This window comes from Sphingorhabdus sp., assembly GCF_050921905.1.
In the GTDB taxonomy this organism is placed as follows: domain Bacteria; phylum Pseudomonadota; class Alphaproteobacteria; order Sphingomonadales; family Sphingomonadaceae; genus Sphingorhabdus_B.
Window position 1 is genome coordinate 1,853,800 of sequence record NZ_CP050888.1, and the last position, 230,686, is coordinate 2,084,485.

Below are 230,686 nucleotides of genomic sequence, written 5' to 3' on the forward strand. Positions count from 1 at the left end.
GTCGATGGCAATGACTACGACATCCGAAGATGGCGGCATCGCGGGCTGCATCGCTGCAACCCGAATATCGGCAAGCTTTGTTTCCAGATTTGCCAGCGGCGCGATAAACTGAACGCTGCCACCGCTCAGCAACGTGGCGGCAAACGCAATCGCGATTGCAACCAAGATTTGCCGGATTGCGCGGTTCATCTTTGTAACATCCCTGTCTGTGTTTCAATATTGCCTTGCGACGATGCGCTGTCGTCAAGGTCCTTGCCGATTGCCCTTAGATATGAGTCAGCTTGTTGAACGCATGCCTTTTCCAGCATCCAGGCGGTGACCACCAGAGGGTCGTCTATATCACGTGGTATCATGCTGATACGGAGGGGATATTCCTGGCCATCTGCACGGATTATGAAGGTTTTTAAATCGTCAAGCCCGATGATATCGGGAGGTGTCATGCGATCCGTAGCCGGCTTCCATATATAATCGGCACGCCACGAGCGATCCACGGGAAATACGGAAAAGGCCTTTTCGGTAAGGCTATCCGGACGCCACCAGACTGGCTTTTCCCCCTCTTTTAGGCAACGGTCGCCGCCGCGCGAGATGTCGATAAGCCAAGGCTCAGGCAAGGGCGCTGCATTGGCTCCGGACCGCACTGCCCCGACGGAACTGGCACGGTCATTGCGGGTGGCGATGAGTGCTGCCAACGCGACGCGTGGGTTCTGAACGGACCCAGCGTTACGGACTGCTGGACCAGAATAGGGACCGCGCAATGTGGACATCCGGCCATCGGGTGCGACCAGAACTATTTTTTCGCCCTCGGCGAGCTTAACCGGGCGCGCGCTATCGATACGCATCCCGGGCTTTAGGCCACCACCGCGCGCTTCAACGACGATCATCGGCGTGGCGACGGCGGGCCAGGCAAGGACGAGCGCAAGCCCGGTAGCGAGCGCCTTCCAACTCATGTCGCAGCTCTCTCGTTAAGCGGAGGCGACGCACCGTCGCCGATTAAGACAAAGGCCGCCCAGAAAAAGGGGTGCGCCGAGGCTGGGTTTGCTATTGCCTTTAGTTGCGCTTGGACAAGGGCTTTATCTATCGACAAATCAGGGTCGGCGCCGACAGCCTTAAAGACATCGATCATTAAACGCGCAGTTGCCGCGGACGGCACCTGCCAATGGCTGACCAGCAGACTGCGGGCGCCAGCGTAGAAGAAGGCTTCGGCTAGTCCCGAGAGGGTCTCGCCGCCCAGTTTGCCGCTGCCGTCCGATGCGGTATTACAAGCTGACAGCACGACGAGGTCGGCGCGAAGTTCCAGCGCAGCGATCTCGCTGGCGTCAAGCAAACCGTCGGTTGAGCGCGTTTCTGCAATTGTTGCAGGGGGCGTTAGCACGAGCCCTGGTTCAGATTCGCATTTCAATTCGCCAGGTAAGACACCATGGGTGGCAAAATATAAAATGCGATAGTCCGACAGAGACTTACTGCGCAGATTGGCTTCGGTCGCGTTCTCGGCGAGCATGATTTCTGCGTCCGGTGCTTTGAGAGCGGCCGCGACTGCGGCAACCTCGCTAGCGGTTTCGGGCAATGATGTCAGCATGCGAAGTGTTTCGGGTGATGCAGCGGCATCCTTTCGGCAGCTGCTTAACAGACCCGCAAACCCAGCCTGTGTCGCCTTTGAACCTATTGGCCCCTTACTTGGCGGGGGAGCGAGCAGCGGGTTGGCTGCGGCCAGCAGAAGTTGGCGCGGCTTGCCTACAAGTCGCGTCGAGCGGAGTGCGATGAAACTGGCGATTGACGGGCTGTGGGTGATAGCAAATTGGCGGGAAAGCCAAGCGGCACTGCTGTAGGTTTTGTTATCTACAGGCTCGGTGACAAGAAGACCGAATGGCAGGCTTGCCAGAGCGCCCGATGGCACAATAATCAGTCGCTTTACTCCGCTGAGTTTCGGGACGACTGGGCCAAGCAATTGAGAAAATAGTTGATGCGCGGTTTCGAGATCGAAATCAGCAACCGAGCTTCCTTCTATTTCAAGTCCGCGGCGCAAGCTTTTTACACTTGCAGCGATATCGTCTGCGCCAGCCGACACCTCCGCAACGATCGTTCCATCGCGTCGGATAAGCTGAACGAAAGATTTTTCCCTACCAAGCAGGAAGGTAACCAAGGCTTCATTGTCGTCTAGCCGCGAGCGAACATCGTCAAGCCTTGGCAACTTTCCTTCCTTCAGAGCTTGATATTCGGGAAATCGCGTTGCGATTTCTGCGCGAGAAGCTTCGATGCGGGACGCTTGGCTAGTAATCTGCGCAATGAGCGCGTCCTCTGCTTCGGGGTTGCGGTCATCGGCCGCAAGTGCCTGCTGCTGGGCTAATTCGCTTTGAATGCGGGCCATCTCACGATTGTCGTCCTCGGCGCGCCGCAATAAGGCCGACAATTCGACGGATCCTGACGAGAGGCGCATGGCGGTTAAGGCAACTGTTCGGTCGCGGCCGGGCTTGCGGGCAAATTGAAAGGCGTCAAATACTTCGGTAAACAAACCCTGCCGTTGCTTCTCGTCGGTAATACCGGCGCTATAATTGACGACTGCCGCTGCCAGCGGCATCAAGTCTTCCCCAGTGAACGGTATACTGTCGCGCGGCAGTCCGCGGGCGAGGCTAAGCGCTTCTCTGTAAGCGATTATAGCGTTTGTATTCATGTCCTCTGCTTGGTAGGCGCGCGCCAGCGCTGTGCGTAATCGCAGGGTGCCTGCGCCTTCACCAAACGCATCTTTGCGGATCCTGATCGCGGTCTTGAAGTAAGTTTCCGCAGCTGCCAGTCGACCATCCGACAGGCTGGTTTCACCAAGCACACCCATTATATCGGCGCGCCACCAAACTGGCGTTGCGGGCGCGGCTGCCAGTGCCAGTAATGCTTGGCTTGCAAGCACGTTGGCGCTGGTTGTGTCACCGCTGCGCATCAGCACAAACGCTTCAAGGTTCAAGGCCATCGCCATTTCCCCTCGCGCCAAGGCTGTGTCGTCGGTAACAGGGCGCGCTTCGGTTATGGCGCGCCATTGCGCGACCGCATCGCTGGCTTCTGAGCGAGCCGCGATATAATCGCCGCGCAATGCTGATATATTGGCCCTGTACGTCGCTAGGCGGGCTCGCTCGGCGGGGCTGGGCGATCGTTCTATGATCGGCGCAGCGCGGCGCAGCAGGCCATCTGACTCGTCAAATCGGCCAAGATTTGCAACGACCATAGCCATATCGAGAAAAAGCGCGTTAGTTACAACGTCATCCTCGCCAAAAATGCGAATTTGAACATCGAGCGCCCTGCGCAACGCTTGTTCGGCTTCGGCATAGGCAAAGCGACTGTTTGCTAGCCTAGCATCCGACCAAAGTTCGCGGATCAACGCTTGGTCCACTTCGCTCCCGATGACAATCGGGGCGGACCACAGAGCTCGAACTTCCGCTGCTAGAAGGGTTCGGTTTGTTTCGTACGGTTGGCCGAGTGTCTCCAATAAGGCTGGATAAGCTGAAGCGGGACCTTGAACGATGTTCAGCGTTCCACCGCTGATCTGCGCGAGCAATAAGATCGGCCAACCATCAGTTGAACTTCTGCACGGCAGGGCGAGAACAAATTTGCCATCACGCGGCAAGTATCGCTCTGGTTCGCAGTTTAATTGGGCATTGAGCAGCAGCTCTCCCTTTGCTGCGCCGAACGCACGTTTGAGCGATTGCTCACCGGAATCTGTGCCGGTCTCTGGTAGTAACAGTCGGGCGGCCCTGCCAACAGCCAACCCACCACATATTAGCTCACGGTCATCGACAAACACACTGCTTGGCGACTGTTCAGGCGTTCCCCTAAGTTCGCATTTTTCTCCGGACAATGTTGCCATCCCCGCCGGTGCATTCGAGGCGTGTGCGGAAGCGCTTGCCCACACAATCAAAAAAGCCGAAAAAAATGCTCGAAGTAGAAAAATATTTCACTTTCAGGCAATCGTTAGAAGAATCGCCGTTACGTATTGTCACTTGGTCGGACTTCATTACTGAAGTGAGAGACCACTGTAAAGTGTTATAAAATGAGAATTCGAAAGTGGCAATGATATCTCGATTGAGGCGCGCCTATGCGGTTAAGGTCTAATTTCGCCGGGCTCAGAAAGCACCGGCCGTTCTCCTAAATTTAAGTTCCTGGAACACCAAGTATTTGAGCTTCCTTAAGGAGCTTACTTTGCGCCTCCGGATTTGCTGCGACTGACTTTGTTAGTGCCGCTTTTGCCTTCGCCGTCTCGCCTAATGTCATGCGGCTTCGCATCAGCATGATCCAACCGTCTACGTTTTTAGGATTTTTCGCAAGCTTGGTCTCCAGCCCTTCTACCATTGAGGTCACCATTTGCTGCTGTTGGCCAGGTGGTAGCTTGGCCGCCTGCGCCATGTCGGCTTTACTGGGTCCAGGTATCGGCGCTGCCGCGATGCTTTTCAGGGTTGCGGATAGGTCACTATTCCGGCTTTCTTGAGCGCTTGCTAAGCTTTTTATAACATCGATTTTGTTGATTTTTCCAACTTGCTCGATGGTCCGGATAAGGTCAGCCTCCCAAGGTGCATTCTTCGGAGTGTCCTTCAATAGCTTCAACCAATCATTGATTGCGCCTCTATGGTCGCCATCTAAATCCTTACTCACCGCAAGAAAATAGCGGGATCGCGGATCTTTTGGATCAAGTATTATCGCTTTATCAAAAGCGGCTTTGGCTGCTTTTGGCATAGGGTTGCTCTCGTCAGCCATCACCAAAGACTCGCCAAGCGATGACCAATATACTGCGCGGTCCGGTTCAAGTTTCGTTGCTTTACCGTAAGCATTAGCCGAATCTAGGTACCTGCCATTTTCGAAGTAAGACCAACCGAGCAACTGCCAAGCCTCCACATCGGCTGGATCTTTACGCGTTCTTTCTTCAAGCGCCGCTATCGCTGCATTTGGTCCGGCTGCATTGGCGGTAATGCCTTCAACGGCCGTCGCGGTACTTGGGTCGCCTTCGCTGCCCAAGTTGCGCGAGGCGCCAATGATGATGGCTATCATGAACAAAGCAAGCGCGCCGAAGAGAACGAACCTTGGAATTTTCGATGTTTCAGCTGTGTCGGTCATGCGCGCCTCAATTAAAATAGAATTAAGGTATAGCGCTATTTGGAAGAGATGGTAAAGTTTCTTAAAATCGACAAATCACATTTTAGGTGGGTATTTCTTGCCGCCTTGTCCGCGGATTTTTTGTCGGTTTGATCATGATGGGGGAATGAAGGCATGACAACAAGGTATCGCGTTGCAATCATTGGGTCCGGACCTGCCGGACTGAGTGCTGCCGCGCGCGCCGCTGTCTTAGGTCTGACCCATGTGTTGCTCGAAAAGACCGATCATCTCTCCGACACTATATACAAGTATCAAAAGGGCAAGCACGTCATGGCAACGCCCAGCCAACTCGTCTTGCGGTCAGATATCGACTTTGGCGCAGGAAAACGGGAAGTCATACTTGATACATGGGACAGTCAAACCGGCGACCACAAAGTGAACGTCCGCTATAATTCAGAGGTCAAAGCGATTGAAGGAGAGCGGGGTAGTTTCAGTTTGCAGCTGACCGATGGGGCCGTCATTGAAGCCGAAACCGTCATCCTTGCCATCGGGACGCAAGGGAACCCCAATTTGATGCGTTGTGATGGCGGCGGCTTACCTCACATTCAATATACACTTGATGATCCCGGCGCATATATAGACGAACATATAGCCGTAATCGGCGCGGGCGACGCAGGGATAGAGAATGCGTTGGGTCTTGCGGCGGATCCTGAGCAGCGCAATACGGTTACGATTGTAAATCGGAACGCAGAATTCACCACCGCCAAAGATGCCAATATCAAAGCCTTGCTAGCTGCGCGCGATTCCGGTCGGGTGATTGTGCGGACGGGTACAACGCCGTCTTTGGTTGAGCCCGGGTTTATCACATATGATACACCAGACGGCGAAGCCAAGGTCAAATGCGATCGGGTTATTGCGCGTATGGGATCAGCACCGCCGCGTAAATTCATTGAGAGCTGTGGGGTGGAGTTTACGAGCGAAGATCGGGTGGCGTTTCCAAAATTGTCGCCTTCTTTTGAATCAACTAAACCGGGTATCTATGTAATTGGCGCGCTGGCAGGTTATCCGCTGATTAAGCATTGCATGAACCAAGGCTATGATGTCGTTGAATTTATCAATGGTAATAATGCATTGAAGCCAGCCGATGAACCGATCCTCGAGGCCAAGTTTAAAAATTTACCAGGACGCAAAAGTGTCGAGGAATGGCTTGAATTTCTGCGGTCCAATATCACGATATTGAACGGGCTGACGCCGTTGCAAATGCGTGAGTTTATGCTTGATTCCGAAGCGCGATTTTACCGGAGTGGAGAAACAATTTTTGAACGCAATGATCCCGGGTCGTCGCTTTTTACGATCGCGAGTGGTTCTGTTGAGGTGCTGATTGACGCTAACGATCCCACCAAAATCGTTCCAATCAACACGGGCTCAATCTTTGGCGAAGTCGGATTGATTTCGGGTCGGCGACGTGGAGCAACAATCCGTGCTGGCGAGGATTCTATCTGCGTCGAAATCTCGCGGACTGCCGCGCTGAAGTTGCAGAGTTCGGTGCCCGCCGCCAAGCGTGCAATTGAACGCATCGCAACAGAGCGCCAATTACTTCAGCTCTTCGGGTCCGGACTTGTTTCTTCAGACTTGACCGAAGTGCTCGACAATAGCGAAATACAGACCGTAAGCGCAGGTAAGCCGATAATTACCGAAGGCGATGACGGGGATGACATGTTCATCATCCGCCAAGGATCTATGATTGTTGAAAAGAAGGTGGCGGGAAAACAAGTGTTTCTGTCGTATCTTCCTGCGGGATCTTATGTCGGAGAAATGGCGCTGATAGGAAATACCCGCCGAACTGCCACAGTGAAAGCGGCAGTCAAATCCGAAGTCATTAAACTCGACGGCACAGTGTTCAAAACATTACTGGAGAAGAAGCCGCAACTGCTGGCGCGAATCAAATCTGACATGGCATCGCGACAAGACCTCAACGCATTTATCGAAGCCAAGAAAGACAGCTTTTCCGGCGTCGTTGATATGTATTCCAACGTTGCCAACTTCCTTGTTGAGAACGGAATGGGTGAAGCAACCGACGTGCTGTTGATCGACGAAAGTCTCTGTGTTGGTTGCGATAACTGCGAAAAGGCCTGTGCCGACAGTCATGAGGGTTTGTCGCGCTTGGACCGTGAGGCAGGCCGGACATATGCCCATCTTCATGTGCCCACGTCATGTCGCCACTGCGAACATCCGCATTGTATGGCAGATTGCCCTCCCAATGCCATTCACCGCGGTCCTGATGGCGAGGTGTTCATCGATGACACCTGCATAGGTTGTGGCAATTGCCAGCGCAATTGCCCTTACGGCGTTATCCGCATGGAGGCTGAGCCACCGAAAAAGCCAGGATTACTGAGTTGGATGCTCTTGGGTATGGGGCCGGGTCCAGGCGAGCCTAGTAAGAAATGGTCGTATAAAAATGCTGACCCCAATGTCGAAAAGCCCAAGAAGGCGATTAAGTGCGACATGTGTTCGGGCATAGATGGTGGCCCAGCCTGTGTCCGGGCCTGCCCCACTGGCGCCGCGATACGGGTGTCCCCTGAGAGGTTCCTCACGGTCGCGAAACTTCAAGGCGAGGGTAACTAATGGCTGGGCGGGCAGTACAGTCTGGGCGGGTGCAGAGCGACGGGACGCATGAGGGTTTTTTGCGCCATGCGAATTTTCGCTGGCTCAAACGTGCCACGGTAATTTCGCTGCTGGCGATAGTCGGCTATCTGATGACCGACGTCCAGCCGCGTCATAACGGCGGCAGCTGGTACGGCTATGTATTGGGCAGTGTCGGCGTCCTGATGATCCTTTGGCTCACCCTAATAGGTATCCGCAAACGCAAAATGTCGCGAGGCCACTGGTCGCTAAAGGCCTGGACATCGGCGCATGTCTACATTGGACTTAGCCTGATTGTTATCGGGACGCTGCACACCGGGTTCCAACTCGACTGGAATGTTCACACGCTGGCTTATATATTGATGATGATTGTAATCTTGTCGGGCATCTGGGGGATTTCAGTCTACGCAACCATACCAAAGCTTATGAGCGCCAATCGCGACCAGACGACCGAGGCGCAAATGCTTGCTTCTTTGCGCTCGATTGACCGACAGCTGCATGACGCGGCGCAACCGCTTGATCAAAACCATGCAGAACTTGTGCGAAGTTCGCTGGATCAAGATCCGTTTGGTGGCGGAATTATCCGCAGGATGGCCAATCGATACGCGACCTGCAAGACGCGCACAGCGCATGACGAAATTCTACTTATCATGGGAAGTCAGCCGGGAGGCAAGGATGATCCGTTGGAGAAAGTCGGCTCGCTTTTGGGGCGCAAAAGGGCGATCCTAGCGCGGACACGAAAGCATTTACAGTTAAAGGCCATGCTTGAAATATGGCTCTATTTGCACGTGCCGCTGACATTTGCGCTCATCGCTGCGCTTATCGCCCATATTGTCAGCGTGTTTTTCTACTGGTGACCGCAGCATGACTTTTCTTGTCCGTCAAATATCGCGCACCTCGGATGGCCGGGAAATAATCCGTGCCTATCCCCATGACGTGCGCGAGATTATAATTGGCCGTGAAGCGTCGTGCGAGATCCACCTCACCGATTTGGCTGTTGAAATGCGCCATGCCCGGTTGACGTTGCAGGCGAATGGAAAGCTAGAGATAGCCGCACTTGCAGGGCTCGGTTTTGAGGTAGATGGCCGCTACACGTCGCAAGCGATTATCGAGCCAGCTGGTGGCGCCGAGATGCGCTTTGGCGGCCATTTATTGGTCATTTCGGAAGAGGATGCCGTAGTCGTCATTACCGTAGAGCGCGTCGAAGTGCTGTCGGACTCGACCAAAGAAAGGGATGAGATCGGTCTTTTCACCTTACGGGGTGTTTTGCCTAGCCGGCGGATTATGGCGTGGGCATTGTCCGTGATTGTACTGCTGGCTCTCTTGGTTTGGCCTATCCACACATTCTATAATTATCAAAATTCCGAAAAACGACCCACGGCTTTTCATGCCGACAGTCTTTGGAGCAGCGGGTCGCTATCGTCGGCGCATGCAGGATTGGGAATGAATTGCCAGTCGTGCCATACGGAAGCATTTGTTGCGGTGCGCGATAGTTCATGCGTGTCTTGCCATAAGGATGTCCACGATCATGCCGATCCTAAAAGGCTAAAACTTGCCAAAGCTCCGCTTGATTGGGATGGAAAAATATCGCGTAAAATTGCAGATAGTTTTAGTCGTCCCGAAGGCCGTTGCGTTGAATGTCATACAGAGCACGAAGGTGCCGGGCCGATGGAAGATACAAAGCAGCAATTTTGCAGTAGCTGCCACACCGATATGAACAAACGGCTGACTGACACAAAGCTTGCCAATGCGGGTGATTTTGGCACTGCGCATCCCCAGTTCAAGCCAACGGTGATAACCGCGGCCGGTTCCCCGCCGAAATGGGAGCGGATATCGCTCGATCAAAAACCCGTGGAAGATAGCGGATTGAAATTTCCACACAATGTTCATCTGTCGAAGACGAATGGTGTTGCGCGTATGGCCGCACGGCTGGGCAAGCAATATGATTTTGGTCAGGCGCTTGAGTGTAAGGATTGTCACGTAAAGACGCCTGATGGGGTTGGGTTTAAGCCGATCGATATGGAGCAAAATTGTTCCCAGTGTCACAATCTTGGTATTGAAAAGATCGGCAACACAGTGCGCACATTGCGCCATGGCGACCCAAAAATGGTCGTTGCTGACCTTCGCGCATTTTATCGAGCAGGCGGTCCCTACCGTGTAAGCACGCAGCAATCCATGGAAGGACGCAGGCGTCCTGGCGATTATGCCCGCAGCCAGCCATATTATGCCTATTTCGGCAGCGTCAATTACGGCCGCGCCGATAGCGCCATCCGCGCGGTCTTCTCAAAAGGTGGGGCATGCTATGATTGCCATAAGGTAATCGCGCCACCTGCCGGTTCGGACAATTGGCAAGTGCAAAAGGTCTATCAAACCTCGCGCTTTATGACGAAAGGTTGGTTCGACCATGACGCGCATGACACTGAAACCTGCTCATCCTGTCACGCGGCGAAAAAGTCGGGTAGTGCCAGCGAAGTACTGCTTCCGGGTATCAAGACATGTCGAACATGCCATGGCGGCGAGGCCTCTAACGCAGATGTTCCATCGAGTTGCGCAATGTGTCATAGCTTCCATGCCGATGAGGGGTCGCCATGGGTGCCAAAATTTGATATGACGCGCAAACGGGAACTTAGCAAAGCCCGCGTAGAGAATAACAAGGTGCGCACATAGACAGAGGGATTTGCGTTGTTAATTGCTCAGGTTACCGACATTCATTTAGGATTTGATCGGGATGACCCGGCCGAGTTCAACCGCAAGCGCTTGGATCAGGTGCTGCGGCATTTGAACAATGGCCCCAACCGACCCGACTTACTCATTGTCACAGGTGATTTGACCGAACATGGGGCTGCCGCGAGCTACAGGCAGTTGGCCGATGCGTTTAGCATCTGCAGCTTTCCCGTTCACATGGGCCTTGGCAATCATGATATCCGAAGCAATTTTACCGCGCAATTTCCAGAAGTTCCCGTGGCAGATGGGTTCGTTCAATACGCGCTGGAAGCTGGCGGTGTTCGGGTGCTAATGCTCGACACGCTGGAAGAGGGGCGTCACGGCGGTGCTTTTTGCGACACGCGTGCCAAATGGCTTCGATCAACACTTGCCCAAGATCGTAATACGCCGACGATCATCGCCATGCATCATCCCCCTGTCGAAATCGGCATAGCGTGGATGAATACCCATGCCGAAGAACAATGGGTCAGCAACTTCACGCGAGCGATTGAAGATGCTCCCAATGTAAAGGGAATAATCTGTGGCCATGTCCACCGGTCCATTGCCGTGCCGTGGCAGGGGACGTCTGTTGCGATATGTTCTTCTACCGCGCCGCAAGTAGCTTTGGACTTGAACCCTATTGATCCGGAAAACCCTGATGATCGGCCCATGATTGTCGCCGATCAGCCCGCTTATGCGCTGCACCTATGGAACGGACGTGAGCTCGTGTCGCATTTTGATAGTGCAGGTGACCGTGCTGTGTTGGCCAAATATGATGACCGACTGCAAGCGCTCATCAAACAGTTGATTGTAGAGCGACCTAACTAGGTGCTTTCAAGGGTGGCCGCCAATTGGTTACTTCCGCGTCATCCGTTACCATATAGGGCTTGCCTAGGCTGTTAAGGAAAAGCTTCTCCATTTCCGCCCGCGTAAACGGCCGCGAACCCAGTCGTCCAAATACCGCAATCTGTTTTCCGGTTTCATCTACTGCACGGTCACGGTCGATACCCTTAGAAATGGCATAAGCCGGTGACGGCGTTTTTGCCCAAGCAATCAGTTCCGGCTTTGGCGCAGGCGAAAAGCCATAATAATTGGGCTGGGTCGATGGCGACGTTAGCTGAATAACCTTCATCCCGTTTCTGCCGTCAGCGACATATGCGAAAGCCGAGGCATTGGTAGAGCCCACCACAACATCTTCGGCATCGGACAATTGTCCACCAAAAGTTTCTTTGAGATATATAGAGGGCGCTGCCGGTTTTGTGACGTTAACGATTACCAAGCCATCCTGCTTGCCGGCAATATATAGATATGTGCGTGCGACATAGAGTTTGCGGGCATTGGCCAGCGCGATATTGCCTTGCGGCACCGCTATTGGTTCGGCCAATTTGGTCACGTCAAATAACTTCACACCTTCGGCATCGCTAACCCAAAGATAGCGAAATTGAATTGCCGATGCGCGCGCATCATTCAGTTTAATCACAGCAGTCGTTTTTGGTCGCAGTGGATCATCAAGATCGACGACAACCAGCCCGACATCGGCGGTGACATAAGCATAATGTCCGGCAAGCGTGATGTGCCGCGCGCCTTTCAGAACGCCTTGATCGTTCCAAGTCACCGCACGTTTTAGGAAGTTATTGCGGAATTCGCCATCGGCCATTGTGTTGATATCGACAAGGATAAGACCTTCTACGCTATCGGTAATCACCGCAAAATTATAAATCGGGTGGAATGCTTGTTCCTGATTGGCTTCCCGCATTGCGGGCGTGTTTCGCAACGGACTGATCGGCTGGTTGGTTGCCAGCGCCATGCACGTCGCGTTCTTCGATTTGACCCGCGTATTATGACCTAACTTGGAGAATGGACCGGACAAAATCCGTTCGGAGAACCCTTTGTTAGCTATCGACGCGACGTCATAAACTTGAAAGCCGCGATTGCCTTGGGCGACAAACATATATTCGCCCCGCAGTTGCAGACAGCCAACTTTGTCGCCAGTGCCTTGCACAATATTGACGAATTCCTCTGTTGCGTCGGTTTCACCCGAGAGGTTTTTGTCGAGCGTCTTGCCGCGCACCCAGTTTTTAAGCTCGCGCCCATTTTGGTCCACGTGAAGCTTGTAATAATCCGGATAAGCATAGCGTTGTAGATACGAACCTATCACCGCCTGCGGCTCGTCCCATTCGGTTACGCGTACCGCCTCAAAACCGCCTTCCAGCCCAACCCACGCATTGAGCCCAACAAAATTCACGTAATTTGTACCAAGCAGCATCAATTGCGCCATGATCGCATTATTGTCGCCGGAAGCCGACAAATGGCAATCGGTGCATTGCTTTGTTTCGGTTTTGCGGACCGTATGAGGAAAATGTGGTGCGAATGCTTGGCTAGAAAAACCGATCGAACTGATCGGCGGCTGCTGAATGTATATCCGCTCACGGTTGACGTTCGTTGACGACAGGACCAGCGCAGAAGTGGATCGAACGGGCGCGATTATATTACCCTTGGTTGTCTGATGCCGCCCGAGTTGGAACATATCTTCGCGCGCAACTTGCGGGTTATAGGTCGCAAAATTGCGTGTCTCTTCTTCTTCATATTTATGTGTTTTGGTTTTCCAATTGGCCTCAATTGGCAAATGGCATCCGCCGCAACTTGTGGTCCACGACAGGTGGCAGGTGAAGCAGGTCATTTTGTCGTCACCATGGGCGCGTTCGCCTACGGGGACATCAAGTCCATATTTATAGTCGCCTGTTTCTTTGCCCACACGACCCATAAGTTTTGCACGCGCCGCTTTGGCGTTAAAATGTCCGCTGCCGGGGTTCATGCTATCTTTGACCAAGCTGACTTCCCATTCCAGCTTGGGATCAACAATGGATCGTTGGATCAGCTTGCGGCTGCCATCAGATTCAAACAGCCATTCGAAACGACGACGACCATCGGCATTGCGGAGTAACGCGAGATTATTCCCCTGCGGCCGCGCCGCCGGGCCAGATGTCAGTAGCGTGGGGTAAGCGTCGGCCGTGCCGTGACAATCTTTGCAGCCTATTTCGACAGCATTGGCGACTTCCGCATAGATCAGACCATTGCCATGGCTGTCCTGCGCGAAATGGCAGTCTGCACATTGCAGCCCCTTCTCGGCATGAATATCCATCATATGCACGGTCTTACCGGGATTTATCCCCGGCTCGACAAATTTGCCCTCACCCTTTTTGCGCCATTTTTCAGGATCGTCGGGCGCCACTATCTTGCCATCTGCATCCAGCAAATTGCCCTCGCGGTCGCGCTTGAAAATGCCACGGAAATTCCAACCATGGCCGTGATAATCCGCAAATTGGGTTTCTTTCAACTTAGGGTTAAGATCATACACATTGCGCAAGAAATCGAGATCCGACCATTTCCCCTTGGGTGCTGCAGCCTCAGGATTGCGGTTAAGAACTTTCAATCTTTCCGCCGCCGTTGGATATTTCTGCTTTTCGGGCCACATGGACGGCGCGTCAGATTCATAATCCCACATAGTATAGCCGAGGTAACTGTTCAGGAAGATGTTCGGCTGATGCATGTGGCAATTCATGCACTGTGATGTTGGAATCGCGCGCGTGAATATGTGGCGCAGTGGGTGGCCCTTTTCCTTTATTGGCCCTTCTTTATGGCCGGGCTCTTTCACAGCGCCATGGCCTTTGTCATCATGATCAGCCGGCTCCAGCTTATTGGCAATGGTCGGATCAATCGTCTGCGTCTGTCCGTCGCGGCCATATTGTGAATAGCCTAGGCTGTGCCGAGGTTCCCGATCGTTAGCGTAGATGACGTGACAGGCGGCACAGCCAGAGTGGCGATAATCACCAGGTTGATCATTCGTCCCCATAAACCACATGAACGGGTCGTTGAGCCGAGTTTTGTGGATATTGAGAATAGGGATGGCTACGCGTAACCCAGTAGCCGGACCGCGATTGGATTGCTTGAGATCGGGACGCCCCGGCTCTTCCAACCTTTGTATGCTGCCAGTCGGGTTGGGTAGGCCAACTTCGGCAAACTGCGTATTGATATTACGCCCGCCGCGTTCAAAGACGCGGAACACATCGCCGGGAGGAACAACTGTCCACATTGGCAGGGGATAAAGCGCGGCCAGCGCACCGCGCTTTTTTTGTTCCTCGGTCACTGTGCCGACAGGGCTGCCGGGCGACATAACTTTCGCCGGTTCGCCATGCTTAGTATAAGCTTCGCCAGCGACGTAATTTTTGTAGGGTAAAATGCCATTGTTATACGCAGCGCCACCCCATAGCATCGCACCTGACGCCATCAGTGAACGCTCGCCTGCTTCGATTACTTCCATATGGCAGGCACCGCAGGATTCGCGCACAACGCGGTAATCAGTCGGGTTGTTGAATCGAATGAATTCGGGGCTTTCTTGGTTCAACAAGGCGTAGCTGCGTTTGGGATTGGCAGACGATGGGAAATGCCAGCTTTTTGGATATTTGGGCAGGACGTGCGCCTTGTCACGCGCCGCGACATAGGCAGGGTCATCATGTTTCAGGTTGGAATTACCCATGACTTTCGGATCGCCACCATGACAATCCACGCAGCCCAGTTGCACGGCTGGCGAGCTGTGCATGGTCGGTGCATCGGTTTGGACGTGACAGGAATAACAGCCCGCTGATTTTGCCAGCACGTCTGACGCTTCTTGCGTGCGCGGTGCAGGTGGGAAGGTCGGGTAGATGCGCTCGACTGGCTTTTCCTTGTCCGCAGCATAAGCGAATGATGCCGCAAAAACGCAGCATAGCAGCAATAATATTACCGCCCATATCCGGTTATAGTTCAAGGCAAAAGCGGCGCGCATCAGTAAGTTAATATCACGTTGGCGAGCAGCGAGTAATAGCGTTTGTCGCGCGGCCGGTTGGTGAACAAATCTTTAAATCCTTTACCGGGCAACAAGGTGGCAGCCGACAACCGGGCAACGATGTTTTGCGTCGCTTTGGGACGCCATATCGCCGCTGCTGACAAGTCGCAACCGATCTCTCTTGGAATACTACCCTCCGCACGGAGCACTTTCAGATTGGATGTATTTTCGAACCACAGATAGTTGGCGTTTGTTGACAAACGCATCGTCGGCGTCAGATCAAAATCAGCCCCCGCGCCAAGCAATATGGTGCCAGGATTGTTGAAATTCGACTGACCTTGTTCTTTAGACGAGCGCAGCGAGTTTAATATACCGTTACGGCCATTGACGCTGATCGCACGGCCGCCGCCGGCGAAGGGAATAGTCTGGCGTATCCAGTAACTGGTGTCTGCTCCTGCAAAAATGGGATTTTCAAAAATCGCGTCGAAACCTGTTTCTTTGTTATCAAACGGGTCGCGGTCACCCATTGCATAAAGTCCAGACAGACGGAAACGCATCCAGTCAAGATCATAGCTTGCTTCAGCGGCAGTAAAGCCAGCACGGATTTTTGATTTTTGCCCGGTGAAGAAATTCTGACTATCGGTCCCGAGCGCGCCGTAGATTGATGCGGTTAGATTCACCCGTCCAATGCGGCCATCGGCATTATAACCAAGATAGACAACGTCGTAATTCCGACCGCGCAAATTACCAAGCAAGGCAGGTCGGACAGGAAAGCCATTATCGTCAATCTCGACCTGATTTTTCTCACGATTCATATTATAGACGGCAGTAATTTGGCTGGTCAGGCCAGGAATAGGTAGATCTTGCCGATATAGGTTTCCGATGAAAACCCAGTCGTTGCGCGGTCGCTGAACGACACTATTCAAGCCCGAATTGGTGTCTTTTTCCAGACGCCAGAAGGCGCCCAAATTATACTGCCAGCGGTTGTTATCCCGATTGCCGAAATAGCGGATGCCTAATTGCTGGTCGTTGAACAGAAAGCCCCGGAAATCGCTTTGGAACGGCTGTATGCCCACACGGATCGATTCGAAGTCATAACGATCCGATGTATTCCGGATGTGATAGTCAACGAACAATTCCTGCAATCCCAGAAAATGATCAAGCCGGTGCGAAGGCTTTGACGGCTGGACAAACAGCACGCGTTTTTCCGGAACATTTACATAATTGACGTTGAGCGCAAGCGCCACGCGATATTCTATATCGGGCGGTTTAAAAGCGGTCAGGCCTTTGATAAGTGCGGCACCAACGATAAACGTTTGTGAATATACCTCGCTACCGTCGTTACCAAAAATATCCAAATTGCCCGGACGCTCGGTCGTTTGTACGCCGACTGGTATCGGGAATGTCCGCGCTTCAACAACCGTATCGCTGACCGCGCTTGCAACGAAAAACCAATCATTGGCCTTGATAGGCAACCACGGCACCTTCGCGCGATTGATGGGACGGTCGCCCTTGTAGGTATTCTGGTTGTACGGATCGAACCAGCGCTCCTTCACCAGCCCTAAAGACTGGATAAGGCGCCACCTGTCCGGAATTGGAAACTCATCGGTTGGAAATGCCTCAGGTGGAGGAGGACGCACCGCGCCAATATTATCTTGCGTGACTTTGTCAGGGAGGCGCGGTTGATATCCTGGACGTTTGCGACCTTCGATAATGCCATTATCGGGTTCGGCAAGCGGATCGCCTTTGGATTTCTTTGGCAAAGAGGTTTCGGCTTCGACTGGCGCCGCATCCATTACTTGCGCGTCTGCAGCAGTCGGTTCCGGCGTCACCCCGACGGCGGCGAGCGCGCTATAAACACTGGTTACTGTGGTTGCTGGCATTGGCGGCAGATCGGTAAACATCATAACCCCTGACACACATTCTGCTGGTTGGTACCCAAGAAGGGCGCGAACGGGCAGCCAATGTAGCGCAGCCTTATTTTGGCTCCACCCACAGTGACTTCGATCTGATCTGTGCGTATCGCAGGAGGGGCATTCCCAATGCCGCCAATGCGCAGGCCCGTGGTATTTGCGCCTAGGAAGCCAGCCATATCATCCTGATCTATACCATCTCCCGAAACGCCAATCGCGCCAACCAAGGTTGATCCGCGATAAACCGGCACGGATCCGGGGAAAATTTGGATGCCGTTTTGCAATCGGTTTTGCCCGGTTGTAGCGTCTGGCATCGTGGTGCAGCGGGCGGGAGTGTCTGGATTTCTGCCCAGCAAAAAGCCAACATGGGTATTAACATTACCGACAATCAAGGCGGACTGAAGTCCGGTAGAAAAAGGATTGAAGCCGTTAATGTCGCGCGAAAATGGTCCGGGGGCTCGCCCAACTTCGCCATCGGGGAAATAGGGCCGTGAAATATTGCTGATCGCACGGGTGGTCCACGCATGCTGACCGGTGAAAATGTTGCTGCTGCCGAAAAATGTCCGCGCGCTGGCAAGAAACGTACCGACACTCGGACTATTGGTTGCAGCCAAATCGGATGCTGCGCGCGGGTTAGAGAAAAACGCGGCGGTTCTTGCTTTTTGCAATGAAACATCCGTACCAAAAACAGGTGCATCAGGGCCGCGCACAATGCCAAGGACCGCGCCATGCGTGTCGACCAGGCTGATCGTCATTTGTGCGAGACTGTCATTAGGGCGGCGAATTTGCCCGCGAGAGCGGCTCATTACTGCGAAGGATTCTTCCAGCAACGATCGGGCCTCGGCGGCGCTGAGTGGTGTCGCAATCGAGGCAGCATCTGTTCCGGCGCGTATTGGGAAGCGATTGGTTCCCGATCCATCGGATAATATATAGGCATCGCGGTTGGTAAACTCCGCTGCGGTGGCCGCTCGGACGCCCGATGCCTCGCTGCCAAAAACCGTCCCAGCGATTATGCTGCCGACGGAATAACCCGGGACAGGCACCACATTGCCAACTCTACCGTTCAGCGCAGCAAAGCTTTGCACGGAGCCACCGCGCAATCCGGCCGTTGTCGCGTCCGAATAGCGTAATAATGTACCGTCGACACTGATGCGCTCGGCCTTGATATCCTCGTTGGGCGCGAAACCTTGCGTTGCTGCGAGCGCAATAAATTCCTCAACATCATTGTCGACGTTCAAAATGTTCGGGTCGAAACCATAAATGCCATCGCCCATTACGCCCACGCCGCCAACAACTGCGCCGTTTTTGTAAAGAGGAAATCCGCCCGCATCTGCCGATAGTCCCAGCGGCGAACGCTTGGGACCGATAAGTGCGGCCGTGCCAAAACTGCCAAAGCGTTGCATCAGGTCTGAACATGGGAGTTGGCTGAATTGCACGCCATATAATGGGCCGCTTTCCAAGCCCACGGTTGTCGGCGCCGGTGGAAAATGCTGCTGGATAATCTGGCTTGCCGTGCGGGTAGAAAAGGCGTTGGCACTGCTCGACAGATAAGCGCCGGTAATCGCCTTTGCGATGGCCCCTGCAACCGCCGCCGGAGCGGGCAGATTAACACCTTGCAGATCGGTGTTTGATGAAGGCCCGGCTGGCGCATCAGGAACCTTCAGGCTTAAATTCGCGCCGTTCATAACGAACACGCCGAGTACATTGCCAACGCGGTCTACTACCGCGATGGTGGAAGGCAAGTTTCGCGCCTGCGCCTCTGCCACTGCCAGCGATATCACGCGTTCGACATCTGTGACCGTGAGCGATTCCGGTGCGGGATCTGCATACTGTCTCGCCGCACTGGATGTTGGCGTTGGCGAAGGCGCCAGCGCGTTGTTGCCGCCACCGCTTGCGCCGCTGCTGCTTTCGCTGCCGCCACAGGACGACAATATAAGCGAACAGATTGTAATGATCGCCGTCAGTTGTTTACGCATAACTATCGTAATGCCCGGACTGCACTGGCAGCGGCGCCAATTGAACGGCGGAAATCGGACGGGCGATAGGCGTTGGGATCACGCACCGCGTCATAGGCGCGGTTTACATTGGCACGGATGCCCGCTGCCGCACCTTGCGTGAGGTTGCCCGAGCGGACGAGTGCACTCAACAACGTATCGACCGCCATAACGGCTTGCACCGAACCCTCATAATCTGTGAGGCGCGCAGCAATAGCATCGCTTGCAATGGTGTCGATGATTGCAAAGGCTTGGCTGCTGCCAAAACTGCCCGACGCAAAGTTATTAGCCAAATTATCAGCGGCGATTGACAAGCGCCGCGCCGCTGCGACGGCCGTGGTCCGGTCCAGCGCCAAAGCAGCGTGGAACTCCCTGCTGGCCTTATCGAATTGCCCTGCCGAGGCTGGAGCCGTTACCCGCGCAGCCGCCGACAGCATGATCATGTTCTCATCATTATAGGGCGGCATGCCCTCTGGAATTGGCCGCCCGGGATTGTTTACACCAGTCCTAAGTGCGTCCTTCTGATCATAAATCCGACGGTGGCAGCTATGGCAATCAAAGAAATAGAATTCTGGAAACACACCCTCGGTGCCACGACTTGCGCTCGCATAAAGATCTAGCGAGCGTTTGAGTGCAAGCGCCTGCCCGACAGCCCATAGCTGAACATTGTCGGTGCGCCGCTTGCGCGCCACATAATCGGCATCCTCGTCATGATGTTGCTGCAGAGATGAGAATAGGTCGAGTTCAAACGAGATACGGGGGTGCCCTGCCGCCATGATCCGGTGGTTTACAAACTGCCCTTGGGCGGCGCTGCCAAAATGGCAGTCAAGGCATACGCCTGCGCGTACCTTTGGATTTTCCAGCGGCGTCATGCCGCGTGCCACATTTTTGGCGTGACTTGCACCCACGGCGTAATGGCTGGCAATCCAATTGGATGCACCGCCATGGCATGCCTCACATCCCACACCGTCAGCTAGCTGAAAGTTGTTGCCCCGCGACGCGGCTGGGTCAGCGTGACAACCAAGGCACATTGGCGCAGACGATGCTTTGCCGATACCCAAATTGCGCGCTATTTGCGCACTGCGTTGACCCAATAAGGCGGAATAGGCTTGGCTATGTTTTCCGGCAGGCGAAGAAGGTTCCTGCCAACGCAAAACCTCATCCTGGCGTACAACGGCGCCATCGGCTTCCAACCGGCCATGGCACGTTGAACCAGCGCATGAGGCAACACCCAGATGTGTATTATCCGCAGTTCCTGAGGCCCGCACAGGGGACAAAATTGGAAATACAACTGCCATAATCATCAGGAGGATGCACAACGAAAGAAGCACACCCGGCAGAGCTTTTAAGAAAATACGGCTGTTTCCAGACTCGGCCATTAATCGTGCATTCCCCTCAAATCGGTAAGACCAAAACTCTAATTCAGTCGGTACGTCTATCCGGTTCTTTGATCAAATATTCAAGCAGATTGGCGGCAAACGGTGTTCACCGCCAATCTGTTGAAATCACACTACACCAAATGCGAGCATGGCGTCGGCAACTTTTTTGAAGCCCGCGATATTTGCGCCTCGCACATAGTCGCAATAGCCACCTTTCGTCTGCCCATATTCGAGGCAGCTGCCGTGAATGCCATCCATGATATCGACCAGCAATTGCTGGAGCTGTTCGGCCTTCCACGAGATGCGGCCTGAATTCTGGCTCATCTCTAGCCCAGAAACCGCAACCCCGCCCGCATTGGCCGCCTTGCCCGGGGCAAACAGGATTTTTGCGTCCTTGAAGACGTGGACGCCTTCGAGGTTGGTTGGCATGTTAGCACCTTCGCTAACCGCAATGCAGCCGTTTTTGATCAATTCTCTGGCGTCATCGCCGAGCAATTCATTCTGCGTGGCGCAAGGTAGTGCAACGTCACAAGGGACGCCCCAAGGACGCTTGCCTTCATGATATGTTGCCCCTTTGAACTCATTTACATATTCACTAATTCGACCGCGCCGCACATTTTTAAGTTGTTTGATCCAGTCGATTTTTTCCTGCGTCATACCATCCGGATCATGGATGAAACCGGCACTGTCGGACATTGTGACCACCTTGCCGCCCAGCATCGCCACCTTCTCGGCTGCATGGGTTGCAACATTGCCTGACCCTGAAATCACCGCAACTTTGCCTGCAAGATCGTCATTCTTGGTCTTCAGCATATTGGCGAGGAAATATACCGCGCCATAACCGGTTGCTTCGGTACGGATCAACGAGCCGCCATATTCCAATCCTTTACCGGTCAACACGCCGGTAAACTGGTTGGTGATCCGCTTATACTGCCCAAACATGTAGCCAATCTCGCGCGCACCAACGCCGATATCGCCGGCGGGCACATCCACATCAGCTCCTACATGGCGGTAGAGTTCGGTCATGAAGGACTGGCAAAAGCGCATCACTTCATGATCGCTTTTCCCCTTGGGGTTGAAGTTCGACCCACCCTTGGCTCCACCCATCGGCAGGCCAGTCAGCGCGTTTTTAAAGGTCTGTTCAAACGCCAGAAATTTGAGAACGCTCTCCGTAACCGAAGGGTGAAAGCGGATGCCGCCTTTATAGGGGCCAATTGCATTGTTGTTCTGCACACGCCAACCGCGTTGCACACGAACGTTACCGTTATCATCCTCCCAGCAAACGCGGAATGAAATGACCCGGTCGGGTTCGGCGATACGCCGCAATATCTGTTCCTTGTGATAGCGCTCCTTGTCTTCCATGAAGTCAAAGATATCTACTGCAACTTCCTGCACTGCCTGAATGAATTCAGTCTGTCCTGGGTTGCGCTTGCTAACGCCCTGCATGAATGTGGGCAGGTCGACGTGATCATTCAGTGCCATAATATTGGTCCTCTTCCCTTAGAGTCTGACTCATAATTATCGTGTTTAATATCATAGTTTTGCGATTCGTCTAGCGAGGAACTGGACGGAGGCCATGAACAGCCATGCCGTTGCGGAAGCGATGCTGCGCTCGAAGTCTTTGGCAAGGCGCCGGTTGCGGTTTAGCCATGCGAACGTTCGCTCGACGACCCATCGGCGCGGTAGAACAACAAAGCCATTTGCCCGGTCAGAACGCTTTATGATTTCGATGGTCCAGTCGCCGATCTTGGTCAGCGCGGTTTTGAGCTTGTCACCGGCATAGCCGCCATCGGCAAAGACATGGCGCAGCCAAGGGAAACTATAACGGATGTCGGAGAGCACGATCGGCGCACCGTCACGGTCCTGTATATCGGCGCTGTGAATAATGGCGTGTACCAGAAAGCCGTTCGTATCGGTGATGATATGGCGCTTGCGCCCCTTCACTTTCTTGCCCGCGTCATAGCCGCGTATGCCGCCGCTTTCCGTCGTTTTGACAGACTGGCTGTCAATCACTCCGGCGCTGGGTGAAGCCTCGCTACCCTGCGCCACCCGGGCATCCTGGATCAGATAATGGTTGATCCGTTGCCATGTGCCATCATCGCGCCAAGCGTAAAACCAACGCTGCACCGTCGAGGAAGGTGGAAAGCCCGGCGGCAGCATCCGCCATGGCAGGCCACCGCGTAGCAGATACAGCATCGCTTCTACTATCCGCCGCATCGGCCATTTGCGCGGACGGCCGACAAAGGACGGCAGCGGAAAAAACGGTTCCAGAACCGCCCACTCCTCATCAGTTAAATCACTTGGCAAAGCCAATCCGTTGCGTGCATGATGCGCGCGAGTGGTGTCGGTCCACATCGTTGAAATCCTTCGGGTTGTTGCAAAACCGCTGAATCAATGATGTGGAAAAGCGTCAAGCTAACTCGCTGACACTACTCAACTTAATTTCGGGTCAGACACTTAGAATTTGAGTGGCAAATTTCTAACAAGCACCACCCAGACAGATTGTCCGTCGTCAGAACATTTGGCACTGATGGCTGCGTAAATTAACGGAGCATTGGCCTCATCAGTTGGGTTGATATTAGGCGGCGAGCTTGCGGTGTTGCAAGCGCCGATATTCGATAGTCTGTCGTTTGATCCTTTCACGTTGTTTGGACTTGTAACGGTTTCGTGCCGGTCACTTGAGAGTTAAACACTCATACAAGGAGACCGAAGAGATGATGAAGCATACAGAAGATTTCAAACAAGAGGCCGTATGGCGTAGGTAACAGTGGGCTGCAATAAGCCAGTTGCATAATGCCCGAACTAGAAGGGCTTCAATGCCGCCAAGCGACCGTAAGAATCGTCCCACCTACTACAATAACGTAAATATTCCGGTATTTCTCATATCGGCGCACGTCTGCACCAAGAAATTTGCAGACTTTGCGCCAGGAGCGATTGTCAAACGAATAGCTCTCCGCACCTTTCCCAGCGGAGGTGGCTTTTCCATAATCCAAAACCAAATCAATGGCGAATTCAGGAATGCAGCGCTGCTTCGAACGACATAATGAATGATATGTATAACTATTTTTACTAGAATAATCTTGATATGATTTATTAAAGATAAGTGAATTATTTAAATAGGGCGCACGACAACTGTCAAAAGAGCGAGCCATATGAACTCTCCTGTCCGGATTATATTAAAAAATGTTTGGGATTATCGTGCAGTGCATCACTGCATCGATGGACCAATATTAACCAGACGATGTATTAATGTCAAGGTTTGCCAAATTTTATCAAAAATCTCACCATCTGTCCGATTCAGTATTTCGGAGGCATTCAATCTACAAGGTGCCAGATCGATTGGGGTAGCTGGATGTGAGCTGCTAGCTTAATCGATTAAGGTAGCAAAATTGCAGGGAGCAGGCTTAGCGACTTCAGTTGGAAGATTGGTACAGGTAACCAGTGGGCCTATGCAATGATAAGGCTTCAAGCATTGCAATTGAGCGCTTGCTTACCCGGGTAAGCAAAATGGCACAGGTCACGCTTGTTATCCTAAAATTTTAGGATAACTAAACTTTATCCCACACGTGTAGGATAAACACTCCAAAATCACACCAACTATCTGAAAAACAGTCACAATATGACGAATTTTGTACAGCTAAAAAATGCACAAATCGTGCACACGACACAGAAATGCATCACAAACTATTGATTTATAACGATTATTTTAATAATTAAGTGCCCTCCGAAGGCAGAGGCCAGAGGTTCGAATCCTCTTGGGTGCGCCATTTCCATTTTTGAGTTGTTCAGATCGAATAACATCTTGAATGGAAAGGATAATTCGCTGTTTCGAACGGCTCCTTTTGGGTCATAGACCAAATGCTTCGGAAAGGTGAGCCTGAGGGCCATCTTCTTGTCCGAAAGCGAGCCATTCTTCCATAGATTCCAAGGACTTGCGAGAAACGCCAACGCGTTTCGAAAGCTTTCGTCGAAGTCGCGCTTAGGCTGCGCTGCACGAGCCATTTTGTCCTTCAAAAGCAGCTTTGTGCTTTCCAATTCCGCAATACGATTCTCGTATGCGCCGATGACCGTCGGGCTTTCAGCCTCGACGATCCGGTCAAGCAACTGCTTCACCTTGCGATCAATTTCAGCGAGTTCCTTCTCAATCGCCTTACGCGATTGATCGGCGTTCATCGCCTGCTTGTTCCAGTGATTCCGGAACGCAGCAGCGGCCAGTTCGACCAGCTCTTTCGCTGGAGTGACGGAGCGAAGAAGCGCCTCGAATGCACCTTCCACTTTCTCCCGTGCATACGACTTGCCGCGAAGATCGCAGGCGCGCTGGCGGCATAGGTAGTAGGGATATGCCGCACCCTGTCTGCCCTTGCTGTAATTCGCTGTCAGAGGATGGCCGCATGACGGGCAGCAGATATGACCACGAAGCGGAAAGTCCGCGCTCACATCGGCGCGGACGGCACCGCGTGCCTTGCCCTTCAAGCGATCCTGAATCTCATTGAACGTCTCGATAGAGATCAGCGGCTCGTGCTTGCCGAGGCGCGGTGCGACATTCCACGATGGAACATGCACGATCCCCGCATAAATCGGGTTCGTGAGAATCTGCTTCACGCGTTCATTCGACACCGAACCGTTCGCCATTTTCGGAACGCAAGGCTGCGCTTCGAGGAAACGCATCACTTCGGCTTGCGAAGCGAAGCGACCACTCGCGAAGCCTTCGAGAGCTTCGCGAAGCACCGAGGCAAGCGGTTCATTGTGAACGAGCACTTTGCCGCCGCTAGAATGACGCGCATACTTGTAGCCCCAGACGGCCTGGAACACCCAGAAGCCTTGCTGGACACGTGCTGTCATACGGTTGAGCGTTTGCTCCGCGTTCTTTTGCCGCGCGTGCTGACTGACACATGCGAGCAGATTCTCGACAAGCTTGCTGTCCGAATCTTCGCCAAACTCGATTGATGGAGATTCGAGCGATGCGCCGGTTGCGCCGATATCTGCACGAAGCTGCAAATGCGCTTCGATGCCGCGTGCAAGGCGCGAGATATCATCGATCACGACGACGTGAGAATGTTTGCGTGTTGAGCGCAAGAATTTGATCATCGCATCCATACCTGGACGCTTGACCAAACTTCCCGACATATCGTCTTTGAATACCTCGACGACCTCATAGCCCTTGTGCTCGCAATAGCTGCGGCAGCGTTGTTCTTGTGAGGATAGACCGTCAGTCCTGATCGTCTGCTGCGCAGATGATACGCGGCAATAGATAACGGCTTTCTTTGAATTTATGTCTGTCATGGCGCAATTTCCGGTTTGTTATGTTTTGTGATCGCGCCCTCATGACTGAGGTCAACAAGCATGGCGTTGCCAAGAGTTTTCATCTTACCATCTTCACGCCCATTTTGTGAAGAGTCCGAAGCTCCCTTTTCGAGAGCAAGCTCAGTGGGATCGAAACCCCAATCGGCAGCGGCAAACGCTGCCATGATGCTGTCAACGACTTGGATCGCCTCGTCTTTCTCAGCGTCCGTCATTCCTTCGATAGTCGCGACAATCGCGCGATACCGGTCGAGTTCCTCAGGTGTAATTCCGACAATCTCGTTCATCACAATCACCATCGCGCACGCTCGATGGCGAGCGGCCTGATGGGAATTCTGCGTGTCTGGTCAGAACAACGTGGGGGAAACTCGCGCAGAACACGCTCAGTTTGCGACCACATTATAATATAATCATAGCATGATTTGAACAAAAATTACAAGCTTTTCCGCAGAATTCTGCGGTTTCTATCGTTCTAGCCCGCGATCTTTGCCGATCATGCGTTCACCGACGTTCCGGATTTTGTTGATGCGTTTGACATGATCGTACTTCACCCACTGCTTCGCAGCGTTCCACATACGCTGTTCAGGATTGTTCTTTGCAAAGGGCGGCGTCAGTTCATGCGGGTGCCCTTGCTTGGTCAGCAGATCGCGATAGCGGGCACTTGTGAGCGATGGCTCGCAGAGAACAAACCTTGCCTCCATCCGCTGGATGGCGCCAGCTACACGTTCATGAACGCGCGACTCCCGAAAGGTTCGCGCGCCCTCATTGTTGAATCGCGATGTCAGGGTGGAGTTCTCGTTCATTCCGACATTCCCTTGTGCAGATCGCGCACGTCGCGCACTTGGCTGCGCCACGGATCGACGGTGAAGTAGGACACCGCATCAGCGACGAGCAGATGCGGCATAGATGCCACGCGGATGACTTGGCGCGTGGGGCCAAGTGCGATCACATCGCCCGCCTGCAACACAGGCCGCTTCGTCTCAGACAGATTCGCGTTCGCCGTTTGCACGACGCCGCCAGCGTGGCTGACACCGCCTTGCAAGATCGTCATCGTGCCCGACCACAGCTCGATGTCTTTCAGGAGATCAGGCTCCCACACCGACTTCATGGTAATGATGCCGACCTGATCCTCGATGTCTTTGACTTGCTCCTTCGACCATTGCGAGGTGAGCGAGTTCCGGCCTTGCGCGAAGAACCAGTAACTCACGCCGAGACCGCGATAGAGCCGCAGCGAACGCAGGATGCTGGGGACCCTGGGGAGGTTGGCGAATTCATCGACGATGAAGCTTGTACGCACCGGCCCGCGCGCCGCTGCGATCACTTCCGTCATCATAGCAATCAGCATCGACACCCATGCTTTCGCGACATCGATGCGATTGGCGGGAAGGATGATGAAGATCGTGAGCTTCTCACGCTTGGCGCGTGTCAGATCGATATCGTGAGACGAGCAGGCGTTGCCGAGCGACTTTCCAGGCTCAAATGCCGAGAGAGCCGATGCAGCTTCGCTGCGAATGGCCTCCCACTGCTTCTCTGCATTCACGCGCATTGATGCGAAGGCCTGCGCACGGCGTGCGATGGACTCGATGGCGCAGGTCGCCATCATCGAAAATTCCATCGCGAAATGCTCTTCATCGCCGTGCAGAAATTTCCAGACATCTGGCAGCGTGCATTGCTCGCGCATTTCATGCGCGAGATATTCTGCACGCAGCGAGCAAAGTTGGATTGCACCTTTGCGCACCCACGCATTGTCACCATCGCGTGCGGGTGCAGGCATGACGATCTCGAAGATCGCTTCCGCTTCGCCATCCGGCGAGCCACCAGCTTCGATCACTTCTGTCAGCCGGAAGAGCGGATTCACATTCGTGTTCGGATAGCCATGCAGGCCATAGGGATTGAAGTAGATGACATCGGTGCCGAGCACATTGCGACGATGCGCCGATGATGAGAAGGCAAGTTCGCCGTCTTTGATATCGACAATCACTAGCGTGCGATCATTCGAGTGCGCGAGGTTCGGCTGGATCAGTGTTGTCCCTTTGCCACCGCCCGCGCGATTGTAAGTGAGGAGCGACTCCTCACCATTGTGAAAGATGAAGTGACCGAATGCACCGAAGGCTCCGAGGAACAGGCCAGTGCTGTTCAGCAGGCCAGCCTTTTTGCAGTCATCCAAATCAGCAAGCCGCCCGTCGCCCAAAGCGCCGGACGGCTGTGCAGTTGCCATTGCCTCTTCGAGTGTCTCAGCTCGCTCTCGCGCTTCACGCGCGCGATCAGCTTCGCTCCAACCACGATGGAGCGCGAAGCCGCGCTCCATCCAGTTCAGAAAACTTCCGCCTTGTCGCATCATCGGCCCTCCCGCATGAAGCGCGGCGGGGGCGGCAGATCGATAGGCGGCAGTGCATCGATGCGCTGACGCAGTGCATCTTCACTCGGCAGTGCGTTCACATAGCCGGTGAGATCGACGTTCGCGCTTGTGACAGCCGCATCTTCGAGACGACCGCTTGCAATGCCCCGCTGACGTTCCGCTTCCGCGAGAACATTGTCACCAGTGCCAGGTTCGAGCCAGTTAAGCACGGTGCCCAATGCTTCGGCACCATTCGCAAGCCCGACATTCGCGCCACTCGCCTGAGCTGATTGGCCCATCTGCCGCTCGACATACGCACCGCGAAGGCGGTTTGCGGCATCGAGCTGCATCTGGTTGATGGCAACCGCCGCCTTGTAGGCTTCGAGATAACCTTCAACGATGCGGGCATATTGCGCGTTGCGCTGCTCATAAGCCGCGCGCACCGCGTTCACGTAGGCCTGAACTTCGGCGTCAACCGCGCCTTCGTTCTCTTTCACCTCTCCGCTGACATCACCGAGATATTCACCGGTGAAATCTTGCGGCCTCCAACCTTCCGGCGCGAAGCGCACGGCAGCGAAGAACAGGCCGCCGACAACGACGACTGTGATCGCCGTGTTGAGCGCAGCCGGAGTGCGAAACTTGCGTTTGCGCTTTTTCGATTCAACGCGCGGCGCAGCCGCGTGAACCACTTCCGTTCCGACCTGGCGCGCAGCGCCGTCGCCGTAGTCGAGCTTGTATTGAACGTCAGACATGAATTGTCCTCCATCGCGGGATTGCGATGGAGGACAGACATCATTGAACAGGAGGTGCAGTGGGGCAAACTCAGTTCAGAACACTTTTTGCGGCAGCAGGATCATGCGCAGCGAGCGCGATCCACAATAGTTTGATGCGCGCCGCAATCCTCGGTGAGGCAGCGAGCCGACGAGGACGCACACGTCCCGCGAGAAAATCGCCTGCCCATGATGCCGAATAATCATCACCGAAGATGCCATCGACATCGACGCGGAGCAGATCAATTTCGATCCCATCATGATCGATCACGACAGCTTCGCATGCGATGATGCGATCATAGACCCAATCAACCAGACGCCGCCGTGAGATGCGCGGCTGAATTCGCGCATACTCAATCGCGAGATTGAAGATTGTGAAGGCCTCGCGCAGTATCGCAGGACTTGGAACATAGATGATATCGGGGCCACGTGAGCCGCTACGGTCATTGCAACGGCAATCGCCGCCAAAAGAATTTTGAGTGGTCATCACTCTCGCTCCTCATGTCTTGTGGGGAGCGGCCGCGCTTGGTTCTCCCAAGCCCTGATCAGTGATTTCTAAATGCCAGATGGGGGAAACTCAGTCCTCCGGACTGTCTCCGGAGAATTTCCGGAGATTTTGCGCGCGACTCCGGAGTGCAGCCGGAGCGCGATGCACAAGCGCGCTTCACATTCGCCTCGACTGAATCTACGTCTCAGTCGGAGCGAGTGAAGGCGATATGGATTACAGCGATTTCAAGAAGCTAAGTGGAATATTGCGGGCAGACCTTCACGCCGCTCGCGAAGCCAAGATGCAAACATCTGCTTGCTTGTTTCAGATGATCCAAGCCTTTCAGGATTATTCGGCGCGCGAGCGCCCCGAGAAGTACAAATCCTTTGTCGAGTTCGCAGAGGCCTATCGCCCGATCTATCAGGTTGCCTTTCCGTCGGACATGGCAGCAGCTCGCGCGCAGGTTGGACGCAAATGCGAGGATGCGAAGAAATCGCACGCAGGCGACTTCGTCGCGTTGATGCTCTTTTATCAGTGGACCCGCACGCGCACCCAGTTTCAGGAGTTCATGGAAAGCGCGCGCGATCTTGATCCATTTGTGACCTACTTCCTCAAAGGCAAAGAGGGCCGCGAGAACGCTTCGAAGCGCGGCGTCATGAAGCGGATTGATATCAATGCGCGCGTACCGATCAATCTGATCGACTGGGAGATTGCCAATCGGCGCGTTGAGCTGGAGAAAAAGGAGCGCACCAACAAGCTCAGCTTCTACAATCTCTTCATCGACTCTGTCCCCGATCAGGCGATGCAGTTCGAAGGTCTCACGCATCTCAGCGTGTGCTCGACGCTCGTTACGACCGTCGAACCGTTTGGTGTTCTCAGAAATTTGCAGGTTCTTGATTGCAGCTACATCCAGCTCGACAGTCTCACTGGCCTGAGCGTTGGAAACCTTGAGCAGCTCTTTTGCGGTGTCACGAACGTACAGGACATCACAGTCCTGCAAGACGCCCACAAATTGCAGCGCCTTTATATGGGCAGCACCGACATCGCTGACCTGACGCCATTGCGGAATTGTCCTGAGCTGGTTTTTTTGAGCTGCGAGGACACGCTTATTTCCTCGCTCGATGGCTTGGAAAACTGCACCAAGCTTACTTACATCGATTGCTCTGACACTGCCATTCGCAACCTCGATCCGATTGCAGGCTTGCCGAACCTTGAGGATGTTATTCTCAACGGCTGCCACATCGATGCATCGCTTGAGCGTCTATGCAGCATCCCGACCTTGAAGAAGCTGACATTCTACCAGGGCACCGCCGAGAGAGTTCCCGCCGACATTCTCAGCCGTGAATCGTATGAGAATTGCCTATCGCGTCTGCGCGAATTTTATCGCCAGCGGCGAAAGCTCACGTCGAACCAGTGAGAGCGTGCAAATCGAACGCCTTTGCGTGACGCACCTACTGATCAAGCTGATGGTCATCACCTTTCTCGTGAATGCATGAGCACAATCGCGAGCTGAATTGTTCCGACCATTGCACCCGTCCGCTTCGCTAATGCGTGCAAGCCCCAGCCCGCACCACTCAGGCCAAGCCTGACCGAGTAGGGGCGTTGCACGCGCAAATCGGCGTGTGCCGCCGGTCTCCATCAGCCGCGCGAATTGTCGTGCGGCATAACGAAAGGAGACCATCATGGGACTTGATATGTATGCCCACTCAATGCCGAAGGACGATAATCGTCCGCCCGTCGATTTCGAGGTCGAGGGTTTGCACCTCGATCACACACCGCGCATCCATTATTGGCGCAAGCATCCGAACCTTCATGGCTGGATGGCTGGTCGCTACTACGAGAAGGGCGGCACCGACGATGATTTCAACGTCAACACAGTCGAGCTGACGCCAGAGGATATCGATGAGCTAGAGCGCACGATTCTCGAAAACCGACTTCCAGATACGTCCGGTTTTTTCTTCGGCGCAACGACCGGCGAAGAACGCGATGACGATCTCGAATTCATCCGCAAATGCCGCGAAGAATTCGCGAAGGGTCGCACGATTGCCTACTACGCATGGTGGTGACACCAAAACGCGAGGCGATGGTGACATCGCCTCGCGTCAGCTTTTTCCGATCATGGCTTGTTACGCGTCGGCCTTCGGCGCGCGACGCTTGTATGGCCGCTTGGGGCGCACGGCGATTTCAGGTGATGCGGCCAAAGCAGGCAGCGGCGAAGGTGATACGGGCGCGCGCGGCGCATTCGCACGCTCCATCATCGACATGCCGAGCAAGATCACTGCAAGCGGGATCACTTCGATGATTGCGCCAATCGCGAGCGCGCTCAGCGTCGCATCGGGATACATCCCGAGATAGGCGATGTTCGAGACGACCGGAATACCAGGCAGCGGACGTTCTTTCAGCGCCGCGATGTCTTCGAGACCCTCGACGAGCGCATCTGCGATGCCGTCGAAATTCTGCGTGATCGCGTTCGCGGCTGCGACCGGTAGGCCCGCCGCGTGCCAATCCTTGGTGAGAGATTCCGAGGCTGCGAACAGCGCCTCGGTTGCAAGCGCATCATTGATGCCGCGCATCACACGTTGCCATTCGTCAGCGAGTTTGCGCGCATCGATCATCTTTTTGTGACGATCATTTTCGGAATCGATCACGCGCCGCAGATCGATCAAGATTCGATCCGCGCGCGCAAATTGGCGAGAGAGAAATGCGCGATTTGCATAGATTGAATTGCGCGCACTTTTGCATCCATCAGCGATATTGCTGAGCGTAATTGCAACACGCCCGACATCGCCGCCTTCGCGGCTGAATGCGCCGGTTGCACCTTCCTGATTGCTCATCGCATCGCCGACATTTTCGCAGTCGATCAGAAAGGGTTCGCGATTTTCAATCGTGGAGACCGCCCTGCGACGCAATTCCGTTTCGGTTTTGAATTCCTGGTGTGCGAATTCCAAATGCGCGCGTTCACCGGCAGGCGCACCAAGCACCGATGCCGCCGCGAGCAGCAGCACGGCGGCAATCGCGGTATAACCGCCGATGAATGCCGCCTTCGCTGCCCCGCGCACAGTTTGCGGCAGCGTCGGAATGTGCCGGATCGCGATATAGCTCATTGCGCTGAGACCAATAGCAATCGCGACGACCGCGAGCGCGGTTTCAAACCACGCGAGCGGCGTCATCGCGCCCGATGACGATACGAGTTCGCTGATCCATACGCCTGCCATGCAGGCGGAGATGGAATGCAGAATCCCGTTCACGATCAGCAGAATTTTGAGGTTGGGTTGTTTGTTCATGGCGACATCTCCTTTGTCGCCGCCGATTTGCTACCAACCAAATTGCGCGGTGGGGCAAACTCGGGCATAGCTCGGCCTTGAGCCGCGTCTCGCGAGGAGTGGCATCCGCTCCGAGCACAAAAGGAGCTTGTCGGTTCTACCGACTCCGCAATAGCCAGATTACGCCTTAGCGTGATCCGCAAGGTGTCGATGGTAGTACCATCGCAACCTTGGCAAGGGGCACCCGCTGCGCGTGCCCCGTTGCATCCCCTCCGGCTGACCGGCTTCCCCGAAGCTCCGTCCGCTTGCCCTGATGCCTGCGATGCGGGCAGGGGCAACGGTTACGGAGATCGTCGAAGCCGGTGCAACGTGTGGTCGTTGCATCACCAGTCAGGCGGAGCGTTCCAGCTCCCCCGACACCCCCATGACCAAGGGGAGACTTCGCTCTCCCCTGGACCCCATCGACCAACCCTATGCGGATTGGATGCACACCATCGTAGTCGCCGATTGACCGCGAGCAGGGGCGTGCCTGCCCCTTGCAACCCTGGCTCTATGGATAGGACCACCAAGGAGCTTCTGGCGCTACGCTTCAATCCGTCCGGCAGAACGGCATCGCCCCTTGAAACGATAGACGCATTATTGCATAGTCTATCCGATGCATCTTCAGGATTTTCAAGAAAAAAGCACCCAACTTGCTAATTCTATATTCAACAATAAGTTGGACTAAATCTTCATGGAATCCTCCCCTTATCATGCCAAGTACTATGCACACGATCTTACTCGACGTTCGATATCAGGGATCGATCGGCTGTCGATGTCACTATTTGATGCTTCGGTAGATTTAAACCCCCACCAAATTGAAGCTGCTCTATTTGCCCTTGAATCACCTTTATCGAAGGGCGTTTTGCTCGCAGATGAAGTTGGGCTTGGCAAAACCATTGAGGCTGGCATCGTTCTCTGTCAGCTGTGGGCAGAACGCAAACGGCGATTGTTGGTGATCTGCCCAGCGTCCCTGCGGAAGCAATGGGCCATTGAACTGGCGGAAAAATTTAACCTGCCCAGCCAGGTCATCGACGCGAAGACTTATCGTGAAGCAAGGCGGCAAGGGCGTTCGCCTCTCGACGCAAAGTGTATCACGATCCTTTCGTTTAACTACGCCGCCGCTCTTCGGGACGAGTTGAAAGCCACACATTGGGACCTCGTTGTCATCGACGAGGCGCATAAACTCAGGAACGCCTACCGCCCTAGTAACAAAGTTGGCCAAGCCATACGTTGGGCAACAGAGGATTGTCGTAAGCTACTCCTCACGGCCACGCCGCTTCAAAATTCTCTAGTCGAATTGTATGGCCTTTCAACGCTAATCGATGAACACATCTTTGGCGACGTGAATGCCTTCCGTGCACGCTACGCCAGCGCTGGCAGCAGCAGTGTCGATCTACGCCAGCGACTCGCTACTTTCTGCAAGCGCACGCTGCGCAATCAGGTGACCGAGTATGTTCGATACACCGAACGGCGCGCAATCACGCGCCCGTTCACTCCCAGCGATAGTGAACATTCACTCTATGAGGCCGTGTCTGGATTTCTTCAGCGGCCTAACAGTTACGCCCTGCCACAGCGGCAGCGGCACCTGACTGCACTAATCCTTCGCAAGCTGTTGGCATCTTCATCGCTCGCTATTGCCGGCACGCTCGACACGCTGCGCGCTCGGTTGGAGACACTCCGCGATGAACAGGTGAAGGACGATCCTGATTTTGCCGAACGGTTGATCGAGTCCGAAGAGATCGAAGACGAATTGCTCGACGAAATCTTGGAGAATCAAATCGAAGGCGATGCCGACACGCAAAACGCGCCGATAGACCGCATGAAGTTGAAGGAGGAAATTGAAATCCTTCAGAGACTTGCAGAGCGCGCCCGAGCGATTCCAGTCGATACGAAATCGGAGACGTTGCTGAAGGCGCTCGACATCGGCTTTGCGCAAATGGCGGAAACCGGCGCAGCGCGAAAGGCACTGATCTTCACTGAATCGAGGCGCACGCAGGACTATCTCAAGGACTTCCTTGAATCGAACGGCTATGCTGGTCAGGTTGTCCTGTTCAACGGAACAAACAACGGGCCGGAAGCTAGCGCCATTTATGAGCGCTGGCTTGCTGAGAACCGCGCCACTGGAAGGTCATCCGGCTCGCGCGCAATCGATGTTCGCACAGCTCTCGTGGAAGATTTCAAAGACAACGGAACCATCTTCATCGCTACCGAAGCCGCGTCCGAAGGCGTCAACCTGCAATTTTGTTCGATGGTCGTGAACTATGACCTGCCCTGGAATCCGCAGCGCATCGAACAGCGTATCGGGCGCTGCCACCGATACGGTCAGAAGCACGATGTCGTCGTCATCAACTTCCTCAATGAGCGCAACGAGGCAGACCGGCGCGTGCTCGAATTGCTTGGCGAAAAATTCAGCCTGTTCAACGGCGTGTTCGGCGCGTCCGATGATGTGCTTGGCAGCATCGAGTCAGGCGTCGATTTTGAAAAGCGCATCCTTGCCATCTATCAGGAATGCCGTTCATCCGATGAAATCGAAGCCGCCTTTGCGCAGCTGCAAGCCGAGATGGACGAGAACATCCGCGCCCGCATGGACGACACGCGTCGCAAACTGTTCGAGCGTTTCGACGAAGACGTGCATCAGCGGCTGCGTATCAAATTGGCCGATGCCAAAGCTCAGCTGGACCGCGTGGGCCAGCGTTTCTGGTCGCTGACCCGCTTCATTCTTACAGCGCGCGCCCAGTTTGATGACAACATGCTCGCCTTTGACCTGACCGATCCGCCGACGAGCGAGATCGCCCCCGGGCGCTATCACCTGATATCTAAATCACAGCCGGAACCAGGGACCAATCGCAGCGAAGACCGAAGCAGCTTCCTGTATCGCCTGTCGCACCCGCTTGGCGAAAATGTCATTCATGCTGGCAAGACGGTCGAGACGCCGCCAGCGACACTGACCTTCGATATCACCAACCACTCATCCCGGATTCATGCGGTGGAAGCGTTGCGCGGCAAATCCGGCTATCTGACGCTCCAGCGATTGCAAATCGATTCCTATGAACGCGAGGAACACCTGCTGTTCTCCGGCTTCGACAATGACGGCGCATCGCTTGACCAGGAGACGATGGAAAAGCTGTTCGGGTGCGATGCAGGCGTCTGTGACGTGCCGCAAATACCAGATACCATCACAGCGCGGCTGGAATCCGAGAGTCTCCGCCACGCCAAGGCTACTATCAGCCTGTCGCTTGAGCAGAACAGCGCGCACTTCAACCAGGCGCGCGAGAAGCTGGAAAGATGGGCCGACGATATGGTGCTTGCCGCCGAGAAGGCGCTAACCGATACCAAGGAGCAGATCAAGGCGATGCGTCGGCAAGCCAGACAGGCCCTGACCTTGGAGGAACAACACGACATTCAGGAGAAGCTGCAAAAGCTGGAGCGGCAGCAACGCCGCCAGCGGCAGGAAATCTTCAACGTCGAAGACGATATCATGGAAAAGCGTGATACGCTCATCGAACAGCTTGAGCAGCGCCTATCCCAGAAGACTGAAACCGAAAGCCTGTTCACCATCCGGTGGCGGGTTGTCTAAACCGAACCAGAGAAGCCGAGCGACCACATGAATCCGAAATTCGACAAGCTGAAGACCCTACTGAAAGAGCTGTTCCAACTCGACCAGCCTGATCTCGATTTCGGCCTCTACCGCATCATGCACGCCAAGAGCGCCGAGGTGACGCAGTTTCTCGATGTCGATCTGTTGCCGCAGGTGAAAGAGGCGTTCGGACTCTACAAAACCGCCGACAAGGCCGAACTGGAGCAGCAGCTACAAAAGCTCATGGCCGGTATCGAAGCGGCAGGCATGGACCCCGAGCAATCGCCGAAGGTCAAGGAACTTCGCGACAAACTTGCCAATGAAGCGGTCGATATCGGGGGGCTGGAAAACGAGGTGTACGACCACCTGTTCAGCTTCTTCCGCCGCTATTATTCCGAAGGCGATTTCCTCGCCAAGCGCGTCTATCGCCCCGGCGTCTATGCCATCCCCTACGAAGGGGAAGAAGTGAAGCTGCATTGGGCCAACCGTGACCAATACTATATCAAGACCAGCGAGTACCTGCGCGACTATGCCTTCCGGCTCCGTCCCGATGATGCGGCCAAGCCAATGCGTGTGCATTTCCGATTGGCTGATGTAGCCGAAGGAGAGCACGGCAATGTGAAGGCCGCCGAAGGAAAGGAGCGCGTTTTCATCCTGGCCGAAACTGATTTTATCGCTGTGGAAGACGGCGATCTGGTGCTGCGTTTCGCTTATCGCCCGGCAACACTCATCGATTGGCCGGAAGCCGAGCGCGACGGCAAAAAGAAGCCGCCGACGCAGAAGGACCTGAGCGCGCAAGCGGTTGCGCGCATCCTCGCCGTCAACGACGCAGCGTTTGCGGACTGGATAGCCGAGCTGGCCAAGCCGCATGTAACAATCCATGGCGAGACCCCCGGCCATTCACGGTTGGAGGGGCATCTCAACCGCTACACCAAGCGCAACACCTTCGACTATTTCATCCACAAAGACCTGGGCGGCTTCCTGCGGCGCGAGCTGGATTTCTACGTCAAGAACGAGGTGATGCACCTCGACGATATCGAGAGCGACACCGCGCCGCGCGTCGAACAATATCTGTCAAAAATCAAGGTCATCCGCCGCATCGCAGGCAAGGTCATCGAGTTCCTCGCTCAGCTGGAGGACTTCCAAAAGAAGCTCTGGCTCAAGAAGAAATTCGTCGTTGAAACGCAATATTGCATCACGTTGGACCGAATTCCGGAGGATTTCTATCCAGAGATCGCCGCGAATGATGCCCAGCGTGAGGAGTGGGTGCGGCTATTCGCAATCGATCTAATCAATTCTGATATGATGACAGAGTGCTATTCTGCGCCATTATCTCTAAACTTTCTAAAGCAAAATAGTAGCCTACCAATCGACACTGCTTTTTTTGACCAGTCTTTTAATGAAAGATTGATTCAATCGATCAACGAAATTGATGGTTCGATTTCTGGTGTCCTCATTCATGGTGAAAATCAACAAGCAATAAAACTTGCTTCGTTGCGCTATCAAGATCGAGTTAAATGCGTTTATCTCGACCCTCCTTACAACACCTCCGAAGAAACATTTGTTTACAAGAATAGCTACAGACATTCATCATGGCTTTCTATGATTGCCGGTCGCGTCGGCGACGTGGCTCATACCATGAAAGATGATGCCATTTTAATGGTGACTATAGACGATGAAGAGGAATACAGGTTAAGAAGCTTGTTGGACAATATTTTCGGGTCAGATCGTTATATTGGAACAGTAGTGGTTCAGAGCAATCCTCGGGGTAGGGGAATAAACAGTTTTTTTGCAACAAGTCATGAATACTGCATATGCTATGCGATCAATCCATCGATGGCAAAAATCGTTGATCAGCCGCTTACCGACGAGCAAGCAGGTGGATTCAAGCATTCCGAAGGGGATGCAAAATTTCGACTTCTGCCCTTTAGGCGGAGTGGTGGGCTTTCTACGCCAGATGATCGACCAAACTCTGAGTTTTCAATCTATTTTTCAAAGTCAGAGAATAAGATTATAGGTGTGGGTGGCGCTCGTATTCATGCATATCCTGCCGAGTACGAGCCTTCCGAAGTTTGGACTTATGCAAGCGACGGTCTCGAAATTCTTCGAGTTCCTGTGGAATCCTTCCTGAGCGATGCTCCGGCGGATACGATCACCATCATGCCCATAAGCAGTGATGGCGGTCGTCGTGTTTGGCGCTGGTCTGATCGTGCAAAAATATTGGAAGCAGCCCGTTCTTCTGAATTTGTCGTCCAAGTAGGTGGTGAGCGGCCGTCGATACAGCTCAAAGATCACATTAAGGAAGGTCGAAAGCCTAAAACAGTTTGGGTCGATCCTCGATATGATGCCTCATCGCATGGCACGAACCTTCTTATCTCAATGCTAGGTGAGCGAAAGAGCTTTGGCTATCCGAAGTCTTTGTTTGCGACCCGTGATGCCCTTCACAGCGTGGTTGGAGACGACCTTGATGCCGTTGTTGTCGATCTATTCGGTGGCTCAGGAACAACAGCCCATGCAGTTATTGATCTAAATCGCGAAGATGGCGGGCAGCGGAAGTTTTTCCTCGTTGAAGCTGAGAGCTATTTTGATTCAGTTTTGCGACCACGAATTCTGAAAGCAGGCTATTCATCCCAATGGCGGGATGGCAACCCGGTTAGCCGCGACGCCGGTATGTCACAATTTGTCAAATACCAGCGCCTAGAGTCCTATGAGGACGCATTGAACAATCTGGCTCCTAGCCGAACTGCCAAACAGGCTGACCTACTGGCTTTGCCAGTCGCGCAGGGCGCAGACGGTTTGAAGGAGCAGTACATGCTCCGCTACATGCTGGACGTGGAAACGCGCGGCAGCCAGTCGCTGTTGAACGTGCAGGCCTTTGCCGATCCAACCGCATACAAGCTGAAGGTGAAACGGCCAGGTTCGGACGAGAGCCGCGGAGTGAATGTTGACCTTCTTGAGACATTCAACTGGTTGATTGGCCTGACTGTACAGAGCATCGCCGCACCACAGGTCTTCGCTGCCGAGTTCGCCCGTGATCCTGAAGGCCGATTGGAGCTAAAAGGACGGCTGCGGCAGGATGCCGCTGCACCATGGTGGTTCCGCACTGTCACCGGCGCGACGCCCGATGGTCGCCGCACGCTGATCATTTGGCGCAAGCTGACCGGCGCTGCCGAACAGGATAATCTGGTTCTCGACGAATGGTTCAAGCGCGCTGGCTACTCCGCCAAGGATAGTGAGTTCGATCTCATCTACGTCAACGGCGACAACAATCTCGAAAACCTGAAGGCTGCCGACGACACCTGGAAGGTTCGACTGATCGAGGAGGATTTCCACCGCCTGATGTTCGATACGGAGGGCCTGTAATGCCGCGCGGTCGCCCACGTAACAATGCGGCAGCAGGTGCCGCTGCGCCCGCAGCGCCGCGCGCGCGGCGCGGCCAGCCGCAGGTCCCGTTCGTTTTCAAGCTCGCGCTGAACCAGTGGTTACTTTCACTGTTCAATGTCACGAAGTTCGAGCAGCTCGCCGAGCATCTGCGCAACGAAAAGCTGGAGGGGATGGACGAGAACAATGTCCACCACTTCCATCATGCGCTGACCGCGCAGCTGTTCAACCTGACTCAGCTGCCGACCGAGCTGCTACTGGAGTATGACCAGAACATCGTCCGCCACACGCAGCGCCTGAACGAACGTCGCATCACGCGCGGCGAAGCGCCGATTGTGTGGAAATATTTTCAATATCTAACCCTGCTGTTCACCGAAATCTATCTCGATCGCTATTTCCGCGATCCGAAGACATTGCTCGCCGATATCAATGCGCAGGTAGCGGCGATGAATGCCGACCGACCGGAGAGCGATCATGTAGCCCCGTTCGATGACAGCGCCGAGGCGTGGCCCCAGATTAACAAGCTCGCCTATTGGAGCGCCACTGGTAGCGGCAAGACGCTGCTGATGCATGCCAATATCCTGCAATACCAATTCTATCTCGAAAAGCATGGCCGCCGCCGCGAGCTGAACCGCATCATATTGCTCACGCCCAACGAAGGGTTAAGCGAGCAGCATCTGCGTGAATTCGAGGAAGCGGGCCTGCCAGCCGAGCTGTTCCAGAAGGACGGTAGCGGCCTATTCGCCGGACAGCGGATCGAAATCCTCGATATTCACAAGCTGAAGGATGAGATGGGCGATAAGACCATCGCCATCGATGCCTTCGAGGGCAACAATCTCGTGCTGGTCGATGAAGGCCATCGCGGCGCTTCCGGTGGCGAGGAAGGCGCATGGATGCGCTTCCGCAACGCGCTGTGCGAAAAAGGCTTTTCGTTCGAATATTCCGCTACCTTCGGCCAGGCGGTGAAGGGCAACAAGGCACTGACCGACCTGTACGCCAAGAGCGCACTGTTCGACTACTCCTACCGCTATTTCTATGGTGACGGCTTCGGCAAGGATTATCAGATCCTCAACCTCGACGAAGGGACGCAGGCCAGCCATCTCGATACCTATCTCATCGCCTGCCTGTTGGCATTCTTCCAACAGCAACGGCTCTTCAAGGAACAGGCGGCGTCATTCCGCGTGTTCAACATCGAAAAGCCGCTTTGGATTTTCGTTGGTGGCAGCGTGACCAAGACGCTCGCATCGCGTGACGCGTCGGACATCATCGAAATTCTTAAATTCTTCAGCCGCTATCTGGGCAACCGCGCGAACAGCATCAAGCAGATCGAGCAAGTGCTCAACCAAGGCCTCCTGACCGCAGGCGGTAAGAATCTATTCGCTGGCCGCTTCGCCTATCTCAACACCATCGGCCTTTCCCCGACCCAGATTTTCGACGAGACCTTGGCAGTCATGTTCAACGCCCCCGGCGGGGGCGTTCTGCACGTCGAGAACATTAAGGGTGCAACCGGTGAAATCGCGTTGAGCGTTGGTGACGGCGTGCCGTTTGGCGTCATCAACGTCGGCGATGACGCCAAGTTGGTGAAGCTTTGTGAAGACAATGGTCTGTCCACGGAGGACAGCGAATTCTCCGGATCGCTGTTCCATGGCATCAATACGCCCACATCGCCGGTCAATCTGTTGATCGGCTCGAAGAAGTTCACCGAAGGCTGGAACAGTTGGCGCGTCAGTACCATGGGCCTCATGAATGTCGGGCAGACAGAAGGCTCGCAGATCATCCAGCTTTTTGGACGCGGGGTGCGCCTAAAGGGCTATAATTCAAGCCTTAAGCGCAGCAGCAAGGTGCAGCTTCCTGACGAGGTCCAGCGACCCAGTCATATCGGCGCGCTGGAGACGCTTTCGATCTTCGGCATCCGCGCCGACTATATGACACAGTTCCGTGACTTTCTCGAAGAGGAAGGCCTGCCAGTTAACGATGACCGCGAGGAGTTCATGCTCCCGATCATCAAAAATCTTGGCACGCAAAAACTGAAAACCATTCGACTGAAAAAGACGATCAACGGGGTCAACACCGAATTTGGTGACGCGTTCCGTCGGCTTGGGCCGATCCCGACGCTCGCCAAGCCAGACCCTGTCTTCGATGCCGCGACCGCCTATCTGCAAAAGAACCAGGTGGTGCTGAATTGGTATCCCAAGATTCAGGCGATGAAGTCGCGCGGCGTTGCCGGAGGTGATACCGAGGCCGCACCGAACGAAGCGCATCTTTCAGCCCAACACGTCGCGTTCCTTGACCGCGACCGGCTTTATTTCGAGCTGGAGCGATTCAAAGCTGAACGCGGCTGGTATAACCTGAACATCAGCGCCGACAGTATCACAGCGCTACTCACTGACCCGACATGGTATCAGCTGCTGATACCAGCCGAGGAGCTGACATGCGACTCCTTTGAGAAGGTCCGTCTGTGGGAGGACATCGCACTGGCGCTGCTGAAGAAATATACCGAACGCTACTACACATTCCGCAAGCGCGAATGGGAATTGCCGCACCTTGAATATCAGGAGCTGACCGAAGCTGATCCGAACTTCCCCAGAGGCCATGACGAGGACGGCGAAGGCTACTACCGCATCTTGCTCGATAAATCGCAAACCGAGATCATCAGCAAGCTGACCGAGCTGAAGAACACCATCGAATCAGGCGCACTGAAGCCGTGGGAATTCAGCGGCATGAAGGCCATTTGGTTCGGCAAGCATCTCTATGAGCCGCTGATTTATCTCGACCAAAACATAATCGAGGTCAGCCCGGTTCCGTTGAATAGGGGCGAGCGCAATCTTGTAGAAGACATAAAGGCCTACCACGACAGCGCCGGAACATTCTTCGTTGACAAGCAGCTCTACTTGCTACGCAATCTCAGCAAGGGTCGCGGCGTTGGCTTCTTTGAAGCTGGCAATTTCCATCCCGACTTCATCCTCTGGCTGATCGTCGGCGATCGGCAGTTTATCACGTTCGTCGACCCGAAGGGCATCCGCAACATCGGCTTCAGCGACCCCAAGATTCAATTCTACCGGACGATCAAAGACATCGAGGCGCGCTTGGGCGATCCGGCGGTGACGCTTAGCAGCTTCATCATCTCTAACACGCCTTCCCACGTGATGCGGATGCTGTGGAGCGTCGAGAAACCCGACATGGAGGCGCGCAACATCCTGTTCCAGGATGAGGACAAAGCCGACTACGTCGAGCACATGATGAGCCATATGATTGCTTCAACGGCTGATCATTCAGGTTAATCAAGAGAATAAAAATGGTCAGTCATATCACACTATTCAGCAATGTGGGCCAGTTCGAGGCTGTCGCGCCGGGGCCACAATTGCCGTTTTCCCGTATCACCATGCTGTATGCGGAAAATGGACGTGGCAAAACCACGATGGCGTCCATTCTCCGTTCCTTGAGCAATGGCGATCCCAAGTTGATTGCTGACCGTCATCGCGTGGGGGCAGCCGCCCCGCCGCAGATTGTGGTCGAGAGCGGGCCCGGTCTCCAGCACACATTCCAAAACGGGGCATGGTCCGCGCCGCTGCCGGAGCTCGTCGTCTTCGATGATGCGTTCGTGGCAGAAAACATCTGTTCCGGCATCGAGATCGAGCCGGGGCATCGTCAGAACCTTCATGAGTTGATCTTGGGCGCTCAGGGCGTTGCTCTTAATCGAGCATTGCAAGGCCACGTTGTCGCTATCGAGGAGCACAACAAACAGTTGCGGCTGAAAGAGGCCGCGATCCCTGCCAACGCTAGGTTTGGCCTTGGAGTTGAGGATTTCTGCGCCCTTCCAGCAGTTGCTGATATAGACGCGCGTATCGCGGAGGCTGAACGGTCCCTTGCTGCCGCACAAGCGGCAGCCGCAGTCCAAGCCGAACCGATATTCGCCCCGCTGTCACTCCCTGCTTTCGATGTTGATGGCCTGAATGCACTACTGGCACGCAGCATGGCGACCCTCGACGCTGACGCTGCTGCCCGAGTCCAAGCCCATTTGGGCATGATCGGCGGAAACGGCGAGCGCTGGGTTGGCGAGGGTGTCGCAATCCTCGCTGAGTCGGGGCAGCTTTGGGAGGAAAAAGACTGCCCATTCTGTGCGCAGCCGCTAGCAACCGCCGCCATCATCAAGCACTATCAAGCCTATTTCAGTGAAGAGTACAGCGCCCTGAAAGTAGCACTGGCATCGGCTACCCGTGAGATCAGTACGGCCCATAGTGGGGAGGCTCCGGCTGCCTTTGAACGCGAAATCGGCGTGGCATTGCAGCGGCGAAGCTTTTGGGCACAATTCCTTGATGTGCCAGAGATTACCGTCGATACCGCTGACATTGCCCGTGCATGGAAATCGGCCCGTGATGCAGTGCACGGCGCGCTGAATGCGAAGCGTACAGCTCCCCTTGATGCGATTGCGCTAGATGCCTCGGCGCTTGCTGCCATCGACGTATTCCATGGAAAATGCACTGAAATTGCCGAAGTCTCGACTTCACTCACCGGCCTGAACGAACAGATCGCTATTGTGAAAGAGCAGGCCCAAGCTGCTAATGTCGCCGCACTGACAGCCGACTTGAACAAGCTCAAGGCTATTCAATCGCGGCACAGCCCCCAGATCGCACCGCGATGCGACGAATTTTTGGGTGAAAAAGCCGCCAAGCAAGGAACGGAAGCCGCTCGCGTTCAGGCGCGCATCGCGCTCGACAACTACCGCCAGAACATCTTCCCGACCTACGAGGCGGCGATTAATAACTACCTTGGCCGGTTTAACGCCGGGTTCCGCCTCGGCGGAGTTAATGCGGTAAACAACCGTGGAGGTTCGTCCGCTACCTACAATGTTGTAATCAATAACGTAGATGTGCCGCTCACGACCAACGCTGGGCCGTCCTTCCGAACTGCGCTGAGCGCGGGTGACAGGAACACTTTGGCCTTGGCATTCTTCTTCGCCTCGCTGGAGCAGAACGCAAATATGGCAAATGTCATCGCTGTGATCGACGACCCAATGACCAGCCTCGATGAGCATCGCTCCCTTGTGACCATCCAGGAAATAAGGAGTCTTTTGGATCGAGTGCGGCAAGTGATTGTATTGTCCCACTCGAAACCGTTTTTGATCGCGCTTTGGAAGGCAGCGCCTCGCAACGACCGCACGGCGATGAGGATAGCGCGTGCAGCGGTTGGCTCAACGTTGGAACGGTGGGACGTAGATCACGATAGCATCACTGAGCATGACCGGCGCTTTGCACGGGCTACGGCGTATGTTCAGCAGGCAGACCCCGCACAAGAGCGGGTGGTCGCAGCAGACCTACGCTACATGCTGGAGGCATTCCTCCGAGTTGCTTACCCAAATCACTTTCCGCCAGGTGCAATGGTCGGACAGTTTTGGACGCTTTGCCAGCAGCGTGCGAACACGCCGAATCAGATACTCAATCCAGCCGATACGGTCGAACTGCGATCACTGTTGGATTACGCCAACCGTTACCACCACGATACCAACCCAACCTACCAGACCGAGAACATCAATGATGCGGAGCTTACGAACTTCGCCACCCGAACGCTTGCTTTCATTCGGCGCAGCTAGAGGAACAGGCGTCGTCAAACGCCCCGCCTAATCGACGGGCCTGAACGCTACTATTCCGATTATGCACTAACATCCCGACCTGTCGAAGGGGTCGGGCCACGGCCTATCCTTCCTTCCACCATCCCTGAGACTTAGCCGCGAACGTGGCTGAGGGCGTCTGCCCGTCAACAGGCTGCCCGATCCATTCGCCTCCATTGCATTCAGGCTCCCGTGTTGCCTGTTTCGCCTTCGGCTGACAGTCCGACTTTCCCCCAGCCTGCTTCCTTCGCGTCCTCAGGATACAGCGAAAGGAGATCAGGACATGACCACTTCATCAAAAGAACGCTTCGACGTTTACGGAGCAATCACCGATCAAATCATTGCCGCAATCGAAGCCGGTGCCGAGCATCCGCAAATGCCCTGGCATCGTGCAGGCGGATCAATCGAACGTCCCACCAATGTCGAAAGCAAGAACGCCTATCGCGGCGTCAACACCGTCGCCCTCTGGGCATCGGCATATTGCCAGCAATTCGATCACGGCCTCTGGGGCACATATCGGCAGTGGCAAGAGAAGGGCGCACAAGTCCGCAAGGGCGAGAAATCCTCCATCATCATTTTCTATCGTGATCTCCAGCCGCATGAGCGTGATGCGCAATCATCCGGCGATGATGATGATCGCGGCAATCGGTTCTTCGTTGCCCGTGCATCGCGCGTGTTCAACGTCGCACAGGTCGATGGCTTCGAACTTCCCACAATCGAACCGTCGATTGATCGCATCGATCCATGCGTTGCTGCCGAAGCCTTCATCGCATCCACAGGTGCGAACATCACCGTTGCCGGTGAACGTGCATTCTACAATCGCACAACCGACAGCATCACGATGCCAGATCGTCATCGCTTCGTTGGCACGAAGACCAGCACCGCGACGACAAGTTGGTATTCTACGTTGCTTCACGAGCTGACACATTGGTCAGGCGCGGAGACACGTTGCGCGCGCACCTTCGGTGAACGCTTTGGCGATGATGCCTACGCGATGGAAGAAATGGTTGCCGAGCTTGGCGCTGCGTTCCTCTGTGGTGATCTTGGCATCACCGCAGAACCACGTGCCGATCATGCCGACTATATCGGCCACTGGCTGCGCATTCTGAAAGGCGACCGCAAAGCAATCTTCACGGCGGCGAGTGCTGCCAACAAAGCTGCCGAATACCTCAAGAGCATCGCTCAGATCGAACATCGAGAGGCGGCTTAGGCCGCCTTTCAATTTCAATGCCGTTCTAACGTGGGGCCGCTTGTCGGCCTTTTGCATTGTCTGCCCCGCGTTTGGGATCATCCGGTGATGATGACGGGAATGTTGGCAGGGCCGGTGCATCGTCAACGGCTTGCCCGATCCATTCGCCCTCATTTCATTCAGGCTCCCGTGTTGGCCGTTCCCCTTCGGTGACGCTGCCCCTTCCAACCCTGCCGTTTGCCTCCCCGTCCACCGGACGAACCCAAACGCCAAAGGAGGCAGACATGAAAACCGACTACGCAATCATTCACAAAAACTGGAACGGCATCGAAATCGAAATTCGCTGGATCGCCGATTACGTCTCATTCGACGACGGACAATCAATGGCGCACCTTGAGGTCGAAAGCGTGAAGCCGGCACGCGCGCCGCTCCCGATCACCGAAACCGGATATCGTTCGCACTTCATCAATCGCAGCAATGTTGATCACATGGGCGGACCTGAGGCCTATGTCGAAGCGTGGATCGACGAGATGTCACACACCCACGCATGGCGCGAAACCGCATCAGCATCACGCCAACTCGCGCTCTTTTGAGCGCGAGATATGCGCGTTGATCACGCGCATTGCAGCGATAGAATAATTATGGCTCAATGTTTCGATGAGCAAAACATATAAAAGGCTTGGAAAATTTCTCGACGATCAGACAAGTGATCACGTCGCTTTGAGCTTTGACCAAATCGAGCAGATTATCCATCGCAAGTTGCCAAAGAGCGCCCGCACCTATGATGCGTGGTGGAGCAATTCACCAGTCGAGGGACGTCATAACGAAACATGGTTGAAGCGCGGATGGGCGACCGTCGACATCAATCGCAAATCAAGCACCGTGAAATTCATTCGCAGCACATTGCCCGCGCGCCGCCAAAAACCTTTGCGCACAAAGGCCGAACGACGCGCCATCGCCGATGGCGAACAAGTGACCATATTGAAAGCTGCACCGACCGCAGCCGCGCACGACATTGCGCTGGCCTTCGAATGGAAAATGCTCGGCAATGTTATTCTCGATGCAAACGGCAACGTTGCATTCCCGAGCGTCACGAACGGCGCTGGACTTTATCGACTCCGTCTCGACGGTATCGACAGATCGCAAGTGTATATCGGCGAGTCGGTGAATCTGCGACGGCGGTTTGGAAACTACAGAGGCCCAGGCCCGACTCAGCAAACCAGTCTTCGCATCAATGCGCTTCTCAAAGAATCCATTGCCGCAGGTGCGGTCATCGCGGTCGATATTGTCACCGAAGACGTGAAGCTCTCCATCAATGGCGTCCAAGTTTCCGTTGATCTCACCGACAAGGCCATGCGGCGAATGATTGAGCACGCAGCGATTGTTGCCACTGGTGGCACGGACATCGAGATCGCCAACCGATAGGCGATCAGCCGTCACCCAAAGTGAAATGTGGCGCGGGCAGTTTGTCGTATCAGATCATGTTCTCCTAAGATCACCACCGAGCAGCGGACATTCCCACCGGCATTCATTCATGGGTTTTTGACCAGCCGCGTCTCGGATCAAGGCCGCTCGCTTCCGCACTTCGTTTGTGCAGCTCCGCGCGCGTGTTCGCTGCGCTCAGCCTTTGATCCTCGCCTCCAACGTCAGGTCACGAGTCTCCCCATGTAGCCGAGGGAATTGTCCTTCGGCGGAAACCAAGGAGAACTGAAATGTCTGACACAAACTCAAACCGCCCGAGCCACCGCTTGTTCAATGTAACCGGTGACGGTGACAACGCCCGCTGGACTGACATAGGCGTCGCATGGGCAACCAAGGACAACAAAGGTTTCACGCTCGCTCTCAATGCGATCCCCGTCAATGGCCGGATCGTCATGCGGATCAACGAGGAAAAGCCTGCCAACAAGAAGGGGAGCTAACGCTCCCCTTCGGGGCTTGTGGCCAGCGTCGCTATGGCGCTGGACCACGGCGGCCAAGTTCGAGGCTGATCATCGCGAGAAGCGATTGCGCCGATGCGATTGCCGCGTTGCTCGCCGTGATGGCGCGCGATGCATCTTGAAACAAGGCCGCGAGTTGTGCGGTGGATTTGGTCGCAAGATCGTTGCGGTTGAGATTGAAGTTCATGACATCCTCCATTTCGTTTGCGCCGCCCACCATGGGCCGCGTTGGAGGACGTGCATCCGCACATCGATTGCCGATGCATCACCTGTGATCGCAACGAATGTGGAGAAGGCTAGGGATCACGATCCCGCCTTGCATCATGTTCAAACGAATGCGGATAGGTTCGATCAATCAGCGGATCATGTGGCGGCGTAGAATTGGAGGAAGGCGAACGGCAACGACCCGCGACAGATCATCCCAAATCCAAACCGCGATCTCGCGGCTTCGGCGAAAGTGAACGCCCATCACGCGTGCGACCATTGCGGTCGCGCTCGGCTTCGCCCTCGCGCATACGGCGGAACTTGGCGGCGTCCCGATAGAGACCGAGGATACGTTCAGCTTCCTTACGGCGGTTCTCTTTGATCAATTCTTGAAGGGCTTGGCGATCCTTGTGCTGTGCACGGATCAGAGCGTGCCGCTCATTTCTGTCGCGCTCGCGCGCAAATTTGGATTCCATCTCATTCTGCTTGCGCACCTTGAAATACTTCCCCGTCAGGAAATCCCAAGCACCGACAATGCCCTTGCGCAGACGGGATGAGCGAACGCGTTGCTCTTCGTTCCAGCGGGTTTCGAGTTTGGTATCGAAGGCTTGGCGTTCAGCTTGATGCTGAACCTTGAGCGCTTCGCGCTTGGCTACCAGCGGTTTCATGTTGTGACGGGCAACGCGTTTAGCCTCCGCAATGTAATTCGTGAGGCGAGGCGCGATCTCGTTCGCGATGCGATCGCGTGTCTCCGCGACGGACATGAGTTTTGATGAATCGCCGAGGCGTGCGGCGATGTCAGTTTTCTTGTCGGGAATGATGCGCGAGAGCGAATAGACATCGCCGTCAGTGGTAACGGCGACGAAGCCCCGTCTGTCACCGCGCGCAAGAAAGAGGCCGCGCTCTTCAAGCGCCGCCGCGAAGCTCTTGGCGTTGTCCGCTTGCCGGTAGCAGTCGATGACGGCACCGCGCAGCTCGCGCGGATCGACGCCCGCGCGTTTGGCTTGCTGCCATTCGTACAATGAGAAATTGCGCGCATCGCGCAGGCGCGGATTGGCGAAGCCCTTAGGCATCGCCCAGCTATTTTCAAGATAGATGTCCTTCGCGAGGGCTTGCAGCTTGTTCTTGAAAAACGGCATATCAATCGCCGTCATGGTCTCTGCGTTGATGCGCGACCAGACGGCGTGACAATGGCGACGGCCTTCCTTTTCGTGGAAGACGATCACACGCGGCTGACCAGTGAGGCCAAGCCGCTCTTCGATATCCGAAATGGCCTTCTCGAACGTCTCGACGCGCACGGACTCGTGCGCGGGCGGACTGAGTGACATTGAAAACAGATAACGCTCGCACTTCGTGCCGCGCGCCGCCGCGTAGGCCTCATTCATCGCGCCCATCACCGTGTCAGAGATGAACCCCGACACTTCATGAATCTCGACGTGCTCATTCTCTTCGGCTTTCAGCAAATGCGCGCCGAGCTGACGGCCACCGCTGCGCTTGGAGGCTTTGAAGATCATAGCCGCGCATCCAGATCGAGAGCTTCGATCAAAAGCTGCCGCATTCGCGTGACTTCATGAACTGCGGTGAGCAGCGCTTCCTCTGTCTCAGGTGTGACAGGAAGGCTGCCCGTGTTTGCGGCCTTCGCGAGTTGGTTCACATTGTTCGCCAACCGCGATTGACCGAGCATCGCCAAGAGCTGCGCAAGCGCGCGATGATCCTTCACCGGAAACTTGCCACGACGACGCGGCGCGATCCAATCAGGATCAAGCAGGCGCGAACGGATGTATCCGCCGAGCGACATGCCAGCGGCATCGGCTTCGATCTTCGCGCGCTCTTCGAAGGTGAGACGAAGCGAGAAGGGGGGTGGACGATGGCTACCCATGGCCGACCTCCATTCCGTCATCATCCGCATGACGCTTCTTCGGTCCGCGATAGGTTGGACGTTGCGGACGACGCGCCGAAAGATCGATCCCGACCACGTTCGGATCGAGCGGAGCCGTGCCGCCATTCGATGAAGAATCATCATCGTGAACAACGTCGTTGCTATTGGCGCCGGGCAGGATTCCGGCGATTGATGTTTGGCTTAAAGCGTGGTTCCACTGGGCTAGCGTATCAAAGAGGAGTTTCGAACTTTCTCCTCGTAGGTGCGCCATAATACCAAATTGCATTGATCACAACCTATGCGCCCATTTGCGGTGACCGATGGTCATAATGCGCCAAGGTTGATCCATAAGCTTGTTCCAAGCCTCACAGCAGAGGTCGACGATATTGTCGTGGGAGGTAAACACCCGGTTGGATAACCAGTTGTCGCGCATGAACTGCCAGATATTCTCGACAGGGTTGAGTTCAGGGCATTTGGCCGGGAGCGCGATGATGCTGATATTGTCAGGCACATTCAACTTGCCTGTCATATGCCAACCGGCCTGATCCATCAGCACAACAGCATGAGCGCCAGGGGCGATGGCGATCGCAATTTCTGCCAGATGGAGCGTCATGGCTTCGGTATTGCACAAGGGCAGTACCAGCCCTGCACCCTTGCCGTGCTCCGGGCAGATCGCGCCGAAGATATAGGCTGATTTCGTCCGCTGGTCTTTGGGCGCGCAAGGCCGCGTCCCGCGTCTGGCCCAGCGCCGCGTTATCTTGTTCTTCTGCCCGATCCGCGCCTCGTCCTGGAACCAGATCTCTACAGGTGTGTCTGCCGGGAGAGTTGCTTTGACCTTTGCCAACTCGGCTGCAAAGCCCCCTTTTTAAAGGCTTCAAGAGCAAGTTCGTTCTGAGCATGATGGCGAGGTCGCGCCGTGAGCTTAACATAGCCCAGTTTCTTCAACTCCCGGCTCACCGTCGTCTTATCAATCGACACCGCAAATTCGTCATACAGCCACCGGGTCAGATCGATCAGCCGCCAGCGAACAACGCCATGGATCGAAGGGATCGGGCCTTGCTCGACGATTTCCGCCAGTGCCTGACGCTGGGCATCGCTAAGGATCGAAGGCTTGCCCGGAGCCTTGCCATCATGCAGGCCGTCAGGGCCATATCTATTGAACCGCAGCACCCAGTCACGCACGATCTGAAGAGTGACATCCCCTATTTTGGCAGCCTCGCTCCTGCTGCCGCCGTCGTAAATCTGAGCCAATGCCAAAAGCCGCCGAGCCTAGTTTGCGCTTTTCGATGTCCGTGCCAACCTTCTCAATTCTGCCCCATCAAAATCGCCCCGCAAACTAATCGCTGAACCCATGATCACCTCCGCAAATGAAGTATGCCATAGAATCAGAGTTCTAAAGCTTTGGGAATCCCTAATGTGAGTCAGCGTCACAGCAATTTGGTATTAATACTCAAAACTCTTTGCAAATGGCATCCGCGATCGTGCTTTGTGCGCGAAGGTTCGCAAGGGCGCGCTTGCGCCTCCGGGCCGCGCGGATGCTCCATACCCACAATACTACCAAGATGGCCGCTGCCATCCAGATGACGGCCGGATGGCTCTGAACGCCAACGTTCGGCGGCACCCCAATCCTTCCAAGACTAAGGCCGATAACAAGGCCCAGCGGCCCGCCTGCATGGCCCAGTCTCGCAAGGAACAGGCCGGTTTGAGCACGCCGCTGCAAGAACGAGCGGTAGGCCTCGACCGTCTCCGCCTGCATCTGCCAAGCTTTTCGCCTGAGTTGGATCGTGATCGCGGGCCACCCGATAGCGAAGACTGACAACCCAACAAATATGTCTTGCGCGACATCCACCGCATGCGCTGCCCAAACGGCGAAAACGGCGCTCGCAGCCAACGAGGCGAGCGCTTCAAGCCATGCTTCCCGCCGCAACACCCGTTGTTCCTGACGCACCTGCGCCTGCAACTGGCTGATCGAAAGGTCGCCGACAGAAGCAGCCCGCCAAGCCGCACGCATTGCCTCTAGCTGGTCGTCCAGGTCCATCATTCTGTATCCATTACCTTGCGCAGCGTTTCTCGCAGCCGCGTGATACGCGTGAAGACTGCCCCTTCACTGATTCCAAGTGTCTCCCCTATCTCGCGGGCCGAGAAATCATCGAGATAGAGGGTTGCCACCTCCCGCATGCCACGTGGCAACTTGGACACCTCAGCCAGCAGTCGTCGGCCGAGATCGGCGCGAACGTCCGCGTCGTCAGTTGCCTCGGCTTTGTCCATAACTGTATCCGAGAGTTCGTGATGCTTCGGCGCGCGACTGGCCCTCCGCACATGGCTCACACAAACATTATGTGTCACCCGCGCCACGAATGTCTTTAAGGAGGAGGCCTGGCGCCAAGATGGCGTTGCTCGCCAGAGCGCGAGCGCGACCTCCTGCCTCAGTTCATCCCGGCACGCCGGATTACTTTCCATTCCAGCAATGATCCGGTCGATCATTGCTGCATGCTCGGCCAGCGCCTGGTCGAAGATGTCCGATGCCACCCGATGTCACGCCAAGGGCACGGGCAACTGCTCGACGCTCTTGCTGCTGGCGCGCACGAAGGCTGCCGCGAGGCGAAGAGAGAGCCACCAGATCGGCAGGAACAGGACACAGATCAATGTCCAGTATGCAAGAGGTCCCTGTATGAAGGTGAAAATGGCCGACGCGACAGGTGTTAAGAAATCTGGCTGACCGAAACTGATCAGGCTGTTGTTGAAGGATACGACAATCTTTATGAGCAGCATGCCGGGCGCCAAGGCTAGATAGTGGAATGCTGACTTTGGCACATTCCGCTCCGAAAATGGATTCAGGTAGATCCAGTTGAACATCGCCCGTTCAGGACGGGAAATATATTCAGTGTTGATGCGGAGGCGATTGCGCCACGCCCAGATCAACATGAAGCTGGTAAATGCAAGCATGGCCGCATTCACCAAGAGAAATTGCGCGATTTTGAGATCACCTCCGCTGGTTGCCAGCGTGTGGTTGAATTCGCGCGCACCCGCCGCGATACCCAGGATCGTGGATGCGAAGTCCGCACCGGTAAGCGCGATGAAGCCAGCGATATAAACCCAAACCCATTTTTTCATTGGAACCCCCTGCTAAAGCCCCAATAGTCGTCGCCCGCGGAAAAACCTTACACGGCGCCTGAACCTTATTGGACTTGTAACGGTCGTCTAATCGCATATTCGTCAAGGGGGATTTTTGACATATTTCTTGGGGCTACGATTGATTGATCGCAGTGATGTTCGTTTTGGTTTGCTAGTTCAGCTTTGGTTGCGTCGTTGATAGTCGTTTGTCGGGAACATGGTCGTCTACGCGGTCGAGACTTGCGCGCCGCATGATAGGTTTCGTAAGGAAGGATCTTGCCAATGTTTAGTTCGCATTTTGCCGATAAGGCACTTGCAGCCGTTACAACGCAATGATCCAGCCCGCGCCCCGACAGGGACGGCTCGACGCGCCCAAAGCATGAACGCAAACGAGAAAGAGGTTTTCAACTCAGTCTATTGGCCTTTCTATTCTGCCTTGCGCGTCAGGCTGTGGCACCAGCTGAACGATTGAACAGTTCGCCGGTTTTGAGCATCGTATGCATGATGACCGCGAGTTTGCGCGCAACTGCAATGGCTGCTCGCTTGAACCCGGCCTTTTCCCTGAGCTTCAAGCCCCAGACACGCAGAGCACTGTCCGCTGTCGTCCGCGTCAGGATCACCATAGCGGCTTCGTACAGCAATGCGCGAAGGTGATTGTCGCCGCGCTTCGAGATGCGTCCGGCATAATCGACCTCACCTGACTGGTAACGCTTGGTGGTCAAGCCGATCCAGGCACCGACAGAGCGCGACTTGGCAAAGTTGGCGGGATCCTCGATCGCTGCAATAAAGGACGACGCTGTTACCACGCCAATACCCGGGATCGTCATGAGCAACTGGCACTGCTCGTCCGCACGCGCTGTGGCGATGAGCTGCTTGCTCAGCTGCGCGACACGCGCACGCACCGCCAGCCACGCTTCGAGCAACGGCAAAACGATCCGCTCAAGCCCGGCGTTCGTTGCCAGCAAAGTGCGGATGTGGCCCTCCAATATGTTCCCTGCACTTTTGGGAACAATCAGCCCGAACGTTTTCATGACACCGCGTATCTGGTTCGATATCTGAACCGTCATTTTCAACATCTGATGGCGGGCGGCGACCAATGTGCGAACGAGCATGCTATCAAAGCTCTTCACTCGAACCTCGCGGTAAAAGCCAACCTCGGCAAGGTGGGCCAGCCCATCTGCGTCGTTCACGTCGGTCTTGTTCGGTGCCATGTCGAGTGCTGCTTTGGCATGACGTGCATCGATACAAATCGCTGGCACGCCCTGCGCCGTCAGCGCATGAAAGAACCACACCGACAGCGGGCCTGTTTCAAAAACGACGCGTCGCACACTCGGCGCATGTGTGCGGATCACTTTGGCTATAACTGTGGGATCAGACGCGCATTTGCCGCGCCATATCCGTTTGCCGCCTTCGCGAACCGAGATGAAAGTGTCTTTCAAAGATACGTCTAAACCGATATATTGATCCATGATTGTCCTCCGTCAGGTGCTTGGGCCCAGTCACAATCGTGAGCCCGTATTTTTATCCTATCGGGGACAACCAGCATTCAATCACAGCATCGTCCAGCTAATCACAGCCCCGCGATTACCCTATGTTTCGTGCCGGTCACTTGAGAGTTAAACACTCATACAAGGAGACCGAAGAGATGATGAAGCATACAGAAGATTTCAAACAAGAGGCCGTCCGGATTGCTTTGACCAGCGGATTGTCACGGCGGCGTGTTGCTGCTGACCTGGGCGTTGGATTGTCGACGCTGGGCAAGTGGATATCGCAGTATCGGCCAACCGATCTGGTATCAGCGCCGCAAGCGGATTTAGCCCGCGAGAATGAACGCCTGCGCTTAGAGAACCGTATCCTCAAGGAGGAGAGGGAGATACTAAAAAAGGCTACCCAGTTCTTCGCGAGCCTCGGCAAGTGAGGTTCGCATTCGTGCACAAGTGGCGGCATGTCTGGCCAGTGGAGATGCTTTGCCGCGTGATGCAGGTATCGACGCGCGGTTACCGGTCCTGGCACGCACGGCCGACAAGCCGACGGTCACGCGGTGACATGAAAGTGCTGGCCCACATCCGTGAACAATATGGCCTCAGTCTCGGCAGCTATGGCCGTCCTCGCATGACTATGGAGTTGGGCCGAAGGCAACGCCCGTAGGGCGGTAACGAGGTAGGGCTCGTTGTAGGCGAGCGCCGTGTTGGCCGTTTAATGCGGATCAACGGGAGCGCAGGTAACTTATGATCCGGGGGATCATAAAGCCAAGCCCGGTTCGCACCCGCAAGCATAAGGTCACCACCAACAGTAATCATCGTCTTGGCATCGCTGCGAACTGGCTGGACGGCGATTTTGTTGCCGCTGCTCCTAACCAAAAATGGGCAGGCGACATTACCTACATATGGACTGCCGAGGGTTGGCTCTACCTCGCTGTTGTTCTTGATCTACACAGCCGCCGTGTCGTTGGCTGGGCGGTCAGCGACAGAATGACCCGAAGGGCGGCGTAGCCAACAAGGATCTGGCAATCAGGGCGCTGGATATGGCGGTAAACCTGCGGCAACCCGCCGAAGGCTGCATCTTCCATTCTGATCGCGGCAGCCAATACTGTGCGTATGATTATCAAAAGAAATTGCAGGCCTACGGCCTGCGGCCATCGATGAGCGGCAAAGGTAATTGTTACGACAATGCATCCGTTGAGACGTTCTTCAAATCGCTGAAGGCGGAGCTGATCTGGCGTCAGAAATGGTCAACACGAAGGCAGGCAGAGGCAGCAGTCTTCCAATACATCAACGGGTTCTACAACACCCGTCGCCGCCACTCGTATCTGGGTGGCATCAGCCCGCTGGCGTTCGAAGCAAAGGTGGCATAATGACATAAGTGACCGGCGCAAAACTGTTACAAGTCCACTATTGCGACAGGCTCGAAGCGGCCAGAAGCGGTCATAGAGCGTCTACAAAATCAGGGTGTATTCATTTTGAGCTAACTCGATGTGTGCAATCCTGCAATAACCTGAACAAGCCAATCTCTGGATGCACTGCCCGAAGCTCTTCTATGCCATCCCACAACCAAATTGAAATTTAGGGAGGACATGTCTAGGTCAATCACTTGGAAGCCACCGGTGGCAGCAATGGCCGAGGGTACAAAAGCCACCGTATCATTCACGTGCATAAACGCTTGCAGAGACGTGTAGCAGGGCAAAGTGGCAATCACTGTGCGGCTGACATCCCGGGCACTAAGGAAGTCATCCACTCGACTCCCCAGATTGCCTACTCCACTGGCGAAATCCACATGAGGATGTAAGGACACATCTGCAAGCACCTGTATCTGCCGAGGCAGCAGCGAACCTTGCCGAGCGACGCAGCAGTAGTGGTCGCTTCTCAGTCTATTCCGCACTAATCCAGGATCAACGTAGTCAGAAAAACCAATCACTAGGTCAGCCTCTCCTTGCGCCAACGTCTTGACATGCTGATCGGGATTGAAGTCAATGACTTCAAGCTTCACCCCGGGTGCGCGTTCGCGCATGAGCAGCGAAAGCGATGGGATGATAGACAGTTGCGCATATTCATTTGCGATCACCCTGAATGCGTACTCACTCGTTGCTGGATCGAATGGGAATGAATTGAAGATGCCGTCGATCTCTTCGACTATTTTCTCGAATTTAGCTGCGAGGTCATACGCATAGTCGGTCGGCTGTAGGCCTGCGCTCTGGCGCAGGAACAGCTCATTGGGAAACACTTCACGCATGCGCTTGAGGTAGTTGCTAACCGCCTGTTGTGATATCTCAAGCCGCTCGGCAACGCGAGAAACGTTTTTCTCGCGCACGAGATGCAGTAAAACCCGCATGTGCCTGATATCGATTTTCTCAATCATTTTGGTTGTATCTCATACAAATCGGTGGTGATTTTCATTGTATCAGTGAGCACCTAGAGTATCGCCTCCCTAAGATTTAACAAGGCATTGCTATGAAAACCGTAATTTTGATTGGTGCCCAAGGGCACATGGGCCAAGCCGCTATGACCGGCCTCAAGAAACACAACGTCATCACCGCCAGCCGCTCTGGCACAGGCTGCGACCACACGGTAGATATCACCAGCAAGGCGTCGATCAAGGCTCTATTCGAAAAGGTTGGGCCGTTCGATGCTGTCGTTAATACAGTTGGCTACTGCGAATACGCTAACTTCAGCGAAATGACCGATGAGCAGTGGGACACAACTATCCAAAGCAAGATGGTCGGCCAGATCAATCTGGTTAATGTGGGCCTGAACTACATCAACGATGGCGGTTCGTTTACGTTGATTTCGGGCATTCTCAATGTCAAACCTATTCCTATGGCAATTGCTGACGCCACCACCAGCGGCGCCATCGACACCTTCGTACAGTGCGTAGCGCACGAGCTTCCACGCCAGGTTCGTATCAACGTGGTCAACCCTACAGTTCTGGAAGAGGCGTGGGACGTGTATGGGGAAATGATGCCAGGCTTCCAGCCTGTCCCTGGCGCGCTGGTAGGCAAAGCCTTCGAGAGTTCGGTTGATGGCTTCATCACCGGAAAGGTTATATTCGTCGATGCCTGAAGAAGAGCCCATCTGCACTGAAAGTAAGTCACTGGAATTTAAGAGGGCGCCGACCTGAAAGTTAATCAGGTCGGATGCCTCTCAAGCTACATGCATCTACATTGTTCACCATTGGTGAATGCCGTTCTCGGATTTTGTTGGTTTTGACCATTGTAGTTCAAAAGCACTTTGGATGTAATATCCATAGATAAGGCTCAGGGAAAGAAATATCTATAAGATGATTGCTTGGCAATCATCTCAAGGAAACTTGGTTTCCGCCAGAGAGCCGCAAGGCTCGACCCACGAACGTAGTGAGTGCACCGGCTTGGCCGGCTCCGTCTGAAGCGAAAGCGTAAGACCGCAATCAAGGTCATGTCGCACGTAGTGCGTATGACTTTGAGGTATTGCGCCTAAAAATGTGGGTCTGAAAAAAAATAAGATATCTGTTCGGGGACTGATCCACCGAACGTATTCTGCTCAAATTGTTCGGTAGACGAAACTTACCGAAAACTCATTCAGAGAAACTTCGGTAAATAAATTCCCACATCAAAAGCTCGTTATCGTAGCAAAAATATCTTTTTTTGCTTTGTGAAAAAAAATTTGCCCATTTGCCTCCATAAATTTTATTTTATCCTACAACGGATTTATGGATGATGATGTTGCACTTTATGAATTGCTAAATAGTCTAGCGTCAACGGCAGAAAAGTACGCCCCTGATATCGCGCGGGATTTAAAAGCCATTACGGCTGCCTTCGAGGGCGCAAAGGAGGTCAATTCAACGGGCGGACTTACTCGGAAAGCACATCAATGGCTGCAGCGCCTGCGAAATCCCTTTTTCATGACGACACATGAGAAAGCAGCGAAGCAGGCAAATAACCGATTGGTGAAAAAAGCTCACGCCGCCTTTATTCTAAACCTTCAGCAGACGGTCATGGCAATGGGGCATTATCGCCAGGCTCTATTGGAACAAAATATTCTCAAGGACGCAGAATGTGGCCCGCCTTCTCGGGAAGGCATACCCGCCAAAGATTGGGAAGACTTACAACGCTTTAGTCGGGCGATGACTGAGCGAAACGTGCCACTTTACGTATTTGGGCGCTTGCGGGCGAACGAATTTGACTTAATCGCGAAACTAGCAGCGGACGCCCATCGCGATCCTAGTTATGAAGAGCCCAATAATATCTGGAATGCCGCATTTCAGGGGGGCATACTTGACGCGTACCGAAACAACATGTCGGAGGAGCAGAGATTGCTCCTTGAGGAGGCGGCAGCAAAACGGGACGAGCCTGAATCGCTTGCATTGCGTGACGCGCTGGAAGCGCGACTTGGGCGCCGCCTTAACGTCACACCCCTTTTTGCCGCTGCGTGCGAAGAACTGTCCTTAAAACTTGAAGAATGGACGACGACGGGTGCAGCAAATGCGCTTTACGCCGCAAAAGCTGGCGGATGGTCAAAGCAGACTGATTGGATTTGCAAAATACTGTCTGTTCCAATCGACCAAAAAGCTCAGGTCGAGGCCTTCGTCGGCTTCCTGGTTTCGGGGATGCGCGAAAATCGGCATCGTGACAGCTGCTGGGATTATCTTCGCTATAACCTTGAAGTATTCACCAAGGACTTCGAAACCCGTCACATACCCCCCGCAGGTTGGCTACCCGGCCTTGCACAAGTGTTTGGAATTGACAACGAGTTCAAGGCTCTAAAATTCAAAGATCCGGCGGCTTTCTGGGCTTTGTATGAATTTGTGTTGCGAAATAGCGACACCTATTTTCGGCTTAACCAAGAAAAGCATGAGGCTTCCGAAAACGAGCACCGCAAATTTTGGCAGGCCGAGTGTGAATACCTCGATAAGATGGGAGTAACGTACCGGCTTGATGAGAACGGTCTTCCACTGTTTGATCAGACCCTAGATGATGAGGAAGATGGTGAGGTCAACGAGCTTTCGGTCCCCGAGGTAATCGAAGGCGGCGATCCGCCTGTCTTAGACCCGCCCAGCGATGACATGTCTGGGGGCACCGATCTGGCGGTCACTCCCGTCGCAATTTTTATCGACCGAATTTCAAGCGAGGTTTTTTTCGGGGACATACTTGCGCCCCAGCCACCAGTTATGAATAAATATGGAGATCTAGAATAATGTCGGCCCTCACCACCCAAGTAATTTCGCCCGTCGTAAAAATGGGTGCAGAACTCGCGCGCGTATCTCGAGCCCCAGATTTACCCACTGCTGCGGATAACTTCCCGCGCACGATGTTCTTGACACGTTTGCTATCAGGAAGTTCAGAAGCGGATACGTTTCTGGCGCATCTGCTGGCACTCCCGACCGGATCGGCCACTGCTGTCGTTCAATGCGGCGGTCCGGCTGGACCCTCCTTCAAATCGCATGATCAGAGTCTATCTTTGAGGCTGCAATCGGAAGACCAAGATCTGACTGCAAAAGTTATTGACTTTAGGGTTGTCCATAATCGGAGACACATGATCATCTTATTTGATCCCGAATGTCTGCGATCGGCTATCCAACTCCTTGATGATTTTGCCATGCTGCAAATCCCCGTGGACATCTTGTTCATTACCTGCCGAAGCGAAAAAGATCCAAGTTTCGTAAGTCAATTAGAGGAAAGAAACAGCCGAGTGGTGCGGGCCTTTGAAAAAAGCCTACGCATGGACTACCCTGCCGGCACGCTCCTCTATCCTCCAATCTCGCCACAGTTGGAAACTGCGTACGCAAATGGCACGCTAAATCTGCGGAAAATAGTAGACGGCTCGTCGCTAGGTATCCAATTGGCTTTTGAGCGTAACCTGATGGCGTTTGCTACGTCATTGCAGGAATGCCTTCATGGATGAGCTCGACATTTACTGGCATGGGCATTTTGGTGTCGCCGCGTCAACATTTGAGCGTCGCCTGCTCGCGCAGATTATGACAGTCATACCGCCCGGGGACCCGCTATTTGTGGTGACAGCCATGTTAGCGCGGCAGATCTATGTTGTGCTTGGCAGTAATGAAAAGGCCATACTCGAATTCGGGCCTACGGTAACGAAGCGCATGGAAGATTTAAAGGATGCGACGGAAAAAATCGCTGTCGACCTTGACATGATCCTTGTTCGGATAGCACTCGTGAACGGAAACATTGAAATGCTGGACGCGCGTGTAACTGATCGCAGACGCAGTCTTGCGCAATGGTTGACAGAAAGGACCATTGCAATCATCAACGATGAATCAAAAACTACTTTGCAGTGGACCGTAAGCCTTTGCCTTGCTTTCATCTTCGGCGTTGTAGCTGTTTCCGTTTTGTCGGCACATGCAACCTAAGCTTTGGTCGCTTAATGAAGTTCTTATCAATCGCGAATGGTATGTCGGCAACGCTGTTCCCCGTCAGCACCAATGGCACAGATTTGATGTTGTGATTTAAGGAGTGTTTTGGTCTCATCGTAGTGACGAAGGAACGAATCTATGGACGCCTCCCGCACAAGGGGATTTTTCGATGTTGCTTCGGCATTGGATGCATGAATCTATCCGGCCTGTTATTTGGAGCATTTCTGTCCATGGCCATGATGGGGATCCGCTCGGTTCGTGCCTTTTAAGATGAGCGGCCTCGAAGGCCATCGTTCCTTACAGGCTGTAAAGCAGCGGGCAGTGCCGTTACACCATCAAAGTCTCACCTCGCATATAAACTGTCGATTCAATTATTCGCAGGTCCCGTTTTCCACTACGCCATTCTGTAGCTTTCTTCGTTGCGCAGCATTGCCCACGCGATGCGCGCAGTCTTGTTTGCCATCGCGACCAGCGTTTTATTATGCCCCACTCTGGCGAGCAGTGAGAGGTGGTTCGGTTTGTTTGAACATAAATCGGCAATAGATAAGTGGATCGTCTGCCAGTTGTGTTGAACTTCCGATATGGTCTGTCATGCAGGAAGGGCGAAGTCCGACCGGAATGACAGACCATATCGGTTGCCGTTTTCATGCTGCCACCAACAGTGGCATATTGTCAAAATACATCTGGTCCGGTGTTCGGGCACCTAGGCTTGAGTGCGGCCTTCTGCCGTTGTAAAATGCGAAATACTGACCGATGGAGCTCCTCGCCTGGGCGACGCTTTTATATGCGTGCAAGTAAACCTCTTCATATTTGACCGAACGCCACAAGCGCTCGACCACAACATTGTCGCGCCATGCGCCCCTGCCGTCCATGCTGATCGCGATTTTCTCGCGGTGCAGCACGCTGGTAAAGGCTTGGGACGTGAACTGGCTGCCTTGGTCGGTATTGAATATCTCGGGCTTGCCATAACGCGCCAGCGCCTCTTCCAAAGCTTCCACACAGAACCCTACATCCATCGTGATAGACACCCGCCAGCTGAGGACTCTGCGACTGAACCAGTCAATAATGGCGACCAGATACACAAAACCCCTGGCCATCGGAATGTAACTGATGTCTGTTGCCCAAACTTGGTTGGGACGCACAATCGCCAGCTTGCGCAGCAAATAGGGATAAATCTTGTGACCTGGTGCCGGCTTGGACGTGTTCGGGCGCCGATAAATAGCATCGATCGCCATCTTCTTCATCAAGCTGGCAACACGCAAGCGCCCGATCAAAAAGCCTTCCTGCCGCAGCATATCCCGCAACATACGGCTTCCAGCAAAAGGATACTGCAGATGCAACTGGTCCATTGCGCGCATGACTGCCAGATCGATGGCAGATGCAGGCTTGGGCAAATAATAGACGCTGCCCCTGCTGATCCCAAGCGCTTTGGCCTGCCGCGCAAGCGGCAACCTGTGTGCAGGATCAATCATCGCTTTGCGCCCGGCAACAGACCCGCCTTGCCGAGCGCCCCTGACAAAAAATCGTTCACCAACGTCAACTCGCCTATCTTGGCGTGCAGCGTCTTCACATCAATCTCAGGTTCGGGCGCAGCACTGTCCGAGCCAAATACGCCTGCAGCACCCTCCAGCAACTGCGTTCGCCAACTCGTAATCTGATTAGGGTGAACGTCAAACTGATGGCTTAACTCCGCAAGCGTCTGCTCGCCCTTAACAGCGGCCAACGCCACCTTCGCCTTGAATGCCGGACTGTGGTTCCGGCGCGGTCGTCTGCTCATAACTTCTCCTGTAATCCGGCTATCTTCGCCGCGTTCAGGCAGAATATCCACTTATCTCTATGTTCAATTTTGCCGAGCCACCTCTCCGCTCGGAACGTATAACCCGGACTGGGCCGTGACCGGCAGCGACAATGGTGCCCCCGCTATTCACCTTATATCAGAATCGAAAAGCGATTTTGGCAAACTGCGCGAAGATGAAGAGGCTAAAATGCGCTGCGGAATGGCACATTTCGAAGCGCTGGGCGTGGGTTTCGTAAAGGCGATGAATGCCGAGGATATTGTCCTGCGACTTGTCGAAACGGAAACATAATGGTCATGCATAAAGGCGTGATTTGTTACCTGATGGAACACTTGCGCAATCACGTTTGAAAAAACTGCAACAGCCTCACTATATCTTTTTCGAGCTGAGGCTTTCGATTCCGAGAGACCGCTAAATTACGTGGCTCAACTTTTTTGATTGACCCATGTGGCTAAATGCGTCATCTGACAGTGGTCCAAAAAGGTGGTCCATATCACCATTTTGGCCGAAATTTAGTGCTGCTAATCCATTGATTTTGTTTAACTTAAAACGCAGATATCCCCTCCCGTAGGGGTCACCAAAATAGCGCTATGTAATTGGCCTTTTGGCTCTCGGGCGGTATTCAGCGACATTTCTGGTTTTGTGGGCAACGGCGAGTGGAGGTCGACCAACGTGTTGGCGAGGTAGCTAGAGGATGCGGAACACAATGCCTGGGAAGCAGCATGAAGTGACGTATCGCGGCACCCCAAACAAGTGCGCGCGCCGGTCTTTCAGCTGGCCTTAGGCACCTGCCGCGCATGCCCAAACCAAACCAACACCAAGGCAGCAAAGCCAGCCATGGCAGGCGTCCGCAGGGGGTAGTCCGACATGCTGGCGATACCGAGAATGGCAATGACGATGCTTGCCATTCGCCCCAACGCGACCGCGGAACGCGCCCCATCCATGCGCATCCACAGGACGAATGAGCGGCGAAGATAATACACTGCGCCCGCCAGCATCAGAAGAATGCCTGGGACACCGAATGTCAGCGCAGTCTCCAGCCAGTCATTATGCAGCCGGTTTAGATAAGCCCCGTCCAATAGCGCTAATGGTTCGGTCATCTGGAAGGTCGATACAAAGCCGCCAGGCCCGAAGCCGAGGGGGAAGTATTGCCAAAACAGCTGCAGGCTTGAGGTCCAAAAGTCGGCGCGATCTTTTGCCCCCACGTTTTCGGCAAAAATGCGTTCAATTGCTTCGGCGCGGGAGAAGTAAACTGTAACAAGCACGAGGCCCACAAGAATTGCTGCTGCCCAGATTGGCGTCGCGGATTTGGCCTGAGTTGACCTGCGGTAGGACGGGGCGTGTGAAACATACAGCAGTGTGCCGCCGATCAGCCCCACAGCGGCCGTGAGCATCCCAGAGCGTGATCCAGTGACCAATATGAGCGGGATTAAAATTATGGCGATTGCCATTGCAATCAGTTGCCGCGTGTTTCTGCCTAGGCTCGCCCCTTCCGACTTCGCCGCAAAGAGGGCTAGCATGGGGAAGAGGCAGGCCAAGAAGACGGCGGCATGGTTTCGGTTCGCGAGGAGACCCACGGCGCTGCCGTTATTGGTGATTTGATAAAAATAGAGCGGGCCAGTGGGGCTGCCGGCTAATTGCAGGACGCCTACGACCCCTGAAATCGCTCCAACGGCAATGAGGAGAGGCACAGAGAGACGCAAATCGTCTCGATTTAACTGCAGGGCAGCCAAAAGCACGGCCAGAGGAGCAAAGAGAAAAAAGAGCGACTGCCAGGCGGCCGCGGGTGCCATCGATGTAATCCGCGTCATGCCGGACACATCGGCCGCCGCGCGAATTGTCGCCACATCGCCTGCCCCGCCTAAGAAATTCACAATCTGCGCCGATATTGGAAGAAGATGAGTTGCAACCAACAAAATGACGAACAGAAAGCCCGCCAGAAGCGACTTCTTTCCCTCCAATTGCTCTGGCCTCAGAAAAAGTAACGCAACTCCACAGAAGGCTATCATCAGCGGGTTCAACAGGGCCAGAGACTGAACATCGGGCCGCGACGATCCACCCATAGCAAAAAGCGCAACAAGGGGCACGAACAAACCCCAGAATTGAAGCGATGGCAGGGAAATCGTAGCTAATCTTGGCAATTTCTTTTCCTGTGATAAGTTCCGGCGCCATCGTTTGACGGGCTTACGAGGTGTCTGGTAATATTATTTACGTCGGTGCTCCCTTTGTAAAGGTTATATCATCGGGCGCTAAGCTGCTTAAGCCAGTTAATTCGACAAGTGGCTTGAAAAAAATATGGCTTTGTTTGAGCGCTTCAGTTACCTGCGACCCAGACTTATTGCCATCCAAACTGGCACAGGTCAAACATTCATAACGTCGATGCCGGTACAAGGATTATAATGTTAAACGCCGCCACCCCGCTAACCACCGCTGCACATCCCGGCGCAGCAAATCCCGATAATGAAGCCGAACGCGGCCTCGCGCCTCCGATATTGCTGCAGTATTGGCAGGTAGTTCTTCGCTGGAAGTGGCTGATCGCGGGTATCACGGTGGCGGCACTGACGTTGGGTCTCGTGGCCACGTTATTGGCGACGCCCCAATACACGGCAACTTCACGCATCGAAATTAGCCGCGCACAGAAAAATGTTACCAACGTGGAGAGCCTTGAATCCGCAGAGGCGGGGCGCGACCAAGAATTTTATCAAACGCAATATTCGCTGTTGCAGGCCCGCTCTCTCGCAGAGCGCGTTGCGCGGCAATTGCGACTGGGTGCCAATGATGCCTTCTTTGAAGCCCATGGAGTAGACCCCAGCGAAGATGGCCTTTTTGCTTCCAAATCGGGGCAGCAATTAAGCGCCGCCGAACGGCAAAAGCGCGAAAAGAAGGCAGTTGATTTGCTAGCAAAAAACATTGCGATTTCGCCTATCCGTGGATCGGCCCTGGTGGATATAAGTTACACCAGCGCATCGCCCGGCCTATCCGCGCAGATTTCGAACACGTGGACAGAGCAGTTTATCGTCCAAAGCATGGACCGCCGCTTTGCCTCAACGGCAGACGCGCGGAAATTCCTAGAGGGACGGCTTGCCGACCTTCGTGCACGGGTCGAGACGTCTGAACGTGAAGTCGTTAACTACGCCTCGCAGAAGGGAATTGTGGCACTAGGCACTTCGAAAAGCGCCGACGGCAAGACCGAAGTCGAGCGGACTCTGGTTTCAAGCGATCTTGAGGCTCTAAATTCCGCACTCGCCGAAGCCACGGCAAACCGCATAGCAGCTGAGAGCAGATCACGGAGCCGCAATGGCGGCGCTAATTCAGACGCACTGAGTAACGTCGCAATTTCCCAATTGCGGCAGAAGCGGGCCGAGGCCGCATCCGAATATGCCAAATTGCTCGTTCAGTTTGAACCAGGCTACCCGTCAGCCCGAGCACTTGCCGAGCAACTTCGAGTGTTGGACGCGAGCATTGCACGCGAGGAGGGGCGAGTTCTGAACAGCCGATCAGCGGAATATAGTGAATCGGTCCAGCGCGAACGAGACCTGCGTGAGCAAGTGGAAACGCTTAAAGCCCGCATGGATCGTCAACAGCGCGACAGTATCAACTATAATATCTACCAGCGCGAAGCCGATACCAACCGACAGCTTTATGACGGTCTGTTGCAGCGTTACAAAGAAATTGGCGTCGCCGGAATTGGCGCAAACAATATTGCTATTGTTGACCCGGCGAAGGTACCTGAAAAGCCATCTGCCCCTAGCTTACCGCTGAATATGGCGCTAGCATTGCTGGCCGGAATTGGCTTGGCGGCGGTTGCCACATTTGCGCTGGACCAGATTGACGAAGGCATTCGGGACCCGGGTCAGGTCAATCGCCTGTTGCAAGCGCCTTTGCTCGGCAGTGTGCCCGATGCCGACGCTGAAGATGCTCTTACCCTGTTGGGTGATCCGAAATCGATGATTTCTGAGGCTTATTTGAGTATTCGCTCTAATTTAGCATTTAGCACTGATCACGGCGTTCCAAGCGCGTTTATGGTCACCAGCACGCGACCGGCGGAAGGCAAGTCTACAACCAGTCTTGCCTTGGCGACCGTATTGGGTCGCACTGGCAAGAGGGTGTTGCTGGTTGACGGCGATATGCGGTCACCGTCCATGCATCAATTTCTCGGTCGCGAAAACAAAAGCGGCCTTAGCAACTTTCTTGCTGGGGACAATGAGTGGCAGAACATGGTCATCGCGACGGAACAGAAGGGCCTAAAGCTTTTGCCAGCTGGGCCAATGCCGCCTAGCGCGTCCGAACTGTTGAGCAGCGACCGGATGTTGATGCTTATCCGACAATTGGGCGATCACTTTGACCACATAGTTGTCGACGCGCCTCCAATATTGGGGCTTGCAGATGCGCCGCTCTTGTCGCGTGCCGTTGAGGGCTGCATCTTTGTTGTTGAGGCAGAGGGTGTTGCAGTCAGAGGCGTCAAGTCATCGCTAGGTAGGCTACATTCCGTTCATGCCCATGTGTTTGGTGTGATTTTGACGAAGCTTAAACATCGTCAAGCGGGGTATGGGTATGGATACGGATACGGATACGGATATGGTAGCCCCGAAAACACCAAGGCCAAGCTCGATTGATCCACGGGTTAGATAATCGAGCAACGGAGATAATGTGGCAAAGCGCTTATTTGACCTAATCATCAGTATTTTGGCGCTGTCTTTGTTGTGGCCAGCACTGCTTGCAGTCGCAATTCTGGTCCGCAAAAATTTAGGTGCACCAGTGCTGTTTGTGCAGCAACGGCCAGGACGCAATGGCATCCCGTTCAACATGATCAAGTTTCGGACCATGTTGGATTCGAAAGACGCGCTTGGAAACGATCTTCCAGACGGGGAACGGCTAACACGTTTTGGGGCATTTTTGCGCTCAACCAGCCTCGACGAACTTCCCGAACTTTGGAACATCCTAAAAGGCGATATGAGCCTTGTGGGGCCGAGACCTTTGTTAATGCAGTATTTGCCGCTGTACACCGATATACAGGCAAGAAGGCATGAGTTGAGACCCGGCATTACGGGCTGGGCACAAATCAACGGTCGAAATGCTTTGAGTTGGGCAGACAAGTTCAAACTGGATGTGTGGTATGTAAATAACAGAACATTTTTTCTCGACATCTACATTCTGCTATTGACGGTATTGCGCGTATTCCAACGTCATGGGGTAAATGCACATGATGATGTCACAATGCCTGCGTTTACTGGTCGGGAGGATAATTAATGGCTATTACGATTGGCGTTTACGGTGCGAGCGGTTTTGGGCGCGAGGTTATGCCGTTAATTGCTGCAACGACCGGCCCGGATATCACTTTAGTTTTTGTAGATGACTCCCTGACTGGCTCCATTAATGATTACTCGGTGATATCCTTTGAAACTTTCAAAGCACTGCCCGGAACAAAGTATATTTCCATTGCCATAGCTGATGCGTCTCTGCGTGAGCGATTGGCTTTAAAGTGCTCAAAAGGGGGCATCCTTCCATATGACGTGACAGCCCCAAACGTGATGTCCGGCCATTCCGTGTCAATAGCGCCTGGGTCAATATTGTGCGGATTTGTAACGTTAACTTCGAATGTTGTAATCGGCAGATATTTTCACGCAAATATCTATAGCTACGTTGCGCATGACTGCATTATTGGCGACTTTGTAACATTTGCACCATCCGTAAAGTGCAACGGCAATGTTGTAATTGAGGATTATGCCTACATCGGCACTGGTGCAATCTTGAAGCAAGGACAGCCCGACAAGCCCCTGCATATTGGCGCACGGGCTGTGATCGGTATGGGCGCCGTCGTCACCAAGGACGTTCCTGCTGGCGCGACAGTCGTCGGAAACCCTGCGCGCATAATGGAACGATAAGCTTATTTCTTGGCTTCAGCCAGCACACTGCCTACGACATCACAAACGCGCTCAACCTCCTCGTCGGTGATTGTGGGATGGGTCAGAAACATTAAGCTCGTTTCGCCAAGCTTCTGGGCATTTTCAAGCCTCTTCGTTGGACGCCATGTTGTATTGTCAAACGCCTTCTCTAGGTAAACTTCTGCACAGGTGCCTTGAAACACGGGTATAGCGCGTGCGGTAATCTCGGCCACAATACGGTCTCGGTCCCAACCCGATTTTAGTCCCTCGGGTTTGACGTAAGCATATAAGCGATAAAATGCATGAACAGCCCCGGACCTCGGCAACGGAACACGAACAACGTCCTCAAACTGACGCAATCTCTCGCATAGTTTAGTAGCAATTAGCGTCCGACGATGTGTCCAGTCGGGCATTTTTTTGAGTTGTATTCTTCCAATCGCCGCCTGCACCTCAAGCATCCGCCAGTTGGTGCCGATGGATTCATGAACCCAGCGAAACCCAGGGGGGTGTGTGCGGTTATAAACAGCGTCCCAACTCTTGCCATGATCCTTGTAGGACCACATTGTCGACCACAGTTCCTGGTCATTGGTTGTTACCATGCCCCCTTCGCCGCCAGTGGTCATGATTTTATCCTGACAGAATGACCACGCGCCGATATGTCCGAGCGAGCCCACCATTTTGCCTTCAATTTGAGCACCATGCGCCTGCGCGCAGTCTTCGATCACGGCAATATTTCGACCCGCTGTTAGATCCATGATCTCGGGTACCTCGCAGGGCCAGCCCGCAATATGCACTGGAATAACCGCCTTCGTACGCGATGACAGCATTGGTGCGATTGTTTGTGCACTCAAATTACCGCTTTCGGGATCGACGTCGGCGAACACCGGCGTGGCCCCCGCAGTTACAACACAGGAAATAGACGCGATAAACGTACGGGGCGTAACGATCACTTCGTCACCGGGCCCAACATCCAGACCCTTCAAAGCAAGATCAAGAGCGAGGGTTCCGTTTCCTAAGGCGATGGCGTGACTTGCGCCAACCCAAGCGGCAAATTCCGCTTCGAATGATCGGCCAAGTTGCCCGGTCCAATAATTCACCCGATTGGACAAAATGACATCGCGAACCGCGTCCGCCTCTTCGTCTGCAAAGGACGGCCACGGGGCCAAAGATGTGTTGAGCATAATTTTTAAGAATCCAACTTTCGCAACGGACTAAAACACCTTGCATGACATAGCGGACTTCGAACGTTGTTTCAATTAACCAAAATCGCGAAAAACAACCTATAACTTGAGGTCTTTTTAGACTTTTTACTATGGTCTTTTCACCATTGATATGGCAGGGGGACCCCCACTGGCAATGAAGCCTGCCTGTCATATTGACAACGTCGAGAGGTTGAGTTCTTGAAAGTACTTTCAGTAATTGGCACTCGACCCGAAGCAATAAAAATGGCTCCATTGTGTGTCGCACTGCGAGATGACGCGCGCTTCGATGCCAGATTGTGCATAACTGCGCAGCATCGCGAAATGTTGGACCAGGTACTTGACCTCTTTCGACTGGAAGCCGATTTCGACCTCAATATCATGCGTGCCAATCAAGATTTGACCGATGTGATGTGCGCAATTTTGCAGGGCCTCCGTTCGGTGCTGTACGATTGGCGGCCCGACATTGTCTTGGTGCATGGTGATACGGCAACAACGTTGGCTGCGACATTGGCTGCTTATTACAAACAGATTCCCGTTGGCCATATCGAAGCTGGTCTGCGTACCCATAATCTGTATTCGCCATGGCCTGAGGAGGCTAACCGAAAATTGGTCGGCGCTATTGCGGCGCTTAATTTTGCGCCAACCTCGGTCACGGCTGGCAATTTAATCTCGGAAGCTGTCGATCCTTCAACGATAGAGGTCACCGGAAACACCGTTATCGATGCGCTATTGATGACTGTAGAAAATCTAAAAAGCGACCCTGCGGTCCTTTCCGAAATGGCATCGCGATTTCCCATGATCCGCAAAGATAGCCGCTTGCTGCTAGTAACAGGGCATCGCCGTGAAAGTTTTGGCGGCGGTTTTGAAAGAATCTGCGAAGCTTTGACCTTGATCGCTCAAAAGTATCCGGACGTTGATATCGTGTATCCCGTTCACCTCAACCCCAATGTGCAGGAGCCCGTAAACCGGTTGCTAGACGCAATTCCCAACATTCACCTGATCGACCCGCAACCTTATCTGTCCTTCGTGTATTTGATGAACGAATCGACATTGATACTGACAGATTCCGGTGGCGTGCAAGAAGAGGCTCCATCACTAGGAAAGCCTGTGTTGGTGTTGCGTGACACCAGCGAACGGCTCGAAGCGGTATCTGCAGGAACAGTCATTTTGGTGGGTACCGATGTCGAACGGATAGTCAGTGAGACCGATCGATTGCTATCTGACAGTGATGCATACGCCGCCATGAGCGCAAGTTATAATCCATATGGCGATGGTAAGGCTTGTGGGCGCATAGTCGACCGGCTGGCGCTCTATGCCGAAAATCTCTCAAATCAACTTAAAGAGCAGAATTAATCTTATGGAATTCAACACCATTTGTGTTGTCGGTTTGGGCTACATCGGTTTACCGACGGCGGCAATTATTGCGTCGCGTAAAAAGCACGTCATAGGGCTAGATGTGAACGCGGATGCTGTTGCCACGATCAATCAGGGAAAGATACACATTTACGAACCCGACCTCGAGTCAGTGGTTCGGACGGCTGTGGCCGATGGATATCTGAAGGCGACATTAGTAGCCGAACCGGCAGATGCGTTTCTCATTGCAGTCCCCACGCCTTTTAAAGGGGATCATGAACCTGATTTGCGTTATATTGAATCCGCAGCTTTATCGATCGCTCCAGTATTGCAGTCCGGAAATTTGGTTATTCTGGAATCCACGTCACCCGTCGGGGCAACGGAAGCAATGGCTGAATGGCTTGCCAAAGAGCGCCCCGATCTTTCCTTTCCCGCCGCCGCGGGCGATGATTCAGATATTCGCATTGCGCATTGCCCCGAGCGCGTCCTGCCCGGCCATGTACTTCGTGAACTGGTGACAAATGATCGGGTGATTGGGGGCCTGACCGCGCGCTGCTCCGAATATGCCAGAGGTTTGTACCAGATATTCGTGGAGGGCAACTGCATAGTGACAAGCGCCCGCACCGCCGAAATGTGCAAACTTACCGAAAACAGTTTTCGGGATGTGAATATTGCTTTTGCAAACGAACTTTCAATGATTTGCTCGAAGCTGGATATTGATGTCTGGGAGCTTATTAGCTTGGCGAACTTACATCCTCGGGTCAATATTCTCCAGCCGGGTCCAGGGGTCGGAGGGCACTGCATTGCGGTGGATCCCTGGTTTATCGTAGCAGCAAGCCCCGATGAGTCTCATTTGATACGCCAAGCCCGTGAAGTAAATGACCGCAAGCCACATTGGGTTTTGAATGAAATCCAGAACGCTGCAAATTCGGTGAAGCTTGACGGCACCGCAGCACACAAGCCGGTCGTTGCTTGCCTCGGACTTACCTTCAAACCCGACATCGACGATCTTCGCGAGAGTCCTGCGCTGGAAATCTGCAAAATGCTCTGCGATTCCAACGTGCTTGAAGTCGTTGTCGCAGAGCCCAACATTACACAGCTCCCCGATCAGCTGCTTGGCAAAGTCGAGTTGCTATCGCCATCAGATGCTATCGAACGGGCGGACGTGGTTGTGCTTCTGGTCGACCACCGTCAGTTCAAAGACATTTCCCGAACGTCGCTCGGGGACAAAAAAATTATCGACACGCGCGGGCTCTGGCGACGCTAAACGCCTGGACTGCCGTCATTTATAGAAAAACGGGTGATTTGTGAAAACAGCAATTATTACAGGTGTTACAGGGCAAGACGGTGCATATCTCAGTGCCCTGCTCCTTGAAGCTGGCTACCGCGTTTACGGGACTTTCAGGCGCACAAGTTCGGTGAATTTCTGGCGGCTGGAAGAATTGGACGTTCTGGATCACGAACATCTGGAATTGGTTGAATATGATCTGACTGACCTGGGTTCTTCCATTCGTATGCTTGATACATGCAAGCCGGATGAAATCTATAATCTCGCAGCACAAAGCTTTGTAGGCGTGTCGTTTGACCAGCCAACGACGACGGCTCAGATCACGGGGATGGGCGCACTTCACCTGCTTGAAGCGATACGGATTGTGAACCCTGCAATTCGCTATTACCAAGCATCGACCTCAGAAATGTTTGGCAAGGTTCAGGAAATTCCGCAGCGTGAAACGACGCCATTTTATCCAAGAAGCCCTTATGGCGTTGCCAAGCTTTTTGCCCACTGGACTACTGTAAATTATCGGGAATCCTATGGGATATTTGGTTCCTCAGGAATCCTGTTCAATCACGAATCTCCCTTGCGCGGCAAAGAATTTGTAACCCGTAAAATAACCGACGCGGTCGCCAAAATTGCACTGGGCAAGCTCGACTGTCTGGAACTGGGCAATATGGACGCAGAGCGGGACTGGGGTTTTGCCAAAGACTATGTAGTTGGAATGCATGCGATGCTCCAAGCAGACGCACCCGGCACTTACGTGCTGGCAACAAACCAGAAATGTTCAGTACGCGATTTTGTAAAGATGAGTTTTGCCGAGGCCGGCATGTCCCTTGAATGGACAGGTGAAGGCGCAGATGAGGTGGCGACCGATCCCGTCTCTGGTGCCGTACGCGTGAGGGTTAATCCGAAGTTTTACCGCCCCGCCGAAGTCGAGCTGCTTATCGGCGATGCGTCGCTCGCGCTTCAAGATTTGGGATGGAATGCGCCAACGGGAGTGCAGGACCTTTGCCGTCTGATGGTTGAAGCCGATCTTCGCAGAACGCGTAACGGGTTCAGCTGGTAAGATGCGCGTTCTTGTCACGGGACTTGCTGGCTTTACGGGTGTCCATCTCGAAAGCGCATTGCGGTCTGCGGGATATGAGGTGTTCGGACTCGGAAAAGAATGTATCAGTGACGGCGCTAACTATATGGCAGCCGACCTTGGAGATACGCCATTAATCAGCGCATGGTTGCGGGAAATTCGTCCGACCCATATCATTCATCTGGCTGCTTTGTCGCATGTGGTTGGAGACCCGCTTGGCTTTTACCAAGTGAACGTCTTGGGAACCGAAAGTTTGATTCAGGCAATTGTCGACGCTGGCATCACGCCCGAAAAGATGGTTATCGCCAGCAGCGCGAATATTTATGGAAACGCGTCCGAAAACCCGATCACAGAAAATACCCCCATCCGGCCAATGAACCACTACGGCGTCAGCAAGGCGGCGATGGAATTGATGCTTTCCAAATGGCACACGCGGTTACCCATCATCATTACGCGTCCGTTTAACTACACTGGCCCGGGACAATCGGAACGGTTTGTATTTGCAAAAATTGTGGCAGCGTTCCGCCGTCGGGATTCGACACTTTCACTCGGTAACATCCATGTGTCGCGCGATCTGTCTGATGTGCGTTATGTTTCCCGCATCTACCAACGTCTTTTGGAATGCGATTCACACAACGTGCCTGTGAACCTTTGCTCCGGCAATACGGTATCTATTCTTCAGGCCATTGATATCATGTCCGACATCGCCGGATATCGGCCCGAGATTGAAGTGAATCCCGCACTGGTGCGCGCTGACGAAATCATGACGCTGTCCGGTGATCCCAGCCTGCTTGGACGGCTAGTTGGTCCGCTCGATCCCATAGGCATAAGACAAACGCTTCAGGATATGTACAACGCGGTCGCCTGAGCCCCTAAGATGTCAAGCGAAACCCCCTTTCAAGAAGTGCCGGAAATTATGCGTATATGTTTTTTTGCCAACATGTCGGCGCACGCCAATTGGCGCGAAATGTTCGAACGTGTCGAATTTTACAGCGTCGACATCAAATTGCTCCGTGAGTTGGGGCACGAAGTCATCGAAGCGGGACTTCCGTCATTGGTGGATTGGAAGGCCGACCTTTATTATGGCTGGTGGTGGGGACACGCACCTTTCATAATGTTACCAGCAAAACTGCGCGGAAAACCCATTATATTGACGGGTGCATTTGACTATTCAACGTGCAAGCAGGAATTACCCGGCCTGTGCTATCTGGACAGGCCTTTATGGCAACGGACCGTTATTCAGACCATGCTCAGGTTGGCAGATGTGAACATGTTTATTTCGCAATCTGAATATGATGAAGTCACGCCACACCTCAATGTGCGTAACCCGTTAGCCGTGCCACTGGCGATAGACACAGAATATTACAGGCCCACGCCAAACCAAAAGACGGCGGACTATTTCTTTTCTGTCTCGCTGCAAAGCAGGACCAACGCCATTCGCAAGGGTCTTCCGCAAACTATTGAGGCTTTCGCAATTGTTGCGTCTGAGTTTCCGGCCATGCGCCTTGTATTGGCAGGCAAGCCTGGTGACTTTACCGGCGAGCTGAAAGCTTTGGCACAACGACTGGGCGTGGCTGACCGGGTGGAGTTCTGCGGCATGATCACGCAGGAAGAAAAGCTTCAATCCTATCGCGAATGCATCGCTTATGTTCAGCCTACCTTGTATGAGGGATTTGGCCACGCACTTGCCGAAGCCGTCGCGTGCGGCGCGCCAGTTGTCAGCGCCGCCCGTGGTTCGGTGCCCGAGGTTACCGGCAAGCACGCTGCCTGCGTCGACCCCCATGACGTAGCCGCTATTGCTGACGCCATGAGGCTGTGTATCGTCAAGCCTGTGACCGATAAAGACCGAGCAGATGGTCACAAATGGATAACCGACAATTTTTCTCTAGCCGCGAGACGCGAGCGGTTGCGTCAGGTCCTTGAAACTGTCAGGTAAACTTTCAACGTCGAACGGGAACGCATATTGTGAAAACGAAACTTAATGTAGGTTGCGGGACGGATATTAAGCCGGATTATATCAATCTGGATGTAGCAGATCTGCCCGGTGTCGATGTCGCCCACGACCTGACAAAATTCCCTTGGCCATTTGCCGATAACAGCTTCGACACCATTGAGCTCATCAATGTGCTTGAACATCTGCCGGACACGATTGCCACGTTGGAAGAATTGCACCGTATCGCGCGACCCGATGCCAAGGTGATGGTGCGCGTTCCATATTGGAATTCACCCGACATGTTGGCGGACCCGACGCATTTGAGGTCATTCAGCGAACGCACGCTGAATTTTTTTGATCCCGCATTTCCGGAATGCAAAGACCGACCTTATTACAGCACCGCCAGATTCAATATTATGCGCAAGTCGTGTTACATCCGCTTTTTCTATTATCTGAAGATAAACGCACGCTTTCTGACAACACCTCTGTTCTTTCTGGCGCGCTATCTTGGCGCTGTCGTCTGGGTTATCGAATTCGATCTGCGTGCTGCCAAAAGCGATAACAAATGACGCTGTACGCGCGGATAGCCCGCGCGCGCACCTTTTTCGAAAAGGGCGATTTCCTGCCTATACTGGCGCTAGTCATTGCCGTGCAGGGTACAGTGCTCGTCAGCCAAAGCGTTGCCGCGCTTCTGCTTGATACCGCTGAGGTCGGCCGCATACGGCTTTTCGAAAGCATGATCTCAATCGGTGTACTGATCGCTGGCTTTGGCGCGCCTGCGCTTGCGATCCGCGAGATGGCGGCACCCGAACACGCCGAACGCCGCGGTGAAATGCTGCGCGATCTGCTGATCTTGCCAGTCATGGGTGCGATCATGATATGTGTCGTCGCCCTGGCTGCGACCCAATTTGGTGCGACATGGATTTTGCCCTGGCGAGATGTGCTGTTCGCATCGACGGTGTTGCTTGTAGCGGTCAATCTCGTCCGCATGGCGTCTGCCGTGGCCCAAGGCCTAGTGATTGTCCGCCATGTATATATCTGGGTCATTGCAGGATCGGTCGTGGCCGCATCCATGCAAATCGCAGGGGCGGCATTGGGCAGCATATCCGGATGGATTACCGGCCGCCTGCTGGGTGAAATTGCGTTGCTAGGTTCCATGCTTTTTGCAATGCGGCGACACTTCCCCGACATTCATTGGCACCAGCGCCTTCATTTGGGCAACCTGTTCAACAACATGGTTCGGGCAACAATCGTTAATGCCGGCCTCATACTCCGCATGCTTGCCGACGCAGCGCCGATTTTGCTAATGGGGGGGGTATTTGGCGGATTGGGACATGCGGCCAGCGGCGATGATATCGGCCATTTCGGCATTGCCACATTGTTTTTAACGGCCTGTCTCTTGCCCCTGTCGGTCATGGCACAGCGGGCGCTTCCGTTGATAACGACCGCGCGTCAACATGGTGGCAGTGCAGCCATTCCTATTTTCAGGCGTCATTTGTTGTTGGCCAGCATATTGATTGCGTTGACGATGGCCGCTGTCTTGACCTTTATCAGTCTGTCCAATCAAGGACGGCAAGACCAGGCATTGTGGGCAGGTGCAGCATTGATGCTGGCGGTCCCCATGAAAGCAGTGGCATCGGGCATTGGCACGATAATGCTAGCCCGTGGCGAACTAAAACTGCCCGTCTGGATCACCTTGGCCGAATTACTGACGATTTTAATGGTTTTTGCTTGTTCTGGAACAACAGATGTTGTTTGGACAGCCGTGCTGTCGATTATTGTTGGTTCGGGCACGTCTCTGGTAAGTATGCTGGTAGCAAATCATATTTTGAACAAGTCGCCTTATGTTTTATAATTCCGTAAAATCAGATTACATGAAGCTGCTATGGCTCACTGTTTTATTCCTTATACCGACCTATTTGCAACGCGTTGCGAATAGTGGAGAAGGCGACAAGCTAGGCGTTTTTGACGGAATATCCTTGGCTTCTGCTGGATACATGTGTAATATTATCATAATATTGGCAGGCCTGTTTATTATAAATACAAAGTTAAATAAAAATCATACATTTATATTATTCGTATTATTTTTTATTGGATTAGTTCAACTATATATTTCTTATTCTATTTACAGTATGTCATTGTTTGCGATGGTACTTGCGTTTTTTCGGGCGGTGATTTGGGCGCTTTGTGCTTATATATTTGCTGCAAAAATTTTCGATAAAGACATTTTTTTAGATGTTTACATGAAAATGACGACTCTATTTTTTCTGATAGTTATATTGTCGTATACTGTATACACCTTAACTGGCATTCCGTTTGGGATGGTCATAGGGCAAGGGGCCGAGCGTGCTCATGGTTTGTTCAGCGAGCCATCAGTTCTTGGGTCTATCGCGCCCGCTTTCATTTTAATTTCCATGATGAAAAGAGACTATATTAAAATAGCTATTGGATTAGCTGCCTTGGTTGTCGCAAATTCAACAACAGCATACACAACGTTGGTCTTGGTAGTATGCGCTCATTTGCTTTATAAACTGCCACGGACCCAAGCTGCATTTGTTTTCCTGGTGGTAGGTGCATTTGCGTTTTTTGTTATAAGCCTTGACGTCACAAGATCATATTACATTAGCGATATAGCGAGATCAATTTCAGTGACTTTGGACCAATGGATTGGTCAAAGCGAATTTCGAACTTTCACTATTGATCGACTTTTAAATTCGATCATCGACATACCACGGTTTTTAAGCGCAGGGGAAAGCGACTACAGCGGCGAAATTGGAAACCTTGCGCGGCTCGGTGGGCCTCGAGTAATGGTCACCCATATGTATAATGACGGCCTTTATTGGACCGGCTACGGCCTATCTATATTTGCAGTAGTGTCTCTTGTAACATACCGTTCTGTTTTAGATTTTGGCATCATGCCTTACTTCATCAGCAGCTTTGGCATTGGATTAGGCGTGGGGATCATATTCTACTTTAGCTGGCAAATAACTTGGTGGCGGAAAATTGATCGTTCGGTCTTTATATTATTCGTATCCGCGTTATTTGGCACGCTTCTCAATTCCGCAGGCGGCCTGAGCCTATATATTCTGGTGCTCCTCGGAGGTTTTTCTGCACTCATTTCCAAGCAGAAATCCCGCACAGCCGAGGCCATATAAATGTGCGGGATTTATGGAATACAGGGGGCCGTCCGCTCGCCTGATATGGGGTTGGCCGCGATGCGGCGGCGGGGGCCTGATCAGCTGATGCATTGGGACGACGCCTCGGCTAACATCTGGCTGGGTCATGCGCGGCTGTCGATCATCGATTTGTCGGTTGCCGGAAACCAGCCGATGCACTCGCCCGATGGCCGTTGGGTCATGGTCTACAATGGTGAGATCTACAATTATCGCGAACTGCGGGCAGAGCTTGAGGCCGTCGGCGAACAATTTGTCGGGCATAGCGATTCCGAGGTTTTCCTGCGCCTTTTCATGCGCGAAGGCTCGGCCTGTTTTTCGCGGCTGAACGGGATTTTTGCGGTGGCATTCTGGGACCGCCACGAACGCAGCATGACATTGGCGCGTGACCCAATGGGGGTAAAGCCGCTTTATTTTGCAGAACAGCCGCATGGATTTGCGTTTGCAAGCGAGATCAAGGCGTTGATCCGCGGTGGGGATGTCGTCCCCAAGATTAACAAAGCCGCCGTGCTACACCATCTTGGCCTTTTATGGTCTCCCGGTTCCGACACCATCGTCGACGGGGTGCACAAGCTGCTCCCGGGTGAAGCGATGACCGTCAAAAATGGCGCGGTGGTGCAGCGGTGGATCTATGCCGACCCGACATTGCCGTCTGTCCATCGGCCAGCCACGGCCAACGCCGAGGCGCTTGCGGCAAAGGTTCACGATGCGGTCGAAACGGCGGTGCAACGACAACTTGTATCTGATGTGCCACTTGGCGCGTTTCTTTCGGGCGGGCTCGATTCATCGTCCATTGCTGCGTTCGCTGCACGGCACCGGACCGGCCCCGGAAAACTGCAATGCTTTTCGATAGAGATCGCCGACGGTGCCCAAGCCGCAGAAGGCTTCGCCGATGATCTCCCTTACGCGCGCAAAGTGGCGCAACATCTCGATGTTGATCTGCACGTCGTCAAGGCGAACGGATCGATGCTCGATCGCCTGTCTGAAATGATCTATTATCTGGATGAACCAACCGCCGACCTTGCAGCCATCAATACCCTGTTGATTTCCGAACTAGCCCGTGCGCAAGGCATTACGGTTTTGTTGTCTGGCGCGGGCGGCGACGACATTTTCACAGGTTATCGCCGTCACTATGCCCTGATGCAGGAGCGGTTTTGGTCTTGGCTGCCACTGCCTGCACGATCGTCGCTGGCTGGCTTGACTGGTCTTCTGCCCAAGAATATTGCGCAGCTACGCCGGATTGCCAAGGCGTTTCAATTTGCAGACAAAGACGCTGATACACGGCTCGCAGGATATTTCGGCTGGATAACGCCTACAGACGCATACGCCTTGTTGTCAGCCGATCTGCGTGCAGAATTAACGCCCGGCGATATGCTGGCGCCCTTGCTCACCAGCCTTTCGCATGTGCCTGCCGGCGCCACGGCCTTGCAAAAAATGCTGTATCTTGAGTGCAAGCATTTCCTGGTCGATCATAATCTGAATTATGCCGACAAGATGGGCATGGCAGCGAGCATTGAAATACGCGTTCCCTTGCTCGACCATGATTTGGTCGCGCTCGCGATGGGGATTCCCGACGACATGAAACAGCATGGCCGCATTGGGAAATGGATATTCAAGAAGGCCATGGAGCCGGTGTTGCCCCATGAAGTCATCTATCGCCCGAAATCAGGCTTTGGTGTCCCGCTGCGGCAATGGCTGCTTGGTCCACTTGATGCCCTGTTGCAGGATACGCTCAGCCCTGCGCGCCTGAAAGCCCGCGGTATTTTTGATGCAGAAGCCGTGGTTCAGCTGTTGGCCGCTAACCGGTCCGGGCAGGTTGATGCGTCTTACAGCATTTTTGCGATATTATGCATGGAGCTATGGTGTGTTCAATATCTTGATGGGCAATTCGCCGTTGACTTGACTTAGAATACCGCAACCCCCCAAAGCAATTTCGCCGTTTTCGACAGACAGAGATTTTATGAAACAGATCGTGCAATATTTAAATAGCGGCGAGACCGCCGTCGTAGATGCACCGGCGCCAATGGCATTACCGGGAACCATCGTTATACGAACGACACGCAGTCTTATTTCAGCAGGTACCGAGCGGATGCTTGTCGGATTTGGCAAGGCATCCATGCTGCAAAAGGCTCGGCAGCAGCCGGAAAAAGTAAAGCAGGTACTTGCAAAAATTAGAACAGACGGTCTTGGCGCTACGGTAGATGCAGTCCGGTCGAAGCTGGATCAACCCATTCCCCTTGGCTATTGCAACGTAGGCGAAGTCGTCGAAGTTGGCGCAGGCGTTTTTGATTTTGCTGTGGGCGACCGCGTTGCGTCCAACGGACCACATGCCGACGTCGTGCGTGTCCCCCGCCTGTTATGCGCCCCAATTCCGGCGGATGTCGACGACGACATGGCAGCGTTTACCGTCGTTGCCAGTATCGGTTTGCAGGGGATAAGGCTGGCAGCACCTACCTTGGGGGAAAGCGTGGTTGTCACGGGCGCGGGCTTGCTGGGGCTTCTGACCGTGCAGCTTTTGCTGGCGCAGGGTTGCCGGGTGTTGGCCATCGACTTTGATGAAAAGAAGCTGGCGATTGCGCGCACCTTTGGTGCTGAGACCTGCAACCCGGCGACGGGCCAGGATCCTGTTGCCGCGGGCATGGCGTTTAGCCACGGTCGGGGCATCGACGCAGTCATTGTAACAGCGTCAACCGACTCAACCGACCCGATTACCCAGGCTGCAAATATGTGCCGCAAACGTGGCCGCATTATTCTGGTCGGGGTTACCGGATTAAAACTGAATCGGGCAGATTTTTACGAGAAGGAATTGAGTTTTCAAGTCTCCTGCTCTTATGGGCCAGGGCGTTACGATGCAGACTATGAAAACGCTGGTCATGATTATCCGTTCGGTCTGGTGCGTTGGACCGAGCAGCGTAACTTTGAAGCTGTCCTCGACCTTATGTCGGCCGGAAGGATCGACACAGAAAGTCTGGTCAGCCATCGTTTCCCGTTTGAAAATGCGGGCGAAGCCTACACATCACTTACCGACGACAAAACAGGGTTGGGACTGCTGCTAAGCTACAGTTCACCTCTTGCCGAACGGATGCATAGCCGCGTCACCCTGAGGGCCGATACACCCGTCCGCAAAGACCAGCCGGTGGTTGGCGTCATTGGAGCAGGAAATTATGCCTCCCGCATTCTCATACCTGCATTTCAGAAGTCGGATGCAGTTCTCCATACCATTGTGAGTTCGGGTGGCCTCAGCAGCGCGCTTCATGGCAAAAAGGCCGGATTTACTGCAGCGTCCAGCGATAACAATGATATATTCGGTAATTCAGACATCAACACTGTGGTCATCGCGACGCGGCACGACAGCCACGCTGCGTTGGCCGTGGAAGCAATAAATGCCGGCAAAAACGTTTTTGTGGAAAAACCTTTAGGGCTAACGCACGATGACATCGACCAGGTAGAGGCCGCGTATTCAACTGCCCATGCAACGGGGTCCGGACCGCAACTCATGGTAGGGTTCAATCGGCGCTTTTCACCACAGGCAACAAAGATGAAGGCGCTACTTGAGGCCGTTTCGGAACCTAAGTCGTTCCTTATGGTGATGAACGCTGGCGCAATTCCACCAGACCACTGGACGCAGGATATAGCCATTGGCGGCGGACGCATTATCGGCGAGGCGTGTCATTTCGTTGACCTCATGCGGTTTCTGGCCGGGTCGCCGATTACATCGGTCTATGCTAGGCGGCTGGGCAGCGGGCAAGGCGTCGTTACGACGGAAGACAAGGCAAGCATTACATTGGGGTTTGAAGACGGATCATTTGGCACAATCATGTATCTTGCAAATGGTGCCTCCAGCTTTCCCAAAGAACGAATCGAGGTCTTTACTGCCGGGCGCACATTACAGATCGACAACTTCCGAAAAATGACCGGCTTTGGCTGGCCAAAATTTTCTTCCCTCAATCTGCGTGCACAAGACAAAGGCCAACAAGCCTGCCCCAAACAATTTCTTTCTGCGGTCTCGTCTGGAACGCCTGCGATACCGTTTGCCGAAATTCTGGAAGTTGCCCGCGTCACTATTGATGCTGCGGAACAATTACGCGCTCAATGACGACCATAGTTACGAAGGTCCGGACCTACTGGGCGCTCGGCATCGCGAATATAGGACGCGTGGCGTTTTATCGCGCACGGTTGAAACTGGGTTTATTTCCAGAAGATTCCCACGTCCCAGTCCCAGCTTCATCGGTGTTCTTCCGCCAGACGGACATTGATGAGGTTGATGCGCCGGCTCCAACGACATGGCAGAGTTTCGGCCTTCTTTTCGACAGTATTGAATTTCCGGTAGGCGACAGCGCCCCAGATTGGTTAGCCAATCCTTTGAATGGAACGGCTTTCCCCAATTCGGAACGTGTTTGGTGGAAAATTCCCGACTTTGATCCTGATGTTGGCGACATCAAATTGATTTGGGAGTTGTCGCGATTCGGATGGGCTTTACCCTTTGCACAACGGGCGCGGAATGGTGACCATGTAAGCCTAGACCGTCTCAACAGATGGATGGCCAGTTGGTACAAAACCAACCCTCCTTATCATGGTCCTAACTGGAAATGCGGCCAGGAAGCATCTATCAGGGTAATGCACTTGGCGATGGCCGCGCTTATCCTAGGCCAGAATAAAAGTACTGAGCCCGCGCTGTGCAGTTTGATCAAGCAGCATCTGGATCGGATCAGGCCGACAATCGGATATGCATCCGCGCAATTGAATAACCATGCAACTTCTGAAGCAGCCGCTTTGTTCATCGGGGGTAGCTGGCTTGCTGCAAATGGATATCCCGCAGCGCAAGCCATAGCCGACACCGGGCGAGCTCAGCTGGAGCAGAATGTTGCTAAGCTTGTGAGCCCGGATGGCAGCTTTAGCCAACATTCGATCAACTATCACCGTGTCATGTTGGACACGATATCGATGTGCGAGATTTGGCGACGCGCAATGTTGCTGGAACCATTTTCGGTCAAACTTCTCAGTCGAGCTGCTAACGCTGCCGAGTGGCTGCGCCATTTCATTATGGCACCCGATGGTGATACGCCGAACTTGGGAGCAAATGACGGAGCCCGACTGCTCCCGATGGGGGCTTTTGAATACAGAGACTTTCGCGTTTCATGCCAGCGCGCAACTGCATTGTTCGCCGGAAAGAGAGCGTTCGACGACAGAAACCTCGACTACAATAATCTTTGGTTGAATATCGAAACGCCGTTGCAAACCATGTCGTCAGCTGGTTCTGTTCAATATAGTGACGGGGGCTATGCGATTCTGCGGAAGGATGAAGCGTCAGCAGTGCTTCGATTTCCGCGTCGTCGGTTCAGGCCAAGCCATTGCGATGCATTGCACATGGAGTTGTGGATAAACGGCAAGGCACAACTCCGAGATGCGGGAACGTTTAGTTACAACGAAGGCGACGCTTGGGTAGATTATTTTAGCGGTGACCGTGGTCACAATATCGTCCAGTTCGATGATAAACCTCAAATGCCGCGTTTGGGACGTTTCCTGTTCGGCGATTGGATAACCGCAAACGTCGAAGACGAATTACTCGAAACATCTTCAGTCGTGTCCTTCGGAGCAGCTTACAAGAACCGGCGAGGTTGCGTCCACTATAGGAAGCTCGAATTGTTCAAGGACCAACTAAACGTGATTGACGAAATCCATGGCTTCGAAAATGTAGCGATAATGCGATGGCGGCTCGCACCGGCTAAGTGGATGATGACGGATCATCAAGTTAAAAATGCTGAAATGACAATTGAGATCGTAGGAGAAAAGAAGGCAATTGATATTTCAATGCATGATGGCTTTGAATCGACTCATTATATGCAAAAGACAACTATACCCGTTCTGTATGTGTCAACTACGAAGCCAGGTCGCATCGTAACAAGTTTTCGGTGGAGCTCATGAAAATACTCTATCTCCACCAACATTTTTCGACGCCGAATGGTTCGGTTGGCATTAGATCGTATCAAATGGCGCGAAGATGCGTTGAACAGGGACACAGCGTCACAATGGTTTGCGGCAGCTATGGCGGTGGGCAAACCGGGCTCACGATACCATTGAAGTCGGGCATGCGCCGGGGGTTTGTCGACGGCATTGAAGTGGTGGAACTGGACATGGCGTATTCCAATAGCATGGGATTTTTGCACCGAAGTTATCTATTTATAAAATTCATGTTCCGATCAATTTGGTTAGCACTAACCGAAGAATATGACGTTATATTTGCAACTACGACACCTCTTACGGTAGGCGTTCCTGGGATCGTAGCGCGCTGGGTCCGGAACAAGCCATTTGTTTTTGAAGTGCGCGATCTTTGGCCGGAACTGCCCAAAGCGATGGGCGTTATTCGCAACCCTTTGGTTCTCACAACGTTGTCATGCCTCGAGTGGGCAAGTTACAAGTCTGCAACGCGCTTAATTGGTTTGTCCCCCGGAATTGTCGAAGGTATTATGAACCGCGGCATCGGTGTGAACCGTATTGCGTTGATTCCCAATGGTTGCGATCTGGAAATTTTCGATGATGTGCCAACACGGTGGAGGCCCGTTACAATCGGGGCGAAAGATCTGTTGGCCGTATTTTCCGGTACTCATGGCACTGCAAATGGCCTGGACGCCGTATTGGATGCAGCATTGGTTTTACAGAACCGCCAACGGAATGACGTAAAAATTTTACTGATTGGTCAAGGCATGAAGAAACCTTGGCTACAGCAACGGGCGGCGTTGGAAAACATCTCAAACGTCATATTTCACGACCCGGTAAACAAGGAAAAGCTTGCTCAACTTCTTGCCGGTGCTGATGTAGGATTGCAAATTTTGGCCGATATTCCGTCATTTTATTACGGCACGTCACCCAATAAATTTTTTGACTATTTATCGGCTGGCCTCCCCATTCTTACAAACTACCCAGGCTGGGTTGCCGACATGATTGAAGATAACAAGTGTGGTTTTCCAGTCGAGGCTGGCTCCCCTGAGGCATTTGCCGATGCGCTTGAAGCCGCTGCTGACGACCGTGCTAATCTTAAACTGGCTGGAGATAATTCTCGAAAGCTTGCCCGCAAAAAATTTGACCGCAACCAACTCGCCGACGAGTGGGTGAAATGGGTTACCGGAAGGCCTCCTATTTGATGAACCTTTAACAATGTTAGATTGGAGGAACGATACACAACTAATTTTATCAGCACCTGATATCCTGCACGGCCAGTTCATCAGTTTGTTCGACAAGATTGAGCGACGTTAGAACGTTTTTCGATCATTCTGGGTCATATCCGCATGAGCTGAAGTAATTGGCGCATTCGTGGGGCTGGAAGATATCGACGAGGTTGCCGATCCGGGTCCAAAGGCCACTCACGGTTCGTTCTTCTGCCTTTCGCAGCATTGCTTTGAGTTTGGAAAAGGCCTTTTCGATTGGATTGAAGTCGGGGCTGTATGGCGGCAAGAACCGTAGTATTGCGCCCGCGGCCTCGATCCGTTCGCGCACTGATACCCGTTTGTGGCTGGACAGGTTGTCCATGACGACGACGTCACCGGGCCTCAGTTCCGGTACGAGCACCTGGGTGACATAGGCTTCGAACCAGTCTCCGTTGATCGGACCATCCAGCACCATCGGCGCGACCATGCCGGTCATGCGAAGGCCCGCCACCAGTGTGGTCGTTTTGCGGTGGCCATGCGGCAAGCCCATGCGCAGGCGTTCGCCTTTGGGGCAGCGGCCATGGCTGCGGGTCATGTTGGTCGCAGTCCATGTTTCGTCGATGAAGACGAGGCGCTCCGGGTCCAGATCGATCTGGCCGTCGAACCAGTCGTGCCGTTGCTTCAGGACATCGGGCCGGTCCTGCTCGATGGCACGGCCAGTCTTTTTTTACGCGTCATGCCACGGCGCACAAAGAAGCGGTGAAGCCCGGCCACAGAGACGGTCAGGCCCATCTCGGCCAAGCCCGTGCGTAACTCTTCAAGGGTGATATCCTTTCGTGCCGCCCAAAGAGCCAAAATATCGTCACTGCGCTCTTCAACCCGCCGCGAACGCATATCACCACCTTGAGGCCTCGGTGCAAAGCTGCCGGTCTCGCGCCGCTGCGCGTGCCAGCGGATCGCCGTCGATGGCGCAACGCCAAAGCGGGCAGCTGCCCCGCGACAACTCATACCATCATCAACCGCCGCCAAAAGCCGCGAACGCAAATCCATCGATAGTGGTTGACCCATCCATGCCAGCCTCCTTCACCGGCACCGATACTGAATCAGAAATCACGGCCGATGGGAATCCCCTTTCGATTCAGACGGCTCGAAAAACGCTCTAAGCCGGTCGCTCTACGCCGCCTTCAGGTAAACGCTGACGCGGCGTTTGCGGACCTTGCGGCTCGGGGCGGGGTTTGGGCGGTTGTTCAGGGGACGTAACATTCTGCCGTATCGGTGAAACTTCCCGCGGTGGCGCGGGAACATTATTCCCGTCTGACGCCCCGTCGCCCCGCCGGTTGGGCTGCGCATCGGCGCTACCATAATTCTGCCCTCGACACCGGCCTTGCGGCGCGCCTGTATTTGGTAACGGAACAGCACCGGCTCCGCGACCATCACCGCCGCGCCATTGGTCATCGCCATTTCGCCTACCGCCCCGCCAACCATCGCGCCTATTGTCGTCAGGGTTGCGCATCCGGCCTCCTTGACGATCCGGCGACGCTGATCTCTCGGACCGTGCGCTGTCCCTATAACCTCGCTCACGACCTTCATAGCGGTTACGGCCCAAATCATGGCCATGGTTTTCACGATACCAGTTATGACGCTGTTCACCCCAATAACGGCGATATTGCTCGCGCATCGGATACCGGCGTCCGAAGGTGTCGAACAGAAAGATGCCGTGACCGGGATAATAATAATTGTCATACCAACCGCCGCCAAAGCCGATGTTGCCAAACCCTTGCCCATAATCACAATCAAAATACGCATCATAACCGCCATAAGGGTCGCAGCCATATGCGTCGTCATAATAGCCATCGCTGGAGTAGCCCAATCCCACATCGTAGACGCAACCCGACCCGCCTGCACCTGCCGCAACGAGCAGTGCCGCCTTCAAAAATGACTGTCCCTTAATTGCCATGGTCCATGCCCACTGCGAAATTCGTTCGTCCAACATCACGTTCACATTCCCCACCCCCACGCCCCACTTGCACCATACTAACATCCATGGCAGTAAACCTTAACCGCGCAATTAAACAGGAATCACGTCCATGGCCCTTGCCCATAGCGAAGCTGCCAACCCGCATTGGGTGCCACGCACAAAGATCGGCGATCTGTCGCACATCCCCGGCGAAAATGGTCCGCCGATCATTGGCACAACGTTTCGCGTGCTGCGTGATCCGCCCGCTTATGGTGCGCGCATGGTCAAAACCTATGGCAAGGTTTTCCGCACCAACGCCTTTGGCAATCCGACGGTTTCGCTGGTTGGTGCCGAGGCAAATGAGCTTTTGCTGTTTGACCGTGAAAAGCTGTTTTCGTCGGAACAAGGCTGGGGCCCAGTCCTAAACCTATTGTTCCCGCGCGGATTGATGTTGATGGATTTCGACCATCACCGCATGGACCGCCGTGCATTGGGTATCGCGTTTAAGCCAGAGCCGATGCGCGCTTATACCCAAGACATGAACCGCATCTTTGCCGAACAATTGAAGGACTGGCGCGGCGATATGCTGTTCTATCCGGCGATCAAGCAACTGACGCTGGATGTGGCGGCGAGCAGTTTTTTAGGCATTCCCTTGGGGCCAGAGGCGGACAAGATTAACAAGGCCTTTGTCGACATGGTGCAAGCATCGGTCGCGCCAATCCGCGCGCCTTTGCCCTTTACGCCGATGGGCAAAGGCGTTGCCGGGCGCAAATATCTGATCGATTATTTCGGCCCGCAAATCGCCGAGCGCCGCCGCAATGAAAACCGGCAAGATATGTTCAGCCAGTTTTGCCGGTCAAAGCGTGAAGACGGTGAATATATGTCGGATGGCGAACTGATCGACCATATGAACTTCCTGATGATGGCGGCACATGACACGGTCACGTCGTCGGTCACATCGATGATCTGGTTTCTTGCCAAGCACCCAGAATGGCAGCAGAAATTGCGCGAAGAGTGCCTGGCGATTGCGCCTGCAGGATCGGATGTCGCCTTTGCCGACCTCGATAAGTTCGAACTGACCGAATATGCGTTTAAAGAATCGCTGCGCCTGATTGCGCCCGTGCCATCGATCCCGCGCCGTGCGCTGCGGGATTTTGAATTTATGGGCTATCATATTCCCAAGGGCACGTCAGTCAGCATAAGCCCGTCTTATGTCCATATGATGCCCGAATATTGGGAGAACCCCGAAACGTTCGACCCCATGCGCTTTACGCCAGACAAGGTGAAAGCGCGGCATAAATATGCTTGGGTGCCCTTTGGCGGCGGCGCGCATATGTGCCTTGGCCTACACTTTGCCTATATGCAGACGAAGCTGTTCATGCACCATTTGCTGACATCGGTTAAGGTCGAAATTGCCGATGGCTATGCCCCCGATTGGCAGGCTTGGCCGATTCCCAAGCCAAAGGATGGGCTGAAGGTTCGGTTCACGCCGCTGTAATATTCGTGAAAAGTCACACTATGGTCTCACCTAAACGATGTTCCAATATGGCTGATAACAACGCCCACAGCCAAGGCGGGTTAACCATGTCTGGGCCGCGATGCCGCATGGCATGACGGACTGCTCGCCAATCTGACAGGCCAAATCCTACATTGCAAGCCACGGCTGATGCCGTAAAGGTCGCAGCGCAGCGCATGGCTTATTCAGAACAGACAGATTGGAGCCGGGACGACCTGCGGCGGCGCAGCATTGGCTTGGCTGTCGCTATATTGCTTGAGGTCATCATCATCCTTGCGATATTGAGCCTGAGCATGCGTTCGGGCGGGCCGGTGGCGGGCACAGGCGGCCTGAGCACTTTCTCGCTTGAGGCAGAGGCGGAATCTGAGTCCTCCGCTGAAAAGAGCGAAACGCAAACGCCCGTCACCAAAGAGCAGAAAAGCACAATCACGCCGCCCATTCCTCCGCCGCTGCTGCCGCCGGTCAACCCGGTCCAAGCGCCCCCGCCGAGGCCGGACTTCATCAAGATCAGCAAATCAGATTTTGACGCGATGGATCTGTCAAAATTGCCAGCGCGCGGCGGCAGTGGGTCGGGCGAAGGCAAGGGCAGCGGGCAAGGGGCCAAGGGCAACATGGGCCCCGGCCTTGGCCCCGGCGGGGCGCAGCTTTATCCGGTGGCGTGGCTGCGCGAACCGTATGACAGCGAACTTGCGCCCTATCTCGCTGCGGTCAAGCGCATCCCGCCTGGCGCATCGGCGGATATTGCGTGCCGCATGATCGAGCGTAACCGTGTGGAAAATTGCCAGATCATCGGCGAAAACCCACGTGGCACCGGCCTTGCCAAGGCATTACGCCTCGCCGCGTGGCAATTTTTGGTCAAGCCCCCGCGCATCGACAACAAACCGCAATTGGGCGTGTGGGTGCGCATCCATTTCGAGTTTGGGGTGCGGGAGGTTGAGGCAACGGGAGAGCCTGCCAGTGAGTAGAAGTCAGGCAGCCAGCCGCCCGTCATAACCGATGGTCGCAAGCATGACCGTTTTGGGGATAGGCTGCTCCCCCGACAGATAATAGGCAATCGTCCGGCGCGACAGGCCAAGCGCCGCTGCCGCTGCATCGATCGTAAAACCGTGCTTCTCAACCCACGCACGGAAAGCAGCAGGAGCCATAATGCGCCCAGCCTGCTCATCGGCCCAGCGGCGCAACTGCGGTGCGCCAAAGTCAATCCCGCACGGCCATTCGAGCGACCAGCCGTCTTGCGACACAGTAACGGCGGCAAATTCACCCCCCTGCACCAAGGGCTGTAAGGCGGTGCGCGCAGCGATGATCGGCGCCAGATCGATGACCGTCATCTCATTGTCATCCCAAGCCACCGAAATCACCAAGGCCGAAACAGGCGTTACGCCTGTGATTTTGCCGATGCTCATACAACGTCTCCGCTAAACTCTTCCCATTTCGCCATCAGCATGTCGCGGTTCAACGCCGCCCAGTCGAGCGCCTCGCGCATGTCGAGCTTACCTGACATATTCATGACCTCCAGCGTATCAATCCGGACCTGCGCCGCGCCTTCGCGTGCCAGCACATGAAAATGCGGCGGATAATGATCCCCGAAAAACATCGCAATCTCGCAATTTGAAAAGCGGATAAGTCGAGGCATGGATGGAATGATAGTGCAATTTTTGCACTATCACAAGGGTCATGCTCTTTGGTCGAAATCGTAGGTTACGGCGGGAGGTTGAGGCCGTTGAGCCAGCCGACGAGTGACGCATGGCTCTAAATATGCTCTTGACAGCATATAACTTCGACTGCATAAATGAATGCGATGGCATGGGACATTCAGTTTGATGATCTGTTTTTCGTCGAGGTGTCTTCGTTTGAAACCACAGTCCGTGCCGAACTTGCTGCCTGCCTGATTTTACTTCGCGAATTTGGACCCGCGCTGAAACGACCGCATTGCGATACACTCAAAGGCTCCCGCCATGCAAACATGAAAGAATTGCGCTTTGCCGCCGATGACGGCGTCTGGCGCGTAGCTTTTGCATTCGACCCGAAGCGCAGCGCCATCATGCTGGTCGCAGGAGATAAATCAGGCGTCAGCGAGAAGCGTTTTTACAAGAAACTGATTGCCTCCGCCGATGACCGTTTCGATGCCCATCTCGCATTGCTCAAAAAGAAGAAGTGATAATATGACCCGCCAATTGGACGATTTTCTGAAGACCTTCACCCCTGCCGAGCAGGCCGAGATTCAGACGCGCGCGCGCGCGCTGATCGAAGACGAACTGACCCTGCGTGCGTTGCGTCAGGCGCATGACCTGACGCAGGAACGCATGGCAGAATTGCTGGGCGTAAAGCAGGAGAACATCTCCCGCATGGAACGCCGCGCCGACCTGCTGCTGTCCACGATGTCAAGCTATATCGAGGCGATGGGCGGCAAGCTGAAGCTGGTAGCGGAATTTCCGGAGCGCAACCCGGTGGTGATCAAGAATTTGTCCGATATTGCTTTGGGTGAAAAGCGGGTGAGCCCGGATACGCTTTGATTTTGGGGTTCGGGCGGTTGAGAGCGGCGGGGTTCCAGCGGAATGATTATCTCGCCGGAAAAACCACCGTCGTCCCAGCGTAGGCTGGGACCCATCACGCCTGTCAGTCTAACCCGAAAGACGCGATAGGCTCCAGCCTGCGCTGGAGCGACGGGGCGTGGCCGCTGGCGCGACGCTGTGGCTGGCGACAAGGCTGTTGCGGACGAAGGGGGCGCTAGCCCCCCACCCCATCACTTCCGCGAGGCGATCCATGCATCGACTTGCTCTTCAAGCACATCCAACGGCACTGGACCTGATTTCAGCACGGTGTCGTGGAAGCCCCGCACATCAAATTTTGACCCAAGCGCCTTTTGCGCTTTGTCGCGCAGCGCGCTAATTTTCAGGCGGCCAACCATATATGCCGTCGCTTGGCCGGGAAAGATGATGTAGCGTTCAATCGCCTTGACGATGCCGCCGGGTGCATCGGCGCTATTGTCCTCGACATATGTGATCGCTTTTTCGCGGGTCCAGCGTTTGTGGTGCAGGACCGCTGTCGACGACCAAGCGAATCGCGCGGTGTAGCTCAAGCTGGAAGCCGACCAAAAGTCGCGCGCCGGATCGGTATATAGGCCCATGTCCTTTGCCAGCTTCTCCGAATAGAGACCCCAGCCTTCGGAATAAGCCGTAACGCCGCCAAACTGACGGAAGGCGGGCACGTCTTTCAACTCGGTCTGGATCGCGAGCTGCAAATGGTGGCCGGGAACGCCCTTCATGGTAAAATAGCGCCTCAACCTCGGTCAGAGGCATATCCGCCATTTTATAGAGATTGGCGTAATAAGTGCCGGGGCGCGAACCGTCAGGGCTGGGACGCTGATAAAATGCCTTGCCCGCAGATTTTTCGCGGAATGCCTCAACGGGTTTTACGACCAAAGGTGCCTTGGGCAAAACGCCAAACCATTTGGGCAATAAGGGCGTAATCGCGTCCTGCGCCTTTTGCGTTTCGGACAGATACAGCGCGCGGCCCTCAGCCGTTTCGGGCGCGTAGAATTTGGGTTCGGTACGCATATAGTTGAAGAAAGCCTGAAGATCGCCCTTCACGCCCATCTTTTTCTGGACGACACCCATTTCCTTATGAATGCGCGCGACCTTGCGCTAGACCCAGATTGTGGATCTCGTCAGGCGTCATGTTGGTCGTGGTGTAGTTCGCCAGCCGCTCGGCATAATAGCCCGCACCATCCTTGAAACGCCAGACACCGTCGTCGGTTCCGGCGACTTTTTCCTGCGCCGTCATTTCGGATATCAACGCCTCATACGCTGGCTTCACCGAAGCATTCAGCGCATGCGCCGCGTCAGCAATCAACAGGTCTTTTTCGATCTGGCTGATGCTGAGCTTGGCCACCTTTGCCTTGAAATCTGCAAATAACGGCGCATCGGGACCATCGCCAAAGGGCGCGCCGGTGATAACATTGCGCGCGTCATTGATAACATAAGGATAGACCCATTTGGGCGGCAGTATGCCGTCCGCCGCACGTGCCTTGGCTTGGGCGATGGCGTCCATCATGCCTGGACCCAGGCCATATAAGCGGCTGACATAAGCGCGGGCGTCCGACTTGTTGTCGACGCGGTGAATATTGATAAGGAACGCTGGCAACTGGCTTTGCGCACCATTCATCTGGTCAAAGACATAGCCATAATCATTATATGTATAAGCAGCCTCGCTACGTTCGGCGCGCTTTTCAAACAGGCGGTAGGACAGGCGGTTTTCGGGCGAAAGCTTGGCAGGGTCAAAGCGGGCGCGCATTTCCTTCAACGCCGAACGCTCGGCTTCATGCGCGCGCATTTCGCCGGCGGTGGAAAAATCACCCCAACGGCCATAATCGCTGTCCTTGATACCGCGATAAGATTTGCCGAGCGGCGAAAGCGACAGTTGCTGCGCATCATATTCTTCAAAGAATGCCTTGATAGCGGCGTTTTGATCGACCTCGGCAACGGCAGCGGGTGCGGCATTGGCCGTCTGCGCAAGCGCCGGGGTGCCCAATTGCACCAAAGCGATGGCAAAAGCAGAAATCGCGGTTTTGTTTATACGCATTCGAAACTCTCCTGATTGTCTTTATGGCACCGTCATATCAGTCCACCGCGCGAGGGGAAGCGCCGAATGCATGGCTTGTCGAAAGGGCAGCGGCTTTCGTCGATGTCGTTGGCCGTTGCAGACCTACCCGCTATTCCTGAGCGCCGTCGCGATGGCGTTGATGGTCAACTGAATACCCTCGCCGATCCGCTCGTCAGCTTCGCCCGCACGGTGGCGTTTCATCAGTTCGATCTGGAGCAGGTTAAGCGGTTCGATATAGGGCAGCCGCAACCGGATGGAATTGTGGAGCGCGGGGTTGGCCTCCAGCAAATGACTTTGCCCCGTTGCATCAAGCAAGCTGTCGCGTGACGCCTGCCAGCCGCTTTTGATGCGACCGAATATGTCGGTGGCCATCGCCTGATCTTCGACCAAGCCCGCATAATGCGTGGCGATGGCCATGTCCGATTTGGCCAACACCATTTCCATATTGGCAAGGATCGTCTGGAAATAGGACCACTCGCCCGCCATGGCGCGCAGCAAGCCCTTGTCCGCGAAATCGGCCAACGCTTGGCCCGTGCCATACCATCCGGGTAACATCACGCGCGCTTGCGCCCATGAAAACACCCATGGGATGGCGCGCAAATCTTCAATCGCGTCCGACGCCGTACGGCTTGACGGGCGCGAGCCGATTTTCAGCGTCGCAATCTCGTTAATCGGTGTCATTTGCCGGAAAAATGTCCGGAAATCGGGCGTATCATACACCAGCCCGCGATAATGTTGAAAGGCGCTGGCGGACAACTGCGCCATCGCCGCCTTAAACCGCACGACATCGGCGTCGGCTATCGGGTCGCTGGACAATGTCGCCAGAATTGCGGCAGAGGCCATGGTTTCAAGGCTCGTGACGGCATTGTCGACCGTGCCATATTTGGCGGCGATGACTTCGCCTTGTTCGGTAATGCGGATGCGCCCCTGCACCGTGCCCTTGGGCTGCGCAAGGATGGCGCCAAAGGCTGAACCGCCGCCCCGTCCCACTGCGCCGCCGCGACCGTGGAATAATTGCATCGCGATATTGGCGTCGGCAAAAATGCCTGCAAGCGCGCTTGATGCCTCGTACAATTCCCATGTGGAGCTAAGGTACCCGCCATCCTTATTCGAATCGGAATATCCGATCATCACTTCCTGATGCCCGCGCGCCTGCGCCAGCTTACGCATCAACGGAATGTCGAAGAACGCCCGCATCGTATCGGGCGCGCCTTGCAAATCGGCGATGGTTTCGAACAGGGGCACGGACATAATCGTCGCCTGCGGCGTGCCATCATCGTCCACATGATATAGCCCCGCCTGTTTGAGCAGAACATAAACCTCCAGCATGTCGGACACGCTGGTCGTCTTGCTGATATTATAGGTCGTGATTGCCGCGCAGCCGAAATCGCCTTGCGCCTTTGCCGCAGCGCGGATGATGGCCAGTTCTTTTGCGGTCTCCTCACTATATTGCGTCCACACGCCGGTCAGCGGGCGATTATGTGATAGCTCGGCGACAAGCAAATCCACACGCGCTGCCTCATCAAGCTTCAGATAGTCAGGCACGACCCGCGCCGTGCGAAACAATTCGGCAATGACGCGCTCATGCACGTCGCTATTCTGTCGCAGGTCCAACGTTGCCAAATGGAAACCAAATATTTCCACCGACCGGATCAGCCGCGATAGTGCCCCGCCGCTCGACAATGCGCCATCGCCGTCACTGGCAAGGCCCGATGCCACCGTAACAAGGTCCTTCCGCAGGGCATCCGGGCAGCTGTAAGCCGCGCCAGATAGCTTTGATGGACGCGGGGGCTGGTCACCTACCAATTTGATATGCGTCGCCGCCAGACGGGCGTAAATGCCCGACAGCGCACGTCGATAGGGTTCGTCCGCACGGCTGGGTGCCGAATCGCCACTGCTCTGGGCAAGCGCAAGCACGGCCTCTGGCGTATCGCTCATGAAAGAAGAGATCGAAATCTCCGCGCCAAGACTGTGGATGCCCTCAAGATAGTGCCGGATCGCGGTGCCGCCATTGCGCGCGACCGCATATTGCAGCGTTTCGGCATCGACAAACGGGTTGCCGTCGCGGTCGCCACCGATCCAACTGCCCAAGCGGACAAAACCGGGCGGCCTGCTCCCAAGCGCCTTTTCCCAGCCCGCATATAATTTGGGCAACGCCGTCAGGAACACCTCCTGCATCGTGGCGCGGGCATTTTCAATCTCGTCGGCGACAAACAGCTTCTCGCGGCGCAATGGCCGCGTCTGCCACAGCAAGGCAATTTGCCGATAAATCGCGGCATCGACATCATCGCCATCTTCGGTGACTTTTTGCCCTTGGTCGCGCAACGTCATCAGCCGCGCGATGCGATTCTTATGGTCAATGATGCTTTTGCGCCGCACTTCGGTCGGGTGCGCGGTGAGCACCGGGACAATCAGGCTGTGCGAAAGCAGTTCCCGAATCTGCGTCAGCGACACCCCCTCCACCGCAAGCCGTGCGCACGCTTCGGCCACCGTCGCGCCATCTTCATGCGCAAGGCCTTGCCGATCCTCTGCTAGGTTCGCCAGAAGCGAGAACAGCATGAACCCGCGCACGAAATTGAGCGTGTCATCCAAGCTAAGCGCCCCGAGTCCACGGTCACTCGAATCGGCGCCCTCGATCTGGCGAAAGCGGTCAACGCTGGTGGAGCGGATATATTCGGTCTGTCGGAATAACTGTTCGCCACCATAAGCGCGAATGACATCGCCAAGCATCTTACCCAGAAAGCGGATGTCGGGATTTTGTGAAATGGCTTGTGTGTTTTGACCGTTCATTGGGTGAATAACGCACATGGGCAAGGCTGGTGCAAGCAAATGCGGCCTTCTTTACCCGGGAATAGCTATTCCCCAATCACCTTCGAAAGCCGCGCGATTTCCGCATTTTGTTCTGCGACGTCTTCGGCCACTGGTCGCTGCGCCTCTGTCAGATGCGCCGCAAGGCCCGCGTCACGCGCGGCTGCCTCTGCTATCAACGCGTCAAAGTCACGCAAGGCGGCCACCGAATCGGACCGCATTTTGTCCAGCCGTGACAGCATAAGATGCGCATTCACCCACGCCTCGCTGCCCGGGGATGTTCTGGCCGCCTGTGCAGCGGTCAACTGCACCGCGGGCATTCCGCGCAGATATGCGCCATGCGCCGCTGTGTGCCGCGCCTGCAGCGCGTCGATTTTTGCAGCGAATTCAGCAGATACCACAAATGGCGAAATTGCCGAATCGCCGGGCGCAGCAATCGGCGCGTCGGCTTCATAACTCCGGCGCTCCAGCGAGGGAAATCCCCCCTCACTTGTGCCACATGCGGCAAGGATCAGGAGCAGAAGCAAAGGGGATGCAGGCTTGAAATTCAACATATCCGTCGTCTAAGCCTGCTTGGAGGCGCATGCAAGCGCATCTCAGTGGCGGCGCAGGCGGCGTCATAAGCCCCAAAACGCTGGATTATACGTTGACATAGATATTTGCTTGCACTAGCTGCGCCCATTCTTGTGTGACCCTGTTGAGATTCGTCTCCGCTATGTCACGCGCCTGAGCAACCCGCCCTTATAAGGCGCTAAGCTGTAGAAACGGATGAGTTAAAGCCATGTTCGCAATCGTGCGCACAGGCGGCAAGCAATATCGCGTCGCCGCCGGAGATAAAATCGCAGTTGAAAAGCTGTCTGGTGAAGCGGGTGACAAAATCTCGCTTGGTGACGTCCTTCTTGCCGGTGACGGTGACAAGGCGCAGGACGTAAACGGCTTGACCGTTTCTGCCGAAATCATTGCGCAAGAGCGTGGTGAAAAGGTCATCGTCTTTAAAAAGCGTCGCCGCCACAACTATCGCCGCAAGCAGGGTCATCGCCAGTCGCTGACGCTTCTGCGTATCCTTGCCGTTGGCAAGGAAGAGAAAAAGGCTGCTTCGCCTAAGGCCGAGAAGGTTGAGGCTGCTGCCACTGCTGCTCCTGCCAAGGAAGCCGCGCCAAAGAAAGCCGCTGCGCCCAAAAAGGCTGCAGCCCCTAAGAAAGCTTGAGCGGCAACGCTCTGACGTAGGAGTTTAGACCATGGCACATAAAAAAGCAGGTGGTTCGTCACGCAACGGTCGCGATTCAGCAGGCCGTCGTCTTGGCGTAAAGAAGTTCGGTGGCGAAAATGTCATCGGCGGTAACATCATTATCCGTCAGCGCGGCACCAAGGTATATCCTGGTTCGGGCGTTGGCCTTGGCAAGGACCACACCTTGTTCGCGCTCGTCGAAGGCCGCGTGCGATTCCATGCTGGCAAACTCGGCCGCAAATATGTGTCGGTCGATATGCCAGCGATGGCCGCCGAATAAACAGGACAATCGATACCGGGTTGTCCAGACGGATGACCCGGAAATCATGTCAGGTGGTTTCCACCTTTGAACAGGGAGACGGGTCAACCGGTCTCCCTTTCTTTTTGCCTCATTCTCCCTGTTCATCGCTTTTCACAGGGCGAATGTAACATGGCTGTCGCTTTGAGATGTCAAAGGGCGGCGCAGCAGCGGAGAAACAGGATGTTCGCGAGAACGGAAAGGTTATTGTTGCGGCCAAGCTGGCCAGAGGATGCAGCCGAATTGCATCAGGCGATTGCCGATGAAGGCATCGTCCGCAACCTTGCACGTGCGCCTTGGCCGTATACAACGGATGACGCTGCGGCCTTTGCGGCGCAAGAGCATGATGCGCTGTATCCCGCCTTCCTGCTTATGCTGCGTACAAATGATGCGCCGCGCCTGATTGGCGCATGTGGCATTGGCCTGCGCGATGGCGACGCCGAATTGGGCTATTGGATATCACGGCCTTATTGGGGCCTTGGCTTTGCGACCGAGGCCAGCCGCGCCGTTATCAACATCGCCCGGACGATAGGCCATAAAAAGCTTATCGCCAGCCACTTCACCGACAATCCCGCGTCGGGCAAAGTGCTGCGCAAGCTTGGCTTTCAACACACGGGCAAGACGGCATCACGGCACAGCAAAGGCCGCCGCGCGGCGGCGAGCCGCGTTTTATATGAAAATGCATTGGATGGCGCAGGCGCAGAACCCGCCTGTATGCCGCGACCACCCGCGTTCAACATCCGCGCACAAATGGACGGCCTGCAAGCCGCCTAGGCGGCAGCCACGCCTGCGTTGTTGTCGGCATTGGGTTGATATTCAGGCACGAGATCGCGCAGCAAGCTGACGGCGGCATCGCTGTTACCTGTGTGAACGTGCGATTCCAGCTGGTCCAAGGCGGCGGATAGATCCTGCCAAGACATATGACCCTCCATCGCCTGCATGATACGCGGGTGCTTTGTGGGCATCGGATTTTCGCCAATAAGAAGCTCCTCGAAAAGCTTCTCGCCGGGTCGAAGGCCAATTTCTTCAATCGCGATGTCGCCATCGGGATTGTCGTCGTCGCGGATGGTAAGGCCCGAAAGGCTAATCAGCGTGCACGCCAAATCGAATATCTTGACGGGATTACCCATGTCGAGAACAAAGACCTCGCCACCCTTTGCCATGCTGCCAGCCTGAATAACAAGTTGGGCGGCCTCAGGAATGGTCATGAAATAGCGAATGATGTCCCTGTGGGTCAGTGTCACTGGCCCGCCATTTGCGATTTGCTCCTTGAACCTGGGCACCACTGATCCACTTGACCCAAGCACGTTACCGAAGCGAACCATGCTGAACCGGGTCTTCGACCCCTCCTTGGCCTTTGCCTGAAGAATTTGCTCACAAACGCGCTTACTCGCACCCATGACATTGGTCGGGCGGACCGCCTTATCCGTGCTGATGAGTATAAAATGCGCTACCTCATGCTGTTCTGCCGCTTGGACAAGATTTCGCGTGGAAAGGATGTTGTTGCCCATGCCTGAGATAGGATTATGTTCCACCAACGGCACATGTTTATAGGCCGCGGCGTGAAAAATCGTGTCGGGGTGATACGCCCCGATCACAGAGGAAACCGGACGCGTGGCCGCTGTGTTGATAAGCTCAGGATAAATTTCAATGTCTGAACGGGAAATGCCCGCCGCCGCATTTTCACGCAGTTCCTGCTCAATTTTGTAGAGCGCGAATTCGGTCATTTCGACAAGGATCAGTTTTTGTGGACCGATGGCCATTATCTGACGGCATAATTCGCTACCGATGGAGCCGCCTGCGCCAGTGACCATCACGGTCTTGCCCAATATTGTGCGCCCCATCAGCAGATCATTTGGGGCAACTGCATCACGGCCCAATAAATCGTCGACTTCGACCTCGCGCAGATCGGCAATGGACACCTTGCCTGCAACAATATCCTGAATTTGGGGTAATGTTTGCACATGCACGCCGAAACGTTTCAGGTCATCAACGATGTCTTTTCGTTTGCTTCGGCTCATGGACGGAACGGCAAGCAATATGTCCGTCACGCCGAGCCGCTCCACTTGCATCACCAAATCGCTAGAATGGTAAACGGGATTGCCGTCCAGTCGTTGGCCGCGCAGTCGGCGATCGTCATCGACAAATCCAAGGAGATACATTCCCGGATAATGCCGCGTGGATATTGCCAACTGCTGCCCCGCACTGCCGGCACCATAAATCAGCACCCTTTTCGTTTCACCGCCAAAGGCCCGCTGCCCCAAAAGATCGCTGATGATGTAACGCACGACAATCCGGCTCATCACCAACGCGAGCAGAAACAATATAGGGACAAGAATGCCAATTGTTCTGGGGACACCCGGTAGGCCAATAAACGTAAAAACTACCGTCATAAAAAACAGGTAGATAGCCATCGCTCGAGCAAGTTCCGCTATGGTTCCGGAGCCTGCGAAACGAAAAATGGACCGGTACACGCCAAGTGTTAGAAAAATTGGCGGCCAGATTACAAAAGATACGATCAATACGCTACGTATGGGAGGATTCCAAAGTTGCCAATCACCCAAACGGAGCGAAAACGCGAGCCAGATGGCAAAGATGCAAATGACAGAGTCCACACCAAATGCGATCATTTTTTTGGCGCGTCGATCGAGATTTGATACCGTAGACAGAGCCGCGATAAACTTCGCGGACATTTTTTTAGATTTCAAGCGTCGTTTATCTGGCATGTATTCATTAACCGTTCGATTACAGATCGTACTGACCATTATCATCAGATGCAATGAAGCTGTTAAATCAATATTTCTCTTATTCAATAGCGCAACGACAACATCAAAATCGAAAAACTGATCCGCATCATACCACGGACGCTCTATTGTAGGGTCAGGACCACTTAAATCTTCTTCGCTCTCTAGAAGGCAACAAGCGCCTTTGCGTCGCTTGAAAAGGTGATTTTTGCTTTGCCAGACGTGACTATGCAGTCGCCCTTGGCGGCGACCTGCCCATCTGTTTGAACCTTGCCTGACAACGGAATAATCCAGATATCGCTTAAAGGTGGCAACGCCGGCACATTGTCCATGTCATGGACATACCAAAGTTGAAAATATGGGCCTGCGACAAGCTGATCGCCAAGATCGGCATGTCCGGACCGAATATCTGTATATGGTGTTGCAGACGATACCGCCACACCATCGTCCAAATGCAGCTTGCGATCGCGGCCGTAATCATACAGGCGATAGGTGATGTCCGCATATTGCTGAACCTCGACAAGATGTATCCCGGCCCCGATGGCGTGGACTGTACCGGCGGGAATGTAAAAATAGTCTCCGGCAGACACTTTTTTCCAGTCCATCAGCGCTTCAATCCCGCCCGAAAGTGACGCGGCATACAGTTCTTCGCTGCCAAGCGGGCGCTTGGTCCCAATGCCAATGACCGCGCCCGGCTCTGCGTCAACAATGTACCAACATTCTTCTTTGCCTGAGGGCATGCCGCGCGCGCCTGCCTGTGCGTCATCAGGGTGTACCTGGATGGAAAGCCTCTCGGACGTAAAAAGCCATTTCACCAAGATCGGCAAAGGCGCTTCGGTTTCGGCGCTATACCAGATTTCGCCGACGCGGCGGCCATTCATGGTGCCGAATTCTGGCGGAATGTCCGTTCGACCCCAGGGTTTGTCAACAAGATGCTTGGTTAGTTTCATGCTAAGAACGATAGCAGAGCCTGTCCGCTTGCGCACTCGACAAATTTTGCAGGTGGCGTGTTGCAAATAGGCAAATCGCGGTCACAACTTCATGCTCGCACCGCCTGCCCCCTTGTGCCGACATATAACCGTTTTTTGGCGTTTGACCGAGCACGCAACATCGGCAATATCAATTCCATCTCCCCACGTCCTGACATTTGGAAAAATTGTGATCATTAGTCCTGTAATCTTATCGGGTGGCGGCGGCACCCGGCTTTGGCCGTTATCGACGCCGCAAACGCCAAAGCAGTTTTTGGCGCTGACGGATGCGCATACGATGTTTCAGTTGACGGTGCTGCGGGTGATGGACCGTGCACGCTTCACCGCACCTATTATCGTCGCCAATGCCGCGCATGCGGGGATTGTCAGCGCGCAATTGGCCGAAATCGGCGTCACCGATGCGACCATCTTGCTTGAGCCCTGCGCGCGCAATACAGCGCCGGCGATTGCGCTGGCGGCGCTTGCCGTCAGTGCGCCGCAATCGGTTATGCTGGTGATGCCAAGCGACCATGTCATCACCGACGAAACGGCATTTCACGCAGCGACAGGGGCGCTTTTGCCCTTAGTTCAGGATAACTGGCTCGCCACTTATGGGATCAACCCGACCGGCCCCGAGACAGGCTATGGCTACATCCAGATGGGTTCCGCCGTTGGCGCGGGCGTTCAGGCTGTGCAGCGCTTTGTGGAGAAGCCTGACGCAGCCCGCGCTGCGGCCATGATTGAGGCCGGGGACCATGTGTGGAATGGCGGTATTTTCCTGTTCCGCGCAGATACATATTTGGAAGCCGTGGAGGCACATGCCTCGGAAATGGGCGCAGCGGTTCGGGACGCAATGTCGAAGGCGCAGCGGAGCGGCAATCACATAAATCCCGACGCCGATAGCTTCGCCGCCTGTCCCGCAGACAGCATTGATTATGCGATTATGGAAAAGGCGGCGAAGGTCGCGGTCGCTCCAGTGAGCATGGGTTGGTCCGACGTCGGCAGTTGGGATGCGCTGCACGACATCGGTGACAAGGACGCCGATGGAAATGTTACGTCCGGCACTGTTCGGTTGGATAGCAGCCACGGCAACCTTATTCACGCCGACGGCATCCGCGTGTCGGTGCACGGCGTTGATGATTTGCTCATCATTGCAAATGGCAATGAAGTGATGATTCTGCCCCGAGGAACGAGCCAGAAGGTTCGAGATTTCGCAAGCTAAGTATCCGTCGGCCAACCGCGCGCGAACCCCAAAAACATTCTGCGGCATTGCCTCCCAACGCTCTTGGATATACCTGCCAATTGGCGTAGCGTTGTAAAATCATCGGGGTATTGTCGAATATGGCGACTGAGGCATCCAAGATTATTGAATTTAAAGACGTTGGCATGCCGCGCCGATTAAGCCCGGAAGCGAGCCGGATGGCGGCGCTTGAGGCGGCGCGTGACTTGTTGCTTGAGGCAGGTCCGCAGGCCGTTACCTTAAAGGCGGTCGCCGGGCGGATCGGGCGGACGCATGCCAATTTGCTGCATCATTTTGGGTCGGCATCGGGCCTTCAGCGCGCGCTGGCGGCGTATATGGGCAACAATATCTGCAGCAAAATCGCCGAGGCTGTGGTGCAAATGCGTGGCGGGGTCGTAACGCCGCACGAATTGGCCGACCTGATTTTTGACCATTTCGACCGTGAAGGTGCGGGCGCGCTGGCGTCGTGGATGCTGCTGTCGGGCAATGAAGACGCGCTAGACCCTATTGTGGAGGCGATCCATAAGCTGGTGGATGAGATTGCCGAGGAGGGGGACGACGCCACCTCGCTGCATGAGCTGACACTTGAAATGGTGCTGATGGCGCTGGGTGATGCGCTGCTGGGCGGACCATTGTCATCCTCGCTTGGCTTGCCGCGCGAAGCGGGACGGCAGATTGCCGGACGAAAGCTCGCCGCGTCCTTTGATGAATGGCAGGCGCAGTTAAAACCGTAAGTTTACGAAGCGGGTCCGTAATAGGCCCGATACCAGTCGGCGAACTTCTCTAATCCCTCCGCCAGCATGACCTTTGGCTTGTAACCGGTGAGCGCATGCAGCTTCGACACATCGGCATAGGTCGCGGTTACGTCGCCCGGTTGCATGGGCCGCATGATCTTGACCGCCTCTCGCCCAACCGCCTTTTCAAGCGTTTCAATCATGTCCATCAGGCCAATTGGATGGCTGTCGCCAATGTTAAGAACCCGGTGTTCGCCGTGTGCAGGTGGGTGGTCGAGCGACCCGATGATCCCGTCAACAATGTCGTCAATATAGGTGAAATCGCGCGCCATTTGTCCATTGCCATAGACTTCAATCGCTTCGCCGCGCAGGATTTTCTGCGTGAAACTGAAATAGGCCATATCGGGCCGCCCCCATGGTCCATAGACGGTGAAGAAGCGCAGGCCAGTCTGCGGAAAGCCATAGAGTTTGGTATAAGATTGGCTCATCAACTCACACGCGCGCTTGGTCGCGGCGTAGAGCGACACAGGATCGTTGGCGGGTTCATCTTCTCTAAAGCCTTCGCCGCCCATGGGCTTATCACCATAGACCGAGCTCGACGAGGCATAGACCAGATGCTCAAAGCCGTCGGCATGCCGGCACGCCTCCATCACTGACAAATGGCCCGCCAAGTTTGACCGTTCATAGGCAAACGGATTTTCGATGCTGTAGCGCACACCCGCCTGCGCCGCGAGATGCACGACGCGCAGTATGTGGTTGTCGCGGACGAGCGCCCGCATGCTATCGGCATCGGCGATGTCGAGCCGTTCAAAGGCGAATCTGTTTATCCCGGCAAAGGTCGCAAGTCGCGATTCTTTCAACGCGGGGTCATAATAATCATTGACGATGTCGACACCAATGACGCGCTCGCCGCGCGCCAATAGTCTGTGAGCCACCGCATGGCCGATAAAGCCAGCGGCACCCGTTACGAGGATGGGTGATGTCATATTAGAAAACGTCCCTGTCCATCGCTCGTCCGACCCGCGTCTATATGACACAATCTTAGTATTGCTAGCTATAGAGAGATATGGCAATCTTTAGTTTCTGTCGCCGCGGTGACGATGGGCACTGTCGGTCCAAGGCCGACGTCTAAACTCAGTCAGGCAGGTGCCAGTAGACGAGCAATATTGAAAGAATTCATTAACACTGGATGTTAATTGGGTTCCTCAAGCCTGCACGCCCTGCCTGAGATTGGCTGAGTGTCGACGGGTCGGGAGTTGGTCTATCGTGGCACCGAAACGTGCCTCTGCGACGCGCAAGTCATAGGTGCTTTTTAGGTTGAGCCAGAATTGTGCGGCCATTTCTAGCCAGTGACCCAGCCTTAGTGCCGTGTCTCCGGTAATAGCGCGCTTACCCTGGATGATTTGGGTTATCCGGTTAGCCGGCACGCCAATCTGGCGCGCCAATTCGGTCGCCGTAACGCCCAGCTCGGATAACTCTTCGGCAAGAATTTCGCCGGGATGGATAGGTGGTCGTGCCATGCGCTGCGTTCCTAGTGATAGTCAACAATCTCGACGTCTGATGGACCTGTCGCCCCATCCAGCCCAATAAAACATATCCGCCACTGTCCATTAATGCGGGTACTGAATTGCCCGCCTCGATTTCCCCGCAACGCCTCGAGCCGATTGCTCGGCAGGGCGCGTAAATCGTTCAGGCAAGTCGCCGCATCCAAGACTTCGAGACGCCGCCATCCCTGACGTTCAAAACCTGAAAACCGGCGAACATACTGACCCTAGGCAAAGGCCTCTGTCTCTTTGTTTTTATAACCCAAGATCATGGCAACTGATGGCTAAGATAGCGTAATACTTCAAGAATATTTTAAATTGCCGGGGGCGAGAGATGCCTTGGCCTCGGTAATGTTGGTCTGACACTGCCCTCCAATGGCGAGGGAGGCCTTGCGTGGCGGACACTAAATTTTGGCAACCTACAAGTTGAATATCTGGGGCAGGCACGCGCCGGTTGCCTGGGAAACTGCTAACACTTGTATGCCCCTCCGGTTGCATCGGGTCGCATCGGTCACAGGGTCAGAACAAATTCTAATTTGCTCATTTTTTTGTGCGCAGGTTAATTTGTTTTGCGCACATATAAATGCGCGCGGTTTATGTTGCAGCGCTGCGCGCGGCCGATCCTCACGTTGCTAAGGCACCCGCCCGCCCGCGCGGCGCTCGTCTGTGCCACCAGCCCCCCCTATAATAGATAAGGCGGATCGAATTCATCCCTTTGGGTGAATGTGGGTGCATTTTTGGCTGGACTTTTGGGTGAATATGGGTGTTAATGTGGGTGATGCGAGCGAGAATATGCTAAAAACCGATACAATACAGGTCACGCAAGAGCTCCTGGCACTGATTGCTGAGATTGACGAATTCAAAGGCGCCTGGCGCGCCCTTGGCACGCTGGCACCTGAGCGACTGAGGGCCCTGCGCCACACTGCCACGATTGAAAGCATCGGCTCCTCCACCCGCATCGAGGGCGGCAAGCTGACAGACCGCCAAGTCGAACGCCTGCTGGCCAATTTAGAGATTAAAAAATTCTCGGGCCGCGATGAGCAAGAAGTCGCCGGCTATGCCGACGTAATGGAGACAGTCTTCCGCGCCGGGGAAAATATTCCGCTCTCAGAAAACCACATCAAGCAGCTCCACAGAGACCTTCTGCGCTACAGTGACAAGGATGAGCGCCACCGTGGAGAATACAAAACTCTACGCAACGACGTGGGAGCCTTTGACGCAACTGGCAAAATGATCGGCATCGTGTTCGAGACCGCGTCGCCATTCGACACGCCGCTCCGCATGCACGAGCTTGTCACCTGGCTACGTGACGCCCGCGAGTTGGGGCACATTCACCCCCTGCTCATTATCACCGTCTTCGTCGTGACCTTCCTGGAAATTCATCCGTTTCAGGATGGAAATGGCCGCCTGAGCCGAGTTCTAACTACGCTCTTGTTACTGCAGGCCGGCTACGCCTACGTGCCGTATTCCTCACTTGAATCGGTGATCGAAAACAGCAAGGAGGGCTACTACTTGGCACTGCGTCAGACCCAAGTAACTATCCGAACGGAGGCTCCCGACTGGCAGCCGTGGGCAATGTTTTTTATGCGCGCACTTCAGCAGCAAAAACGCCGACTGGCTGAGAAGGTTGAGCGCGAAAGGCTGATGATGGCGTCGCTGCCAGAGCTGGCTGCGCAGATCGTCGACGAAGCGCGCGGCCGCGGGCGGGTAACAATAGGCGACATGATCCGAGTCACCGGCGCGAGCCGCAACACACTGAAAGAGCATTTCAAGAGGCTGCTTCAGCAGGGGCACTTGATCCGGCACGGTTCAGGCAAGGCGACTTGGTACAGCCTGCCATAAAGAGAGGTGCTAGAGCGACACGGATGTAACGCCAACCTCGGGACCGCATAACACTTCTGATTGAATTGCCTCTATTACGCCGCCTGGAGCAATTGAGCTACATGCTCAGGTTCGGCTTCAATGACGCGCAGATACGCACGCACGGCTGCCGGGGGCAATGTTCTACCAATTTCGTACTGTCGTATGTTGGCCAGAGGGATCGAATAACGCTCGGCAAACTCTGTCTGCGAAAGTCCAAGTCCAGTCCGCAGTTTTCTGATGCGGCGTCCCATTAGACCCCGCTCAAGACCTGCCGCACTGACTGCACCGTCATCGTTATCGGTCGGATCAGCTGGAATAGCTATAATAGCTTCTTTGTTCACTAGTGTTACTCCTTCGTACCGACAGAAACCTAACCACATCGCCGCGATAAACGTGTATGGCCGTTCACAACTTGTCGCCAATAAGGCCGATCGCCTTATAGCGCTCCTCGCGATCCTGCTCTCTAATTGCAGGCACAATCAGCAGCTCATGATCGTCAAATATTTTTGCACCCAGAGCAAGCGCAACACCGTGCCGCGCAATATTGGTGGCATCTTTTTCGGTGTCGAACTCAATTTTCACAAAATGTAACTATGTTATTTACATAGTTTTGTCAACCAAAAGGTCGCTTGCCACGCAGGGATGTCAAACCCGCACGCAAACTGGGGTAGCTCTTTAGGCCGTCAACGCCTAAATCGCCAGATTATCGATCAACCGCGTCTTGCCCATCTTTGCCGCCGCCAAGAGCCGCGCCGGCCTGCCGTCGAAATGCTCGCCAGACGAATCGCAAAATAATGATATCATACAACATAATTATCGTTCGGACTCTTACTGGCGCTGATTGCTGAGATTGACTAATTCAGGAAGCTTCAGTCAAGGCGGCTTCCACCACATGGGGAGATTTGGCGATCACCGTAAGCAACACACGGTGAGCCACATCGATTTTTCGCCCCTGCTCCCAGCCTTCTACAGTCCGCGCTGGGATACCGAACCGCCGCTCAAATTCTTTAGTGCTCTTCGCGAGGGCGCGACGGATTTCGCGGACACGCGCCGCAGGCATTGCCTCGACATGACGGCTTTTAAGTGCCAGCGCCCCCTTACGATGCGCAAGTGCCTCCAGAAGGCCAGCTTCAATCTGCAAACCCAATTCGGTACGATCAGTCATGGTTTAACTCCTCAATCAATGTGCGGAATAGCCGCTTCTCGTCTGCTGTGAGATCCTCTTTGTCGACCTTGGCATAAGCGACGAGCAGATAGACCGCTTCATCATCCAACATCACATAATAGATCGTCCGTCCGCCACCACTCTTGCCACGACCCCCGTATCCAAAGCGAATTTATCGAAGGCCGTTAGTTCCTCGGATAACAGCCCCAGTCTCTGGCGCTCGGGCAATCGCGTCTTCCATCGCGATAATGTCGTCAGATGACGCACCAAGCTTCTTCAACCGCTTGAGCGCGGCGGCATATGCTGAGGTCCGGATGATTTCCATGGCCAATGAATTACGCTAATAGCGTATATCAGTCAACTAAGATACGCTATTAGCGTACGTCGCATGATGTGCCGCACGAAAAACCATGCACCTGCAAAAGCGCGTTGAGGCCTATGGTCAGGACCTATTAAATCGCCAGATTATCGATCAACCGCGTCTTGCCCATCTTTGCCGCCGCCAAGAGCCGCGCCGGCCTGCCGTCGAAATGCTGCAATTCCTCCAAGGTCTCGGCATCCGCCAGCGCGATATAATCCACCCGCGCAAAGCCAGCGGCAAGAATATCGGCCGTGGCCGCAGCTAGCGTCCGCGCCACATCATCACCTGCACGGATATTAGCCGCTGCTTGGCCCAGTGCAATTGGCAAAGCCAAGGCCGCCGCACGTTCGTTGGCCGTTAGATAGGCATTGCGCGACGACAGGGCGAGACCATCTGCGTCACGCACAATTGGCACACCCAATATCTCCAACGCGAAGTCAAGATCACGGGCCATCTGCCGAATGACAGCCAGTTGCTGAAAATCCTTTTCCCCGAAAAATGCAACATCGGGCTGAACCTGATTAAATAATTTGGCGACCACCAAAGCAACGCCGTCAAAATGCCCGGGCCGTGCTGCGCCGCAATAGCCGTTGCTTGGGCCATCGACATGCAATTTGGTTGCAAAGCCGGGCGGATAGACAATATGCGCATGTGGTGCCCATAAAATGTCGACCCCGGCAGCGCGCAGCCGTTCGGCATCACGCTCCATCGTGCGGGGATAGGCGTCGAGATCTTCATTCGGTCCAAATTGGGCCGGGTTGACGAAGATCGACACAACCACCGCATCTGCACGCCGCCGCGCCTCCTCGACCAGAGTCATATGCCCGTCATGCAACGCACCCATGGTCGGGACCAACGCAATGCAACGCTTGGCGTCACGCAGCGCGGAAATATGGGGCCGCAATGCGTCAAGCTGATTGATGATTTGCACGTCCACGTCGCCTTGTTTATTGGCCTTTGTTGAACCCGCCTATGCGGGAGGGTGTAGCGACAATTCAAGGCAAATGTCGCCGCATATGGTATTTGGAGTAAGTTTGGGGGATTATGGTCAAGGCACATCACATCGTTTTTGCAAATGAAAAGGGCGGAACGGGTAAATCAACCACCGCAGTCCATGTCGCCATAGCTCTGGCGTCACGTGGCGCGCGGGTGGCGTGCATCGATTTGGATTCGCGTCAACGCACCTTGTACCGCTATCTGGAAAACCGACGCGACACGATGACGCGGCGCAAAATCACTTTGCCGATGCCGGTGTTCGAAGTGTTTGATCATCAGTCGCAGGCCACTTTGGAGCGTCAGGTGGAACGCCTGAGCGCAGAGAATGATTTCCTCGTGTTCGACACGCCCGGACGCGATGATCGCTATGCACGCTTTGTTGCGACGCGCGCCAATACATTGGTCACCCCCATGAACGACAGCTTTGTCGACTTCGACCTGATTGGCCAAGTGGACGCCGAAACCTTCAAAGTGCGCAAATTAAGCTTTTATGCGGAGCTTATCTGGGACGCGCGCAAGGGACGCGCCAAGGCCGATGGCGTCACCATCGACTGGGTCGTGGTCCGCAACCGCCTGCACAATATCGAAGCGCGTAATCAGCAGCGCATGACCGATGCACTTGCCGAATTGTCCAAGCGGGTTGGTTTCCGTTCGCTACCGGGCCTGAATGAACGCGTCATTTATCGTGAGCTGTTTCCGTCGGGCCTGACGTTGATCGACAAGGGCCATCTTGGCCAGTTGGCCACCGCACATATTGTCGCGCGACAGGAACTGCGTGAACTGATCACTGGCCTTGCGCTTCCCGAAGTATCTCAAGCAGCCTTGGTGTAATGACCTTTCTGGCCATTTTGGCCCTGCTTGCACTTGGCTGGGCCGTATGGAAGGGCAAGCTTCAAAAGCAACAATTGCCCCCTGTGTTGCTTGGGCTCGCCGGCGCGTTTCTCGCGTCGCGGGGAAGCCTGTTGATTGGCGTGGGTGCCATCGCCATAGCGGCGGCTTGGTATCACGGCCTGACAATGCGGTTGTTCGGCTCTGACACCAAGCACGGCCAAACGTCGGATGTCGATGATGCCCGCTTCTTGCTGGGCGTGTCGCGTTTCGACAATGCCGAACGCATTCGCGAACGACATCGCATGTTGATTACGCAAAACCATCCGGACAGTGGCGGCAGCGCAGAACGCGCCGCCGAATTGAACAAAGCCCGCGATCTTTTGTTAGATGATTTGCGTAATAAACGGCTGTAAGGGCCAAACTCTCTCCCGCAGTTACAGGACACATCATGGCCCATCATTTCCACCCCACCTCGCTTCGTGAATATGACATTCGCGGCATTATCGGTGAAACATTAAGGGAGGCTGATGCCTATGCCATTGGCCGGGGGTTCGGCACCTGCCTTGTCCGCGCTGGCGGTAAAAAGGCGGCGGTAGGCTATGACGGGCGGGAAAGCTCGCCGATGCTTGAGGAAGCCTTGGTCAAGGGGCTAAACGACAGCAATGTGGATGTCGTGCGCATCGGCATGGGGCCAACCCCCATGCTATATTATGCTGAGGCCGTATTGGACGATGTCGATGGCGGCATAGAAATAACCGGCAGCCACAACCCCGCCAATTATAACGGCTTCAAGATGGTCCTTATGGGTAAACCGTTTTTCGGGGCCAATATCCAAAAAATTGGCCGCATGGCGTCGGTCGAGGATTGGGTTGAAGGTACTGGCGTTTCGGAACAACTCGACATCCTTGATCAATATGTAGCCCGCGTGGCGCAAGCCGCACCACAAAAGGCATTTCGCATCGGTTGGGATGCAGGTAATGGCGCCGCAGGACCAGCAATTGAAATGCTGGTCAAGATGTTACCAGGAGAGCACCATCTTTTATTCACCGAAGTGGATGGCCAATTCCCCAATCATCACCCTGATCCCACCGATCCAGCCAATCTAGTCGATTTGCAGCGGCTTGTCGCGGAAAAGAAACTCGATTTTGGAGTGGCTTTTGACGGCGATGGCGACCGCATCGGCGCGATTGATGGCGAAGGCCGCGTGATCTGGGGCGATCAATTGTTGCAAATCTATGCTGCCGATGTGCTGGGTGAAGTCCCCGGCGCGACGATTATCGCCGATGTAAAGGCATCTCAGGCATTGTTCGACCGCGTCAGCGCATTAGGCGGTCAGCCGCTGATGTGGAAAACTGGCCACAGCCTGATTAAGTCCAAAATGAAAGAGACCGGATCGCCGCTCGCAGGTGAAATGAGCGGCCATATTTTCTTCAAGCATGAATATTATGGTTTTGACGATGCCATTTATGCCGCCGTCCGGTTGATGTCGGCATCGGCCAAGCTGGGCAAAAGCGTGACTGAATTGCGCAGCGAAATGCCGGAGATGATCAACACCCCCGAAATGCGTTTCCAAGTCGACGAGAGCCGCAAATTCGCCGTGATCGACGAAGTGCTTGCGCGCTTGTCGGCAGATGGCGCGGATGTGAACAACACCGACGGCGCGCGCGTCAATACGCCCGATGGCTGGTGGCTTTTGCGGGCATCGAACACGCAAGACGTGCTCGTCGCCCGCGCCGAGGCCTCAAGCGAAGAAGGTCTGGAACGGCTAATGGCGCAAATTGATGCGCAATTGGCGGCATCGGGGCTGGAACGCGGGGAAACTGTCGGGCATTAAGCCCGTTGTGAACTTACCCCCCATCATTCTCGACTGGTTCGCCGAACGCGGATGGCAGCCGCGACGGCATCAATTGGAGATGCTCGACGCGGCACGAGATGGGCGGCATGCCCTGCTCGTGGCCGCGACGGGTGCGGGTAAGACGCTGGCGGGATTTTTGCCGACGCTGGCGGATCTCATTCCTCCCCGTGTCGGGGAGGGGGACCGCACGAAGGGCGGTGGAGGGGGCTCGCGTGCAAGCGTAAAGTTACCTGATACCCCCCCTCCGTCAGTTGCTGCGCAACTGCCACCTCCCCGTGCCGGGGAGGACGGCCTGCACACGCTCTACATCTCCCCGCTAAAGGCATTGGCCACTGACGTTCGCCGCAATCTGCTGATCCCGATCGCGGAAATGGGCCTGCCGATCCGCGTGGAGGCGCGGACGGGCGATACGTCGTCGGACCGCAAGGCGCGGCAGCGGGTCAAGCCACCTCATATATTGTTGACCACACCTGAATCTTTGTCGTTGCTGCTCAATCATGAAGACAGCGTGCACATGTTCGCCACGCTGAAACGCGTCATCGTCGATGAGGTCCACGCCTTTGCCAATGGCAAGCGCGGTGATTTACTCAGCCTGTCGCTCGCGCGGTTGCAGACGCTTGCGCCCGCCCTGCAACGCGTTGCCCTCTCTGCTACCGTCGCCGACCCCGATGACTATCGCGCGTGGCTCGCCCCCAGTGGCGACATTGATCAGGTGCGCCTGGTCGAGGGGGAAGCAGCAGCCGAGCCTGACCTGACGATCCTGTTGCCACAGGGCCGCGTGCCATGGGCGGGGCATAGCGGGCAGCATGCAATCCCGCAGCTCATCGAAGAAATCGGGCGCAACAAAATCACCCTGATTTTCTGCAACACGCGTTTCCTCGCCGAGTTTATCTTTCAGAAATTATGGGACGCGAATGAACCCAAATATGCCATCGGCATTCACCACGGTTCCCTGTCCGTGGAGGCGCGGCGCAAGGTTGAGGGCGCCATGGCCGAAGGAAAGCTGCGCGCCTTGGTCTGCACCTCAAGCCTTGATCTAGGCGTCGACTGGGGCAATGTCGACTGCGTCATCCAAATGGGTGCGCCAAAGGGCTCGTCCCGCTTGCTGCAACGTATTGGCCGGTCGAACCACCGCATGGACGCGCCCAGCAAGGCCATCCTCGTGCCCGGCAATCGTTTTGAATATCTTGAAACACAGGCCGCCTTTGACGCGGTGGCAGAGGGCGTGCGCGACGGCGAGACCTTTCGCCCCGGCAGCTATGATGTCTTGGCGCAACATGTCATGGGGCTAGCCTGCGCGGGGCCGTTTGACGAAGGCGAGCTGCTGGCCGAGGTGCAGTCTGCCTTGCCCTATTCGGCCCTAGACGCCGCGACCTTTGCGCGCGTCATCGCTTTTATCGCGACCGGCGGATATGCTCTGAAGGCGTATGACCGCTTCAAAAAGCTCGTCAAAGACCCCGATGGCCGGTGGCGCCTATCGCACCCGCAATTTGCCGCGCAGCATCGGTTTAATGCGGGCATCATTGTCGATGCGCCCATGCTGGAGGTCCGGTTCCGCAATGGCCGCAAATTGGGCAAGGTTGAAGAGTCCTTTGCCGCCACTTTAAGCCCCGGCAACTGCTTCACCTTTGCCGGCATAGGCGCTTGAGGTCGACTCGATCAAAGACCTTGACCTCATCGTACGCGCCGCGACCAAGCCAGCGGCCAATATCCCAAGCTATATGGGTGCGCGGCTGCCCCTGACCACGCATCTGGCCGGGCGTGTGCGGCAGATGCTGACCGACAGGGCGGGCTGGGCGCGCTTTCCGGACGAAGTGCGCGAATGGTTGGAGATGCAGGCCTATCGCAGCCAAATGCCACAGGCCGGGCAGTTACTGGTCGAAACCTTCCCCCACGACAAACGATATTATATGGTCGCCTATCCGTTCGAAGGGTGGAACGCACACCAGTCATTGGGCATGCTCATCACGCGGCGGATGGAGAGCCGGGGCCTGATGCCCATGGGTTTTGTCGCGAGCGATTATGCCTTGGCCGTGTGGAGCCTTAAACCGATCACAGACCCGCGACCCTTATTTTCTGCCGACATATTGGCGGATGAATTTGTTGACTGGGTGGAGTCGAGCTATTTGCTCAAGCGCGCCTTTCGCGAAGTGGCGGTGATCAGCGGGCTTGTCGAACGCCAGCATCCCGGCAAGCGCAAGACGGGCAAGCAAGTTACCTTTTCCACCGACCTGATTTACGATGTGCTGCGCAAATATGAACCCGACCATCTGCTGCTGGAGGCCGCATGGGCCGATGCGCGGACGCGGTTGACCGATGTTGGACGGCTTGGCGATGTGTTGGACCGTGCCGCCGACAATATGCTGCATGTCGATCTGGAGCGCGTCAGTCCGCTGGCGGTGCCCTTGCTCGTCATGATTGGCCGCGAGAGCGTGGCGCAAGGGTCCGTGGATGACGCGCTGTTGTTGGAGGCCGAAAGTCTCGCCAGCGTGGCGATGACGCCTTAGGGTCAGGACCTAGAACAGAATCCTCCCCAGAATAAGGAGGGGGAGCCGCCAGCCGCAGGCTGGGGGTGGAGGGGGCTGTCGGCCTCATGCGACGTGGCAAGTGGAGAGCCCCCTCCGTCACTCGCTACGCGAGCGCCACCTCCCCGTTCCGGGGAGGAATTAAACCCCGCACGCGTTTTAATCTCGGCATCTGCCAAACTCCCCTCACCCCCTTCAGGGGGAGAGGGGCTGGGGAGAGGGGGCCAGAGCCATGCACCGTAAGCGGAGGATGGTGTGTGGCCTCCCTTTCCTCCCCATCGACTAGCGATGGGGAGGTGGATCGGCGGGGCGTTAGCTCCGGCGAGACGGAGGGGCATTTAAGGGCTCAGGCTCCTCCATCACGCCTTCGGCGCGGTCCCCCTCCTTATTCTGGGGAGGAAAGCACCAGTCCACGGCCTTGAAGCCACAACTAAAGAAGCGTATTGCTGTGCCATAGGAGAATTTGAAAATGCGTCGCACCGCCTTTGGGTTCATGGGCTCTTTAACCGCCGCATCCGCGTTCTTAATTGCCGCATCCGCGGTGGCGCAGGACGTGCCGCAAGCCGAAACCAGCGCAGACGTCGCCGCGATCACCGAACAATTCAACATCGACCGCAGCGACCGTATGACCGTTCAAGTCCGCGTTAATGGCAGCGAAGCTGTACCCTTCATTGTGGACACCGGCGCCGAACGCACCGTCATTGCCAATGACTTTGCCCGTAAGCTGGCGCTGGAGGCTGGCCCTATTCTGACGCTGGCAACGATTTCGGGGCGGTATCAGGTCAATAGCTTCTTCATCGATTCGATTTCGACCGCGTCGGTCAATCTTTTGGGTATTGAGGCCCCCGGCCTTGAGCGGTCCAACCTGGGGGCTTTTGGATTGCTGGGTATCGACAGCCTCGAGGACAGCCGCGTCTATCTCGATTTTGCGCAACAGACGATGGATGTGCTGCCGTCGCAGAAGTCGCGCGGGAAAACAAAGCTGGAAAACGGCATGATCGTTGTCCGTGCGCGGCGCAAGGCGGGGCGAATGATCCTGTCGAGCGCACAGATTGATGGTGTCAAGGTTGACATCATCTTGGACACTGGCGCGCAAAGCAGCATGGCCAATCTGGCACTGCGCGACAAGCTTCGCCGCCGCCATCGCAATTTTGATTTTATCCCTGTGAAATTGAGAAGCGTCACCGGCACCATATTGGAGGGCGATTATACGCAAATCCGCGAAATTGATATTGGCGGGCTTACCATCCGGGACATGCCCATGACCTTTGCCGATAATTACGCCTTTACCGCGCTGAACCTTGATGACCGGCCGGCGATATTGCTTGGGATGGATGCGCTGAAGCTGTTTGACCGCGTGTTGATTGATTTTGGCAATCGGCGCGTTGGGTTCGACCCGCCCAAGGGCGTGACGCGAGAACAAAAGGCGCGCCTCGCTTTCGCGCAGTAGTTCCTTGCGCACATCGCTTGCAGTGGCCAGCGACAGTGCGCATAGCCTGTGGCAATGGCACAAAGTTTCGAATTTGGTGGCGCGGCGTTTGAGGTGGCTGGACAGGCTGCCTTATATTGGCGCGCGCAAGATGCGTTATTGGTGTCCGACCTGCATCTGGAAAAGGCGAGCGCCTTTGCCTTAGTTGGCCAAATGCTGCCGCCCTATGACAGCGTCTCGACACTTGAGGAGATAGCCACGCTTTGCAGGACATATCGACCTGCCAAAATTATATCACTTGGTGACAATTTCCACGATGATGACGGGGAACACCGATTGGCGCAAGATGCTGCGGCATTATTGGTTGATTTGGCCTGCAACACCGAATGGATCTGGATTACCGGAAACCATGACCGCGCGGTGTCGGGTATCTGGGGCGGCAAGGCGTTTGACGCATTGACATTGTCGGGCATCACGCTTCGGCATGAGGCGTTAAGTGGCGACCCCAAGTCCCGAAATCTCCGGCCATTTTCACCCGAAGTTCCGGCAAGTGCTGCGCGGGCGGATGGTAAAACGGCGTTGCTTTGTGAAGACACCGCGCAAGTTGATCATGCCGGCCTTTGGCGCGCTGACCGGTGGGCTGGATGTGCAGGATGCTGCTATATTAAAGGCATGCGACCTCACCGATGGTGAAGGGATTGAGGCCTTGGTCGCCACGCAAAGCGGGATTGCCCGATTTGCCCTAAATCATACTGGGGCGGTTGCCAAATAAGGCGGTGCCGACACGGACATAGGTCGCGCCCAGCATGATGGCGGTTTCAAAGTCATCGGACATGCCCATGCTCAATTGCCCCAATCTATGCCGCGCGGACAATTCGGCCAAAAGCGCAAAGAAAGGCGCGGCTTCGACGTCGGCGGGCGGAATGCACATCAACCCAGCGACCGGAATCCCTGCGTCCTGCGCTGCCTTCAACAGGTCGGGAAGCTCCATGAAGGAACACCCCCCCTTTTGCGCTTCAGCGCCAATATTGACTTGAATGAAGCAAGCCACCGCGCGCCCCAGCTTTTGCATCGCCTTGCCCAGCGCCGTCACAAGCGACAGCCGATCAACCGAATGAATGACGTCAAACAACGCGACCGCTTCTTCGGCCTTGTTCGATTGTAACTGGCCAATGAGGTGCAGCTCAAGCTGCGGATGCATTTCCTTCAACGCTGGCCATTTGCTTGCGGCCTCCTGAACACGGTTTTCACCGAACAGCCTTTGCCCCGCGAGAATGATTGGCGCGATGTCCTCCACCGACCGCGTTTTCGACACGGCGATCAGGTGGATGTCCTCCGCCGAACGTTGCGCCAATTTGGCAGCGGCGCCCATGCGCGTGCGGATGGCCGTCAAACGGTCGGCGGGTGTTTCTGGTGTCGCTTCCTGCATAGCGCGTCGCTATAGGCAATTGCATGCCGCGAAGCCACCCCTTGCCGAAAATCTGGCTCATGACCGATTCGCGTTTTGGTGATGACCAGTTGCGCGCTATTCAACAACTGCCGGCGCGATCAGGCGTGGTTTTCCGCCATTATGATTTGGCTACTCAGCAACGTCGCGCATTGTTCGCCCAGGTGCTGCGCATTTGTCGTCGGCGCGGGCATATACTGCTGTTGGCGGGTGATGCGCGGGACCGCTGTGCGCTGGCATGCCGACGGCTTTCATCAACGCAGCCATGGCCACACAGGCTTGCTACACAGCGCCCCTGTTCACAATGCGCGTGAAATCGCCGACGTAAAGCGCAGCCGCCCCGACCTGTTATTCCTCTCCCCGCTTTTCGATACCAACAGCCACCCCGGCGCGCGGACCACTCGGTCCGTTGATGTTTCTGCGGCTCGCAAAGCTTGCTGGCCCAAAACGCATCATCGCCTTGGGCGGCATGACCCGTCAGAGCGCAAACATGCTAGGCCCACGGATGATCCATGGTTGGGCGGCGATTGATGCTTTCAGGAAAAAGCCCGCTTAGAAGCGGATTTTGGTTCCGACATAGACCGCTTCGCTGTCCTTGCGGTTGTCGGGCAAAGGAAGAACGCGATCATTTTCACTGGCGTAACGAACGCCAGCGGTGACGTCGATCTTGCGGCTGATCGAGAAGCTGCCGCCGACATCGAGCTTATAATCGCCCGCAGCCGCGCTACCGCGCGCGGGCGGGGCCATTTCTTTATTCTGGTCGAGTTTAATATTGGTGCTGAACTTGCTTGGTTTTTTCACCGATTCATCCAACCGGAAGCCGCCCTTACCGACATCGCTCAAAGGCGTCTTTGCCGCACGTGCATGCGCCTTAGGCAAAGCAAAATCCTGCCAACCCTTGGAAGCCGTCAAACGATAGTCGACTGCGGCCAGGCGCGGCCCCTTACCAGCGCCCACTTCGCTTGGTGCGATGACATTGCGAAGGGATACCGCGCCAGCGGTCAGAAGTGAGTTCGCCCGCGCAGCGACGGTAATCGTGCGGCTTCGACCGTCATCGGCACTCGCCGGCGTGAAAGGGAACCGCGTATCAGGCGCAATTTGCGTAGCGGAGAATTTTTGGGCAAGCACGCTGTCACCGCCAGCAGGCGTGAACATCGCGATCCACAACGGCGCGGTCTTTTGTTCCGGACCGGATGACCTTGCGGCAAAGGCAGGCACAATCAACGGCGAAAGGGCAAGCGAACCGGTCGCAAGCATCACTGCTGCAAAGGTCGCATATTTTCCTTTCTGTACCCGCTTCACGTTCATGGCCCTTTTTCAAGCGATTCTTATTTATAACGGTTAGTATACGCCTTATTTAAGCGATTCAAAAGAGGTGTAATTTCAGAATCATGCCCATAACACCTTTTATCCGCAGTTGTTGCATGATGTCCACAATCCAATAGCGCATGGAAAATGACTACAGTATGAATTGCGCGCCGTTCAGCCGCCAGAAAGCTTGCCCCCGACAACAAGCCACTATAGAGGTTTCCGATATTCCATTGTTCAAGGACATTTTATGCGCACCACTCGCCTGGCACTCATCATTGCGACCAGCAGCTTAATTAGCTTAGGCCTGCTTTCCGGCTGCGGCGGCAGGGAACGTCCAAAGGCGGACCTCGCGGCCAGCCAGGTCACCAATATTGGCGTCAACAGCTATTTGTGGCGCGCATCGCTTGATGCCTTGTCGTTCATGCCGTTGGTACAGGCCGACTCGTCGGGCGGCGTCATCGTCACCGATTGGTATGTAAACCCGCAAAGCCCCGGCGAACGCGTGAAGCTTACCGTGTCGATCTTGGATCAAGACCTGCGCGCAGATGCCTTGCGTGTGGCCGGCAGCCGCGAAGTCTCGCAAAATGGCCAGTGGGTCGCGGCGCCATTGCGTGCCGCCACGGTGCAAAAGCTTGAAGCCGTCATCCTCACCAAGGCGCGTGACCTTCGTCGGTCGTCCATCACCGGGTAATTTCCATGTCCAACGAAGAGCGCTTTAACCCGCACGTTGCCGACGCGCGGTGGCAAAATATTTGGGAAGAACGCAGCAGCTTCGTCGCAGATGATAATTCGACTAAGCCGCGCGCTTATGTCCTTGAGATGTTTCCCTATCCGTCGGGCCGCATCCATATTGGCCATGTCCGCAATTACACCATGGGCGATGTGCTGGCGCGCTACAAACGGATGACGGGGCATGAGGTGTTGCATCCCATGGGTTGGGACGCCTTTGGCATGCCTGCCGAAAATGCGGCGATGGAGAAGAACGTCCACCCCGGCGGATGGACCCGCGACAATATCGCAAACATGAAGGCGCAGCTGAAGCGGCTTGGTTTTGCGATTGACTGGACGCGCGAGCTTGCGACCTGCGAGCCCGAATATTATGGCCATGAACAGGCCCTGTTCCTGAAACTATATGCCGCTGGCCTGGTCTATCGCAAGGAATCTGCGGTAAACTGGGACCCGGTTGACATGACCGTGCTCGCCAATGAACAAGTCATCGACGGCAAGGGCTGGCGCTCCGGCGCGCCGGTTGAACGTCCGCAAGCTGAGCCAATGGTTTCTCAAAATCACCGACTTTGCAGATGAACTGCTCACCGGCCTTGGTTCGCTTGACCAATGGCCGGACAAGGTGCGCTTGATGCAGGAAAACTGGATCGGCAAATCGCAGGGCTTGAAATGCACCTTCCGTTTTCCCGGGGGGAATAGGCGGCATCGACGTGTTTACAACGCGGACCTGATACGATGTTCGGCGCAAGCTTTGTTGCCATTGCAGCAGACCACCCCGTCGCGCAAAAGCTGGCCTGCCAATGCCCCCGATTTGCAAGCGTTTATCGAGGAATGTCGCAAGGGCGGAACGACTGCTGCCGACATTGAAACCTGCTGAAAAGCGGGGGTTTGATACAGGCTTGACCGTCGAACATCCGCTCGATGCAAGCTGGCATTTGCCGGTCTATGTCGCGAACTTCGTGTTGATGGACTATGGCACTGGTGCCGTCTTTGGTTGCCCCGCGCATGACCAGCGCGATCTTGATTTTGCCCGCAAATATGATTTGCCCGTCACCCGCGTTGTCGCAGATGGCGATTTGACCGATAGCAGCTTTGCCGGCGATATTGCTTTCACAGGCCCCGGCACAATCGTCAATTCGCGCTGGATGAATGGCATGACGATTGATCAGGCGAAGGCCGATGTCATCGCACGCGCACAGGCCGAAGGCTGGGGCATTGGCCAAACACAATATCGCCTGCGCGACTGGGGCGTTTCGCGTCAGCGTTATTGGGGGACGCCCATCCCCATCATCCATTGCCAGACCTGCGGCGCGGTGCCGGTACCCGATGACCAATTGCCCGTAATTTTGCCCGAAGATGTCAGTTTCGACATTCCCGGCAACCCGCTGGATCGGCACCCGAGCTGGAGCAAAGTCGACTGCCCAAGCTGTGGTCAGCCTGCACGGCGCGAAACGGACACGCTCGATACTTTTGTCGATTCAAGCTGGTATTTCATTCGCTTTGCCAGCCAGCCACATGACAAGCCATTTGATCGCACAGTTGCGGAAAAATGGCTTCCGGTGGACCAATATATTGGCGGCGTGGAACATGCCATTTTGCACTTGCTCTATGCCCGGTTCTGGACGCGCGCATTGAACCATATTGGCTTGATCGACGTGAAGGAGCCATTTGCGTCTTTGTTCACGCAAGGCATGGTCACGCACCAAACCTATCAGGACGCAAAGGGCAGTTGGCTGAGCCCCGATCAGGTGCGGCGCGAAGGCGACATCTGGACCATCATCGATAGCGGCGCCCCTGCGGTTGCTGGTCGTATCGAGAAAATGTCCAAGTCCAAAAAGAATGTCGTCGATCCCGATGATATTGTGGATCAATATGGCGCCGATGCCGTGCGCTGGTTCATGCTGTCGGACAGTCCGCCCGAACGTGATCTGGAATGGTCCGAAGCAGGCATTGAGGGCTGCTGGCGTTTTGTGCAGCGGCTCTGGCGTCTGACAGCACAAGTGAGCGGTGCGGATGGCGCGGACAAGGCATTGGAACCGCAAAACGCATCAGGTGATCGCTGGCGTCGGCGCAGATATCGAGGCGCTCGCCTTTAACAAAGCCGTTGCCAAGATTTATGATCTCGCCAACGCTATTGAAAAAGCCGCGCCTTCGGCCAGCCGCGATTCTGCCATCCGCACGATCCTATTGCTGTCATCACCGATGGTCCCGCATTTGGCCGAAGAAGCCTGGACGCAGCTTGGCGCCGAACTGGGTGGTGGTCTGATCGCCGACGCCGCATGGCCCGCTGTTGACCCGGCCCTGCTTGAAGAGGACGAGGTTACCATCGCCATACAGGTCAGGGGCAAATTGCGTGACACGCTAACGGTCGCCAAGGGCTTGCCGCAGGCCGAAATGGAGGCACTTGCACTGGCCAGCCAAAAGGTTCAGATTGCCATGGACGGCGGCGATATTAAAAAAATCATCGTCGTTCCCGACAGGCTGGTCAACATCGTCTTATGAACCGTTTCTTAGCCCCCTTGATGCTTGCTTTCCTGCTGCCCGCGTGCAGTTTACAGCCATTATATAGCGGTGGGTCAAAAGGGGCGGTGGCGCGCGCATTGGGGACCATCAGCGTCGCGCCAATCGAGGGCAAAAATGGTTGGCTGATGCGCAATGCATTGACTGACCGGCTTGGCGCTCAGGACAGCAATATTGCCCAGTTCCGCTTGGTTGTTGTCCTTGATGACCAAATTGAAGGTTTCGGCGTGCGCGCGGATGATACGGTCACGCGTGAACGTCGGACATTACGTGCGCGCTATCAGCTTATTTCCGTCGAGACGGGTGAGACTGTGCTCGATACGACCGCCGGATCGGACGCTGGCATCGACGTGGTCAGCTCGGAATATGCAACGATCGCTGGCGAAAACAGCGCGCTTGAAAATCTGACGCAAAAGGTTGCGGATCAGATTGTCACGCGGCTTTCCATTTACGCTCGCGGCGAATGAGTAGCGCAAAAGAACGTAGCTTTATCAGTGCCATAAGTGCACGTCCGGATGTCCGGATGTTTTTCATATTCGGACAGGATGAATCGGCCGTCGCCGATATTGCTGGGCAAATGTCGGCGCAATTAGCAGGCTCGGAACGCATTGATATCGACAGCGACCGGATCCGCAATGACTCGGCCTTGTTGGCAGATGAGGCATCTGCACTATCGCTGTTCGGTGACAAAAGGCATATCCGGGTCAATTTCCGCCGCGAAGAGGGCTTAGCCGCAGTCGAAAATTTGCTATCACTGGACGGCGAGGTAAACCCGGTCATCGCCACCGCCGGTAACCTGACCAAGACCAGCAAATTGCGGAAGTTGGTGGAAGCGGATCCGCGCGTCATGGTGCATATCTGTTATTTACCCGAAGAAGGCGACGCCGCCGCCGCAGTCATGGCCTTTGCTGCCACAACCGGGTTGAAGATCGATCGGCCACTTGCCGCACGTATTGCGCGCTACACTGGGCAAGACCGCAAGCTAGCCCAAGCCGAAATTGAAAAGCTCGCGTTATATTATGATGCGTCACCGCAGCGTCCCGCCACGGTCGAAATAGCAATATTCGAAGCTTTATCGGCGGAAACTGGTGAGGAAAATATCAACGGCCTCGTCCATGTCGTGATGGGCGGTGACTTGCGCGGCACGGGCCGCGAACTGACCGCTGCGCGCGACATGGGTGTTGATGCCATTCGCATCATCCGCGCCATGCAACGCCGCGTGACAATGCTCGCCGCAATGCGGACAAAAGTCGACAATGGCGCAAATCCCGGCGCAGTGGTTAAGGCAACGCGTTCGATATTCTGGAAAGATGCCGACAGCTACGCACAGCAGCTTATGCGCTGGCCATCGGCTCGGCTTGCAGGGCTAAACAGCCATTTGCTTGAGGTTGAGTCAAAGTTGATGCACGTCCGCGAGGGGCTTGCCGTGACCATATTGGAAGAAGAGCTCGTCCGCATTGCCCGTGCCGCAGCACGTCGCGGCTGACCACCGCGCGCGACTTGCGCAGATTTCAAGAAATCACGCGTCCGCCCGCACCTTGAACCGCTTTGCCGCTGCCCCCACATCATCCTCACGAAAGGTACCTTTTCATGGAAAAAATTATCAAATCCGATGCGGAATGGCGGGCCGTATTGGACCCCGTTCAATATCATGTCCTGCGGGAGGCCGGCACTGAACGCGCCTTTGCCGGCGCGCTGACCGATGAAAAGCGCGAAGGCGAATTTCGCTGCGCCGGCTGTGAGACTACCCTGTTTGCTTCGGACACAAAATTTGACAGCGGTTCGGGTTGGCCAAGCTTTACCGCGCCCGCAGACAATGATGCTGTTGAAGAGCACCGCGATACGTCGCACGGCATGGTCCGCATTGAAGTGCGCTGTGCCGCATGTGAGGGGCATTTGGGCCATGTCTTCCCCGATGGGCCTGGACCGACTGGCCTGCGTTACTGCATCAACAGCGCCGCGCTTGCATTCGATCCTGAATAACAAGGCGCTTGTCGGCGGTTACGGGACTGGGTAACACTCGGGCCATGGCACGCACGCGCAAGATTTCGAAAGAACGTGGCCCAATGGGGCCATGGATGCTGCGCATTGTCAAAGCGGGCGTCATCGCGGCGTTGCTGGGCGTCATGGTTCTTGGCATTTTTGTCGCGATTGCACGCAGCGAAATTGACAGTTTTGAAGATCTGAAAGCCTCCCCCAACGGGCAAATGATCCGCATCCGTGCGGCAGACGGCACTGTCATTCAATCGCTTGGTCCGAGTTTCGGACGTTGGTTGACCATCGACCAATTGCCGTCCGAAATGAAGGACGCGATGGTCGCCGTCGAAGATCGCCGTTATTATATGCACCCCGGTGTCGACCCCATTGGGATTACGCGGTCCGTGTATGTGCGGGCCGTTGAAGGTCGCTGGACGCAAGGCGGTTCGACCATCACGCAACAATTGGCACGCAACATATATCTGAACAGCAACAAGGAGTTTGGCCGCAAAATTCGCGAGGTCATTCTTGCACTGGCTATGGAAACCAAATTCTCCAAGGACCAGATCCTCGAACTCTATTTGAATAAAGTATATTTCGGTGGCGGCGCTTATGGGGTCGATGCCGCAAGTCGCCGTTTCTTTGACCATGGTGCAGAGGATATCAGCCTTGCCGAGGCGGCGATTATCGCAGGTCTTGTGAAGGCCCCCTCACGCTATGCGCCTACTGCCGATGCACAGGCCGCCTTGGACCGCGCAAAGGTTGTGGTTGAAGTCATGCAGGATGCAGGGATGATTACCGCAGCTGAGGCTGCTACCGTCGAACCGGCCGGAGTGCGCTTGGCCGCTGAAGCGCCTCAAGACAGCGTGCGTTACTTCACGGATTGGGTTTTGCCGCAATTGGACGGCCTTATAGATGAAACTGAAAAGCCAATCGATGTCTGGACGACGCTGGACCTGAAAATGCAGCGCGCCGCGACCTCAGCGATTTCCGCAAATTCTCCTCGCGGCGCACAAGGCGCATTGGTGTCGATTGACCGCGACGGCGCGGTGAAGGCCATGGTGGGCGGTACCGATTATGTTACCAGCAATTACAATCGTGCGGTTTCCGCGGTACGCCAACCGGGCTCGGCCTGGAAGTTATTCGTTTATCTTACCGCGTTGGAAGCAGGTTACCGCCCTGAAGACATGGTGGAAGACAAGCCCGTCGAAATCGACGGCTGGAAGCCTAAAAACAGCGGTGGCAATTTTGCTGGCGCGATTTCGCTTCGTACCGCTTTTGCATATTCCAAAAACACCATCGCTGCCCAAATTGGGCAAGACGTCGGCACTAGCAGTATTGCCAATATGGCGCGCAGGTTCGGGATCACCACCCCTGTCAACACGATGCCGTCGATGGTGCTGGGCACATCAGACACGCGCGTTATCGATATGACTCAGGCGTTCGCGGCGGTCGCGGCCGGTGGACGCAATGTCACCCCTTATGGCATTAAAAAGGTCACTACGATTGACGGTGAACTTCTATATGCGGCAAAGCCGTCAAGCTCGGTGCAGTTGGTTGACGATTGGGTTGCAGGCGCAATGACCGATTTGTTGCAAACCGCCGTCGCCACTGGCACCGGGCGGGCCGCAAATATTGGCCGACCCGTCGCGGGCAAAACGGGGACAACGTCAAGCAACAAGGACGGATGGTTCCTGGGCTTCTCCAGCGGCCTTACAACCGGCGTGTGGATGGGTCGCGACGATGCTAGGTCAATTGGTGGCCTTGAAGGCGGTCGCGCCCCTGCGCAGGCTTGGGCAGCCTATATGCGCGTAGCTGTGGCCGGCCGCCCCGTGGAGAAATTCGCCACCGAGGTGACTTTCCCGGAGGCCCTTGAGGGTGAGGAGCCATTGCTTGGCGCAGATGAAATGCTGCTGTTCGATGAAAATGGCATGCCGATTGAAGGCGACCCCCTAATGGATGACCCCAATCTTGCGCCGACGACAGAGCCGGAGCCGCTGGATGATGCATTTATCGAGCGCGCGCTTGGCGGCAGACGCGATCAACGGCCAACGTCAGATGAAGAAGGGCCGCGCGCAGATCCGCGCGGACAGACCCGTCCATTTTAGGCCGTGAACGCAAAAAAGCCTATAGCGCATGGCCGGTCCGGCTTTTCTTGGTTTCAAGATAATGGGCGTTGTGTGGATTGGCAGCGATCTTAAGCGGTAGCCGCTCGACAACCATGATGCCGGCATTTTGTAAGCCGTCCACCTTTTCAGGATTGTTGGTCAACAGGCGCACCCGTTCCACACCAAGCAATTCCAGCATCCGTGCCGCGACTGAAAAGTCGCGCGCATCAATGGCGAAACCCAAGCGGGTATTGGCATCGACGGTATCAAATCCCTGATCCTGAAGCGCGTAGGCGCGCAGTTTGTTGATCAAACCAATGCCGCGCCCCTCTTGTCGCAAATATAACAATATCCCCCAATTTGCGTCCGAAATCTGTTGCAGCGCTTCGTGCAATTGTGGGCCGCAATCGCATTTCAGGCTGCCAAGAACATCGCCCGTCAGGCATTCGCTGTGCAAGCGGACAACTGGCGGAGAGGAGTCGCGCGTACCCATCAGCAACGCCACATGGTCGGACGCATCTACGGCTGTCCGGAACGCGACAATTTCGGCATCGGCATTGGCGGCAACGGGAAGCTTGGCCCGCGCGGCAATGCGCAAGGCACCGCTGTCATCAAAGGCAGCAACATCTTGCGGGCTAAAGAAAGCGGGGTTCTCGCCTGCGCCCTTCAACACCAGAAAGGCAGGAAGCAAACCTGCCAATCGCGCAAGCTCAATAGCCGCACACGCCGAGGGCCCATCATCCAATGACAACGCGGCAAAAGGGCCCTTCATCGGATAAGCAAGGTCAAGGCTTGGGTCGGCCACCGCCAGAGCCAGCCGGAGGTCCAAGTCGGACGGCGCCTGAATGAGCACCGGAAGGTCGCCATCTGCCGCCGCACGCTGGTTGGTTAATTTCAGTGTCGCCGCACGATTTGCCGAGAGCAATATCGCATGCGCACCGGAAACATCTCGCGCTGTTTCGACCGCCGATAAAGTGAGCGATTGCCCCATATGTTGCACATTAACCGGCCAACCACGACGCAGGGCATCAATCGCCATCGCTGCGCGGCGTGAGTCTCCCAACGCTGCGCTCGCCCCGATCAAAAGGTAAATTCCGTGACGATCGGCGCATGGTCGGATGGCTTGCCCCAGCCGCGCACATGTTTGTGCACGATATGCGCCTTTGCCTTTTCTTTCAGATCAGGGGTGACCCACATATGATCCAGTCTACGTCCGCGGTCGGACGTCTCCCAATCCTGCGCGCGATAGCTCCACCATGTATATAATTTCTTTGACGGCTCGACGAAGTGCCGCGCGACATCCACCCAGTCTGCCGCTGCCTGAATTTCCGCCAGATGTTCAATTTCAATGCGGGTGTGGCTGACGACATTGACCAATTGCTTGTGGCTCCAGACATCTTGCTCAAGCGGCGCAACGTTGAAGTCCCCCGTGAGGACTGTCGGTTGTGTGACGTTACGCGACCATTCGGCCATACGTTTTAGGAAAGCAAGTTTCTGTCCGAATTTTGAATTGACCTCGCTGTCGGGGACTTCGCCCCCGGCAGGAATGTAGACATTGTCGATCCGCACGCCCTTGGCTGCGTCGATATTTAACTCTGCGCCAACATGGCGCGCCTCGCCATTGGCCTGCCAATCCTCCACCCGGCGGTTGATCAACGGCAGTTTGCTGACGATTGCAACGCCATGATGCATGGGCATGCCGTTGACGACGAAGTGACGGTAACCCAACTGCCGGAACAATCCTTCGGGAAAAAGGCTGTCGATGACTTTGGTTTCCTGAAGGCATAAAACGTCGGGCGCTTCTTCCTTCAAATAGCGTTCGACAATGTCGATACGGGCGCGGACCGAGTTTATATTCCACGAGGCGATGCGAATGGTCTGAGACATAAGACGAAAGCCCTAGATGCCTGAAGCGTCAGGAGCAAGCCGGTGAAGACGTTTCCCTCAAAAAAGCAAAGCCCTCATCCCGGGGGCATTTGGGATGAGGGCTAAGCTTGCGTTCGTCACGCGGATATCAGCGATGAGTAAAGTCGCGGGCAACAGGGGGAAAACCACACGAACGATCAGCCACTGATATAACATTGTATACCGTGCCCTTCCTGTCGTTCAGATGAACAAAACTAGCGCACGCCGCAACTTGTCGGTGGTGCGCTTCCGTTCATCGCCGGATGTTAGGATTTTCGCCTGACCGGCCGCGGATCTTTCCATGTGAACGCGTTTTTTGCGATCGTGCCATTATAGGTAATATTGTTGAGTCGAATGGTGGTGCGGTTGTTTTTGGAATCCAGCGCGACCCAGCCATTCAAAGTCAATCCGCCCGGCGCGCCGGGTTTGTCCACGAATATCATCGTGATGGTGCCATATTCGGGGCGCTTTGGATCGCGGACTTCGACACTAACAACGTCGTTGCTGGAGGTAGGCAGTATCTTGCCAAAGCGCGCAAGATCCTGACCGGGGTCAAGGAGGGCAGCCAGCGGACTGTTGCGGATCGGCCAGCGCTGGACTTGCTTCACCTCATAATCCACCATCGTCAGCGCACGCCCGTCGGCGACAATCAACAGGGGCACGTCTTTCTGATACTCAAACCGCACTTGCCCAGGCCGCTTCAACAGCAACTTGCCGGTCAGGGTCCCACCGCTGCGGTCTGTCTGCGTGAAATTCGCGGACATCGTGCCCACAGCCTTCATATGCTGCACAACCCGCGCCATCTGCTCGGACGAAGACTGGGCGGGGCTAGGCGTCGTAGCCACGAGCGCAACCGGCGCGAACAACATGGCGTATTTTGAAAAAGTCATCTTTGTTTCCTTGGGATGGGTGGCGGCGATCACTATCCCGACTGCCTTGAACCGCGTCTTAATGGCTAAACCGGGTCGCCGTTGCGGTCGCGCAGCACTTCGCGGCGGCCAATATGGTTCGGCGCGCTGACGAAGCCGTCTTCTTCCATCCGGTCAATTAACCGTGCCGCGCTGTTGTAACCGATGCGCAATTGCCGTTGAATCCAGCTTGTCGAGGCCTTCTGGCTTTCGAACACGATCTGGCACGCTTTGCGATATTGGGAATCTTCTTCGCTGTCGTCGCCGCCCATGCCGCCAAAGTCAAAACCGCCGTCTTCGGGTTCTTCGGTCACGGCTTGAATATATTCAGGCTGCCCTTGGCCACGCCAATGGTCGGCAACGCGGCGCACTTCATCGTCGGAGACAAAAGGTCCGTGAATACGCGTCAATCCTCGGCCACCTGCCATATAGAGCATGTCGCCCTTGCCCAGAAGCTGTTCTGCGCCTTGTTCCCCAAGAATGGTGCGGCTGTCGATTTTTGACGTAACATGGAAGGAAATCCGGGTGGGCAGGTTTGCCTTGATGACTCCAGTGATAACATCGACCGACGGCCGCTGCGTTGCCATGATCAAGTGAATCCCCGCGGCTCGCGCCTTTTGCGCCAGACGCTGGATCAGAAATTCGACTTCTTTACCCGCCGTCATCATCAAGTCCGCCAGCTCATCAACGATGATGACAATCTGCGGCATCGGTTCGTAAGCGAGACTCTCTTCCTCATATTGTGGCTGGCCAGTCATAGGGTCATAACCGATTTGCACCTTGCGGCCCAATGGCGCACCCTTTGCTTTTGCGCCGCGCACCTTTTCGTTGAAGTTCGCAAGGTTACGCACGCCAAGCGAGGACATCATACGGTAGCGCTCCTCCATCTGCTCAACTGCCCATTTTAGCGCGCGGATGGCCTTCGCAGGCTCAGTCACCACAGGTGACAGCAGATGCGGAATATCGTCATAGCTGCTCAATTCCAGCATCTTGGGATCGATCATGATCATCCGGCACTGGTCAGGAGTCAGGCGATAGAGCAGCGACAAGATCATGCAGTTCAGGCCAACCGATTTACCCGACCCGGTTGTCCCTGCGACCAACAGATGTGGCATGGGTGCAAGGTCAGCAATAACCGGATCGCCGGAGATATTCTTACCCAAGATTATCGGCAACGCGCCCTTTTGCTCCGCAAAAGCGTCCGAGCCCACCATCTCCTGAAACACCACAGCCTCCCGATGTGCATTGGGAAGCTCTATACCCATCACTGTCCGGCCCGGGATGGTCGAGACGCGCGCGGACAGCGCGGACATGTTGCGCGCGATGTCTTCGGCCAACTGAACGACGCGGCTGGATTTGATACCCGCCGCTGGCTCAAGCTCGTACATCGTCACGACAGGACCAGGGCGAACAGCGACAATCTGTCCCTTTACATGGAAGTCATCCAACACCGACTCCAGCAGCCGTGCATTGGCTTCCAACGCCGCCTTGTCGAGTTTAGGCACTGAAATCGTGGGTGGCGGATCGAGCAACTCAAGCGATGGCAAGGTAAAGCTGCCAAAGAAGTCACCCTGCCGCGCGCCAGTGGAAAAAGCGGCTTTTTTGGGCGCGAGCGTGCGGTCCTCAATCACCGGCGGCTTGCGTTGATCTGGTTCCACGGCCTTGCGTGGCGGCTTGGGCTCGACAATCTGCGGCGCAGGCAAATCGTCGCCCGTAAAGGCCGACATGCCAATGCTGGCGTTACCAAATTTGGGCAGCGTCAGGGTCGGAATGCGTAACAGTGGTCGTTCCAACTGAAGCGATCGAATGACGAGCACCACCCCACCTGCCAACGCCCCGAATATCAAGAACACCCGCAGTAAAGTGCCTAAACTACCCTTAATCTGGCTCACAAGGGCGCTGGCGGCATTGTCGAATAGCAAGGCAATCGCCCCACCCCACCCCGCCGGGCGGCCAATGTCGCTGCCATGTTGCCAATAGGCCATGCCAAAGCCAATCAAAAGCATGCCGGTGAGGCATAAAGACAATTGTCGTTTCCACTGCGGCTGCGGAACACCACGCCACAATCGCCGCGCGAAAACCAAAAGCAGCGGCAACAAGAAATATGCTGGCACGCCGAACACAAACAGCATGGCGTCGGCCACATACGCGCCGCTTTGTCCCATCCAGTTGTGCTGCACATCTGCCGCTGCGCTGTTAAATGCCGCGTCGCCTGCGGAATAGCTGAGCAGCGCCAGTCCGTAGAATATTGCAAACAGGCCCAAAGCCGCCGCGACAAACAGCGCGCCGCTGCGAATCAATGACGCGCGCATCATCTGACGCCAATTGGCGAGGTTCGATTTCGGGCTAAATTTTGAAACGCGCAAGGCCATGTTACGAATGCCGATATATATGAAGTCGCAAAGGACCGAATGCGACCCTTTTCGGCGTCAGCGGACTCCTCGTCAAGTATTACAGGGCAAAATGGGAGCCTGAATATTTTTATACGGTCAAAATCCTCCTTTGAATCCCGCTTTGTGTTGCGGCATAAGGACGATATGAAAAACAAGGCAGATGTAATCATCATTGGTGGCGGCCTCATTGGTCTCACACAAGCTCTGGCGCTCGCGTCACAAGGCATTACGAGCCATGTCATTGACCGCGCGGATCAGGCCAGCATGCTCGAAGCAGGCTTTGATGGCCGGACTTTTGCAATCTCAAGCTCAAGCTACAAATTATTTGAAGCCATGGGCCTTGGCGATGCTTTGGCTGGCAAGGGCTGCCCCATTGAGAAGATATGGGTCAGCGACGGGCTCAAGCCAGGATCACTCGATTTTGCGCCAGCCGAAGATGATGGGTTTTTAGGCCAAATGTTTGAAAGCCGTTATTTGCGCGCTGTGCTTTACAAGGCGGCGCAAGAACATGCCGCAATCCAATTGCACATGCCCGCAAACATCATCAGCAAGTCGCGCGATGCTGGCGCAGCGACAGTAACGCTTGAAGGTGGAACAGTGTTGACCGCAGACCTGATGATCGTTGCCGAAGGCCGCAAGAGCGAAACCCGCGAAGAGGCCGGAATCCACATTGCGCATTGGCAATATGCGCATCACGCAATTGTTGGCGCGATTTATCATGAACGGCCGCATAACAATATTGCCTATGAAATTTTTTACCCCTCAGGGCCCTTTGCCGTTCTGCCTATGTTGGATGACGAACATGGCCGCCACCGTTCGGCGCTTGTCTGGTCGGTTAAATCTAAGGATGCTGCTGGTTACCTAAAGCTATCGCCACGCGGTTATGCTGCCGAACTTGAAAAGGGCATGGGGGGATTGTTAGGCAAGGTCGAATTGTCGGCGCCTTTGTCGTCTTATAAATTGGGTTTCCACCATGCGGCGTCGATTACGGCGGAACGCATGGTGCTGATCGGCGATAGCGCGCACGGCATTCACCCCATTGCGGGGCAAGGGCTGAATTTGGGTCTGCGCGATGTCGCGGCGTTAACTGAGGTGCTCGTGGACGGCATGCGGCTTGGCCTCGACTTTGGCGATGCACAGTTGCTTGATCGTTATGGCCGGTGGCGCAGTATCGACACGTTGCTGATCGCGGTTTCGACAGACGGGCTGAACCGGTTGTTTTCCATACCCGGCAAAACGGCATCGGCGGTCCGGCGTTTCGGGATGGCAATGGTGCAACGCGCGGCCCCGGCCAAGGCCTTTTTCATGGCCGAAGCGCGGGGCGAAATCGGCGCGTTGCCCAAAATGCTACAGGGTGTTGCAGTCTAAAACTCAACTATACTTACGTTACCGGAACAAGTCGAATTTCAACGCGGCGGTTGGCCGAACGGCCCGCTGCATCAAGGTTGCTCGCCTTTGGCTGGCTCTCGCCGTAACCACGGGTTGCCAAGCGCGCGGATTGCACCCCGCGTGACGACAAATAATCGGCAACCGCAGATGCACGGCGTTCGGACAGTGCCTGATTATAGGCGTCTGATCCGGTGGAATCGGTGTGGCCCATGACATCGACATAGGTTTTTTCATATTGTTTCAGTGTCAAAGATACCTGATCAAGCGTATTCCGGAAGCCCGGATCGATGTTCGAGCTATCGACGCCAAAGGTGATTTCTGATGGCATATCAAGGACAAGATTGTCGCCGTCACGAATGACATTGACGCCTGTGCCAGCGGTCTGCTGACGCAGCTTTTTTTCTTGTTCATCCATATAATAGCCAACGCCGGCACCCGCAACTGCGCCAATTCCAGCGCCCACGATCTTTTCCGTGCGGTCACGGCGTCCACCGATCAGGTCACCAAGCAGATAGCCGCTCAATGCCCCACCAACTCCGCCAATAGCGGCTTTAGAAATGGTGCGTTTCCCGGTTTCAGGATCCGTCACACAAGCAGACAATGGAAGCAAAGCCGTCAGCAGTATAAGCGAAATCATCTGATTCTTTTTCATTATATTCCCTTTCAACTAGGGTGCCGTGTAAACAGCCCCCATGATGAACCTGCGATGATTATTTCCGTCGGTTGCATCATCTCACCATAACGCGTTTTTGCGCATTTTGTTGCCAAACACCCATTTTGGGCATTATGGCGCAAACTTCCATATGAAACCTCTTGACCCTTTCCCGTGGTTTGATGCCGCAACTATATTGGCGCTCATCGCCTTAAACGGTGTGTTCGCCATGTCGGAACTCGCCATTGTGTCCGCACGCACAGCCAAGTTAAAAGCCATGGCCGAAGACGGCAAGCGCGGCGCAGCGGCGGCGCTGAGGTTGGGGCGCGACCCCGGAAAATTCCTGTCCACAGTGCAAATCGGCATTACGCTGATCGGCATTATAAATGGCGCATATTCAGGGGCTACCTTAGGCGCGCCAATTGCCGAACGCATTGCCTTGTTGGGCATTGACCCTGAATGGTCCGAAACCTTGGGCTTTGGCATTGTCATCAGCATCACAACTTATGCATCCTTGGTGGTGGGCGAACTTGTGCCAAAGCAATTTGCGCTTATCGCGCCGGAGCGGATCGCCGTTATCATGGCTGGCCCGATGGAGGTGCTTGCGCGAATCACTGCGCCAATAGTGTGGACGCTCGACAAATCGAGCGCGACCATCTTTCGCGCGCTTGGGCTGCGCCGCGATACCCGCGACGCGCTGAGTGCCGAAGAATTGCGCATGGTCTTTGCTGAAGCCACGCATGCAGGCATCATTGAGGAGCATGAGCATAAGGTCATTGCGGGTGTTGTCCGTCTTGCCGACCGGCCGGTGCGTGAAGTGATGACGCCGCGCACCGACGTGGATCGTATTTCCGCTGATGCTTCCGAAGAAGCGGTGCGCGATTCGCTGTTGAATTCGCTTCATACGCGGCTGCCGGTGACGGGCGAAGACGGCGACGACATTATTGGTGTAGTCCAATCACGCGATATCGTCGCGGCGCAAATTCGCGGCGAAGTGCTCGACATCCGCAGTTTGATGCGCCGAGCCGAGATCATTCCGGATCAGTTGGATGCCATGGACGCGCTTGAAATTTTGCGTTCATCCGATGTGCCAATGCTTTTGGTGCATGATGAATATGGTCATTTCGAAGGTATCGTGACGCCAAATGACCTTTTGGCGGCGATTGCGGGCGAATTCGCGTCGGACCAAGCACAGGGAAGTGCGCCCAATATCATAACGCTGGATGATGGATCGATGCTGGTATCTGGCTCAATGTCTGCTGACGCAATGGCCGAGGCATTGTCCATCGACCTGCCAGAAGATCGGGACTACGCGACGGCGGCAGGGCATGTTTTGCACATATTGCGGCATTTGCCTTCGGAAGGGGAGGCATTCACCGATCAAGGCTGGCGCTTTGAAGTGGTGGATATGGATGGCCGCAAAATTGACAAGTTGCGCGTGCGACTTGCAGAAAAGGCAACCCGAGAAGACGCAGTTGAGGGCTTGTGATTGCTTAATCGCTTGGTTAGGGCAACTGGTGACACGGATTACTAAGTTGTTAGCGTCCACAGGATATTGATATGGCCGATTTCTTTCTTCCCAAGAACAGCAAAGTCCAGAAGGGCGCTGTGCATGCCGCAAAAACCGGCGGCAAGACCAAAAAATTCAAGGTATATCGCTATGATCCCGATAGCGGCGAGAACCCACGTTACGACACGTTTGAGGTGGATACCGACAATTGCGGCCCAATGGTGCTCGACGCGCTGATCAAGATGAAAGGTGAGCAGGATTCGTCGCTGACCTTCCGTCGGTCATGCCGCGAAGGTATTTGCGGTTCCTGCTCAATGAACATCGACGGCAAAAACGGCCTTGCCTGCACCACCGCGATTGAAGATTGCAAAAGCGAGGTTACCATCACCCCGCTGCCGCATATGGAAGTCATCAAGGACCTAGTTCCTGACTTCACGCATTTCTACGCGCAATATGCGTCGATCAAACCTTGGCTGCAAACGGTAACGCCCGAACCATCGGGCAAGGAGCGCCTGCAATCACCAGAGGACCGCGCGAAGCTTGACGGCCTGTATGAGTGCATCTTGTGTGCATGTTGCTCGACTAGCTGCCCTTCTTATTGGTGGAATAGCGACAAGTTTTTAGGGCCAGCCATTTTGCTGCAAGCCTATCGCTGGTTGGCGGACAGCCGCGATGAAATGACGGGTGAGCGCCTCGACGAACTGGAAGATCCCTTTCGCCTCTATCGTTGCCACACGATCATGAACTGCGCCAACGCCTGCCCCAAGGGCCTGAACCCGGCAAAGGCCATTGCGGAAACGAAAAAGATGGTAGCTGAACGCCACCTATAAGCGTTTCAATGCACCTTAAGGCTCTTATCGGTTAGGATTGCCGTTGGATACACCCGCTTTTGACAGCAGCCCTGACCCCGATAATCCGGGCTGGCTGAACTGGCAGATGACCGACGCCAGCCGTTACAACGGCACGGTGCTTGGCAAGATGCTGGTCCGCAGCGCGGGTGATAACAAAGCGCGCTTGCGTATGTATCCCGAGCACCGGCACAGCAATTTGCGCAACGCGGTGCATGGCGGGGTCACTCTGGGCTTTATCGACGTAGCCATGTTCGGCGCGTCCCGGATGTTCGGCCTGATTGAGGCTGGCGCAGCGGTCACTTTAGACCTCTCCGTGCAATTCATTGGCGCTGGCGTCATAAACGAACCGCTTGAGGCAGAAGTTGAGCTCCTCAAGGAAACCGGTCGACTATTGTTCATGCGCGGTATCGTGTCGCAAGGCGAATCACGCATCGCCGCATTTTCTGGCACCATCCGCAAACCGACGAAAAGATGATTTTGTCACGCAGAGGCGCAAAGGACGCGGAGTTTCTGAGCAGTCTGGCCACTGTGTGTCCTCTGCGTGTCTGCGTGATGAAAATTGTTGCGACCTATGGTTAATGTCACCGATCAATTTGACGCCCTGGTTGCCGCAGGCGAATTAAGGCCCGATGCCGATCAAGCGCGTGCAATCGCCGCGCTTGCCAGGGTGCAAATCGAGCTGGAAGCGGTTCCACCGCGTGGAAGCACGATTTGGCGGTTCTTGAGACGCAAGCCCGATCCGACACGGGGACTCTATTTATGGGGCGGTGTTGGACGCGGTAAATCGATGCTGATGGACCTGTTTTTCGAAAATGTGGGTATCAACCGCAAACGCCGCGCGCATTTCCACGAATTTATGCTCGACATTCATGCGCGGCTAAAAGCCGAGCGTGTGAAGGAAAAAGGCGACCCTATCCCCCCCATCGTCGCGGCGCTGGCCGACGAAGCGCGGTTGTTGTGCTTTGACGAGATGGTCGTGAACAATATGGCGGACGCGGCGATCATGTCGCGGCTCTTTTCCGGCTTGATTGCGGCTGGTGTTACCGTTGTAACCACGTCGAACCGCCACCCTGATGATCTGTATAAAGATGGCCTGAACCGGCAATTGTTTCTGCCCTTCATCGCGCTGGTGAAGGAAAGCCTCGATATCATTGCGCTGGATGGCCCAACCGATTACCGACGCGATCGATTGGGGAGCGCTCAAATCTGGCTCGTGCCCAATGGTCCTGCGGCAACGGCGGCCTTGTCCGAAACCTTTTTCCGCATGACCGACTATCCACCCGAAGACCGCGCGCATGTGCCGGCCTTGGAAATGGACGTCGGCGGTGGACGTATGTTGCATGTGCCCAAGGCGCTAAAAGGCGTCGCGGTGTTTTCGTTCAAGCGCCTTTGTGCGCAAGCACGCGGGGCGGCAGATTATCTCGCTATCGCCCGGCGATTTCACACGGTCATCATGGTCGGGATACCCGTTTTGGGACCCCATAATCGAAATGAAGCCGCGCGCTTTGTGACGTTGATCGATGCGTTGTACGAATATCGCGTGAAGTTTCTGGGGAGCGCTGATGCGGAGCCCGACCATTTATACCCGCAAGGCGACGGGCGGTTTGAATTTGACCGCACCGTATCCCGCCTGATGGAAATGCAGTCGGAGGATTATCTGGCGCAAGGGCATGGCCCGCGTTAGCATCGCGCAAAAGGGAAAGAGATGATGGGCCCGAAGGCTTTATTATTTGCTGGCTTATTGGCGCTAGCCACACCGGCAAATGCGCAAGCACCAAGTGCGCAGCAGGCCGCCGAACGTGATTTGTTCGCTAAGATTGTTGAAATTCCCCCTGTGGATGGACGGCCGTCAGAATTCCGCAAGGCTGGCATGGTTTAGATGAACGCGTCTGGGCCGAGGGTTTTCACGGCCAAGTGCCCATCTGGATGGAAATGTTGCGGCGGGTAGCTGGCACCTGACGGCGGCATTTCACACCACTAACGCTATTGCGAACTATTATCACAAAAACCCTTTGTTTTGAACCTTTATTGGGTTGTTATCCACATCGATTCGGCGTAACGCCGCGACAATTCCGCTATAAAGCCCTAAGGGAAGGACAGTTTTTCATGGCTCGCAAGAAAATTGCACTCATTGGCGCCGGTAATATCGGCGGCACCCTCGCCCATCTCGCAGCATTAAAGGGCCTTGGCGACATCGTCCTTTTCGACGTTGTTGAAGGCGTTCCCCAAGGCAAGGCGCTGGATCTGTCGCAATGCGGCCCGGTTGAAGGCTTTGACGCAACAATCACTGGCACCAATGACTATGCCGATATCGCAGGCGCAGACGTCATCATCGTCACCGCTGGCGTCGCGCGCAAGCCTGGCATGAGCCGCGACGATCTGCTCGGCATCAACCTGAAGGTGATGAAGGCGGTCGGTGAAGGTATCGCTGCCAACGCGCCAAACGCATTTGTCATCTGCATCACCAACCCGCTCGACGCGATGGTATGGGCCTTGCGCGAATTTTCCGGCCTTCCACACCATATGGTCGTCGGCATGGCGGGCGTTTTGGACTCGGCACGCTTCAGCCATTTCCTGGCCGATGAATTCAATGTGTCGGTGAAGGACGTGACCAGCTTCGTGCTCGGTGGTCATGGCGACACGATGGTGCCCGTCATTCAATACTCCACCGTCTCCGGCATTCCGGTGCCTGACCTGATCGCCATGGGCATGTCGACGCAAGAACGCATCGACGCCATCGTCCAACGCACCCGCAGCGGCGGCGGTGAAATCGTTGCCTTGCTGAAAACCGGATCGGCTTATTACGCACCCGCGACCAGCGGCATCGCAATGGCCGAAGCCTATCTCTACGACCAAAAACGCGTCCTTCCCGCGGCTGTCCATTTGACTGGCCAATATGGCGTCGACAATCTCTATGTCGGTGTTCCGGTGATGATAGGTGCAGGCGGCGTTGAGAAGGTTGTCGAGATTGCTCTGGATGACGAAGCGAAGGGCAACCTCGCCGTGAGCGTCGATGCCGTCAAAGAATTGCTGGTGGCGTGTAAGGCCATCGACCCGTCGCTGAACTAAGCGCAACCCAAAATTTCAGGAGACGTTTGTGAGCATCCTCGTCAATAAAAATACCAAAATCATCACGCAGGGCATGACCGGCGCGACGGGTACATTTCATACCGAACAGGCGCTGGCTTATGGATCGCAGATGGTTGGTGGCGTGACCCCCGGCAAGGGCGGAACTACGCATATCGGCCTGCCGATGTTCGATACGGTGCTTGAGGCCAAGCAAGCGACGGGAGCGGACGCGTCGGTTGTGTATGTGCCGCCGCCCTTTGCCGCCGATTCTATCCTTGAAGCCATCGACGCGGAAATCCCGCTGATCGTCTGCATCACTGAAGGCATTCCGGTGCTCGACATGGTGAAGGTAAAGCGCGCGCTTTCGGGTTCAAAATCGCGCCTGATCGGTCCAAACTGCCCCGGTATATTGACGCCAGGCGAATGCAAAATCGGTATCATGCCCGGCAGCATTTTCTCGGCAGGATCGGTGGGCGTTGTGTCGCGTTCGGGCACATTGACCTATGAAGCCGTGTTCCAGACAACAGCCGAAGGCCTTGGCCAGACCACGGCGGTCGGCATTGGCGGCGACCCTGTCAATGGCACCAACTTCATTGATTGCCTTGAACTGTTCTTGGCCGACGATGCCACCAAGTCGATCATCATGATCGGTGAAATCGGCGGCAGCGCAGAAGAAGAAGCCGCGCAATTCTTGATCGACGAAGCCAAAAAGGGCCGTAAAAAGCCAATGGCTGGCTTTATCGCCGGACGCACTGCGCCTCCAGGCCGCCGTATGGGCCATGCAGGCGCAATCGTTTCGGGTGGCAAGGGCGACGCCGAAAGCAAGATTGCAGCAATGGAGGCCGCGGGCATCCGCGTATCGCCATCACCATCCTTGCTCGGCAAGACATTGGTCGAAGTGTTGAAGGGTTAAGCATTAACTCCTCCCCGGCACGGGGAGGGGGACCATGCGCAGCATGGTGGTGGGGCACCCGCCAAATAGCGAGAGCTTGAACGCAAGTGCCCCTCCGTCAGTCCTGCGGACTGCCACCTCCCCGGTTCGGGGAGGATTTGGAGAAGAAAAATGGGCGTAGAAAACGAGGATTTCGAAATAGAGCGCGGGCCGAGCTGGGAACGTGCCAACTGGCCATTGTCGGCGACCGACGATTTGACCGCGTCGCTTGACCCCACGCAGATGGCAGTGGAAGTAAAGGCAGCGGCAAAGGCGGCGGGCAAGCCGATGGCAGAAGCCGATGCAGTGGCGGCTGCGAGCGATTCCATCCGCGCAATGATGCTGGTGCGCACGTACCGCGTCCGTGGGCATCTGGCCGCCAATCTTGACCCGCTTGGCCTTTCGAAGCAGGAAATACCTGCTGATCTGACGCCAGAATATCATGGCTTTTCCGGCGCCGACCTCGACAAGCGTGTCTATGTCGGCGGCACACTTGGCCTTGAATGGACCACGGTCCGCGAGCTCGTCGATACGCTGCGCGCCAATTATTGTGGGCCGGTGGGCCTTGAATATATGCATATTTCCGATGTCGAAGAGCGCCGGTTTTTGCAAGAGCGGATGGAAGGCAAGGAGGCCGCTATCCAGTTCACACCGGAGGGCAAGAAGGCCATTCTCGGCAAGGTCATCGAAGCCGAGCAATATGAGAAATTCCTTGGCCGCAAATATGTCGGCACGAAGCGTTTCGGTCTTGATGGCGGCGAATCGATGATACCGGCATTGGAAGCCGTGATCAAATATGGTGGCCAGCTTGGCGTGCGCGAAATCGTATATGGCATGCCACATCGTGGCCGCTTGAACGTGCTCGCCAATGTGCTGGCCAAGCCGTATCGCATTATCTTCCACGAATTTTCGGGCGGCAGCGCCAACCCCGATGATGTCGGTGGTTCAGGCGATGTAAAATACCATCTTGGCACCAGCACCGACCGCGAATTTGACGGTATCAAGGTGCATATGAGCCTTGTGCCAAACCCGTCGCACCTTGAGGCCGTAAACCCCGTCGTCTTGGGCAAAGTGCGCGCCAACCAGACGGCGCGCGACGACTTGGGCAAGCATGAGCAAGTGTTGCCAGTGCTGCTGCACGGCGATGCCGCCTTTGCTGGACAGGGCATTGTTTGGGAATGCCTCAGCTTCTCCGGCATTCGTGGGTATAATACGGGTGGTTGCTTGCACTTCATCGTCAACAACCAGGTCGGTTTTACCACTAGCCCGCAATATGCGCGGTCATCGCCTTACCCTTCCGACGTTGCAAAGGGCGTTCAGGCGCCGATTTTCCACGTCAATGGCGATGATCCCGAAGCGGTGACGTTCGCGTGCAAGATTGCCATCGAATTCCGCCAAACATTCCACCGCGACATCGTCATCGACATGTGGTGCTATCGCCGCTTTGGCCATAATGAAGGCGATGAGCCCAGTTTCACGCAGCCATTGATGTACAAAGTGATCAAGAACCACCCGGCCGTAAGTGCTCTTTACGCGCAGCGCCTGCAAGCCGAAGGCGTGATCGACGCCAATTGGTCAAATGAACACGCGATGCGCTTTGTCCAGGCGCTTGAGCAGGAATTTGCCAGTGCAGTAGACTATAAGGCGAACGCTGCCGATTGGTTTGGTGGCCGTTGGTCAGGCCTATCCAAGCCCGCTGATCCCGAAACGGCTCGGCGTAACGTGCCAACGGGCATGACGCGCAAATTGTTCGACAGCCTTGGCCGCACGCTTACGACCGTGCCCGAAGGCCACAACATCCACCCGACGTTAAGCCGTGTGCTGGATGCCAAGAAAACGATGTTCACCTCTGGCGAAAATTTCGATTGGGCAACGGGCGAAGCGCTTGCGTTCGGGTCGCTGCTCTCCGAAGGTTATGGCGTGCGTTTGTCGGGCCAGGATTCAGGCCGCGGAACATTCAGCCAGCGGCACGGTGTTTGGGTTGATCAGACAACCGAGGAAAAATATGTGCCGCTTTCGACCTTACCACATGGGCGGTTTGAAATTCTCGACAGCCCCTTGTCCGAATTTGGTGTGTTGGGCTTCGAATATGGCTATGCCGGTGCGGAGCCCAAAACTTTGGTCCTTTGGGAAGCGCAGTTTGGCGATTTCGTGAATGGCGCACAGACAATGATCGACCAGTTTATTGCTTCGGGTGAAGCCAAATGGCTCCGCGCCAATGGTCTGGTGATGCTGTTGCCGCATGGATATGAAGGCCAAGGCCCAGAGCATAGCTCCGCGCGGTTGGAGCGTTTCCTGCAATTATGTGCAGAGGACAATATCCAGGTCGCCAATTGCACCACGCCAGCCAATTATTTCCACTTGCTGCGCCGTCAAATGGTGCGGCCATTCCGCAAGCCGCTTGTCGTCATGACGCCAAAGTCGCTTTTGCGGCATAAGCTCGCGGTTTCCAAGGCAGAGGATTTCCAAGGCGAAAGCCACTTCATGCGGATATTGTCCGATACGCATGCCCCTGCCGACACGGACGTGAAGCGACTGATATTATGCTCAGGAAAGGTCGCCTATGACCTGATGGAAGCCCGCGACGCATCGGGAGACAAAAATACCAGCATCGTGCGGATTGAACAGCTGTATCCGTTTCCGACAGAGCCGTTGATCGTGCGCCTGAAGCGTATGACCAATTTGGAAGAACTGGTTTGGGCACAGGAAGAGCCGCGCAACGCAGGAAGTTGGTCGTTCGTCGATCCTTATCTGGAAGAATGCCTTGCCGAAGCCGATGTTGGTCCCACCCGCGCACGTTACGCCGGACGCAGGGCCGCGGCCGCGACGGCAACCGGCCTTGCAAAGCGCCACCAGGCCGAACAAGCCGCATTGGTTGCTGAAGCGTTAGGCCATAATGTCCGCGAAGAAATCCGCCGCCAGCGTTCAGGCGGCACCAAACCAATCACCCCTCCATCCGCGTGAGGATTAGATTATGAGCACTGAAGTTAAAGTCCCCGTATTGGGCGAGTCCATCACCGAAGCAACGCTTGGTCAATGGTTGAAGAAACCGGGCGAAGCGGTGGCTATCGATGAACCGATCGCCAGCCTTGAAACTGACAAGGTTGCGGTCGAAGTGCCGTCGCCCGTTGCAGGCATCATGGGTGCCTATGCCGTCGAAGAAGGCGCGACCGTCAATGTAGGCGCAGTGATCGGATCAATCGATGCCGGAACCGCCGTTGCGGCCGCGCCTGTTACCGCCCCTGCCCCCACTGCGGCTGCAGCGGCAGTCGCGCCAGCGGTGACAACCACTGCTGCGCCTGCCGCCGAAGCAGAAACTAGCGACCTACCGCTTTCGCCCTCTGTGCGCCGACTTGTGTTGGAACTTGGCATTGATCCAAGCAAGATCAAAGGCACGGGCAAAGACGGTCGCCTGACAAAGGAAGATGTTGTGGCCGCCGCCAAAGGCGCGCCTGCCCCGTCTGCCGACGCAACCGTTACGGCTGCGCCAACAACACAAGCAATAGGCGCCCGTCAGGAAGAGCGCGTGAAGATGACACGTCTGCGCCAGACCATCGCCAAGCGCCTGAAGTCCGCGCAAGACACCGCCGCGTTGCTGACGACGTTCAACGATGTCGACATGTCAGCGGTGATGGAAGCACGTGCGACCTACAAAGATCTGTTTGAAAAGAAGCATGGAGTCCGCTTGGGCTTCATGGGCTTCTTTACCAAAGCCGTAGCCTTGGCTGCACGCGATGTCCCGTCGGTCAATGCGAAGATTGAAGGCGATGACATCGTCTATCACAATTACCTCGATGTATCGGTCGCAGTCAGCGCACCCAACGGGCTTGTGGTACCTGTCGTGCGCAATGCCGACGCCATGAGCTTCGCGCAAATTGAAAAGGCCATCGGCGACTTTGGCGCAAAGGCGAAGGCCGGCACCTTGACGATGGACGACATGTCCGGCGGCACCTTCACCATTTCAAATGGCGGTGTGTTCGGCAGCCTGATGTCGACGCCGATCATCAACCCCCCGCAATCGGCAGTGCTTGGCCTTCACCGTATTGAAGACCGCGCTGTTGTGCGCGACGGACAGGTCGTGGTGCGCCCGATGATGTATGTGGCATTAAGCTATGACCACCGCCTCATCGATGGCCGCGAAGCTGTTACCTTCCTAAAGATCGTCAAAGAGGCGATCGAAGACCCGACCCGGTTGTTGATCGACCTTTAAGGAGCCTGAACCATGGCAGAACATGATTATGACCTGATCGTTATTGGCGCAGGCCCGGGCGGCTATGTCGCCGCCATCCGCGCTGCACAATTGGGGCTGAAGACGGCATGCGTGGAAAGCCGCGAAACATTGGGCGGCACTTGCCTGAACGTCGGATGCATTCCATCCAAGGCGTTGCTGCATGCCTCCGAAATGTTTCATGCGGCGCAATCGGGGTCGCTAGCGAAATTCGGTATCGATTTTTCGGGCGTATCGCTCAACCTCGACCAAATGCATGCCGAAAAGGCGAAGGCTGTTGGCGAGCTGACCGGCGGTATCGAATTTCTGTTCAAGAAAAACAAGGTCGATTGGCTTAAGGGCCATGCGACGTTTAATTCCGCTAACAGCGTGGACGTTGCGGGCAAAAGCTACACCGCGAAGAATATCATGATCGCAACGGGTTCCTCGGTAACGCCATTACCAGGCGTCAAGATTGACCAGAAAGTCATTGTCGATTCCACTGGCGCGCTTGCCTTGCCGAAGGTGCCGAAACATTTGGTGGTGATCGGCGGCGGAGTTATTGGCCTTGAGCTTGGCAGCGTATGGCTGCGCCTTGGCGCACAAGTCACCGTGGTTGAATATCTTGACCAGATTTTGCCCGGCATGGACGGCGAGGTCCGTAAGGAAGCGGCCAAAATTTTCAAGAAGCAGGGCTTCAACATCCGCACGGGTACAAAGGTGACTGGCGCGACCGTTAAGGGCAACACGGCCACGCTGACCGTTGAACCCGCTGCGGGCGGTGCCAGTGAAACCATCGAAGCCGATTGCGTCTTAGTCGCCATTGGTCGCCGCGCAAACACAGACGGCCTCGCGCTGGACAAGGCAGGGCTCACCGTTAACGCGCGCGGCCAGATTGAGATCGGCCATGATTTCCAGACACATGTTCCGGGCATCTATGCCGTGGGCGATGTTTGCCCCGGCCCAATGCTTGCGCACAAGGCTGAGGACGAAGGCATTGCGGCAGCGGAATTTGTCGCTGGCCTAACCGGCATCGTCAACCATGACGTCATTCCGGGCGTGGTCTATACCTATCCTGAAATCGCGAGCGTTGGCTTGACCGAAGAAGAAGCTAAGGAAAAAGCGGCTGCGTCGGGCGGAGAGGTTAAAGTCGGGAAATTCCCAATGATGGCAAATAGCCGGGCAAAGACCAACCGCGACACCGACGGTTTTGTGAAGGTCATTGCAGATGCGAAGACCGACCGTGTTTTGGGTGTCCACATTATTGCGTCGATTGCTGGAGCCATGATTGCCGAGGCGTGCACTGCGATGGAATTTGGCGCAACGTCGGAAGATATTGCTTATACCTGCCACGCACACCCGACGCATGCCGAGGCATTGAAAGAAGCGGCCATGGCGGTGACGGGCAAGCCGATTCATATGTAATGGTGACGCAAACGGTCCAGATTGCGCCTGCCTTGATTTCAGGGCTCGACCTCTTTGGTATCGCTGTTTTTGCGGCATCTGGTGCGCTGGCAGCGGCGCAGCGGCAACAGACGTTGGTGACTTTTTCATTCTTCGCACTCATTACGGGCGTGGGTGGGGGAACCGTGCGCGACTTGTTAGAGCGTTTGTCGATCATTCTGGGTCATATCCGCATGAGCTGAAGTAATTGGCGCATTCGTGGGGCTGGAAGATATCGACGAGGTTGCCGATCCGGGTCCAAAGGCCACTCACGGTTCGTTCTTCTGCCTTTCGCAGCATTGCTTTGAGTTTGGAAAAGGCCTTTTCGATTGGATTGAAGTCGGGGCTGTATGGCGGCAAGAACCGTAGTATTGCGCCCGCGGCCTCGATCCGTTCGCGCACTGATACCCGTTTGTGGCTGGACAGGTTGTCCATGACGACGACGTCACCGGGCCTCAGTTCCGGTACGAGCACCTGGGTGACATAGGCTTCGAACCAGTCTCCGTTGATCGGACCATCCAGCACCATCGGCGCGACCATGCCGGTCATGCGAAGGCCCGCCACCAGTGTGGTCGTTTTGCGGTGGCCATGCGGCAAGCCCATGCGCAGGCGTTCGCCTTTGGGGCAGCGGCCATGGCTGCGGGTCATGTTGGTCGCAGTCCATGTTTCGTCGATGAAGACGAGGCGCTCCGGGTCCAGATCGATCTGGCCGTCGAACCAGTCGTGCCGTTGCTTCAGGACATCGGGCCGGTCCTGCTCGATGGCATGGCCAGTCTTTTTTTACGCGTCATGCCACGGCGCACAAAGAAGCGGTGAAGCCCGGCCACAGAGACGGTCAGGCCCATCTCGGCCAAGCCCGTGCGTAACTCTTCAAGGGTGATATCCTTTCGTGCCGCCCAAAGAGCCAAAATATCGTCACTGCGCTCTTCAACCCGCCGCGAACGCATATCACCACCTTGAGGCCTCGGTGCAAAGCTGCCGGTCTCGCGCCGCTGCGCGTGCCAGCGGATCGCCGTCGATGGCGCAACGCCAAAGCGGGCAGCTGCCCCGCGACAACTCATACCGTCATCAACCGCCGCCAAAAGCCGCGAACGCAAATCCATCGATAGTGGTTGACCCATCCATGCCAGCCTCCTTCACCGGCACCGATACTGAATCAGAAATCACGGCCGATGGGAATCCCCTTTCGATTCAGACGGCTCGAAAAACGCTCTAATAGGCGCGCCGGTATTTTGGGTACAGGATTGGCGCTTTGCCGCCACCTGTCTCATCACTGCAGGGCTGGTCTGGGTCACACCGCGCACTGTCTGGAACGCCCGAGCGCTCGACTGGTTCGACGCGGTTGGTATCGCGATTTACGCTGTGTTCGGCACTTGGAAATCGCTCACTCTTGGGGTGCCTTTGTTGCCCGCCATGATGATGGGCGTCATCACCGCTTGTGTTGGCGGCATCATCCGTGATGTCTTGGCGGGTGAGCCTTCCATTCTGCTTAAACCTGAAATTTACGTGACTGCTGCCGCTTTGGCGGCGGGGTTGTTCGGCTCGCTGTTATGGGTCGGCCTGCCTATTTTGCCTGCTGCAATCATCAGCGCCTGTGCTGGATTTACGCTTCGCGCCATGGCGATTTTAAAGGGTTGGGCGATACCGGCTTACAAGAACTAAGCCCGTTCGTCCTTAGACGAATCCATGACGATATAGGATATGATGCTCGACACTTGCGGAAGCGTGCCCAGCACTTCGGTGTGAAAATATTTATACGCCGCCAAATCCCGCGCCTCAATGCGCAACAGATATTCGACGGTGCCTGTGATGTTGTGGCATTCCCGCACTTCGGGCGCGGAGGCGATTGCGGTTTCAAAGCCCAGTTGTGAATCTTTGGTATGTTTCGACAAGCCAACGAGCACATATGCGATAAAATGGATACCCATTGCTTGCGGGGACAGCACCGCGCGGTAACCGCTAATTACCCCTGCCCGCTCCAGCTCTTGCACACGCCGTAAACAAGCCGAGGGCGAGAGCCCGACTTCATGCGCAAGGTCAACATTACTCATTCGGCCGTCGCGGGTCAAAGCACGCAATATTTTTGCGCTTATGATGTCAATATCCGTCATTTGTTGCAAATTTTGGCGAAATACGCGCAATAACGCAAGGACATTCGGCCCATATTTCGCTATTTTGCCGATTATGATGACAACCGAAATTTTCACCGCACTTGCAATTTTTGCGCTTGTATCCTCGATTACCCCGGGACCGAACAACCTGATGTTAATGACATCGGGTATCAATTTCGGTTTGCGCCGGACGGCGCCGCACATGCTTGGCGTCGCTGGCGGTTTCACAGTTATGATCATTTTGATCGGACTTGGCATCATGCAGGTTATCGAAGCCGTGCCGGGATCTATGACCTTTATCACGATCCTAAGCGGACTGTACCTGCTGTATATGGCATGGAAAATCGCAACGACGGATACGTCGCTAGCCCGAGATTACGCCGCGACAGCAAAGTCAAAACCGTTCACCTTTTTGCAGGCTGCGCTGTTTCAATGGGTGAACCCAAAAGCATGGACAATGGCGCTGACGGCTATCTCGGCGTATGCGCCAAAATCGCAGGGCTGGATTGGCGTGTTGATGGTGGCCGCTGTGTTTGGAGCGATCAATTTACCGGCCACAGGCACTTGGGCCGTCATGGGCGCAAAAATGCGCAGGTTTTTTGGCGATCCCGTGCGATTAAAAACATTCAACATCATCGCCGCTATTTTACTGGTTGCGTCGCTCTATCCAATGGTCGCTGGACTGCTGGCAAAATAGTTAGCGATAATATTCCGGAAACAGCTTTTTAAGATTGGTGATTTTTGGCTTATCCCATTGGACAATATAGGGATGCCTCGGATTTTTCGCCATGAAGTCCTGATGATAGGTTTCGGCAGGAAAGAAGCTGAAAGGCTCAAGCGTTGTGACGATAGGCTTCTGCCAATACGCCGCCTTATCCAATTGCGCGATGTAGGCGCGCGCGGCATTTCGCTGCGCAGCATTGGCGGGGAAGATGGCCGTGCGATATTGCGTGCCTCGGTCCGGCCCCTGGCGGTTCAATTGCGTTGGATCATGCGCCACCGAATAGAATATATGCAGCAAATCATTATAGCTTACGCCCGTCGGGTCATAATAGATCCGCACCGACTCCGCGTGCTTCGTCTGCCCTGCACTGACCAGATCGTAATCGGCTGTCGCTTTGGTGTCGCCTGAATAGCCGGACTCAACGCGGGTGACGCCCTTCACACGCTCAAATACAGCCTCAATGCCCCAAAAGCAGCCACCCGCAAATATAGCGACCTGTTGGGTTTTAGGCTCGACGATGCGGGCGGCAGGTGCAGCTATACGGAGGCCCTCAGCGGCAACTGCGCTGCCAATTGGTGTTCCAACGTCGGATCCACATGCAGTGACAAGGCCAAGCAGCAGCGCCGCATTCAGCGTGAGAAAAATGCGCTTAGGCGAATTACGAACCTTTTTCATGATGCGCCGATGGTAATGGAATGCGCGGCTTCAACCGCCTTATGGCTGGCAATGGCAGGCTTTACCAACGTCAGCCCCGCCACACCAAGGGCAAATCCACCCAAGAGGCTCAGGAACAGGTCCGACCGCAGAAAGTTGAAAATGCCGTCCATCTCTTATCTCTCTTTTCAGGTGCCCAATTTAGAAACTGCAACAGATACGCAATAGGGCTTCCAAAGGTTTCAAGCAGAGGGCGGATTAAACGCAGCTTAACGCGTTCCATTTCCCCTATTTGGCGCGCTTAGGTCAGGGCGGCGCAGGCGGTTTGAATACGCAGACATGCTTCCTTCAAAATGTCCGCCGATGTGGCATAAGAAATCCGGAAACCCGGGGATAAACCAAATGCCCCACCATGCACCGCCGCAACGCGATATTCGTCGAGGAAATAATCGATGAGATCAGCGTCGGTTTGAATGATTTTACCCTGCGGTGTTTTCTTACCCATCACGCCCGAAGCGTCTGGATAGACGTAGAAGGCACCTTCGGGAGTAGGGCAGCTGAGCCCGGGTGCATCGTTCAACATCGCCACCACAAGGTCCCTGCGTTCACGGAAGGCCACGTTGCGCTCGCGTAGGAAATCTTGCGGGCCGTTCAACGCCGCCAAAACGGCATATTGGCTGATCGAGCAAGGGTTGCTGGTCGACTGCGACTGCAAATCGGCCATGGCTTTAATGAGCCACGCTGGCCCCCCTGCATAGCCAATCCGCCAACCCGTCATCGCATAGGATTTCGATGCGCCATTCATGGTCAGCGTGCGGTCATACAAGTCTGGACAGACTTGAAGCATCGTCGCAAACGGCTTGGGCGCGTACCAGATATGCTCATACATATCGTCGGACAGCAGCATGACATGTGGATGTTTCAAAAGCACTTCACCAAGCGCTTTGAGTTCCTCCGCATCATAAGCCGCGCCGGTCGGGTTCGATGGCGAATTCAAGATGAGCCAGCGCGTTTTTGGCGTGATTGCAGCATCAAGCTGCTCCGGCGTCATTTTGTAATTCTGCGCTGCCTTTGCCATCACGATAACAGGCGTACCGCCGGCAAATTGCACAATGTCGGGATAGCTTACCCAATATGGCGCAGGGATGATAACTTCGTCGCCGACATCAATGGTGGCGACAAGCGCGTTGAACAAGGTGTGCTTACCGCCTGAGTTTACGGTGATTTGCTTTGGCGTATAATCGATATTGTTGTCGCGCTTGAACTTGGCGATGATCGCCTGCTTAAGCGGCGCGATGCCATCGACGGCAGTATATTTCGTCATGCCGTCACGGATCGCCTGAATAGCGGCATCCTTGACGAAGTCTGGCGTGTCAAAATCGGGCTCTCCTGCGGACAGGCCGATGACATCAATACCTTGCGATTTCAGGTCAATTACGCGACCCGACATGGCTAGCGTCGCAGATGGAGCAATCCGCCCGAGGGCAGCCGACAGATGGTCAATCATCATCATACTTTCGCGGAATTATTGAGCTGAAAATGCGTGACTGCCCCTAATGGCTCGTCAAAAGTTACGCAACCCTCTTAGGGACAGGGCCTAGCTCTTATCAATCCGCGCACGCTGTTACCGACCCAGAATCCATCAGACAGGTCCTCTATCCTCAGGTCGACTTCTTCCGCCTTGCCCGACTCAAGCAGTTCACGGCGCAATATGGAGGGCAGCAGCCCGGTTTCCAGTCGCGGGGTCAACAACTTGCCATCGCGCTCGACAAATATAGCGGTAATGCTCCCTTCGGTCAGCAAGCCGTCGCGGCGCACAAAAACCACTTCGTCGCAATCTGGCCGTGATGTGCGCGCATCATCGTAAAAGGCGCGGTCGGAAATTTTATGCCGCAGCCGGAAATCACCTGCATCGACGGGCAACGGCACCACAGCAACCCGCCACTCGGTTACATCTTCCAACGGCCGAATCTCAACTGCCTGTGCGCCATGCCGCGATACCATCATGCGGATTTTGGAGAGACGGTCGAGATAGAAAATACTTGCATGTAAGCGGTTACGCAGTTCGTGCCGGTCAAATTCGAAGCCAAAGGACGCCGCGCTGGATTTCATCCGTTCAAGATGATCCTCTAGCCGCAAGATACCCGCCATGGGTTCAAACCGCATCGTTTCGATAAGGTCAAAACCATGATTCTCCACTTTGGCGAAATCCCCCTTGGCCAAACACTCGGCCCATTCATCTGCTTCTATGGAATCGGCTACCACGCCAGATCCTAAGCCAAGCGAGAGGGACTGTGCTTCTTCACACACCGTAAATGTACGAATAGCAACGTTGAATGCGGCGTCGCCATTGTCATCTATCCGGCCGATGGAACCGCAATATATGCCACGGGACGCAGCTTCGACCTCTTCGACCACTTGCATGGCGCGGATTTTCGGTGCCCCGGTGATGGAGCCACAGGGAAATAACGCCTCTATGACGTCAATGGCATCATGCTCCTCGGCTAGAACGCCGGTGACCGTAGAGGTCATCTGGTGCACCGTGGGATAGCTTTCAACATGGAAAAGTTCCGGTACCTTTACGCTGCCCGCCGAGCAGACGCGCGATAAGTCATTACGCAACAGATCAACAATCATCAGATTCTCGGCCCGTTGCTTTGGGTCCATACGCAAATGCGCGGCGGCCCGTATATCCGCCATCGGATCGTTCGATCGCTGCGCCGTCCCCTTCATGGGTTTCGTCGTTATCTTGTTGTCTTTCAACGCAAAAAATAGCTCCGGAGAGAAAGACAGATAATGTGTCTGTCCGGTCCAGATCACGCCCCCATAGCCAGCGCGGGCCCGCGTGCGCAACGCGGCGTATAAAGCCAAGGGATCGCCAGCGTAATCAGCCGTCAACGGGAATGTCAGATTGGCCTGATAGATATCGCCGGCGCGGATATATTCCTGCACCGTGGTAAAGGCCCGGCTATAGTCATCGCGCGATATGCTCGGACGCAGTTCAGACAACCATGCGCCAACAGGGTCGGGTAACAGTGACGTCACGACGTCTGTGTCTATAGTACTGAAATTATTGAATAATCCAAACCATGCCTGCAATCCCGATGGCGCAGGCGTCAGGCCAGGCAAAAGGTGAGCGCCAGCCTCATAGCCGAAAAATCCGGCCGCATGCAGGCCGGCTTGCTGCGCTTGCCGAAGCGAAACGAGGAGCGCGCTGAGCGCGTCAGCATCATGGGCTGTCAGGACTGCAACCGGATTTATATAAAGCCGTGCAGGTGATGCACCGTGCGTCCGCGCATCGTCAAGCAGAACAAAAGGCCCCTGCGTAGGGATCATGCGGTGGTTGTCGTTGGAGCGGGTGAGGGGAATCGAACCCCCGTATTCAGCTTGGGAAGCTGCTGCTCTACCATTGAGCTACACCCGCGCAACATGAGGTATTTTATCCTGCCAGATAGGATTTTGCAAATGGCCAAAACCCTAGCCTTTCAAGCGTTCAGCATGCCAAGTAAGATGCTGGCCCATGAAGGTCGAGATGAAATAATAGCTGTGGTCATATCCTGGCTGCATACGGATGGTCGCTGGCTGCCCCACGGCGGCACACTGCTCGGTAAGCAAATGCGTTTTGAGTTGTGCCTCCAAGAAATTATCATCACTGCCTTGGTCAACCAGAAGGTCCGGCAGGCGCGCGCCGTCAGCAATCAACGCAACGCTGTCATAGACGCGCCATTGGGCCCGGTCTTGCCCGATATAACCACCCAGCGCCTTTTCACCCCATGGGCAGCTCAAGGGTGACACTATCGGCGCGAGTGCGGACGTTGAACGGAACCGCCCCGGGTTCCGCAAACTGATGGTCAACGCGCCATGTCCGCCCATCGAATGCCCCATAATCGCTTGCCGTTGCATATCGGCGGGAAAATGCGCTGCAATGATGGTGGGTAGTTCATTTTCGATATAATCGCGCATGCGGTAATGCTGATCGAATGGCTTTTGTGTGGCATCGACGTAAAAGCCCGCGCCAAGGCCAAAATCATAAGCGGCTTCCGGATCGTCAGGAACGCCCTCACCACGCGGGCTGGTGTCCGGCGCGATAAAGATCAAACCCAATTCCGCGCAAGCATAGCGAAATTCGCCCTTCTCGGTCACATTGGCATGGGTGCACGTCAGGCCCGACAGAAACCAGACGATTGGAAGCTTTGCGCCCTCTTTATGTGGAGGTACATAGACCGAAAATGTCATATCGGTGCCCGTTGCCGCCGATGCATGGCGATACACGCCTTGAACGCCGCCAAACGCAACGTTGGTCGACACAGTTTCTATGGTCATGCTGGCTCCAATATCGGGATAGTTTTGATCAAGGGTGGGTGGTGCCAAAAGGTCAGCGCCCGGACAAGGTCATCGGGCGCAAGCCCAAGGGTCGCACTGTTGCGCAGCGGGTGACAATTGATAAGCCCCGCTGCCATCAACGATGCGTCAAGAACGAAGTGCACTTCGCCAGCAGCATCATTGATCGCGGCCAAGGCGGTTACGGAACCGGGCGTGATGCCCAGCAAGCGTTCCATATCCTCCGCCTTTCCAAAGCTGACGCGGCCGCACCCAACCGCAGCAGGCAACGCCTTTAGATCGACCCGCGCTTCTGCCGGAACGGTCACGAGATAATAGTCCCCCGCCTTGTCCTTCAGGAACAGGTTCTTGGTATGCGCGCCGGGAATGGAATCATTATGCGCGCTACTTTCGGCCACGGTAAAGACCGCCGGATGTTCATGGACTTTATAGGCGACGCCGAGCGCAGCTAGGTCATTATAAAGCTGCGCTTCGGCATCGGTCATAAAGTGGGTCTTATCAGTCCGTGACGCGGTGCAAGGCGCATAGCTTGTTGCCATCGGGATCGCGCAAATAAGCGAGGTACATTTTCATGCCATTGCCTTCGCGAATGCCGGGCGCATCTTCAATCGCCTCACCGCCATTGTCGACGCCAGCCTGATGCCAGGCATTGGCTTGGTCCGGGGTCATAGCAAAACCGACCGTGGAACCATTGCCATGCGTTGCCGGGTTGCCGTCGATTGGCGGTGTGACAAGAAACAGCGATCCATTGTGCATATAGATCAAACGGCCTTTAGGGTCCTGTATGCCGGGCTTCCCGCCCATGGCGGCAAAGGTTGCATCATAGAATTTCTTTGAACGGGCAATATCATTGCTGCCGACCATTATGTGACTAAACATATTCGTTTCTCCCTTGGATTAAAACACTACCACGCTGCGGATGCTTGTCCCCGCATGCATTAATTCAAACGCTTTGTTGATGTCTTCCAGACCCATGACATGCGTGATCATGGGGTCAATCTCGATCTTGCCGGTCATATACATATCGACAATCTTGGGCACATCGGTCCGGCCCTTGGCCCCGCCAAAGGCCGTGCCGCGCCAGTTGCGGCCCGTCACCAACTGGAACGGACGCGTCGCAATTTCCTTACCCGCCTCGGCCACACCAATGATGATGCTCGTGCCCCAACCGCGATGGCAGGCCTCCAGTGCGGTGCGCATGACTTCGGTATTGCCCGTGGCGTCAAAGGTATAATCTGCGCCGCCGTCGGTCATTGCCACGATCGCGGCGACCACATCTTCGCGGCTCATCCCCTTGGAATTGAGGAAGGCCGTCATCCCGAATTTGCGGCCCCATTCTTCGCGGTCTGGGTTGATATCGACGCCGATAATCATGCCAGCCCCTGCCAGACGCGCGCCCTGAATCACGTTGAGGCCAATACCGCCAAGGCCAAACACCACGATATTATCGCCGACCTGCACCTTGGCCGTGTTTACCACCGCGCCTACACCCGTGGTCACACCGCAACCGATATAGCAGCTCGACTGAAACGGCGCGTCTTCGCGGATTTTGGCAACCGCAATCTCTGGTAAAACCGTAAAGTTCGAAAAGGTCGAGCAACCCATATAATGAAATATCGTCTGGCCCTTATACGAGAAACGCGACGTGCCATCGGGCATCAGCCCCTTGCCTTGCGTCGCGCGGATCGCGGTGCACAGGTTGGTCTTGCCCGAAAGGCAGCTTTTGCACTGGCGGCATTCCGGGGTGTATAATGGTATCACATGGTCGCCCGCCTTGACACTGGTGACGCCTGCGCCAACCTCGCGCACAACCCCTGCGCCTTCATGGCCAAGAACGCTTGGAAAAATACCCTCGCTGTCCAAACCATCCAACGTATAGGCATCGGTATGGCAAATACCCGTCGCCATAATCTCCACCAACACTTCGCCTGCCTTTGGACCTTCCAAATCCAGCTCGACAATCTCCAATGGCTTCTTGGCTTCAAATGCAACGGCTGCGCGGGTCTTCATATTGATTGGGTATCCTTTTAATCCGTCACCGGCCTTTCCATTAACAGCGCGGCCACGCAAGCTTAGGGTCAGGACCACTTAAATCCACCTTCGCGGCGTCAAAATGGCAAAGATATCGAAGGAAAATGTCCGCCGCAGGCAGTTATTCTGCCTGCAAGGGCATTTTGTTTCGAGATCGAAGCCATTTTGGCGTCCCTCGGATTTGACCCATACTGTCCATTGCCGCGTTGGCAAGCTTGGACTTAGAACCACTAAGCCCTGCGCTTGCCGCCTTGCACTGAACAATATGGCCTCAAACCGCGAAGGTGGATTTAAGTGGTCCTGACCCTAGATTCCGGCATAATATTCATAGTCGCCAACATCCTCCCAATATCCACCCTTTCCACCATGGAATTTGGACAAGTCATCGGTCGCCTCAATGCGCATGACATATTTGGCATGCTTATATCCCAACTGCCGTTCGACCCGCAACCGAACGGGTGCGCCATATTTTACCGGCAATGTCTCACCATTCATGGCCCATGCCAATATGGTCTGCGGATGAAAGGCATCAATCACGTCAATCGATTCATAATATGGGCGTGCGCCGTAATTGTCCGCACAATGAAAGACGATATATTTTGCGCGCGTCGACAATTGGGCCTGCTGCAGCAAAAGGCGCAGCGGCGTGCCTTGCCATTGTGCAATCGCGCTCCATCCCTCAACACAGTCATGCCGCGTGATTTGGGTGCGTGCGGGCATCGCCCTTAGCGCCTCCAACCCAATGTCCATTGGATTGGCCACCATGCCATCAATACGCAACCGCCAGTCTGCGAAATTATTTTGCAGATGCGCGAGATAATCCGTCGATGTCCCTGTCAGCGAACCATTGGTTTTGAACACAGGCGAAATGTCCGACAGCGCAAATTCGGGCGCCAATGTCGCACGGTCAGTGAGCGTGCGGTGCGTCGCCTGATTGAGCTTTTCCGCCGCGCGCAATGTTGACCGAAAAGTTGCATTCTCATTCATAGCGTCGCAACCACCGAGAATCAGCGCGCTGCTGCCCAAGGTCACGCCGCGCAACACATCGCGGCGGCGGAATGATGCGCGGTCATCTGTCACGGCAGTGGCCCTCCCTGATCAGGTTTCTGCACGGCCATAGGCCGCCCTGTAAACATCGAACGGATGCCGTTAATCGGGCCAGAGAGCAGAACCATGATCAGGTGCGCCACCACAAACAGCGCCAGCAAAAAGGCCGCGATAAAATGCAGCGACCGTGCCGACTGCCGCCCGCCGAAGAGATCAAGCAACCACGGCCAAGCTGCGTTCATCGCGGGCGACATGGTGATACCTGTCAGGATTAACAGCGGTAGCAATAGGAATATCACGCCAATATAGCTGAATTTTTGTATAATATTATAATTACTTAAACCATATTTTTGACCCAAACGCAGCCGGGCATGATTTTTGATATCCGTCCAAATGGCAGAAAAGCTCCACTCCGCGCGGCGAACGTGCAAGTCCTTGCGGATATGACCGTTGAACAATGAGACCAGCATGAAGGCCGTCAGCCCCAGCGCGAAAGCCCAAGCAAAGGCAAAATGCCACCGCCGCGCAGCCGCCAAATCATAACCGGTCGGGATAGTTGCCCAGCCAGGAAAGGCGACCCGCCGAACCTTGTCATTTGTGCCCAAGGAAAGCCCCAATACGCCTGTTGTTTCGACTCGCACGCTTCCAATTCTTACAAAGCCAGTGGTGCGCGTATCGTCAATTTGCAGCCATGCATAATCTTCGCGTGAGCCAAAATCTCCCCAATATAAATGTGGGTGGGCGTTGAAGATCATAAGGCCGCTCATCAGCAAAATCGTCGCGACAAACGCATTCAACCAATGCCAGAGTCGCGTCGACAGACGGTGTCGCTTGGCCACATTCTGCGTCATGTCTTGCGTTGCATCCATAGATTGCTCCCACGCAAAGCCTATGCGACTATCGGGAGGCTAAAACTTCTCGCCTGTCAGCCGCTGACACAGCATGTCCAACTGGTCCAAGCTGCCATATTCAAACGTCACTGCGCCCGCGCCCGTATCATTCTTTTGTGCGATCCGCACCTTCAACCCCAAAAGATCGCCAAGATGCGACTCCACGGCACGGATGTCGGCATTATCCGGAAGGCCCGTGCCCGTGCCCTTGCGACTTTTCGTCTTTGGCGTGCGCTCTTGCTGCACCAGTGCTTCGGTTGCGCGGACCGAAAGGCCATTTTTAATGACCAGCATGGCCAACTGGACCGCATTGTCACTGCCTAGCAACGCACGCGCATGGCCCATGCTTAGTCTTTCTTCGATGACGAGGTCACGAAGCGTTTGCGGTAAATCCAGCAAGCGCATCATATTTGCGACATGGCTGCGCGACTTGTGCACCAGATCCGCCAATTCGGCAGCTTTGTGGCCAAAAAGTTCGGTCAGCTTTTTATAGGCTTCCGCCTCTTCCATAGGATTCAGGTCTTGGCGCTGTATGTTTTCAAGCAGCGCAATCTCAACCGTTTCCGTGTCGTCAAAATTACGAATGATCGCGGGTAAATCGTGCAATTGGGCGCGCTGGGCCGCCCGCCAACGGCGCTCGCCTGCTACAATTTGGTATCCGCCCTGATAGGGTCGCACGACGATGGGTTGGATAATCCCGTGCCGGGCAATACTTGCGGCCAATTCATCCAGTTTTTCATCGGAAAAATGCCGCCGTGGCTGATTGGGGTTGGGACGAATGTCGGTAACCGACAGGGTTGTCACGCCTTGGCTGCGCGCGTCTCGATCTACCGAGAAATTCGCAGAGGGGCTGTCGCCCCGCAACGCTTCGCCCAACAAGGCATCCAAGCCGCGGCCAAGGCCCATTTTCTTCTTCAAGGGTGACTTTTCGGACGAATTATCATTGCTCACGCTGCTAACTCCCGGACCGGCAGGCGGCCGATCAATTCTCGTGCAAGTTTCATATAGGCTTCGGAACCCGCGCAGCGATGGTCATACACCAACGCAGGAAGCCCATGGCTGGGGGCTTCTGACAATCGGACATTGCGCGGAATCACGGTATCAAACACAAGATCGCCCAAGCAACGGCGCACATCATCGGCCACTTGTTCCGTCAACCGGTTGCGTTTGTCATACATGGTAAGCGCTACGCCCAAGATAGACAGCGCCGGATTAAATCGACCCTGAATACGCTCCACCGTCTGTAATAATTGGCTTAAGCCTTCGAGCGCGAAAAATTCACACTGTAGCGGGACGAGAAGCGAGTCGACGGCGACCAGCGCATTGACGGTGACCAGCCCAAGCGAAGGGGGGCAGTCGATGAGGCAGATGTCCCAATGCCCGTCGGATTTGTCAAACGCCGCCTTTAGTCGTCCTGTGCGATCTTCATATTCGACAAGCTCGATTTCGGCACCAGACAGGTCGACGGTTGCTGGCACGATATCTAGGTTCGGAATCATCGTGGGAATGGCTGCATCCTTTAACGATGCATCGCCGAGCAACAAATCATAGCTGCTATGCACCCGTTGCGCCTGCTGTAGGCCAAGCCCGGTGGACGCATTTCCCTGAGGGTCGAGATCAACCAATACACAGCGCCAACCACTTGCGGCGAATGCAGTGGCAAGATTGATGGCAGTGGTCGTTTTTCCGACACCGCCTTTCTGATTGGCTATCGCTATCCGGATCATTTCTCTTGCCCCTGTGTTTCGAAGATGGCGCGCGCTTTGCGTTTCCCCGACAATGTGCCGACGAGAATGCCAGCCTCTTGGTCTGTTACACTGTCCATGATGCGGAAATTTCCGCCCCATTGCGCTTGCGCGCCTTCCCACTCCGCTTGTGCATTACGCCCCTTTGGCAATAGCCACAAAGTGTTATTTGTGGCGAAGCGCGCGGCAAGATCAAACAATTTCGGCAAAGGCGCAAAGGCACGGGCGCTGATGACCGCATAGGGCGCGGTTTCAAGACGCTCCAATGTCACGCCCGCCACGCGCACGCGGTGGGTCAGGTCCAACATTTCGACCGCTCTTTGCAGATAATCAATTCGGCGCGCACGCGATTCGACTAAGGTCACATGATAATTGGTTAGTAAGGCAATGACCAATCCCGGAAAGCCGGCGCCAGACCCAAGATCCAGCCAATTATTCTGTCGCGCAGATGCATCGGTAAACAGCAGCAACTGCGCACTATCGACGATATGGCGCGACCAGATATGGTCTAATGTCGAGGCCGATATCAAATTCTGGCTTTCGGCTTCCCGCTTCAGAAATGCCACGAATGTTTCGAGCGCATCCAATGTTTCACGTGAAACATTTAGGTGGGCCTTCAGCCAAGCAACGGCTTCGGTCTGCGTCATGCGGCTTGCGCGACAGCAATTTTGGCGCGCTTGGCGTGCACGAGAATGGCTGCAAGCGCAGCGGGCGTAATCCCCCTAATCCGTGAAGCGGCGGCCAAATTTTCGGGCATCGACGCCTCAAGCCGCTCAACCATTTCATGCGACAGACCAGATATGGCCCTATAGTCCATCAACGCCGACAGTTGAATGTGTTCATTGGCAGCCATGTCGTTTATCTCTGCCTCTTGCCTTGCCAAATAGGGCGCATATCGACCATCTTGTTCCAACTCCATGATCAGGTCCTGCGGCCAAGCTGCGTCATCCGATTCCAACAACTGGGCAAGCGATAGCTGGGGAAAGCGCAACCAGTCAAACAACGACATTTTGCCAGCGTCCTGCCTCACATCGATACCTTGTTTGATCAGGACATCGGCGCTGACTGTTTCCTGAAGCCTGCTTTGAAGTTCGCTCTGCTGCGAAAGCCGGTCCTGAAAAGCGGCCGCGCGCTCGCTGCCCACAGCGCCGACTGACATGGCCAGAGGTGTAAGCCGTGACGCAGCATTATCGGAGCGCAGGCGCAGGCGATACTCCGCGCGCGCCGTTAACATGCGATAGGGCTCCGTCACACCTTGCAGGGTTAGATCGTCGATCATCACCGCGATGTAGCTATTGGTCCGGTCCATAGGTGGCATGGGCTGCGCCAAAATCTTCGAAGCCGCGCCCATGCCCGCTAATAAGCCTTGGGCTGCTGCCTCCTCATAACCCGTGGTGCCGTTAATCTGTCCCGCGCAATACAGCCCCTCAAATCCGCGCACCGCAAGACTCGAATCTAAACAGCGCGGGTCGATATAGTCATATTCAACGGCATAGCCTGGCACGACAATCTCGCATTGTTCAAGCCCCGCCATGGACCGAACCATCGCCGCTTGAATATCCGTTGGCAGCGACGTTGAAATGCCGTTGGGATATATCAGATGGCTGTCGATGCCTTCTGGCTCCAGAAATACCTGATGTCCTTCGCGATCGCCGAATCGAAAAATCTTGTCTTCAATCGACGGACAATAACGCGGCCCCCTCCCCTCAATATCGCCACCAAAAAGCGGCGAGCGATGGAGGCCTGACCGGATGATATCGTGCGTTTGGGCATTGGTGCGTGACATTGCGCAGAATAATTGCGGCACAGACCGGCGGGGGCGCATCGATGACATTGTCCAATCATCATCATCGGAAGGCTGCATTTCCAAACGCGACCAATCAATCGTGCGCCCGTCAAGCCGCGGCGGGGTGCCCGTTTTCAATCGTGCGATGGGCAAGTCTGCGCCGCGCAATTGCTGCGCCAGCAGCATGGCGGATGCTTCGCCCAGGCGGCCGCCATCGAGCCGCTCTTCGCCTCGGAAAAGCTTGCCGCCTAGAAACGTTCCCGTGGCCAAGACCAGTGCGGCCGATGTGATGATGGACCCTTCGCCCAGAACCAAGCCTGCAACGCTTGTGGGTGCATTCGGCAGAAAATGCAGCGCCGCCGCTTCGGCTTCAACTATGTGCACATTCTCCAAACCCGCAAGCTGCGCTTGAATTGACGCCTTGAACAATTTGCGATCTGCTTGAATCCGAGGGCCCTGCACTGCCGCCCCTTTCGACGCGTTGAGCATGCGATAATGCACTGCCGCGTCATCGGCGGCGCGTCCAATCAGACCATCGAACGCGTCAACCTCACGCACCAAATGCCCCTTGCCCAGGCCGCCAATGGCTGGGTTGCAAGACATCGCACCGATCATATGCTTGTCAAAGCTGACCAGAGCGACCCGCAAACCCATGCGTGCAGCAACCGCCGCCGCCTCTGTCCCTGCGTGGCCGCCACCTACAACAATGATGTCGAAATCGGTCGTCATGCCTCGCGCATATACGAAGAATGTCCGCTGGTCAAAAAAGAGTGACAGCCTGTTTCACGTGAAACAGGCTATTTCCCCACGCAGAATTTTCCGAAGATAGTGTCGAGCAAGTCTTCAGTGTGCGCACGGCCTGTTAGAGCGTCGAGTGCGCGGCGCGCTTGCCGCAAGTTTTCAGCGATAATCAACCAGTCTGCGGAATCACTGCACGCCGCGAGCGCAGTTGCGGCGTCCTCCAAATATGCCCGTTGCCGCGCATTGATAGCAAACTGATCCGGCGGCGGCAGAAGCGTTTTGGCCCTTGCCGCCACTATATGGAGAAGCTCAGCGATGCCAGCGCCCGTCTGGGCCGAAACGGTTATGGCGTCGGCAGACTTTTCGGTATTGACTATGATGTCGCATTTGGCCGCTATCTCAATCAAATTCGCGTGGGTGGGCCCTGCACCTTCCGCGCCAAGCCATAGCAAAATGTCCGCCTGCTGCATGGCGGCGTGACTTCGGTCGATGCCGATGCGTTCGATGACGTCGGCGCTATCGTCGCGAAGGCCTGCTGTATCGGTGAACAACAAAGCCACCCCTTCGACCGCCACCGGCACTTCAATCATATCGCGCGTGGTTCCGGCAATATCAGAGACAATGGCTGCCTCCCGCCCAACCAGCGCATTTAACAAGGTCGATTTTCCGCTATTGGGCGGGCCGGCCAGGACGACGCGTAACCCATCCTTTAACTTTTCGGCAGGCGGACTGGCCAGTAATTGCGATATTTTTTGCCGTAATTCGTCGCAACTGTTGGTAATGGCTATATTATGTTGCGATTCTACGTCGCCTTCATCCGAAAAATCTAACTCTGCTTCGGTACGCGCAGACAGTTGAAGTATGTCTTGCCGATAGTCTTCAATCGCTGTGCTGAATGCCCCGCCAAACATCTTGGCGGCGGCGCGGCGCTGCCATTCGGTCTCTGCCGACAATAGGTCCGCCAAGCCTTCGGCTTCATTCAAATCCATTCGGCCATTGGCAAAGGCACGACGGGTGAATTCTCCGGCCTCTGCGCGCCGGGCTCCCGGAAAACTGGCAATGGCATTTTCAACGGCGCGCACCACGGCGCGGCCGCCATGGAGATGAAGCTCCACCAGATCTTCGCCTGTGGCCGTTTCCGGGCCGGGGAAGACGAGCACGAGCGCTTGATCTAATATTTCCTGCGTTTCTGGCGAATACAGGCTGCATAAGGACGCCCTTCGCGGTGACGGGACTCGTCCGGATAGGCCGCGCAAAATGTCAAAAGCCGCAGGTCCGCTGATCCGCATGATGGCAATAGCAGCCGGCGGCGCGCCGCTGGACAGCGCGAAAATCGTATCAGCTGTTTTCATCACACAGCTATTTTTTGTCGTTCTTGTTCAGACCCGACATTGCCGCCTTTGCACCTGTTTCCATCAATTGCTGAAACAATTGCAGCCCCATTTGCCCCATGGGCGCGATTTGCTTTCCCAGCTCCTGCAACTGGTCAATGCCGCCAGCGCCGTTCATAAGGTTGGTGACCTTCTCGACATAAGCCTCATTTGCTTTCGTGACATCGGGAAGTCCAAGAAACGCCCGGGCCTCTTCAGGGGAACAATCGATTTCAATGTTCATCTTCATGGGCCGCGCCCTCCTATTTGCCGATAACATCACTATAAAGACTAAGTCGAATCACGCAATTGCGGAGAATATCCGCTAAGGAGAATAAAATGGGTGAATATGTGAAGATTGACGCGCTGGGGGAGGATGCCGTTTTTCCCGTCTATGTCGCCGCGCCATCAGGTAGTGCGCGTGCCGCGATTATCGTTATCCCGGAAATATTCGGCGTGAATGCGGGCATTCGGCAGAAATGCGACCATTTGGCAGATGCTGGTTATCTCGCGGTCGCACCCGATATCTTCTGGCGTTTTGCACCGGGGGTGGAATTGAACCCCGATGTAGAGGCCGAACTTCAGGAGGCATTTGGCTATTTCGGTCAATATGATGTCAATAACGGGGTGCGCGATATCGAGGCGGTGATTCACGCCGTTCGCGGCGGACTACCCGGCCAAGCGCCAGTCCAAAAAGTCGGCGCTGTCGGCTACTGCTTAGGCGGGCGACTTGCGTATATGGCGGCAACGCGGACGGATATTAGCGCGTCGGTCGGCTATTATGGTGTCATGATAGACCAGATGTTGGACGAACGCCATGCCATCGCCCATCCGTTGATGCTGCATATTCCCACCGCTGACCATTTCGTCGGGCCAGAAGCGCAGGCCGCGATTCACGCTGGCCTTGGCAATCACCCAAAGGTGACGCTGTATGACTATGAAGGTCTTGACCATGGCTTTGCGGCGGAAATGGGCAACCGCAGGAATGTGGAAGGCGCAGAGTTGGCGGACGGACGCACAGCCGCGTTTTTCGCCGCGCATTTGGGCTGAAACTATAAGGGCTCCCTTCGAAGGAGCCCTTATCCGTTACAAGCCTGCAAAGCCCATGGCGTAAGGCTGCACTTCGCTCCAGCCTTCGACTATCATCTTAACCGCAACATAGACAATCACCACCAAGCCGACCCATGCGATCCAGCGGTACCGCTCAATATATTGCGCAATGATATTGGCCGCGATGCCCATCAGGGCGACCGCGAAAATCAGGCCGACGATCAGGATTCCGGGATGTTCGCGCGCCGCGCCTGCGACCGCCAGAACATTGTCGAGGCTCATCGATACGTCCGCAACTGCAACGCCCCATGCCGCACCTGCAAAAGTCTTGGTCGATTTCAGACCCGAATGTTCGTCACCCACGATTTCGGGCGATCCTGGCGATTCACCAGCATGGCCCTTAATATCGCGATACATGCGCCAGGCGACCCACAGCAGCAACAAGCCACCTGCGAGTACCAGACCAACGATACCCAGCAACCATGTCACCATAAGCGCAAAGATGATGCGCAGCACCAAGGCCGCGAGGACACCGATGAGGATGACTTTCTTACGCTGGTCCGCAGGCAGACCCGCCGCCAAAGCGCCCACAACAATCGCATTGTCGCCCGCAAGCACCAGATCGATCAACAACACCTGCATAAAGGCCGCAAAAGCCGCAGGTTCGGTAATGTTGGAAAAATCCTTGACGATGGCAACCCAAATATCAGCGGGCCCACCCAGATTAGTGACGGTCGAGGCGACCAAGAGAAAATCAATCACAACATAACTCCGGAATATCTGGCTTACTGATTCATCGAGTCAAAAAAGTCTTCGTTGGTCTTCGAATCCTTCATCTTATCGAGCAGGAATTCCATCGCGTCGATCGTGCCCATTTGCATGAGGATACGACGAAGCACCCACATTTTCTTGAGTTTGCTCTCCTCGACCAACAACTCTTCCTTACGCGTACCGGATTTGCCGACATCCAAAGCTGGGAAGATGCGCTTGTCAGCGACCTTACGATCCAGCACGATTTCGGAGTTGCCCGTACCCTTAAACTCTTCAAAAATAACTTCGTCCATGCGGCTACCGGTATCGATCAATGCCGTGGCGATGATGGACAAGGACCCACCTTCTTCGATGTTCCGTGCCGCGCCGAAGAAGCGCTTTGGACGTTGCAGGGCGTTGGCGTCGACACCGCCGGTAAGTACCTTGCCCGATGACGGAACGACAGTGTTATAGGCGCGGCCAAGGCGGGTGATGGAATCGAGCAAGATGACAACATCATGCTTATGTTCAACCAAACGCTTTGCCTTTTCGATTACCATTTCAGCAACTTGAACGTGGCGCGTTGCGGGCTCGTCAAAGGTGGAAGATACAACCTCACCCTTTACCGACCGCTGCATATCGGTCACTTCTTCAGGTCGTTCGTCGATTAAAAGAACGATCAAAAACACCTCAGGATGGTTTTCGGTAATCGCGCGTGCGATATTTTGCAGCAGCACAGTTTTACCTGTACGCGGCGGCGCGACTATCAGGGCGCGCTGGCCCTTACCCTGCGGGCTCACGATGTCGATGACGCGCGCGGACTTGTCCTTGACCGTCGGGTCAAGCGAATCGAGCGTTAGCTTTGAATCTGGATAAAGCGGCGTAAGATTATCGAAATTGACGCGGTGACGGACGACATCGGGATCGTCAAAATTGATCTTCATCACCTTGGTCAGGGCAAAATAACGCTCGCCGTCTTTTGGTGCACGAATTTCGCCTTCGACGGTGTCACCTGTACGCAAACCAAATTGGCGCACCATGTTCGGCGACACATAAATATCGTCCGGACCTGCCAAATAATTGGCCTCTGGCGAACGCAAGAAACCGAAACTGTCCGGCAAAACCTCAATCGTGCCAAGGCCCATGATCTGCTCACCATCTTCAGCAAGCTCTTTCAGAATCGCAAACATCAAATCCTGCTTACGCAAGGTAGACGCGCCCTCAACACCCAGCTCTTCAGCCATCGATACAAGGTCAGCGGGGTTTTTGCTTTTCAGCTCTTTCAAATGCATAGATAATTCCGTTAGATGGACCGTGAGTCCGCATTGTGGATGGGCAGATCGCCCGATGATATGACCGGTTTGTAAAAAGCCAACCGGTTGAATAATGAAAAGTTGATGGCGCGGTTGTTATGAAGGTCGCGCCGCATGCCCAGGACGGGCTTGAGCCGCTAAATACTCAGGTACGGGCGCAACGTCAACTCTCCTCAAAAAAGCCTGTAAAGAGCCGTCAAAACGGTTTGGCAACGACTAATATCACGATGATCGCCGACGCAATGCCGGGGACTTCGTTGAACAAGCGTAATTGCTTACCCGTTAGCCGCCGTTCGCCGTGCGCCAGTTTTTTCGCGTAACCAACGGCCCAGCCATGATAAGCCGACAGCCCCAACACAAACAGCAATTTGGCATGAAACCAGCCTTGCGCCATTGCGCCAATATTCCATGCCAGAACGAGCCCCAACACCCAGACGACAATGATGGAAGGATTGAGGATGATTTTGATTAGCTTGGATTCGCGGTCCACCCATTTGGCAGCCTCTTCTGATCCTTCCGCGCTTTCTTGATGATAAACAAAAAAGCGCGGAATCATGAATAATCCCGCCATCCAGAAAATGACAAAAATAATGTGGGCGGATTTCAACCAGATATACAGCACAGATAGAGTTTCCGTCATAAAAACGGCCTTTATGGGCTAGGTCCTGACCCTAAGCCTTGCGGACCAGATTAAGAAGCAATTCAACATTTTCGATTGGGGTATCGGGCAATATGCCATGACCAAGATTGAAGATATGTGGCCGGTCTTCAAAGGCGTTGAGGATATTCGTCACTGCATCCTTCAATACATCGCCGCCGGCAATCAACGCAAGCGGGTCAAGATTGCCTTGCACGGGAAGACCCTTGCGCAATTCGCGGTTGGCCCAATGCGGATCAACGGTTTCATCCAAGCCTATGGCATCCACGCCCGTCCCTTCGGCATAAGCCACAAGCTTTCCGCCCGCGCCTTTGGGAAAGCCGATAATGACGGCATTGGGATTACGGGCCTTTAACCGGCGGACGATTTCGGCATTTGGTGCAATGACCCATTTTGCAAATTGCGCGGGCGACAATGACCCTGCCCAACTGTCGAACAATTGCACAGCATCAACGCCGGCATCAATCTGATCACCCAAATAATCCACGGTTGCGCAAATGATGGCTTCGATCAGCGCTCCAAAGCGCTCAGGCTCCGCATGCGCCATTCTACGGGCCTCTGCTTGGTCTTTGCTACCCTGACCATGGACCATGTAGGTAGCAACCGTCCACGGGCTTCCAGCGAAGCCCAAGAAGGTTGTTTCGGGTGGCAGCTCTGCCGAAACCTTGCGAACCGTATCAATGACGGGGGTAAGCCGTTCAGGTGCTGGCACAAAATCTTCAAGCCGCGATTCCGCTAAGCGCGGAGCAAGCCGTGGACCTTCGCCCGTTTCGAACCAGAGGTCCTGACCCATGGCATGCGGGATCACGAGAATATCCGAAAACAGGATGGCACCGTCAAAACCAAAACGCCGGATCGGCTGCAAAGTGATTTCGCAGGCTGCATCGCTGTCATACGCCAGCGCCAGAAAACCGCCCTTTTTAGCACGCAATGCGCGGTATTCGGGCAGATAACGACCTGCCTGGCGCATGAGCCAAATGGGCGGGATAGCTTCTTGGTTGCCCCGCAGGACGTTAAGCAGTTTTTTCGGGCTGTGCGCAGACATAGAAACAAGAGAACCAATCAAAATAAATATTTATATAAAGGATGATGAAAGATGATGCGCTGTTGATAGTTCAGGCCTTAAAAGCTTTTGCGGATATTGCCAACATCTTGACGCGGGCGGACAAACGGGTGGAGCGGGATTCGTAAATTTGTTCCCCATTATCCACAGCCTGTGCATATGAGATTTCCGCTGTGGACAGGCTGTGTCCGAATCGAGCGGTACATTCGGGGTAATAGCTAAGAATGCACGCCGCAAAACTTGTCCCTTGATTTATCCCCAGCCTACCAACAAGACTGTCAGCCATGAGCCAGCGCTTTCATTTACATTTGTTATCGGATTCCACGGGCGAAACCTTGGAAAACATCGCCAAAGCGGCGTTGGCGCAGTTTGACGGCGCAGAAAATGTGGTCAAGCATTTCTGGCCCATGGTGCGTTCGGAAAGCCATTTGGACCGCATATTGACCGAGGTGGCCGCTAATCCCGGACTTGTGCTGTTCACTTTGGTGAATCGGGATACACGGCGCAAATTGGAAACGAGATGCAGGCTTTTGGGCTTGCCTGCGGTTGCTGCGCTCGATGCGGTGAGTGATGCCATGTCAAACATGCTGGGCCAGGAGGCCAAGGCGCGCCCGGGTCGGCAACATGTTATGGACGCTGCCTATTTTGCGCGTGTTGAGGCTATTCAGTTCACCATTGCCCATGACGACGGCATTAATGCGCAAAATTGGGAAGAGGCGGACATTGTGTTGGCGGGGGTATCGCGGACCTCAAAAACGCCAACAAGCATTTACCTCGCCAACCGAGGATATAAGACCGCGAATATCCCCATCGTGCCGGAATCGCCACCACCAATGATATTGTTTCAACTGAAGCACCCGATGGTGATTGGCCTTGTCACGAGCGCGGAGCGTTTGATTCAGGTGCGACGCAACCGTCTGCTGTCCTTGAACCAGTCACCCGATACCGATTATGTGGACGAAGAAAAAGTGCGCGCCGAAGTCGCCCATGCGCGGCGTATGTTTGCGGACAATGGCTGGCCCGTATTGGACGTGACCCGCCGGTCGATTGAGGAAAGTGCTGCGGCGATTATAAATTTGTTCAATGAACGCGAACTGGCGCAAGTGGTTGATTCATGAATCTTATCCTTGCATCACAAAGCGCTGGGCGCATCGCGATGTTGAACGCTGCAGGGGTATCCTTAGAAGCGGTTCCAGCCTTGGTTGATGAACAGAGCATCAAAGCATCACTGACCCAGGCTGGTGCCAAACCGCGCGATATTGCCGATGCCTTGGCAGAAGCAAAGGCGCGCAAACTGTCCCGCAAAATGCCCACCGCGATGGTGCTGGGATGCGATCAGATTTGCGTTGGTCCCGATGGATTTATCTTTGACAAACCCGAAACGCCCGATGACGCCCGCGCGCATTTGGCGCAGCTTTCGGGCAAGGTGCATCGGCTGATCAGCGCGGCAGTTATCTGCGAGCAAGGCGAACCTGTCTGGCGCGTTATCGACACCGCGCAGTTGACGATGCGCAACCTAAGTCCCCGGTTTATAGATACTTATGTCGAAACCTATTGGGATGAAATCCGCCACTGTGTCGGCTGCTACCGGATTGAAGCCGAAGGTGCGCAATTGTTCGCAAACGTCAGCGGCAGCCAGTTTACGATTATCGGAATGCCGTTGCTTCCACTGCTTGATTATCTGCGCATAAGAGGCCTTTTACCAACATGACATATTATGCCGAAGTGATCGGGCACCCGATATCGCATTCCAAATCACCGCTGATTCACAATTTTTGGCTTCAAGTATTGGGGTTGGTCGGTGATTATCGCGCGCAAGCAGTGCTACCCGATGATCTGGAGCGTTATTTTGCCGAGCGCGCTGCTGATCCCGCATGGCGCGGGTGCAATATCACGATACCGCACAAGATTGCGGCGCTCGATTTTGTGGCTGACCCGGGCGATGTGCGCCACTCGATCGGCGCGATTAACACGGTGTTTCGCAATGCCGCCGGCGCGCTTGTCGCGACCAATACGGACGTTGGCGGCTTTTATGGCCCCATCTCGGATATCCCCATATTAGGTGAAACGGCTGTTGTCATTGGTGCAGGGGGCGCAGCACGGGCCGCGCTCTTCGCTTTGGCGCAGGCCGATATCGGCGAAGTCGTTTTGGTTGCGCGCAACGGTTTGAAGGCGGCAGGTTTGCTCGCGCATTTCGGATTGAAAGGCAAAGTGATTGGTTTTGACGCCCACTTGCCTGAAGCGGCGTTGCTGGTGAATGCAAGCCCGTTGGGCATGGTCGGGCAGGAGAAGCTTGAGATTGACCTTTCCCCCTTGCCCGAACATGCCATTGTCTATGACCTTGTTTATGCGCCGATAGAGACGCCTTTGTTAAAAGCGGCCCGCAAGCGTGATTTGGAAACGGTCGATGGCCTGGAAATGCTGGTGGGGCAGGCCGCAATCGCGTTTGAATTATTTTTCGGCGTTGCTCCGCCCGAAGATAATGAGGATGCGTTGCGGGCATTGTTGTTGAAATGAAAAAGCCGATGATCATTGGCCTGACAGGATCAATAGGCATGGGTAAATCGGCGGTTGCGGCGATGTTTGCCGACGAAGGCGTCCCGGTTTTTGACGCCGATGCCGTGGTGCACGACCTGCAAAAGGCGGGCGGTGCGCTTGTGCCCTTAATTGAATCGGCCTTTCCCGGAACGACCGGGCCGCAGGGCGTCGATCGTAAAGCGCTTGGTGCTGCTGTTTTTGGCGACCGAGACCGGTTGGCATTGTTGGAATCGATTGTCCATCCCGCTGTAGCCGAACGCCGAAGGGCCTTTCTGGCATCGCATCAAGACGCGGATATGATATTGTTCGACATTCCCTTATTGTTTGAAAAGGGCGGGCAGGTTGGGGTCGATAGTGTCGTCGTTGTCAGCGCACCCGCCCCTGTTCAACGCGAACGTGTGCTCGCACGGGTTAATATGACGCCAGACAAATTCGAACATATTTTGGCGTTGCAAATGGCCGATGCCGAAAAGCGTGCCCGGGCCGACCATGTGATTGATACGGGCCAGGAACTAGAGGCAACGCGTGCCGATGTGCATGCCCTTGTGAAAAAGCTGCGGGTGGGACTTGCATAAGCGCTTAAACAGGCTCACATCTCATAACAGAATGCGTGAAATTATATTCGATACGGAAACGACTGGCTTTGATCCTGCAAACGGGGATCGGATGGTCGAAATTGGCTGCATTGAAATGGTCAGCCGGGTCATGACGGGCAAGCATTATCATGCCTATTTCAACCCGCAGCGCCCGATGCCGGCCGCCGCTGAACAAGTGCACGGCCTTTCGGACCGCTTTCTGTCTGACAAGTCGGCTTTTGGCGAAAAGGCGGATGAGCTGCTTGCATTTTTGGGCGACAGCCCGCTCGTTGCGCATAATGCCAGCTTTGACTTTGGCTTTCTCAATCACGAATTACAGCATTGCGGTCGTCCGCCGGTGTCTATGGACCGTATGGTTGACACAGTGGCGCTGGCGCGAGTCAAAAACCCCGGAGCAAAGCTGTCTTTGGACGCTTTGTGCACCCGCTATGGCATCGACCGTAGCCACCGCGTAAAGCATGGCGCGTTGTTGGATGCGGAATTGCTGGCGCAGTTGTATATTGAACTGACCGGCGGCCGACAGATTGGCCTTGGCCTGGCTGATGATAATAATAAAGCTGATAAAATGATGGGCCAAATGGACGTTAACAGCGTTCAGACAACGAAAACATTTCGGCCAGCGCGCGCGCATTCTGCCTCAAGTGAGGAATTGGCGCGCCATGCCGAATTTGTTGCAAAGATTAAGGATGCGCTTTGGCTCCAGTCGGGGTCAGCGCTTTAACAAAAAGGAGACAGGCATTGGACATCAGGGTTTCAGGACATCAGGTCGACACCGGTGCAGCGCTTCAGACCCATGTGGAAAGACGGCTCGGGTCTATTTCCGGAAAATATTTCACCAAGGCCTTGTCATCCCATGCAACCTTTGGCCGTGCGCCGCATGACGGCTTCACCAGCGATATTGTCATGCATGTGATGCAGGGCCTCGTGCTCAAAGGCCGCGGCGAAGCGCAGGATGCACATGTTGCCTTTGACCGCGCTGCCGAACGCATTGAAAAACAATTGCGCCGCTACATGCGCCGACTGCAGGATCGCCATGTACAAACCGCTTATGCGATAGCGCAAGAAGAAGCCGCATATACAGTGTTTGATGCAGGTGATGGTGAGGATGAAATGCCATTGCCTGACGCACCAGTAATTGTTGCCGAAATGCGCGTAGATATTCCTGAATCGACGGTTTCCGATGCGGTTATGTTAATGGATTTACGCAATACACCCGCCTTGTTATTCAAAAACACTGGAACTGGGCTGCATAATATGGTTTACCGCCGCGAAGATGGCACGATCGGGTGGGTTGAACCAAAACCTGCACCTTAGACCTCGGCTCACGTGAATTAATATTCTATATCATTTCAAACATTTAAGGGTTGCGCCGCTGGCCGCACCGGGCGCTTTTGAACAAAATATGATTCGACTTTCTACTAGGCTCGTTGAGGGCGCCGTTGTTGCTGACATGCTGTGCTCGGGGAAATCCGATCTGCTGGCGCAGCTATCGGTTATCGCGGCTGACAATTATTTTGTCGACGCCCATGCCGTGCTGGACGGCATGATTGAGCGCGAGCGACTTGGACCAACGGGTTTTGGCGGTGGAACAGCGATTCCGCATTGCAAGGTCTTGGGTATCGACATGCCCGTGGCCGTGTTTGTCCGGCTTTTGAAGCCGGTGCCTTATGATGCTGTCGACGACGAGCCTGTTGATCTGGTCTGCGCGCTTGTTTCACCGGCGCAGGATGGTGCATCGCATTTGCGCGCATTGGCAGAGGTTTCACGCCTATTTCGTGACGAGAAATTCCGCGCGCAGTTGCGTGGTGCCGCAGATTCTTCGGCGATGTTTGCGGTTTTGACCTTCTCTGAAGAGCGTGACGCCGCTTGATTGAACCACGGCTTGCCAGCGGTGTTCTTATCTCCGCAATCCAGCGCATAGTAGAAGCCGAAGGTGACTTCGCAACCGTTCTGAAAAAGGGGGATGCGGTGTCCGGTGCCATATTGCTTATCGGGCAGGTTCGTGGCGCAGACCCCAAATTATACGAGCGTTATTCCGCATTAGACGGCCAATCCGCTTGGCAGACGATAGATTTGAAGGAATCTAGCGGTGTCGCGGTGCAGGATTATTGGCAAAAACGATGCGCGCGCGATCCGGATTTGTGGGTTTTTGAACTGGATGTCGCGTCCGGTGCACGGTTGGACCGACTTCTGTCCATGTTTATTTGACTTTGCTGTGCTGCGCCATAGATGCGCAGCCATCGAGTAGCGAAGGTTGTCGTTTAGGGCACAAATGGGGTGGCCTGATAAACACGCGAGTCGGATGCAACAAAAGACGAAGTATGATAAACTAATAGAGTTTCGTCTGCTGGTGCCGCCGCTTTAATGTATGTTTCATGTTGAAATTTTTTCGGGCTGCCTCTTTGGTAGCCGTATCTTTTACCCTGATTTCCGCAGTCATTACTGCGGATGCAGGATTTGCTTTTGGTAATGACCAAAGCACACAGTTAAGCGCCAACACCATCATCATTGACCCTACGCAGATCGCCGCTGAACAGGCGCAGTTGGATCTCGTGAAAAGCGGTAAAGTGAAGGCGACGCTCGCTGACAATGGCGACATTATATATGTTCCAAGCAACGGCATTATGCCCAAATCGCTCCCAAACCCCAATAATGTTGACGCAGATGCGGCAACCATATCCTCGCTCACCGACCTTGTGCGCACACAAGATGTCGATGACAGCTTAAGCAAGGAAGAGCGATGCCTTGCCAGCGCGGTCTATTTCGAAGCCAAGGGCGAATCGCTTGCCGGCCAATTGGCTGTCGCCCGTGTCGTGTTGGCCCGCGCCAATTCGGGTCGATTTGCCAACACATTATGCGGGGTTGTCTTCCAAAAAGGTCAGTTTTCCTTCGTTCGCGGGGCAAGCTTGCCGCCGATCCGGACAGACAGCATGCATTGGCGCAACGCTGTCGCGATCAGCAACATTGCGCTGGACAATAAATGGAAAAGCCCGGTTGAAGGTGCATTGTTCTTCCATGCCCGCCATGTTTCGCCAGGATGGCGTCTGACGCGGATTGGCAGCGTAGACAATCATATCTTCTACCGCTGATCGGTGCGCGTGGAATGAACGATAAGGGCCCCGCAAAGGGCCTTTATTTTGTTCCTATTTCGTTCTAAACGCGGATCATGACTCAGGCCCTTACACCTTCATCGATTTCCGGCGCGCCAGCGGTAGCGCGCGGTGTTTCGCGGTTGTTCTTGCGCAACCATATTGTGGTGCAACCTGAGGTCAGCCTGCGCAACAATCGCCGCGCGGATCTCATGGGCCTCAGCAACAAAAGCGAGATTATCATCGTCGAAATCAAATGTTCGCGCGCTGACCTTTTGGGTGATCAGAAATGGCCGGAATATCTGGAATATTGCGACCGCTTTTTTTGGGCAGTCCCGGCTGGGTTTGACATCAGCCCGTTGCGAAACGTTGCGTTCATGCCCGAACGCGCCGGTTTGATCATCGCCGACGCCTATGATGCCGAAATCGCGCGGCCAGCCGCATTGGTGCCGCTCGCCCCGGCGCGCCGTAAAACCGAAACGCAGCGGCTCGCGCGGCTAGCCATGCGCCGCTTGATGGGGATATCTGACCCTGACTCCGCGCTATCCGGGTTTGAATTCGAATAGCGCCTGACCCTAAATGGCTTTTTTGGGGTTATACCAGATGGGTGACGAATACGCCCGCTCCTGCGCCTTTAACTCCGTCCCCGGCAGCAATTTGGCGCCATAGCGCAAGGCATCAAACAACACCCAGCGCGGGGTCGGAATTTCCAGCACCCGGACATAATAAAATGCACGGATATTGCGGTTAAATTCCGGATCGGTCCACACCGTCCGCAATTCCGGATCACCAATGCTGTTGCTATAGCTCGCCTTCGCGATGTTTACGGTGTCGCCGACTATAGGGAGTTTGCCATTGGCGCCCTTGCGCCTTTTGTCAGCATCGCCCCAAACAACGTCAAAAATCTTTTCCTGCAATGCGCCGGAAGAATCTACCCAGCCTTTGACGACTTGAACGCGATCGAGATTTGCCCCTGCCGGGTCTTTCAACGCCGAAATCATAAACTTTGGCGCGCCGTTTCCGGGCTGTAGGTCTGCGCCCATGGGCACACCCTTTGCATATCCGGCCCTTACCCAGTCGCGTGCAAAATCCTTTTCATTGAAATCCCAACCGCCAAAGAAACGCAATGTCATGCGTGGGCCAGTTGTGGCGTACACCTCGCGCCGCATCATGGCGTCAAATATCGCTGCGCGTGTATTGCCCGTGGCCCACACGGCGGCATAGCCGCCCGCCAGATAGTGCCAACCAATACGTCCTTTCCGGGTGCCAAGATTTTGGGCCTGCGAAGCACGGTTGGCGTTGGGCTCGCCACCCGAATGCTTGCCAAAAAAATTATCTTCGTCGCCAGTGGCCAACGCAGTGTGGCTGTCGGTTGAACTGATAACGCCGAATTTATAGGGGTTCACGCCGGTACGCGCCTCGATCGCTAGGCCACGCTTCAACGCCTCACGAATATATTCGCCCGCATAATCCTGCGGTTTTTTCGCGGCCTGCATGGTCAAATTGCCAAGGTCCCAGCCCGCGGTGCCGAAACCCGAGAATTCGTCGTTCGGCGACAAAAACGGGTGCGATTCACTATCGCCCTTGATTTGCGTGATTTCGGTCACTGGCTCGCGCGCGGCGCGCCGCCGTGCATATGCTGCGGTCATGGGGCCACCATCCGGGCCAACCAATTCGAACATCAGGCCATTGGACAGGTTGCTGTTATGCGGGATCGCCAGCACCTTGCCGCCAGTGACCTTCTCATAATTGTCCATATAGTCCCACAATTGGCTGACCGGCGTGTCGCCTTGGCCGGGGTCGTAAGGCAGGACCCTGTCGGTGCGGCTTTTGCCGTCACGGAACATGACGACGCGGTGTAAATTATTGCCGCCGGGCATCAAAGTATATTCAAAACCCATGAAGGCGGTGAACTTTCCGGGCTCATTATAGCGTTCGACAAGCGTGCTGTGACTTGTCCAGATGTTGGTTGCCGTCTTGCGCTGTTTTTCGGGATTGGTCAGCGCAGCGGGAAGCGTGTTGCGGCCCGCACGGTCGATAAGCTCGCCGGTCACGCGCTGCATGCCCTCAGGCCCCTTATGCATTTCGGTGTGCCAACGCTTTAGCGTAGGGTCGCGAACAAGAAATCCGGGCGCATCGTAGAGAGCCTTGGTTGCGCCAAGTCCGCCCGAGTGGTCAGCGATCACAAGAAAATCAAGCGGACGCTCCAACTTGGCCTTCATCCCGCCAGTCGACGTAACCTCTTCTCCCCGTGCAAAACGTAGCGCCTCTTCCGGTCCAAGCTTTACGCCAAAGCCAAAGGCATCGATGGAATTGGCGGTATGGAGATGGGTATCGCCCCACAGCAAGGTATTGGCGGGACCAGATGTGACTTCAGCGTCCGATGACATCTGTGCCACGCGCGAATCATTTATGATGCTTTTCTCGCGATATTGCTGCCACCCGAAACTAAGCCCAGCACCCATCGCAACGACGGCAACACTGCCCAATATGATCTTGCGTATTCTGGCCATTTTATTCTCTCCCTGCATTAAAAGTGCTCCGGAAAATCGCACTGGTCAAGGCGGCCTTGAATTCCGCTACGTTAAGGGTTGCTTCATGCTCCAAATGAAGCCTGAAGCGCGGCCATCGTCAATCATCGCCAGACCTATTTTCTGGTTTTCGGCACCTAATATCGACTCTGCGCGATAGGTGCCGAACGCGCGATCCCAAAGCGTCAGCGCGAAACCGAAATTATGTCTCTGTTCATCGACCAAAGTGCTGTGGTGCACCAGATGCATGTCAGGTGTCACCAAAAGCAGCCGCAATATGCGGTCAAGCTTGCGCGGCACGCGGATATTGCTGTGGTTGAACAGCGCGTTGGCATTGAGCCATATTTCAAATGCCAATGCGACCAGCAGGGGCACGCCAAGCAAAGCGACGATGGCGGATTTATAGAATGTCGACACTATCAGTTCAAACGGGTGAAACCGCAACGCCGTGGTAACGTCCAGATCACGGTCGCTGTGGTGGACCGCATGCATGCGCCATAGCAACGGCGTGCGATGCATAAAAAAATGCTGCAACCAGACCGCCAAATCAAGGACGATAAAGGCAATGGCGGCCTCAACCCAAAAGGGCAAGGCGACCAAATTCAGCACGCCAAACTTGTGCGTATCGGACCAATTTGCGGCCATACCGACCACGACCAAAAAGGACAGCAGTCGGCCGATAACGGCGTTGCTGACAAAGAATAATGCATGTGTCCGCCATCTTGGGTTTCGGCCCAACACCAACGCGCGACGCGGCCAGATCGCTTCGGCGCTTGCGAGCAGCACAAGCAGCAAGGCGGGGATAGCTATCGCATAGTGGCCAAGCCCCGCCTGTATCATGCGCGTTATGCGTTCGCCTGTGCCAGGAAGGGATAATCTGTATATCCTTCCGCATCGGGCGAATACCAGGTCTTGAAATTGTCCGGCGTTAATGCCGCACCAATGCGCAACCGTTCCACAAGGTCCGGGTTGCTGATATAAGGACGGCCAAAGCTGATCGCGTCTGCAAGGCCCGAGGCAAGATCAGCATCCGCCAATTCCTTGGTATATTCTTGGTTAAGCACCAGCGGCCCTTTGAATATTTTACGGATATCAGGCGACACGCGCGGCACTTCGGTTTGTCCGAAATTGCCATAAGGTTTGATTTCGCGCAGTTCGAGGAAGGCGATGCCGATATCTTGCAACGCGGCGGCGGCAGCGGTGAACAATGCAACAGGGTTACTGTCGTCCGCGCCTTGCGTTTCGCCATTGGGGGACAGGCGCACCGATGTCCGATCCGCGCCTACGGCGTCCACCACAGCTTGCGTCACTTCGCGCAGCAAGCGGATGCGGTTTTCGATCGCGCCGCCATAATCGTCGGTGCGCAAATTGGTCTTGTCGCGCAGGAACTGGTCAATCAGATAGCCATTTGCCGCGTGAATCTGCACGCCGTCAAAACCTGCGGCCATCGCGTTTTTCGCGGCGTGGACATAATCCGCCACAATGCGCGGAATTTCAGAAATATCGAGCGCGCGGGCTTCGGTATAATCTTTCTTACCCTCTGCCGTGTGTGCATAACCGGGTGCAGTGGTGGCCGAAGCCGAAACGCATGGCGCGCCGCCCAAGAAATCTGGGTGCACAAGACGGCCCATGTGCCATAACTGCAGGATAATCCGTCCGCCTGCGTCATGCACAGCCTGAGTCACGGGTTTCCAAGCCTTGATTTGCGCGTCGGACCAGATTCCGGGCGCCGATGGCCAGCCAAGGCCTTCTTGGCTAATGCCGGTCGCTTCCGCGATGATCAGGCCTGCGGTGCTGCGCTGGCTGTAATATTCTGCCTTCAGGTCGGACAGGGGCACATGTTCGCCCTCGCTCCGCCCGCGCGTCAACGGGGCCATCAATATGCGATTAGGCGCGGAGATGGCACCAAGTGTAATCGGGTCGAACAAAGTTGCAGTCATGCGATTTCCTGTCATTAAGGCGTTTCTTTGCCGCTTAGGGTCCTGACACTAGATGCGGATGAAAGTTGCAAATTGCAACGGGGGTTTATGCAGCAGAAGATTTTCCATCAGCAATCGCCGAGTCTGCTTGCCTTTGCCGCATTGCTTGCGGGCAATGTTGCGATTGCCTTTGGCCCACTGCTTGTGCGCTATGCTGATAGCGGTCCGATAGCGACCGGATTCTGGCGGCTGGCGCTGGCCACGCCCTTTTTGCTGTTCGTGGGCTATCGTTTTGGTTTTCGCCTCTCGGCGGTCAGCCGTCCGACCTATTGGCTTGCGCTTGTTGCGGGCCTGTTTTTCGGCGTCGATATCATCTTGTGGCATATTGGTATTTTTCAGACAAAAATGGCCAATGCAACGCTTTTCGCCAATTGCGCCAGCCTGTTGCTGGTAATTTATGGCGTCATCATAGCCCGCAAAATGCCGTCGAACTGGGAAAGCATGGCCGTTCTGTTCGCACTTGTCGGCGCGGCTTTGTTGATGGGGCAAAGCCTTGAGCTATCCCCGCGCCACTTCTCCGGCGACCTTTTGTCGCTTGGTGCCGGGCTTACCTATACCGTCTATTTGGTGCTGATGATGAAGATGCGGCAAAACACCGAAAGCTGGGGCGCGCTTGGCATGGCGAGTGCCATTGCGGCGGTCGTCCTGTTGGCCGCTGCTGTCTTTGCAGGCGAACAGATCATCCCGACGGCATGGTGGCCAGTTCTCCTGCTCGCCTTCACCTCGCAATTTTTCGGCCAGGGTTGCCTCACATATGCCTTGCCGCATTTCAGCCCACTGGTGATCGGCCTTGCCCTGCTGTTGCAACCCGCTTTATCGGCCTCCGCTGGCTGGCTGGCCTTTGGCGAAACGCTGACGGCGATGGATTTTACGGGCAGCGCGCTCATTATGATCGCGTTGGTTGTCGTGCGTAAGCAATAGACCTTTTCTTGAACGCGGCGAACGCCTACATATCATATATGTCCGAAAACGCCCTTCCTACTGACCCGACGATTGATGAAATTCGCGTCGCCCTTGCCCCTGTCATCGGCCGCCATGCCGGCTTTGACGGATGGTCGGTCGCCGCCGTCCATGCCGCCGCTGATGAGATGGGCGTTGACCGCGACGTTGCAATGCTGGCGTTCAAGGGCGAGGGCATCGAGATGATCGACGCATGGGTTGAAGGCGTTGATCTGGAACTTGCCCACCGCCTGCCACTGGAAACGCTGAACACGATGAAGATCCGAGACCGGATTACGGCATTGGTCGCGACCCGGCTGGAGATTATGGCCCCGGACCGGGAATCATTGCGCCGTGCGCTTGCCATCATGGCGATGCCGCAAAATCTCCTGAGGGCCGCGAAAATGGGCTGGCGTTCGGCGGATCGCATGTGGCGGCTGGCCGGCGATACCGCCACGGACCTCAACCATTATACCAAGCGCATGACGCTGTCGGCGGTCTATGGAAGCACTTTGAGCGTTTTCGTCAATGATGACAGCGAAAATTTCGCTGACACCCGGGCATTTCTGGACCGTCGGATCGACAATGTGATGCAGATTGAAAAGGTGAAATATCAGGCGAAACAGCGCAAGGAATATGCGCCAAGCCTGTCACGTTTCATCGGTCGGCTGCGCTACCCCGCACGTTAATATAAATCCCTATTGATGTTATTGCGAATCGGTTGCAAATAGTGTTCGTGCAACTTGACCATCTTCCGTTGAACCAAATCGCCGTCATTCGGGCGATTGATTGGGAATCCTTGCCCGCTCACGAGGGGCATCGTTTGCGCTCGCTGGGTTTTGAGCCAGGGGTGACGATTGAGGCGTTGCATAAGGGCATATTGATGTGGCGTGACCCATTGGCGGTCCGCGTTGGCCGCATGACGGTGGCTTTGCGCAGCAATGTCGCCGCCGCTATTGATTGCGACTTGCCCGCATGACGCAAATGCCGCCCCTGGTCGCATTGGTCGGTAACCCCAATGCCGGCAAAAGTGCGCTGTTCAATGCATTGACCGGCGCGCGGCAGAAAATTGCCAATTATCCCGGCGTGACGGTGGAGCGTAAATCTGGTCGCGCTGCCTTTGCCGATGGGCGTCCGGTTGAAATGATCGACTTGCCCGGCGCGTATAGCTTGGACCCCGACAGCCTCGATGAAGCCGTCACGCGCGATGTTGTCTTGGGCAATCTTGCGGGGCACCGCCGCCCTGACGCATTGCTGATCGTGCTCGACGCGGGCAATCTCGACAATCATTTGCGCTTTGCGCTTGAATTGATTGCACAAGGCCTACCGACGGTTGTTGCGCTTAATATGATTGATCTGGCAGAGCGCGATGGCCTTCGACTGGATGTGCAAATACTGGCCCGCGCGCTTGGTGTGCCGGTGATTGAAACCGTTGCGGTTCGCCGTCGCGGGCTCGAACCATTGATGACTGCGCTGGACCAAACGCTCAGAAATTTGCGCCCGGTGACGGAACCCGTTGCCGCATCCTTTGGCGCTCAGAATCAGCGCGCGCGCGACATTGCCCGTTCGGCCATCATCAGCGAAACCGCTGGCCGCCAATGGACACGCAGGCTGGACGCCGTTCTGCTGCATCCGGTCGGCGGCGTCGTCATATTGCTGGCGCTATTGTTCCTGATGTTTCAGGCGGTATACGGTTGGTCCGAAGCGCCGATTGGTTGGATTGAAAGCGGCTTTGCTTTGCTCAGCGATGGCATCAAAAATGTCCTACCCGACGGATTGCTGCGCTCGTTTCTAACAGATGGCGTCATCGCCGGCGTCGGTTCCGTGATCGTGTTTTTGCCGCAAATTCTGATCCTGTTCCTCTTCATCTTGTTGCTCGAGGCATCGGGCTATATGACCCGCGCGGCCTTTGTGATGGACCGCCTGATGGCGGCAGTCGGCCTGTCGGGGCACAGTTTCATCCCCTTATTGTCGTCCTTCGCTTGCGCGATTCCGGGCATCATGGCGACGCGGACGATCATGGATCAAAAGGAGCGATTGGCGACGATCCTGATTGCGCCGCTGATGACCTGCTCGGCGCGTCTGCCGGTCTATACTGTCATCATTGGCGCGTTTATTCCGGCGTCCAGCGTTGCCCCCGGCATCGGGCTTCAGGGCCTTGTCCTTTTCGGCCTGTATATCGCAGGTATATTAGGCGCCATGCTGGCAGCAGCGGTCATCCAGCACTTTGTGACGCAAAGCCGGACGAGCGGTTTCCTTATCGAAATGCCACGCTATCAATGGCCACGCCCCGGCGACATTGCGCTCAATCTGTGGCAACGCGCATGGGTGTTTTTGCGCAGAGCGGGCACGATTATTTTTGCCGCCACAATTATCTTATGGGCGCTGTTAAGCTTTCCCAAGGCACCCGAGGGCAGTAGCGTCTCGCAGGTTGAATATTCGGTCGCAGGCCGCATAGCCGACGGGCTTGAACCGATTGTTCGCCCCATAGGGTTCAACCATGATATTGCGCTGGCGCTCATTCCGGCGATGGCCGCGCGCGAAGTTGCGGTATCGGCGCTGGCAACAGTCTATGCCATTGACGCAGCGGATGAAGACGCCGCCACGACTAGCCTTGGGCCAAAGCTTGCGGCGGATTGGTCGCTGGCGACGGCCTTGGCCTTCCTCGCCTGGTTCGTATTTGCGCCGCAATGCATCTCAACCATTGCGGTGACACGGCGTGAAACCAATGGCTGGAAATGGCCCATCTTCATGGTCAGCTATCTTTTTGCGCTGGCATATGCGGCTGCTGGGATTACATATTGGACAGCGCGTTCCTTCGGCTTATAGCGGCGCAACAGAAAATTTTATTCAAAGGACGGGAACATGGCGGGAAGCGTCAATAAAGTCATCATCGTTGGCAATTTGGGCGCGGATCCTGAAGTCAAATCATTCCAGAACGGCGGACGCATCTGCAATTTGCGCATCGCAACGTCGGAAGATTGGAAAGACCGCACCACGGGAGAGAAAAAAGAACGGACCGAATGGCACAGCGTCGTGCTCAATTCGGATGGCCTGGTCGGCGTGGCCGAACGTTTTTTGAAAAAGGGCAGTAAGGTGTATATTGAGGGCCAATTGCGCACGCGTAAATGGCAGGATGCCTCTGGCAATGACCGTTACACCACCGAAGTTTCGGTTGCCGGTTTTGATGGCAAGCTGGTGATGCTCGATGGTGCCAAGGGCGGTTCAGGCAGCGGCGAAGGCTGGAGCGGCGGTGGCGCATCGTCTGGCGGCGCGTCCGGCGGCAACAATTGGGGTGCAGGCGGCGGCGGAAGCAGCGGCGGTAGCGGAAGCTCGGGCGGCTTTGGTGGCGGCGACTTTGACAATGACCTTGACGACGACGTACCTTTTTGATCGCACATGAGGGGGCATATAGCAGGGGCCATGATTAAAAAGGCGATTTTGGTCCTTGTTCTGCTTGGCGCGATTGTCGCTTATTTCGTTTTCGATCTTGGCCAGATTCTGAGCCTCGAAAACTTTAAGGCCAGCCAATCAGAAATCGTCGCGGCGAAGGACTCCAATCCTATCCTTTATATAGCGGGATTTTTTATCCTATATGTCGCGGTGACGGGGCTTTCGATTCCCGGCGCGGCGATTATGAGCCTTGTTGCGGGCGCTTTGTTCGGTGTGCTCGTTGGCACAATCATTGTTTCCTTTGCCTCCACCCTGGGTGCGACTTTGGCGTTTTTAAGCGCGCGTTTCGTGCTGCGCGATTGGGTGCAGGGCAAATTTGGCGAACGTCTGCGTGCGGTTGATGAAGGCTTGGAAAAGGATGGCGCTTTCTATCTCTTCACGCTGCGCCTGATCCCCGTGTTTCCGTTTTTCGTGATCAATCTTTTAATGGGCCTGACGCGGATAAAAACACGGACATTTTTCTGGGTCAGCCAATTGGGCATGCTGCCCGCGACAATTGTGTTCGTAAATGCGGGCACGCAGATTAGCCGTATCGAAAGCACCTCTGGCCTATTGTCGCCAACGCTGATCGCGTCCTTTGTCGCGCTCGCGCTCTTTCCTTGGGCGGCAAAGGCTATTGTCGCCTTGGTTAAGCGCAGCCGTGGCTGAACGCTGGCAAAAACCCAAAAGGTTCGACTGCAATCTTATCGTCATTGGCGCGGGTTCCGCAGGCCTCGTGTCGGCCTATATCGCGGCCATGGTGCAGGCCAAGGTGACGTTGATCGAAGCGCATGCGATGGGCGGGGATTGCCTGAACACCGGATGCGTGCCGTCGAAAGCGCTGATCAAAAGCGCGAAGGTTGCCCACCAGATTGCCGATGCCGCGCGCTTTGGCATTGACGTTGGCGCACCCGCCATTGACTTTCCCGCCGTCATGCGTCGCGTGCGGGACGTTATCACTGCCATTGAACCCCATGATAGCGTTGAACGCTTTACGGGCCTTGGGGTCGACTGTGTGAAGGGTTATGCGCGCTTCATCGACCCATGGACCGTTGAGATTGACGGCGCACGGCGGCTGACGGCGAAGTCGTTCATTATTGCCACAGGCGCAGCGCCGCTTATTCCGCCGCTACCCGGTGTCGAGGATAGCGGATATCTGACCAGCGAAACTTTGTGGGACGCCATGGCCACGCGGTCCGACGCGCCGACCAGGCTCGTTATCTTAGGTGGCGGGCCGATTGGCTGTGAACTGGCGCAGGCATTTCAGCGGCTTGGATCGAATGTTACCATAATCGAGATGGCTGAACGTTTGCTGATGAAGGAAGATGCAGACGCCGCAGCATTGGTCACGGCGCGTCTTGAAGCCGAGGGCGTGTCGGTCCTTAATAACCATCGCGCAGTTCGGTTTGCAGCAAGCAAGGCGCTCTATGTGGCGGGGCCGGATGGTGAGGTCGAAATTGCGTATGATGACATCATCATTGCGGTTGGACGCAAGCCCCGCGTCGCGGGCTTTGGTTTGGAAGAGCTTGGGCTGATTGTCGATGGACGGCTGGACAATGACGCATTTCTGCGCACCAACTTGCCGCATATTTTATGCGCCGGTGATGTGGCGGGTCGTCAGCAGCTTACCCATGGCGGTAGTCATGAGGCATGGTATGCCAGCGTGAATGCGCTTGCGCGTCCCTTCAAAAAATACCGCACCGATTATCGCGTCCTGCCGCGCGTGACCTATACTGAGCCTGAGTTGGCGACCGTAGGCCTGACGCAAGCCGAAGCCGAAGCGCAGGGCCTTTCCTTTGATCTCACGCGGTACGATCTGGACGACCTTGACCGCGCCATTGCCGAAAGCGAGGCGCATGGTTTTGTGAAAATCCTGACGGCAAAAGGCAGCGACCGGATATTGGGCGCGACGATCATTGGTCAGAACGCAGGCGAAATTCTCGCTGAGGTCACCTTTGCCATGAAGCATAATATGGGCTTGCGCAGTATCCTCCAGACCATTCACCCTTACCCCACTTGGGCGGAAGCGAATAAATATGCGGCGGGGCAATTTGGCCTCGCGCGCAAGCCTGAGGGCGTGTTGAAATGGGCAGAACGCTGGTTCCGCTGGCAGCGCGGTTAGGTCTAGTCGAAGCTTTTTGCCGCGAGGATGAAGCGCTGGGCGACCGTCAGTAGGCACAATGCAGCGAACACAATCGCCAGCGTCGGGAAAAAGCCTGGGAACAGGCAAAATAGCACGAAAAAAGCGATCGTCTCGCCGCCCTCCATCAACCCAGTTGAATAGATAAACGCCTTTGGCCCATGCGCGCCATCATCGGATGTCTGGCGCGCGATAATGGCGGCAAAGGCCAGAAAGCTGACCGCGGTCAGAGTGAAGCTGGCGATCAGCAGCAAAGCGGGCATTTGGTTGACGGAGTTCATCAACCCGAACGCGATAGGGATTGAGAGATAGAAAACATAATCGCAAATGGTGTCGAGATAGCCGCCGAACTCTGTCGGCCCGTTGATGCGGGCAATGGCGCCATCGAGTCCGTCGAAAATCCGGTTGAGCAGGATAAAGCCCAGGGCCGCGGCGAAATTTGACTGGGTGACAAAAAAAGCAGCGCCTAGCGCAAGCCCTGCGCCGCTGATCGTCATCATATTTGCCGAAATGCGCGTGTCCGCGATCCAACCCGCCATGCGGATAAGTGCAGGGTCGACGAAACGGCGCAGTGCCACGTCAAACATGGCTGCAACATGTCATTTTTTTGCCAATAGGTCCTTCAGGCCAGCCAATGCGCCAGTCGGGGCCCCATCTTCCTCGCTCTTTACGCCAGCGGCCTTGAGCATTTTCTCCGCCTCTGGACTGCGCGGATAGGGGTTAAGCGCCAGGCCAAGCGACTGGGCCACCGCCTCGCCCAGATCAATAGTCTGGCCATCGTGGAACATTGTGTCGCAATCGTCGGCTTCCAATTCCAGCTCAACTTCACCGCTTATAACGGGTTCGGCGATAAAACGGATATGCACAGCCTCATCCATTTGGGCGGGCACAGGGTCATGCGATGCAATGCAGTATTGCGCGAGGTCAGCGGCGAAACGGCCAGTTGCCACCACGCCTTTGGAATCATGCGCCAGCGAAATCTCCGCCTTTAGGCAATCCAGGGCAGCCAGATCAAAACGCGCCATCAGGCCGGCGCGCGCAGCCTCATCCGCCGACAGTTGGATATTGCGGCTATGGCTGCCCACTTCAGAAAGCTTGACGACATGGCTGAACTCATTCGCGGTTACCATTGGGCGCCGCCCTCCACCAACTTATCCGGCAATATTGCGCCAAGTGCCCGTTCGACATCAAGCAAGCCCTGACGGGTATGCGCAAGCGCCTCTGGCGATGGCGCAACGCTGCGATAGAGGTTACGGACCAAGGCATCGTCAAGGGCGCTGTGATCGTTCATAGCATTCCGCAGCGCGCCGAGCCTGCCGCCGACGGCGCTCATAATCTGACCGATATGCTTTCCGACAATCATGTCGCCAATGCCGACTTCGCGCAGCTGACCGTCCATGTCGTCGACAAAAACCTCCGTCAACCGTGCCATATCAAGGGCATGGGCCTTGCTTTCTTCAAGCCGCAGAAGCACGAGAGACAATATCGTTGCCACCATGTCGAACCTGCCATCAAGGCTATCGGAAACCTGGCCTTCGACATACCAATGCGGCTCGCGTGCCTTGGCAACAATTTGGTTATACAAAGGGACAAGCTTCATTTTGGGGTCAGGTTGCCCGTTGCCGAATAGTCGTTTCAATAATGTCATAACGGCTTTTTTATCCTTACTCATCGGGCGTTCATCTGGGATTGCATATTGATATTGCGCCTTAAGGATGCAATGGCAAAGGCTCAAGTTTAGTGGATTAGCGGAGAAGTCTATGCGCGCGTCGCAAATTGCCGGTCTTGCAACATTGATTGTCGCATTGACACTGTCCACTGGATGCACGCGGCTGCGCTCGCATCAGGGGTATATTGGTGATCAGACTTTGCTGAATTCGGTTCAGCCGGGTGTCGACAATAAGGAATCGGTGCAGGCATCGCTTGGCCGCCCAACCTTTGTCGGCCAGTTTGACCAGAATGACTGGTATTATTATTCGCGTGAGGCTAAGCAATTGGCGTTTTCGCAGCCAAAGGCCGACAAGCAATATGTGCTAAAGGTCCGTTTTGACCCCGCAGGCAATGTCGCGTCGATTTCCCAAACGGGAACGGAATTGATTTCGAACATCAGCCCGATAGGCGACAAAACGCCGACATTGGGCCGGAACACGAGCTTTTTTGAAGAAATTTTTGGCAATATCGGTGCCGTTGGCGCCGGTGGCGCTCCAGGCGGGACGCCGAATAGTCCGAACTGAAAGTAATGTCGGTAAGGGTGCGTCACCATCCAATTGATGTTCCTGAATGACCTCGCCTTGTAAAATCTTCGTCACCCTGAACTTGTTTCAGGGTCCATCTATCAGTCGAGATTTTAGGTTTGTTAGGCGAGATGGATGCTGAACCAAGTTGTGCTGCGCACGCCATCGGCCCCAGCATGACGGTGTTGGATAGGTCTTTGTGTCTTCGTGCGAACATTCAAAGCTTTTTGGTTCGCACGAAAACGCAAAGACACGAACATCCAATAGCGGCAAGTTGCAAGCCGCCTGAACCGACGTCAAATATTTACTCTGCAATCCCCGCAGCCGCCAGCACCGCGAGCGTTACCAAATCACTCGTGCTTGACGCCATGGTCGCCACTTGCACTTGGCGCTCAATGCCGAGCAACATGGGGCCAATGACCTGATCCCCGCCCAATTCGCGCAGCAACTTGGCCGAAAGGTTCGCGGACTGAAGCCCCGGCATGATCAGAACATTCGCAGGGCCGGACAGGCGACAGAACGGGTAGTTTTTCATCAGCTCCGGGTTCAACGCAACATCGGGCGGCATGTCGCCTTCATATTCGAAATCGGGCCGACGTGCGTCCAATATGGCAACCGCTTCGCGGATATTGTTGAGCCAGGTTCCCGCAGGATTACCAAATGTTGAAAAGGACAGAAACGCAACGCGCGGCACATGACCCATGCGGCGGGCGACGGCGGCGGTCTTCTCTGCGATATGCGCAAGTTCCTCGGCGCTTGGGCGCTCGTTCACGGTGGTATCGGCAATAAACACCGTATGCGTTTTGCCGACCATGACGTGAATACCAAAGGGGACCGCATCCTTTTTTGGGTCAAGCACGCGGCGCAGTTCGCGCAGCGTCTGGGCAAAGGTGCGGGTGACGCCGGTGATCATTGCATCGGCCTGATCCATTTGCAGCAGCAGCGCGCCAAAGATATTCCGGTCACGGTTGACCATCCGCTGAATATCGCGGCGCAGATAACCGCGTCGTTGCAAGCGGTTATATAGCCGGTCGACCATTTTATCGACGAGTGGACTTGTGGCGCTGTTGTGGATTTCATAATCATCGGGGTTAGCACCCAGCTCAATCAGCTTCTCCGTGACGCGGGAATCACGGCCAATCAGAACTGGTATGCCATAGCCGTCCTGTTTGAACTGGACCGCAGCGCGCACGACGACATCTTCTTCGGCTTCGGCAAAAATCACGCGCTTGGGTTTCGCGCGCGCCGCCTCATAAACTTGGGTGAGCGCCGATGTCGTCGGGTTCTGCCGCGCGCGCAGGCTGGCGCGATAGGCCTGCATATCTGCGATAGGCTTTTGCGCGACGCCCGAATCCATCGCGGCCTTGGCAACAGCGGAGGCAACAATTTCCATCAGACGCGGGTCGAACGGCGACGGAATGATATAATCCCGGCCAAATTTGTGCATCAGGCCACCATAAGCTGCCGCGACCTCTTCGGGCACAGTTTCGCGCGCCAGTTGCGCCAGCGCATGTGCGGCGGCAATCTTCATTGGCTCATTGATGGTGGTCGCCCGCACATCCAACGCACCGCGAAACAGGAACGGGAAGCACAGGACATTGTTGACCTGATTGGGGAAATCTGAACGACCCGTCGCAATAATCGCATCCGGTCGCGCGGCCCGCGCCACGGGCGGAGAGATTTCGGGATCGGGGTTCGCCATCGCGAAAATGATCGGCTGATCTGCCATGGTTTTGACCATATCGGCGCTCAAGGCATTTGCCGCCGAAAGCCCCAGAAACACATCCGCGCCAACAGTCGCTTCTGCGAGCGTGCGCGTGCTGGTCTTTGCGGCGTGCGCGGATTTCCACTGATCCATGCCTTCGGTCCGGCCTTGATAGATGACGCCTTTCCGGTCGCACATGATGACATTATTGTGCGGCACGCCCATGCCCTTGATCAGCTCAGTGCAGGCAATTGCCGCAGCGCCAGCGCCGTTGCAAACGACCTTAATGTCTTGCAGCGCCTTTCCGGTGAGCGCGCACGCGTTGATCAACCCGGCGGCGGCGATGATCGCCGTGCCATGTTGATCGTCATGAAATACAGGGATGTTCATCCGCTCTTTCAATGTTTGTTCAATGATGAAGCAATCGGGTGCGGCAATATCTTCCAAATTGATGCCGCCAAAGGTCGGTTCCAACAATTCAACCGCGTCGATGAAGCGTTGCGCATCTTCGGTATTCACTTCGATGTCGATGGAGTCGACGTCGGCGAATCGTTTGAACAAGACTGCCTTGCCTTCCATCACTGGCTTTGATGCCAAGGCCCCCAAATTGCCCATGCCAAGAATAGCGGTGCCATTCGAGATGACCGCGACCAGATTGCCTTTGGCGGTGTAATCATAAGCTGTGGCAGGATCATCATAAATGGCCTGCACCGGCACAGCGACGCCGGGCGAGTAAGCAAGGCTCAGGTCACGTTGAGTCGCCATGGGCTTGGTCGCCACGATTTCGATTTTGCCGGGGCGTCCCTGCGCATGGAAATCAAGCGCTTCCTGCGGGGTGATTTGGACGTCGCTATCGTTCATTCTTGGCCCTGACCATTTATCATCAATTTTTAAGCCCTAACGCGCTGCTGACGCAAGGGCAAGCATTGCCCCGCCCGACGGGCTTCGCTAACGCATTGTTTATGGCGGGGGACAACACACCGACACCCATGATGGTGCAATATCTTGGTTTGAAGGCCAAGGCGGGCGATTGCCTGCTGTTTTACCGCATGGGTGATTTTTTCGAATTATTCTTTGATGATGCACGTGCGGCGGCAGCGACGCTCGACATCGCTTTGACGTCGCGCGGGGAACATGATGGCAAACCAATCCCCATGTGCGGCGTGCCTGTTCATGCCGCCGAAGGTTATTTGGCGCGGTTGATTAAGGCGGGGCATCGCGTCGCGATTGCCGAGCAGACGGAAAGCCCGGACCAAGCTAAGGCGCGTGGTGGAAAAACGTTGGTCACGCGTGACATTGTGCGGTTTGTGACCGCAGGGACGCTGACTGAGGATAGTCTGTTGGATAGCTGGGCATCCAACATGCTCGTGGCAGTTGCGCAGGTCGGAGAGTTTTTTGGGATAGCCGCCGCCGACATCTCGACAGGCTATTTTGAACTGGTCACGGTGACGGGTGGCGCGCTTGAGGCGGAGTTGGCGCGACTTTCCGCCAGCGAGTTAGTTGTACCCGATGGGTTTGCAGAACTTCCAGGTGCCATTCTACGGCCAAGGGCAGATTTTGACAGCGTTGTCGGCGGCGATGTGTTGCGGCAGCATTTTGCGCTCAATACGCTCGATAGCATTGGCCCCATCACGCGGGCCGAACAAGCGGCGGCTGGTGGCCTGATTTCCTATCTCGCGCATGCCGGACAGGGCAAAATGCCTTTCCTAAAACGCCCCGTCCGCCGCGAGGTGCACGAACATCTTTTGATTGATCAGGCCACGCGCGACAGTCTGGAGATCAACAGCGCTAGCAAAGGTGGGCGCACGGGGTCTTTGCTGGCTGAGGTTGACCGCACGATTACAGGTGCAGGTGCGCGGCAACTGGCCGCTGATCTTGCTGCCCCCCTCATGGATAAAGCGAAAATCGATGCGCGCCTGTCGCTGGTGCAATGGTTCCATGATGCGCCGCTGACCCGCGATGCGGTGCGGGCGGCATTGCGGCAACTGCCCGATATTGCGCGCGCGCTTGGCCGTGTTGTGGCGGGGCGGGGCAGCCCAAGGGACTTGGGCCAGATTCGCGACGGGTTGGATGCGGCACGGGCTCTACGTGAACGTCTGGGCGCAATGGCGGACCGTCCGGAGCTACTTGATCAACTTCTGCCCGCATTGGATGGTCATGGCCATATTGTTGACCTGCTGTCGCGCGCTTTGGTGACTTCGCCGCCCACAGACACCTCGCAAGGCGGCTATATCGCCGAAGGCTATGACGCCGCTTTGGATATGCTGCGGGTGGCGGGGCGCGATGGACGACAAGCGATCGCGCAGTTGGAAGCGCGTTATCGCGATATGACGGGCATATCCGCACTCAAAATACGCCACAATGCCGTTCTGGGCTATTTTGTCGAGGTGCCTGCCAAGCATGGCGATGCATTGATGGCCGCCGGGACAGGCTTTACCCATCGGCAAACGATGGCGGGTGCGGTGCGGTTCAATTCGCCAGAATTGCATGAAGAAGCGGTCCGCATCACGCAAGCTGGCGGCCATGCCTTGGCCGCCGAAGCGGCGCATCTGGAAGAGCTGATGGCGCTGATATTGTCCCGCCGCGATCCCATTGCCACAAGCGCCGATGCTTTGGCGCGTATTGATGTGTCCGCCGCGCTCGCCGAGCGCGCTGCGCAGAGCAATTGGTGCCGCCCAAATTTTGTTGCCCACCCCTGCCTTGAGATCGAAGGCGGACGTCATCCCGTCGTCGAAAGCGCGCTGGCAAAGTCGGGCGACCGGTTCATCGCCAATGACTGCAAGCTGTCGCCTGAAAAGCGGTTATGGCTGGTTAGCGGTCCGAACATGGGCGGTAAGTCTACCTTTTTGCGACAAAATGCGTTGATCGTTTTGCTGGCGCAGGCGGGCAGCTATGTGCCAGCAACCTCGGCGCGGCTTGGCCTTGTCGACCGATTGTTCAGCCGCGTTGGCGCGTCGGACAATTTGGCACGCGGCCGGTCAACCTTCATGGTCGAAATGGTCGAAACCGCTGCGATTCTTGCCCAAGCGACCGAGCGCAGCTTCGTCATATTGGATGAGGTTGGGCGTGGTACGTCGACCTATGATGGCCTTGCCATTGCTTGGGCGGTGGTGGAGGGCATCCACGAAACCAATCGTTGTCGATGCCTGTTCGCGACGCATTATCACGAACTGACACGGCTGGCGGACAGTCTTGATGCGCTGTCGCTGCACCATGTCCGCGCAAAAGAATATAAGGGCGATCTGGTGCTGCTGCATGAACTTGCCGATGGCCCGGCGGACCGCAGCTATGGCATTGCGGTGGCAAAGCTTGCCGGCCTTCCGCCGCAGGTTGTGGCGCGCGCAAGTGCCGTGCTTGCCAAGCTTGAAAAAGGCCGCGTTGAAACCGGCGGGCTTGCCGCGGGGCTTGGCGATTTGCCTTTATTCAGCGCCGCCATTGATGCCGCCGAAGCGAAAGTCGATGCGCTGCGCGAAAAACTGTCCGGCCTCGACATCGACGCACTTAGCCCGAAGGCCGCGCTTGATTTATTGTATGAACTCAAGCGCACGGCTGGCGAAAACTGATTAGGTTAGCGACAGAAACAGTCCCGCCAGCGCAGCGCTCATCAGGTTCGACAGCGACCCTGCGGCAAGTGCCTTGAGTCCAAGCTTGGCAATCATGGGACGTTGATTGGGTGCTAGGCTGCCGGTTATTGCGATCTGAATTGCAACCGAGAGGATATTGGCAAAGCCGCAAAGCGCGAAAGTGACAATAGCGACTGTCGATGCCGAAAGCGTCTTTTCGGCCCCGAGATCAATAAAAGCTACAAACTCGTTGATGACGATCTTGGTGCCAAATAGGCCGCCGGCCTGAATGGCCTCATTCCAGGGCACGCCGAGCAGGAACATCAGCGGTGCAAAGACATAACCGACGATTTGTTGGAAGCTAAGATCCGGCAGTCCGAACCACCCACCAATGCCGCCCAAAATACCATTGGCGAGCGCAACAAGGGCGACGAAGGCCAATACCATTGCGCCAACGGCGACCGCCAGCTTAACGCCGGTTTGCGCGCCTTGCGTGGCGGCCATGATGATATTGGCGGGCTTTTCTTCGCCGTCGTCATATGCGATTACTGGCTCATCATCGGGATGCGGGTTGGGCAGCGCCGGGTCGCTTTCACTGACCGGCATCGGCGGGATGTCCGGCATCATCAGCTTGGCCATCAATATGCCGCCCGGCGCCGACATGAATGCGGCGGCAAGCAGATAATCAATGCGAATGCCCATTGAGGCATAAGCGGCCAATATGGTTCCGGCTACGCCCGCCATGCCGACGGTCATGACGCAAAATAATTGTTCAGGCTTCAGCCCGGCGAGATAGGGTCGAATGACCAAGGGTGATTCCGATTGACCGACAAAGATATTGGCGGCGGCACACAGGCTTTCCACTTTTGAAATGCCCGTGATTTTCTGCAACCCGCCGCCGATCCAACGGATCACATATTGCATGATGCCGAGATAATAGAGGATCGATATCAACGAGGCAAAGAAGATGATCACTGGCAGCGCTGCAATGGCAAAGCTGTTCCCGCCGATTTCGGGGGAAGCTAAAGGCCCAAAGATGAACTTTGTCCCTTCACCGGCGTAGCCCAAGAGGTTGGCAACACCGTTGGACATGAACGCAAGCACGGTTTTGCCCCAAGGCACGTACAACACCAAGGCCGCCAAACTTGCCTGCAGGGCAAAAGCGGCGCCGACGACACGAAACTTGATCGCACGGCGGTTGGACGACAACAAAACCGCAATCGCCAGAATGACGACCATGCCCGCGATGCTCATTAAAATCTGCATGTATAACTTCCCCGAAAACCGTCACCCTGAACTTGTTTCAGGGTCTTACTCCGATACAGTGAAAGTAAGATGCTGAAACAAGTTCAGCATGACAGCAATTTATAGTTCCCGCGTTCGACCTAGCGCCATCGTTGGCCTTGCGCCAATAAAATTAGACGCTAGTCAGTTTTGGATGACTGATCAAACCACATCACACGCGACGAGCGGGGGCATCCCTAAATCGCTTTTCATGTTTTCAATCATTTATGGCGGCATGGTGTGCATTGCCGGTGTGCTTGGAAATAAGCAGGTTTCTTTAGGGCCGCTGGCTGTTGAAGCGGGCATTTTTCCGTTTCTTTTGCTGGTCATCCTTTCCAGCGCGGTAGCAGCCTTGCACGGTAAGATTATTGCGGATCGATTGGTCAAATATGGCTTCATTCCGCTCATTGCGTCGATATTGCTCACGTTGCTGGTGCTTTCACTGCCGCCGTCACCGAAGATGGACGTCAAATATCTGGACGCGTTCAACACCATGATGGGGCAGACGCCGCGCATTTGGCTGGCAGGCATAATCGCTTATGGCGTGTCGCAAATGCTCAACGTCTATCTGTTCGATCGTTTGAAAGATACTGTGGGCAAATATGTGGCGTTGCGCGGCGCCATCGCTGCGGTTTTATCGCAGATCATTGATACCTTATTGTTCGTAAGCATTGCCTTTTACGGCGTGTTCCCCATCATGGACTTGCTGTTCGGCCAAATGCTGGCGAAGGTCGTTTTGAGCATGATCATGGTGCCGTTGCTCATCACTTTCTTTGTCAGCTACGGCCATAAGCTGGACGGCACAAACCCCAAAGCAGTTAGTGCGCATGACCATTGATCCCGCCAATCTCGCCAAGGCCGAAACGCTAACCGAGGCGCTGCCTTATTTGCAGCGCTATGCGGGTAAGACCTTTGTCGTCAAATATGGCGGCCATGCGATGGGCGATGCCAGCCTCGCGCGCGATTTCGCCGACGATGTAGTGTTGTTAAAGGCTGTCGGCATCAACCCTGTTGTCGTTCATGGCGGCGGGCCGCAAATTGGCGCAATGCTCAAGAAATTGGGCGTGGAGAGCGAATTTGTCGATGGCCTTCGCGTCACCGATGCCGAAACCGCAAAGATTGCCGAAATGGTGCTATCGGGCGCGATTAACAAGGAACTGGTTGGCTGGATTAATGCCGCCGGTGGTAAGGCGCTGGGCATATCGGGCAAGGATGGCGGGTTCGTCACGGCGACCAAGGTGCAACGCACACAAAAAGACCCCGATAGCCATATCGAACGGAATATCGATCTTGGCTTTGTCGGCGAACCAACAACCGTAGACCGCAGCATCATTGATACGATTAGCGCGGCAGGCATGATTCCTGTGATCGCGCCGATTGGTGTTGGTGTAGATGGCCATACGTATAACATCAACGCCGACACAATGGCTGGCGCGGTGGCGAGTGCGCTGGGAGCCGCGCGGCTTTTCCTTTTGACCGACGTTGCCGGCGTACTGAACAAGTCGGGCGAATTGCTAACCGACCTTGACCCTGCGGCGATCGCCGCGTTGCAAAAGGACGGCACGATCAGCGGCGGGATGATCCCCAAAATCCAGACATGTGTCGATGCGGTGCAAGCGGGCGTGGATGCGGCGGTTATCCTCGATGGTCGCACCAGCCATGCCATGCTCATCGAAATGTTCACCGTAAAGGGTGCAGGAACCCTGATTCACAAGTAAACTGCGGCCTGCACTGTTTTGGGCAGTTGATACAGCGCGCTGCCTCGGCTAATCGCTTCGACAAACTTTTTTCGGAGAATTCCATGCTTCTCGCGCTTATTTCCATCATCGGATATTTGATGACGATATTGTCCACCGTCGTCATCATTCAATTCATCCTAAGCTTGCTGATTTCGTTTAATGTCGTCAGCCTGTCGAACAACATCGTCGCCTCCATCTGGCAGGCGCTTTCGGTGATTTTAGATCCGTTTCTAAAGCCTATCCGCAAGATCATGCCTGATACTGGGATGATCGATTTTTCGCCGATGGTGTTATTGATCGGTCTGCGCATATTGCAGATGCTGTTGGTGGGTGTGGCTAATGATATTTCTGCGGCGGGCATGTGAACAACGCAGTGATTATTGATGGCAAGGCATTTGCAGCCCAATTGCGTCTGCGCGTGGCCGCTTCTGTTGAAAACTTTGTAGCGTTAACGGCCCATAAGCCGGGCCTTGCAGTCGTGCTGGTGGGTGATGACCCGGCCAGTCAAGTGTATGTGGGTTCCAAGAAGAAAGCGACGGTCGAGGCAGGCATGAACAGCTTCGAACATCGCCTGGCTGCGTCGGTTTCGCAAGGCGAACTCATCGCGCTGGTCAAGACACTCAACGCCGATGCTGCCGTCGATGGCATATTGGTGCAATTGCCCTTGCCACCGCATATCGACGATAAAGCCGTGATCGCCGCGATTGATCCGGGCAAGGATGTTGACGGCTTTCATGTCGTCAATGCCGGACGTCTCGCGGTGGGTGAGGAGGCGTTTGTCCCTTGCACGCCGCTTGGTTGCCTGATGCTGTTAAAGGACCATATGGGCGATCTGTCCGGTAAGAACGCCGTGGTTATCGGGCGATCGAATATTGTCGGTAAGCCGATGGCGCAATTGCTGTTGGCAGAAAATTGCACTGTTACCATTGCACATAGCCGAACGCAGGATTTGCCAGATGTTGTGCGCCGTGCAGACATCGTTGTGGCTGCTGTTGGCCGCGCGGAGATGGTGACCGGCGATTATTTGAAACCCGGCGCGGTGGTGATTGATGTTGGCATCAACCGCCTGGAGCCCGAGGCGGACCAAAGCAAAGGTCGTTTGGTCGGCGACGTTGCCTTTGACGACGCGTTGCGCCATGCTGGGGCCATAACCCCTGTCCCGGGCGGGGTCGGGCCCATGACCATTGCGTGCCTGCTGCGCAATACATTGGTTGCCGCGCACCGCCGGGCAGGAGTTGCCGCACCAGAAGGAATATGACGCGATGAAAGCTTTTCCTGTCCTTCTTGCTGCCGCAGCGCTTTCGGCTTGTGCGGGCTCGCCAAGCCGCGAATATTATGAATTTCAGCCCAAAATCGCCAACCCAAGCGCGATTATTGCGGCAGACATTGGCTTTAATCAGCTTGCCCAACAAAAGGGGCAATGGACCGCTTTTCGTGAAACAGCCGCTAAGGACGCCATAATGTTCGTGCCGCAACCCACGCTTGCGCTCGAATGGCTGAAGGGCCAGGCAGACCCGGTCGCGCCGGTAAAGTGGCAACCGCATAAGGCGGTCATGTCCTGTGATGGCAAAACGGGTGTAACGACGGGCGTGTGGGAGAGACCGGATGGCGCGGTCGGATATTTCACCAATGTCTGGCAATTTGTCGAGAAAAATGCGCGCGGTGACGGGGAATGGAAATGGGTGCTACACCATAACGACACCTTGGCCGTGCCGCGTGCGCCCAAAGAGATGATTGAAACGAAGGTCGCCAGTTGCAAAGGCCGAGCGTCCGCGACGTTCACTACCCGGCCTCAGGGTGCAACAATAAAGACCGGCTATGCGGGTGATCAATCCTTGAGTTACACCTACATCGTTCAGCCCAGCGGCGCACGCACCGTCGAAATCAAATTATGGAATGGCGATGCAACCGAGACCGTCATCATGGATGAGGTTGCGCCGCAACGATGATCGAATTGTTTCTTTCGGCCTTTATCACCTTTTTCGTAGTGATCGACCCGCCGGGTTGTGCGCCGATTTACGCCAGCCTGACCAAGGGCGCCAATGCAACCCAGCGCCGCAATATGGCGTTGCGTGCCGTCATGGTTGCGTCGGGGATATTGCTGGTTTTTGCGTTGTTCGGCGAACAATTGCTGGGCGCGCTGCATATTGAATTGAACAGCTTCCGGATTGCAGGCGGAATCATGCTGTTCCTGATCGCCATCGACATGGTATTTGAAAAGCGCACGTCACGCCGCGAAGAACGCGCGCAGAAAATCATCGACACGCCCGAGATTGAGGACGTTTCTGTCTTCCCCATGGCCATGCCGATGATCGCAGGGCCAGGGTCCATTGCCTCGGTCATGCTGCTTATGTCGCAAAATAGCGGGATTGACCGCGCTGGCGTCATTTTGGCGGCACTGGGAACCGTGCTTGTCCTGACGCTTTTGGCGTTGCTCGCCGCTGGTCCCATCATGCGCGTTTTGGGTGCCAATGCTGAAGCCGTGATCACGCGGCTATTGGGTGTGCTGCTCGCCGCATTGGCCGCGCAATTCGTCATTGATGGCCTGAGGGCGAGCTTTCTGGGCTGATTATTGAAGCGTTACGCGGTCGTCGGACCCATCATGTCGTCCGAAAAATTGCATCAATTGCACAATAGTGTCGGCGCGGTCGGATAGCCCGCGCGCTTCCAACAAGGCTTGCTTGGCTGCGAAATCAAACGGCGCGATTTGGGCAATGGCATTAACCAGAGAATAATCGTCCAGCTGCGACACCGCCGCCCAATCGACGCTATACCCTTGCGATTCGGCAAAGCGGCGTGATTCGATTTCAATCGACGCGCGTTCGGCCAATGACAGCGCTTCGCCCATCTCATCTTCGTCCCACAATTCGGCCTCAACTTGGCGAAAGCTTGTGGCCACATTCAATTCCTTGATCACCGAAAAGCGTTGCACGCCTTCAAGAATGATATTGTATCGCCCATCGTCTAGCGCCTCCACATCGTGAATCCGTGCAAGACAGCCGACGTTGAACAAAGGCGGCTGGTTGCCTTGCCCCTTGGGCTGGATCATACCGATCTTGCGGTCACGGGCCAGCGAATCGCTCACCAGATCGCGATAGCGCGGTTCAAAAATATGCAGCGGCAGTTGCATGCTTGGGAAAATAATCGCGCCGGTGAGCGGGAAAATCGAAATGCGCTGCGTGGTCATCCGAACAGGATCGCTGACAATTTTCGGCGTGTCGCTGCTACCCATGAGTCTTCCAATCCAATTAAAGCAAATATTTCGAGGAGCCGCGCCTTGGCTGCGCCGCCATTCCATTCGCGGTCCGCTGCGATGATATGCAGTAACGCTTCGGCGGACCCGTCACGGTCGCCCCCTGCCATCAGTGCATTGGCAAGTTCCAAGCGCACAGCATGGTCATCAGGTGACGCTGCAACGGCGGCCTTTAACCGCGCCAATTCTTCCGGCGGGACGGCCGCGGCGGCAATGCTCAAGTGCGATCCTGCCTTTCCCAGCGCTGGATCGGCGCGGAGCTCCTCGCTGAGGCTGTCAAAAATAGCCTGCGCCTCATCCTGACGTCCCAATGCGGTCAATGCACGGATCAGCCCGGACAAAGCGGCAGGATGCTCGGGCAATACTGAAAGTACTTCGGCAAACAGGGCATAAGCCTGCTCCGCGCTGTCCTGCACCAAAAGGGCCTCGGCCTCTTCCACAAGCGGTGCGTATTGCGCGGCTGGGTCGGTAACGGCCCTACCAGCGGTGATCGGCAGCTTCTCCAACAATTGGTCAAGCATTTGCCGCAGTTGCGGTTCCGTGCGTGCCGGCGACAGGTCCGAAACGGGCTGCCCCTGAAATATCGCGTAAACCGTTGGAATGGACCGCACCTGAAATTGCGCGGCGATAAACTTGTTCTCGTCGACATTGACCTTGGCCAGTATTACGCCGCGATCGGCATATTCCGCCGCGATCTTTTCCAATATCGGCGTCAGTTGCTTGCACGGTCCGCACCATTCGGCCCAGAAATCGAGGATCACCAAATGCTCCATCGACGGCGCGACAACGTCGGTCCGAAATTGCTCAACGGCTTTTTGTTCGTCGGTGGTCAGGCCCATCGTCGCCAAGTTCAGTCTCCAATCTTCAGGATTCGTTTCATCCCCTATGTGGGCACAGCGATAGCTTTCACAAGACAGGCTTTACCCCGTTTTCGTAAAAAGGCGGCATTTGGGGCTTGCGGGGGGATATACCCCATGCTAACGGCGCGCCTCACCCGTCAGGAATTAGTTGCCTGACCGCCAGAGCGGGCGTAGCTCAGGGGTAGAGCACAACCTTGCCAAGGTTGGGGTCGAGGGTTCGAATCCCTTCGCCCGCTCCAGTTTTTCGATAGTTTTGATGACTGCCATCGCTGCCCTTGGGGGGAAGCGAAACAGGGTATTTTTTAAGTATATTAATGCGTTGAGAGTGATGGCCGCTTTGCGGGAAGCTATTGGCAACCTCCGCACTAAATGCTATTTGTTCCCTTTACGTTCGAATCGTCGATTAGGGGCTATATTAATGTCAGATATGGAGCCTGTGCATCTGCAAGAGGATCGGGCGACGGGTGACCGCTTCCTTGTTTATGGAACCGATAACGGACCTAAGGTAGAAATTTACTACCAAGGAACCGAACTTTGGATGACACAGGCCCAAATCGCCGACCTGTATGGTCGTGACGTTTCGACAATTTCGCGCCATATTAGTAGTATATTGGAAGAAGGCGAACTGGACGAGAGCAATTTGCATAAAACGCAAATTGCATCATCAACCAAACCAATCACGCTCTACAGCTTAGATATGGTGATCTCCGTCGGCTACCGCGTCTCGTCAAAGCAAGCCACTTTGTTCCGCAGATGGGCCACAGACAAGCTGGTACAATTCGCCACGAAGGGATTCGTCGTAGATGCCACTCGGCTCAAGAGTCCCGATTATCGTGACCGCGTTGCTGAGCTACGCGATATCATCAGGGACATCCGGTCGGACGAAGCCAATGTCTATCGCGAGCTACGTTCGATCTGTGCAATGTGCCAAGATTATGATGGCACTTCAGACGAGTGGCACGAATTCTATAAAAACACGCAAGCCAAGCTAATTTATGCGGTCGCGTCACATACCCCTGCCGAAGTTCTCAAACTCAGAGCCGACTCCAATGCACCCAACATGGGGCTTCAAACATGGCCTAATGACAACATCAGAAAAGCTGACGTCACTACGTCTAAGAACTATCTGGCAGACCGAGAAATAAAAGAGCTTAATCGCCTTACGACCATTTTGCTCGATATATTTGAAGATCAACTGGACATTGGGCGGTTGAAGACGATGGTTGAAGCAGGGCATTTACTCGACAAACAGCTAAAAGATTTAGGTAGGTCAGTGCTGCACTCCGGTGGACTTGTATCCATGAAGGATGCCAAAAGACACGCCGAACGTGAATATGACAAGTTTAAAGCAAAGGTTAAAGCGTTGCGCCATGAAGCGGCTGACAAGGTGATTTCTGAAATTAAAACTGCGCAAAAAGGTCTTCCAAGAGGCACGAAGAAATAGCGATGAGCTAACGGCAGACTTTCAAGCCATGCCGGAAAAGCGGTGTTTGGGCGCCATATCTTAACCCCCCCGCACAAACGTGCTGCGCGTCAATCGCGTTACCAACCCTGCCAAACCATCATAATTTGCGCGGTGATAGGCGGAGTCGGGGGCCAATTGTGCCGTTAGGCGGCGGTGGGCTTCGCCCAAGGCATGATAGGGCACGCTGGGGAGTAAATGGTGCAGCGCGTGGTAGCGCAGCCCTACGGGCGCCCAGATCGATGCCAGTACGCCGGGTGGCGGCACGTTGACGCTGTCTAGGAACTGCGCAGTGACGCTTAACGGCTCCCCGTCATTTTCCCATAAATGGGCCACAAGCGTGCGGATCTGATTCAGCACGGCAACGCTGGAGACGATGGCCAAAAATATCAGAAAGGCATTCATCGGAATATAGCCGCTGAACACGCCGCCCAGCAGGACAATTGACCAAATGCTCGCGGCGGTTTCTTGTATGATCCAGTTGCGATGCGCTTCGCCCTCGGCCGGACGGCGGCGGAAGGCGGGATTGATTGCAAGGCCTGAATATCGTTCCACCACAATCTGGCGAAGCGCGGGAATGAACAGCGAAAGCGGCGCAAGCACGGCGTTGCGAAATAGCAAAGCAAAGGGTGCGAGCAAAGAGGCGAATAGGAACAAGGGTAATGTCCAAGGCTTCATCAACGCCAGCGGCAGATATTCCGGATCTTGATCCGTACCATAGCGCGTGCGCGCATGGTGGAGATTGTGAATGCCTTCGTACATATACGACGGCACGAGCAAGGGCACACCGATCACCGCGTTAAAGCCAAAGCGGAAACCGGGTAGCGCCGAATGCTTTACATGGCTGACTTCATGGATGAAGCCTCCGGCGCGATAGAGCGCAAGCACCGATATCAGAGCCGCCACGCATTGCAGCCAAAGATTGCCGGAAAGGATCGCAACGGCAAGGCCAGCATAGCCCAAAAACGCAGAAGCCAGAAAGTCAGACCAGAAAATGCGTGGGTTGGGCGTGCCCAAGTCGCGCGTCAATTCCGCCACAGCGCGCAGCATCGCCTTATCATCGGGCACGCGCTTGAGCGCAGCCGCGCGCATCGCAACATCACTATCCGGCTGGACATCTGTTGCAGGGGTATGCGCGGTCAGAGTGCTGTTACGCATAGGCGAATCAAAGGGGCCAGCTATTGTCATGCACCTTAGATAAGCGCCAGTCATGGCGAGAAAATGGCAGAATGCCCGAATTATGGCGCTGTTGTCTCCCTTGCGCCCATCAAATGCGTCATGACCGCCGCCGCAATTTGCGGCCTTATGCGCGTTCCTAGAGGTACAACGTCTAAAGGCTTGTCAGGCGCTCGGCGTCCGCTAAATAGCCCGTATGTTAGGTGTTTGCTATTATCCCGAACATTGGCCGGAAGAATTTTGGGCGCGTGACGCCCGTCGGATGCGTGCGCTTGGGCTGACCTATGTGCGTATCGGCGAATTCGCCTGGGGGCGGATCGAAAAAAGCGAAGGCGTTTTTGATTGGGCGTGGATGGACCGCGCGATCGAAACCCTCGGCGCTGCGGGCCTCAAGGTCGTGTTGGGGACACCGACCGCAACACCGCCGAAATATTTGTGCGCAAAATATCCTGATATTCTGCCGGTTGATATTCACACCGGCCAAGTTCGCGGGTTCGGGTCGCGGCGACATTATGATTTTTCAAGCGAAACCTATTTGATGCAGGCGGAACGCATTACTGACGCAATGGCGCGGCGATATGGCGGCCACCCCCATGTTGTGGGTTGGCAGACGGACAATGAATTATGCTGCCACGACACGACAATGAGCGCATCGCCAGCGGCCTTGGAAAAGTTCCGCGCTTATTGCGCGCAGCGTTATGGCGATATCGAAACGTTGAATGCGGCATGGGGCAATGTGTTCTGGTCGATGGAATATGATGGCTTCGACCAGATCGAGCTTCCCTTTTTCACGGTGTGTGAGACGAACCCGGCGCACCGTTTGGCCTATCGCCGTTTTGCATCGGAGCAAGTCGTGCGTTTTCATGACGTCATGATATCCGCGATTCGCCGTCATGCCGGGCCTGACCAATGGGTGACGCACAACATCATTCCGCCGGCTACAACTGGCGTTGATAATGCCGCTTTGACGCGGGCGCTCGATTTCGTGAGCTATGACAATTATCCGCTCGGCTTTTCGGATCAATTGATGGCGAAGGCGTCGGCGGAGGAATGGAAGCCGTTTATGCGCACGGGACATCCTGACCTTGCCGCGCTGAATTTCGATTCGGTGCGCGGGCTGTCCAAGGGGGCGTGGTGGGTGATGGAGCAGCAGCCGGGTCCGGTAAACTGGGCACCGCATAATCCGCGCCCTGCGCCCGGTATGGTGCGCCATTGGACGCTGCAGGCCTTTGCCCATGGCGCGGCCTGTGTTGCCTATTTTCGCTGGCGGCAAGTGCCATTTGCGCAGGAACAAATGCATGCAGGGCTATTGCGGCCCGACGATATGCCTGCGACGGCATGGGCCGAGGTCGAGCAGGTGGCGGCAGAGATGCAGTTGCTGGGCGATGTGTCGGCGGTGGCGCCCAAGGCCCCTGTGGCGATCATCATTGATCCGGTGTCGGGCTGGGTCGATGATATTGAGCGTCAAGGCGCAGGCTATCGATATGATGCCGTCATATTCCAATATTATTGCGCGCTGCGCGGCGCGGGCGTCGATGTGGACTTCGTGTCGGCAGGCGAAGCGCGGCTGGATGGTTATCGCCTGATTGTCGTGCCAACGCTGGCGGTATTGGATGATGCTGCGTTCGATGCGTTGAAAGCGAGCGAGGGCCTGTTACTATTTGGTCCGCGCTGCGGCGCAAAGACGGAGGAGTTTTCTATTGTTGAGGGCCTGCCGCCGGGACGATTGCGAGAATTTGTGCCGATCAAGGTGACGTCGGTAGAAACGCTGCGTCCAGATTGTAACGGGACCATCACGTACAAGAATTCGGTGCATGAAAGCGGACGTTGGCGCGAAACGATCGAGGTCGGCGCGGCGGATATCATCGCCACCTATGAAGATGGCGCACCCGCCGCAGTCCGGTCAGGACGGAGCGTGTATCTCGCGACGTTGACCGACGACGCGTGTGTCAAAAACATGCTGGTTGATTTGTGTGCTGAGGCTGGGGTTGCGATAACGCTGCTGCCGCCGACATTGCGCTTGCGCCGCCGGGGTGATCTGACCTTTGCGTTCAATCTTGCCGAAACGCACGCGCATGCCCCTGCGCCAGACGGCGCAATATTCGTCATCGGCAGCCCCGAAATCGAACCCTTTGGCGTTGCTGTCTGGCGTTAGCGCTCTTTGGTTGCGCTAAATTTCAGGTCCGGATGCTTTTCCTGCTGATACCCCACATCCCATGACGAGCGCGCCATAAACACAGGGTGGCCATCGCGATCCTTGGCCATATTGCCGCCGTTGAACGACACAAATTGCGCCAATGCGCTTTCCGAACCGATCAGCCAGCGCGCAGTGTCATATGGCGCAGCTTCCAAGAAAGCATCGACCTTATACTCCGCCTCAAGCCGAGAGATCAGCACGTCCAATTGCAATTGCCCGACAACGCCAATGACCCAATTGGAACCGATTTCAGGGTAGAATACCTGAATGACGCCCTCTTCGCTCAAGTCATCGAGCGCCTTGCGCAATTGCTTGGTCTTGGTGGGGTCGCGCAACACGACACGGCGCAAGATTTCCGGTGCAAAATTTGGCAGGCCGGTAAAGCGCACCTCATTGCGTTCCGACAAGGTATCGCCAACACGCAGCGTGCCATGGTTGGGAATACCGATGATGTCGCCGGGTTCGGCGCTGTCGGCAATTTCGCGGTCTTGGGCAAAAAACAGGATTGGCGAATGAATCGCCACCGGCTTTCCAAGCCCGGATGGCGTCAGCTTCATGCCACGCTTGAACGTGCCTGAGCACAGCCGCATGAATGCGATACGGTCACGGTGTTGCGGGTCCATATTGGCCTGCACCTTAAAAATAAAGCCGGTGACTTCCTTTTCCGACGGATCGATATTGCCCTTTGAACTTGGCTGTGGCCGGGGTGGGGGGGCGAAGGCCGCAATGGCGTTGATCAGCTCGATCACGCCAAATTCTTTCAACGCAGACCCGAAATAGACTGGAGTCAGGTCGCCGTTCTGGAACGCGGTCAGGTCAAAGTCCGCATATCCCGCCTGCGCAAGTTCCGCTTCCTCGCGCAGCCGGGTTACGCCCGCTGGCGTTAGCACTTGTTCCAGCGTGGTGGCGTCAAGCCCGCTATGATCGCTAATCTTGCCTTCAAATGCCTTACTGTCGCCCGACGGTTGGCTGAGGCGGCCGCTATTGAAATCATATAGGCCTTCAAATTCACCGCCCATGCCAACGGGCCAATTCATCGGGCAGACATCCAGCGCGAGTGCGTCGGCGACCTCATCAATCGTTTCAAACGCGGCGCGGCCTTCGCGGTCTACCTTATTGACGAAGGTGATGATCGGCACGCTGCGCAGGCGGCAGACTTCAAACAGCTTGCGGGTTTGCGGCTCAATACCTTTGGCCGCATCAATGACCATGATGGCCGAATCGACCGCCGTCAGCGTCCGGTAGGTGTCTTCTGAAAAATCTTCATGCCCCGGCGTATCGAGCAAGTTGAAAACAATGCCATCTTTCTGGAACGTCATCACCGATGATGTGACCGAAATTCCGCGTTGTTGTTCGATCTTCATCCAGTCCGAACGCGCGCGCCGGGCTTGCCCGCGTGCCTTGACTTCACCGGCCAAGTGAATCGCGCCACCTTGCAGGAGCAATTTCTCCGTCAGCGTGGTCTTACCAGCATCAGGGTGGGAAATAATGGCAAAGGTCCGTCGGTTCAGCGTCATGCCGCGCGGCTTAGGGGCGATTGATTAACGCTTCAACCCGTTTGTCAGCAGATCAGTGGCAATCGCCCGGCCCTTTTTATCCGCGCAGCACTGCACCCAATTTTGCGGCCGCGGCGATGACCTTGTCTGAAATGGCTTTCAGTTCGTCATCGCTATAGCTCTTTTCCGTCGGCTGAAGCGTAACTTCAATCGCAAGGCTCACTTGCCCTTCAGGCACGCCTTGTCCGGCGAAGCGGTCGAACAGGCGGACCGCCACGATATCATCCTTGTCGCAACCCTTTATGGCGCGAACCAGATCATGCGCAGGCATGTCTGCCGCGACCAGAAACGCAAAATCGCGCGTCACCGCTTGCAACGCTGGTGGTGTGAACGCTGGCCGCATGAAGCCGCTCGCTTTCTTTAACGGTATGGCATCCAAAAAGATTTCCGCCGCCACGACAATGCCATCAAGGTCGAACGCCTTTGCAGTTGCCGGGTGTAAAGTGCCAAAGGCCGCCAATATGTTTTTTGGCCCCATGCGCAAGGTGGCCGACTGCCCCGGATGATAATGCGCGCCCGCATCGTCCATTACCAGCAAGCCGTCGGTGGCGACGCCTGCGGCCTTCAGCAAGGCAATCGCTTCTGCCTTTGCGTCAAAAGCGTCAAAGCGTGCGGCCTTACCCGCTGCCCAGTTTCGTGCCGAACGTTCACCCGCCAGCACGATTCCTGCAGTTGCGCGCTCGTCGCTCGTGCCGTCAGTGCCAACGAAGTAGCGCCGCCCAATCTCGAATAGCCGAACCGAAGATGCGCCGCGATCCATGTTGCGTTGTGCCGCCGAAAGCAGCCCAGGCAACAAAGAAGGTCGCATGACCTTCATGTCCTCGGAAATCGGGTTAGCTAGGCCCCATGCGCCACCACCAAAGGCGTCGGCCGCCTTTTGCGGCAGAAAGGACCAGTTGATGGCTTCATTCAGCCCGCGTGCCGCCGCTGCGCGCCGGACTTTGCGTTCCAAGGATTGCGCGGGCGTCGCGGTGGGCTTGGCCACGCCATCGGCGCGGGGCAATGGCACCGACACGACATTGTCGAGGCCAACCATGCGAACAACTTCTTCCACAATATCGGCGGGTCCATCAACGTCGCGACGCCATGATGGCACACTTATGCTCCAGTCCGATGTGACCGAAAAGCCAAGTTTTTCAAGAATGTTGCGCTGTTCCTCTGGCGGCACATCAACCCCGCCGAGGCGGCGGCAATAATCGGTATCATAAGAAAATATGCGCGGCGCAACGGGCGCTTGGCCAGCGCGGGTGATGGCGCTTGCGGTGCCGCCGGTCAGGTCAAGAACAAGCTTTGTGGCAATTGCCAGCCCGTCGTCGAGAAAGGCGGGATCAACGCCGCGCTCAAAACGCTGGCGCGCGTCGCTCGTCAGGCCAAGCTTCTGTCCCGTGCGGGCAATATGTTCAGGATCGAAAAACGCGCATTCGATGAGGACATTCGTTGTGCCTTCGGAAACACCGCTATGTTCGCCGCCCATGATGCCGCCAATGTCATGCACCATCGCGTCGTCGGCTATGACGGTCATGCTGGCATCCAACGTGTAGCTTTTGCCGTTGAGCGCAACCATCTGTTCGCCGTCCACTGCTTTGCGCGCTACCAGCGCACCCTTTAGCTTATCTTGGTCATAGACGTGTAGGGGGCGGCCAAGGTCAATCGACAGGAAATTGGTGATGTCGACCAAGGCAGAAATCGGCTTTTGGCCAATCGCTTTCAACTTGGCGCGCATCCATTCCGGCGAGTCAATATTGCGCACGCCCAAGACCGATTGCGCATAAAATGCCGGACAGCCGGCTACGTCATCGGTGCGGACGTTCGGCGCTGGGTCGCTACCCTCCAAGGGCGCGGACAGGTCAATTTTATACACCTCGCCCAGCGGCTTTAGCGTGCCCAGCCCTGCTGCGGCCAGATCGCGCGCAATGCCACGCACGCCCATGCAATCCTGCCGATTGGGCGTAATGCTGACATCGATGACCGGGTCGTCAAGACCCGCCCAATCAGCATAGACTTGCCCGACTGGCGCATCGTCTGGAAGTTCGATAATACCATCATGGTCATCGCCAAGTTCAAGCTCAGCAATGGAACACATCATGCCGTTCGATTCGACGCCGCGGATGGCCGCTACCTTCAGCAGCATGCCATTGGCGGGTACCACTGCGCCAGCCGGGCCAAAGACGCCAAGCATGCCTGCACGCGCGTTAGGCGCGCCGCATACAACCTGAAGCGGTTCCCCGCCTGCGTCGACTGACAGGACTTGCAGCTTGTCCGCTTGCGGGTGCGGGGCGGCGCTGATGACCCTTGCAATGCGGAAGGCGGACAAGGCGTCAGCCGGGTTTTCAATACCTTCGACTTCCAAACCAATGCGGTTCAGGCAGTCAGCGACGGCTGGCATATCCGCGTCGGTGTCGAGATGCTCTTTAAGCCACGAAAGGGAGAATTTCATTGACAGTATCCCTTTCGTGCCCCGGACAGCGATCCGGGGCCCAGAATCAAAAGCGTTGAGAATTTCATGCGCCTACGCCTCCGCTTAGCGTCGGTACATCGAGCGCATTGAACCCATAATGTTGCAGCCAGCGATTATCGCCATCAAAAAACGCACGCAGATCATCCATGCCATATTTCAGCATCGCCAGACGATCGACGCCTGTGCCAAAGGCAAAGCCCTGCCACACATCGGGATCAAGCCCGCAGGCCGCAATAACCTTACGGTGGACCATTCCGGAACCCAGCACTTCCATCCAGCCTTCGGCCCCGCCGATAACGCGTTTGCCGTTAATGACGGAATAGCCGACATCAACCTCCACCGAAGGCTCGGTGAATGGGAAATAGCTTGGGCGCAGACGCAGGACGACATCCTCGCGTTCGAAATAGGCCTTTAAAAATGTCTCCAGCGTCCATTTCAGATGGCCCAGATGGATGCCCTTGTCGATGACAAGGCCTTCAATCTGGTGGAACATCGGCGTATGCGTTGCATCGCTGTCGCTGCGGTAGACGCGGCCCGGCGCGATGATGCGGATGGGTGGTTCCTGTGACGTCATGGTGCGGATTTGCACGGGCGATGTGTGCGTGCGCAACACCATTTTTTGGCCATCGCGGGCCATATCGTCGGGGAAATAAAATGTGTCGTGCATCGCGCGGGCCGGATGCGTTTCGGGAATGTTGAGTGCGGTGAAATTGTGCCAGTCATCCTCAATTTCCGGCCCCTCGGCCACGGCAAAGCCCATATCGGCGAAAATCTCTGCCAGCTCGTCCATAACTTGGCTAACGGGGTGGATGGTCCCACGCGGGGCGTCTGGCGCAGGCAGCGTCATGTCGACACGCTCGGTGGCGAGGCGGCGGTTTAGCTCTGCCGTTTCAACATCTGCCTTCTTTGCTGTGAGCGCGGTTGTGATGCTTTCACGCAAACCGTTGATGATCGGCCCTTGGGTTTGCCGTTCCTCGGGCGACATTGAACCGAGCGTCTTTAACAGAGCAGTTAACTCGCCGTTTTTTCCCAGCACCGCAATGCGTGCGGATTCCAGCTCGTCCATGTCTTTCGACCTCTCGACCAATTGCATCAGTCGTTTGCCGATTGCCTCAATATCCATAATTTCGTCATTCCCGCGAAGGCGGGAATCTAACTCCCGCACGTTCCTAAATTTCACAGCTTCCGCGATGGCAGAGTTGGAAAGCCCAAATCAACCGCCAAATCGCGCCAATTCGGGTTTTCCATCTCGATCAGGTTGATTTTCCACTGCCTATTCCATTTCTTGATCTGCTTTTCCCGCAATATTACCGTTTCCATTGTGGCATGCTGTTCGTACCAAATAAGCATCTTTACATTATGGTCGGCGGTAAAGCCTTCAAATATGCCTTCGCGGTGCTGATGCAGTCGTTGCATCAGATGCGATGTGACGCCCACATATAACGTCCCGTAGCGGCGGCTTGCTAAGATGTAGACTGTCGGTTGGAAGTCCGCGTGCATAAAGATGTCCGGAGTTGGATCCCCGCCTGCGCGGGGATGACGAGGGTAAAATTCACTGCCTGAACTGCATAAGCAAAAGGGCGCGAACGGCAAGTGCCGCCCACGCCCTTTTGCGCATGTATCGAAGTGAGAGGCTTAAGCTGCCTTAGACAGCGCCGCTTTCGACTGCGCAATGATGGTGCTAAACATCGCGGCTTCGTGCATCGCAAGATCTGCAAGCACTTTCCGGTCCAGCTCTACGCCAGCAAGCTTCAAACCATGCATGAACACGCCGTAGGTCATGCCTTCGGCGCGGACTGCGGCGTTGATGCGCTGGATCCACAATGCGCGGAAGTTCCGCTTGTTTACCTTACGGTCGCGATATGCATATTGGCCGGCCTTTTCGACGGCTTGGCGTGCAACGCGGATCGTATTTTTGCGACGGCCATAATAGCCCTTCGCCTGCTCTAAAATTCTTTTATGTTTGGCTTTGGTGGTCACACCACGTTTGACGCGTGCCATAATCTATATCCTTTAGTTAAAAAACGTACGCGCAGTCTTACAGACCGTAGGGCGCCCATTTCTTGATTGTCTTGGCATCGGGATCAGAGATCACGCTGGTGCCTCGGTTTTGGCGGATATACTTCGCATTATGGCTGCTCAAACGGTGCCGCTTTCCAACGACGCCATGTTTGATCTTGCCTGTTGCGGTGATTTTGAAGCGTTTCTTCACACCGCTCTTGGTCTTGAGCTTGGGCATTTTGGTCTCCTTTGTTGAGTCCGTATCAAGCCGACATGGCAGCCCTATTGGCCAGCCCGCTTATTCGGAAGGCGCGCGCCTAGCGGGATTCGCATGCGAATGCAAGTCTATTGCCCGTACGAAGGCTCCGGAAGCTGCAATGCTTGCAGCGGCTGACCCACCTGCTGCGCGCGTGCATGGATCGATGCGCTGCTGATCGCGCGCGGCATGGCGAGATAATGGCCAGGGGACATGCCCATGAATTGATGGAATTCACGATTAAAATGGGCTTGGTCAAAATATTGTCCGTCCATCGCATCGGACCATTTCAGATCCGGATGCTGCATGGCATTGGCCAATGTTCGCAAAAAACGTTGGCGACGCAGCATGAATTTGGGCGGAAAACCGAAGATCCGGCGCGCGAGCCGCTCAAGCCGTTGTTGGCCCATACCAGAGGCTTCTGCAAGGTCGCGCACATTGCCGATCTCGGGGTTGGCTATGGCGTGGTGGATGTTGTCAATTTCCGCTTCCAGCGGGTCGGGGTCGCCAAGGGATTGCAGCATGACGTGATCGAACAGCGCTGCAATTTGCTCCGGATCGGTGATCCCGTCTATTTGGTGCCTTAACTGCGCAAGCCGCGCGAATTCAGGGGCCGCATCCACCGCACTTACTCTGTCGGCCCAACGATCTGCCGGACAGCCAACGATCCGATACCAACCCAAAGGCAATAATCCCAGCCCGACAAGCTGTATGTTGCGAAAGCGCACCAATGCGGCCCGGCCCGTTGGCCCAGAAATGCTGTCTGCGGGAATATCGAGCGGATCCAAGCCGACAGTGTTGCCCCTTGCTTGCCCGCGCAGGGCAAAACGCACTGTTGCCCATTCAGGATAGAGGAAATCCTCCTGTTCCGAACCGTTGCTGCCCGTATCAAGGAAATAATAAGTGGAAAGATAGCGCCGAAGCGGCTTGGCTGGTAAAATGAATTGAATGGTACCTGCGATCGCTAATGATGGCATGCAAGTGCCTCAAGTACATCGTCAAGGCGCGCCGGATCGCCCACCGCAATTACCTGTCCATCCGAAGCTCCGTGAAGCGGCTCCCCCGACCAGTCGCTCATCATGCCCCCTGCGCCCGTTACCACAGGAATCAAAGCAGCAAAGTCATGAAGTTTCAAGCCTGCTTCCACAACGAGGTCGATATGGCCGCTGGCGAGCAATGCGTAATTATAACAATCACCGCCAAACAGCATTTTTTTGTGCGCCGTTCGGGCGGCAAGCTCCCTAAATTGGTCGCCGTCATGCTGATTGAAATATTGCGGTCCAGACGTCGCTAGGGTCGCTGCGGCAAGCGCCCTGCACGATCGGGTTTGCACCGGCGCGCCGTTCAGCGTTGTCGGATAGCCCGCCGCGCCAACCCAGCGTTCGCCGTTTATGCATTGGTCAATGACGCCAAGCACCGGCCAATTATCCTCTAGCAAGGCAATCAGCGTTCCAAATATGGGCCGCCCGGCCATGAAGCTGATTGTGCCATCGATTGGATCGATAATCCAGCTTCGGCCAGAAGTGCCGCTTTTTTCGCCAAATTCTTCGCCAATGATACCGTCGCGCGGGCATTCAGCATCCAATATCCGGCGGATGGCGCTTTCGCCTGCGCGGTCAGCCTCAGTAACGGGCGAGGCATCTGACTTTGTTTCCTGTGCGAAGGTTGACCGGAAAAACGGGCGGATTGCTTGCCCGGCGGCATCCGCCAAGCGATTGGCAAGGAGGATATCGGCAGGTGTCATTAATCGAACAGGGAGCTAACCGAGCTTTCGTCCGTAATCCGCTTGATCGCCTCACCCAACAAGGGCGCAATCGGAAGCTGGCGGATTTTCGTGCTCGCATTGGCGGCATCCGACGCCCTAATCGAATCGGTGATGACCAACTTTCGTAACGACGATGCGTTGACGCGGTTGACGGCCTCACCAGACAATACGCCATGCGTGATATAGGCAACAACATCGGACGCGCCGGCCGCTTTCAAGGCGTCGGCGGCATTGCACAATGTGCCAGCGCTGTCGGCAATGTCGTCGATCAGGATGCAGAAGCGGTCCTTTACGTCGCCGATGATGTTCATAACTTCGGATACACCTGCTTTTTCGCGTCGCTTGTCGACGATTGCAAGCGGCGCGTCGTCGAGGCGTTTGGCGAGCGCGCGGGCGCGGACAACGCCGCCAACATCGGGGGATACGACAGTGATGTTTTTGTCGCCGTGCCGCTCCAATATGTCCGCGCTCATGACGGGCGCGCCATAGAGATTGTCAGTGGGAATATCAAAAAAGCCCTGAATCTGGCCAGCGTGCAAATCAACGGTCAACACCCGGTCGGCGCCCGCCTCGGTAATGAGATTGGCAACGAGCTTGGCAGAAATGGGCGTGCGCGGTCCGGGCTTCCGATCCTGACGCGCATAGCCGAAATAGGGCAAAACGGCTGTAATGCGCTTGGCCGACGCACGGCGCAACGCGTCGATCATGATCAGCAGTTCCATCAAATTGTCATTTGCGGGATGGCTGGTGGATTGAATCACAAACATATCTTCGCCGCGGACATTTTCGTGAATTTCTACGAAAATTTCATTGTCGGCGAAACGACGAACGCTGGCGTTGGTCAGCGGCAATTTCATATAATCGGCAATACCCTGCGCCAGCGGCAGGTTGCTGTTGCCTGTCATTAACTTCATATGCGTGTCCCCAGGATCTTTTATGACGCTCTAGCGATGCGAGGCTGGCCTGACAATCGGCTTGCTCCGCTAGTTTGTGGACAATAAGGGTGGAGACATGACAAATCAGCTTAATATTGCAATGGCGCAGCTTAATCAGCGCGTCGGCGACCTTGCAGGTAACGCGGCCGCAATGCTGGAGTGGCGCGTAAAGGCCGGGCCAGTTGATCTGATCGTGTTTCCTGAACAGCAACTGATTGGCTATCCGGCCGAAGATCTGGTGCTGAAGCCTGCATTTGCGGCACGGGCCGCCGAACAATTGGCCAAACTCGCGGCTGCAACCGCGGACGGCGGGCCAGCGATGCTCGTTGGCTCGATTTTTATGGATGATGGCGCGTTGTATAACGGCATTGCCTTGCTGGACGGCGGACGGATTGCCGCTGTGCGATACAAGCATGAATTGCCCAATTACGGGACTTTTGATGAAAAGCGGATTTTTGCGGCGGGTCCGTTGCCAGAGCCTGTCGAATTTCGCGGTGTGCGTCTGGGTGTGCCTATTTGCGAAGATGGCTGGTTGGAGCCCGTTAGCCTGCACTTAAAGGAACGCGGCGCGGAACTGCTGATTTCGACCAATGGTAGCCCCTATGAAATCGACAAGGATGACCGGCGGCTGGAGCAAGTGTTTGCTGCGCGGGTTCGCGAAACCGGATTGCCATTAATGTTCCTGAACCGCGTCGGCGGACAGGATGAGCTGGTCTTTGACGGCAGCTCCTTCGTGCTGAATGCCGATGGCGCAGTTGCGCACCGCCTGCCTGACTGGGAAGAACATCTGCGCATGACGCATTGGCACCGCAGCGCGGGAGGCTGGGAATGTGCAGATGGCCCTAAGGCGCTTTGGGAGGAGCATCCCGCCGATATCTATAGCGCGATGGTCGTTGGCTTGCGCGATTATGTCGACACCAATCGCTTTCCAGGCGTGGTGCTTGGCATGTCGGGCGGCATCGACAGCGCATTATGTGCCGCTATCGCCGCAGACGCGCTTGGACCGGATCGCGTCTGGTGCGTCATGCTGCCCAGTCGCTACACCAGCCAATTGAGCCTACATGACGCCGCCGAATGCGCCGCGATGATCGGGTGCAAGATCGACACTATCCCCATTTCGCCAGCAGTCGAGGCGTTTGACGATATGCTGTCGGGCAGTTTCGCCGACCGCGATGTCGACATTAGCGAAGAAAATATCCAGTCGCGAATCCGGGGCGTCACGCTCATGGCGTTGTCCAACAAATTTGGCCACATGCTGCTGACGACCGGTAACAAAAGCGAGATGAGCGTCGGCTATGCGACGATCTATGGTGACATGGCGGGCGGATATAATCCGTTGAAGGACGCTTATAAAATGACCGTCTTTGCCATTTCAAAATGGCGGAATGGCCATAAACCAAGATTTGCCCTTGGCCGTGACGGGCCAGTGATTCCCGACAATATCATCACCAAGCCACCCAGCGCAGAATTGCGACCGGACCAGAAAGACAGCGATTCGCTGCCCGATTACCCCATTCTCGATAAGATGCTGCATGCATTGGTGGAGGAGGAGCGGTCCGTGGATGAGGTTGTCGCGCTTGGCTTTGACAGGGACGCGGTCACGCGGATCGAACATTTGCTCTATCTCGCCGAGTATAAACGGCGGCAGGCACCGCCGGGCGTAAAGCTTGGGACCCGCAATTTTGGCCGCGACCGGCGTTACCCGATCACCAACGCCTTCCGCAGCGGCGGATAATCTGCGCGTCCTGTAAGTGGACACTGGAAATCGCGCCGCGTGCGCCTTATTGGAGTGCCATGGCGTTTTTCAAAGATGTATCGTTCCGCAACGCAGGCAGCGACCTGGTGGGGTTTCTGCGCACGTCCGGCCGGCACAGCCCTTGGCTGTTTTTGGCGGCCTGCGTGCCGACGGCTATCATCATGTACACATTTTATCTCGATTCCATCGAGAAGGCTACGCCACCGCCGCGCGAGATCATTTATATTGAAAGCTGGCCCGCCACACGCTCGCTTGAAGAAACTAAGGCAGCAATTGCCGAACGCCAAAAGTACAAAGACGAAATGCGCGCCCGTGAAAAGGAAGCGTATAAGGCATTTGGACGGGCGGTCGGGATGGACGTCGACAAGATAGATCGCGATGCACAAAGCGCGCAGGAGGCAAAGAAAGCCGATGCGGCTCCGGCTTCTTTAGGAGCGGGGCAATAGCTATCGCCAGCGACCTTCGGTTCATGGCGGCCGCTTTGTCGCTCGCTGAACGCGGTGTTGGGCGAACCGGTCAGAATCCTTCCGTTGGCTGTATCATCGTGAAAGACGGCCGGGTCATAGGACGCGGGTGGACGCAGCCCGGTGGCCGTCCACATGCAGAGGCCATGGCACTGGCGCAAGCTGGAGAAGCGGCGCGCGGCAGTACAATCTACGTCACGCTGGAACCCTGCACACATATGTCACAACGCGGCCCGGCTTGTGCGCAATTATTGACCGAAGCAGAGCCCGCGAGAGTTGTTATTGCATTGCAAGACCGCGATCCACGCACTGCTGGCGCTGGCATGGAGGCGCTCAAAGCTGCGGGAATTGCGGTCACCACTGACGTCATGGCATCCCAAGCGCGGCAAAGCTTGGCTGGCTTTATGAGCCGGATAGATCGCGGCCGCCCTTTTGTAACCTTGAAGATCGCAAGCTCGCTAGACGGCCAAATCGCGATGGCGGATGGCAGCAGCCGGTGGATCACTGGCGACGTTGCGCGCGCGCATAGCCATGTCGAACGGGCACGCACCGACGCAATGTTATTGGGGGCAGGGACCGTCCGTGCCGATGCACCGCAATTGAACGTCCGGCTCGCAGGGCTGGGTGCATACCAACCCCGCAGGATCATGCTTGGCAGCGCCGCCGCGCCGCCGGGCTGGGAGGTTATTCGAACCCCGCAGGATATTGCGAAATTGGGCTGCAACACTTTGCTGATTGAAGGCGGCGCTGCGACAGCGGCCGCGTTCTTGCGTGACGGCCTAGTCGACAGGCTCATGCTGTATCGCGCGCCGATATTGCTTGGCGCTGGCAAGGCATGTTTGAACGACATCGGGCTTACCCAACTTCAGGATGCCCATGGAATCTGGCAGATTTCGGATGCCCGCAGCCTTGGCAAGGACCGTCTCGAAGTCTACGAAAAAACGAATTAGGAAAAGGGTGCAGCATATATGTTTACAGGTATCATCACGGACGTCGGCAGCATTCGGACATCCGAACAGCGCGGTGACCTGCGCCTCGTCATATCCTGCGCCTATGATATGGATAGCGTTGCCATTGGGGCCTCGATTGCCTGTTCGGGTGTGTGCCTGACTGTCGTTGATAAAGGCGATGGATGGTTCGCGATTGACGCATCGGCAGAAACCGTTTCGCGCACAGCAGCTGGTATGTGGGAACAAGGTACCCGACTGAACCTCGAACGCGCCTTAAAAGTCGGCGATGAACTGGGTGGGCATATTGTTACTGGTCATGTCGATGGTGTTGGACACATCGTCGCCAGCGAAACCATTGGGGACAGTTGGAAAGTCACGGTTGCGGCTCCGTCCAGCCTTGCGGCTTATATCGCGGCCAAGGGCTCGATCACCGTGGACGGCGTATCGCTCACGGTTAATGACATTGCAGATCAAGCCGATGGGTCTGCGCATTTCATGCTGAATATCATTCCGCACACGGCGCAGATGACGACATTAGACACGCTTGATGTCGGGCGGCACGTCAATTTGGAAATTGACGTGCTGGCCCGCTATCTCAAACGGATGGAGGATATCCGCGTGCGTTAAAAGGGAAGCCAGCGCTGCTTTTTGGAAAAGCGCATATACCCTATATTCGCGCCAAGCCGAAGTCCTGCACCGACCCGGATCGGGATCAATGCGACATCGCCGCGACGCAGGTAGCTGGCGTTAAAACCGCCACCCAGATAGGCAGCGCCCTCGGCCGCTGGGAAGCGTCCGTAGATGTCTTCTGTATCGAACAGGTTATAGACCAAAATGAAGGTGCTTCCTGCATTTGCCCCTGCGTCAGGACCAATGGAGGGGCCGGTCCAATAGACCGGCTTTTCGCCTTCCACGCGGTGGTTCAATGTGCCGGACCCATAACGAAGGCCGACTAAAAAAGCGCCGCCGCCTTCACGCCCCACAATATATCCATTGGGGCGACCTTGTTTTTTTAGGATATCCTCAATCAGCAAAGCGAGTCCTTGTGCGCCTTTTCCAAACACGCCTTCAGCGGCGCCAATGAGGTCGTCCTTTTGATATGTATCGCCTGCCGGCACAGCCATTTGCGCTACTTCAACGCCGGGTTGGGTGCCAGAGCCATCTGCGGGCATTGCGTCGGTTGGCACACCGTCTTGCACGACCGTTTCGCCTTGCGCCATTGGCGCAGCTTGTGTGCTGGTATCTGGGCCAGCGGGCGGCGTGCCAAGGTCCGCGTCAATCGCGTCATTCGGATCAACATTACTGATCTGTGCATTCACGGGCGAAGCAAAAAGCGCGCCTGCCGCCAGCAGCACCAACAGGTAATGCATCGGTTTGTGTAATCCTATTTTCGCCAAAAACATGCGGCCCCACCTCAAAAGTTATAATTCCCACGCTATGGACTAGCTGGATGAGCGCATGATGAACAGGCGACAATGCGGGTCCAATGCGCGCTAAATTGAACCTGCGCCCCTAGTTTTCTTCTTATCCGTCGCCTGTGTCAATAACCATTGCAGCCAGATGCTTGGGCCGCTATAGGCCGCCGATGCCAAGCGCACAGGAGACGTGGGTGAGTGGCTGAAACCAACGGTTTGCTAAACCGTCGTACTGGTAAATCCGGTACCGAGGGTTCGAATCCCTCCGTCTCCGCCAATCTGTGACCTTCCTAAAGGAAACGCGCGAACCCATGTCGAGAAAACGAAAAGGCCCCACGCGTTTTTCGGCCTTGCGCCAGAAATCGCCGTTTTTTTGGATAAAAACCACGCTCATATTGGTTGTCACAGGCTATCTCGCATGGCTTTCCTTCATCCATGCGGTGGCCAACATTACGTGGGATCGCAACCCCGATGTCGCGTTACGATATGTGCCGGACCATCCCTTGGCATTATCACGCAAAGCCGACGAAATGTTTGCCGAAAAGCAAGATCCTGCAACCTTGGCCAAGGTTGAAGCAATGGCGAAGCAGTCGCTACGCGGCGGTGCGCTAAACCCGGTTGCCATTCGTTTGCTGGGCTATGTCGCGGATGTGCGGGGCGACGCCAAAAAAGCACGTGAGTTGATGTTGCTGTCACACAAAGTATCCCGTCGGGACTTTGGCACGCAATTATGGCTGATCGAGGATGCCGTGGCGCGGGGGGACAAGAAACAGGCGCTGTATCATTACGACATCGCGATGCGCACAACACCCAGCAGCTTCCCGATATTGTTCCCGACATTGACCGGCGCGCTCAGCGACCCTGAAGTGCGCGTTGCATTGGCACCCATTGTTCGGCAAGCGCCCATCTGGCTGCCATCTTATCTTAGCGAAGCCATCAATACCGTCGAAAACCCCGCGAATTTGGCCGATGTTTTGGTGAAGGCCGGGGGACTGCCTGAAGAAGAGGTCTATCAAAATTTGTCCAATGCCTTGCTCGGGCAGTTGGCGGCCAAGAATAAATTTCCGGCGTTCCGGCAATATTATCTCACCCTCAACGGTAGCAAGCCTGCGGCCTTCCAATCGGCGGCGCTCACCAAAGACACGGTTAATGTGCGTTATCCCGCCATGGGCTGGCAGGTCGTAGAAAATGTCGGCATTGGCGGATCATTTTCGCAACCCGACACTAAGGGACGGGTTTCGCTTTCTGCTTTTGCAGGGTCGGGGGAGCGCGGCGAAGTGATGCGCAAAATGTTTTTCCTTCAACCCGGAAATTACCGCTTTCAGGCACGATATTCGGCGCTCGAAGGGGTGTCTGACGCAGAAATTCGCTGGGATTTGCAGTGTATTTTCGCCCCAGGTAATGTCGGCAAATGGTTTGTCTCAACACCTGTGCGTCGAGGAAATTTTGCGCAAGTTCAGGATTTCAATATTGATAAGACCTGCCCGAACCAGTTGCTGACATTGCAGGCAGCAGGCGGCAGCAATCAACTCGGCGCGGAATTCACGCTTCGGTCGGTTGATATAACATCTCGATAAATAAGACGCGCCGGGCCGCACATTCCGGCCAAGCTCTTTACGGCGCTGACGCGCTCCTAACGGTCGATGCCCTCAGGCTCCCCCCGCAATCTTATCCTGAGTCTTGGTATCGAAATCGCTTGCGTCATGCCGTTCGTGCAACTGGCTGGCGGGGTCGCCCATGATGCGGTTGACCATGCGCCCGCGTTTGACGGCAGGCCGCTCGGCGATCTGATCGGTCCAGCGAATGACATTTTTATATTCATGCACCGAAAGGAACGCCCCCGCATTGTAAATCAATCCTTTGACCAGCGCGCCATACCAAGGCCAAATCGCCATATCTGCAATGGTGTAAGCGTCACCCGCCATATATTTCCGCTCTGCCAAATTGCGGTCAAGAACGTCCAATTGCCGTTTTACCTCCATGGCAAAACGGTCAATGGCATATTCGATCTTAAACGGCGCATAGGCATAAAAATGACCAAAACCGCCGCCCAGATAAGGACCACTGCCCATTTGCCACATCAGCCAGTTGATGGTCTCGGTTCGTGCGTGATGCTCTGTCGGGAGGAACGCACCGAATTTCTCCGCCAGATACAAAAGGATCGATCCTGATTCGAAAACCCGCGTTGGCGTGGGCGTTGAATGATCGAACAAAGCGGGGATTTTGGAATTGGGGTTGGCGCCGACAAAGCCGCTGGAAAACTGGTTGCCGTCACGGATGTTGACCAGCCACGCATCATATTCTGCGCCTTGATGGCCAAGCGCCAACAACTCCTCAAGCATTACGGTGACCTTCACGCCATTGGGCGTGGCCAGAGAATATAGCTGCATCGGGTGTTTGCCGACTGGGCGTTCTTTGTCATGGGTGGGGCCTGCAATTGGCCGGTTGATATTGGCGAACTGGCCGCCATTTTCGGTATTCCATTCCCAGACGTCGGCGGGGGTGTATTCGGAAAATGTCTGGGTCATGGGGGTTCCTCAAATATTCGGGTGTTGGTCCGGTGTAGGGCTGTGCTGGAACAATGCCGGGGGTGTGAGACGGCGCGCACAACTTTTCAAGTTGACGTGAACGTAAAGCGGGGCTTTAGACGTTTGAATACACCAAGGGAGAGCCAATATGTCCGCCACAGTCGAGATCGCCAACGACATCGCCTTGATCCGCATGGACGATAATAAGGCCAATGCGATCAACTTCGACATGTTGGCGGCTCTAAACGCAGCGCTCGACACCGCCGAGGCCGAAGCAAAAGCGATTGTCCTGACTGGACGTGCAGGGCGGTTCTCCGGCGGATTTGACCTGAACGCTTTTGCCAGCCTTGGCCCTGATGGCGTGTATAAGTTGCTGGATGCGGGCGCGGAACTGTTGTTGCGCCTGTATGGCGGACCGCTGCCCGTGGTGGCGGCCTGCACTGGCCATGCGATCGCCATGGGCGTGTTCATCCTGCACGCGTGCGACACGCGTATTGGCACCGCGGGCGACTATAAAATCGGCGCGAATGAAGCTATTACGGGTATGAACTTGCCCATCTTTGCAATGGAGCTGGCGCGGGATCGGCTACATCCAGCACATCTGACCCGCGCGATGGTGCAGGGCTTTATTTATAACCCCGAAGGCGCGGTTGAGGCGGGCTATCTGGAGATGCTGGCACCAGCAAATGAGGTGGAAGCGAAAGCCTTAGCCGTTGCCGGCCAACTCGCGCAGCTCCCCGCCCCTGCATATGCATGGAACAAAAAGGCCATCCGCAAAGCAACGCTCGACCGCATCCGCGCAAGCTTGGGTGCGCATCATAAGGTATGAGTGTGTATAACTAGAGATACCATTTTCATTGACATTTTAAATTTTCATGTCTAGCAGATCATCCATCAGCGATAGATCGACTAAGGGAACAATTCCTGAAAGCGCTGATCCCGTAGGGAATCTTACGCACTTGCTTATGGCGGTGAACTCTCGAGTTTGGTTTGTCGAGGAATTTTAAGGGCGGCTTTTGCCGCCCTTTTTTTATCAAATTACAAGTCTCTCAGCCAAGCGACCAAACATTGTCCGTTCGTTGCTTCTAATCGGTTCCGTTTGACGGGAATAAGCACTCTCTACAAACAAGTCCAACTTGACTGGGTGTTCCCCATCTACAAAATTGTGAAAACGCTTCAATCGGATAAAACAGTAATATTTTTCCCCGGTGGGCAGCGGGTGGTTCATTCGCAGTCGGAAAATATAGCCGTTATGTTCAGGTGTCATCTGAATTGGCGAGGTCGGCTTAGTGAACAGCGCATCAACAATCGCGGGCAATTCGAGCGACCAGTTATACCGATCAGTGTCGAAAACCCTTAATTGCGGCGCGCTACCAAAAACATAGCAACTCGGCTGGATTGGCAAGCTCACAATCTCCGATATACAATGATCGGAATAGCGAACCCGAACACTAAACAACAAATTCAGACCGTCCGAAGTTCTCCATGAGAATTCAGAGAATCGCTGTTTCAAATGTTGTAGATCGTAGGTTAGCCCTTCATGGCTGACAGAAGCAGGTAACAACTAAAACGCTCCCTAAATCACCAAACGCGCAGACATCGCCGAGCTTATAGCTTTATAAGTCCGTTAACGGCGCACAAGCCTCCGTCGCCCATGCCAGAGCGTCACCCTCCAACTGTGGCCCGACAATCGCAAGCACCTTAATGTGGTAATCATTCCACCAGCGCAGTTCGTCGGCGTTGAGTAAACTGACGTCCACCAAATTCTTGTCAATCGGCGCGAAGGTCAGTGTTTCAAAGCCGAAATAGCGGCCTTCTGCGCCTGCAATCGCGCGTTCCTCGACCAGCACAAGATTTTCGATGCGGATGCCATATTCGCCTTGTTTGTAGTAACCGGGCTCGTTCGACAGGATCATGCCCGCTTGCAATGGCTCGTCGCTGCCCGCTTGCCCGCCAGCGAATTTGGCAATGCGTTGTGGCCCTTCATGCACCGCAAGGAAGCTGCCGACGCCATGGCCCGTGCCATGGGCGTAATCGAGGCCAGCCTGCCAGAGTGAGGCACGCGCCATGCTGTCCAATTGCGCGCCTCTGGTGCCTTCGGGAAAGACGGCGCAGGCCAAGGCAATATGGCCCTTGAGAACGCGGGTGAAGCGGTCCTTCATCTCGGCGGTGGGTTCGCCCGGGCCGACCCAGATGGTGCGGGTAACGTCGGTGGTGCCGTCCAAATACTGCCCGCCGCTATCGACGAGATAGATGCTGTTGGGGGCAATGCTGCGGTTGGTGCTTTCATCGACTTTATAATGGCAATGTGCGCCATTGGGGCCAGTGGCCGAGATGGTGTCGAACGACAGATCCTTGAGCATGCCGGTATCTTCGCGGAATGCCCTCAACCGTGCGGCGGCGGACAATTCGTTCAATTCGCCTTTATACGCGGTTTCGCGCATCCAATGCAGGAACCGGCTTAACGCTGCACCATCGCGGGCTTGCGCGGCGCGGTGGCCGGATTGTTCGATAGGGTTTTTGACCGCCTTGGGCAGGATGGTCGGGTCGCGCGCCTCGATGATGTGCGCGCCACCAGCTTGCAGTGCGCCAAAGATGGCGGCGACCGCCCGGTCGGGGTCAACGGCAATGCGCTTGCCGGTCATCGACCGCAGTTCCGGCACAAATTCAGACGGATCGCGCAAGCGCACGGCATTGCCCAGATGCGCGCGCACCGCGTCGTCAACCTTTTCGGGCGCGACAAAAAGGTCCGCCGTGCCATCGGCATGGGCAAGCACAAAGCTAAGCGCGACGGGGGTGTTCGACACGTCGGAGCCGCGGATGTTCAGTAACCATGCCACCGAATCGAGCGCGGAAATGACGGTGCTATCGAGCTTATTCGCCGTTAGCCACTCGGCCACAGCGGCACGTTTTTCGGCGCTGCTCTGCCCTGCATATTGGGTGTCATGTACGATCAGCTTGGCCACGCTTTTCTGCGGCTGTTCGGCCCACACCCTGTCGATTGGATTGCTTTTGACCGCAACGAGTTCAGCGCCCTTGGTGGCCAGTGCCTTGGTCGCGCTTTCGACCCAGCCTTTGGTATGGACCCATGCGTCATAGCCGATGCGCGCGCCACCCGGGGCATGTTCGTGCAACCAGTCGGCGATGCTTGTTTGCGGCACGCCCACATATTGCCAGTTTTTGCCATCGACTTGTTCGCGCACCTGCAACGTGTAACGGCCATCGGTGAAGATCGCCGCCTGTTCAGACAATACCACCGCTGACCCAGCAGACCCGCCAAAACCCGTGAGCCAGCCAAGCCGTTGCGCATAATCGCCGACATATTCCGACATATGTTCGTCGCAGATTGGCACAACAAAGCCGTCCAGTTGTTCTTTCTTCAATTGCGCGCGCAGGGCGGCGAGGCGAGCTTCATAGGTAGACATTTCGGACTTCCGTTCATATGGTTATGACAACCATATACGCGAGGAAGTCGTTTCATGAAAGCACTGCTCCCACTCATTTTTGCAACCAGCGCATTATCCTCGCCCGCATTCGCCCAGAAAGAAGCCATGACCGAAAAAGCCACCGCGCACATCAAGCCTCCCGTCGCCGTCAAGCGTCCGCATCAGGCAACCTATCACAATGTGACGATTACCGATGATTATCACTGGCTGCGCGATGCAAGCTATCCAACGATACATGATGCCGAGATATTGGCGCATCTCAATGCCGAAAATGCCTATTTCGAAGCACAAATGGCACCGCAGGCCAAGCTGACCGAAACGATTTTTCAGGAAATGAAGGGCCGCGTCAAAGAAGATGACAGCAGCGTTCCGCAAAAGGATGGCGACTATATCTATTGGTCGAAATTCGAAGAGGGCGCGCAATATCGCAAGCATTATCGCAAGCCCGTCGCCGGCGGCACGGACCAGCTTATCCTTGACGAAAATGAGCTCGCCAAGGGCAAGGAATATTTCCGTCTTGGCGCTGCCGAAATTAGCCCTGATGGCAAGATTTTGGCTTATGCGTATGATGATAATGGGTCGGAACGCTTTGACCTGCATTTCCGCAATTTGGAAACCGGCGAAAAATTGGCCGACATCATCCCCGGCACATTGTCCAGCATTGTCTGGTCATCGGACGGCAAGGGCGTTGTCTACGGCCTTGCCAACGAAAATTGGCGCACCGACAATGCGTGGTATCACAAATTGGGCGATGAACTCAGCAAGGCCAAGCTGCTGTATAAGGAGCAGGATATCGGTTTTAGTGTCGGCGTTGGCCTGACCGCGCAAGAGGATTGGATTGTCATTGGCGCGGGCGACAATGTCACCAGCGAAGTGCGCTTGGTGCCCGCCAATGATCCGACCGCGCCGCCCATCATGGTATCCCCGCGCAAAACGGGACGGCAATATAGCGTCGATGTCCGCGACGGCGCATTGTTCATTCTGACCAATGATGATCATGTGAACTTCCGCGTGGCCACCGCCAGTATGAAGGCACCTGCTGAGTGGAAAACATTGATTGCCGGGTCCGACCGCCATTATTTGACTGGCCTGTCGTTGTTTAAGAATTTCTATGTGACCGAAGGCCGGATTGACGGCCTCGATCAAGTCGAAATCCGCGATTATGCCGATGCCAAAAAGGTTGAGCGGATCAAATTTCCTGAGGCAAGCTATGATGCCGGCTTGGGCGACAACCCCGAATATGATGTGACGAAGCTGCGGCTGGGGTATGAATCGATGGTCACGCCCGACACGGTGTTTGACTACCACCTCGCCGACGGTCGTCTGGAAACATTGAAGGTGCAGGAAATCCCCAGCGGATATGATCCTGCCCAATATGTTACCGAGCGCGTGATGATCACGGCGCGCGATGGGACGAAGGTGCCGGTTTCCATCCTCACCAAAAAAGGTTTCAAGAAAGACGGCAGCCAGCCGCTGCATCTTTATGCTTATGGCGCATATGGTTACGCGATGCCGCCGGGTTTCAGCGCCAGCCGCCTGTCAATGGTTGATCGTGGCTTTGCCTATGCGATTGCGCATATTCGCGGCGGCGATGACCTTGGCTATCAATGGTATCTGGATGGCAAGCTGACCAAGCGGACCAATACCTTCAACGACTTTGTCGATGCGGCCAAGGGCCTGATCAACCTGGGCTTCACCAGCAAGGGCAAGGTGACCGCAAGCGGCGGATCGGCTGGCGGCAAACTTATGGGCGCGGTGGTCAATCAGGCACCGGAATTGTTCGGCGCGGTGGTTAGCCATGTCGCCTTTGTCGATGTGCTCAACACCATGTTGGATAAGGACCTGCCATTGACGCCGGGCGAATGGCCCGAATGGGGCAACCCGATCACCGACAAAGCCGCGTTCGACTATATCCGCAGCTATTCGCCTTATGACAATATCGAAGCAAAAGCCTATCCGCCCATGCTATGGACCGCAGGCCTGAACGACCCGCGCGTCACTTATTGGGAACCCGCCAAGATGGTCGCAAAGCTGCGCGCCATGAAGACCGACGACAATGTGCTTTTGCTCAAAACCAACATGGGCGCAGGCCATGGCGGCAAGTCCGGACGGTTCGAACGCTTGCGCGAAAATGCCGAAGAGGCGGCGTTTATTGTGTGGCAGATGGGAAAGGCGGATTGAAGTTTTAGTCGGTTTCATCATCATTCAGATCGGCCATTAACGCATCGACGCTATCAAAGCGCTTCACCTTGCCTTCTTGGATGTCGCGCATCGCCGCTTGTGTTTCGGCATTGGGAACGCGAACGTCAAACGGCAATGCCTTGTCGGAGACGACCCGTACGAGCATCAGCCGAATTGCGTCGGACACAGACAGCCCCATGGCCGACAGTACAGCGGTAGCCTCCCTTTTCAATCCTGTTTCAATACGTGCACGGACAACATCAACAGCAGCCATAAGACACCTTTCATACTTGAGCGCTACTTTGTAGCTACGTATCTCATATGAAGATTTTCTCTCTTGTCGTCAATGACGCGCCCCCTTCCTGCACCATCCCAGCAGCACGGTGAGTAAATGCAGCACAATGCAGGAAAGCGAGCACCAGTGAGCACAGCTAAAATCAGCATAAGATACAGAAATACTTATTGAAATTTACATATTTAGTAATATATGTTACAATTAAATTTTTTAGATAGTCTTTATTGAGTATCTTGGTAGCTTAAATTGCAATATGATAGTATTTCGAGCTGATTGAGATCATAGTTAAATCATTGAACAATATTAATAAATGCTGCATAAGCTCCCAAGCTGCAATTTAAGACGCTTAATGGACGGACAGAAGGAGCGAGATCAGTGACTACGATACGCGAGGCTGGAGCGATTGCGAAGAAGCAACTGGCGTTGCGGGATTTGCATTGGCCAAATGTGGAAGGCCGTCTTTGGAACAGAAAGGCAAACAAAGGCTTTGCGACAATCCCCAAAACTATGCCGTTGATCCTTAAAATTTTGGATGAAATGACAAAGGGTGCGCCAGTTTCCTCTACTTTTCTTACCTTGTGGTGTTGCACTTGGGATAATTCCTTTGTCGTCTTAAACAAGCACGGTGACATGGCCAATGCGTCAGGTTTTGGCGGCCAGAGAGGTGAATACACGTGGTCAACTCGAATGTTGAAGCTTCAGGAACTTGGCTTTATCGACATTAAGCCGGGTAAATCCGGACCCATGAGCAATGCCATCATTTACAATCCACACTTTGTTATACGTTGGCATCGTATCCAAAAGACGCCGGGTTTGACAGAAGCCAGCTACAATTCGTTAGTCGAATGGGCGTTTGATATCGGGGCAAGGGATATGACCGATCCTAACCCGAGTGTTGATCAGGCGGCCGTGCCAACAGCGCCACGAACTAACGTCGTCGAGGAAGCGCTCTAATGCGCCAAATCGAAACACAATCCCGGTTCAAACGCGACTACAAGCGCGAAAAGAAATCCGATCCCAAGCTTGATGAGAAATTGAATCCCGTGCTGAAAATGCTGGCAACAGATCATACATTGCCTGCCCGCTTGTCCGACCATCCCTTGAGCGGGGTCTGGCAGGGCTTTCGTGATTGTCACATCAAGCCAGATCTTGTCTTGATCTACGCCAAATCGGACGGAATGCTGTCGCTGGCTCGTTTGGGGTCGCACAGCGAGCTATTCGGATAGCCAACAGATTATTGCCCCCTTCATCCGCACGTCATTGACGAGCATGAAACGTCGATAGTGCCATCTAGTTTCAGTAGACGGAATAGACATCCAAGCGAAATTCACCAACTTGATACAGCTCCCGAGATTGAAACCTGTGTGTAAATAAATACACACTTCTTGACTCCAATACGCGCATAGGCTAATGCTACGCCATGGAACGCGACAGCAAGCGCATTGTTAAAAGGTTGCTGGCTGAGGGCTTTGAGCGAGTCGCGGTAAAGGGTTCGCATCACAAATTCCGCAAAGATACGCGGGTTGTTGTGGTGCCGCATCCGAAAAAGGATTTGCCTCTTGGCACCGCGCGCAGCATCGCGCGGATGGCAGGTTGGCTTGAAGAAGGTTCGAAATGATGATCGTCTATCACGCCGTAGTGCATAAAGATGAAGATAGCGCATGGGGGGTGCATTTCCCCGATCTTCCCGGCTGCTTTTCGGCTGCCGACGACCTCGCCGATGTGCAGGCAAATGCCAGCGCGGCGGTGATGCTGTATCTGGAAGGCGAAAAGGCGCCCGAGCCTTCGGCCATAGAGAAAATTCGCGATATGGCCGCCGACGATTTGGCCGAGGGCGCATTCCTGCTTGCCGTGCCTTATGTCTATGTCAGCAACCGACCACAACGGATTAACATTTCGATTGATCGCGGGGTTTTGGACGCCATCGACGCCGCCGCGTCTTCACGCAAATTGACGCGCAGTGCTTTCCTGACCGAGGCCGCACGCAACGAAATTGAGGGACGGCATTGACCCCCTTCATCCGCAATTTCACCGCCTCCCCGTCCGACATTGACGCGCTTGGCCATGTCAACAATGCCGTCTGGGTCCGGTGGATTCAGGAAATGGCGACGTCGCATTGGCAGGCGGTTGCCGCGCCTGAACATATCGCGGCGTATCATTGGGTCGTGACGCGGCACGAGATTGACTATCGCGGCAATATTGCGGCGGGCGAAAGCGTCACGGCCCGCAGTTGGATCGAGAGCGAACCCAAGGGTGCACAGTTTGACCGGCGGGTCGATTTTGTTGATGCCAAGGGCAAGGTGATCGTGCGGGCGAATACGACTTGGGCGATGATTGATACAAAAACGGGGCGGCTGGTCCGCGTCCGGCCAGAGGTTTCTGCGCCGTTTATGGGGTGAGAGCATTGGTCCCATTGATGTGCGGGGAATTGGTTCGCACGAAGACACGAAGATGTTGGCAAATTCCGTCATGCTGAAACAAGTTCAGGGTGACGGGTTCGTTTTGACGCCGCAAGGATTAAAGCAAGTGGCGCTTATCCTAAAAATCAATCGCAACGCCCTTTAACTCCCAATCGCCATAGCGGACGGGATCTGGTCGTTCGGCGTCGGGCTCAGGCGCGCGGCCGACCTCTTTGGCTTCCGGGATTGGCGGGCTTTTGGAAAGATATTCCGGCGCTTTGACATGTGGTGGACGCGTGCCCATAGTTTGAACTTCCTTGAGCGAAATGGCTTGTATGGAACATCGGCTTTCATCCAGGCATTTGCAAGATGTAGTATCGCAAGTTGGGTCGCGCAGAACCGCTCTTCACTTGTGTGCCGCAGACGCCTAGTGCGCTTGGTCATGACTGAAGAAATTTCTGGCTTGCCCACGCGCCGCGCTGCCTTGCGGTTGCTTGATACTGTGATGCGCATGGGGACGCCGATGGACCAAGCCACCGCCAATGCGACCAAGGGCCTGTCGCCACCGGATCGCGCCTTGGCGATTGCCATCGCGCAGGAAACTTTGCGCTGGTCGGTTGATCTGGATACTCTCATCGACAGCAAGACCAAACAAGCTCTGCCGGATGACTCCAAGGCGCGGATGGTGCTGCGCCTTGCACTGGCGCAGATTTTGCGCTTGGGCACGCCTGCCCATGCGGCCATCGCAACGGCATTGCCCTTGGTCGATGGCGGCCCAAGGCGGCTGGTGCATGGCGTGCTGGGATCATTGCTGCGCGCTGAAGCTTGCTTTGCCTGAATTGCCGTCGCTGCCTGAGGCGGTGATGATGCGCTGGCACCCGGCATGGGGCGATGACATGATCGCGGGCGCGCAAAAGGCGTTGTCCGAACCGCCGCCATTGGACCTTGCCCTGCGCACGCCAGCAGAGACAAA

214 protein-coding genes, 3 tRNA genes and 6 pseudogenes (2 of these 223 running past the window's edge) are annotated in these 230,686 nt (G+C 55.3%); 116 read left to right on the top strand and 107 right to left on the bottom strand.

Annotation, left to right across the window (positions count from 1 at the left end; all coding sequences use genetic code 11):
* From HEQ18_RS09040 to HEQ18_RS09055, 4 genes are all read right to left on the bottom strand, one after another.
* Positions 1-189, bottom strand: the 5' portion of a protein-coding gene (locus HEQ18_RS09040) for a CHASE2 domain-containing protein (RefSeq protein WP_432814450.1). It extends 1,776 nt beyond the left edge of the window; the window shows 189 of its 1,965 coding nt (coding positions 1-189); the start codon lies at positions 187-189; its stop codon lies off the left edge, out of view.
* Positions 186-947, bottom strand: coding sequence for a hypothetical protein (locus HEQ18_RS09045; RefSeq protein WP_432814451.1), 762 nt, complete (start codon positions 945-947; stop codon positions 186-188). The genes HEQ18_RS09040 and HEQ18_RS09045 overlap by 4 nt, the downstream gene beginning before the upstream one ends.
* Positions 944-3,850: a CHAT domain-containing tetratricopeptide repeat protein gene (locus HEQ18_RS09050; protein ID WP_432814452.1), complete on the bottom strand. Its 2,907-nt coding sequence runs from the start codon at positions 3,848-3,850 to the stop codon at positions 944-946. Before HEQ18_RS09050 ends, HEQ18_RS09045 begins: the two co-directional genes overlap by 4 nt.
* A 284-nt stretch (positions 3,851-4,134) precedes the next feature.
* Positions 4,135-5,025: a tetratricopeptide repeat protein gene (locus HEQ18_RS09055; RefSeq protein ID WP_432814453.1), complete on the bottom strand. Its 891-nt coding sequence runs from the start codon at positions 5,023-5,025 to the stop codon at positions 4,135-4,137.
* Positions 5,026-5,244: 219 nt separating this feature from the next.
* On the opposite strand from HEQ18_RS09055, the gene HEQ18_RS09060 reads away from it, so the two are divergent.
* From HEQ18_RS09060 to HEQ18_RS09075, 4 genes are read left to right on the top strand one after another with little or no spacing between them, the layout of a single operon-like run.
* Positions 5,245-7,695: a cyclic nucleotide-binding domain-containing protein gene (locus tag HEQ18_RS09060; RefSeq protein WP_432814454.1), complete on the top strand. Its 2,451-nt coding sequence runs from the start codon at positions 5,245-5,247 to the stop codon at positions 7,693-7,695.
* Entirely contained in the window at positions 7,695-8,570 is an 876-nt protein-coding gene (locus tag HEQ18_RS09065; protein WP_432814455.1) for a hypothetical protein, read from the top strand. Before HEQ18_RS09060 ends, HEQ18_RS09065 begins: the two co-directional genes overlap by 1 nt.
* 7 nt (positions 8,571-8,577) lie before the next feature.
* Positions 8,578-10,380 (top strand): cytochrome c3 family protein, encoded by a 1,803-nt coding sequence (locus tag HEQ18_RS09070; protein ID WP_432814456.1) that lies wholly within the window; start codon positions 8,578-8,580, stop codon positions 10,378-10,380.
* A 15-nt stretch (positions 10,381-10,395) separates the two neighbouring features.
* A complete protein-coding gene (locus tag HEQ18_RS09075; RefSeq protein ID WP_432814457.1) occupies positions 10,396-11,244 on the top strand; it encodes a phosphodiesterase in 849 nt (282 codons plus the stop codon).
* Here the strand turns inward: HEQ18_RS09075 and HEQ18_RS09080 are convergent.
* The 13 genes from HEQ18_RS09080 to HEQ18_RS09140 form a co-directional block, all read right to left on the bottom strand.
* Positions 11,237-15,241, bottom strand: a complete 4,005-nt coding sequence (locus HEQ18_RS09080; protein ID WP_432814458.1) for a multiheme c-type cytochrome — start codon at positions 15,239-15,241, stop codon at positions 11,237-11,239. The genes HEQ18_RS09075 and HEQ18_RS09080 overlap by 8 nt on opposite strands.
* The gene (locus HEQ18_RS09085) at positions 15,241-17,148 is read right to left on the bottom strand and encodes a hypothetical protein (protein WP_432814459.1); all 1,908 of its coding nucleotides are present in this window, start codon (positions 17,146-17,148) and stop codon (positions 15,241-15,243) included. The genes HEQ18_RS09080 and HEQ18_RS09085 overlap by 1 nt, the downstream gene beginning before the upstream one ends.
* Positions 17,145-19,130 (bottom strand): heme-binding protein, encoded by a 1,986-nt coding sequence (locus tag HEQ18_RS09090; RefSeq protein ID WP_432814460.1) that lies wholly within the window; start codon positions 19,128-19,130, stop codon positions 17,145-17,147. Before HEQ18_RS09090 ends, HEQ18_RS09085 begins: the two co-directional genes overlap by 4 nt.
* Before the next feature lie 2 nt (positions 19,131-19,132).
* Positions 19,133-20,452, bottom strand: a complete 1,320-nt coding sequence (locus HEQ18_RS09095) for a multiheme c-type cytochrome (protein ID WP_432814461.1) — start codon at positions 20,450-20,452, stop codon at positions 19,133-19,135.
* 201 nt (positions 20,453-20,653) lie between these two features.
* The gene (gene gdhA, locus HEQ18_RS09100) at positions 20,654-22,009 is read right to left on the bottom strand and encodes an NADP-specific glutamate dehydrogenase (protein WP_432814462.1); all 1,356 of its coding nucleotides are present in this window, start codon (positions 22,007-22,009) and stop codon (positions 20,654-20,656) included.
* A gap of 51 nt (positions 22,010-22,060) precedes the next feature.
* Entirely contained in the window at positions 22,061-22,882 is an 822-nt protein-coding gene (locus tag HEQ18_RS09105; protein ID WP_296196494.1) for an IS5 family transposase, read from the bottom strand.
* Positions 22,883-23,340: 458 nt separating this feature from the next.
* A complete protein-coding gene (locus HEQ18_RS09110; RefSeq protein ID WP_432814463.1) occupies positions 23,341-23,679 on the bottom strand; it encodes a hypothetical protein in 339 nt (112 codons plus the stop codon).
* 532 nt (positions 23,680-24,211) lie between these two features.
* The gene (locus HEQ18_RS09115; RefSeq protein WP_432814464.1) at positions 24,212-25,810 is read right to left on the bottom strand and encodes a recombinase family protein; all 1,599 of its coding nucleotides are present in this window, start codon (positions 25,808-25,810) and stop codon (positions 24,212-24,214) included.
* Positions 25,807-26,115, bottom strand: a complete 309-nt coding sequence (locus HEQ18_RS09120) for a hypothetical protein (protein ID WP_432814465.1) — start codon at positions 26,113-26,115, stop codon at positions 25,807-25,809. Before HEQ18_RS09120 ends, HEQ18_RS09115 begins: the two co-directional genes overlap by 4 nt.
* 177 nt (positions 26,116-26,292) lie before the next feature.
* Entirely contained in the window at positions 26,293-26,631 is a 339-nt protein-coding gene (locus HEQ18_RS09125; protein WP_432814466.1) for a hypothetical protein, read from the bottom strand.
* On the bottom strand, positions 26,628-28,046 hold the full coding sequence (locus HEQ18_RS09130; RefSeq protein ID WP_432814467.1) for a type IV secretory system conjugative DNA transfer family protein: 1,419 nt from the start codon (positions 28,044-28,046) through the stop codon (positions 26,628-26,630). The genes HEQ18_RS09125 and HEQ18_RS09130 overlap by 4 nt, the downstream gene beginning before the upstream one ends.
* Before the next feature lie 119 nt (positions 28,047-28,165).
* The gene (locus tag HEQ18_RS09135; RefSeq protein ID WP_432814468.1) at positions 28,166-28,918 is read right to left on the bottom strand and encodes a hypothetical protein; all 753 of its coding nucleotides are present in this window, start codon (positions 28,916-28,918) and stop codon (positions 28,166-28,168) included.
* Positions 28,919-28,988: 70 nt separating this feature from the next.
* On the bottom strand, positions 28,989-29,423 hold the full coding sequence (locus tag HEQ18_RS09140; RefSeq protein WP_432814469.1) for a hypothetical protein: 435 nt from the start codon (positions 29,421-29,423) through the stop codon (positions 28,989-28,991).
* 229 nt (positions 29,424-29,652) lie between these two features.
* Here HEQ18_RS09140 and HEQ18_RS09145 point away from each other — a divergent pair, with 229 nt between their 5' ends.
* Together HEQ18_RS09145 and HEQ18_RS09150 are read left to right on the top strand one after the other, a co-directional pair.
* Positions 29,653-30,840: a leucine-rich repeat domain-containing protein gene (locus HEQ18_RS09145; RefSeq protein WP_432814470.1), complete on the top strand. Its 1,188-nt coding sequence runs from the start codon at positions 29,653-29,655 to the stop codon at positions 30,838-30,840.
* Between the two features lie 265 nt (positions 30,841-31,105).
* On the top strand, positions 31,106-31,489 hold the full coding sequence (locus HEQ18_RS09150) for a hypothetical protein (protein WP_432814471.1): 384 nt from the start codon (positions 31,106-31,108) through the stop codon (positions 31,487-31,489).
* 60 nt (positions 31,490-31,549) lie between these two features.
* On the opposite strand, the gene HEQ18_RS09155 is transcribed toward HEQ18_RS09150, so the two are convergent.
* Positions 31,550-32,707, bottom strand: a complete 1,158-nt coding sequence (locus tag HEQ18_RS09155; RefSeq protein WP_432814472.1) for a hypothetical protein — start codon at positions 32,705-32,707, stop codon at positions 31,550-31,552.
* 712 nt (positions 32,708-33,419) lie between these two features.
* On the opposite strand from HEQ18_RS09155, the gene HEQ18_RS09160 reads away from it, so the two are divergent.
* From HEQ18_RS09160 to HEQ18_RS09195, 8 genes are all read left to right on the top strand, one after another.
* A complete protein-coding gene (locus tag HEQ18_RS09160; RefSeq protein WP_432814473.1) occupies positions 33,420-36,305 on the top strand; it encodes an SNF2-related protein in 2,886 nt (961 codons plus the stop codon).
* A gap of 27 nt (positions 36,306-36,332) precedes the next feature.
* Positions 36,333-39,668, top strand: a complete 3,336-nt coding sequence (locus tag HEQ18_RS09165; protein ID WP_432814474.1) for a site-specific DNA-methyltransferase — start codon at positions 36,333-36,335, stop codon at positions 39,666-39,668.
* Positions 39,668-42,967, top strand: a complete 3,300-nt coding sequence (locus HEQ18_RS09170) for a DEAD/DEAH box helicase family protein (protein ID WP_432814475.1) — start codon at positions 39,668-39,670, stop codon at positions 42,965-42,967. The genes HEQ18_RS09165 and HEQ18_RS09170 overlap by 1 nt, the downstream gene beginning before the upstream one ends.
* A gap of 14 nt (positions 42,968-42,981) precedes the next feature.
* On the top strand, positions 42,982-45,276 hold the full coding sequence (locus HEQ18_RS09175; protein WP_432814476.1) for an AAA family ATPase: 2,295 nt from the start codon (positions 42,982-42,984) through the stop codon (positions 45,274-45,276).
* A 301-nt stretch (positions 45,277-45,577) separates the two neighbouring features.
* Positions 45,578-46,504: an ArdC family protein gene (locus HEQ18_RS09180; protein ID WP_432814477.1), complete on the top strand. Its 927-nt coding sequence runs from the start codon at positions 45,578-45,580 to the stop codon at positions 46,502-46,504.
* Positions 46,505-46,767: 263 nt separating this feature from the next.
* Positions 46,768-47,076, top strand: coding sequence for a hypothetical protein (locus HEQ18_RS09185; protein ID WP_432814478.1), 309 nt, complete (start codon positions 46,768-46,770; stop codon positions 47,074-47,076).
* A gap of 64 nt (positions 47,077-47,140) precedes the next feature.
* A complete protein-coding gene (locus HEQ18_RS09190) occupies positions 47,141-47,908 on the top strand; it encodes a DUF7662 domain-containing protein (protein ID WP_432814479.1) in 768 nt (255 codons plus the stop codon).
* A 287-nt stretch (positions 47,909-48,195) separates the two neighbouring features.
* Positions 48,196-48,402 (top strand): hypothetical protein, encoded by a 207-nt coding sequence (locus HEQ18_RS09195; protein ID WP_432814480.1) that lies wholly within the window; start codon positions 48,196-48,198, stop codon positions 48,400-48,402.
* 31 nt (positions 48,403-48,433) lie between these two features.
* Here HEQ18_RS09195 and HEQ18_RS09200 read toward each other — a convergent pair whose 3' ends face one another.
* The 9 genes and pseudogenes from HEQ18_RS09200 to HEQ18_RS09240 form a co-directional block, all read right to left on the bottom strand.
* A complete protein-coding gene (locus HEQ18_RS09200; RefSeq protein WP_432814481.1) occupies positions 48,434-48,607 on the bottom strand; it encodes a hypothetical protein in 174 nt (57 codons plus the stop codon).
* Positions 48,608-48,836: 229 nt separating this feature from the next.
* The gene (locus HEQ18_RS09205) at positions 48,837-50,138 is read right to left on the bottom strand and encodes a relaxase/mobilization nuclease domain-containing protein (RefSeq protein WP_432814482.1); all 1,302 of its coding nucleotides are present in this window, start codon (positions 50,136-50,138) and stop codon (positions 48,837-48,839) included.
* The gene (locus HEQ18_RS09210) at positions 50,135-50,503 is read right to left on the bottom strand and encodes a plasmid mobilization protein (protein WP_432814483.1); all 369 of its coding nucleotides are present in this window, start codon (positions 50,501-50,503) and stop codon (positions 50,135-50,137) included. Before HEQ18_RS09210 ends, HEQ18_RS09205 begins: the two co-directional genes overlap by 4 nt.
* Positions 50,496-50,789, bottom strand: coding sequence for a hypothetical protein (locus tag HEQ18_RS09215; RefSeq protein WP_432814484.1), 294 nt, complete (start codon positions 50,787-50,789; stop codon positions 50,496-50,498). The genes HEQ18_RS09210 and HEQ18_RS09215 overlap by 8 nt, the downstream gene beginning before the upstream one ends.
* A 3-nt stretch (positions 50,790-50,792) precedes the next feature.
* Positions 50,793-51,856 (bottom strand): annotated as a pseudogene (locus HEQ18_RS09220) (IS630 family transposase).
* 97 nt (positions 51,857-51,953) lie between these two features.
* Positions 51,954-52,544 (bottom strand): hypothetical protein, encoded by a 591-nt coding sequence (locus HEQ18_RS09225; protein WP_432814485.1) that lies wholly within the window; start codon positions 52,542-52,544, stop codon positions 51,954-51,956.
* Positions 52,541-53,032, bottom strand: coding sequence for an RNA polymerase sigma factor (locus tag HEQ18_RS09230; RefSeq protein ID WP_432814486.1), 492 nt, complete (start codon positions 53,030-53,032; stop codon positions 52,541-52,543). Before HEQ18_RS09230 ends, HEQ18_RS09225 begins: the two co-directional genes overlap by 4 nt.
* Positions 53,033-53,038: 6 nt before the next feature.
* Positions 53,039-53,617: a hypothetical protein gene (locus tag HEQ18_RS09235; RefSeq protein WP_432814487.1), complete on the bottom strand. Its 579-nt coding sequence runs from the start codon at positions 53,615-53,617 to the stop codon at positions 53,039-53,041.
* A gap of 443 nt (positions 53,618-54,060) precedes the next feature.
* Positions 54,061-55,086 (bottom strand): IS110 family transposase, encoded by a 1,026-nt coding sequence (locus HEQ18_RS09240; RefSeq protein ID WP_432814488.1) that lies wholly within the window; start codon positions 55,084-55,086, stop codon positions 54,061-54,063.
* A gap of 176 nt (positions 55,087-55,262) precedes the next feature.
* On the opposite strand from HEQ18_RS09240, the pseudogene HEQ18_RS09245 reads away from it, so the two are divergent.
* A pseudogene (locus HEQ18_RS09245) lies at positions 55,263-56,471 on the top strand (IS3 family transposase).
* A gap of 110 nt (positions 56,472-56,581) precedes the next feature.
* On the opposite strand, the gene HEQ18_RS09250 reads toward HEQ18_RS09245, so the two are convergent.
* Entirely contained in the window at positions 56,582-57,472 is an 891-nt protein-coding gene (locus HEQ18_RS09250; protein ID WP_397605519.1) for a LysR family transcriptional regulator, read from the bottom strand.
* 92 nt (positions 57,473-57,564) lie between these two features.
* On the opposite strand from HEQ18_RS09250, the gene HEQ18_RS09255 reads away from it, so the two are divergent.
* From HEQ18_RS09255 to HEQ18_RS09270, 4 genes are all read left to right on the top strand, one after another.
* Entirely contained in the window at positions 57,565-58,173 is a 609-nt protein-coding gene (locus HEQ18_RS09255; protein WP_432814489.1) for a short chain dehydrogenase, read from the top strand.
* A 625-nt stretch (positions 58,174-58,798) separates the two neighbouring features.
* The gene (locus HEQ18_RS09260) at positions 58,799-60,283 is read left to right on the top strand and encodes a hypothetical protein (RefSeq protein WP_432814490.1); all 1,485 of its coding nucleotides are present in this window, start codon (positions 58,799-58,801) and stop codon (positions 60,281-60,283) included.
* Entirely contained in the window at positions 60,283-60,990 is a 708-nt protein-coding gene (locus HEQ18_RS09265; protein ID WP_432814491.1) for a hypothetical protein, read from the top strand. The genes HEQ18_RS09260 and HEQ18_RS09265 overlap by 1 nt, the downstream gene beginning before the upstream one ends.
* The gene (locus HEQ18_RS09270; RefSeq protein WP_432814492.1) at positions 60,983-61,456 is read left to right on the top strand and encodes a hypothetical protein; all 474 of its coding nucleotides are present in this window, start codon (positions 60,983-60,985) and stop codon (positions 61,454-61,456) included. The genes HEQ18_RS09265 and HEQ18_RS09270 overlap by 8 nt, the downstream gene beginning before the upstream one ends.
* A gap of 647 nt (positions 61,457-62,103) precedes the next feature.
* On the opposite strand, the gene HEQ18_RS09275 is transcribed toward HEQ18_RS09270, so the two are convergent.
* Positions 62,104-63,236, bottom strand: a protein-coding gene (locus HEQ18_RS09275) for an IS3 family transposase (RefSeq protein ID WP_432814493.1) whose coding sequence is annotated in 2 segments (ribosomal slippage) — positions 62,104-62,973 and positions 62,976-63,236 — 1,131 coding nt in all. Because the reading frame shifts where the segments join, the coding sequence is not laid out codon by codon here.
* Between HEQ18_RS09275 and HEQ18_RS09280 the strand changes: the two genes are divergently transcribed.
* Positions 63,196-63,546, top strand: coding sequence for a hypothetical protein (locus HEQ18_RS09280; RefSeq protein WP_432814494.1), 351 nt, complete (start codon positions 63,196-63,198; stop codon positions 63,544-63,546). The two genes, HEQ18_RS09275 and HEQ18_RS09280, sit on opposite strands and share 41 nt — an antisense overlap.
* A 479-nt stretch (positions 63,547-64,025) precedes the next feature.
* Here the strand turns inward: HEQ18_RS09280 and HEQ18_RS09285 are convergent, their stop codons facing one another.
* The gene (locus tag HEQ18_RS09285; protein WP_432814495.1) at positions 64,026-65,342 is read right to left on the bottom strand and encodes an O-antigen ligase family protein; all 1,317 of its coding nucleotides are present in this window, start codon (positions 65,340-65,342) and stop codon (positions 64,026-64,028) included.
* A 312-nt stretch (positions 65,343-65,654) separates the two neighbouring features.
* Here HEQ18_RS09285 and HEQ18_RS09290 point away from each other — a divergent pair, with 312 nt between their 5' ends.
* The 3 genes from HEQ18_RS09290 to HEQ18_RS09300 are packed head-to-tail and all read left to right on the top strand — an operon-like array spanning position 65,655 to position 69,140.
* Positions 65,655-67,871, top strand: coding sequence for a GumC family protein (locus HEQ18_RS09290; protein WP_432814496.1), 2,217 nt, complete (start codon positions 65,655-65,657; stop codon positions 67,869-67,871).
* A 34-nt stretch (positions 67,872-67,905) separates the two neighbouring features.
* Positions 67,906-68,505 carry a sugar transferase gene (locus HEQ18_RS09295; RefSeq protein WP_432814497.1) on the top strand — a complete coding sequence of 200 codons (600 nt, stop codon included), beginning with the start codon at positions 67,906-67,908 and terminating at the stop codon, positions 68,503-68,505.
* Positions 68,505-69,140: a NeuD/PglB/VioB family sugar acetyltransferase gene (locus HEQ18_RS09300; protein WP_432814498.1), complete on the top strand. Its 636-nt coding sequence runs from the start codon at positions 68,505-68,507 to the stop codon at positions 69,138-69,140. The genes HEQ18_RS09295 and HEQ18_RS09300 overlap by 1 nt, the downstream gene beginning before the upstream one ends.
* Positions 69,141-69,142: 2 nt before the next feature.
* On the opposite strand, the gene HEQ18_RS09305 is transcribed toward HEQ18_RS09300, so the two are convergent.
* Entirely contained in the window at positions 69,143-70,321 is a 1,179-nt protein-coding gene (locus HEQ18_RS09305; protein WP_432814499.1) for a DegT/DnrJ/EryC1/StrS family aminotransferase, read from the bottom strand.
* A gap of 264 nt (positions 70,322-70,585) precedes the next feature.
* Here HEQ18_RS09305 and wecB point away from each other — a divergent pair, with 264 nt between their 5' ends.
* The 12 genes from wecB to HEQ18_RS09365 are packed head-to-tail and all read left to right on the top strand — an operon-like array spanning position 70,586 to position 86,303.
* Complete coding sequence (wecB, locus tag HEQ18_RS09310) at positions 70,586-71,695, top strand: non-hydrolyzing UDP-N-acetylglucosamine 2-epimerase (protein WP_432814500.1); 1,110 nt, start codon at positions 70,586-70,588, stop codon at positions 71,693-71,695.
* Between the two features lie 4 nt (positions 71,696-71,699).
* Positions 71,700-72,962: a UDP-N-acetyl-D-mannosamine dehydrogenase gene (gene wecC / locus HEQ18_RS09315; protein ID WP_432814501.1), complete on the top strand. Its 1,263-nt coding sequence runs from the start codon at positions 71,700-71,702 to the stop codon at positions 72,960-72,962.
* Between the two features lie 40 nt (positions 72,963-73,002).
* Positions 73,003-74,037 (top strand): GDP-mannose 4,6-dehydratase, encoded by a 1,035-nt coding sequence (gmd, locus tag HEQ18_RS09320; RefSeq protein WP_432814502.1) that lies wholly within the window; start codon positions 73,003-73,005, stop codon positions 74,035-74,037.
* Positions 73,994-74,923: a GDP-mannose 4,6-dehydratase gene (locus HEQ18_RS09325; protein ID WP_432814503.1), complete on the top strand. Its 930-nt coding sequence runs from the start codon at positions 73,994-73,996 to the stop codon at positions 74,921-74,923. The genes gmd and HEQ18_RS09325 overlap by 44 nt, the downstream gene beginning before the upstream one ends.
* 48 nt (positions 74,924-74,971) lie before the next feature.
* Positions 74,972-75,991 carry a glycosyltransferase family 4 protein gene (locus tag HEQ18_RS09330; protein ID WP_432814504.1) on the top strand — a complete coding sequence of 340 codons (1,020 nt, stop codon included), beginning with the start codon at positions 74,972-74,974 and terminating at the stop codon, positions 75,989-75,991.
* Between the two features lie 29 nt (positions 75,992-76,020).
* Positions 76,021-76,557 carry a class I SAM-dependent methyltransferase gene (locus tag HEQ18_RS09335; protein ID WP_432814505.1) on the top strand — a complete coding sequence of 179 codons (537 nt, stop codon included), beginning with the start codon at positions 76,021-76,023 and terminating at the stop codon, positions 76,555-76,557.
* Positions 76,554-77,843 carry a hypothetical protein gene (locus HEQ18_RS09340; protein ID WP_432814506.1) on the top strand — a complete coding sequence of 430 codons (1,290 nt, stop codon included), beginning with the start codon at positions 76,554-76,556 and terminating at the stop codon, positions 77,841-77,843. Before HEQ18_RS09335 ends, HEQ18_RS09340 begins: the two co-directional genes overlap by 4 nt.
* Positions 77,844-77,862: 19 nt before the next feature.
* On the top strand, positions 77,863-79,143 hold the full coding sequence (locus HEQ18_RS09345) for a hypothetical protein (RefSeq protein ID WP_432814507.1): 1,281 nt from the start codon (positions 77,863-77,865) through the stop codon (positions 79,141-79,143).
* 60 nt (positions 79,144-79,203) lie between these two features.
* A complete protein-coding gene (gene asnB / locus HEQ18_RS09350; protein WP_432815983.1) occupies positions 79,204-81,069 on the top strand; it encodes an asparagine synthase (glutamine-hydrolyzing) in 1,866 nt (621 codons plus the stop codon).
* 52 nt (positions 81,070-81,121) lie between these two features.
* On the top strand, positions 81,122-83,257 hold the full coding sequence (locus tag HEQ18_RS09355) for a bi-domain-containing oxidoreductase (protein ID WP_432814508.1): 2,136 nt from the start codon (positions 81,122-81,124) through the stop codon (positions 83,255-83,257).
* A 59-nt stretch (positions 83,258-83,316) separates the two neighbouring features.
* Positions 83,317-85,086, top strand: a complete 1,770-nt coding sequence (locus tag HEQ18_RS09360) for a heparinase II/III family protein (RefSeq protein WP_432814509.1) — start codon at positions 83,317-83,319, stop codon at positions 85,084-85,086.
* Complete coding sequence (locus HEQ18_RS09365; protein WP_432814510.1) at positions 85,083-86,303, top strand: glycosyltransferase family 4 protein; 1,221 nt, start codon at positions 85,083-85,085, stop codon at positions 86,301-86,303. The genes HEQ18_RS09360 and HEQ18_RS09365 overlap by 4 nt, the downstream gene beginning before the upstream one ends.
* Before the next feature lie 124 nt (positions 86,304-86,427).
* Here HEQ18_RS09365 and HEQ18_RS09370 read toward each other — a convergent pair.
* Positions 86,428-87,374 (bottom strand): IS630 family transposase gene (locus tag HEQ18_RS09370; RefSeq protein ID WP_432814511.1). Its coding sequence is split into 2 segments (ribosomal slippage): positions 86,428-87,035 and positions 87,035-87,374, totalling 948 coding nucleotides; the frame shifts between segments, so codons are not numbered across the junction.
* A gap of 91 nt (positions 87,375-87,465) precedes the next feature.
* Positions 87,466-88,263, bottom strand: a complete 798-nt coding sequence (locus HEQ18_RS09375) for a hypothetical protein (protein ID WP_432814512.1) — start codon at positions 88,261-88,263, stop codon at positions 87,466-87,468.
* 130 nt (positions 88,264-88,393) lie between these two features.
* On the opposite strand from HEQ18_RS09375, the gene HEQ18_RS09380 reads away from it, so the two are divergent.
* Positions 88,394-89,761, top strand: coding sequence for a cytochrome P450 (locus HEQ18_RS09380; protein ID WP_432814513.1), 1,368 nt, complete (start codon positions 88,394-88,396; stop codon positions 89,759-89,761).
* A 194-nt stretch (positions 89,762-89,955) separates the two neighbouring features.
* Positions 89,956-90,744, top strand: a complete 789-nt coding sequence (locus HEQ18_RS09385) for a hypothetical protein (protein ID WP_432814514.1) — start codon at positions 89,956-89,958, stop codon at positions 90,742-90,744.
* Between the two features lie 3 nt (positions 90,745-90,747).
* On the opposite strand, the gene HEQ18_RS09390 is transcribed toward HEQ18_RS09385, so the two are convergent.
* Both HEQ18_RS09390 and HEQ18_RS09395 read right to left on the bottom strand, forming a co-directional pair.
* Complete coding sequence (locus tag HEQ18_RS09390; protein WP_432814515.1) at positions 90,748-91,182, bottom strand: DUF2442 domain-containing protein; 435 nt, start codon at positions 91,180-91,182, stop codon at positions 90,748-90,750.
* Positions 91,179-91,412, bottom strand: coding sequence for a DUF4160 domain-containing protein (locus HEQ18_RS09395; protein WP_397605271.1), 234 nt, complete (start codon positions 91,410-91,412; stop codon positions 91,179-91,181). The genes HEQ18_RS09390 and HEQ18_RS09395 overlap by 4 nt, the downstream gene beginning before the upstream one ends.
* Positions 91,413-91,577: 165 nt before the next feature.
* Between HEQ18_RS09395 and HEQ18_RS09400 the strand changes: the two genes are divergently transcribed.
* Together HEQ18_RS09400 and HEQ18_RS09405 are read left to right on the top strand one after the other, a co-directional pair.
* On the top strand, positions 91,578-91,937 hold the full coding sequence (locus HEQ18_RS09400; protein ID WP_432814516.1) for a type II toxin-antitoxin system RelE/ParE family toxin: 360 nt from the start codon (positions 91,578-91,580) through the stop codon (positions 91,935-91,937).
* Positions 91,938-91,941: 4 nt separating this feature from the next.
* Positions 91,942-92,292 (top strand): helix-turn-helix domain-containing protein, encoded by a 351-nt coding sequence (locus tag HEQ18_RS09405; protein WP_397579761.1) that lies wholly within the window; start codon positions 91,942-91,944, stop codon positions 92,290-92,292.
* Between the two features lie 230 nt (positions 92,293-92,522).
* Here HEQ18_RS09405 and HEQ18_RS09410 read toward each other — a convergent pair whose 3' ends face one another.
* The 5 genes and pseudogenes from HEQ18_RS09410 to HEQ18_RS09430 all read right to left on the bottom strand — a co-directional run bounded on the left by HEQ18_RS09410 (position 92,523) and on the right by HEQ18_RS09430 (position 97,743).
* Positions 92,523-93,044, bottom strand: coding sequence for a DUF885 domain-containing protein (locus HEQ18_RS09410; protein WP_432814517.1), 522 nt, complete (start codon positions 93,042-93,044; stop codon positions 92,523-92,525).
* Positions 93,045-93,096: 52 nt separating this feature from the next.
* Positions 93,097-93,396: pseudogene (locus tag HEQ18_RS09415) on the bottom strand (DUF885 family protein); the annotation flags it as partial.
* Between the two features lie 4 nt (positions 93,397-93,400).
* Entirely contained in the window at positions 93,401-94,360 is a 960-nt protein-coding gene (locus HEQ18_RS09420) for a DUF885 domain-containing protein (RefSeq protein ID WP_432814518.1), read from the bottom strand.
* A gap of 123 nt (positions 94,361-94,483) precedes the next feature.
* A complete protein-coding gene (gene ppc / locus HEQ18_RS09425; RefSeq protein ID WP_432814519.1) occupies positions 94,484-97,171 on the bottom strand; it encodes a phosphoenolpyruvate carboxylase in 2,688 nt (895 codons plus the stop codon).
* A gap of 65 nt (positions 97,172-97,236) precedes the next feature.
* Positions 97,237-97,743, bottom strand: a complete 507-nt coding sequence (locus tag HEQ18_RS09430; protein ID WP_432814520.1) for a hypothetical protein — start codon at positions 97,741-97,743, stop codon at positions 97,237-97,239.
* Between the two features lie 227 nt (positions 97,744-97,970).
* On the opposite strand from HEQ18_RS09430, the gene rplU reads away from it, so the two are divergent.
* The 3 genes from rplU to HEQ18_RS09445 all read left to right on the top strand — a co-directional run bounded on the left by rplU (position 97,971) and on the right by HEQ18_RS09445 (position 99,489).
* Entirely contained in the window at positions 97,971-98,396 is a 426-nt protein-coding gene (gene rplU / locus HEQ18_RS09435) for a 50S ribosomal protein L21 (protein ID WP_432814521.1), read from the top strand.
* A 31-nt stretch (positions 98,397-98,427) separates the two neighbouring features.
* Positions 98,428-98,697: a 50S ribosomal protein L27 gene (gene rpmA / locus HEQ18_RS09440; protein ID WP_295443149.1), complete on the top strand. Its 270-nt coding sequence runs from the start codon at positions 98,428-98,430 to the stop codon at positions 98,695-98,697.
* A 201-nt stretch (positions 98,698-98,898) separates the two neighbouring features.
* Positions 98,899-99,489, top strand: coding sequence for a GNAT family N-acetyltransferase (locus HEQ18_RS09445; RefSeq protein WP_432814522.1), 591 nt, complete (start codon positions 98,899-98,901; stop codon positions 99,487-99,489).
* Here HEQ18_RS09445 and HEQ18_RS09450 read toward each other — a convergent pair.
* Together HEQ18_RS09450 and HEQ18_RS09455 are read right to left on the bottom strand one after the other, a co-directional pair.
* Positions 99,486-101,108: a polysaccharide biosynthesis protein gene (locus HEQ18_RS09450; protein WP_432814523.1), complete on the bottom strand. Its 1,623-nt coding sequence runs from the start codon at positions 101,106-101,108 to the stop codon at positions 99,486-99,488. The genes HEQ18_RS09445 and HEQ18_RS09450 overlap by 4 nt on opposite strands.
* A 515-nt stretch (positions 101,109-101,623) precedes the next feature.
* Positions 101,624-102,409, bottom strand: a complete 786-nt coding sequence (locus HEQ18_RS09455; protein ID WP_432814524.1) for a class I mannose-6-phosphate isomerase — start codon at positions 102,407-102,409, stop codon at positions 101,624-101,626.
* A 208-nt stretch (positions 102,410-102,617) separates the two neighbouring features.
* Here HEQ18_RS09455 and HEQ18_RS09460 point away from each other — a divergent pair, with 208 nt between their 5' ends.
* Both HEQ18_RS09460 and HEQ18_RS09465 read left to right on the top strand, forming a co-directional pair.
* A complete protein-coding gene (locus HEQ18_RS09460; protein WP_432814525.1) occupies positions 102,618-103,649 on the top strand; it encodes a mannose-1-phosphate guanylyltransferase/mannose-6-phosphate isomerase in 1,032 nt (343 codons plus the stop codon).
* A 119-nt stretch (positions 103,650-103,768) separates the two neighbouring features.
* Positions 103,769-104,401 (top strand): TetR/AcrR family transcriptional regulator, encoded by a 633-nt coding sequence (locus tag HEQ18_RS09465; RefSeq protein ID WP_397605263.1) that lies wholly within the window; start codon positions 103,769-103,771, stop codon positions 104,399-104,401.
* A 2-nt stretch (positions 104,402-104,403) separates the two neighbouring features.
* On the opposite strand, the gene HEQ18_RS09470 is transcribed toward HEQ18_RS09465, so the two are convergent.
* The 3 genes from HEQ18_RS09470 to HEQ18_RS09480 form a co-directional block, all read right to left on the bottom strand.
* Positions 104,404-105,387: an SDR family NAD(P)-dependent oxidoreductase gene (locus HEQ18_RS09470; RefSeq protein ID WP_432814526.1), complete on the bottom strand. Its 984-nt coding sequence runs from the start codon at positions 105,385-105,387 to the stop codon at positions 104,404-104,406.
* Positions 105,388-105,606: 219 nt separating this feature from the next.
* Positions 105,607-105,921, bottom strand: coding sequence for a HigA family addiction module antitoxin (locus HEQ18_RS09475; RefSeq protein ID WP_432814527.1), 315 nt, complete (start codon positions 105,919-105,921; stop codon positions 105,607-105,609).
* Between the two features lie 11 nt (positions 105,922-105,932).
* Positions 105,933-106,112 (bottom strand): type II toxin-antitoxin system RelE/ParE family toxin, encoded by a 180-nt coding sequence (locus HEQ18_RS09480; protein WP_432814528.1) that lies wholly within the window; start codon positions 106,110-106,112, stop codon positions 105,933-105,935.
* A 562-nt stretch (positions 106,113-106,674) separates the two neighbouring features.
* Here HEQ18_RS09480 and HEQ18_RS09485 point away from each other — a divergent pair.
* Positions 106,675-107,787 (top strand): Fic family protein, encoded by a 1,113-nt coding sequence (locus HEQ18_RS09485; protein ID WP_432814529.1) that lies wholly within the window; start codon positions 106,675-106,677, stop codon positions 107,785-107,787.
* A 74-nt stretch (positions 107,788-107,861) separates the two neighbouring features.
* Here HEQ18_RS09485 and HEQ18_RS09490 read toward each other — a convergent pair whose 3' ends face one another.
* The 6 genes from HEQ18_RS09490 to panC form a co-directional block, all read right to left on the bottom strand.
* Entirely contained in the window at positions 107,862-108,149 is a 288-nt protein-coding gene (locus HEQ18_RS09490; protein WP_432814530.1) for a helix-turn-helix domain-containing protein, read from the bottom strand.
* A gap of 64 nt (positions 108,150-108,213) precedes the next feature.
* The gene (locus HEQ18_RS09495) at positions 108,214-108,390 is read right to left on the bottom strand and encodes a BrnT family toxin (RefSeq protein ID WP_432814531.1); all 177 of its coding nucleotides are present in this window, start codon (positions 108,388-108,390) and stop codon (positions 108,214-108,216) included.
* A gap of 277 nt (positions 108,391-108,667) precedes the next feature.
* Complete coding sequence (locus HEQ18_RS09500; RefSeq protein ID WP_432814532.1) at positions 108,668-108,973, bottom strand: helix-turn-helix domain-containing protein; 306 nt, start codon at positions 108,971-108,973, stop codon at positions 108,668-108,670.
* On the bottom strand, positions 108,966-109,085 hold the full coding sequence (locus HEQ18_RS09505; protein WP_432815984.1) for a hypothetical protein: 120 nt from the start codon (positions 109,083-109,085) through the stop codon (positions 108,966-108,968). Before HEQ18_RS09505 ends, HEQ18_RS09500 begins: the two co-directional genes overlap by 8 nt.
* A 60-nt stretch (positions 109,086-109,145) precedes the next feature.
* The gene (locus HEQ18_RS09510) at positions 109,146-109,298 is read right to left on the bottom strand and encodes a hypothetical protein (protein ID WP_432814533.1); all 153 of its coding nucleotides are present in this window, start codon (positions 109,296-109,298) and stop codon (positions 109,146-109,148) included.
* A 127-nt stretch (positions 109,299-109,425) separates the two neighbouring features.
* Positions 109,426-110,265, bottom strand: a complete 840-nt coding sequence (panC, locus tag HEQ18_RS09515; protein ID WP_432814534.1) for a pantoate--beta-alanine ligase — start codon at positions 110,263-110,265, stop codon at positions 109,426-109,428.
* 113 nt (positions 110,266-110,378) lie between these two features.
* Between panC and HEQ18_RS09520 the strand changes: the two genes are divergently transcribed.
* From HEQ18_RS09520 to HEQ18_RS09550, 7 genes are all read left to right on the top strand, one after another.
* Positions 110,379-111,161: a division plane positioning ATPase MipZ gene (locus tag HEQ18_RS09520; protein WP_432814535.1), complete on the top strand. Its 783-nt coding sequence runs from the start codon at positions 110,379-110,381 to the stop codon at positions 111,159-111,161.
* A complete protein-coding gene (locus tag HEQ18_RS09525; protein ID WP_397605259.1) occupies positions 111,161-111,574 on the top strand; it encodes a hypothetical protein in 414 nt (137 codons plus the stop codon). Before HEQ18_RS09520 ends, HEQ18_RS09525 begins: the two co-directional genes overlap by 1 nt.
* Positions 111,575-111,609: 35 nt before the next feature.
* Complete coding sequence (gene pgmG / locus HEQ18_RS09530; protein WP_432814536.1) at positions 111,610-112,995, top strand: phosphoglucomutase/phosphomannomutase PgmG; 1,386 nt, start codon at positions 111,610-111,612, stop codon at positions 112,993-112,995.
* Complete coding sequence (locus tag HEQ18_RS09535; protein WP_432814537.1) at positions 112,943-114,664, top strand: DEAD/DEAH box helicase; 1,722 nt, start codon at positions 112,943-112,945, stop codon at positions 114,662-114,664. Before pgmG ends, HEQ18_RS09535 begins: the two co-directional genes overlap by 53 nt.
* A gap of 73 nt (positions 114,665-114,737) precedes the next feature.
* Positions 114,738-115,523: a hypothetical protein gene (locus HEQ18_RS09540; protein ID WP_432814538.1), complete on the top strand. Its 786-nt coding sequence runs from the start codon at positions 114,738-114,740 to the stop codon at positions 115,521-115,523.
* Positions 115,524-116,010: 487 nt separating this feature from the next.
* Positions 116,011-116,991 carry a retroviral-like aspartic protease family protein gene (locus tag HEQ18_RS09545; RefSeq protein WP_432814539.1) on the top strand — a complete coding sequence of 327 codons (981 nt, stop codon included), beginning with the start codon at positions 116,011-116,013 and terminating at the stop codon, positions 116,989-116,991.
* 54 nt (positions 116,992-117,045) lie between these two features.
* Positions 117,046-117,663 (top strand): metallophosphoesterase, encoded by a 618-nt coding sequence (locus HEQ18_RS09550; RefSeq protein ID WP_432814540.1) that lies wholly within the window; start codon positions 117,046-117,048, stop codon positions 117,661-117,663.
* A gap of 49 nt (positions 117,664-117,712) precedes the next feature.
* Here the strand turns inward: HEQ18_RS09550 and HEQ18_RS09555 are convergent, their stop codons facing one another.
* Positions 117,713-118,399: a YggS family pyridoxal phosphate-dependent enzyme gene (locus tag HEQ18_RS09555; protein WP_432814541.1), complete on the bottom strand. Its 687-nt coding sequence runs from the start codon at positions 118,397-118,399 to the stop codon at positions 117,713-117,715.
* Positions 118,400-118,630: 231 nt separating this feature from the next.
* Between HEQ18_RS09555 and HEQ18_RS09560 the strand changes: the two genes are divergently transcribed.
* On the top strand, positions 118,631-118,948 hold the full coding sequence (locus HEQ18_RS09560; protein WP_432814542.1) for a hypothetical protein: 318 nt from the start codon (positions 118,631-118,633) through the stop codon (positions 118,946-118,948).
* Positions 118,949-118,969: 21 nt separating this feature from the next.
* Here HEQ18_RS09560 and HEQ18_RS09565 read toward each other — a convergent pair whose 3' ends face one another.
* Entirely contained in the window at positions 118,970-119,725 is a 756-nt protein-coding gene (locus HEQ18_RS09565) for a hypothetical protein (protein WP_432814543.1), read from the bottom strand.
* A 250-nt stretch (positions 119,726-119,975) separates the two neighbouring features.
* On the opposite strand from HEQ18_RS09565, the gene HEQ18_RS09570 reads away from it, so the two are divergent.
* The 6 genes and pseudogenes from HEQ18_RS09570 to HEQ18_RS09595 all read left to right on the top strand — a co-directional run bounded on the left by HEQ18_RS09570 (position 119,976) and on the right by HEQ18_RS09595 (position 127,059).
* Positions 119,976-120,419 (top strand): DUF3576 domain-containing protein, encoded by a 444-nt coding sequence (locus tag HEQ18_RS09570; RefSeq protein ID WP_397602860.1) that lies wholly within the window; start codon positions 119,976-119,978, stop codon positions 120,417-120,419.
* A 5-nt stretch (positions 120,420-120,424) separates the two neighbouring features.
* Positions 120,425-122,956, top strand: a pseudogene (gene leuS, locus HEQ18_RS09575) (leucine--tRNA ligase).
* A complete protein-coding gene (gene lptE / locus HEQ18_RS09580) occupies positions 122,953-123,441 on the top strand; it encodes an LPS assembly lipoprotein LptE (protein WP_432814544.1) in 489 nt (162 codons plus the stop codon). The pseudogene leuS and the gene lptE overlap by 4 nt, the downstream one beginning before the upstream one ends.
* A complete protein-coding gene (holA, locus tag HEQ18_RS09585) occupies positions 123,438-124,460 on the top strand; it encodes a DNA polymerase III subunit delta (protein ID WP_432814545.1) in 1,023 nt (340 codons plus the stop codon). The genes lptE and holA overlap by 4 nt, the downstream gene beginning before the upstream one ends.
* Positions 124,461-124,564: 104 nt before the next feature.
* On the top strand, positions 124,565-124,957 hold the full coding sequence (msrB, locus tag HEQ18_RS09590; protein ID WP_432814546.1) for a peptide-methionine (R)-S-oxide reductase MsrB: 393 nt from the start codon (positions 124,565-124,567) through the stop codon (positions 124,955-124,957).
* Positions 124,958-125,001: 44 nt separating this feature from the next.
* Positions 125,002-127,059, top strand: a complete 2,058-nt coding sequence (locus HEQ18_RS09595) for a transglycosylase domain-containing protein (RefSeq protein WP_432814547.1) — start codon at positions 125,002-125,004, stop codon at positions 127,057-127,059.
* A 19-nt stretch (positions 127,060-127,078) separates the two neighbouring features.
* Here HEQ18_RS09595 and ribA read toward each other — a convergent pair whose 3' ends face one another.
* The 4 genes from ribA to HEQ18_RS09615 form a co-directional block, all read right to left on the bottom strand.
* A complete protein-coding gene (gene ribA, locus HEQ18_RS09600; protein ID WP_432815985.1) occupies positions 127,079-128,098 on the bottom strand; it encodes a GTP cyclohydrolase II in 1,020 nt (339 codons plus the stop codon).
* A gap of 41 nt (positions 128,099-128,139) precedes the next feature.
* Positions 128,140-128,946, bottom strand: coding sequence for an exodeoxyribonuclease III (gene xth, locus HEQ18_RS09605; RefSeq protein WP_296196908.1), 807 nt, complete (start codon positions 128,944-128,946; stop codon positions 128,140-128,142).
* A 284-nt stretch (positions 128,947-129,230) separates the two neighbouring features.
* A complete protein-coding gene (locus HEQ18_RS09610; RefSeq protein WP_432814548.1) occupies positions 129,231-129,854 on the bottom strand; it encodes a LolA family protein in 624 nt (207 codons plus the stop codon).
* 65 nt (positions 129,855-129,919) lie between these two features.
* Positions 129,920-132,244 (bottom strand): DNA translocase FtsK, encoded by a 2,325-nt coding sequence (locus HEQ18_RS09615; RefSeq protein WP_432814549.1) that lies wholly within the window; start codon positions 132,242-132,244, stop codon positions 129,920-129,922.
* Between the two features lie 165 nt (positions 132,245-132,409).
* Between HEQ18_RS09615 and HEQ18_RS09620 the strand changes: the two genes are divergently transcribed.
* On the top strand, positions 132,410-133,633 hold the full coding sequence (locus HEQ18_RS09620) for an FAD-dependent monooxygenase (RefSeq protein ID WP_432814550.1): 1,224 nt from the start codon (positions 132,410-132,412) through the stop codon (positions 133,631-133,633).
* A 13-nt stretch (positions 133,634-133,646) separates the two neighbouring features.
* On the opposite strand, the gene HEQ18_RS09625 is transcribed toward HEQ18_RS09620, so the two are convergent.
* Positions 133,647-134,306 (bottom strand): OmpA family protein, encoded by a 660-nt coding sequence (locus HEQ18_RS09625; protein WP_432814551.1) that lies wholly within the window; start codon positions 134,304-134,306, stop codon positions 133,647-133,649.
* A gap of 151 nt (positions 134,307-134,457) precedes the next feature.
* Here HEQ18_RS09625 and HEQ18_RS09630 point away from each other — a divergent pair, with 151 nt between their 5' ends.
* From HEQ18_RS09630 to HEQ18_RS09680, 11 genes and pseudogenes are all read left to right on the top strand, one after another.
* Positions 134,458-135,795, top strand: a complete 1,338-nt coding sequence (locus tag HEQ18_RS09630) for a hemolysin family protein (protein WP_432814552.1) — start codon at positions 134,458-134,460, stop codon at positions 135,793-135,795.
* Between the two features lie 71 nt (positions 135,796-135,866).
* Positions 135,867-136,646, top strand: coding sequence for a succinate dehydrogenase iron-sulfur subunit (locus HEQ18_RS09635; protein ID WP_296196927.1), 780 nt, complete (start codon positions 135,867-135,869; stop codon positions 136,644-136,646).
* Positions 136,647-136,689: 43 nt separating this feature from the next.
* Positions 136,690-137,142, top strand: coding sequence for a PaaI family thioesterase (locus HEQ18_RS09640; protein WP_432814553.1), 453 nt, complete (start codon positions 136,690-136,692; stop codon positions 137,140-137,142).
* Between the two features lie 96 nt (positions 137,143-137,238).
* Positions 137,239-138,351 carry a cell division protein ZapE gene (gene zapE, locus HEQ18_RS09645; RefSeq protein ID WP_397605239.1) on the top strand — a complete coding sequence of 371 codons (1,113 nt, stop codon included), beginning with the start codon at positions 137,239-137,241 and terminating at the stop codon, positions 138,349-138,351.
* 21 nt (positions 138,352-138,372) lie between these two features.
* On the top strand, positions 138,373-138,546 hold the full coding sequence (locus HEQ18_RS09650; RefSeq protein WP_397605238.1) for a hypothetical protein: 174 nt from the start codon (positions 138,373-138,375) through the stop codon (positions 138,544-138,546).
* Between the two features lie 227 nt (positions 138,547-138,773).
* Positions 138,774-139,736, top strand: a complete 963-nt coding sequence (mdh, locus tag HEQ18_RS09655) for a malate dehydrogenase (RefSeq protein ID WP_432814554.1) — start codon at positions 138,774-138,776, stop codon at positions 139,734-139,736.
* A gap of 28 nt (positions 139,737-139,764) precedes the next feature.
* Positions 139,765-140,649 (top strand): succinate--CoA ligase subunit alpha, encoded by an 885-nt coding sequence (sucD, locus tag HEQ18_RS09660; RefSeq protein WP_432814555.1) that lies wholly within the window; start codon positions 139,765-139,767, stop codon positions 140,647-140,649.
* A gap of 150 nt (positions 140,650-140,799) precedes the next feature.
* Entirely contained in the window at positions 140,800-143,631 is a 2,832-nt protein-coding gene (locus HEQ18_RS09665; RefSeq protein ID WP_432814556.1) for a 2-oxoglutarate dehydrogenase E1 component, read from the top strand.
* 10 nt (positions 143,632-143,641) lie between these two features.
* Positions 143,642-144,877 (top strand): 2-oxoglutarate dehydrogenase complex dihydrolipoyllysine-residue succinyltransferase, encoded by a 1,236-nt coding sequence (gene odhB / locus HEQ18_RS09670; protein ID WP_432814557.1) that lies wholly within the window; start codon positions 143,642-143,644, stop codon positions 144,875-144,877.
* 12 nt (positions 144,878-144,889) lie between these two features.
* Complete coding sequence (gene lpdA, locus HEQ18_RS09675; RefSeq protein WP_432814558.1) at positions 144,890-146,299, top strand: dihydrolipoyl dehydrogenase; 1,410 nt, start codon at positions 144,890-144,892, stop codon at positions 146,297-146,299.
* Positions 146,299-146,478: pseudogene (locus tag HEQ18_RS09680) on the top strand (TRIC cation channel family protein); the annotation flags it as partial. The gene lpdA and the pseudogene HEQ18_RS09680, both read left to right, overlap by 1 nt.
* 13 nt (positions 146,479-146,491) lie before the next feature.
* On the opposite strand, the gene HEQ18_RS09685 reads toward HEQ18_RS09680, so the two are convergent.
* Positions 146,492-147,438, bottom strand: a protein-coding gene (locus HEQ18_RS09685; protein WP_432814446.1) for an IS630 family transposase whose coding sequence is annotated in 2 segments (ribosomal slippage) — positions 146,492-147,099 and positions 147,099-147,438 — 948 coding nt in all. Because the reading frame shifts where the segments join, the coding sequence is not laid out codon by codon here.
* Positions 147,439-147,679: 241 nt separating this feature from the next.
* On the opposite strand from HEQ18_RS09685, the gene HEQ18_RS09690 reads away from it, so the two are divergent.
* Entirely contained in the window at positions 147,680-147,979 is a 300-nt protein-coding gene (locus HEQ18_RS09690) for a trimeric intracellular cation channel family protein (RefSeq protein WP_432814559.1), read from the top strand.
* On the opposite strand, the gene HEQ18_RS09695 is transcribed toward HEQ18_RS09690, so the two are convergent.
* Complete coding sequence (locus tag HEQ18_RS09695; protein WP_296196955.1) at positions 147,976-148,428, bottom strand: Lrp/AsnC family transcriptional regulator; 453 nt, start codon at positions 148,426-148,428, stop codon at positions 147,976-147,978. The two genes, HEQ18_RS09690 and HEQ18_RS09695, sit on opposite strands and share 4 nt — an antisense overlap.
* A 73-nt stretch (positions 148,429-148,501) precedes the next feature.
* Here HEQ18_RS09695 and HEQ18_RS09700 point away from each other — a divergent pair, with 73 nt between their 5' ends.
* Positions 148,502-149,125 carry a LysE family translocator gene (locus HEQ18_RS09700; protein ID WP_296196958.1) on the top strand — a complete coding sequence of 208 codons (624 nt, stop codon included), beginning with the start codon at positions 148,502-148,504 and terminating at the stop codon, positions 149,123-149,125.
* On the opposite strand, the gene msrA is transcribed toward HEQ18_RS09700, so the two are convergent.
* The 17 genes from msrA to HEQ18_RS09785 all read right to left on the bottom strand — a co-directional run bounded on the left by msrA (position 149,126) and on the right by HEQ18_RS09785 (position 164,007).
* Positions 149,126-149,827 carry a peptide-methionine (S)-S-oxide reductase MsrA gene (msrA, locus tag HEQ18_RS09705; RefSeq protein WP_432814560.1) on the bottom strand — a complete coding sequence of 234 codons (702 nt, stop codon included), beginning with the start codon at positions 149,825-149,827 and terminating at the stop codon, positions 149,126-149,128.
* Positions 149,824-149,979 carry a hypothetical protein gene (locus tag HEQ18_RS09710; protein ID WP_397605225.1) on the bottom strand — a complete coding sequence of 52 codons (156 nt, stop codon included), beginning with the start codon at positions 149,977-149,979 and terminating at the stop codon, positions 149,824-149,826. Before HEQ18_RS09710 ends, msrA begins: the two co-directional genes overlap by 4 nt.
* Before the next feature lie 128 nt (positions 149,980-150,107).
* On the bottom strand, positions 150,108-151,310 hold the full coding sequence (locus HEQ18_RS09715; protein ID WP_432815986.1) for a pyridoxal phosphate-dependent aminotransferase: 1,203 nt from the start codon (positions 151,308-151,310) through the stop codon (positions 150,108-150,110).
* A gap of 80 nt (positions 151,311-151,390) precedes the next feature.
* Positions 151,391-153,142: an aminodeoxychorismate synthase component I gene (gene pabB, locus HEQ18_RS09720; protein WP_432814561.1), complete on the bottom strand. Its 1,752-nt coding sequence runs from the start codon at positions 153,140-153,142 to the stop codon at positions 151,391-151,393.
* A 14-nt stretch (positions 153,143-153,156) separates the two neighbouring features.
* Positions 153,157-153,230 (bottom strand) — tRNA-Gly (locus tag HEQ18_RS09725).
* Positions 153,231-153,283: 53 nt separating this feature from the next.
* Entirely contained in the window at positions 153,284-154,129 is an 846-nt protein-coding gene (gene fghA, locus HEQ18_RS09730; protein ID WP_432814562.1) for an S-formylglutathione hydrolase, read from the bottom strand.
* Entirely contained in the window at positions 154,126-154,632 is a 507-nt protein-coding gene (locus tag HEQ18_RS09735) for a prolyl-tRNA synthetase associated domain-containing protein (protein WP_432814563.1), read from the bottom strand. Before HEQ18_RS09735 ends, fghA begins: the two co-directional genes overlap by 4 nt.
* A 13-nt stretch (positions 154,633-154,645) precedes the next feature.
* The gene (locus tag HEQ18_RS09740) at positions 154,646-155,026 is read right to left on the bottom strand and encodes a VOC family protein (protein ID WP_432814564.1); all 381 of its coding nucleotides are present in this window, start codon (positions 155,024-155,026) and stop codon (positions 154,646-154,648) included.
* A gap of 18 nt (positions 155,027-155,044) precedes the next feature.
* Positions 155,045-156,157 (bottom strand): S-(hydroxymethyl)glutathione dehydrogenase/class III alcohol dehydrogenase, encoded by a 1,113-nt coding sequence (locus tag HEQ18_RS09745; protein WP_432814565.1) that lies wholly within the window; start codon positions 156,155-156,157, stop codon positions 155,045-155,047.
* Between the two features lie 327 nt (positions 156,158-156,484).
* Positions 156,485-157,258 (bottom strand): molybdopterin-dependent oxidoreductase, encoded by a 774-nt coding sequence (locus HEQ18_RS09750; protein ID WP_432814566.1) that lies wholly within the window; start codon positions 157,256-157,258, stop codon positions 156,485-156,487.
* Positions 157,255-158,094, bottom strand: a complete 840-nt coding sequence (locus HEQ18_RS09755; RefSeq protein WP_432814567.1) for a cytochrome b/b6 domain-containing protein — start codon at positions 158,092-158,094, stop codon at positions 157,255-157,257. The genes HEQ18_RS09750 and HEQ18_RS09755 overlap by 4 nt, the downstream gene beginning before the upstream one ends.
* Positions 158,095-158,133: 39 nt before the next feature.
* Positions 158,134-159,066 (bottom strand): ParB/RepB/Spo0J family partition protein, encoded by a 933-nt coding sequence (locus HEQ18_RS09760; protein WP_432814568.1) that lies wholly within the window; start codon positions 159,064-159,066, stop codon positions 158,134-158,136.
* Positions 159,063-159,842, bottom strand: coding sequence for a ParA family protein (locus HEQ18_RS09765; protein ID WP_397605604.1), 780 nt, complete (start codon positions 159,840-159,842; stop codon positions 159,063-159,065). Before HEQ18_RS09765 ends, HEQ18_RS09760 begins: the two co-directional genes overlap by 4 nt.
* Entirely contained in the window at positions 159,839-160,507 is a 669-nt protein-coding gene (gene rsmG / locus HEQ18_RS09770; RefSeq protein WP_432814569.1) for a 16S rRNA (guanine(527)-N(7))-methyltransferase RsmG, read from the bottom strand. The genes HEQ18_RS09765 and rsmG overlap by 4 nt, the downstream gene beginning before the upstream one ends.
* Entirely contained in the window at positions 160,504-162,375 is a 1,872-nt protein-coding gene (gene mnmG, locus HEQ18_RS09775) for a tRNA uridine-5-carboxymethylaminomethyl(34) synthesis enzyme MnmG (RefSeq protein ID WP_432814570.1), read from the bottom strand. Before mnmG ends, rsmG begins: the two co-directional genes overlap by 4 nt.
* 68 nt (positions 162,376-162,443) lie before the next feature.
* Entirely contained in the window at positions 162,444-163,739 is a 1,296-nt protein-coding gene (gene mnmE / locus HEQ18_RS09780) for a tRNA uridine-5-carboxymethylaminomethyl(34) synthesis GTPase MnmE (protein ID WP_432814571.1), read from the bottom strand.
* Between the two features lie 7 nt (positions 163,740-163,746).
* A complete protein-coding gene (locus HEQ18_RS09785; protein ID WP_432814572.1) occupies positions 163,747-164,007 on the bottom strand; it encodes a DUF6489 family protein in 261 nt (86 codons plus the stop codon).
* A gap of 89 nt (positions 164,008-164,096) precedes the next feature.
* Here HEQ18_RS09785 and HEQ18_RS09790 point away from each other — a divergent pair, with 89 nt between their 5' ends.
* Positions 164,097-164,807 carry a dienelactone hydrolase family protein gene (locus HEQ18_RS09790; protein ID WP_432814573.1) on the top strand — a complete coding sequence of 237 codons (711 nt, stop codon included), beginning with the start codon at positions 164,097-164,099 and terminating at the stop codon, positions 164,805-164,807.
* Between the two features lie 36 nt (positions 164,808-164,843).
* Here the strand turns inward: HEQ18_RS09790 and HEQ18_RS09795 are convergent, their stop codons facing one another.
* The 4 genes from HEQ18_RS09795 to hemE form a co-directional block, all read right to left on the bottom strand.
* Positions 164,844-165,569, bottom strand: a complete 726-nt coding sequence (locus HEQ18_RS09795) for a YjbE family putative metal transport protein (RefSeq protein WP_432814574.1) — start codon at positions 165,567-165,569, stop codon at positions 164,844-164,846.
* 23 nt (positions 165,570-165,592) lie between these two features.
* Complete coding sequence (gene rho, locus HEQ18_RS09800; RefSeq protein WP_397602529.1) at positions 165,593-166,849, bottom strand: transcription termination factor Rho; 1,257 nt, start codon at positions 166,847-166,849, stop codon at positions 165,593-165,595.
* Between the two features lie 217 nt (positions 166,850-167,066).
* Positions 167,067-167,510: a CopD family protein gene (locus tag HEQ18_RS09805; RefSeq protein WP_432814575.1), complete on the bottom strand. Its 444-nt coding sequence runs from the start codon at positions 167,508-167,510 to the stop codon at positions 167,067-167,069.
* Positions 167,511-167,541: 31 nt separating this feature from the next.
* Complete coding sequence (gene hemE / locus HEQ18_RS09810; protein WP_432814576.1) at positions 167,542-168,573, bottom strand: uroporphyrinogen decarboxylase; 1,032 nt, start codon at positions 168,571-168,573, stop codon at positions 167,542-167,544.
* A gap of 302 nt (positions 168,574-168,875) precedes the next feature.
* On the opposite strand from hemE, the gene HEQ18_RS09815 reads away from it, so the two are divergent.
* From HEQ18_RS09815 to HEQ18_RS09860, 10 genes are all read left to right on the top strand, one after another.
* Positions 168,876-169,709 carry a pyruvate, water dikinase regulatory protein gene (locus HEQ18_RS09815; protein WP_432814577.1) on the top strand — a complete coding sequence of 278 codons (834 nt, stop codon included), beginning with the start codon at positions 168,876-168,878 and terminating at the stop codon, positions 169,707-169,709.
* Positions 169,706-170,302: a Maf family protein gene (locus HEQ18_RS09820; RefSeq protein WP_397605613.1), complete on the top strand. Its 597-nt coding sequence runs from the start codon at positions 169,706-169,708 to the stop codon at positions 170,300-170,302. The genes HEQ18_RS09815 and HEQ18_RS09820 overlap by 4 nt, the downstream gene beginning before the upstream one ends.
* A complete protein-coding gene (locus tag HEQ18_RS09825) occupies positions 170,299-171,108 on the top strand; it encodes a shikimate dehydrogenase family protein (protein WP_432814578.1) in 810 nt (269 codons plus the stop codon). Before HEQ18_RS09820 ends, HEQ18_RS09825 begins: the two co-directional genes overlap by 4 nt.
* Positions 171,105-171,704: a dephospho-CoA kinase gene (gene coaE, locus HEQ18_RS09830; protein WP_432814579.1), complete on the top strand. Its 600-nt coding sequence runs from the start codon at positions 171,105-171,107 to the stop codon at positions 171,702-171,704. The genes HEQ18_RS09825 and coaE overlap by 4 nt, the downstream gene beginning before the upstream one ends.
* A gap of 31 nt (positions 171,705-171,735) precedes the next feature.
* Complete coding sequence (dnaQ, locus tag HEQ18_RS09835; protein WP_397605616.1) at positions 171,736-172,446, top strand: DNA polymerase III subunit epsilon; 711 nt, start codon at positions 171,736-171,738, stop codon at positions 172,444-172,446.
* A gap of 17 nt (positions 172,447-172,463) precedes the next feature.
* The gene (gene hpf, locus HEQ18_RS09840) at positions 172,464-173,039 is read left to right on the top strand and encodes a ribosome hibernation-promoting factor, HPF/YfiA family (RefSeq protein ID WP_432814580.1); all 576 of its coding nucleotides are present in this window, start codon (positions 172,464-172,466) and stop codon (positions 173,037-173,039) included.
* Positions 173,040-173,127: 88 nt separating this feature from the next.
* The gene (locus HEQ18_RS09845; protein WP_397605618.1) at positions 173,128-173,595 is read left to right on the top strand and encodes a PTS sugar transporter subunit IIA; all 468 of its coding nucleotides are present in this window, start codon (positions 173,128-173,130) and stop codon (positions 173,593-173,595) included.
* Positions 173,592-173,933, top strand: a complete 342-nt coding sequence (locus tag HEQ18_RS09850) for a DUF1491 family protein (protein ID WP_432814581.1) — start codon at positions 173,592-173,594, stop codon at positions 173,931-173,933. Before HEQ18_RS09845 ends, HEQ18_RS09850 begins: the two co-directional genes overlap by 4 nt.
* Positions 173,934-174,100: 167 nt before the next feature.
* The gene (locus HEQ18_RS09855; RefSeq protein WP_432814582.1) at positions 174,101-174,814 is read left to right on the top strand and encodes a cell wall hydrolase; all 714 of its coding nucleotides are present in this window, start codon (positions 174,101-174,103) and stop codon (positions 174,812-174,814) included.
* 77 nt (positions 174,815-174,891) lie between these two features.
* Positions 174,892-175,380 (top strand): MmcB family DNA repair protein, encoded by a 489-nt coding sequence (locus HEQ18_RS09860; protein ID WP_397605621.1) that lies wholly within the window; start codon positions 174,892-174,894, stop codon positions 175,378-175,380.
* A gap of 9 nt (positions 175,381-175,389) precedes the next feature.
* Here the strand turns inward: HEQ18_RS09860 and HEQ18_RS09865 are convergent, their stop codons facing one another.
* The 3 genes from HEQ18_RS09865 to HEQ18_RS09875 all read right to left on the bottom strand — a co-directional run bounded on the left by HEQ18_RS09865 (position 175,390) and on the right by HEQ18_RS09875 (position 179,285).
* Entirely contained in the window at positions 175,390-177,327 is a 1,938-nt protein-coding gene (locus tag HEQ18_RS09865) for a DUF3604 domain-containing protein (RefSeq protein WP_432814583.1), read from the bottom strand.
* Between the two features lie 66 nt (positions 177,328-177,393).
* Positions 177,394-178,185 (bottom strand): sterol desaturase family protein, encoded by a 792-nt coding sequence (locus HEQ18_RS09870; protein ID WP_432814584.1) that lies wholly within the window; start codon positions 178,183-178,185, stop codon positions 177,394-177,396.
* Between the two features lie 5 nt (positions 178,186-178,190).
* On the bottom strand, positions 178,191-179,285 hold the full coding sequence (locus tag HEQ18_RS09875) for an alkene reductase (RefSeq protein WP_432814585.1): 1,095 nt from the start codon (positions 179,283-179,285) through the stop codon (positions 178,191-178,193).
* A gap of 87 nt (positions 179,286-179,372) precedes the next feature.
* Between HEQ18_RS09875 and HEQ18_RS09880 the strand changes: the two genes are divergently transcribed.
* From HEQ18_RS09880 to HEQ18_RS09910, 7 genes are read left to right on the top strand one after another with little or no spacing between them, the layout of a single operon-like run.
* Positions 179,373-180,245: a DMT family transporter gene (locus HEQ18_RS09880; RefSeq protein ID WP_432814586.1), complete on the top strand. Its 873-nt coding sequence runs from the start codon at positions 179,373-179,375 to the stop codon at positions 180,243-180,245.
* Positions 180,246-180,283: 38 nt separating this feature from the next.
* Entirely contained in the window at positions 180,284-180,952 is a 669-nt protein-coding gene (locus tag HEQ18_RS09885; RefSeq protein ID WP_397605626.1) for a COQ9 family protein, read from the top strand.
* A gap of 41 nt (positions 180,953-180,993) precedes the next feature.
* Positions 180,994-181,242 carry a FeoA family protein gene (locus HEQ18_RS09890; protein WP_432815987.1) on the top strand — a complete coding sequence of 83 codons (249 nt, stop codon included), beginning with the start codon at positions 180,994-180,996 and terminating at the stop codon, positions 181,240-181,242.
* The gene (feoB, locus tag HEQ18_RS09895; protein ID WP_432814587.1) at positions 181,239-183,092 is read left to right on the top strand and encodes a ferrous iron transporter B; all 1,854 of its coding nucleotides are present in this window, start codon (positions 181,239-181,241) and stop codon (positions 183,090-183,092) included. The genes HEQ18_RS09890 and feoB overlap by 4 nt, the downstream gene beginning before the upstream one ends.
* Before the next feature lie 36 nt (positions 183,093-183,128).
* Entirely contained in the window at positions 183,129-183,656 is a 528-nt protein-coding gene (ssb, locus tag HEQ18_RS09900; protein WP_296197050.1) for a single-stranded DNA-binding protein, read from the top strand.
* A 30-nt stretch (positions 183,657-183,686) separates the two neighbouring features.
* The gene (locus HEQ18_RS09905) at positions 183,687-184,364 is read left to right on the top strand and encodes a TVP38/TMEM64 family protein (RefSeq protein WP_432814588.1); all 678 of its coding nucleotides are present in this window, start codon (positions 183,687-183,689) and stop codon (positions 184,362-184,364) included.
* Positions 184,357-185,817, top strand: coding sequence for a dihydrolipoyl dehydrogenase family protein (locus tag HEQ18_RS09910; protein WP_432814589.1), 1,461 nt, complete (start codon positions 184,357-184,359; stop codon positions 185,815-185,817). Before HEQ18_RS09905 ends, HEQ18_RS09910 begins: the two co-directional genes overlap by 8 nt.
* Positions 185,818-185,819: 2 nt before the next feature.
* Here HEQ18_RS09910 and HEQ18_RS09915 read toward each other — a convergent pair whose 3' ends face one another.
* From HEQ18_RS09915 to HEQ18_RS09925, 3 genes are read right to left on the bottom strand one after another with little or no spacing between them, the layout of a single operon-like run.
* Positions 185,820-186,422, bottom strand: coding sequence for a CDP-alcohol phosphatidyltransferase family protein (locus HEQ18_RS09915; RefSeq protein WP_296197057.1), 603 nt, complete (start codon positions 186,420-186,422; stop codon positions 185,820-185,822).
* A gap of 12 nt (positions 186,423-186,434) precedes the next feature.
* Positions 186,435-186,965 carry a YceD family protein gene (locus HEQ18_RS09920; RefSeq protein ID WP_432814590.1) on the bottom strand — a complete coding sequence of 177 codons (531 nt, stop codon included), beginning with the start codon at positions 186,963-186,965 and terminating at the stop codon, positions 186,435-186,437.
* Entirely contained in the window at positions 186,959-187,507 is a 549-nt protein-coding gene (locus HEQ18_RS09925; RefSeq protein ID WP_432814591.1) for a ubiquinol-cytochrome C chaperone family protein, read from the bottom strand. Before HEQ18_RS09925 ends, HEQ18_RS09920 begins: the two co-directional genes overlap by 7 nt.
* Positions 187,508-187,595: 88 nt before the next feature.
* Between HEQ18_RS09925 and HEQ18_RS09930 the strand changes: the two genes are divergently transcribed.
* On the top strand, positions 187,596-188,069 hold the full coding sequence (locus HEQ18_RS09930; RefSeq protein ID WP_432814592.1) for an outer membrane protein assembly factor BamE: 474 nt from the start codon (positions 187,596-187,598) through the stop codon (positions 188,067-188,069).
* Positions 188,070-188,373: 304 nt separating this feature from the next.
* Here HEQ18_RS09930 and HEQ18_RS09935 read toward each other — a convergent pair whose 3' ends face one another.
* Positions 188,374-190,635, bottom strand: coding sequence for an NADP-dependent malic enzyme (locus HEQ18_RS09935; protein WP_432814593.1), 2,262 nt, complete (start codon positions 190,633-190,635; stop codon positions 188,374-188,376).
* A gap of 101 nt (positions 190,636-190,736) precedes the next feature.
* On the opposite strand from HEQ18_RS09935, the gene mutS reads away from it, so the two are divergent.
* A complete protein-coding gene (mutS, locus tag HEQ18_RS09940; protein ID WP_432814594.1) occupies positions 190,737-193,337 on the top strand; it encodes a DNA mismatch repair protein MutS in 2,601 nt (866 codons plus the stop codon).
* Here mutS and HEQ18_RS09945 read toward each other — a convergent pair whose 3' ends face one another.
* Positions 193,338-194,603: a NupC/NupG family nucleoside CNT transporter gene (locus HEQ18_RS09945; protein WP_397605635.1), complete on the bottom strand. Its 1,266-nt coding sequence runs from the start codon at positions 194,601-194,603 to the stop codon at positions 193,338-193,340.
* A 172-nt stretch (positions 194,604-194,775) separates the two neighbouring features.
* Here HEQ18_RS09945 and HEQ18_RS09950 point away from each other — a divergent pair, with 172 nt between their 5' ends.
* From HEQ18_RS09950 to HEQ18_RS09975, 6 genes are all read left to right on the top strand, one after another.
* Positions 194,776-195,459: a queuosine precursor transporter gene (locus tag HEQ18_RS09950; protein ID WP_397605636.1), complete on the top strand. Its 684-nt coding sequence runs from the start codon at positions 194,776-194,778 to the stop codon at positions 195,457-195,459.
* A complete protein-coding gene (gene argB, locus HEQ18_RS09955) occupies positions 195,449-196,339 on the top strand; it encodes an acetylglutamate kinase (RefSeq protein WP_432814595.1) in 891 nt (296 codons plus the stop codon). The genes HEQ18_RS09950 and argB overlap by 11 nt, the downstream gene beginning before the upstream one ends.
* 83 nt (positions 196,340-196,422) lie before the next feature.
* A complete protein-coding gene (locus HEQ18_RS09960; RefSeq protein ID WP_432814596.1) occupies positions 196,423-196,725 on the top strand; it encodes a YggT family protein in 303 nt (100 codons plus the stop codon).
* Positions 196,722-197,618, top strand: a complete 897-nt coding sequence (gene folD / locus HEQ18_RS09965) for a bifunctional methylenetetrahydrofolate dehydrogenase/methenyltetrahydrofolate cyclohydrolase FolD (protein WP_432814597.1) — start codon at positions 196,722-196,724, stop codon at positions 197,616-197,618. The genes HEQ18_RS09960 and folD overlap by 4 nt, the downstream gene beginning before the upstream one ends.
* 4 nt (positions 197,619-197,622) lie before the next feature.
* On the top strand, positions 197,623-198,309 hold the full coding sequence (locus HEQ18_RS09970) for a hypothetical protein (RefSeq protein WP_432814598.1): 687 nt from the start codon (positions 197,623-197,625) through the stop codon (positions 198,307-198,309).
* Complete coding sequence (locus HEQ18_RS09975; protein ID WP_397605643.1) at positions 198,306-198,929, top strand: MarC family protein; 624 nt, start codon at positions 198,306-198,308, stop codon at positions 198,927-198,929. The genes HEQ18_RS09970 and HEQ18_RS09975 overlap by 4 nt, the downstream gene beginning before the upstream one ends.
* On the opposite strand, the gene HEQ18_RS09980 is transcribed toward HEQ18_RS09975, so the two are convergent.
* Together HEQ18_RS09980 and HEQ18_RS09985 are read right to left on the bottom strand one after the other, a co-directional pair.
* Positions 198,930-199,547, bottom strand: coding sequence for an LON peptidase substrate-binding domain-containing protein (locus HEQ18_RS09980; RefSeq protein ID WP_432815988.1), 618 nt, complete (start codon positions 199,545-199,547; stop codon positions 198,930-198,932).
* Positions 199,544-200,452: a tetratricopeptide repeat protein gene (locus tag HEQ18_RS09985; RefSeq protein ID WP_432815989.1), complete on the bottom strand. Its 909-nt coding sequence runs from the start codon at positions 200,450-200,452 to the stop codon at positions 199,544-199,546. The genes HEQ18_RS09980 and HEQ18_RS09985 overlap by 4 nt, the downstream gene beginning before the upstream one ends.
* A 185-nt stretch (positions 200,453-200,637) precedes the next feature.
* Between HEQ18_RS09985 and HEQ18_RS09990 the strand changes: the two genes are divergently transcribed.
* Together HEQ18_RS09990 and rhuM are read left to right on the top strand one after the other, a co-directional pair.
* Positions 200,638-200,712, top strand: a tRNA-Gly gene (locus HEQ18_RS09990).
* 179 nt (positions 200,713-200,891) lie between these two features.
* The gene (gene rhuM, locus HEQ18_RS09995) at positions 200,892-201,917 is read left to right on the top strand and encodes a RhuM family protein (RefSeq protein ID WP_432814599.1); all 1,026 of its coding nucleotides are present in this window, start codon (positions 200,892-200,894) and stop codon (positions 201,915-201,917) included.
* A 60-nt stretch (positions 201,918-201,977) separates the two neighbouring features.
* On the opposite strand, the gene HEQ18_RS10000 is transcribed toward rhuM, so the two are convergent.
* Positions 201,978-203,027, bottom strand: a complete 1,050-nt coding sequence (locus HEQ18_RS10000) for a fatty acid desaturase family protein (protein ID WP_432815990.1) — start codon at positions 203,025-203,027, stop codon at positions 201,978-201,980.
* Positions 203,028-203,307: 280 nt separating this feature from the next.
* Between HEQ18_RS10000 and HEQ18_RS10005 the strand changes: the two genes are divergently transcribed.
* Positions 203,308-205,266, top strand: a complete 1,959-nt coding sequence (locus HEQ18_RS10005; protein WP_432814600.1) for a beta-galactosidase — start codon at positions 203,308-203,310, stop codon at positions 205,264-205,266.
* Here HEQ18_RS10005 and HEQ18_RS10010 read toward each other — a convergent pair.
* The 9 genes from HEQ18_RS10010 to HEQ18_RS10050 form a co-directional block, all read right to left on the bottom strand.
* The gene (locus tag HEQ18_RS10010; RefSeq protein ID WP_432814601.1) at positions 205,263-206,825 is read right to left on the bottom strand and encodes a peptide chain release factor 3; all 1,563 of its coding nucleotides are present in this window, start codon (positions 206,823-206,825) and stop codon (positions 205,263-205,265) included. The genes HEQ18_RS10005 and HEQ18_RS10010 overlap by 4 nt on opposite strands.
* Positions 206,826-206,901: 76 nt before the next feature.
* Positions 206,902-209,301, bottom strand: a complete 2,400-nt coding sequence (pheT, locus tag HEQ18_RS10015) for a phenylalanine--tRNA ligase subunit beta (RefSeq protein WP_432814602.1) — start codon at positions 209,299-209,301, stop codon at positions 206,902-206,904.
* A gap of 64 nt (positions 209,302-209,365) precedes the next feature.
* A complete protein-coding gene (pheS, locus tag HEQ18_RS10020) occupies positions 209,366-210,415 on the bottom strand; it encodes a phenylalanine--tRNA ligase subunit alpha (RefSeq protein WP_432815991.1) in 1,050 nt (349 codons plus the stop codon).
* An 83-nt stretch (positions 210,416-210,498) separates the two neighbouring features.
* Positions 210,499-210,822 (bottom strand): GIY-YIG nuclease family protein, encoded by a 324-nt coding sequence (locus HEQ18_RS10025; RefSeq protein WP_432814603.1) that lies wholly within the window; start codon positions 210,820-210,822, stop codon positions 210,499-210,501.
* 135 nt (positions 210,823-210,957) lie between these two features.
* On the bottom strand, positions 210,958-211,323 hold the full coding sequence (gene rplT, locus HEQ18_RS10030) for a 50S ribosomal protein L20 (protein WP_300038953.1): 366 nt from the start codon (positions 211,321-211,323) through the stop codon (positions 210,958-210,960).
* 37 nt (positions 211,324-211,360) lie between these two features.
* A complete protein-coding gene (gene rpmI, locus HEQ18_RS10035) occupies positions 211,361-211,561 on the bottom strand; it encodes a 50S ribosomal protein L35 (RefSeq protein ID WP_125231188.1) in 201 nt (66 codons plus the stop codon).
* Positions 211,562-211,668: 107 nt separating this feature from the next.
* Positions 211,669-212,556, bottom strand: a complete 888-nt coding sequence (locus HEQ18_RS10040; protein ID WP_432814604.1) for a helix-turn-helix domain-containing protein — start codon at positions 212,554-212,556, stop codon at positions 211,669-211,671.
* A complete protein-coding gene (gene hisN / locus HEQ18_RS10045; RefSeq protein ID WP_397605220.1) occupies positions 212,544-213,323 on the bottom strand; it encodes a histidinol-phosphatase in 780 nt (259 codons plus the stop codon). The genes HEQ18_RS10040 and hisN overlap by 13 nt, the downstream gene beginning before the upstream one ends.
* Positions 213,323-214,258, bottom strand: coding sequence for a ribose-phosphate pyrophosphokinase (locus HEQ18_RS10050; protein WP_432814605.1), 936 nt, complete (start codon positions 214,256-214,258; stop codon positions 213,323-213,325). The genes hisN and HEQ18_RS10050 overlap by 1 nt, the downstream gene beginning before the upstream one ends.
* A gap of 97 nt (positions 214,259-214,355) precedes the next feature.
* Here HEQ18_RS10050 and HEQ18_RS10055 point away from each other — a divergent pair, with 97 nt between their 5' ends.
* Genes HEQ18_RS10055 through HEQ18_RS10070 form a run of 4 tightly spaced genes read left to right on the top strand, consistent with a single transcriptional unit; the run spans position 214,356 to position 218,076 of the window.
* Positions 214,356-216,014, top strand: a complete 1,659-nt coding sequence (locus tag HEQ18_RS10055; RefSeq protein ID WP_432814606.1) for an NAD+ synthase — start codon at positions 214,356-214,358, stop codon at positions 216,012-216,014.
* 59 nt (positions 216,015-216,073) lie between these two features.
* Positions 216,074-216,481, top strand: coding sequence for a hypothetical protein (locus HEQ18_RS10060; RefSeq protein WP_432814607.1), 408 nt, complete (start codon positions 216,074-216,076; stop codon positions 216,479-216,481).
* Between the two features lie 23 nt (positions 216,482-216,504).
* Entirely contained in the window at positions 216,505-217,449 is a 945-nt protein-coding gene (gene ribD / locus HEQ18_RS10065; protein ID WP_432814608.1) for a bifunctional diaminohydroxyphosphoribosylaminopyrimidine deaminase/5-amino-6-(5-phosphoribosylamino)uracil reductase RibD, read from the top strand.
* Positions 217,450-217,467: 18 nt separating this feature from the next.
* Positions 217,468-218,076, top strand: coding sequence for a riboflavin synthase (locus tag HEQ18_RS10070; protein WP_432814609.1), 609 nt, complete (start codon positions 217,468-217,470; stop codon positions 218,074-218,076).
* On the opposite strand, the gene HEQ18_RS10075 is transcribed toward HEQ18_RS10070, so the two are convergent.
* Complete coding sequence (locus HEQ18_RS10075; protein WP_432814610.1) at positions 218,073-218,819, bottom strand: DUF1134 domain-containing protein; 747 nt, start codon at positions 218,817-218,819, stop codon at positions 218,073-218,075. The two genes, HEQ18_RS10070 and HEQ18_RS10075, sit on opposite strands and share 4 nt — an antisense overlap.
* Positions 218,820-219,048: 229 nt before the next feature.
* On the opposite strand from HEQ18_RS10075, the gene HEQ18_RS10080 reads away from it, so the two are divergent.
* A tRNA-Ser gene (locus tag HEQ18_RS10080) sits at positions 219,049-219,141 on the top strand.
* A 34-nt stretch (positions 219,142-219,175) separates the two neighbouring features.
* The gene (locus HEQ18_RS10085) at positions 219,176-220,441 is read left to right on the top strand and encodes a hypothetical protein (protein ID WP_432814611.1); all 1,266 of its coding nucleotides are present in this window, start codon (positions 219,176-219,178) and stop codon (positions 220,439-220,441) included.
* Positions 220,442-220,513: 72 nt separating this feature from the next.
* On the opposite strand, the gene yghU is transcribed toward HEQ18_RS10085, so the two are convergent.
* Positions 220,514-221,392, bottom strand: a complete 879-nt coding sequence (gene yghU, locus HEQ18_RS10090; RefSeq protein WP_432814612.1) for a glutathione-dependent disulfide-bond oxidoreductase — start codon at positions 221,390-221,392, stop codon at positions 220,514-220,516.
* 148 nt (positions 221,393-221,540) lie between these two features.
* On the opposite strand from yghU, the gene HEQ18_RS10095 reads away from it, so the two are divergent.
* Positions 221,541-222,221, top strand: a complete 681-nt coding sequence (locus HEQ18_RS10095; RefSeq protein ID WP_432814613.1) for a crotonase/enoyl-CoA hydratase family protein — start codon at positions 221,541-221,543, stop codon at positions 222,219-222,221.
* Positions 222,222-222,425: 204 nt separating this feature from the next.
* On the opposite strand, the gene HEQ18_RS10100 is transcribed toward HEQ18_RS10095, so the two are convergent.
* Positions 222,426-222,803 (bottom strand): hypothetical protein, encoded by a 378-nt coding sequence (locus HEQ18_RS10100; protein ID WP_432814614.1) that lies wholly within the window; start codon positions 222,801-222,803, stop codon positions 222,426-222,428.
* A 205-nt stretch (positions 222,804-223,008) separates the two neighbouring features.
* Complete coding sequence (locus tag HEQ18_RS10105; protein ID WP_432814615.1) at positions 223,009-224,817, bottom strand: aminopeptidase P family protein; 1,809 nt, start codon at positions 224,815-224,817, stop codon at positions 223,009-223,011.
* A gap of 126 nt (positions 224,818-224,943) precedes the next feature.
* Between HEQ18_RS10105 and HEQ18_RS10110 the strand changes: the two genes are divergently transcribed.
* Positions 224,944-227,019 (top strand): S9 family peptidase, encoded by a 2,076-nt coding sequence (locus tag HEQ18_RS10110; protein ID WP_432815992.1) that lies wholly within the window; start codon positions 224,944-224,946, stop codon positions 227,017-227,019.
* A gap of 4 nt (positions 227,020-227,023) precedes the next feature.
* On the opposite strand, the gene HEQ18_RS10115 is transcribed toward HEQ18_RS10110, so the two are convergent.
* On the bottom strand, positions 227,024-227,293 hold the full coding sequence (locus HEQ18_RS10115) for a type II toxin-antitoxin system RelB/DinJ family antitoxin (protein WP_397605178.1): 270 nt from the start codon (positions 227,291-227,293) through the stop codon (positions 227,024-227,026).
* A 396-nt stretch (positions 227,294-227,689) separates the two neighbouring features.
* On the opposite strand from HEQ18_RS10115, the gene HEQ18_RS10120 reads away from it, so the two are divergent.
* The 5 genes from HEQ18_RS10120 (at position 227,690) to HEQ18_RS10140 (ending at position 229,713) form a co-directional block, all read left to right on the top strand.
* Entirely contained in the window at positions 227,690-228,268 is a 579-nt protein-coding gene (locus HEQ18_RS10120) for a hypothetical protein (RefSeq protein WP_397605179.1), read from the top strand.
* Complete coding sequence (locus HEQ18_RS10125) at positions 228,268-228,540, top strand: type II toxin-antitoxin system RelE/ParE family toxin (protein WP_432814616.1); 273 nt, start codon at positions 228,268-228,270, stop codon at positions 228,538-228,540. Before HEQ18_RS10120 ends, HEQ18_RS10125 begins: the two co-directional genes overlap by 1 nt.
* 194 nt (positions 228,541-228,734) lie before the next feature.
* Entirely contained in the window at positions 228,735-228,932 is a 198-nt protein-coding gene (locus HEQ18_RS10130; RefSeq protein ID WP_397605181.1) for a type II toxin-antitoxin system HicA family toxin, read from the top strand.
* On the top strand, positions 228,929-229,324 hold the full coding sequence (locus HEQ18_RS10135; protein ID WP_432814617.1) for a type II toxin-antitoxin system HicB family antitoxin: 396 nt from the start codon (positions 228,929-228,931) through the stop codon (positions 229,322-229,324). Before HEQ18_RS10130 ends, HEQ18_RS10135 begins: the two co-directional genes overlap by 4 nt.
* Positions 229,321-229,713, top strand: a complete 393-nt coding sequence (locus HEQ18_RS10140) for an acyl-CoA thioesterase (RefSeq protein WP_432814618.1) — start codon at positions 229,321-229,323, stop codon at positions 229,711-229,713. Before HEQ18_RS10135 ends, HEQ18_RS10140 begins: the two co-directional genes overlap by 4 nt.
* A gap of 139 nt (positions 229,714-229,852) precedes the next feature.
* Here the strand turns inward: HEQ18_RS10140 and HEQ18_RS10145 are convergent, their stop codons facing one another.
* Complete coding sequence (locus tag HEQ18_RS10145) at positions 229,853-230,017, bottom strand: DUF1674 domain-containing protein (protein WP_397580943.1); 165 nt, start codon at positions 230,015-230,017, stop codon at positions 229,853-229,855.
* A 138-nt stretch (positions 230,018-230,155) separates the two neighbouring features.
* Here HEQ18_RS10145 and HEQ18_RS10150 point away from each other — a divergent pair.
* Positions 230,156-230,686, top strand: a pseudogene (locus HEQ18_RS10150) (RsmB/NOP family class I SAM-dependent RNA methyltransferase); it runs 739 nt beyond the window's last position.

Excerpts from the sequence above, each read along its gene's own strand:
- HEQ18_RS09045 (WP_432814451.1), bottom strand. The coding sequence starts at position 947 with ATGAGTTGGAAGGCGCTCGCTACCGGGCTTGCGCTCGTCCTTGCCTGG.
- HEQ18_RS09050 (WP_432814452.1), bottom strand. The coding sequence starts at position 3,850 with ATGGCAACATTGTCCGGAGAAAAATGCGAACTTAGGGGAACGCCTGAA.
- HEQ18_RS09055 (WP_432814453.1), bottom strand. The coding sequence starts at position 5,025 with ATGATAGCCATCATCATTGGCGCCTCGCGCAACTTGGGCAGCGAAGGC.
- HEQ18_RS09060 (WP_432814454.1), top strand. The coding sequence starts at position 5,245 with ATGACAACAAGGTATCGCGTTGCAATCATTGGGTCCGGACCTGCCGGA.
- HEQ18_RS09065 (WP_432814455.1), top strand. The coding sequence starts at position 7,695 with ATGGCTGGGCGGGCAGTACAGTCTGGGCGGGTGCAGAGCGACGGGACG.
- HEQ18_RS09070 (WP_432814456.1), top strand. The coding sequence starts at position 8,578 with ATGACTTTTCTTGTCCGTCAAATATCGCGCACCTCGGATGGCCGGGAA.
- HEQ18_RS09080 (WP_432814458.1), bottom strand. The coding sequence starts at position 15,241 with ATGCGCGCCGCTTTTGCCTTGAACTATAACCGGATATGGGCGGTAATA.
- HEQ18_RS09085 (WP_432814459.1), bottom strand. The coding sequence starts at position 17,148 with ATGATGTTTACCGATCTGCCGCCAATGCCAGCAACCACAGTAACCAGT.
- HEQ18_RS09090 (WP_432814460.1), bottom strand. The coding sequence starts at position 19,130 with ATGCGTAAACAACTGACGGCGATCATTACAATCTGTTCGCTTATATTG.
- HEQ18_RS09095 (WP_432814461.1), bottom strand. The coding sequence starts at position 20,452 with ATGATTATGGCAGTTGTATTTCCAATTTTGTCCCCTGTGCGGGCCTCA.
- gdhA (WP_432814462.1), bottom strand. The coding sequence starts at position 22,009 with ATGGCACTGAATGATCACGTCGACCTGCCCACATTCATGCAGGGCGTT.
- HEQ18_RS09105 (WP_296196494.1), bottom strand. The coding sequence starts at position 22,882 with ATGTGGACCGACACCACTCGCGCGCATCATGCACGCAACGGATTGGCT.
- HEQ18_RS09110 (WP_432814463.1), bottom strand. The coding sequence starts at position 23,679 with ATGGCTCGCTCTTTTGACAGTTGTCGTGCGCCCTATTTAAATAATTCA.
- HEQ18_RS09115 (WP_432814464.1), bottom strand. The coding sequence starts at position 25,810 with ATGACAGACATAAATTCAAAGAAAGCCGTTATCTATTGCCGCGTATCA.
- HEQ18_RS09120 (WP_432814465.1), bottom strand. The coding sequence starts at position 26,115 with ATGAACGAGATTGTCGGAATTACACCTGAGGAACTCGACCGGTATCGC.
- HEQ18_RS09125 (WP_432814466.1), bottom strand. The coding sequence starts at position 26,631 with ATGAACGAGAACTCCACCCTGACATCGCGATTCAACAATGAGGGCGCG.
- HEQ18_RS09130 (WP_432814467.1), bottom strand. The coding sequence starts at position 28,046 with ATGGCAACTGCACAGCCGTCCGGCGCTTTGGGCGACGGGCGGCTTGCT.
- HEQ18_RS09135 (WP_432814468.1), bottom strand. The coding sequence starts at position 28,918 with ATGTCTGACGTTCAATACAAGCTCGACTACGGCGACGGCGCTGCGCGC.
- HEQ18_RS09140 (WP_432814469.1), bottom strand. The coding sequence starts at position 29,423 with ATGACCACTCAAAATTCTTTTGGCGGCGATTGCCGTTGCAATGACCGT.
- HEQ18_RS09145 (WP_432814470.1), top strand. The coding sequence starts at position 29,653 with ATGGATTACAGCGATTTCAAGAAGCTAAGTGGAATATTGCGGGCAGAC.
- HEQ18_RS09150 (WP_432814471.1), top strand. The coding sequence starts at position 31,106 with ATGGGACTTGATATGTATGCCCACTCAATGCCGAAGGACGATAATCGT.
- HEQ18_RS09155 (WP_432814472.1), bottom strand. The coding sequence starts at position 32,707 with ATGAACAAACAACCCAACCTCAAAATTCTGCTGATCGTGAACGGGATT.
- HEQ18_RS09160 (WP_432814473.1), top strand. The coding sequence starts at position 33,420 with ATGGAATCCTCCCCTTATCATGCCAAGTACTATGCACACGATCTTACT.
- HEQ18_RS09165 (WP_432814474.1), top strand. The coding sequence starts at position 36,333 with ATGAATCCGAAATTCGACAAGCTGAAGACCCTACTGAAAGAGCTGTTC.
- HEQ18_RS09170 (WP_432814475.1), top strand. The coding sequence starts at position 39,668 with ATGCCGCGCGGTCGCCCACGTAACAATGCGGCAGCAGGTGCCGCTGCG.
- HEQ18_RS09175 (WP_432814476.1), top strand. The coding sequence starts at position 42,982 with ATGGTCAGTCATATCACACTATTCAGCAATGTGGGCCAGTTCGAGGCT.
- HEQ18_RS09180 (WP_432814477.1), top strand. The coding sequence starts at position 45,578 with ATGACCACTTCATCAAAAGAACGCTTCGACGTTTACGGAGCAATCACC.
- HEQ18_RS09185 (WP_432814478.1), top strand. The coding sequence starts at position 46,768 with ATGAAAACCGACTACGCAATCATTCACAAAAACTGGAACGGCATCGAA.
- HEQ18_RS09190 (WP_432814479.1), top strand. The coding sequence starts at position 47,141 with ATGAGCAAAACATATAAAAGGCTTGGAAAATTTCTCGACGATCAGACA.
- HEQ18_RS09195 (WP_432814480.1), top strand. The coding sequence starts at position 48,196 with ATGTCTGACACAAACTCAAACCGCCCGAGCCACCGCTTGTTCAATGTA.
- HEQ18_RS09200 (WP_432814481.1), bottom strand. The coding sequence starts at position 48,607 with ATGAACTTCAATCTCAACCGCAACGATCTTGCGACCAAATCCACCGCA.
- HEQ18_RS09205 (WP_432814482.1), bottom strand. The coding sequence starts at position 50,138 with ATGATCTTCAAAGCCTCCAAGCGCAGCGGTGGCCGTCAGCTCGGCGCG.
- HEQ18_RS09210 (WP_432814483.1), bottom strand. The coding sequence starts at position 50,503 with ATGGGTAGCCATCGTCCACCCCCCTTCTCGCTTCGTCTCACCTTCGAA.
- HEQ18_RS09215 (WP_432814484.1), bottom strand. The coding sequence starts at position 50,789 with ATGCAATTTGGTATTATGGCGCACCTACGAGGAGAAAGTTCGAAACTC.
- HEQ18_RS09225 (WP_432814485.1), bottom strand. The coding sequence starts at position 52,544 with ATGATGGACCTGGACGACCAGCTAGAGGCAATGCGTGCGGCTTGGCGG.
- HEQ18_RS09235 (WP_432814487.1), bottom strand. The coding sequence starts at position 53,617 with ATGAAAAAATGGGTTTGGGTTTATATCGCTGGCTTCATCGCGCTTACC.
- HEQ18_RS09240 (WP_432814488.1), bottom strand. The coding sequence starts at position 55,086 with ATGGATCAATATATCGGTTTAGACGTATCTTTGAAAGACACTTTCATC.
- HEQ18_RS09250 (WP_397605519.1), bottom strand. The coding sequence starts at position 57,472 with ATGATTGAGAAAATCGATATCAGGCACATGCGGGTTTTACTGCATCTC.
- HEQ18_RS09255 (WP_432814489.1), top strand. The coding sequence starts at position 57,565 with ATGAAAACCGTAATTTTGATTGGTGCCCAAGGGCACATGGGCCAAGCC.
- HEQ18_RS09260 (WP_432814490.1), top strand. The coding sequence starts at position 58,799 with ATGGATGATGATGTTGCACTTTATGAATTGCTAAATAGTCTAGCGTCA.
- HEQ18_RS09265 (WP_432814491.1), top strand. The coding sequence starts at position 60,283 with ATGTCGGCCCTCACCACCCAAGTAATTTCGCCCGTCGTAAAAATGGGT.
- HEQ18_RS09270 (WP_432814492.1), top strand. The coding sequence starts at position 60,983 with ATGGATGAGCTCGACATTTACTGGCATGGGCATTTTGGTGTCGCCGCG.
- HEQ18_RS09290 (WP_432814496.1), top strand. The coding sequence starts at position 65,655 with ATGTTAAACGCCGCCACCCCGCTAACCACCGCTGCACATCCCGGCGCA.
- HEQ18_RS09300 (WP_432814498.1), top strand. The coding sequence starts at position 68,505 with ATGGCTATTACGATTGGCGTTTACGGTGCGAGCGGTTTTGGGCGCGAG.
- HEQ18_RS09305 (WP_432814499.1), bottom strand. The coding sequence starts at position 70,321 with ATGCTCAACACATCTTTGGCCCCGTGGCCGTCCTTTGCAGACGAAGAG.
- wecB (WP_432814500.1), top strand. The coding sequence starts at position 70,586 with ATGGCTCCATTGTGTGTCGCACTGCGAGATGACGCGCGCTTCGATGCC.
- wecC (WP_432814501.1), top strand. The coding sequence starts at position 71,700 with ATGGAATTCAACACCATTTGTGTTGTCGGTTTGGGCTACATCGGTTTA.
- HEQ18_RS09330 (WP_432814504.1), top strand. The coding sequence starts at position 74,972 with ATGCGTATATGTTTTTTTGCCAACATGTCGGCGCACGCCAATTGGCGC.
- HEQ18_RS09340 (WP_432814506.1), top strand. The coding sequence starts at position 76,554 with ATGACGCTGTACGCGCGGATAGCCCGCGCGCGCACCTTTTTCGAAAAG.
- HEQ18_RS09345 (WP_432814507.1), top strand. The coding sequence starts at position 77,863 with ATGAAGCTGCTATGGCTCACTGTTTTATTCCTTATACCGACCTATTTG.
- asnB (WP_432815983.1), top strand. The coding sequence starts at position 79,204 with ATGCGGCGGCGGGGGCCTGATCAGCTGATGCATTGGGACGACGCCTCG.
- HEQ18_RS09355 (WP_432814508.1), top strand. The coding sequence starts at position 81,122 with ATGAAACAGATCGTGCAATATTTAAATAGCGGCGAGACCGCCGTCGTA.
- HEQ18_RS09365 (WP_432814510.1), top strand. The coding sequence starts at position 85,083 with ATGAAAATACTCTATCTCCACCAACATTTTTCGACGCCGAATGGTTCG.
- HEQ18_RS09375 (WP_432814512.1), bottom strand. The coding sequence starts at position 88,263 with ATGGCAATTAAGGGACAGTCATTTTTGAAGGCGGCACTGCTCGTTGCG.
- HEQ18_RS09380 (WP_432814513.1), top strand. The coding sequence starts at position 88,394 with ATGGCCCTTGCCCATAGCGAAGCTGCCAACCCGCATTGGGTGCCACGC.
- HEQ18_RS09385 (WP_432814514.1), top strand. The coding sequence starts at position 89,956 with ATGGCTTATTCAGAACAGACAGATTGGAGCCGGGACGACCTGCGGCGG.
- HEQ18_RS09390 (WP_432814515.1), bottom strand. The coding sequence starts at position 91,182 with ATGAGCATCGGCAAAATCACAGGCGTAACGCCTGTTTCGGCCTTGGTG.
- HEQ18_RS09395 (WP_397605271.1), bottom strand. The coding sequence starts at position 91,412 with ATGCCTCGACTTATCCGCTTTTCAAATTGCGAGATTGCGATGTTTTTC.
- HEQ18_RS09400 (WP_432814516.1), top strand. The coding sequence starts at position 91,578 with ATGGCATGGGACATTCAGTTTGATGATCTGTTTTTCGTCGAGGTGTCT.
- HEQ18_RS09405 (WP_397579761.1), top strand. The coding sequence starts at position 91,942 with ATGACCCGCCAATTGGACGATTTTCTGAAGACCTTCACCCCTGCCGAG.
- HEQ18_RS09410 (WP_432814517.1), bottom strand. The coding sequence starts at position 93,044 with ATGAAGGGCGTTCCCGGCCACCATTTGCAGCTCGCGATCCAGACCGAG.
- HEQ18_RS09420 (WP_432814518.1), bottom strand. The coding sequence starts at position 94,360 with ATGCGTATAAACAAAACCGCGATTTCTGCTTTTGCCATCGCTTTGGTG.
- ppc (WP_432814519.1), bottom strand. The coding sequence starts at position 97,171 with ATGAACGGTCAAAACACACAAGCCATTTCACAAAATCCCGACATCCGC.
- HEQ18_RS09430 (WP_432814520.1), bottom strand. The coding sequence starts at position 97,743 with ATGTTGAATTTCAAGCCTGCATCCCCTTTGCTTCTGCTCCTGATCCTT.
- rplU (WP_432814521.1), top strand. The coding sequence starts at position 97,971 with ATGTTCGCAATCGTGCGCACAGGCGGCAAGCAATATCGCGTCGCCGCC.
- rpmA (WP_295443149.1), top strand. The coding sequence starts at position 98,428 with ATGGCACATAAAAAAGCAGGTGGTTCGTCACGCAACGGTCGCGATTCA.
- HEQ18_RS09445 (WP_432814522.1), top strand. The coding sequence starts at position 98,899 with ATGTTCGCGAGAACGGAAAGGTTATTGTTGCGGCCAAGCTGGCCAGAG.
- HEQ18_RS09450 (WP_432814523.1), bottom strand. The coding sequence starts at position 101,108 with ATGACGGTAGTTTTTACGTTTATTGGCCTACCGGGTGTCCCCAGAACA.
- HEQ18_RS09455 (WP_432814524.1), bottom strand. The coding sequence starts at position 102,409 with ATGAAACTAACCAAGCATCTTGTTGACAAACCCTGGGGTCGAACGGAC.
- HEQ18_RS09465 (WP_397605263.1), top strand. The coding sequence starts at position 103,769 with ATGGCGACTGAGGCATCCAAGATTATTGAATTTAAAGACGTTGGCATG.
- HEQ18_RS09470 (WP_432814526.1), bottom strand. The coding sequence starts at position 105,387 with ATGACATCACCCATCCTCGTAACGGGTGCCGCTGGCTTTATCGGCCAT.
- HEQ18_RS09475 (WP_432814527.1), bottom strand. The coding sequence starts at position 105,921 with ATGGCACGACCACCTATCCATCCCGGCGAAATTCTTGCCGAAGAGTTA.
- HEQ18_RS09500 (WP_432814532.1), bottom strand. The coding sequence starts at position 108,973 with ATGACTGATCGTACCGAATTGGGTTTGCAGATTGAAGCTGGCCTTCTG.
- HEQ18_RS09505 (WP_432815984.1), bottom strand. The coding sequence starts at position 109,085 with ATGTTGGATGATGAAGCGGTCTATCTGCTCGTCGCTTATGCCAAGGTC.
- HEQ18_RS09510 (WP_432814533.1), bottom strand. The coding sequence starts at position 109,298 with ATGGAAATCATCCGGACCTCAGCATATGCCGCCGCGCTCAAGCGGTTG.
- HEQ18_RS09520 (WP_432814535.1), top strand. The coding sequence starts at position 110,379 with ATGGTCAAGGCACATCACATCGTTTTTGCAAATGAAAAGGGCGGAACG.
- HEQ18_RS09525 (WP_397605259.1), top strand. The coding sequence starts at position 111,161 with ATGACCTTTCTGGCCATTTTGGCCCTGCTTGCACTTGGCTGGGCCGTA.
- pgmG (WP_432814536.1), top strand. The coding sequence starts at position 111,610 with ATGGCCCATCATTTCCACCCCACCTCGCTTCGTGAATATGACATTCGC.
- HEQ18_RS09535 (WP_432814537.1), top strand. The coding sequence starts at position 112,943 with ATGCGCAATTGGCGGCATCGGGGCTGGAACGCGGGGAAACTGTCGGGC.
- HEQ18_RS09540 (WP_432814538.1), top strand. The coding sequence starts at position 114,738 with ATGGGTGCGCGGCTGCCCCTGACCACGCATCTGGCCGGGCGTGTGCGG.
- HEQ18_RS09545 (WP_432814539.1), top strand. The coding sequence starts at position 116,011 with ATGCGTCGCACCGCCTTTGGGTTCATGGGCTCTTTAACCGCCGCATCC.
- HEQ18_RS09550 (WP_432814540.1), top strand. The coding sequence starts at position 117,046 with ATGGCACAAAGTTTCGAATTTGGTGGCGCGGCGTTTGAGGTGGCTGGA.
- HEQ18_RS09555 (WP_432814541.1), bottom strand. The coding sequence starts at position 118,399 with ATGCAGGAAGCGACACCAGAAACACCCGCCGACCGTTTGACGGCCATC.
- HEQ18_RS09560 (WP_432814542.1), top strand. The coding sequence starts at position 118,631 with ATGCGCGGGACCGCTGTGCGCTGGCATGCCGACGGCTTTCATCAACGC.
- HEQ18_RS09565 (WP_432814543.1), bottom strand. The coding sequence starts at position 119,725 with ATGAACGTGAAGCGGGTACAGAAAGGAAAATATGCGACCTTTGCAGCA.
- HEQ18_RS09570 (WP_397602860.1), top strand. The coding sequence starts at position 119,976 with ATGCGCACCACTCGCCTGGCACTCATCATTGCGACCAGCAGCTTAATT.
- lptE (WP_432814544.1), top strand. The coding sequence starts at position 122,953 with ATGAACCGTTTCTTAGCCCCCTTGATGCTTGCTTTCCTGCTGCCCGCG.
- holA (WP_432814545.1), top strand. The coding sequence starts at position 123,438 with ATGAGTAGCGCAAAAGAACGTAGCTTTATCAGTGCCATAAGTGCACGT.
- msrB (WP_432814546.1), top strand. The coding sequence starts at position 124,565 with ATGGAAAAAATTATCAAATCCGATGCGGAATGGCGGGCCGTATTGGAC.
- HEQ18_RS09595 (WP_432814547.1), top strand. The coding sequence starts at position 125,002 with ATGGCACGCACGCGCAAGATTTCGAAAGAACGTGGCCCAATGGGGCCA.
- ribA (WP_432815985.1), bottom strand. The coding sequence starts at position 128,098 with ATGGCGATTGATGCCCTGCGTCGTGGTTGGCCGGTTAATGTGCAACAT.
- xth (WP_296196908.1), bottom strand. The coding sequence starts at position 128,946 with ATGTCTCAGACCATTCGCATCGCCTCGTGGAATATAAACTCGGTCCGC.
- HEQ18_RS09610 (WP_432814548.1), bottom strand. The coding sequence starts at position 129,854 with ATGACTTTTTCAAAATACGCCATGTTGTTCGCGCCGGTTGCGCTCGTG.
- HEQ18_RS09615 (WP_432814549.1), bottom strand. The coding sequence starts at position 132,244 with ATGGCCTTGCGCGTTTCAAAATTTAGCCCGAAATCGAACCTCGCCAAT.
- HEQ18_RS09620 (WP_432814550.1), top strand. The coding sequence starts at position 132,410 with ATGAAAAACAAGGCAGATGTAATCATCATTGGTGGCGGCCTCATTGGT.
- HEQ18_RS09625 (WP_432814551.1), bottom strand. The coding sequence starts at position 134,306 with ATGAAAAAGAATCAGATGATTTCGCTTATACTGCTGACGGCTTTGCTT.
- HEQ18_RS09630 (WP_432814552.1), top strand. The coding sequence starts at position 134,458 with ATGAAACCTCTTGACCCTTTCCCGTGGTTTGATGCCGCAACTATATTG.
- HEQ18_RS09635 (WP_296196927.1), top strand. The coding sequence starts at position 135,867 with ATGGCCGATTTCTTTCTTCCCAAGAACAGCAAAGTCCAGAAGGGCGCT.
- zapE (WP_397605239.1), top strand. The coding sequence starts at position 137,239 with ATGGTTAATGTCACCGATCAATTTGACGCCCTGGTTGCCGCAGGCGAA.
- HEQ18_RS09650 (WP_397605238.1), top strand. The coding sequence starts at position 138,373 with ATGATGGGCCCGAAGGCTTTATTATTTGCTGGCTTATTGGCGCTAGCC.
- mdh (WP_432814554.1), top strand. The coding sequence starts at position 138,774 with ATGGCTCGCAAGAAAATTGCACTCATTGGCGCCGGTAATATCGGCGGC.
- HEQ18_RS09665 (WP_432814556.1), top strand. The coding sequence starts at position 140,800 with ATGGGCGTAGAAAACGAGGATTTCGAAATAGAGCGCGGGCCGAGCTGG.
- odhB (WP_432814557.1), top strand. The coding sequence starts at position 143,642 with ATGAGCACTGAAGTTAAAGTCCCCGTATTGGGCGAGTCCATCACCGAA.
- lpdA (WP_432814558.1), top strand. The coding sequence starts at position 144,890 with ATGGCAGAACATGATTATGACCTGATCGTTATTGGCGCAGGCCCGGGC.
- HEQ18_RS09695 (WP_296196955.1), bottom strand. The coding sequence starts at position 148,428 with ATGACGGATATTGACATCATAAGCGCAAAAATATTGCGTGCTTTGACC.
- HEQ18_RS09700 (WP_296196958.1), top strand. The coding sequence starts at position 148,502 with ATGATGACAACCGAAATTTTCACCGCACTTGCAATTTTTGCGCTTGTA.
- msrA (WP_432814560.1), bottom strand. The coding sequence starts at position 149,827 with ATGAAAAAGGTTCGTAATTCGCCTAAGCGCATTTTTCTCACGCTGAAT.
- HEQ18_RS09710 (WP_397605225.1), bottom strand. The coding sequence starts at position 149,979 with ATGGACGGCATTTTCAACTTTCTGCGGTCGGACCTGTTCCTGAGCCTC.
- pabB (WP_432814561.1), bottom strand. The coding sequence starts at position 153,142 with ATGATCCCTACGCAGGGGCCTTTTGTTCTGCTTGACGATGCGCGGACG.
- fghA (WP_432814562.1), bottom strand. The coding sequence starts at position 154,129 with ATGACCATAGAAACTGTGTCGACCAACGTTGCGTTTGGCGGCGTTCAA.
- HEQ18_RS09735 (WP_432814563.1), bottom strand. The coding sequence starts at position 154,632 with ATGACCGATGCCGAAGCGCAGCTTTATAATGACCTAGCTGCGCTCGGC.
- HEQ18_RS09740 (WP_432814564.1), bottom strand. The coding sequence starts at position 155,026 with ATGTTTAGTCACATAATGGTCGGCAGCAATGATATTGCCCGTTCAAAG.
- HEQ18_RS09745 (WP_432814565.1), bottom strand. The coding sequence starts at position 156,157 with ATGAAGACCCGCGCAGCCGTTGCATTTGAAGCCAAGAAGCCATTGGAG.
- HEQ18_RS09755 (WP_432814567.1), bottom strand. The coding sequence starts at position 158,094 with ATGGATGCAACGCAAGACATGACGCAGAATGTGGCCAAGCGACACCGT.
- HEQ18_RS09765 (WP_397605604.1), bottom strand. The coding sequence starts at position 159,842 with ATGATCCGGATAGCGATAGCCAATCAGAAAGGCGGTGTCGGAAAAACG.
- rsmG (WP_432814569.1), bottom strand. The coding sequence starts at position 160,507 with ATGACGCAGACCGAAGCCGTTGCTTGGCTGAAGGCCCACCTAAATGTT.
- mnmG (WP_432814570.1), bottom strand. The coding sequence starts at position 162,375 with ATGACGACCGATTTCGACATCATTGTTGTAGGTGGCGGCCACGCAGGG.
- mnmE (WP_432814571.1), bottom strand. The coding sequence starts at position 163,739 with ATGAAAACAGCTGATACGATTTTCGCGCTGTCCAGCGGCGCGCCGCCG.
- HEQ18_RS09785 (WP_432814572.1), bottom strand. The coding sequence starts at position 164,007 with ATGAAGATGAACATTGAAATCGATTGTTCCCCTGAAGAGGCCCGGGCG.
- HEQ18_RS09790 (WP_432814573.1), top strand. The coding sequence starts at position 164,097 with ATGGGTGAATATGTGAAGATTGACGCGCTGGGGGAGGATGCCGTTTTT.
- rho (WP_397602529.1), bottom strand. The coding sequence starts at position 166,849 with ATGCATTTGAAAGAGCTGAAAAGCAAAAACCCCGCTGACCTTGTATCG.
- HEQ18_RS09805 (WP_432814575.1), bottom strand. The coding sequence starts at position 167,510 with ATGACGGAAACTCTATCTGTGCTGTATATCTGGTTGAAATCCGCCCAC.
- hemE (WP_432814576.1), bottom strand. The coding sequence starts at position 168,573 with ATGTCTGCGCACAGCCCGAAAAAACTGCTTAACGTCCTGCGGGGCAAC.
- HEQ18_RS09815 (WP_432814577.1), top strand. The coding sequence starts at position 168,876 with ATGAGCCAGCGCTTTCATTTACATTTGTTATCGGATTCCACGGGCGAA.
- HEQ18_RS09820 (WP_397605613.1), top strand. The coding sequence starts at position 169,706 with ATGAATCTTATCCTTGCATCACAAAGCGCTGGGCGCATCGCGATGTTG.
- HEQ18_RS09825 (WP_432814578.1), top strand. The coding sequence starts at position 170,299 with ATGACATATTATGCCGAAGTGATCGGGCACCCGATATCGCATTCCAAA.
- coaE (WP_432814579.1), top strand. The coding sequence starts at position 171,105 with ATGAAAAAGCCGATGATCATTGGCCTGACAGGATCAATAGGCATGGGT.
- dnaQ (WP_397605616.1), top strand. The coding sequence starts at position 171,736 with ATGCGTGAAATTATATTCGATACGGAAACGACTGGCTTTGATCCTGCA.
- HEQ18_RS09845 (WP_397605618.1), top strand. The coding sequence starts at position 173,128 with ATGATTCGACTTTCTACTAGGCTCGTTGAGGGCGCCGTTGTTGCTGAC.
- HEQ18_RS09855 (WP_432814582.1), top strand. The coding sequence starts at position 174,101 with ATGTTGAAATTTTTTCGGGCTGCCTCTTTGGTAGCCGTATCTTTTACC.
- HEQ18_RS09860 (WP_397605621.1), top strand. The coding sequence starts at position 174,892 with ATGACTCAGGCCCTTACACCTTCATCGATTTCCGGCGCGCCAGCGGTA.
- HEQ18_RS09865 (WP_432814583.1), bottom strand. The coding sequence starts at position 177,327 with ATGGCCAGAATACGCAAGATCATATTGGGCAGTGTTGCCGTCGTTGCG.
- HEQ18_RS09870 (WP_432814584.1), bottom strand. The coding sequence starts at position 178,185 with ATGATACAGGCGGGGCTTGGCCACTATGCGATAGCTATCCCCGCCTTG.
- HEQ18_RS09875 (WP_432814585.1), bottom strand. The coding sequence starts at position 179,285 with ATGACTGCAACTTTGTTCGACCCGATTACACTTGGTGCCATCTCCGCG.
- HEQ18_RS09880 (WP_432814586.1), top strand. The coding sequence starts at position 179,373 with ATGCAGCAGAAGATTTTCCATCAGCAATCGCCGAGTCTGCTTGCCTTT.
- HEQ18_RS09885 (WP_397605626.1), top strand. The coding sequence starts at position 180,284 with ATGTCCGAAAACGCCCTTCCTACTGACCCGACGATTGATGAAATTCGC.
- feoB (WP_432814587.1), top strand. The coding sequence starts at position 181,239 with ATGACGCAAATGCCGCCCCTGGTCGCATTGGTCGGTAACCCCAATGCC.
- ssb (WP_296197050.1), top strand. The coding sequence starts at position 183,129 with ATGGCGGGAAGCGTCAATAAAGTCATCATCGTTGGCAATTTGGGCGCG.
- HEQ18_RS09905 (WP_432814588.1), top strand. The coding sequence starts at position 183,687 with ATGATTAAAAAGGCGATTTTGGTCCTTGTTCTGCTTGGCGCGATTGTC.
- HEQ18_RS09915 (WP_296197057.1), bottom strand. The coding sequence starts at position 186,422 with ATGTTTGACGTGGCACTGCGCCGTTTCGTCGACCCTGCACTTATCCGC.
- HEQ18_RS09920 (WP_432814590.1), bottom strand. The coding sequence starts at position 186,965 with ATGGTAACCGCGAATGAGTTCAGCCATGTCGTCAAGCTTTCTGAAGTG.
- HEQ18_RS09925 (WP_432814591.1), bottom strand. The coding sequence starts at position 187,507 with ATGAGTAAGGATAAAAAAGCCGTTATGACATTATTGAAACGACTATTC.
- HEQ18_RS09930 (WP_432814592.1), top strand. The coding sequence starts at position 187,596 with ATGCGCGCGTCGCAAATTGCCGGTCTTGCAACATTGATTGTCGCATTG.
- HEQ18_RS09935 (WP_432814593.1), bottom strand. The coding sequence starts at position 190,635 with ATGAACGATAGCGACGTCCAAATCACCCCGCAGGAAGCGCTTGATTTC.
- mutS (WP_432814594.1), top strand. The coding sequence starts at position 190,737 with ATGGCGGGGGACAACACACCGACACCCATGATGGTGCAATATCTTGGT.
- HEQ18_RS09945 (WP_397605635.1), bottom strand. The coding sequence starts at position 194,603 with ATGCAGATTTTAATGAGCATCGCGGGCATGGTCGTCATTCTGGCGATT.
- HEQ18_RS09950 (WP_397605636.1), top strand. The coding sequence starts at position 194,776 with ATGACTGATCAAACCACATCACACGCGACGAGCGGGGGCATCCCTAAA.
- argB (WP_432814595.1), top strand. The coding sequence starts at position 195,449 with ATGACCATTGATCCCGCCAATCTCGCCAAGGCCGAAACGCTAACCGAG.
- HEQ18_RS09960 (WP_432814596.1), top strand. The coding sequence starts at position 196,423 with ATGCTTCTCGCGCTTATTTCCATCATCGGATATTTGATGACGATATTG.
- HEQ18_RS09970 (WP_432814598.1), top strand. The coding sequence starts at position 197,623 with ATGAAAGCTTTTCCTGTCCTTCTTGCTGCCGCAGCGCTTTCGGCTTGT.
- HEQ18_RS09975 (WP_397605643.1), top strand. The coding sequence starts at position 198,306 with ATGATCGAATTGTTTCTTTCGGCCTTTATCACCTTTTTCGTAGTGATC.
- HEQ18_RS09980 (WP_432815988.1), bottom strand. The coding sequence starts at position 199,547 with ATGACCACGCAGCGCATTTCGATTTTCCCGCTCACCGGCGCGATTATT.
- HEQ18_RS09985 (WP_432815989.1), bottom strand. The coding sequence starts at position 200,452 with ATGGGCCTGACCACCGACGAACAAAAAGCCGTTGAGCAATTTCGGACC.
- rhuM (WP_432814599.1), top strand. The coding sequence starts at position 200,892 with ATGTCAGATATGGAGCCTGTGCATCTGCAAGAGGATCGGGCGACGGGT.
- HEQ18_RS10000 (WP_432815990.1), bottom strand. The coding sequence starts at position 203,027 with ATGCGCGCGGCTGCGCTCAAGCGCGTGCCCGATGATAAGGCGATGCTG.
- HEQ18_RS10005 (WP_432814600.1), top strand. The coding sequence starts at position 203,308 with ATGTTAGGTGTTTGCTATTATCCCGAACATTGGCCGGAAGAATTTTGG.
- HEQ18_RS10010 (WP_432814601.1), bottom strand. The coding sequence starts at position 206,825 with ATGACGCTGAACCGACGGACCTTTGCCATTATTTCCCACCCTGATGCT.
- pheT (WP_432814602.1), bottom strand. The coding sequence starts at position 209,301 with ATGAAATTCTCCCTTTCGTGGCTTAAAGAGCATCTCGACACCGACGCG.
- pheS (WP_432815991.1), bottom strand. The coding sequence starts at position 210,415 with ATGCAATTGGTCGAGAGGTCGAAAGACATGGACGAGCTGGAATCCGCA.
- HEQ18_RS10025 (WP_432814603.1), bottom strand. The coding sequence starts at position 210,822 with ATGCACGCGGACTTCCAACCGACAGTCTACATCTTAGCAAGCCGCCGC.
- rplT (WP_300038953.1), bottom strand. The coding sequence starts at position 211,323 with ATGGCACGCGTCAAACGTGGTGTGACCACCAAAGCCAAACATAAAAGA.
- rpmI (WP_125231188.1), bottom strand. The coding sequence starts at position 211,561 with ATGCCCAAGCTCAAGACCAAGAGCGGTGTGAAGAAACGCTTCAAAATC.
- HEQ18_RS10040 (WP_432814604.1), bottom strand. The coding sequence starts at position 212,556 with ATGCCATCATTAGCGATCGCAGGTACCATTCAATTCATTTTACCAGCC.
- hisN (WP_397605220.1), bottom strand. The coding sequence starts at position 213,323 with ATGACACCTGCCGATATCCTCCTTGCCAATCGCTTGGCGGATGCCGCC.
- HEQ18_RS10050 (WP_432814605.1), bottom strand. The coding sequence starts at position 214,258 with ATGAAGTTAATGACAGGCAACAGCAACCTGCCGCTGGCGCAGGGTATT.
- HEQ18_RS10055 (WP_432814606.1), top strand. The coding sequence starts at position 214,356 with ATGACAAATCAGCTTAATATTGCAATGGCGCAGCTTAATCAGCGCGTC.
- HEQ18_RS10060 (WP_432814607.1), top strand. The coding sequence starts at position 216,074 with ATGGCGTTTTTCAAAGATGTATCGTTCCGCAACGCAGGCAGCGACCTG.
- ribD (WP_432814608.1), top strand. The coding sequence starts at position 216,505 with ATGGCGGCCGCTTTGTCGCTCGCTGAACGCGGTGTTGGGCGAACCGGT.
- HEQ18_RS10070 (WP_432814609.1), top strand. The coding sequence starts at position 217,468 with ATGTTTACAGGTATCATCACGGACGTCGGCAGCATTCGGACATCCGAA.
- HEQ18_RS10075 (WP_432814610.1), bottom strand. The coding sequence starts at position 218,819 with ATGCATTACCTGTTGGTGCTGCTGGCGGCAGGCGCGCTTTTTGCTTCG.
- HEQ18_RS10085 (WP_432814611.1), top strand. The coding sequence starts at position 219,176 with ATGTCGAGAAAACGAAAAGGCCCCACGCGTTTTTCGGCCTTGCGCCAG.
- yghU (WP_432814612.1), bottom strand. The coding sequence starts at position 221,392 with ATGACCCAGACATTTTCCGAATACACCCCCGCCGACGTCTGGGAATGG.
- HEQ18_RS10095 (WP_432814613.1), top strand. The coding sequence starts at position 221,541 with ATGTCCGCCACAGTCGAGATCGCCAACGACATCGCCTTGATCCGCATG.
- HEQ18_RS10105 (WP_432814615.1), bottom strand. The coding sequence starts at position 224,817 with ATGTCTACCTATGAAGCTCGCCTCGCCGCCCTGCGCGCGCAATTGAAG.
- HEQ18_RS10110 (WP_432815992.1), top strand. The coding sequence starts at position 224,944 with ATGACCGAAAAAGCCACCGCGCACATCAAGCCTCCCGTCGCCGTCAAG.
- HEQ18_RS10115 (WP_397605178.1), bottom strand. The coding sequence starts at position 227,293 with ATGGCTGCTGTTGATGTTGTCCGTGCACGTATTGAAACAGGATTGAAA.
- HEQ18_RS10125 (WP_432814616.1), top strand. The coding sequence starts at position 228,268 with ATGCGCCAAATCGAAACACAATCCCGGTTCAAACGCGACTACAAGCGC.
- HEQ18_RS10130 (WP_397605181.1), top strand. The coding sequence starts at position 228,735 with ATGGAACGCGACAGCAAGCGCATTGTTAAAAGGTTGCTGGCTGAGGGC.
- HEQ18_RS10135 (WP_432814617.1), top strand. The coding sequence starts at position 228,929 with ATGATGATCGTCTATCACGCCGTAGTGCATAAAGATGAAGATAGCGCA.
- HEQ18_RS10145 (WP_397580943.1), bottom strand. The coding sequence starts at position 230,017 with ATGGGCACGCGTCCACCACATGTCAAAGCGCCGGAATATCTTTCCAAA.